Genomic DNA, 223,460 nt, shown 5'->3' on the forward strand with positions numbered 1-223,460 from the left:
TGGACAGCTTGGCGCCACGGGCCAGCGGCCCCTGGCTGGCGATCTGGCCCACGCGGCCGAAGCCGATGACCAGCACGTTGCCGCGCAGGTCCTGCGGCGCCTCCACGCCGTCCAGCGACACGGCCTCGGCGCCTGCCAGGCGCTTGTGCAGCACCACCACCAGCGGCGTGATGGCCATGGACAGCACGACGATGGCCGTCATGTTGGCATGCACCTCGGGGTCGAGCACGCCGAGCTTGAGCGCCTCGGCAAACAGCACGAAGGCGAACTCCCCGCCCTGGGCCATGAGGATGGCGCGGTCCAGCGCATCGGCATGGCTGCTGCGCGCCACGCGGGCCACGGCATAGATGCACAGCGCCTTGCCCAGCATCAGCGCCACCACGCCCATGCCCACGATGCGCCAGTTCAGCGCCACCACCTCCAGGTTCAGCGCCATGCCCACGCCCAGGAAGAACAGGCCCAGCAGCAAGCCGCGGAAGGGCTCCACATCGGCCTCCAGCTGGTGGCGGAACGAGGATTCGGACAGCAGCACGCCCGCCACGAAGGCGCCCATGGCCATGGACAGGCCGCCCATCTCCATCAGCAGGGCTGCACCCAGCACCACCAGCAGCGCGGCGGCCGTCATCACCTCGCGCGCCTTGGCCTTGGCCAGGATGCGGAACAGCGGGTTCAGCAGCCACAGGCCCGCGCCCACCAGCGCGCCCAGCGACAGCAGGGCCACGCCCGCGCGTTGCCACAGGGGCGAGGTGGCCACGGGCGCCGCATCGGCAGGCGCCAGAAACGCCACCACGGCCAGCAGCGGCACGATGAGCAGGTCCTCGAACAGCAGGATGGAGACGATGCGCTGGCCGCGCGGCGCCAGGATGTCGCCACGCTCGGCCAGCACCTGCATGACGATGGCCGTGGAGGTCAGCACGAAGCCCGTGCCGCTCACGAAGGCCACCTGCCACGGAAAGCCGAAGGCCATGCCCACGCCCGTGAGCAGCAGCGCGCACACCACCACCTGCAGGCTGCCCAGCCCGAAGATCTGGCCGCGCAGATCCCACAGGTGCGAAGGCTTCATCTCCAGCCCGATGACGAAGAGAAACATCACCACGCCCAGCTCGGCCACGTGCAGGATGGTCTGCGCGTCCGTCACCAGGCCCAGCCCGTAGGGGCCTATGGCCAGGCCGGCGGCCAGGTAGCCGAGCACGGCGCCCAGGCCCAGCCGCTTGAACAGCGGCACGGCCACCACGGCGGCCCCCAGCAGCGTGACGATTCCTACGAGCTGGCTTGCATTGCCTTCAGCTGCCATGTTGTGTTTCCTTTGTGTGAGCGTGCGTGCGGCAAGGCGGATTTCCATCCGCGAATTTGCGCGCAGGATAGCAAAGCCCGGTCCTGTGTAGAATCGCGCCCCCTCTGTGCCCCCCTCTGCGCTTACCTCACCGCCCAGCGCCATGCCCCAGATCCTCGTCCACGACCTCCGCAAGACCTACCGCATCCATGAACGCGACCCCGGCGTGATGGGCGCGCTGCGCGCGCTGGTGCGCCCGCGCCACCGCACGGTGCAGGCGCTGCAGGGTGTGTCGTTTGCGCTGGAGCGTGGCGAGCTGCTGGGCTTCATCGGCCCCAACGGCGCGGGCAAGTCCACCACCATCAAGATTCTGTCGGGCATCCTGCGGCCCGATGGCGGGCGCGTGGAGGTGGACGGGCGCGACCCTTTTGCCGACCGCCAGCGCCATGTGGGCCGCATCGGCGTGGTCTTCGGGCAGCGCTCGCAGCTGTGGTGGGACCTGCCCGTTGGCGATGGCTTCAACCTGCTGAGCGACCTGTACCGCGTCGATCCGCTGCGCTTTGCGCGCACCCGCGACGAGCTGGTGGCCATGCTGAACCTGGAGCGGCTGCTGGACCAGCCCGTGCGCCAGCTGTCCCTGGGCCAGCGCATGCGCGCCGAGATCGCCGCGGCCCTGCTGCACGAGCCCGAGATCCTGTTCCTGGACGAGCCCACCATCGGCCTGGACGCACCCTCCAAGCTGGCCGTGCGCGAGTTCGTGCTGCGCGCCAACCGCGAGCGCGGCACCACGGTGCTGCTGACCACGCATGACATGCACGACATCGAGGCGCTGGCGCGGCGCGTCATCGTCATCGGCCATGGCCGCGTGCTGGCCGACTGCGCGGTCGATGCGCTGCGCGCCCAGGTGGCGGCGGCGCAGCGCGATGGCACGGGCGATGGCGAAGGCGAGGGGCAGGACATGGCCATCGAGGCCGTGATCGCCCGCTTCTACGCCATGCATGGTGCCTCGGAGGTCTGAGCGCCATGGGACCGCGCCAACGCCTGCGACACCTGCTGCGCCCCTACAAGGCCGCCTTCGCCTCGCGCTTTCTGCTGATGCTGCAGTACCGCACGGCCGCCTACGCGGGCTTTGCCACGCAGTGCTGGTGGGGCGCCATCAAGACCATGGTGCTGGCGGCGTTCTATGGCAGCGCCTCGGCATCGGCCGGCGCGCCGATTTCGCTGGAGCACGCCATCACCTACACCTGGGTGGCGCAGGGCCTGTTCGCGCTGCTGCCCTGGAGCGGCGACCCCGACGTGGCGCTGGCCGTGCGCACGGGCGCCGTTGCCTATGACCGGCTGCGGCCCGTGGATGCCTATGCGCTGTGGTTCGTGCGCTCGGCTGGCTGGATCGCCGCGCGCGTGCTGCCGCGCGTGGCGCTGATGGTGGCGTTTGCAGGGCTGGCCCTGCCGCTGATGGGGCTGGGCGCCTGGGGCTGGCAGCCGCCGGCCGGCTGGGCCGCAGGCCTGGGCTTTGCCGCCTCCATGCTGCTGGCGCTGCTGCTGTCCACGGCACTGGTCATGCTGCTGAACGTTGCCGCTGCCGCCGCGCTCAATGAAAAAGGCATCAACACGCTGGCCGCGCCCGTGGTCATCGTGCTGTCGGGCAACCTGCTGCCGCTGGCGCTGATGCCCGACGCCTGGCAGACCGCGCTGCTGCTGCAGCCGCTGGCGGGCGTGATGGACATTCCTGCGCGCATCTATTTCGGCCAGATGGCCGGTGCGCAGATGCTGGCCTGCCTGGCGCTGCAAGCCCTGTGGATTGCCGTGATCGTGGCCCTGGGCCGCGTGGCCATGGCGCGCACCATGCGCGGCCTCGAAGTGCAGGGCGGGTGAGCGCCATGGCCAAGCAAAAAGGATCGCTGTCCATGTTCCTGCGCCTGGCGCTGGCCTCGCTGGGCGGGCAGGCGCGCTACCCGGCCTCGGCGCTGATGCTGACCCTGGGCCAGTTCCTGGTCACGGGCATCGAGGTCATCGCCGTCTGGGCGCTGTTCCACCGGTTTGGCGAGGTGCAGGGCTGGCGCATCGGCGAAGTGGCCGTGTTCTATGGCCTGGTGAACTGCATGTTCGCCCTGGCCGATGCGCTGGGCCGGGGCTTCGACGTGCTGGGCACGCAGTTCCTGCGCACCGGCGCCTTCGACCGACTGCTGCTGCGCCCGCGCCCCGTGTGGCTGCAGCTCATGGGCCATGACGTGCGCATCAGCCGCCTGGGCCGCCTGCTGCAGGGCCTGCTGGTGCTGGGCTTTGCCACGGCCCAGGGCGCCGTGGTGTGGACGCCCCAGGCCGTCGCCGTGGCGCTGTTCGCCGTGGCGGGCGGCGTGGCGCTGTTCCTGGGCATCCTGGTGCTGCAGGGGGCGCTCTCGTTCTGGACCGTGGAAAGCCTGGAAGCCGCCAATGTGCTGAGCTACGGCAGCGTCGAGGCCGCCCAGTACCCCCTGGCCCTGTACGCGCAGTGGTTCCGCCGCCTGCTGACCTTCGCCGTGCCGCTGGCCTGCGTGGCCTATTACCCGGCGCTGGCCGTGCTGGGCAAGCCCGACCCGCTGGGCGCGCCGGCCTGGCTGGGCTGGGTCTCGCCGCTGGCCGGCTTTGCCTTCCTCTGGCTGGCCTCGGGCGCCTGGCGCATGGGAGTGAGGCATTACGCGTCCACGGGCAGTTGAAGCCGCGGCAGGCGCCGGTGCACCACAGGCTCTAGAGCGTGTTATGCACTTTTAAGTACCCGCGTTGGTTCTGCGCGCTGGTGATCGCAAGGCGCAGTGCGCCGCCAAGGCTCATGCCTTGGCAAGCGCTGCAACGCCGCGAGCGCCTGCGCGCAGAGCCAACCCTTCGGGAAAGCCGGGAAAGGGGCCCGGCCCTTCGTTGCAGCCCGCTTGCGGTGTGGCAACCGCGGCGCGTGCTACGCCTCGTTCCGGGCCCCTTTCCCGGCTTTCGCGGGCACGTAAAAGTGCATAACACGCTCTAGACTGCGCGCTTGCCTTACTCCGGACACCAGACCATGACAGCAGATGAACGCTTCGCCCAGGCCGCCCTTGAGCTCGGCCACCGCTTCGATGGCGAGATCAAGATAGGCGGCAACTACAGCCCCGTTGTGCGCGACGGCCAGCAGCTGTTCGTCAGCGGGCAGATTCCCCGCGTGGGCGATGAAGTGCTCTACGTGGGGACGGTCGGCGCCGGGATCGACCTGGCATCGGCCAGAACGGCCGCCGCCATCTGCGCCATGCGCGCCCTGGCCTTCGTGCAGCGCGCGGCCGGCTCGCTCGATGCCGTGCGCGCCGTTGCACGCATCACCGTCTATGTGCGCTCGGCGCCCGATTTCACCCAGCAAAGCGAGGTGGCCGATGGTGCCTCCGACCTCATCGCCCGGGTGCTGGGCCCCGTGGGTGCCCACACGCGCACTTCGGTGGGCGTGCTGCAGCTGCCCAAGGGCGTGGCCGTGGAGCTGGACCTGATCGCCCGCGTGGACTGATCGCGCTACCCCTATCCCTATTCCTATCCCTGGCCCGCTGGCGTCTCGTTGCGCGCCTTCCAGGCCCGCAGCGCCTGGCGGTACTCGTCCATGGCCAGGTCATAGCTGTCGAAAATGCAGGGGTCGCAGCCATTGCCGCAGCAGGCGTCCAGGTCGGGCTGCTCGGGCGGTTGGGGCATGGGGTCGGCGGAGGCGGCGGGATCTGCGGAAACGGGAATCGGCGCGGTGGTCATGGGGGCGATTGTCTCGCGCCACGGGGCTTTCTGTAGAGCACCAAAAGCAAACCCGCGCTGCCGACATGCAGCAGCGCGGGTTGCTTGTTGACGCGTCTTACCGTCCGGTACGCTGCCTGCGCGCCATGCCCATGAAGCCGGCGGCTCCCGCCATCAGCGACAGCAGCAGCAGGCCCCAGCGGTCCAGCGTGGGGATGCTCTGCGCTCCTGCGGGGGCTCCAGGCAGGGCCAGGATGACGGGATCGACGAACTCGCCATTGACCGTCTTGTCGTCATCGCGCAGGCCGCCGTCCACGATGGTGTAGCTGACCTGGTTGCCACTGATGGTGGGCGTGAAGGGCTGCCACTTGGGCGTTGCGGTGGCGTCGTACTTCATCAGCTGCGCGTTGGCGGGCACGGGGGACGTGAAGGTGAGTGTCACGGTCAGCGTGCTGCTGGGCGCGCACTGCTTGGCCGTGAAGTCCACGGCGGCCTGCGGGTAGGTGAAGGCCGCCGGCAGCGGGCCCAGCGAGCCGGCCACGGCAGAAGGCGAGGTGAAGTTGGCCGCAGTCAGCGTGCAGGTGGGGCTGCTGTTGGCAATGCCCAGATCCACACCCGAGCCCGAGGCGCTTTGCCTGGCCTCGCGCGTCACCGTCACCACATAGGTTTTCTTGGTCGTGCCGTCCTGCGCCGTGACTTCGATGGACACGGTATTGCTGCCCACATTCAGCGCCACCGGGGTGGAGGCCGCTGCGCCGTTGACCAGGATCGTGGCGCCCGCATCGGCTGCGGTGGCCGTCACCGTGACAGTGCTGCTGGTGTTGGGCACGGTGGCCGTGTAGGCCAGGGTGCCTGCACCAAAGCCCGGTGCGAGCGTGCCGCTGCTCAGAGCCAGGGCGCTGAGGTCGGCGTTGGTGGAGTTCACCACCAGGGTGTAGCTGGTGCTGCCCGAGGTGAACGGAGCACCCGTGCCCGTGGAGGAGTCCGTGGCCGTGATGGTGAAGGTGAAGCTTCCCGCCGCGGTGGGCGTGCCGCTCAGAACACCGGTGCTGGCGTTGAACGTCATTCCGGTCGGCAGCGTGCCGCTGCTGGCGTAGGTGTAGGGCGCCGTGCCTCCGCTGGCAGTGAAGGTCTGCCCTGCATAGGCCGTGTTCAGCCTGGCAGCCGGCAGCGTGGAAGCTGCAGGCGTCAGCACCACCGTGGCTGCCGCCACGCTGCCACTGTAGGTGCGCTGGCCGCTGATGCTGCTGCTGTCGGTCGCCTGCACCGTGAAGCTGAAGGCCCCGGCCGCCGTGGGCGTGCCGCTGATCACCCCGGCGGGCGACAGCGACAGGCCTGTGGGCAGCGTGCTGCCGCCGGCCATTGCAAAGGTGTAGGGCGTTGCGCCGCCGCTGGCGGTCAGGGTCTCGCTGAACGAGACACCTACCTTGGGCGTGCCGGCCAGCGTCGCGGGCGTCACCGTGATGGCCACATAGGTGAACTGGCCTGCCGCGCCGGTGGCGCTGGTGCCGCCGGTCGTTGTGACGCGCACATCGACCGTGCCCGCCGATCCTGCTGGCGCGGTGGCCGTGATCTGCGTGGCGCTGTTGACCGTGAAGCCCGTGGCGGCCGTGCCGCCGAAGGTCACGGCCGTGGCGCCGGTGAAGTTCGTGCCGGTCAGGGTGACCGTGGTGCCACCAATCGAAGAACCGCTTGCGGGCGAGACGGAAGTCACCGTGGGCGCGGCCACGTAGGTGAACTGGTCGGCCGCACTGGTGGCGCTGGTGCCGCCCACTGTGGTGATGCGCACGTCTACCGTGCCCGTGCCGGCAGGCGCTGTGGCCGTGATCTGCGTGGCGCTGTTGATCGTGAAGCCCGTGGCGGCCGTGGCGCCGAAGGTCACGGCCGTGGCGCCGGACAGGTTGGTGCCGGTCAGGGTCACCGTGGTGCCGCCCGCTTGTGGGCCGCTGGTGGGCGAGATGGAGGTCACCGTGGGCGCAGGCACATAGGTGAACTGGTCGGCCGCGCTGGTGGCGCTGGTACCGCCCGCGGTGGTGATGCGCACATCTACCGTGCCCGTGCCGGCAGGCGCTGTGGCCGTGATCTGCGTGGCGCTGTTGACCGTGAAGCCCGTGGCGGCCGTGGCGCCGAAGGTCACGGCCGTGGCGCCGCCCAGGTTGGTGCCGGTCAGGGTCACCGTGGTGCCGCCTGCCTGCGGGCCGCTGGTGGGCGAGATGGACGTCACCGTGGGCATGGCCACGTAGGTGAACTGGTCTGCCGCGCCGGTGGCGCTGGTGCCGCCAGTCGTGGTGACGCGCACATCGACCGTGCCCGGCGACCCTGCAGGCGCGGTGGCCGTGATCTGCGTGGCGCTGTTGACCGTGAAGCCCGTGGCGGCCGTGCCGCCGAAGGTCACGGCCGTGGCGCCGGAGAGGTTGGTGCCGGTGATGACCACCGAGGTTCCTCCTGCGGCTGGCCCTGCCGTGGGCGAGACGGAAGTCACCGTGGGCGCGGCCACGTAGGTGAACTGGTCTGCCGCACTGGTGGCGCTGGTGCCGCCCACGGTGGTGATGCGCACGTCGATCGTGCCCGCTGCGTGGGCAGGCGCGGTGGCTGTGATCTGCGTGGCGCTGTTGACCGTGAAGCCTGTGGCGGCCGTGGCGCCGAAGGTCACGGCAGTGGTGCCGGAGAAGTTGGTGCCGGTGATGGTCACCGTGGTGCCCCCACTGGTCGGGCCGCTGGTGGGCGAGATGGAAGTCACCGTGGGTGCTGACACATAGGTGAACTGATCGGCTGCGCTGGTGGCGCTGGTGCCGCCCACCGTGGTCACCGTCACATCGACCGTGCCGGCGCTGCCCGCGGGCGCGGTGGCTGTGATCTGGGTGTTGCTGTTGATGGTGTAGGTGGCGGTCGTGGCGCCGAAGCGCACGGCGCCGGTGCCAGGTGCTGCGGCGAAGCCGGTACCGGTGATGGTCACCGTGGTGCCGCCGCCGGTGGGACCTGCCGTGGGCGAGATGGAGGTGACCGACGGTGCCGCCACATAGGTGAACTGGTCGGCGGCACTGGCGGGACTGGTGCCGACGGAGTTGCTGACGCGGATGTCCACCGTGCCCGTTCCGGGTGGCGCCGTGGCCGTGATGCTGGTGGCGCTGTTGACCGTGAAGCCGGTCGCTGCCGAGGCGCCGAAGTTCACGCCCGTGGTGCCGATGAAGTTCGTGCCCGTGATGGTGACCGCCGTGCCGCCCGCCTGAGGGCCTGCCGTGGGCGCGATGCTGGTGATCGTGGGCGTTGCCAGGTAGCTGAATTGATCGGCCCCGCTGATGGCGCTGGTGCCGCCCGTCGTTGTGACGCGCACATCGACCGTGCCTGTACCCGCAGGCGAGGTGGCGGTGATCTGGGTGGCGCTGTTGACGACATAGCTGGCGGTTGTCGCGCCGAATAGCACGGCGGTGGCGCCGGACAGGTTGGTGCCGGTGATGACCACGCTGGTGCCGCCAGCCTGCGGGCCAAAGTTGGGCGAGACGGATGCCACCGTGGGCGCGGGCAGATAGGTGAACTGATTGGCTGCGGCAGTGACGCTGGTGCCGCCTGCCGTCGTGACGGTCACGTTCACCGTGCCCGATCCTGCCGGTGCCGTGGCCGTGATCTGGGTGGCGCTGTCGACCGTGAAGCTGGTCGCCGGCGTGCCGCCGAAGCTCACGGCGGTCACGATGGGGCTGTCGATCACGTTGGTGAAGTTGGCTCCGATGATGGTGACCGGATATCCGCCAGCGGCCAGGCCGCTCGTGGGCGACAGCGCCGTCGCAGTGGGTGTGGCTGGGGGGAAGGGATCAACGGCCAGATCGTCGAAGGCGAAGTTGCCGCCTTCGCCAACCGTGGCGTCGTTGGATACCCGTACTTCGTCCACATCCGCCAGCGCGCTCAGATCGATAGGGATGAATTGCTGCGTCATGGGAAACGTCTTGGTGACGGTCACGCTGGCACCGGACACGGGGCTGCCGCCGCGATAGCCCGTGAGTGTGAACTGGGTCATGGAGCCGTAGGCATGGATGCGCACCCGTGCGAGGCTGAAGCGGTCCGTGCCATTGGCCGCCTTGATGATGGCGTTGCCGTCAAGGGTGGCGGAGGTGATGGCGTCGCCGGACGTGATGATTCCCGGGCTGCCCATCTGCAGGTCCGCTGCAGCGAAATAGGACCACTGGCCGGTGAAGCGAAGCCCGTTGTAGTCCGGGGCAACATCCGAGAAGGCGCCAGGCGTGGCGCTGCTCCCGAAGCCGATGATGCCCGGGTCCACTGCGGCATGGGCTGGAGCCGCCAGTGCCATCACCAACCCGATGAACCACGCAAACCACATGGACAGCATGCGTGAAGCGGACTTGGGCCTGGGGGTGTGGTTGGTGGGCATGGCGGGCAATGGCTGGAGGTGGAAGAACGTCAGGGCCTGACGGGGAATTCGCCGGACAGGCAGATGCAGAAATTCAGCGCCAGAACGGGTTGCATATTGCTGTGGGCCTGGTTGCCGCCGACGGGCAGCAGCGCTGTCGGCGCCATGGCCGAAGTGGCAGCTCCCGCTGCATAGGTGGGCCTGGCGCTGCCCCGGGGCGGTACGCCTTGCATGCCCTGCGCCAGCAAGTTGCCGCTGGGGGTGGCCGCCGTGGCGCCGGCGCCCTGGGCGCTGATGCCGTGGCTGTGCGCCGGTATCTGCGCAAGGGTCAGCGTTTCGGTGGCTGTGCCCATGGTTTCACCGATGTCGCGGAAGCTCAGTCCAGGTCCCGTGCCGGCGCCCATGGCGGCCTTGCCCTGCAGATTGGGCAGCATGAAATTGGTGGTTCCGTTACCGCCGAACCGGCTTCCGATGACCGCAAAAAGCGCTGCATTCTGCTGTACCTGTATGGTCTGGCCTGCGCAAAAGGCCCAGTTGACAGGAGCGAAGGAGAAGCCGAATGCGCGGACCTCGCCGTAGAAGGGATCTGCCATATGGATGTTTCCTTGGGGGGAGGCTTGTTCAGTTGCGGGGCGGGAAGATCCCGGAGCTGGCGATGCACCAGTTGATGACCAGCGAGGGCTGCATGTTCTGGTGAGGCTGGCTGCCGCCGCTGATGTCCACGGCGGTGGCAGCCATGAAGGAATTGGTGGGCGCGCCATAGGCAGACAGGCCATTGGCGGCCTCGGCCATCACATTGCCGCCGGGGACATTGGTGGTGGCCACCGCAGCGCTGGACAGCAGCTGGTGGGTGTGCTGGGGCATCTGGCTGGGGGTCAGCGTGACGTTTTCCGTACCGTCGATCAAGCCGAGCACAACGCCGCCGCCGTATCCAATGGGCGCGCGACCACGCAGATCGGGCAGGCCGAAGTTCGTCGAGCCATTGCCGCCGTATCGGTTGCCCAGCAGCGCAAACAAGGCCTGGTTCGTACTGATCGGCAGAATCGCTCCGTTGCACAGCAGCCAGCCCCTTGGGACCTGGCCAAAGGCGAATGCGCGGATCTCTCCGAGAAAGGGTTCCATGAAGTGCTCCTGTCCGTGCTATGTGAAGCTGGGGAAGATGCCCAAGAGGCAGATGATGTAGCTCAGCACCAGGCTGGGCATGACGTTGTTGTGCGGCTGCCCGCCGCCGACGATCTGCACCGAGCTGGGTCCCAGGGTGGCGGCAGTCGTGGCGGGTGAGGGGGCGTAGAGGTTGAACCCCGTGACGGCTGCCGGTACCTGCTGTTGCGGCTTGCTGGTGCTGGCGGCGCCGGCCGCCGAGAACGGGTGGGTGTGCCCGGGCAACTGGCTGATGTTCAGCGTTACGTCTTCCGCACCCATCTGCTGGCCCAGAAGGCGGTTGCTCCCGCCCGGCAACTGGCCTTGGCCAATAGGAAGTCGGCCCTGCAGGTTGGGCAGTGCGAAGTTGGTGACGCCATCGCCGCCATAGGTGGTACCCAGCAGCACGAAGAGTGCTTCGTTCTCGCTGATGGCAACCAGCCTGCCGTCGCACAATGCCCAGTTCTGGGGGGCAAAGTTGCCCGCAAAAAGACGGATTTCTCCAATATATGCCTCGCTCATGGCGTCTCCTCCTCTTTGATCGACGTGTTCATGCGTGTGATGAGTGCCTGGTAGCTGGTTTGCCCCGGCTCCGCATCCACGACGGGCCCCAGGAACAGAGCAAAGCGTCCCAGGCGTTCGTGGGAAAGCAGGTAGGTGTCGTGGGTCGGGCGGCCGATGTCAGGCCCCTTGAAGCGCAGCGAGCAGCGCGAGGCCAGCAATCCCTGCGTGACCGTGGCCTTTTCCAGGCGCAGCGCCACGGGCGCGGCACCGGGGAGCTGCAACGCGAAATCGGTGCCGACCAGGCCGGTGAAATCCTCAGGGCAGGGCATGCGCGCAGGCTGCGGCGCGCGGCGCATATACCAGTACACGCCGCGATCGGCCTCGGTGACAAAGCCCAGGCGCTGGTAGTGGCCGAGGATGGGGTTGTTCTTCTCCACATGCAGCCCCAGCGCAATGCCCAGGGCGTCCGATTCGTCGATCAGATCCTGCAGCAACTGCCGCCCCACGCCCTGGCGACGGTGCCTGGGAAGCAGGGCGATATCCACCACGCGGATTTCCTGCGGGCTGCGGTCCACATACAGCCGGCCCGCTATCTCGCCATCGCGCAGCACCAGATCGAAACTGGGGTTGGCGTAGGCCGTCGAATACTGGGTGTGCTGCGCCATGAACTGCTGGCGAATGAAAGCATTCCATTGCTCCTCGGGCCAGCCGAATTGTTCGCGCTCCTGCTCGCGTGTGGAGGCGAAGATGGCCAGGAGAGCGGCTTCGTCGCCGGAACCAATGGGTTGAAGCGCCAGCGCACCGCAGGATTCGGCGTGAGGGCTGCGGAGACTGGTATGGGCAGGCGCAGTGCTCATGAATGGAAATCGACTGGAAACGCAGGAGTTCCAGTCGGGAATAATTGAAAAGAGTTGTTAAATCATAGGCAGGTTTTGCAAAGGATTGTCAAATTTCTTTGAGAAAGGATTTTCAATATGCCAGAAAATTCACGCGCAAGATGAGTGTTCCCATAGGGAAGGATCTGAATCGATTGATATTTGAAATTGACAATGCCCTATCAATGCATTGATGTTGTTTATTGTTGATATTGATTGTTCATTCAAATACTACAGGATTGCCATTTTGAATATCCCTGAAATCAGTGATATTCAACTCAAACAGCGCGGCGCCGGGAAATCGATCACGCTGCGGATGATCTCGCGCATTTCCGTGATCAGCGGCCGGGCATCGTCGCGGCGCCATTGCACGGTGTAGGTCAGCGGGGCCAGCGCGCTGTGCTTTGCGGCCTCGGCGCTGCCGTCCAGCACGCGCAGGCGGCCGCGTTCCTGCAGGGCCAGTGCCCATTGCTCGGGCATGTAGGTGAAGCCCAGGCCGTCCACCACCATGCCCACCACGGCGCCCCAGCTGTTGCAGGAAAGGCGCCGCTCCACGGCCAGGCCGTGGCGGCCCAGCCAGTCGTCCAGCGTGCGCGTGGCGCCCGAGCCGGTGGGCAGGGCGATCAGCAGTTGCTCTCGCACCAGGCGCCGGGGCAGGCCGGTGCCGGCGCGGGCGATGAAGTCGTCGCTGGCGGCCCAGACGAAGCGCACCTGGGCGACCTGCTCGAAGGCCAGGCTGCTGCGCGAGGACGGCCCGGCAATGACCACGCAGTCCAGCTCGCCATCGACGATGCGCTGCTCCAGCACCTGGCCGATGTCGGTGTGGGGCTCCAGCTGCAGGTCGGGATGCAGCTCGGCCACCCGCTGCACCAGCCGGGGCAGCCAGGTCAGGCCGCTGAGTTCGCCAAAGCCGATGCGGCAGCGGCCCTGCAGGCCCACGCTGCGGCCCGCCGCCTCGCGCAGCTGGGCGGCGCCGTGCAGCAGCTCGCGGATGCGCGGCAGCAGCTGCTCGCCCTGGGGCGTGAGTTCGGCGGCGCGGCCGCTGCGGTCGAACAGCTGCACGCCCAGCGAGGCCTCCAGCTCCGCAATGCGCTTGGACAGCGATGAGACCGACAGGTGCACGCGGTCGGCCGCCACGCTGAAGTTCAGGCAGGTGGCGGCCCAGTAGAAGGCTTCGAGCTGTTTGAGGGTCATGGCGACATTCTTCCAAAATCGAAATATCGATTCCTATTTATTTCGCTTTTCTTTGCAGGTTGGCGCTTCTACATTGGCCGGCAATGCCTGCCAACACTGTCCCCTCCACCACCGCTCCTGCAGCTGCTGCACCAGCCCCTGCCCGGCCGCCGCGCCGCCTGCGCCAGGTGCTGTCGCTCGATGATTTCGAGCGGCTGGCGCGGCGGCACCTGCCGCGCCCCATCCATGCCTACATCAGCGGGGCGGTGGAGGACAACGCCTCGCTGGCGGACAACCGCCGCGCCTTTGCCGAGCTGGCCTTCGTGCCGCGCGCGCTGGTGGGCGTGGCACAGCGCGATCCCTCCTTCGAGCTGTTCGGGCGCCGCTACGGCGCGCCCTTCGGCGTGGCGCCCATGGGCATTGCCGCACTGTCGGCCTACCGGGGCGACCTGGTGCTGGCCCAGGCCGCACAGCAGGCGGGCGTGCCGGCCATCATGAGCGGCTCCTCGTTGATCCGGCTGGAGGAGGTGATGGCGGCCGCGCCCCACACCTGGTTCCAGGCCTACCTGCCGGGCGACCAGGGCCAGATCGATGCGCTGCTGGACCGCGTGGCCGCCGCCGGCGTGCAGACCCTGGTGATCACGGTGGACACGCCCGTGGCCGCCAACCGCGAGAACAATGTGCGCGCCGGTTTCTCCACGCCGCTGCGGCCCGGGCCGGGCCTGGCCTGGCAGGGCATCAGCCACCCGCGCTGGCTGTTCGGCAGCTTTCTCAAGACCCTGTGGCGCCACGGCATGCCGCATTTCGAGAACAACTATGCGCACCGGGGCGCGCCCATCCTGTCGGCCAGCGTGATGCGCGATTTCTCGGACCGTTCCCACCTGGCCTGGCCGCATTTGGCCGCCATCCGCCAGCGCTGGCAGGGGCAGCTCGTGGTCAAGGGCATTCTTTCGGCCGCAGACGCCGTGCTGGCGCGCGATCACGGCGCCGACGGCCTCATCGTCTCCAACCACGGCGGGCGCCAGCTCGACGGCGCCGTGGCACCGCTGCGCGTGCTGCCCGGCATCGTGCGCGCCGTGCCCGGCCTGCCGGTGATGCTGGACAGCGGCGTGCGCCGGGGCACCGACGTGCTCAAGGCCCTGGCCCTGGGCGCGCGCTGCGTGTTCGTGGGCCGGCCCTTCAACTACGCGGCCTCGGTGGCCGGGCCGGCGGGCGTGACCCACGCCATGGCCCTGCTGCGCGAGGAGGTGCTGCGCGACATGGCCATGCTGGGCGCCACGCGCCTGGACCAGGTCACGCCGGCCTGCGTGCGCCATGCGCAGGCCTGGGATGCGTTCTGAGCGGCAAGACAACGGTATCGACACAGACAACAGACACAGACACAGACGGAGACACAGCAGTGAGCAAGATTCCCGGATTCCATATCCACGCCCGGCCCGAGGCCGCCCTTGGCGATGCGCTGCTGCAGCGCTACCGCGGCTTTCCGGTCGCCAACGTCAGCGACGCCATGAGCCGCACCACGGGCACCTCGGCGCTGCTGCCCTTCCATCGCCGCCAGGGGCCGCTGGTGGGCCGTGCGCTGACCGTGCGCACGCGGCCCGGCGACAACCTGATGGTGCACCAGGCCATCGACATCTGCGGCCCCGGCGACGTGATCGTGGTGGACGCGGGCGGCGCCGGGCCCAACGCCATCATTGGCGAGATCATGCTGGCGCTGATGATGGCGCGCGGCGCGGCCGGCATCGTCATCGACGGGCTGATCCGCGACAGCGACACCATCGGCCAGCATGAGCTGCCCGTGTATGCGCGCGGCGTCTCGCACCGCGGCCCCTACAAGGACGGCCCCGGCGAGCTGCATGTGCCCGTCAGCATCGACGGCATGGTCGTCCACCCGGGCGACCTGGTGCTGGGCGATGGCGACGGCCTGCTGGCCGTGCCCGCCGCCGAGGCCGCCGCCATTGCCGACCGCGTGGAAGCCATACAGCGGGACGAGGCCGACGTGCTCGCCGCCATTGCCGCAGGCCGCGCCGACCGCTCCTGGGTGGCGCGCACGCTGGCCGCCAAGGGGGTGCTGTGATGGACCGCCGCGTTGTCCGCTTCGACTACTGGCTGGATGCGGCCTTTGACCGCATCGTCTCGGCCGCGCCTGGCGTGCAACTGGTCACCTGCCGGCGCGAGGGCGACGATGCCGCCGCCTGGCAGGCCCTGGCCGGCGCCCAGGTCTACCAGATCACGGCCGCCAAGGACGAGCTGCCGCGCCACTGGTTCGCCACGGCGGATCTGCTGGCACGCTGTCCCGATCTGCTGGCCGTGTCCTCCAGCGGCTCGGGCTGCGACACCATCGACATCGAGGCCTGCACGCGGGCCGGCGTGGCCGTGATGAACCAGTCGGGCGGCAATGCGGACTCGGTGGCCGAGATGGCCATCGGGCTGATGCTGTCCGTGCTGCGCCGCATCAACGAATCCGACCGCCTGCTGCGCGCCCCTGCCAGGGGCTTCAGCCGCGAGGACGTGATGGGCCACGAGCTGCGCGGCCGCACCCTGGGCCTGGTGGGCGTGGGCGAGGCCGGCAGCCGCGTCGCGGCCCTGGGCCGGGCCTTCGGCATGCAGGTGATCGGCTGCGACCCGGCCTACGACGCAGCCGGCCTGGCGGCACGCGGGGCCGAGGCCGTCGGCTTCGACGAACTGCTGCAGCGCGCGGACATCGTCTCCCTGCACTGCCCGCGCGATGCCTCCACGCTGGGGCTCATGGACGCCGCTGCCTTTGCGGCCATGCGGCCGGGCGCCATCTTCGTGAGCACGGCGCGCGGCGGTATCCATGACGAGGCCGCCCTGCACGCCGCCCTGGCTCGTGGCCACCTGGCCGGCGCGGGGCTGGATGTCTGGGACCAGGAGCCGCCGCCCGCCTCCCATCCGCTGCTGGGCCTGCCCCAGGTGGTGGCCACCTTCCACACCGCCGGTGTCACGCACGAGGCCCGGCGCAACAACGCCGAGCTGGCCGCCACCCAGATCGTGCAACTGCTGGCCAATGGCCAGCGGCCCGCGCGCCTGGTCAATCCCGAGGTCTGGCCGCATGCGCGCGAGCGCATCGCCAGGGCCTTGGACCCGTCCCGTTCCCTGTCCCGTTAGCCGCTTCCTTCACCATGACTAAAAAGCCTCTCAGACCACTGCAAGAGGCGACCCAGGAGACAAAGATGACACAGCAAGCAAGGCGCGCATTGTGCGCAGGCCTGGCCGCCGCCTGCATGGCGCTGCCGGCCCTGGCCCGGGCCCAGGCGCAGAGCGAGGCCCCCTATCCCTCGCGCAACATCGAGATGATCGTGGCCTACGGGCCCGGCGGCGGCACCGACCTGGTGGCGCGGCTGCTGGCCCGCCATCTGGAAAAGAAGCTGGGCGGCAGCGTGGTCGTGCTCAACCGCCCCGGCGCGGGCGGCGGCATCGGCTTTGGCGAACTGGCGCGCGCCAAGCCGGATGGCTACACCATCGGCTTCATCAACACGCCCAACGTGCTGACCATTCCCATCGAGCGCAAGAGCAGCTTCCACTGGAGCCAGTACGACCTGCTGGGCAACCTGGTGGACGACCCGGGCGGCTTTGCCATCCACAACAGCAATGCCATCACCACGCTGGCCGGCCTGGCCGCCTACGCCCGGGCCAACCCCGGCGCCGTGACCGTGGGCACCACGGGCACGGGCTCGGACGACCACCTGGCCATGCTGCTGTTCGCCAAGGCCACCGGCACGCAGCTCACCCATGTGCCCTACAAGGGCGCGGGCGAGGTGCGCGCCGCCGCCACGGGCCAGCAGATCACCATCGGCGCCATCAACGTGGGCGAGGTGCTGGCCTACCAGAAGGGCGGCACTCCCATCCGCCTGCTGGGCCAGATGTCGGCCGCGCGCAGCTCGCTGGCGCCGCAGGTGCCTACGTTCAAGGAGCAGGGCATCGATATCGAGCTGGCCTCCCTGCGCGGCCTGGCCGCGCCCAAGGGCTTGCCCGAAGGCGTGCGCAAAAAGCTGGTCGATGCCGTGGCCGCCATCGCGGCCGACCCGCAGTTCAGGCAGCAGGCCGAGGCCATGTACGCGCCGCTGCGCTATCTGGCGCCGCCCGCCTACGCGGCCGAGCTGGAGCGCACCGAGGCCGGCTTTCGCAAGCTCTGGACCGAGATGCCCTGGCAGGACGGAAAGCCCTGAAGGCCCTGGCCATGCAAACCTTTGAATGGACAAGGACGACTGCCATGACCCCTCTGTCGCGCCGCAGCCTGGCTGCGCTCACCCTGTGCACGCTGGCCCTGCCCGCGCTGGCGCAAGGCCCCATCACCCTCATCGTGGGCTGGCCTGCGGGCGGCCCCTCCGACAACGTGGCGCGGCTGGCGGCCACGCGCATGAGCGAGGCCCTGGGCCAGCCCATCACCATCGACAACCGGGCCGGCGCGGGCGGCAACCTGGGCAGCGACGCGGCGGCCCGCGCAAGGCCCGATGGCAACACCATCATGCTGGCCACCGTGGCCTCGCACGGCCTGAACTCCGCGCTCTATGCCAAGCTCAACCACGACCCGCTCAAGGACTTCGCGCCCATCGGCATGATCACCACCTCGCCCAGCGTGCTGCTGGTGCCCGTGGCCTCGCCGCTGCGCTCGGTCAACGATCTGCTGGAGGCGGCGCGCGCCAGGCCGGGCCAGCTCAACTACGGCTCGGGCGGCGTGGGCTCCAGCCAGCACCTGGCCGGCGCCAGCTTCAAGCAGCTCACGGGCGTGGATGTCACCCACATCCCCTACAAGGGCACGGCCCCGGCCATGACCGACCTGATGGCGGGCCGCGTGGACTTCGTGCTCACCACGGGCGCCATCCCCTTCATCCGCTCGGGCAAGCTGCGCGCCCTGGCCGTGGCCTCACGCCAGCGCCTGCCGGCCCTGCCCGATGTGCCCACGTTCGAGGAAGCAGGCGTCAAGGGCTTCTACACCGACTCCTGGTACGGGCTGGTTGCCCCGGCCGGCACGCCGCGTGCGGCGCTGGAGCGCCTGAACGGCGCACTGGCCACGGCGCTGCGCAATCCCGAGGTGCAAAATCAGTTCATCGAACAGGGCTCGCTGCCCGTCAAGCCCATGGGCGTGGACGCGTTCTGGCGCTTCGTGCGCGAGCAGATGCCCGTGGCGGCCGAGCAGGTGCGGGTGTCGGGGGCCAGAGCCGAGTGAGCGCAGCCGGGGGCGGGCGGCCACGCGGGATCGGCACGGGCGCCTGCACGGCCGCAATGCAGCCAGCGTGTCACTGGCAGGTCACTGGTAATTGAGCGTGAAGGTGGCCCGTCCGTTGGCCAGGCCTGTGGTGACGGAGGGCTGGGTCTGGACATAGCGCGCCGTCAATGGAATCACGTGGTTGCTGGTGTTTGGGGTGATGATGCCCGCCTGCCACTGGTTGGGATTGCCGAAGTTGGCGGAGTCCTCGCCGTAGCTGATGACCTTGTCGCTGCTGCGGATCTGGATGCCGATGCCGGCAGCCCCTCCGGTCACCGTCAGCACATCGGAGCGGTTGGCGGCATCGTTGGCATCCGTGAGCGTGACGAATGGGCGCAGGGTGGAATTGGCTTCGCCCCCGGTGCAGATCAGTTCCAGATCGAATGACTGGGGCGCGGAGGTAGCGCCTATCCCGTTGAACAGTGACCTGTTGATTCGCTGCAGGTTCACGGCGATGTTGCTCGTCTTCACCCGGCAACTGGCGCCTGTGCGCACCACGGTGCTGCCGGCCGCCATCACGGACCAGATATTGCAAAGGCTATTGCAGTCAAACCGGGCGGTTGCATAGCTGCTGACGCTGAAAGTGCCCGATTGAACGGCGCCTGTCTTGATGAGTTGCATCCATATGGTTTGCTCATGTACATCATCCTTTTGCCATCCCGTGGCTCCTGAATTGTTGGACGTAGTGGTGATGGACATGGTTTTGCCATTGGGGAAATTCCTGGCTTTCCATGTGGCACGCCAACGGATTCCTATTCCGCGCAAAGATGTGGAGTAGATATCGCCGTCCAGCGTAGTGGGGTTCATGATTTGGGGCCATATTTCTGAAGATGGCCCCGAAAGCACACTGTAGGAAATGGTGTCGAGAGTGGATTTGAACATGGGCGATTCCCATAGCACTGATCCATTCATGATATTTCCTGCGGGAACGTTGATGATTTCCGGTAATTGGACGATGGATACTGCCGGGGTAAACATGCCTCCATAAATGGAGCTTACAGAAAAGCAAAGCGTTGCCGGAATGAGAAAATATCTGATTTTTTTCATATGAATGAAACCGGAAACGATGCAGAAGAGTTTGATGGGCGTGCTCCAAAGTCTATTCCTATGATTTATGAAAATCCATAGGATCATTCTTATTTTGGCAATGCTTTTTCATGACTCCAATGCCGTGTTCCGCCCGCTGCCGTGGCGCGGCATGGCCACCGGGGCCGGCATGCGGCACACCTGGCGCAAGCGGCGCCAGCGACGTGGCGGCCGCCTGGGCACGGCCGCCTGGGCATGGCCGCCACGGGCGACGCCTTTGCAAGACGCCTGGGCTGAGCCCGTGGCTCAACCCCGCCTGCGCGCCGCCAGCCCCTGCACCACGGCCGCCAGCCGGTCGATTTCCTCGGTGGTGTTGTAGAAGGCCAGCGAGGGCCGCACCGTGGTCTCCACGCCGAAGCGCCGCAGGATGGGTTGCGCGCAGTGGTGGCCGGTGCGCACGGCGATGCCTTCGGCGTTGAGCGCCTCGCCCACCTCGGCCGTGGTCCAGCCCTTGAGCACGAAGGACAGCACGCTGGCCTTGTCGGCCGCCGTGCCGATCAGGCGCAGGCCGGGGATGGGCGCCAGCGCCTGCGTGCCGTACTGCAGCAGATCGTGCTCGTAGCGTGCGATGCGCTCCATGCCCAGGGCCTGCACGTAGTCGATGGCGGCGCCCAGGCCCACGGCGTCGGCAATGTTGCCTGTGCCCGCCTCGAAGGTGTTGGGCAGGGGCTGGTAGACGGTTTTCTCGAAGGTCACGTCGGCAATCATGTTGCCGCCGCCCTGCCAGGGCGGCATGTCCTCCAGCACCTCGCGCCGTCCCCAGACCACGCCGATGCCCGTGGGGCCGAAGACCTTGTGGCCCGAGAACACGAAGAAGTCCGCACCGATGGCCTGCACGTCCACGGCCATGTGCGAGACCGACTGCGCGCCATCGACCAGGGCCCTGGCGCCCGCCTGGTGGGCCAGCTCCACGATCTGCTGCACGGGCACGACCGTGCCCAGCGCGTTGGAGACCTGGGTGACGGAGACGATCTTGGTGCGCGGGTTCAGCAGCTTGCGGTATTCATCGATGAGCACCTGGCCCGAGTCGTCCACCGGGATCACGCGGATCTTCGCGCCCTTGGCGGCCGCCAGCTGCTGCCAGGGCACGATGTTGGCGTGGTGCTCCAGGTGGGAGACGATGATCTCGTCGCCCTCGCCCACATGCTGCCAGCCCCAGCTCTTGGCCACGAGGTTGATGGCCTCGGTGGTGCCGCGCACGAAGATGACCTCGTTCACGTCGGGCGCGTTGATGAAGCGGCGCACGCGCTCGCGCGCGCCCTCGTAGGCGTCGGTGGCGCGCGCGGCCAGTTCATGGGCCGCGCGGTGGATGTTGGAGTTCTCGTGCTCGTAGAAGTGGCGGATGCGCTCTATCACCGCGCGCGGCTTGTGCGTGGTGGCCGCGTTGTCCAGCCAGGCCAGGGGCCGGCCGTTGACGCGCTCGGACAGGATGGGAAAGTCCCGGCGCACGGCATGCACGTCGAAGGGCGCCTGCACGCCGGCCGCTCCATGCCTTGCCCCGTGCGAAGCCTGCTGGCGCTGCAGCGGATGGGCCGGCGTGGTGTAGCCGGCGGGCAGCACCACGGGATCGACAAAGTAAAAGCGCGGCTCGGCCGAAGGCACGGTGGACGCTATGCAGGGCCCTTCGGTGGGCACGCCGATGCGCGGCACGGCGGGTGCCGCAGGTGCAGCAGGTGGTGTGAACGGGAGCGCGGCCAGCGCATCCAGCGGATCGCCCTGGCGCTGGGGCACGCCCAGCACCTGCGATCCCAGGCGCGGCTCGTAGGCGGGCAGGGCGCTCACGACATGGTCGGGCACGCCGTTGCCGGCCTGGGCATGGGGCAGCAGCGCGGGCGCGCGGTGGGCCAGCGAGGCCAGCGGCGCGGGCGAGGCCGGCAGCAGGTTGCTGCCCGGCGCCTGGCCCTGCGGGATGGGCGTGCCCGGCACGCCGGGGCCCAGGCCTGCGGGGCTGGCCAGCGGCGAGCCGGGCGGCGCCACGTTCACGGGGGCCTGCACGCCAGCAGGCAGGCCGGGCAGGGCAGGAGCCGATCCCGGTGCGGCGGAGAACAGGGCGTTGGCCATGCGCGCCAGCGCCTCGGGGTCGAAGGGCGCCTGGGGCGCCACGGAGGTGATTGCAGACACGGTCAACGCCCGGCCTCTTTACTTGTAGGTGTCGGGATAGTCGTGGTACTTGCCGATCTCGACATCGTCGAGCACGGCCAGCGCGTCGGGCGTGAGCACGGCCAGCGAGCAGTACAGCGAGATCAGGTAGGACGCGATGGCATGGTTGTTGATGCCCATGAAGCGCACCGACAGGCCCGGGCTTTGCTCGCCCGGCAGGCCGGGCTGGTACAGGCCGACCACGCCCTGGCGCTTGTCGCCCACGCGCAGCAGCAGGATCTTGCTCTTGCCATCGGCCACGGGCACCTTGTCCGAGGGGATCAGCGGAATGCCGCGCCAGGTGATGAACTGCGAGCCGAACAGGCTGACCGTGGGCGGCGGCGTGCCGCGGCGCGTGGCCTCGCGGCCGAAGGCGGCAATGGCCAGCGGATGGGTCAGGAAGAAGGCGGGCTCCTTCCAGACCTTGGTCAGCAGCTCGTCCAGGTCGTCAGGCGTGGGCGCGCCGGTCAGCGGGAAGATGCGCTGCTCGTCCGTGACCTGGGCCAGCAGGCCGTAGTCGGGGTTGTTGATCAGCTCGCTTTCCTGGTTCTCCTTGATGGTCTCGATGGTCAGGCGCAGCTGTTCCTTGATCTGGTCATGCGGGCTGCTGTAGAGGTCGGAGATGCGCGTGTGCACATCCAGGATGGTGGAGACGGCGTTGAGGAAGTACTCGCGCGGCTGCTCCTCGTAGTCCACATAGGTGCGCGGCAGCTGGTTGTCTTCCTGCTTGGCCGTGCAGGTGACCTTGATGGCCTCCGGGTTCTTGACGCGGTTGAGGCGGTAGATGCCGGCCTCCACCGGCGACCATTGCAGCAGGTGCGTCAGCCAGCGCGGGCTGATGGTCGAAAGCTGGGGAACGGTTTTGGTTGCGTTGGCCAGTTGCCGCGCGGCGTTGTCGCCTAGCGCGGTCGTGCCGCCCACTGTTGCCGACATGTGCAGACTCCGTGATCAGTTCAGGAAAAAAGGAAGGGGAAGGAGGGAAACAGGGCCAGTGTCCCGGCCCGCGCACATGTCTTCAACATGCTATAGCCGCCAAGCGCAGGCCGCGCACCAGCTGGTCGTGGGCCACGGTCTCGCCGCGCATGACCAGGGCCGAGGGCTGCACGCCCAGCGAGACGGCCAGCTTCTCCACGGTCAGCAGCGAGGCGATGACGCGGCCGCGCTCTATCTCTCCCACGTAGGAGCGGTTCAGGTCCGAGTGCTCGGCCAGCCGCTCCTGCGACCAGCCATGCGCCTCGCGCGCCTGGCGCACGGCAATGCCGAAGCTGGTGACAAGACGGGTGCTCATAGGGCCACCTCCCGGGGCTGCTGCGCGTGCTCGCGCGCGTGGGCCTGGGTGACATGGGCGCCGGGCGGCACGTCCTCGGTCACCCAGACATTGCCGCCGATGACGGCGCCGCGCCCCAGCGTGACGCGGCCCAGGATGGTGGCGCCCGCGTAGATGACCACGTCGTCCTCCACCACCGGATGGCGCGCCAGGCCCTTGCGCAGGTGGCCGTGCTCATCGGTGGGAAAGCGCTTGGCGCCCAGGGTGACGGCCTGGTACAGCCGCACGCGCTCGCCGATCACGGCGGTCTCGCCGATCACCACGCCCGTGCCGTGGTCCATGAAAAAGCCCCGCCCGATCTTCGCGCCCGGGTGGATGTCGATGCCCGTCTGCGCATGCGACAGCTCGGCCACGATGCGCGCCAGCAGCGGCTGCTCCAGCAGGTACAGCTGGTGGGCCAGGCGGTGGTGGATCATGGCCAGCACGCCCGGATAGCACAGCAGCACCTCGTCCACGCTGCGCGCGGCGGGATCGCCCTGGAAGGCGGCCAGCACGTCGCTGTCGAGCAGGCGGCGGATCTGGGGCAGGGACTCGGCAAAGGCGCGTGCGATGTCCAGCGCCATGGCATCGGCGCCCGCTGCCGTGTGGGGCGCGGACAGCCGCAGCTCCAGCCGTATCTGGCCCAGCAGCGCATGCAGGGCCGAGTCCAGCTGGTGGGCCACGAAGATGTCCTCGCTTTCCTGGCGCAGGTCGTGCGGGCCCAGGCGCATGGGAAACAGGGCCGCCTTGAGCTGGTCGATGAGGGTGGAAAGCGCGTCGCGCGAGGGAAACTCGCGCGCCCCGGGCTCCTGGGTGCGGCCGTGGGCCTCGCGCCATTCGCGGCGCGCCGCATGCAGGTTCTGGGTGAGTCCGGCAATGTCGAAACTGGCCATCTGCGTGCTCCTTCAGTCTTGAATCCAGGGCAGGCCGTGGAAGCGCCAGCCGTCGTTTTTGCCGCGCTGCTGATGCGCGTCGATCTCGCCCTCGAAGCCTTCGAGCACGTTGAACACATGGGTGAATCCGGCCTGGGCGGCCGCCTGGGCCGCCAGCACCGAACGCTTGCCGCTGCGGCACAGCAGCAGGGCCACGGCCTCCTTGCCGCCGTGCGGGGCCAGGCGCGCTTCCAGCTCGCGGGCAAAGCGCGGGTTGCGCGTCAGCGCCGTGCCCGTGGCCCAGGGCACGTGCAGGGTGCCCTGCACCTGGCCGACGAACTTGCGTTCCTCGGCCGTGCGCACATCGACCAGCACGGCCTGGCCGGCCTGCACCAGCGCCCAGGCCACGGGCGGGCGCACGCCGCCTGCGTGGCCCAGCCCCTGTGCGCGGGCGTGTTCCTGCGCCTCTTCCAGAGCCTGGGGCAGGGCGGTTTCCAAAGTGAGGGCTGTCATGTCGTCGTCCTTGCGGAGAATTCGCGGGTTGGTGGCTATAGGCACCAATCTAAGAACTTCGCGGCAAGCCACCAACGAACAAGAGCGGCGTTTGATAGAAGCAAAACGTCTATGAAGGCGCCGCGTGGCGCCATGCCCGGTTCGGGCGATCAGGCCGTCAGCAGCCGCTGCAGCATCCACAGGTTCAGCGACACCACCAGGGCCGCGCAGCCCCACAGCACCGCCGACATCCTGGGGCCAAAGGCCAGCTCGCCCAGCGCCTTGCGCCGCGTGGTGAACAGCAGCAGCGGCACGATGGCAAACGGCAATTGCAGGCTCAGCACCACCTGGCTGAACACCAGCAGGGCGCTGGCGCCGGTGCTGCCGTACCAGGCGGTGGCCACCACGGCAGGCACGATGGCGATGCAGCGCGTCAGCAGGGCGCGCAGCGCGGGCGACAGGCGGATTTGCAAAAAGCCTTCCATCACGATCTGCCCGGCCAGCGTGCCCGTGACCGAAGAACTCAGCCCCGAGGCCAGCAGCGCCACGCCGAACACCGCGCTGGCGATGCCCACGCCCAGCAGCGGGGACAGCAGGTGGTAGGCGTCCGACAGCTCGGTCACCGGCGCCTGGCCGGGCCGGTTGAACGCGCCGGCCGCCACCACCAGGATGGCGGCGTTCACGAATAGCGCCAGCCCCAGCGCCACCGTGGAGTCCAGCGTGGCCAGGCGGATGGCCTGGCGCGTGCCCTGGGGCGTGGTGTCATGCCGGCGTGTCTGCACGATGGACGAATGCAGGTAGAGGTTGTGCGGCATCACCGTGGCCCCCACGATGCCCACGGCCAGGTACAGCATCTGCGGATTGGCCACGATCTCCATGCCCGGCAGCAGCCCGCGCAGCACGGCCGCCACGGGCGGCTGCAGCCACACCAGCTGGGCGGCAAAGCACAGGCCGATCACGGCCACCAGGGCGATCACCACCGACTCCAGGCAGCGAAAGCCCCGGCTTTGCAGCGCCAGGATCAGCATCACATCCACCACCGTGATGCACACCCCGGCCACCAGCGGCAGGCCGAACAGCAGGTTCAGGCCGATGGCCATGCCCAGCACCTCGGCCAGGTTGCAGGCCACGATGGCGATCTCGCAGAAGAACCACAGCACCAGGTTGATGCGCGGGGAAAACTGCGCGCGGCAGGCCTGGGCCAGGTCCCGCCCGCTGGCCAGGCCCAGGCGCACGGCCGCCGCCTGGAACAGCATGGCCATCAGGTTGGAGGCAAAGATCACCGCCAGCAGCGAGTAGCCGAACTGCGAGCCGCCCGCGATGGAAGTGGCCCAGTTGCCCGGGTCCATGTAGCCCACGGCCACCATGTAGCCGGGCCCGGCGAACGCCAGCACGCGGCGCGCGTTGTCCGAGCGGCTGGCGCCGCGCGGCACGGCAATGCTGCGATGCACCTGAGGCAGGCTGGGCGTGCCCGCGTGGCCGTTGTCCGGCTCGATGGCGCCGAAGCAGCCCTGTTCAGCCGCAAGCACGGTGTCGTTCATGGGGGCCTTTCCGCCGGCTGGGGCACGCGGTTGCAGGGGGGATGCCTATCGGGCGGTCGGCACCAGGCCGCTGGCGGGCGCAATGGCTGCGGCGGCGGGTGCGGCATCAGTGCCTGCGCCGCGCCACAGCGCCACGAGATCTCCGGTCACGATGACCGCGCCGGCCAGCACAATCAGGCTGCCCACGCAGCGGCGCGCCACGGTGGCAGGTTTCAGGCGCCGCGGCGTGCGGCCCGGAGTGTGAGCCGGAGTGCGGGGGGCGGATGAGGAAGGCAGAAGGGACATCATGGCAACTCCTTGGCAGGGGAACGCTTGTCTCGGGCCAGCCCCGGGGAAGCCCGCCTGCCCCGGCCGGTGCGGGGCAGGCGGGCGGTCCGCGTCAGGCGTAGGCGCTGCTCATCACCAGCGAGCCGTTCACGCCGGCAGGGAAGAACCCGCCCTTGGTCGCCGTGTCCTTGGTCAGGTACACGATGTTCAGCACGTCGCCCGGCGAGCGGCTGAAAGCGATGCCGTTGGAATCCAGCGGCACGATGTTGGACGTGGTGGCATCCCCCGTGATGCCCTGGTCCACGTCGGTGGAGCCGTCCAGGCTGTCGCGCGCATCCGAGATGGCGCCGGCCGCCGTGCGCAGCGCGGGCGTGGCCAGTCCCTTGGCGTACAGCACCGTGCGCACCAGACCTGCGTGGTAGGCCTCGGCGGCCAGGATGCCGGCGGCTGCCTCCAGATAGGTCTTGTTGGTGATCAGCGGCGATGCGCCCTTGTAGGCGGTGACGCCCACGTCCTCGAAGATGAAGGCCCCCAGCAGGAAGTTCTCGTCACTCGCATAGGGATCGAAGGCCGTGCCCGCGCCCACCAGCCCGGCCGCTCGCGCGGCCACCGAGAAGGCGCCGTTCGGGTCGGTGCCGCCGATGTCGATCTGCGGCTGCGCCACCGCGGCCGAGCCCAGCGCCGCGCGCAAAAAGGCCACGTGGGCGATCTCGTCCTGGGCGATCTCCTTGGCGTACTGCGCCACCACGGGGTCCTTGAAGGCCACGGCACGGCCGCCCGTGATGGCCCCCTGCGTGCCCACGCCCGACTGCAGGTTGGCGGGCAGGCCGGTGCCGAACACCGCGTAGTGATAGAACTGCGACTCCAGATACTCCAGGTTGAGGGCGAAGTTCAGGATCTCCGCATCCGTGGGCCCGTTGGCCTGCGCATTCGCATCGCCCCCGCCGCCGCCGCAGGCGGACAGGATCACCCCGCCCGCCATGCCCACGGCCACGCCGCTGGTCTTGCGGAAGAACTGGCGCCTGTCCTCCAGCTTCTTGGCACGTTTTTGCAAAACCCCGATCAACACTGATTCGTCGGACATGATGGTTCCTCTCGGTTCGCGGCAGGCGCGAACGGTCAACGTGAAGAATGCGCCTCCGGCCGAAAGCACACGGGTGTGGCGAAAGCGCGTTCCACTGAAGAGGTGGCCACCTGCTCCAGGGGAATGGGATGCGTCCCCGCTATCCGGCAGTACGCAGGCCGCGCAGGTCTGGATGTGCCGCAATTGAAAGCGCAGGTAACGGTTTGCGGATGCAGCCGTTTCTTTTTCTTTTTTGAATCCAGACCCCGCTGCGCTGCGTATCCAGATCAGCCGGAATCGTTCGGCTTGTCATCAACCCGCTAGGAGCATTCCATGGTCTCGATTCAAAACACCCGCAAGCTGGCCTCGTTCGGCCTGGCCATCGTGATGTCGGCTGCCTCCGTGGCCGCCATGGCCGATGTGATGGTGGGCGGCGCACCCATGCTGCCGTCCAAGGACATCATCGACAACGCCGTCAACTCCAAGGACCACACCACCCTGGTCGCAGCCGTCAAGGCGGCGGGCCTGGTCGATACGCTCAAGGGCCCGGGTCCGTTCACCGTGTTCGCGCCCACCAATGCCGCCTTCGAGGCCCTGCCCGCAGGCACGGTGGACACCCTGCTCAAGCCCGAGAACAAGGGCACGCTGACCACCGTGCTGACCTACCACGTGGTGGCCGGCAAGTGGGATGCGGCGGCGCTGTCCAAGATGATCAAGGACGGCAAGGGCATGGCCAGCATCAAGACCGTCAGCGGCGGCACGCTGGTGGCCAAGTCCAGCGGCTCCAAGATCATGCTGACCGATGAAAAGGGCGGCACGGCCACGGTGACCATCCCCGACGTCTACCAGTCCAACGGCGTGATCCACGTGATCGACAAGGTGCTGCTGCCCAAGTGAGCGGCACAGGCAGCGAGCGGGCCGGCCACTGACCGCCGTGGTCAGTGGCCGGAGCCTTGCGCCTTCGCCATGCGCCTTGCGGGCGCTCCGCCGGAGGGCGCGCCGCCAGAGGGCGCCCCGCCAGAGGGCGCGCCCCCATAGGTCGATCCCGCATAGATGGCCGCCAGCGTCAGCGCCATGCCGGCCAGCGCCATCGGCGTGGGCCGGGCGGTGAAGAACAGCACGTCGATGGCATAGGTGCCTATGGGTTCGGCCAGCAGGATGAGGCCGGCCAGCGAGGCCTTCACATGCGGCACGGCCGTGCTCACCATGAGCCAGGCCACGCCCTGCACCAGCAGGCCATACAGCAGCAGCGTGCCGAAATCGGCCGCACTGGCAATGGCCAGCGACTCGCCCTCCAGCCACGCGGCCGCCAGCAGGCAGGGCGCGGCGGCGGCACACAGCACGGCCATGTTGACGGCCGGATGCGTGGCGTGCGGCGGGGTCTGCCCCTTCTTGATGAAGACCACGCACAGCGCATAGGCCGCAGCCGATGCCAGGCCCAGGGCCACGCCCAGCCAGTGCTCGGACGCCGAATCCGGGCCTGAGGCCACGGGCAGGCCCGCACCCGACACCATGAGGATGCCGGTGGCCGCCAGCACCAGCGCCACGAAGTAGACGACCGTGATCCGCTCGCGGAACACCGCCCAGGCCAGCCCCGCCAGAAAGAACGACTGGCAGTTGGTCAGGATGGCGCCCAGGCCCGGCCCCACCATGCGTATGCTCTTGTGCCACCAGTACAGGTCCAGCGCCAGCGCGGCGCCGGCCAGGCAGGCGTACAGCAGGGCCTGGCGCGTCATGCGCCAGCGCAGGCCCCGCCACAGGGCAAAGCCGGCCAGCCCCAGGCCACCCAGCAGCATGCGGTAAAAGCCCATGGCGCTGGTGCCCATGCTGCTGAAAGCCACGGCCACGCCGGACAGGCTCAGGATCAGCCCGCCCACGGCCAGCAGCGCCAGGTAGCTTGTCTTTCCGTTCATGCGCCTGGCCCCGTCACGCTTGCCGGTCGGCGGCATCGCGCCGCCGGTATTCGAGCTGGCGCGCCGTCTCGGCCGCGATCTCCGCGCCCAGCAGGCGCTCCACCAGGTGCAGGGCCATGTCGATGCCCGCCGCAAACCCGCCCGAGGTGACGATGGCGCCCTCATCGATCCACAGCCTGTCGGCGCTCACGCGGGCAGCCGGCGCAATGGCGCGCAGGTCTTCCGTGTCCTCGAAGTGCGTGGTGGCCTCGCGCTGGTCCAGGAGCCCCGCCCGCCCCAGCAGGAAGGAGCCCACGCAGACGGAGCCCGTCACCTCGCTGCTGCCGGCCACCTGCCGCAGCCAGGCGGCGACCTCGGGTGCGGCCAGTTCGGCCTGCAGCGCGCCGCCGGCCACGATCACCAGGTCCAGCGGGGGATGGTCCTGCAGGCTGGCCTGCGCCTGTATGCCCACGCCTTCGCGCGTGCGCACGGCGGCGCCGCTGCGGCTGATCACCACGGGCTGAAACGGGGGCGAGGCCGCCAGCCCGCGCCGCACCGCCACGCGCGCGGCCACGTCGAACACCTGCAGCGGCCCTGCAAACTCCAGCAGCACCACGCCATCAAAGACGAAAAATCCAACGGTCCGGGTCTTCATCCACCACTCCTGTCTGTCGAGGAGTGGCAGCTTAGGCAGGCCGCAGCGCGCGGTCTTGGACGGAATTGATCAGGCCGGGCCGCTCAAGGCCGCTCAGGGCCGAATGGCCTGGCGGTACTGCGAAGGCGCCACGCCATGCGCGCGGCGGAACCAGTTGGAGAAATGGCTCTGGTCGTAGAAGCCCAGCGACAGTGCCACCTCGCTCAGCGCCAGCGTGCCGCGCAGCAGGCTGCGGGCGCTTTCGGCGCGGCGGGCCTGGTGGTAGGCATGGGGCGTGATGCCGTAGCGGCGGCTGAAGCTGCGGATGGCGTGCTCGGGACTGAGCCCGCAGACGGCGGCCAGCCGCGCGGCGCCCAGCTCCTGGTCCGCATGGGCGTCGATGAACTCGCGCAGCAGTGCCGCGCTGGCGCCATCGGGCGCATGCGGCCGGCCGGGGCTGTGCACCACGCGGCGCAGCAGCGCCAGCAGGGCCTCGTCGGCGGCCAGGCCGTCCTGCGGGCCTTGCAGCAACTGCCGGGCGCAGGCCCGGGTCTGCGGGTCGCGCAGGCTGACGGCGTCGAACCAGCCATCGCGCACGCCCAGCAGCGCGTGCATGCGGGCGGGCTCGACATGCAGCATGTCGTAGGTCCAGCCCTGCTCGCCGCCCGGGCGCCCGTCGTGGATCTCGCCGGCGTTGAACAGCGCGATATCGCCCCCCGTGAACTCGCGCTCGGCGCCCCGGCTCCAGCACAGCTCGCGCCCGCCGTGGATGACGGCAATGCCCATGGTGTCGTGGAAGTGGCGCGGATACCGGTGCTGAACGGCATGGCCGCTGAGGATTTCCACGCCGCCCAGCGCGCAGTGGCGGCGGTAGGTCAGGGCGCGTTGCGGGCGCTTGCCGGGTATGGGCGCGGCCATGGCCGGTCTCAATCCGCGCCGGGGGCCGCTGCCGGCGTCCTGGCCTGCGCGGCCAGCTTGGACAGCCGCCAGCGCGTCAGGTCGTCCGCGCCGGGGCCGGCCTCCACGCGCAGCTCGGAAAAGGGCACGCTCTGGCCCGATTCCTCCTCCACCAGCGCCAGCCGCAGGGGCGTGCCTGACTGCGCACGCACAAAGCGCATGGGCGGCTGGGCCTGCTGCTGCAGGCGCCACCGGTCGCCGACCTGGGCCAGCGCCTGGATCACCAGGGACAGGTCGCGGCCCTTGGGCGTGAGCAGGTACTCGTAGCGGTCCGGGCCGCTTTGGTAGAGGCGGCGCTCGACCAGGCCGGTCTGCTCCAGCTGGCGCAGGCGGTCGGTCAGCGTGGCATTGGTGATGTCCGTGGACTTTCTCAGGTCGTCATAGCGGCTCAGGCCCAGCATCAGGTCGCGCAGCACCAGCATGGCCCAGCGGTCGCCTACGGCCTCCAGCGCGGTGGCGATCGAGCAGGCCATGCCCTCGAAGCTCTTGGATCGCATGGGGTTTCCCTTGTGTGTTCGCGGTTGTCGCAGGCCTGGAGTGTCTCAGCAAAACGCAAGCCCGGCCCGCAAAGGTGGATTGCGTGCTTGTAACTCTAATGATTGGAGTTTATATTTGGAGCCACTATCAACCACGGCTTTTCAAGCAAGGACTTCCTTCATGAGCACGCATCAAGGCACCGCCATCGTCACTGGCGCCTCATCCGGCATTGGCGCCGTCTACGCAGACCGCCTGGCCGCCAGGGGCCATTCCCTGATCCTGGTGGCCCGCCGCGAGGACCGGCTGCAGGCGCTGGCGCAGCGCCTGCGCAGCGCGCATGGCCGCGAGGTCGAGGTGGTGGCCGCCGACCTGGCCGACGCCGCCGGCCTGCAGCGCGTGGCGGCGCTGCTGTCGGGCGAGCGTGACATCCGCATGCTGGTGAACTGCGCCGGCCTGGGCGCCCTGGGCCCGGCCGCCCAGGTGGATGCAGGCGAGGTCGATCGCATGGTCATGGTCAACATCCATGCGCTGACGCGGCTGTCGCTGGCGGCGGCGCGGCTGTTCGCCACGCGCGGCCGGGGCACGCTGATCAACATCGGCTCCATCCTGGCCGTGATGCCGGTGCCGGGCGCCTCCAGCTACGGCGCCTCCAAGGCCTATGTGCTGAACTTCACGCGCTCGCTGCAGGCCGAGCTCGCTTCCAGCGGCGTCATGGTGCAGGCGGTGATGCCCAGCCTTGTGCACTCCGAATTCTTCGGCGGCAAGCCCGCGCCGTTTCCCGAGCACCTGTTCATGTCGCCCGAGGCCTTGGTGGATACGGCCCTGGTCGCACTCGACCAGGGCGAGGCCATCTGCTTTCCCACGCTGGGCAGCACGACCGCCTGGCTGGACTTTGACCAATCGCGCGCCAATCTCGTCAAGGCGCTGACGCTCAGCGGCGTGCCGGCAGCGCGCTACCAGGGCGCGGATGCAGGCCAGCCCGCCTGACGGCCCGCCGCGTCGCCACCCCGGATTTCCCGAAACCTTTTCTTTTTTGCACCCGGAGAAAGCCATGCCCCTGTGGAAGATCTACCACCCCGAAAACGCCTTCAGCGATGAAGACAAACAGGCCATCGCCCAGCGCATCACGGCCGTCTACGGCGACCTGCCGCGCTTTTACGTGGGCGTGGTGTTCGAGGCCGTCGCGCGCACTTCGTTCTTCATCGGCGGCGAGCCTGCGGATGATTTCGTGCGCATCTCCGTGGACCACATCGCGCGGCAGATCCGCGACGAGGAGACCAAGACACGGTTCCTCGAAGGCGTGCGGCGGCAGCTGTCCCCCTTCATCGCCGACCGGGGCCTGCGCTGGGAGATGCATGTGGACGAGACGCCCTTCAGCCTGTGGAGCATCCAGGGCCTGCGCCCGCCCGTGCCGGGCACGCCCGAGGGGGAGAAATGGCGCCTGGACAATCGGCCCTCTCCCCTCTGAGGACCTGCCTGCATCTCAGCGCAGCGACAGCCCCGCCGACTGGATCGCCCGGGCGTAGCGCGGGCGCTCGCTTTGCAGGCTCTGGCCCAGGTCGGCCGGGGAGCCGCCCGCCACCTTGAAGCCCATGTGCTCCAGCTGGGCGCGCACATCGGGGGCCTGCAGCACGGTCTGCAGGTCGCGGTTGATCTTGGCGACGATGGGCGCGGGCGTGCCGGCTGGCGCGAAGTAGCCCTGCCAGCTTTCCACCGAGAAGCCGGGCACGCCGGCCTCGGCCATGGTGGGTACCTGGGGCAGGGCGTCGGAGCGGTAGGGCGTGGTCACGGCCAGGGCGCGCAGCTTGCCGGCGCGCACGTACTCGGTCACGGCGGCCAGCGTGATCAGCGTGGCGTCGGTATGGCCGCCCAGCACGTCCAGCGAGGCCGGGCCACCGCCCGGGTAGGGGATGTAGTTGACCTTGGCGCCCGTCTCCTGCGTGAGGATTTCATGCGCCACATGGGCAATGCCGCCATTGCCGGGCAGGCCCAGGCTGATGCTCTGCGGCTTGGCCTTGGCGCGCGCCAGGTAGTCGCCCAGCGTGTTCAGGCCCGTGCCGGGGTTGACCACCAGCACCTGCGGATTGACCACGGCTTTGATGATGGGCGTGAAGGCCTTTTGCGTGTCGTAGGGCAGCTGGGCGAACAGCAGGCCGTTGAGCGTGAGGCCCTCGCCCTGCTGCAGCAGGGTGTAGCCGTCGGGCGCGGCCTTGGCCACCTTGGCCGCACCGATGGTGCCGCTGGCCCCGGCCACGTTCTCCACCACCACCGACTGGCCCCACAGCGCGGCCAGCTTGTCGGCCAGCGTGCGCGTGAGCTTGTCGGCGCTGCCCCCGGGCGCCACGGGCACGATGATGCGCACCGGCTTGTTCGGAAAGCTGTCGGCCGAGGCCAGGGCCGCAGGCGCGTGCAGGGCCAGGGCGGAGAACAGGGGAAGCAGCAGTGCGCGCAGCGCAGACGGGGTGCGGATCATGGGAGTGCCGGAGTGCAGAGAGTCGATGCCCGCAGTCTGGGAGGCTCCTGGCGCGGCGTGAACTAAGCATTGCGGCTATGCATATGCGGCTGCCGCACAACGTACGTCACGCTTGCGCCACGCATGCGCGCGCAGTGCCCAAAGCTCATATCCATATCTGCAATGCGTCGTTGGCGCCGGGGCGGGAGAGGCCTAACTTCGTGTCCTCCCGCGAACGTCCTCCCAGGCACTCCCATGACACAGACCCATCTCTCCATCGACTTCAGCGGCAGCGACGTGGCCAGCCGCCGCGCAGCCGCCATCACCGGCTTCATCGCCACTGCCCGGCGCCTGCTCCCCGATCCCGAGCGGGCCACGCCCGAGCAACTGCAGGCCGTGGCCCGCGAGCTGGAGGCGCTGGGCCTGCAGCGCGAACTGTTCCCGCACGCGCACTTTCCTGTCTCGGCCAGCAACCCGGCCCAGGTCTACCGGCTGGGCGAAGACCTGGGCGGGCGCTATGCGCTGTACCTGTCCACCGGCCTGCCGGGCAAGTCCCAGCCGCCGCATGACCACACCACCTGGGCCATCATCGCGGGCGTCGAAGGCGTGGAGCGCAACGTATTCTTCACACGCGGCAAGACCGACGACCCGCTGCGCGACACCCTGGCGGTGGGCCGCAGCGTCGATGTGGGCAGCGGAACCTCGGTGGTGCTCACGCCCACCGACGTGCACACCATCGAGCTGATCGGCGAGGAACCCGGCCTGCACCTGCACTTCTACGGGCGCGGCCTGGAGCGCATGCCCGAGCGCGTGGTCTTCGAGAGCCTGGAAGGCGGCAGCTTCCGCACCTTCGGCCCGCCCAAGTCCATTCGCCATGCGCTGGTCACACCGGCCGCTCTTCGGCAGGCCCTGGCCGATGGCGAGGAAATCGCCGTGCTCGACGTGCGCGAGGCCGGTGTCTTCGCACACCGCCACATCCTGTTCGCGGCGCCGGCCCCGGCCTGGCGGCTGGAGCAGCTCATCGACCGCCTGGTGCCGCGCCGCGGCACGCGCATCGTGCTGGTGGATGGCGACGGCACGCTGGCCCATGAAGCCGCCGCCAAGCTCGTGCGCCTGGGCTGGCCCAACGTCTCCGTGCTGGAAGGCGGCACCGAAGGCTGGGCGGCCGAAGGGCTGGAAATCTTCAGCGGCACCAACGTGCCCAGCAAGGCCTTCGGCGAAGTCATCGAGCATGAAAAGCACACGCCCTGGATCACCTCGGACGAGCTGGGCGCGCGCGTGCAGCGCGGCGACAACATCGTCGTCGTCGACAGCCGCACGCCCGAGGAATTCGCGGCCTTCAGCCTGCCCTTTGCCCTGAGCGTGCCGGGGGCCGAACTGGTCTACCGCATCGGCGAAATCGCCCCGGACCCGCAAACCCTGGTCGTCGTCAACTGCGCGGGCCGCACGCGCTCCATCGTGGGCGCTCAGACCCTGATCGACGCCGGCATCCCCAACCAGGTCGTCTCGCTGCGCAACGGCACCATGGACTGGCTGCTCACCGGCCGCAGGCTGGCCCATGGCCGCCGCACCCCGCTGCCCGAGCCCGGCGCCGTCGCCCTGGCCACGGCACGCGAACGCGCAGCCAGCGTGGCACAGCGCGCAGGCGTGCAATCCATTGATGCGGCCGAACTGGCCCGCTTCGAGTCCGAAGCCACCGAACGCACGCTCTACCGCTTCGACGTGCGCACCCGCGAGGAATACCAGGCCGGCCACCTGCCTGGCTGGCGCTGGGCGCCGGGCGGCCAACTCGTGCAGGCCACCGACGAGTACGCGGCCACGCGCGGCGCACGCATCGTGCTGGCCGACTGGGACGGCGTGCGCGCCCTCACCACCGGCGCCTGGCTGGCCCAGCTGGGCTGGGAAGTCTTCACCTACGTTCCGCCCACGCTGGCCACCCTGGAGGTCGGCGCCGAACCCGTGCGCGTGCTCGCCTCCCACGCGCCTGCGCCCCAGCTGTCCGTGCAGCAGGCGCAGGAACTGCTGGGTGAAGGCCGGGCCATCGTCTTCGACGTGGACAGCCGGCCCGCCTTCGAGAAGCAGCACATCGCCGGTGCGCGCTTTGCCGTGCCTGATCGTCTGCCCTCCTTCGTGCAGGCCCTGCCGCCGGCCCAGGTCGTGGTGCTGACCTCGCCGGACGGCGTGCTGGCCCGTGGAGTGGCGGCCGAACTGGCGGCGCGCACGGGGCGCGATGTGCGCTCCGTGGTGGGCGGGACTTCCGCCTGGGCCGCTGCGGGGTTGCCATTGGGGCAAGGTGATGCTGATGTGCTGACGGGGGATGATGATCAGTGGTACAGCCCTTATGCGCATCGGGATCTGGGGTTGAGGGATGCGGGGTTTCGGGCTTATCTGGATTGGGAGTTGGGGTTGGTGGGGCAGTTGGAGCGGGATGGGTGGGCTTCTGGGATTCGGCTGCTGGCTGCTGTTTGAGTCTGGCTGCTGGTCTGCTTTTGGCCCCTGCCGGGTGGTTGTTTTTGGGGGCCGGGTTTCGGCCCGGCGGCCGACCTACTTTCTTATCGCGCGATAAGAAAGTAGGCAAAGAAGCGCGCCCCAAACTGCCCACGACCCTTCGCTTCGCTGCGGGCGACCTGCGTTGGGCGGGATGCGGGGTGTGCCGCAGAACTCGCTGCGCGCTGGCGCGCTTCGCTCAAACAACTGCGGCAAGTCAGATGACGAAGCAGCCCTGTCCTTCGGCAGGGCTGCCACCCCGCATCCCGCCCAACGCAGGCGTGGGCAGAAGGGGGGAGGCTGGGGGATAGCCAACAGCCAACAGCCAACAGCCGGCGCCATCACTGCGTTCGGCTTCAAACCAGGGGCCGAGCGAAGCGACGGCCCGAAAAAACTCCCCCGTATGTCAGCGCCTGCGGCGTGGTGGTTGCGGGGTTGCAGTCCTGCCGAAGGACAGGACTGCTTCGTCATCTGACTCGCTGCGGTTGTCTGAGCGGCGCGCGAAGCGCAAAGCGAGTTCCGCAGCGAACCCCGCAACCGCCACGACGCAGGTTGCCCGCAGCGAAGCGGAGGGTCGCGGACATTCGGGTCGCCTTTGCTTTGCCTACTTTCCTTTGGCGAAACAAAGGAAAGTAGGTCGGCCGCCGGGCCGAGACCCGGCCTCGAAAAGAAACCCCCCGGCAGGGCCAGAACCAGCAAACGCAGCAACACGCAGCAAACGCAGCAAACGCAGCAGCGCCCAAAAAATCTCAGGCAGCCAGCCTGAACCGCTCCACCACCCCCCCAAACCCCCTCTCCAAATCCGCAATCAGATCCAAAGGATCCTCCAGCCCCACATGCAGCCGCACCACAGGCGCAGTCCCCGTCCACACACTGTGCTCCCGCAACCGCTCAGGCTGCGCCACCAGCGCCAGGCTCTCATACCCGCCCCAGGAAGCCCCCTGCGCAAACTGCCGCAACGAGTCAACGAACACGGCGCCGGCACCGGCGTCCACCCCTTCGGCAAACGCGAATGACACCAGCCCGCTGGCCCCGCTGAAGTCCCGCTTCCACAGCGCATGGCCGGGATCGGAGGGCAGGGCCGGGTAGAAGACGCGGCCGACCTGGGGCTGCTGCTCCAGCCACTGGGCGATTTCGGTGGCGTGGCGCTGGTGCTGGGCCAGGCGCACGGGCAGGGTGCGCAGGCCGCGCAGTGCCAGGTAGGCGTCGTCGGCGCCTATGGTCAGGCCCAGGGCCTCGTAGGCGGTGGATATCTTCTTCGACAGCGCGGGGCCGTCGGTGATGACGATGCCCTGCATCACGTCGGAGTGGCCGGCGATGTACTTGGTCGCGGCCTGGATGGAGAGGTTGGCGCCGTGCTTCAGGGGCTGGTAGAACCAGCCACCGCTCCAGGTGTTGTCGGTGGCCACGGCAATGCCGTGCTGGCGCGCCACGGCGGCCAGGGCGGGCAGGTCCAGCACCTCGTAGAGCAGGGAGCTGGGCGATTCCAGGTAGACCAGGCGGGTGTTGGGGCGGATCTTGCCGGCCAGATCGTCGCGCGAGGGCGAGAAGTACTCCAGCGTGATGCCCAGGCGCTGCAGCAAGGTGGCGTCCACGCGGCGCACGGGGGAGTAGACGCTGTCGGCCACCAGGGCATGGTCGCCGGGCGAGAGCAGGGCGATGAGCACCAGGGTGATGGCGGACAGGCCCGAGGGCGTGAGAAAGGCGCGGTGCCCGCCCTCCAGCGCGACCACGGCGTCTTCCAGCGCGCGGTGCGTGTCCAGGCCGTGGCGGCCGTAGGAGGCCACGCGCTCGCCGGCCTCGCGGCGGTGGTGCAGGTCGGCGTAGGCGGCGCTGTCGGCAAAGCGCACGGTGCTGGTGCGCACCACGGGCACGTTGACGGGGCCGGAGCCGCCCTGCAGCGGCGGCGTGCCTGCGTGCAGCAAGCGGGTCGACGGGCCCAGGGGCCGTTGCTTGTCTTGGGGGATGCTCATGCCACGGCCTCGCTGGGACGGAAGTAGGCGGCGTTGTAGTTCTTGACTTCGCCGGTGTCGGGGTCGATGGCCACGCGGCCGCTCAGGGTTTCCAGCGGCTGGCCGTAGAGGTGGAAGTGCAGCGTGGGCTGCTCGCCCACGACGGCAATGCTGTGGATGTCATCGGGCAGGAAGGCGATGGAGGCGCCGGGCTGCACGGTGAATTCGCGCGCCAGGTGGATGCTGGCGCGTGCGGGGTTGCTGCGGTCGTCCGTGCGCTCGTAGAGGCGGTTGAGCTCCTGGCCTTCGACGGCAACGATCACGGCCCAGGTCGTGTGGTTGTGCGGCGCCGTGGTCTTGCCGGGGTTGATGGAGTTCAGGTACAGGGCCAGGCCCGCATCGCCATCGGCCGGGTTGAGGCGGTAGCGCGTGGAGGCGCCCACGCCTTCGGTCTGCGCGGGCGGGGGAAAGTCCGCGCGGCTGAACAAGGCCTTGTGCGCGGCCAGCTGCTCCAGGCGTGCGGTGATGGCCGACAGGGTGCTGCGGTCGGGCGCGCCGGCCTGCAGCAGCTGGCGCACGTCGACCAGGGCGGCGTCCACGGCCTGGCGGCGCCGGGTGGTGGCGTCTGTATGGGTGCCTGTATCTGCGCCTGTGCCGGCCGGGGTTTCAGTCGTTGTTTCTGCGGTCATGGGATGTGCTCCTGGAGGTGGGGGATCAAAGGGCAAAGCGCAGGCTGTTGAAGGGCAGCGGCGTTGTGGCCGGGGCGGCTGGCGCAGGCCTGGACCGTGCACCATCGCCCAGGGCGCGCTGCAGGAATTCGCGCGTGCGCTCGCTGCGCGGGCTGCCGAAGATCTGGGCGGCCGGGCCGTGCTCGACGATGCGGCCGGCCTCGGTGAAATAGACCTGGTCGCTGACCTCTTCGGCAAAGCGCATTTCGTGCGTGACCAGCACGCAGGTCATGCCGTCCCTGACCAGGTCGCGGATCACGGTCAGCACCTCGCCCACGGTCTCGGGGTCCAGGGCCGAGGTCACTTCGTCGAACAGGATCAGCTCGGGCCGCATGGCCAGGGCGCGCGCAATGGCCACGCGCTGCTGCTGGCCGCCGGACAGCTCGCCGGGGTAGGCGGATTCTTTGTGGTCCAGGCGCACCTTCTGCAGCAGGGCGCGGGCCTCGCGCTCGGCCGTGGCGCGGTCGCGGCCGACCACGCGCGTGGGGGCGATGACCAGGTTCTCCAGCACCGACAGATGGGGGAACAGGTTGTACTGCTGGAAGACGAAGCCCACGCGCTTGCGCAGGGCGATCAGCTCGGCCTCGGTGCGCAGCTGATCCACGCGCGTGCCCGCCACCGAGATGGCGCCGCGCTGGGGCCGCAGCAGGCCGGTGATGCAGCGCAGGATGGTGGACTTGCCCGAACCCGAGGGCCCGATGATGGTCACCGCTTCGCCGCGCCGCACCTGCACGTCGATGCCCTTGAGCACCTGGTTGTCGCCAAAGGACAGGTGCACATCCTGCAGGTGGACCAGGGCGGGCGCCGTGCCTGCGGGGGCATCGGCCGTGGCGAGTTGGGAGAGAAAGGAGTCAGTGGCGTTCATGGCGTCGCTCCAATGCCCGGGTTGCCCGGGCGATGGGATAGCAATAGGCAAAGAAAAGCGCGAGCAGCGTGAAATACACAAGGATGGTGAAGTCCGTGCGTGCCACGGTGTTGCTGGCGATCTGGGCGGTGTCCACCACGTCGTGCACGCCCACCAGCGAGGCCAGCGAGGTGCTCATGGTGATGCTGGCGTAGAGGTTCATCCACGGCGGCAGCATGCGGCGCACGCACTGCGGCAGCACGATGAGGCGGAAGATCTCGCTGCGGCGAAAGGCCAGCGACTGGGCCGCCTCCCACTGCGCGCTGGGAATGGACTGGATGGCGCCCCGGAAGATCTCGGCCACGTTGGCGCTGGTGGGCAGGGCCAGGCCCAGCACCACCTTGACCCAGTCGGGGAACGGAAAGGTCCAGCCCACCAGCTTCAGCTCGAACGGGAACACATAGGTGGTGAAGTAGATGAGCACCAGGATGGGCGCATTGCGAAACAGCTGCACATACCAGCGCACGCCCGTGCGCACGGCCGGCGTGGGCGACAGCGACAGGGCGCCCAGCACCAGGCCGGCCACGGTGCCGATGGCCACGGCCAGCACGCTGATCTCGATGTTGACCAGGAGGCCGCGCAGCAGCGCGGGCAGCCATTTCCACAGGTGCACGAAGGCGGGCGGGGCGCTGTCCGTGGCGGCCCAGCAGGCGCACAGGGCCAGCAGTGCGGCGCCTGCGATCAGCCAGGGGCTGCGCGCCGCGCGCAGCAGGGCGGCGGGCAGCGGGCGGGGCGCGGCGCCGGTGTTCAGGGTGGCTTCATTGGCCATAGCCGGGCATCCTCAGGTGTTGTTCCAGCCAGCGGCCCGCCAGGCTGACCAGCCAGGTCAGCAGGCCGAACCACAGCAGGATGAGCAGCAGCAGCTCCAGCACGTTGTCGCGCTGCGACCAGATCATGATGGACTCGTAGGTCACGTCGCCCACGGCGATGGCCGAGGCGACGGCCGTCATCTTCACCAGGTCCACCAGGTTGTTGGTCAGCGAGGGCAGGGCAAAGCGCACGGCCAGCGGCAGCTGCACGCGCACCAGCAGCTGGCGCTGCGAAAAGCCCAGCGAGCGCGCCGCCTCCAGCGTGGTGGCGGGTACGGCCTCGATGCCGGCGCGCAGCGCCTCGGCATGGAACACGCCCTTGTGCAGCGAGACCACGATCACCACCCAGACAAAAGGCGTGAGAGGGTTGTTGCCCGCGCCCCAGTCGCGCAGTTGCTGGGTGATCAGCATGTTGAGCACCAGGAAGGCGCAGTACAGCTGCACCAGCGTGGGCGTGTTGCGCGTGACCTCCACAAAGGCGCGCGCGGGCCGTGCCAGCCAGGCGCGGCCCGAGGTCAGGGCCGCCGCCAGCGCCACGCCGGCCGCCAGGCTGCCGGCAATGGTCAGCAGGGCCAGCTGCACGGTCACGAACATGCCGCGCACAAAGGCCTGGCGCTCGGCCACGTCCAGCACGAAGGCGTAGTTCAGGCCCAGGCCCTTGAGCGCTTGCACGCCCTGGGCAAGCAGGCTGTCGTTCATGGCACGGCCTCCAGGGCAGCCGGCTGTGCATGCGCTTGCGCTTGCGCAGCGGGGTCTTTCAGCGCGGCCACGGCGCGTGCGATGCGGGCCGTGGCCTCGACCAGCACCTCGTCGCTGGCGGCGGTGGAGATGCGGAAATACGGCGACAGGCCGTAGGCCCCGCCATCCACGGCAGCCACGCCTTCGGACTCCAGCAGCCATTCGGTCAGGTCAGTGTCGCTGGCGATGGGCTGGCCGTCCGGGCGCAGGTGGCCTATCAGCGCGCCGCAGTGCACAAAGGCAAAGAACGATCCGCCCGGCGGCAGCAGGGCCAGGCCCGGCACCTGGGCCAGCGCCTGGGTGACCCGTTGCGCGCGCCGCGCATAGGCGTTGCGGGCCTGCTGCACAAAGCTCTGGTCGGGCGACTGCAGCGCCGCCGTGGCTGCGGCCTGGGCCACGGAATTGGGGCCCGACGAGGCCTGCGACTGGATCACCACCATGGCCTGCACCAGCGCGGCCGGGCCTGCGCCCCAGCCGATGCGCCAGCCAGTCATCGCATAGGTCTTGGAGACGCCGTTGACCAGCAGCGTGCGCTCGCGCAGGTCGGGGGCCACGGCCAGCCAGTGCGCGGGGGCCTGGGGCGTGAACCAGATGTGCTCGTACAGCTCGTCCAGCAGCACCAGCACCTGCGGATGAAGGCGCAGCACCTGGGCCAGGGCGGCCAGTTCCTCGCGGCTGTAGACGGCGCCCGATGGGTTGCCCGGCGTGTTCAGCACCAGCCAGCGCGTGCGCGGCGTGATGGCGGCCTGCAGCGCGGCCGGCGTGAGCTTGAAGCCCTGCTCAATGCCGCAGTCCACGATGACCGGCGTGCCGTCGTTCACGCGCACGATGTCGGGAAACGAAGGCCAGTACGGCGCGGGCACGAGGACCTCGTCGCCCGCGTCCAGCGTGGCCGCCAGCGCGTTGTAGATCACCTGCTTGCCGCCGTTGCTGACGATGATCTGCCCGGCGTCGAAGTCCAGCCCGTTCTCGCGCCGGTACTTGGCGCTGATGGCCTGGCGCAGCGCGGCCGTGCCGGGCGTGGGCGTGTACTTGGTTTCGCCACGGGCCAGGGCCGCGATGGCGGCCTGCTTGATGGGCTCGGGCGTGTCGAAATCGGGCTCGCCCGTGGTCAGCGCAATGATGTCGCGGCCCTGGCGGGCCAGGGCCGTGGCCCGCGCGCTGGCCGCGGCATTGGGCGAGAGCCTGACGCGCTGCACGCGCTGCGAAAGGGGAAAGGGCGTGGTCATGGCGTGGGGCCTTCCTGGAATGCGGCGGCTGGCGTTGGAGAAACCTGCGGCAAGTCGTGCGGCAAATCGTCCGGCAGGGCTTGCAGCACCTTGCCGGGATTGAGCAGGCCCAGCGGGTCGAAGGCCTGCTTGAGACGCCGCATGAGCTGCAGCTCCACGGCGCTCTTGTAGCGGGGCAGCAGGTCGCGCTTGGTCTGGCCCACGCCGTGCTCGGCGCTGATGGAGCCGCCGTGGGCGTGCACGCTGTCGTGCACCACCTCGTGGATGGCGTCTTCCTGGGCAAACAGCTGCGCGGGCGTGCTGTCCGGCGCGTGCGACACGTTGTAGTGCAGGTTGCCGTCGCCCAGGTGCCCGAAGGCCACGGGCCGCACGGCGCCAAATCGCGCCTGCAGCAGCGCGGCCGTGGCCGCAAGAAATTCGGGGATGCGCGAGATGGGCACCGACACGTCGTGCTTGATGTTGCGGCCGTCGTGCCGCTGGGCCTCGCCCAGGGCCTGGTCGCGCAGCCGCCACAGGGCCTGGCTTTGCTGCAGGCTCTCGGCAATGGCGGCATCGGTGACCAGGCCGTCCTCGAAGGCCTGGCCCACCACGCACTCGAAGCGCTGGCGCGCATGGTCCTCGCCCTCGCTGTCGGACAGCTCGATCAGCGCAAACCAGGGCGCCTTGAGCGCCAGCGGTATCGGCTGCTCGGGCACATGGCGGGCTATCAGGCCCAGGGCCGTGTCCGACATCAGCTCGAACGCCGTCAGGCTGGCGCCGAAGCCTGCACGCGCCTGGCTGAGGAAGGCCACCGCATCGCGTATGCAGCCAAAGGCCAGCAGGGCCGTGTGCTGGGCGCGGGGCAGCGGATGCAGGCGCAGCGTGGCCGCCGTGATGATGCCCAGCGTGCCTTCGCTGCCCACGTACAGGTCGCGCAGCGCATAGCCGGTGTTGTCCTTGCGCAGCCCGCGCAGGCCGTCCCAGATGTCGCCCTCGGCCGTCACCACTTCCAGGCCCAGCACCAGCTCGCGCGCGTTGCCGTAGCGCAGCACCTGGGTGCCGCCCGCGTTGGTGGACAGGTTGCCGCCAATGGTGCAGCTGCCCTCGGAGCCCAGGCTGAGGGGAAACAGCCGGTCCGCATCGCGCGCAGCCTGCTGCACATGGGCCAGCACGGCGCCGGCTTCCACGGTCAGGGTGTCGTTGTCGGTGTCGATGGCGCGCACGCGGTTCAGGCGCGCCAGCGACAGCAGCACGGCGTGGCCCGAGGCGTCGGGCGTGGCGCCGCCCATCAGCCCGGTGTTGCCGCCCTGGGCCACGATGGGCGTGCGGTGGGCGCGGCACAGGCGCACCAGCTGCGCCACCTGGGCCGTGTCGGCGGGCCGTGCCACGGCCAGGGCCTGGCCCGTGAGGCGGCCATGCTGGTCGGTCAGGTAGCCGGCCGCATCGGCACCCGTGAGCACATGGGCATCGCCCAGGGCGTGGCGCAGCGCTGTGATGAGGTCGGCGGGGCCGGTGATGTGGCCGGTGGTGTTGGTGCTGGTGTGGGTGTGGGTGCTCATGCGGGCGCCTTCCTGAACTTGTCGTGCAGCTGGTGCAGCAGCGGCGTGGGCGTCATGCCGTTGCGCTGCTCCACCTCGATCAGCCAGCCCGTGCGGTGCCAGTCCTGCACGATGCGGTCGATGGCCGTCTGCGTGTCGGACTCGCCCTTGCGCAGCCAGATCACCGAGGGCGAGGGAATGATGTCCGCGGGCGAGACGATCTCGTAGTCCTTCCAGTCCGCATTGCTGGCCACGAGTTCGCGCAGCGTGGGGCTGACATGCACGGCGGCCGCGCAGTTGCCGCCCTTGAGGGCCAGCAGCGACTCGGGCTGGCCCCGGAAGGCCTTGATCTGGGCGCCGTATTGATCGGCCAGCGGCTTGGTGAAATTGCTGCCCTGCGACACGCACACGGGCTTGCCGCGCAGGTCGTCCCACTGGCGCACGCCGCTGCCCTTCTTGGCGATGGCGGCGCCGCCGACTTCCTCGAACGGTGTGGGCACGAAGGACAGGATCTCGCTGCGCTCCTGCGTCCACTGCATGTTGGCGATCAGGATGTCCACCTTGCCCTGCTGCAGGAACTGCACGCGGTTGGACGGCTGGACCTGCACGGTCTCCACCCCCACGCCCAGGCCCTTGGCCACGCCTTCGGACAGCTGCACGTTGTAGCCCACGTGCCTTTGCGTGACGGGGTCGATGGTGCCGAACGGCGGCCCCGAAAGCATCACCCCCACCACGATCTTGCCGCGCTGCTTGATGCGGTCCAGCGTGGCGTCGGCATGGGCTGCCAGGGCCGTGAGGGCGAGCAGGGCCGCCAGTGCGGTGCGAGTTGGCTTCATGGCTTGGCTCCCTTGGCGGCGGCCTGGGTTGCCTGCGCATCGGCCTGCGCTGCCGCATACACCGCGAAGTCGTAGGGCGCGCGGTCGAACTGGCCCTTCAGCGCGCGTTCGTGGCGCTCGGCGATCCAGGTGTCGGGCACGCCGCTGGCGCGGGCCACCTTGAGCAGAAAGCCCGTGCGGTGCCAGTCCTGGATGGCCTTGTCCACGAAGGCCTGGGTGTCGGCCTCGCCGCGGCGCGTCCACACCACGGTGGGCGAGGGAATCAACTGGTCCTGCGTGCCCAGCTCGAAGTCCTTCCACTCGGCCGCATTCGGGCCGGTGAGCTTTTCATAGAGCGCGGGCTGGATATGGACCGAAGCCGCGCAGGTGCCGCCCTTGAGCGCCAGCAGCGACTCGGGAATGCCGCGCAGGCCCTTGACCACGGCGCCATAGCTCTCGGCCAGGGGCTTGGCGAAGTTGCTGCCCTGCGACACGCAGGCCACCTTGCCGCGCAGGTCTTCCCAGCGCTTGATGCCGCTGGCCTTGGCCACCAGGGCGCCGCCGCCGATCAGGTCATAGGGCGTGGGCGCGAACGAGAGGATCTCGCTGCGCTCCTGCGTCCATTGGATGTTGGCGATCAACAGGTCCACCTTGCCGCTTTGCAGGAACTGCACGCGCGTGGAGGCCGTCACGGGAACCGTCTCCAGCGGCACGCCCAGGCGGCGCGCGATGTCGGCGGCCAGCTCGGTCTGGTAGCCGCCGGTCTTGCCGGTGGCGGGGTCCAGCACGCCGAACGGCGGGCTGGCGCCATCAATGCCCACGGACAGCTTGCCGCGTTGCTTGATCTTGTCCAGCGTGGCATCGGCGTGGGCGGCACCGGCGCCCAGCAGCAGGGCCAGGGCGGCGGCAAGGGGGGAAAGAAGGCGGGGCATGCGTGAATCCATCAGGGAACGGAAGGCCCGGCCCCGTCTTGCGGGGCCTGGGCCTGGGTGGTCGAAAAAAAGCAGGGTGGACCGCCGTGGCGGTCGGCGGTCAGCTGGCGGACTTGAACTTGGCCTGCAGCTCGGGCAGCAGCGGGTTGGCCGGCTCGATGCCCACGCGCTTTTCGGCGGCGATCAGCCAGCCCGTGCGGTGCCAGTCCTGCACCACCTTGTCCACTGCGGCGATGGTGTCGGCCTCGCCCTTGCGGGTCCAGACCACGGAAGGCGCGGGCAGCACCTCGCCGGCGATGGGGGCCGAGTACTGCGCCCATTCGGGGTTGCTGCGCAGCAGCGGGTAGATCAGCGTGCTGTCATGCACGGCGGCCACGCAGTTGCCGCCCTTGAGCGCCAGCAGCGAGTCCGACGAGCTCTTGTAGCCATGCACCTGGGCGCCGTACTCGCTGGCCAGCGGCTTGGCAAAGCTGCTGCCCTGGGACACGCACACGGGCTTGCCGCGCAGGTCTTCCCACCTGGCGATGCCGCTGCCCTTGCGCACGGCGGCAATGCCGCCCACGCGGTAGAAGGGCGTGGGCGCGTAGCCCAGGGTCTCGGCACGATCGGGGTTCAGCTCCATGGAGGCGATCAGCAGATCCACCTTGCCGGCCTGCAGAAACTGCACGCGCGTGGCGGTCTGCACCTGGACCAGCTCGGCCTCCACGCCCAGGCCCTTGGCCAGGGCGCGTGCCAGCTCGGGGTTCCAGCCCACCAACTGCTGGGTGGACGGGTCGATGGAGCCGAAGGGCCCGCCATTGACCAGCACGCCAATGGTGACCTTGCCGCGCTGCTTGATCTTGTCCAGCGTGGCATCGGCCCGGGCCTGGGTGCAGGCCAGGGCCAGCGCGGCGGCGATGAAGGTCAGGGATGCGGAAAGGGTGGCGCGGGACTGGCGGCGCAGGGTGGGGCTTGTGTGCATGGCGGGAGCGGGGCGGTCGGGACGAACGAAAGATGCGTACGCCCGCATCTTCTGGCCGCCCTTGACCCACGGCAACAAAGCTTTGGGAGCATGTTTATGCACTTTGCGTCGCTGCATCAGGGTGATCACCAGGGAAATGTGGGCCCGAGGCAGGGCGGGTCGATGGTGTAATCGCGACGGCCGGGGTGCTGCGCCCACCGGCACCTCCCAGCGAGCCCTCTTCCATGCACCAAGCCCTAGCGCCCCTACTCGCCCCTCTCGCCTGCGCCGCCCTGCTGTGCGCCAGCCCCGTGGCCTGGGCCGCCAATCCCACCAGCTCGGGCAATTGCGAGGAAAGCTCCACCAACATGTCCGAGGTGCGCGCCTGCCTGCACGAGCAGAACGTGGCCATGGTCAAGGCCGCCTACGCCTCGCTGTCGCTCAAGCTCAAGGCCCGCATGCCCCAGGCGTCGGAAGAGCTGGAAGTGGCGCAGAGGAACTGGGTGCAGTACGCACGCAGTGCCTGTGAGTTCCTCTCTGAATTCAATTCCGCCAGCTTTGCCAAGGACGATGCGCGCGCCAACTGCTGGAGCGACTTCGCCCGCGCCCGCACCAAGCAGCTCAAGTCCTGGGAAATGCAGCTGGACAAGAAGCCCTGAGGGCGGGGACGCTGCTCACTGGTAGTTCAGCGTGAAGGTGGCCCTGCCGTTGGCCTGCCCCGTCGTGACTGCCGCAGCGGTCTGCACGTATTTGGCAGTCAGCGGGATCTTGAACTGGGCAACGCCCTGGACGATGGTTCCCGCACTCCATTGGTTGGTGTTGCCAGGCACGTTGGAGTCCGGGCCGTATCCGAGAGCGGTGCCATCCTTCAGTATCTGTATGCCTATTCCCGTGGCAACCGGCTTGCCGTCTGGCGCGGTCTGGCTCAAGGTCAGGACGGTGCTCTGATTGCTGGTGTCATTGGCATCGGTGAGCGTGATGTGGGGACGCAGAACGCTTTCGGGCGCGCCGCCCTTGCATTCCAGCGTGATGTCGAAGTGCTGGGGGATGGAGGTGGACTGGAGGCCCGTGAAACGCAGGATGGGCACAGCGCCCATGGGTACGGAGATGGTCGAGGCGGCCACCGAGCAGGAGGGACCGACCACCACCCTGGTGCGGCCGGACAGGTTGACGTTTCCTGCGGTGCAGCTGGGGCACTGGAATCGCATCTCGACGTTCATCCCGGAGCCCGTTAGCGTGCCAGCGGAAACGTTGCCGGTTTTCACCAGCTCGATCCAGACATCCTGGGGATGTGAACTGACATTCCAGAAATAACCCAGTGCGCCCGAATTATTTTCTGATTCGGTGGTAATGGGCATGGTTCTGCCACTGGGAGCGTTGGGGCCTCGCCATGTGGCCCACCAGCGGATTCCAATGCCGGGAATATTGGTGCTGTAGACATTATTGTATCCGGGCGTCTTGGTCCCGGATTGAACATTGGCGGCTACAACGGCGTTGGCAACATCGTACTCGAATGCCGTGTTCAGCACTGCTCGAAGATTAAATACGGTTGCCGTAGACTTCCATAGCGTCGATCCGTTGGAGTAATTTCCGGGTACTGTTATTTCCTCGGGCAGTGAAATGCTGGAACTGGTGGGGGAGAATACGCCCCCGGCAAAGGCATTGGTGTTCATCGTTGCCGCTGAAAAGGCGATGAGAAATGGAAGGGCGATCAATGCAAGGCGGCGTACTTGCGAGAAAAATGAGGGAATGAAAGAAGAATGCATGATACTGATTCGCTCCATTGCTGAAGTATGATTCTCGAAAATATCACGCAATAGTTTTATTGAACTTTTGAGTGAATAATGAGGGGCTGGAAATGAAAGCATCGAATCATTCGATGGGTGGCCTGTTTAGTATTTCGCACTCTACGCCGAAGATATGAGGTGATGCAATCAGACTGCTCTGAAAATGGAGCGTGGCTCAGTCAAAAGCCGCCCATGCACGCCATTCGTAAAGAGCAAGGCCTGCGTGTCACGGAGCTCGGGTGCGTGGGAGGTCGTGCAGACAAGCCAGGTCCAGTCCGCTCGCGGACCCGGCGACTGCCTTGTCGTGAGCGCGCCAGGCGGCTCAGTTGCTGAGAGGAGCGGTCGGAGAAGCGTCCCTGGCACCTCTGGCGGCTTGCCAGAGCGCATCGGCCAGGGCTGTGATCTCAGGGGCCAGGTGCAGGCGTTCCAGCCAGCGGTCCGCAATGCCGCTGGCGCCGTGGAGGGCTCCGGCCAACTGGCCCGTGATGGCTGCCGTGGTGTCGGCGTCATCGCCCAGGTTGGCGGCCTGCAGTACCGCGCCTTCAAAGCTGTCATGCCTCGCAAAGCACCACAGGGCCGCCTCTAGGCTGTCCACCACGTAGCCGCTGCCGCGTATCTGTGCGGCCGGCTTGTCGCGATAGTCACCACGGGCAATCTCCCGCAGGCGCGGGCTGGCGCCGTCTTGCAGAACGCCGTCCAGGTCCAGAACCTGCGACCGGGGCAGTCCCTGCAGTGCCCGGCACAGCGCCACGGCAAACAGGCGGCAGGCCTGCAGGCATTCAGGTGCCGCGTGGGTGGTGCGTGAGCTGAGTTCAGCCATGCGCTGCACCAGGTCCTCGTCGGGGCCGAAGAACATGGGCACGGGCGCCAGCCGCATCAGGGAGCCGTTGCCGGCCTGGTCCGGGTCGGGCGACCCGGCCAGCGGATCGCCGGTGGCCAGGAAGCGCTGGATGGCCGCCCTGGTGGCCATGCCGATGTCAAAGCAGTTGCCGGTGGAACTCCAGTACCCCCATTCGTACCAGTTGGCATAGCGCGCCATCTGGTCCTGCGGGTCGCAGCCGCCGCGCTGGAGCAGGCTTTCGGCCAGGCACAGGGCCATGGAGGTGTCGTCGGTCCACTTGCCTGCGGGCAGCGAGAACGGGCCGCCGCCGACCATGTCGGTCAGCGGCGCAAAGCTGCCGCGCGGCTGGAATTCCAGCGTGGTCCCCACGGCGTCGCCACAGGCCAGGCCCAGCAGGGCGCCACGGTATCGGTCCAGCGTGTCCATGGCCATGTCTGTGCTCGCGCTCATGGTCGGTCAGGGAGCGGTGCTGCGCAGCCGCGCCCGCACCTGCATGAGGGCAAAGCCCAGCAGGTTCAGGCCCTGCCAGCGCGCGGGGTCGGTGGCGCGCACATCGTCGGCGGCCAGGCCAATGCCCCAGATGGCGTCCACGGGGCTGGCCTCCACCAGAACCCGGTCGCCCGTGTTCAGCAGATAGCTGGCCAGGGCGGGATTCTGGGAGAACTTGGCCTCGTTGGCGCGCACCACGATGCCCATGCGCGCGGCCACCCAGGCCGCTTCATCGAAGCCCTGGATGCCACGCCCCAGCTTCTTGGCCTCGCCCGGCGTGCGGCAGCGCACGATGGCCGCGTGCGCCGCCTCGTCGCCAAACAGCCGTGCCTTGCCCGCCATCATGAAATGCTCGGCCGTGGGGTATTGCTGGCCATCGACCTCGAAGCCCGCCTCGAACCACTGGCTCATGCAGGTCTTGCCGATGGAGCCATCGGCCGCTGGCTGGTGGCCCCAGAACGGCAGGAAGCGCGGGGTGAGGCCCTGGGCCATGGCGTTCTGGAGGTCTTGCAGGGAGGCGATGTGGTCTGTCGTAGTCATGGGCTGTCTCGTTGCCGTGTGTGCCGTTTCAGGAATGCGATGGAGCTTGCTGCAGCCACCACTGGCTGAAGGCCATCAGGTCTGCGTGCTGCGAGTGGGCGTGGACCAGGTCCGGCCCGGTGTTGGGCGTGCCGTTCGGGCCACGGCACACCAGGGCCGCGTGAATGCCCGGGCCAATGTCCCGGAGGTAGGGCAGATAGTCGTCCACGAAGGCGACCGGGCCGAGCCGCTGCAGGGCGTCTGCCTTGGGGCTGCGCAGGCCGGTGGTCCGGCCCGTGGCGATCACGCGGTCGATGGGAAAGCCGAGGTCGCGCAGGTTGCCCAGGCGGGCCTGCTCGAAGCGCGCCGCCAGGGCCGTCACGCAGACCAGTTCGTAGCCGGCGCCCTGCAGGTCGTGGCAGGCCTGCAAGGCATTGCCCAGCGCGGGAATGCTGCGCCAGAAGGCATCGTCCATGCAGGCCCTGAACTGTTGCAGGCGCTCGCCGTCCAGCGCCTGCACGACCCAGCGGTCCATGGCCCAGTAGGCATGGGGGTCGGCCTCGGCGGGGCGCTGGCCGAACGCGCGCTCCCAAGCACCGGCATAGGCGCGGTTGTAGTCCAGCAGCACGCCATCGGCGTCAAGGGCAATGATGGGTTTCATCGTGTTCCTCTTCGGCCAGCACGCGCAGGTAGTGCGGTGCCACGCTGTCCGTGAGCCAGACGCCGTTGTCCGAGCGGTAGAACAGGCAGGCATCGGCATGCATGCGCGCCGCATCGATCTCCAGCAGCACCAACCGGCCATAGCGCTGGCCCACGGAGCGGGCCGTTGCCAGGTTGTCGGTCAGGTGCACGTGGTGGCGGTTGCGCCGGTCCAGGCCGGTGCGCAGGATGGAGTCCAGAAAGCGCGTGGCCGTGCCATGGTAGAGGCGCTGCGGCGGCACGCTTGCCTGCAGGCCCAGGTCGATCTGCACGGAATGCCCCTGGCTGGCGCGGATGCGCAGGCCGTCGGCGCTGATGGCAAAGCGCTGCTTGGGGCAACTGCGCACCACCTCCATCAGCAGTGCGGGTGAGATGTTGCGGCCGGCCGCCTGGGCGCCGCGCAGCAATGCGTCTATGGAGACCCAGCCCTGGGCGTCGAGGGCGAGTCCGGCGCGGCCGGGGTTGTGGCGCAGGACCAGGCTCATGAATTTGCTGGTCGATGTCAGTGTGTTCTTGTTGTTCATACGGTCCATTTCCATGGATTTTCTTGTTGTGTTGATGATTGTCCGTGCTTCGGGCTTCACACCACCAGGCAGCCCTGCCGGTCCGACAGGCCGATGGTGGCCTGCATGCCCGCCGTGAACTGCAGGTAGTCGGCTTCCATGCCGTCCGAGAAGATGACGCCATGGTCGGGCATGCGCGAGCGCAGGGTCAGCGGCTGGCCGGCGGTGACCTGGCCGTAGACCAGTTCGGCCGTGGAGGAGCGGCTGGGAAAGGGCTCGCGCACGGCGAAGTCCAGGCGTGGCGCATCCCAGGCGAAGGGCTGGTAGTCGAAGTCGGTGGACGCGCCGCGCACGGCGCGGGCAATGCCCATCGATCCCGTGACGATGCTCTTGATCCAGGCCGACGAGCCCAGACCCGTGGCGACGATGAGGCCCGAGGACGACTGGGATTCGCGCCGCTCGCCCAGCGCGATGTCGTACAGGGCCGAGGTATGGCTGCGCGGGCCGATGAACAGGTCGTTGGCGGCGCGCAGCACCTGGCCGTCGCTCAGGCGCGCTTCGGCCAGGGTGACGGCGCGCGTGGGGCGGCGGTTGGCGGCCACGTCGCCCAGCAGGGCGGCCAGGTCGGCGGGGGCGAAGGGCAGCAGCAGGCCGTCCCAGCGCGCGGGCTCGGGGTTGACGCCGATGAGCGGCTGGCCGTCCAGGTATTTCATGGTGTTGGCCACCATGCCGTCCTGGCCCAGTGCCACCACGATGTCGTCGGCGCCGAAGACGAAGTTGGGCACCAGGGCGCGGTCAACGATCTGGTAGCGGCCGCGTGCCTCCAGCGCCTGCACCACGGCCTGCAGGGCGGCGGCGTAGGCGGCGCTTTCGCGCAGGTAGTCGCCGAAGTCGGCACCCAGGTGCTCGATGTAGAAGCGCGCCTGGGACAGCGTGTGGTACCTGGCCACCAGCTCATCGAGCCGCGTGCGCCGCACCACCAGCACGGTCTTGCGTTCATTGGCGTTCACGGCGGCTCCTTGCGGGTTCGGAATCGGCCACGGCGGCTGCATGGCCTGCACCGGCACCCATGAGCGACTGCAGCAGCTCGGGCGAGACGTTGAGCTGGCCGATGCGCTCGGCCTTCTCGGCAATGCCGCCAAAGGCCTGGGCGATGAGCTGGCCCGGCTGCATGCCCACGGCGGCCAGCGATTGCACGATGCGCGGGTCGGCCTTTTCCAGGGCCTGCATGACGGCGCCCACGCGGTAGGCCTCGGCCTCGGCCAGGGTGCGGCTGTTGGCGGCCTGGCCTTCGACGAAGTCGCGGCGGCTGGTCTCCAGCGCCACGTCGGCGGACATCTGTTCGGCGCGCAGCTCGTTTTCCTTGCGCATCTGGGCGGCCTTGGCTTCCAGCTGGGCCTCGCGGATCTGGCGCTTTTTCTTTTCCACCGCCACGTCGGTATCGAGCTCGTTCTGGCGGATGGCGCGCTCGTTTTCCACGGCAGCCATGCGGCGGGCATAGACGGCGTCGTCCGCAGCCTTGAGGTTGGACTCGCGCGCCTCCGCCTCCAGGGCGCGGGCGATGTCGGGCGTGGGTTTGACGGCCATGACCGAGACGCCCAGGATCTCCAGCCCCAGCGCCTCGATCTCGGGCTGGGCGGCCAGCTCCTGCTGGGCCGTGCGCGCAATGAGTGCCGAGGAGCGCAGCGCCTGCTTGAGGTCCAGCGCCTGCACGGCCTGCTGGATGATGACCTCGACCTGCATGGTCACGCGGTCGCCCAGGCGCTGCGGGTCTTCGGACAGGTATTTCTGGCCGTCGCGCGCCAGGGAGAAGTCCATCAGCATGGCGGTCTGGCGCGGTGTGCTGATGCGGTAGGTGACCTGGCCCTGCACGGTGACGCTCTGGAAGTCGGCCGTCACCAGCTCCAGCATGAAGTGGCAGTCCTGGCTGCCCACGGGCACCGCGACCAGGGTGGTGGTGGGCGCGTAGTAGAAGAAGGACTGGCCCGCACCCTCGCGCACCACCTTGCCGGCGCGGAACTGCATGAGGTGGACCGTGGGTTGGGACTTGATGAAACGGATGCCGAACATGGTGCTTCTCCTTTAAGTTGCTCTGTGCAACTTGTATGGGTTGCATAGTGCAACTTAAAATCCGGCACGTCAAGCACAATCCATCCCATGGCTGAAAAAAATTCCCCATCCCCGCAGGGCGCGCTGGACTTCCCGCGCCCGTTCACCACGGTGGACGTGGTCATCTTCACGGTGGTCGACGATGCCCTGCAGGTGCTGCTGGTGCAGCGCCCCGCGGCGGGCAGCGAGCCCTTCCCGGGGCTGTGGGCGCTGCCCGGCGGCTTTGTGGATGTGCGCCAGGACGCGGACCTGCTGGCCTGCGCGCGGCGCAAGCTGCTGGACAAGACGGGTGTGGACAGCCCCTACCTGGAGCAGCTGGGAAGCTGGGGCGGCGCGGCGCGCGACCCGCGTGGCTGGTCGGCCACGCATGTGTATTTCGCGCTGATCCCGGGGCACGACCTGATCCTGGCCAAGGGCGCGAATGCGGCCGATGTGTCGTGGTTTGCCGTCGATGAACTGCTGCGCGAGCCTGCGCTGGCCTTCGACCACGGCGAGATCCTGCGCGCAGCGGTGGAGCGGCTGCGGGGCAAGGTGGAATACACCTCGCTGCCGGCCTTTCTGCTGCCCGAGCCTTTCACGCTGCCGCAGCTGCAGCAGGCCTACGAAGTGGTGCTGGGCCGCCCCGTGGACAAGAGCGGTTTTCGCACGCGCATGATGGCGGCCGGCTTTCTGGTCGAGGCAGGCCAGGTGGAGGGCACGTCACGCCGCCCCGCCATGGGCTACCGCCTGGCCGACCGCAGCGCGCCCGTGGTGTTTCCGCGCACCTTCAGCCCGCGCGGGTGAGGGCGGCCTTCGATCAGGACCAGGATCAGGCGCCCAGCAGGCTGCAAAAGCGCTGCATGTCCACATTGCCGCCGCTGAGGATGATGCCCACACGCCGTCCGTGCAGCTCCTCGCCTTTCTGGCGCGCGGCGGCCAGGCCCAGGCAGCCGGTGGGCTCGACCACGAGCTTCATGCGTGTGGCCAGGAAGCCCATGGCGTCGACCAGCTCGGCATCGCTGGCGGTGAGGATGTCGGTCACGTCGCGCTGGATGATGGGGAAGGTGATGCCGCCCAGGTGCTGGGTCTGGGCGCCGTCGGCAATGGTCTTGGGCGTTTCGATGTGGACGATGCGGCCCGCGCGCAGCGACTGCTGGCCGTCGTTGCCGGCCTCGGGTTCCACGCCGTAGAGCGCGCAGTCGGGGCTGAGCGCGCGGGTGGACAGGGCGGTGCCCGACAGCAGGCCGCCGCCGCCCAGCGGCACGAAGAGGGCGTCCAGCGGGCCGGTTTCCTCGAACAGTTCCTTGGCGGCCGTGCCCTGGCCGGCCAGCACGTCGGCATGGTCGTAGGGCGGGATCAGGGTCAGGCCGTGGCGCTCGGCCAGGTCGCGGCCGATCTGCTCGCGGTCTTCGATATAGCGGTCGTAGACCACCACCTGGCCGCCATAGCCCTTGGTGGCCGCCACCTTGGCGGCGGGCGCGTCATGCGGCATGACGATGGTGGCGGGAATCTCCAGCAGCCGCGCTGCCAGTGCAATGGCCTGGGCGTGGTTGCCCGAGGAAAACGCCACCACGCCGGCCTTGCGCTGCGCCGGGCTGAAGCGCGACAGGGCGTTGAAGGCGCCGCGGAACTTGAAGGCGCCCATGCGCTGCAGGTTCTCGCACTTGAGAAAGACGCGGGCGCCCAGCGCCTCGTCCAGCGTGCGCGAGGTGAGCACGGGCGTGCGGTGGGCATGGCCCTGGATGCGTTGGGCCGCTGCGGCCACGTCGTCATAGGTGGGAAGGCTTGTCATCGGTACGGGAGAGAAGGGGTTGCAGACCGGCGGGGTGCCGGGAGCTATTTGGCGTAGCTGTAGACCGTGGCGCGCGACACGCCCAGGTGGGCGGCAATGGTCTCCATGGAGCGGCGCACATCGAGCAGGCCGGCGCCCTTGAGTTCGCGGACCAGGGCGCGGCGCTCCTCGGGCTTGAGGGCGCGCGGCGTGGTTGCCAGGCGGGCCGCGAACTGATCGATGCGGGCACGCACCGTGTCGGCGCCTGCGCCGGCGCCCGTGGGGTCCAGCATTTCGCGCGCGGGGGTGTCGCCGCTGACGGCGGCAAAGCGGTTGAGCATGCCCTGGAAGCCCTGGAACATCGTCAGGTCCACATTCATGCACAGGGCGGCGATGTAGCGGCCCTCGGAGTCGCGGATGCCGATGGACGTGCTCTTGGCCTGGCGGCCATCGGCGAACTGGTTGGGGTAGTTGGCGATGACCTGCTCGTAGCCGGGGTCGAGGATGCGGGCCAGGCCCAGCTCCGTCGCGCCCTGGCCCACTTCGCGGCCCGACAGGTTGTTGTGGATGGCCAGCACCGCATGGGACGGGTCGAGCAGGTCATGCACCACCACCTCGCAGAACGGGGCAAAGGTCTGGCCCAGGCCTTCTGCGATCTGGGCCAGCTGGTCCAGAAGCTGGCGCTGTTCAGGGGTTCGTTGGGTCATATTGGACATTTTGTTTTGAATTGGACAAAATGTCAAAATCCAGACGACTTCTCTGCGCTTTCCACCATGTTCGACACCCTTGTAGACCTGTTGCAATCCCAGGGCGCGCGTTTTCGCGTGCTGGAACATCCGGCCGAAGGCCGCTCTGACCTGGTCGCCGAAATCCGGGGCACCGCCCCCGGCCAAGGCGCCAAGGCCATGCTCTGCAAGAGCCGCGATGCGGCCGGTGCGGGCGATCCCCAGCTGTTCCTGGCCGTGCTGCCCGGCGACCGCAAGCTGGACTTCAAGCGCCTGGCCCAGGCCGTGGGCGTGCGCAAGGCCACGCTGGCCTCGCCCGAGGAGGCCCAGGCCGCCACGGGCTGCGTGATGGGATCGGTGCCGCCGTTCTCCTTCAACCCGCAGGTGCGCCTGGTGGTGGACCCGGCTCTGGTAGAGCGCTTTGGCGAGATCGCCTTCAACGCGGGCCGGCTGGACCGCTCCATCGTGCTGGACTCGGCCGACTATGTGCGCATTGCCCGGCCCGCGCTGCACAGCCTGAGCGGGGAGGGTGCCGATTGACCATGGATTGACCCTGGCGCGGGGCTGCGCCCACAATCGTCGGCAACGTCCACATCTCCTTGCCTGACCATGTCCACCCCTGCGAAGCAGCACCCTGACCGGCCCGATGCGGCCGGCTTTGTGCGTGCGGCGCTGGCTGCTGCCCTGGCCCAGGTGCAGTCGCATCTGGCGGTCTTGGAGGGCGGTGGCAGCGATGCCGAGACCATTCACCAGCTGCGCGTGGCCCTGCGGCGCCTGCGCACCGTGCTGCGCGAATGCGCGGGGCTGGCGCCCGGCATGCGCGCCGAATGGGATGACCCCCTGGCCCAGGCCTTTACGCAACTGGGCACGCTGCGCGATGCCGATACGCTGGCCGATGTGGTGCGCCCGCTGCTGCAGGCCGCCCATGCGCCCCTGTGCGACTGGCAGGCGCCGCAGGCCGTGCAGGCGGATGCAGCCGCTGCCGTGCGCGAGCCGCCGTTCCTGCAGGCGCTGGCCGAGATCCAGGCGCTGGCGCAGGCGCCGCAGGCAGAGCCATCGGCCCGTTTTGCCCACCTGTCCGCCACAGGCACGCGCAAGTACCTGGCACGGCGGCTGGCGCGCCTGCACCGCCAGGTGCTGCGCGACGGCCGGCACTTCGACCGCCTGCCGCTGGCGCAGCAGCACCGCGTGCGCAAGCGGCTCAAGCGCCTGCGCTACCTGGCGGACTTTGCGCGGGAATTCGCGCCCGGAATGTGGCCCGGCAAAAAGGGCCGGCGCTTTGCCGAGGCGCTGGTGCCCGCCCAGGACGCGCTGGGCCTGCACAACGACATGGCCGTGGCGGCCGAGCATTTCCATGCCGAGGCCGCGCGCGACCCGCGCGCCTGGTTCGCGGCCGGCTACCTGCAGGCCCGCCTGGCTACCAGCGCGCGCAGCAGCCGCCGCGCGCTGCGTGCGCTGGCCCGCGTGCCGGGCTTCTGGGCTGGGCGATAATCCGCCGCTGGCGCACCGCCGCAGCCCCTGGGCCGTGGCGGTGCGCTGTTGCTGAAGGTGCCCCATGCCGTTCACCGGCCAGGGGTTCAACGGGAAGCAGGTGCGCGATGCCATCGAGGTGGCCGCTCGCAATGCCTGCGCTGCCCCCGCAACGGTCAGCGGAATACAACTCCCCACGCTGGCGCGCCACCCACCGGTTGCGCGCCGCAAGCCACTGTGTCTGGACGGACATGGGAAGGCGGGGATGCCTGCTGCAGCGCGCCCACGATGCGCGCCGCAGCGTTCCGCAAGCCCGGATACCGGCCTTCTGCACTGCTTTCGGACGCCGCGGGAGTGCGCCTGTCCGGTCCGGCCCCAGCCTGCGCTGCCGTGGCCGGCTCCGGCGTGCGCGCCGTGCGGCGTGGTTCAGACGATAGGCCCCACGGGTGACTGGGGCAGTTGGATTCAACGCATGCGCTTCGCTTCTTTGGCCGCCGATTGTTCCGGCCCCTTTCCCCTTCTTCCCTTCCTGCGCCCGGCCACCGCTGCGGCCGTGCTGGCCTGCTGCGCCGCAGCGGCCGGCGCCGCACAGGAACCGACGGCCGGCAAAACCGGTGCATCCGCCGACGACGCGCTGGACGCCGTCTTCGTGACCGCCACCGCGCGGCCCGAGGCGCGCAGCCGCATCGCGGGCACCACGCAGACCATCGACCGCGAGGCCATAGAGCGCTCCAGCGCGCGCTCGGTCACCGACCTGCTGGCCGAGAACGCCGTGGGCTTTCTCAGCGAATGGACGGCGGCCCAGACCTCGATGAACCTGCGCGGCGCCTCCACCGACGGCCAGGGGCGCGACTTCCGCAGCCAGGTGCTGGTGCTGGTCAACGGCCGGCGCGCGGGCACGGCCAACCTGTCCAAGCTCAGCCCCTCGGATGTGGAGCGCATCGAGATCGTGCGCGGCCCGTCCTCGGTGATCTACGGCAGCCAGGCCATGGGCGGGGTGGTCAACATCATCATGAAGACGGGGGCGACGGCGCCCGGCACGCGCGCCCAGGTCCAGGCCGGTTCATGGGACCTGTGGCGCACCGATGCGCAGACGGCCGGCGCCAATGACCGCTTCGACTGGTACTTCGGCGTGAGCGCAGGCGGGCGCGGCGACTACGAGTCGGGCGATGGCGGCACGCGCATGGAGAACACGGGCTGGAAGCGGCGCGGCGCCAGCGGCGCCCTGGGCTGGCAGCTGCACGAGCTGCACCGCGTGGAGCTGCAACTGCGCACGGACGGCATCTACAACGCGGGCTTTCGCGGATCGGGCGCCAACATCTACAGCCGAGACAACCGCAGCAACCGCTCGCTGGACCTGACCTACGAAGGTGCACTGCCCGACCAGCGCCTGAGCTGGACGACCCACCTCTACAGCCTGGTCGATACCGACGAGTTCAACTGGGCATCGCCCGTGATCCGCTCGGGCAACAGCGCGGTGCCCGGCACGGCGCGCGACTACAACCACCGCCAGCTGGACGCCACGGGCCTGCGTTTTCAGCCGCGCCTGCGTGTCAGCCAGACCAATGACCTGCTGATGGGCTTTGACTGGGAGCGCAGCAAGCTGCGCTCCGACCGCCTGCGCGTGGCCATGCCGGGCGGCCCGGCGGGCCAGGTTGCGCCCTACGACAACAACCAGACCGAGCAGGTGCACGCGCTGTACTTCGAGGACGCGCAGACCCTGTTCGACGATCGCCTCACGCTGCGTGCCGGCCTGCGCAAGACCTGGGGCACGACGCGCTTCGACGATACGCCCAACCTGGCGCTGGCCCAGGCCAGCACGCGCGACTACGACAACCACACCTGGTCGGCCGGCGCCACCTGGAAGGCCACGGACCGGCTCACGCTGCGCGCTGCGGCCTCCACGGGGTTCCGCGCGCCCACGGCCACGGAGCTGGCTTCGGACTTCACGGCCGTCGGCGGTGGCCGCACCTTCGGCAATCCCAACCTCAAGCCCGAGACCAGCCGCCAGATCGAGGTCGGCGCCGCGCTGCAGCAGCCCGGCTGGCGCGTGGATGCGGCCCTGTTCCAGAACACCATCAGCGACCGCATCATCACCGTCTCGCGCGGGGCGACGACCAACACCTCGGACTACGCCAACAACGCGGCCGACATCGTGGCGCGCGGCCTGGAAATGCAGGCCGACATGGACCTGGCGCGGGCGCTGAACCTGACGGGCCACCAGCTCAAGGCCTGGGCTGGCGGCTACTACCACTTCAGCATGCGGGACAAGGGATCGCCAGCGTCGGCCAATACCGACAAGGTGCAGCGCATGTACCGCTACGAGGCCTCGGCCGGCGTGCGCTACGGGCGCGGCAGCGGGCGGCTGCAGGGCGACTGGAGCCTGCAGCTGTCCACGCTGCTGCGCGGTCCCATGTGGTACGACACGGAAGAGGCGCTGCTCATCCCGCAGGGCGAGCCCAGCAGCACCTTCATCCACCGCAAGGGCGCCTTCACCATCTGGAACCTGCGGGCCGACTACCGCGTGTCGCCGGGCGTCAAGCTGTTCGCAGCCGTCAACAACCTGTTCGACCTGAACCGCCATCCCATCTTCATCGCGCTGGACCGCGCGCCCTGCATCGCCAACCCGGCGTACCAGAACGGCGGCTGCGGAACGTCGATGGCGGGGCGCGAACTCATGGTCGGCCTCCAGGCGGAGTTTTGAGGACCACGGCATGAGGCAATCCAGCACCACGCGCCGCCAGTTGCTGCGCCAGGGCGCGGCAGCGGCCCTGGCCTGCGGCCTGCCCGCGGCATGGGCCGACACCGTCGCTGCAGGCGGGCCGGTGGTGCTGCAGGATGCGCTGGGCCGGCGCGTGGAGATTGCTGCGCCGCCGCAGCGCATCGTCTCCATCTTTGCCTCCAATACCGAGCTGGTGGCCGCGCTGGGCCTGCTGGACCGCGTGGTGGGCGTGGAGGATTTCACGCGCTTTCCACCGGGCGTGGAGCGCATTCCCAAGGTGGGCGGGCGGCTGGGGTTCTCGGTGGACGCCGTGGTGGCGCGCCAGCCGGACCTGGTCATCGTCACGCCCGCGCGCCAGGCGGCGCACCAACTGGTCGATCCCATGGAGCGCATCGGCGTGCCGGTGATGGTGCTGCTCAGCCGCTCGCTGGCCGAGGTGATGGACAACCTGCGCCTGGTGGCCCGCGCCACGGGCGTGCAGGCGCGCGGCCAGGCGCTGGCCCTGGCGCAGGAGGCGCGGCTGCTGCGCGTGGACCGGCTGGTGGCCGGCCAGCCCCGGCCGCGCGCGCTCATGGTCACGGGCCGGCTGGGCAACGGCATGCTGCTGGCGGCCCGGCCGGGCACCTATACCGGCGAGGCCATGGTGCGCGCGGGCGCTTCGTTCGCGCTGGACGGCCTGGGCACGGTGCCCCAGGTCTCGCCCGAGGCCGTGCTGGCCGCCGACCCCGACGTGCTGCTGTTCGCAGGCACGCAGGAGGCCATGCAGGACCTGATCGGCCAGCGCGGCTGGCGCGACCTGCGTGCCGTGCGCGGCGGCCGGGCCACCACGGTGGCGCGCGCCGAGTTCCTGATTCCCGGGCCGCGCACCTTCGGCGGCGTGGAAAAACTCTCGCGCTGGCTGCACCCTGCGGCCTGGGCCGGGGAGGCCGCATGAATTCCCTTTCACATCCACCTGCGTGGCGCCCCTGGGCCGGTGCGGTCCTGCTGCTGCTGGCCAGCTTGCTGATCGCCGCCTGCGCGGGCCACCAGTGGGCCAGCCCGGCCGACCTGCTGGCCGCGCTGGGCGGCGAAGACAGCCTGCGCAGCCGGCTGCTGCTGCAGTGGCGCGTGCCGCGCGTGCTGGCAGCCGCCCTGGTGGGCGCGCTGCTGGGCCTGTCGGGTGCCATCTTCCAGGGCGTGTTCCGCAATCCGCTGGCCGAGCCCTATCTGCTGGGCGCCTCGGGCGGCGCGGCGCTGGGGGCGACTGTCGCCTTGCTGGTTCCCATGCATCTATTGTTCGGCCTGCCCCAGGCATGGACGCTGCCCGTGCTGGCCTTTGCCGGCGCCTGGGGCTCGACCGTGCTGGTGCTGGCCGTCTCGCGCGTGGCCGGTGCCACCGATGCGGCCGGCATGCTGCTGGCCGGCGTGGCGCTGGCGGCCGTGCTGGGCGCGCTGCGCTCGTTCCTGATGCTGGCGCTGTCCGATGAGACGGTGAGCCTGCAGGTGGTGCTCAGCTGGGTGCTGGGCGGCATACAGACGCCGTCGTGGAGCGGGCTGGGCCTGCTGGCCGGTGCCTCCCTGGCCTGCCTGGCCGGGGCCATGGCGCTAGCGCGCGGGCTGGACCTGCTGGGCCTGGGTGCCGATGCGGCCCAGGGCTTCGGCCTGGACGTGGCGCGCTTCACGCCGCTGGCCGTGCTGGCCGGCTCGCTGGTGGTGGCCGTGGCCGTGGCCTATGGCGGGCTGGTGGCCTTCGTGGGGCTGGCTGCGCCGCACATCGCGCGCTGGATGGCGGGACCGCTGCACCGCGCGGCCCTGCCGGCGTCGGCGCTCACGGGCGCCATCATCGTCACGCTGGCCGATGCCATTGCGCGCAGCGTGCTGCCGCCGGCCGAGATTCCGCTGGGCCTGGTCACGGCCGTGGCCGGCGGGCCCTTCTTCATCGTGCTGCTGGCGCGCAGGCTGAGGTCCGCATGAACGGTGCCATCCCTTGCGCCCCACCGCGCCTGCAGGCCCGGTCCCTCACGCTGCGCCACCGTGGCCGCAGCGTGCTGGACGCCGTCTCGCTGCAGCTGCCCGCCTGCGGCGCCGTGGCCCTGGTGGGGCCCAATGGCGCGGGCAAGTCCAGCCTGCTGTCCCTGCTGGCGGGGCTGCAGGCGCCTGCATCCGGCAGCGTGCTGCTGGACGGGCAAGACATTGCAACCCTGCCCGTGGCCGAGCGCGCACGCCGCGTGGGCTACATGCCCCAGCGCTTTGCGCCGCACTGGGACCTGACGCTGGCCGAGCTCATGCACATGCGGCTGGCGGGCCGGGGTGATGTCGAGGCGGCCATTGCAGGCGCCGGGCTGCAGGATTTCGCGCGCAGGCGCTGGTCCACGCTGTCCGGCGGCGAGCAGGCGCGTGCCCTGCTGGCCACCGTGCTGGCCACCGACCCGCCCGTGCTGCTGGCCGACGAGCCCGGCGCCGCGCTGGACGTGCGCCACCGCCTGGCCCTGGTGCAGGCGCTGGCGCAGCGCGGGCGCGAGCGGCTGGTGCTGGTGGTCATGCATGACCTGGACCTGGCGCTGGCGCACTTCGGGCGCGTCATCGTGCTGGACCAGGGGCGCATTGCGCTCGATGGAGCCCCTGCCGAGCTGCTGCATGCGCCGGGGCTGGATGCCGTGTTCGGCGTGGATTTCGAGCGCATCGACGCACCTCCGCAAACCTTGCTGCGCGCGCGGCTGAAACAGGAGAACTGAACCCATGCGCATCGATCTGGCCGGCTGGACGCGCGACGCCACGCGCGGCGGGCACCGTGAATTCCTGGCGCTGTTCGAGCGCGCCGAGCGCCTGGGTTTCCAGGGCGTGTGGTTCAACGAATTCCGCGTGCCCGATACCGCCTGGCCCTATCCCTCGCCCCTGCTGCTGGCCGCCGCCGTGCTGGCGCGCACCGAGCGGCTGCGCGTGGGCACCTCGGTGCTGGTGCTGCCGCTGCACCATCCGCTGATGCTGGCCGAGGAGATTGCCCAGTTGGACCTGCAAAGCGCCGGCCGCATCGACGTGGGCGTTGGCCGGGGCACGGAACCGGCCGCGCTGCGCGCCCTGCAGATCGATGCGGACAGCACGCGCGAGCGCTTTGCGCAGTCCTGCCGCATCCTGGTGGAGGCGCTGTCCGGCAGGCCCATCGTAGCGGGGCAGGGGCCGTGGAGCTTCGAGGACCGGCCCGCCCTGCCTTCGACCGTGCAGCGTCCGCATCCTCCCTTGTATGTGGCCGGCTCCACGGCAGAGACCCTGGGCTTTGCCGTCGATCAGAATCTGCCCCTGCTGCTGAGCCTGGAGCCGCCCGAAGGCATGCAGCTGGAGCGCCTGGAGGCCGCTGCCCTGGAGCGCGGGCGCGATGCCGCCGCGCTGCGTGCGCGTTCATCGCTGGCGCGCTATGTCTGCATCGGTGCCGATGAGGCCGCCGTGCAGGCCCAGCTGGCCACGCTGTGGCCGCAGCTGTACCAGCGGCGCGTGTACTTTGCGGGCAAGCGCGGCGTGCCGGCCGACCAGGTGCTGCCCATCGATGTGCCGCGCGTGCTGGCCGAACAATTCATCCATGGCACGCCCGAGCAGTGCCATGCGCAGATCACCGCCTTGCGCGAGCGCACGGGCATTGGCCAGCTGCGCTGCGTCTTCAACGCCAACGGCCTGTGGAGCGATGCCCAGGCCCTCGCCGGCATGGAACTGTTTGCGCAGGAGGTTCTCCCTTCATTGCGCAGCGCCGTGCCTTTCGCCACCGTCTGACTTCCTCTTTTTTCTGGAGAACCTTCCATGCAAACCGCCAAGATTCCCGCCACCATCGTCACCGGCTTCCTGGGCAGCGGCAAGACCACGCTGCTGCGCCACATCCTGGACAACGCGGGCGGCCGGCGCATTGCCGTCATCGTCAACGAGTTCGGCGAGCTGGGCATCGACGGCGAGATCCTCAAGGGCTGCGGCATCGGCTGCGACGACGAGGGCAACGAGCGCGAAGGCGCGCTGTACGAGCTGGCCAACGGCTGCATGTGCTGCACGGTGCAGGAAGAGTTCTTCCCCGTGATGCGCGCGCTGGCCGAGCGCCGCGACCAGATCGACGCCGTGATCATCGAGACCTCGGGCCTGGCCCTGCCCAAGCCCCTGGTCCAGGCCTTCCAGTGGCCCGAGATCGCCAACGTGTTCACCGTGGACGCGGTGGTCACCGTGGTGGACACGCCAGCGGCCGCCAGCGGCCAGTTCGCCGCCAATCCCCAGGCCGTGGACGAGCTGCGCCGTGCCGACCCCAACCTGGACCACGAGTCGCCGCTGCACGAACTGTTCGAGGACCAGCTGGGCGCGGCCGACCTGGTGGTGCTCAACAAGACCGACCTGGCCGATGCCGAGGCCCTGGCCCGCGTGACCGCCCTGGTGCGCGAGGAGCTGCCGCCCGAGGTCAAGATCGTGCAATCGTCCCAGGGCCGCCTGCCGCTGGACGTGGTGCTGGGCCTGGCCAAGGCGGCCGAGACCACCATCGACCAGCGCGTGAGCCACCATGACCACGACGAGGACCATGACCACGACGACTTCGACTCCTACGTGATCGACCTGCCCGCCGTGGACCGCCACCGCCTGCTGGCCGCGCTGGAGACGCTGGTGGAGCAGCACAGCATCCTGCGCGTCAAGGGCTTTGCCGACATCCCGGGCAAGCCCATGCGCTGGCTGCTGCAGGGCGTGGGCCGCCGCTTCGACCACCATTTCGACCGCGCCTGGCGCGAGGGCGAGGCACGCGGCACGCGCCTGGTGTTCATCGGGCAAGACCTTGACGAAGCAGCGCTGCGCAAGGGCCTGGAGAATGTGGCCGCCTGACCTTCCGATTCCGTACTGAAACCTGTTCCATGCACCTGCTGTCCACGCGCCCCGGCGGCTTCGTCGAGGATGAGAGCATCGTCACCCGCCTCGACCAGACGCCGGCCGACATCGTCATCCTGAGCTCGGCCGACACCACGCTGGCCCTGCTGTCATCGGCCGTGGCCGCGCTGGCCGGGGCGTCGGCGGACTTCCCCTCGGTGCGGCTGGCCAATCTGCTGTACCTGCGCCAGCCGGCCTCGCTGGACCTGTATGTGGACGAGGTGCTGCGCCATGCGCGCGTGGTCATCGTGGACCACCTGGGCTCGGAGTCGGCCTGGCCCTACGGCATCGAGCAGATCGGCTCGCTGGCGCGCCGCAAGGGCCAGCGCCTGGCCATGTTCTCGGGTGACCTGCAGGAAGACCCGCACCTGCTGGCGCGCAGCACGCTGCCGGCCGCCGCCTGCCGCCAGCTGTGGCAATACCTGCGCTCGGGCGGCGCGGCCAATGCGCGCGAATTCCTCAAGGCCACCGTCTACCACGGGCTGGACCGGGGCGATGCGCCGCTGCCGCCGCGCACCCTGCCGCAGGCGGCTGTCCACGTTCCCCCGGCGCTGTTCGCTGCCAGGAGCCATGCCCAGGTCCAGGCCCCGGTCCATGCCCATGACGTGGCCGGCATCGACGACCTGCAGCGCGCCTGGACGCCGGGCGCGCCCACCGTGGCCCTGGTGTTCTACCGCTCCCACCTGCTGGCGGGCAATACGGCAGCCTTCGACGCCATGGCCCTGTCGCTGCAGCAGCGCGGCATGAACCCGCTGCCCGTGGCGCTGGACTCGCTCAAGGACCCGCTGTGCCTGGCCACGCTGCGCCAGCTCTGCGAAGACCATGCCGTGCAGCTGGTGCTCAACACCACGGCGTTCTCGGCGCTGGAATCGGGCACGGCCCTGGCCGGCGATGCGCCCGTGCTGCAGGTCATTGCCAGCGGCGGAAACCGCGAGGACTGGTGGGCCGACAGCCAGGGCCTGCGCCCGCGCGACATCGCCATGCAGGTGGTGCTGCCGGAGATGGATGGCCGCATCATCACGCGCGCCATCAGCTTCAAGGGCCTGTCCCACCGCTGCGCCTTCACCCAGGCCGACGTGGTGGCCTACCAGCCCGAGCCAGACCGCGTGGACTTCGTGGCCGACCTGGCCTGGCGCTGGTGCCGCCTGCGCAGCCTGCCCGCGCGCGACAAGCGCCTGGCCCTGGTGCTGGCCAACTATCCGGGCAGCGAAGGCCGCATCGGCAGCGGCGTGGGGCTGGATACGCCGGCCTCGGTGATCGCCATCCTTCAGCACCTGGCGGCCGAAGGCCATGAGTTGGGCGACCCCGCGCAGCTGCCCGCCGATGGCGAGGCGCTGATGCACACCCTGCAGCAGGGCATTGCCAACGACCCGGCCCAGTGGCCGCTGCGCCCGGCCTGGCAAAGCTATGCGCTGGACGAGTACCTGGCACGCCTGGCCGCGCTGCCGGACGGCATGGCCCACGCCATCACGGCGCGCTGGGGCGCGCCCGAGGCCGACCCGCTGCTGCGCCAGGGCCGATTCATGATCGCGGGCCTGCGCCTGGGCCATGTCTTTGTCGGCATACAGCCGGCGCGTGCATTGGTCGGTAAAGGCATGGGCGCGCAGGACTATGCGAGCTACCACGATGCCGAGCTGGTGCCGCCCCACAGCTACCTGGCCTTCTACTTCTGGCTGCGCGACCGCTTTGCCGTGGACGCCATGGTCCACGTGGGCAAGCATGGCAACCTCGAATGGCTGCCGGGCAAGAGCCTGGCGCTGTCGGGCGCGTGCTGGCCCGATGCCATCCTCGGCCCGCTGCCGCACCTGTACCCCTTCATCGTCAACGATCCCGGCGAAGGCGCCCAGGCCAAGCGCCGCAGCCAGGCCGTGATCATCGACCACCTGATGCCGCCGCTGACGCGCGCCGAAAACCACGGCCCGCTGCAGGACCTGGAGCGCCTGGTGGACGAGTACTACGATGCCCTGCTGGTCGATGCGCGGCGCGGCGCGCTGCTGCGCCGCCAGATCCTGGACATCGTGCGCCGCCAGCACCTGGACCAGGAGCTGGACCTGGCGCCCGGTGCCGCGCAGGACGACGATGCCGTGCTCGAACGCATAGACGCCTACCTGTGCGAGCTCAAGGAAACCCAGATCCGCGACGGCCTGCATGTCTTCGGCGCCTCGCCTCAAGGCCGCCAGCGCCGCGACACGCTGCTGGCGCTGGCGCGCTTCCCGTCGGACGAAGGCCAGGGCCTGATCCAGGCGCTGGCTGCCGACCTGCTGGACAGCCCCGGGTTCGACCCGCTGCGCATGGAGCCTGCACGCCCCTGGACCGGCGCGCGCCCCGCCGCACTGCAGGCCGTGAGCGACGAGCCCTGGCGCCATGAGGGCGACACCCGCGAGCGCCTGGAGCTGCTGGCGCAGCAGTTGCTGGAGGGCGAGACCGAAGCCCATGACTGGCCGCAGACCCAGGCCGCGCTGGAACAGGTGCACGCCGTGCTGGCGCCCGCGCTGGATGCCTGTGGCGGCGAGGAACTGCGCCAGCTGCTGCGCGGCCTGCAGGGCCGCTTCGTGCCGCCCGGTCCCAGCGGATCGCCCTCGCGCGGGCGGCCCGACGTGCTGCCCACGGGGCGCAATTTCTACACGCTGGACACGCGCGCCATTCCCACCCAGGCCGCCTGGGAGCTGGGCCAGCAGGCCACGCTCAGGCTGCTGGAGCGCTATCTGCAGGAGCATGGCGAGTACCCGCGCACCCTGGGCCTGTCGGTCTGGGGCACGGCCACCATGCGCACGGGCGGCGACGACATCGCCCAGGCCTTTGCGCTGATCGGCGTGCGACCCAAATGGGCTCCCGGCAGCCAGCGCGTGGTGGACTTCGAGGTGGTGCCGCGCGTGGGCATGGGCCGGCCGCGCGTGGATGTGACGCTGCGCATCTCGGGCTTCTTCCGCGATGCCTTCCCGGGCGCCGTGCAGATGTTCGACGCGGCCGTGCAGGCCGTGGCCGCGCTGGATGAGGACGCCGAGGACAACCCCATACGCGCGCGCATCCTGGCCGAGGCCGAGCAACTGCAGGCGCAGGGCATGGACGCCGTGCAGGCCCGCCTGCAGGCCGGCTGGCGCGTGTTCGGCGCGCCGCCCGGCCACTATGGATCGGGACTGGGCGGACTGTTCCAGAGCGGTGATTGGCAGGGCGATGCCGACCTGGCCCAGGCCTACCTGGGCTGGAGCCAGCACGCCTACGGCCAGGACGCCGAGGGCGTGCCCGCAGGCGATGCGCTGCGCCGCCGCCTGGGCGAGCTCGACGTGGTGGCCCACAACCAGGACAGCCGCGAGCACGACATCCTCGACTCGGGCGACTACTTCCAGTTCCAGGGCGGCATGGCCTCGGCCGTGCGCCACCTCTCGGGCCGCCAGCCCGCGCTCTACCACGGCGACCACGCCAACCCGGCCCAGCCGCGCGTGCGCTCGCTCAAGGAAGAGATTGCGCGCGTGGTGCGCTCGCGCGTCACCAATCCCAAGTGGATGGACGGCGCCAAGCGCCACGGCTACAAGGGCGCCTTCGAGATGGCGGCCACGGTGGACTATCTCTTCGGCTTCGATGCCACCACGCAGCAGGTGGGCGACCACCAGTACGCCCTGGTGGCCGACGCCTATGTGCTGGATGCGGCCACGCGCGACTTTCTCGTGCAGCACAATCCGCAGGCCCTGCGCGACATGCTGGAGCGCCTGCTCGAAGCCATGCAGCGCGGCCTGTGGGAGCAGCCCGGCGACTATCGCCAGCAGCTGGAAGACCTGCTGCTGGAACATGAAAACCATCTCGAAGGATTGCGCGGATGACCGCCTCCCCTGACCTGGGCAGCGGCGCCCAGCCCGCGCTGCCGCCGCTGTTTCCCTTTGCCGCCATCGCCGGCCAGCCCCTGCTGTGCCAGGCGCTGCTGCTGGCCGCCATCGACCCGCAACTGGGCGGCGTGCTGATCGAGGGGCCGCGCGGCACGGCCAAATCCACGGCCGCGCGTGCGCTGGCCGAGCTCATCGATGCCGCGCCCTTCGTCACGCTGCCGCTGGGCGCTTCGCTGGAGCATCTGGCCGGCTCGCTGGACCTGGGCCAGGCCATGGCCGGCCATGCGCTCAAATTCGCGCCCGGCCTGCTGGCGCGCGCCCATGGCGGCGTGCTCTATGTGGACGAGATCAACCTGCTGCCCGATGCCCTGGTCGATGTGCTGCTGGATGCCGCCGCCAGCGGCGTCAACGTGGTCGAGCGCGACGGCATCTCGCACCGCCACGCGGCGCGCTTCGTGCTGGTGGGCACCATGAACCCCGAGGAAGGCCAACTGCGCCCGCAGCTGCTGGACCGCCTGGGCCTGTGCGTGCGCCTGGCCAATGTGCAGGATGCGGCCCAGCGCCAGGCCATCGTGCGCGCGCGGCTGCTGTTCGATGCCGACCCGGCCGCCTTCCGCGCCCGCCATGCAGACGCCCAGGCCGCGCTGGCTGCCCAGCTGCGCACGGCACGCGAGCGCCTGCAGCCGGCCGGCGCGCTGCCCTGGTCCGACGCGGTGCTGCAGGCCGCCGGAGCGCTGTGCATTGCCGCCCAGGTGGACGGCCTGCGGGCCGACCTGGTGCTGCTGCGCGCCGCCCGCGCCTGGGCCGCCTGGCTGGGCGATGCCGAGGTCAGGCCCGACCATGTGCAGGCCGTGGCCGAGCTGGTGCTGGTGCACCGCCGCAAGCCGGGGGCGCCGCAGCCGCCGCAGCAGCAGCAGCCATCCCCACAGCAAGCGCCATCGAATCCGCCTTCGCAGTCGCCGGCACAAAGCCGGCCGCCTGCGGAATCCACGGCCAACGGCGCAGGCGACAGCCCGCCCTCCGAGGCCGACTGGGGCGCCATGCCGCCCGAGCCCGTGGGCCTGCTGCGTGTCGCCGTGCCCTCATTGCTGGCCCGCGAGGCCGCAAAGGCGGGAGCGCCCGCCACAAAAAAAGCCTGAGCCCCCGCGGCCCCGCGCCACAGGCAAGGGCTGCGGGGGCGGGCCAGCAGGCCTCCAGCCAGCCCCGGCTGGCTCAGTCGCAAGGCGGGCAGGCCACCGGCAGCTGGGACTGGCCGCGCACGCTGGCCGCGCGCGGCGCCCAGGCACTGGCGCCTGAACATCTGCAGCGCCGCCGCGAGCCGCCGCAGGCCACGCGGCTGCATTGCTTTGTGCTCGATTGCTCGGCTTCCATGGCCGCCAGCGGCGCACTGGCGCGGGCCAAGGGCGTGCTGCTGTCGCTGATGGAAGAGGCCTACCGTCGCCGCGAGCAGGTGGCGCTGATCTGCTTTGCGGGCACGCGCGTGGAATTGCGCCTGCCGCCGCGCAAGGCTGCGGCCTGGAATGACGACTGGATCGCTCCCATTGGCGGGGGCGGCGGCACGCCGCTGCAGGCGGCCGTGGAACAGGCGGGCCAGTTGCTGCAGCGCCATTGCGGCGCAGACGCCTCCTGCCAGGGCTGGCTGTGGCTGCTCACCGACGGCCGCACGCGCGAGCGGCCTGCGCGGCCTGCGGCGGCGCAGGAGGCGGGCATCGTGGACTTTGAATCAGGCCGCGTGCGCCTGGGCCGGGCCGCTGCGCTGGCTGCCGCCTGGGACGCACGCCATGTGCGGGCTGATGATTTCGCAGGCTGATCTGCGGCTCTGACGAGATCAGGCCGGCCAGCTCAGCTCGAACAGCGCGCCGCCGCGCTCGCCCGGCAGGCACTGCGCCCGCCCGCCATGGGCCTGGGCAATGGCCTGCACCACGGCCAGGCCCAGTCCGCTGCCGTTGCCTGCACCCACGCTGGCATTCCTTCGGCTGCGGGCGCCTTCACCGCGCTGGAAGGCGTCGAAGATGCGCGGCGCAAGGTCTGCCGCCACGCCGGGGCCGCTGTCTTCCACGCGCACGGTGCACAGGCCGTGGCGCACGCGCGCGGCCACCAGCAGCGGGCCCGGCTGCGCGTACTGCATGGCGTTTTCCAGCAGGGCCAGCAGGGCCTGGCGTATGCGCACGGGGTCGCAGACCACGGGCTGGTCATCGAGCTCCATCGCCAGCTGCAGGCCCGCCTGCTCCAGCGCCGGTCCCACGGCCAGGGCCACCGAGCGCACCTCGCCCGCCAGGCAGGTCTGGCGCAGCTGCAATTGCAGATGGCCGTTTTCCTGCAGGCCCAGCAGGCGCAGGTCGTCGATCAGGCGGGTCAGCCCCTCGACCTGGGTCATCAGGCTGGCCAGCATGTCCTTGCTGGGCAGGAAGACGCCGTCGGACAGTCCCTGCAGCCGCCCGCTGAGAATGGTCACGGGCGTGCGCAGCTCATGGGCGATGGCCGCGCTCCAGAAGGCGCGCTCCTGCGCCATGCCTTCCAGGCGCCGGGCCAGGCTGTTGAAGTCGTGCACCAGCTGCGCGGCCTCGTGCAGCGCGCTGTCGTCCGTGCTGGCGCGCGCCGAGAGGTCTCCCTCGGCCAGCTGGCGCAGGCTGATGGCCACCGAGTCCAGCGAGGGCAGGATGCGCCGCGACAGCCGCGTGGCCACGAAGATGGCGATCAGCATGGCCACCACCAGGGTCAGCAGCACCCAGGCCAGCTCCACGCTGGAGGGCATCCAGCCGTCGGAGACGCTGGCCGGGTGAAAGGTCAGCAGCAGCGCATAGAAGGCGTACGAGCCCAGCACGCACAGCACCACCACGGCCAGCGTGACGGCCGACATGGTCAGCACCACCTGCCGGCGCAGCCCGGCCGCTGCGCTCATGACGGCACTCCCCGGCCTGCGGCCTGTGCGGCGCTCATGGGTCCATCCCCAGCCGGTAGCCCACGCTGCGCACGCTGTCGGGCATGCCCTGCAGGCCCAGGCCTTCGAGTTTCTTGCGCAGCTTGCTGATGTGGCTGTCCACGGTGCGCTCCAGCGTGTGGCCTTCGGGCAGGCAGCTCAGCAGCAGCTCGGCGCGGCTGAACACGCGCCGGGGCGAACGCACCAGGCTGGCCAGCAGGTTGAATTCGGTCACGGTGAGTTCGGGCACATGCGTGGCGCCCTGCACCTGCACGCTGACCTCGCGGCTGTCCAGGTCCACGCGAAAGGGGCCGGCCTGCAGCAGCTTGGTATCGCGGAGACGGCCCTGCCCGCAGCGGCGCAGCACGGCCTGCACGCGCGCCACGACCTCGGCCGCGTTGAAGGGCTTGCCCACGTAGTCGTCCGCGCCAATGCGCAGGCCGATGAGCTTGTCCACGTCCTGGTTGAGGGCGGTGAGCATGATGACGGGCGTGTCGCCGCGCCGGCGGATTTCGGACAGCACCTGCCAGCCGTCGAGGCGTGGCATCTGCACGTCGAGAAGTACGAGATCGGGTTTCAAGTGGTGGTGCAGTTCAAGGGCCTGCTGGCCATCGGCGGCATGCACGGTGCGCAGGTCGCTGCGGGCCAGGTAGGCGCACAGGATGTCTGCGATCTCGGGCTCGTCCTCGGCGACGAGGATGAGCGATGTCGATGGCTGGAAAGGCAAGGGCTGGGCAATGATAGAAGCCATTTTGGGGTCGCGGCGGGGGCTGTGTTCATCTCCATCGTTCTTCCACATTTCCCGGGCCGAAATGCCATCGAAAGAACGCAAGCTGTTTCCCTGTGCCGCCGCAATTGGCCGGCATGCGAAACAAATCCCTGAATATGAAGTCACAGCGGCAATGCCGTATGAGCGGGTGGGAGAGCTGTTAGCTTTGCAGCGGCTCCATGGATGAATGGCCCTGGCGGCAACACGCCGCAGGCCGAAGCCGCACCGGCAGGAGTTTCCTCCATCCCCATGCCTCCTGGCAATCTGGATTTGCATCCGGATGGCCCCTCAGATGTGTCGGCGCCAGGCGCCGTATTTTTTCCGCAGCGCGCCCTGGCGTGCATTGAAAACCAGACCTCGCGTCCATGCCACAGTTCTTCATTCACCGGCCCGTCTTTGCCTGGGTCATCGCGTTGTTCATCGTGCTGCTGGGCGTGCTTGCCATTCCGCAATTGCCGATCTCGCGCTATCCCACGGTGGCGCCGCCCACGGTGAGCCTGTATGCCACCTACCCGGGCGCCACGCCCAAGACGCTCAATGACTCCGTGGTCTCTCTGATCGAGCGCGAGCTGTCCAGCGTCCGCCACCTGCTGTACTTCGAGTCCTCGGTGGACACCTCGGGCTCGGCCGAGATCAAGGCCACCTTCAAGCCCGGCACCAACCCCGAGCTGGCCCAGGTGGATGTGCAAAACCGCATCAAGGCCGTGGAGCCGCGCCTGCCGCAGGCCGTGCGCCAGAACGGCCTGCAGGTGGAGTCGGCCACGTCGAGCTTTCTGCTGCTGGTGGGCCTGATCTCGCCGGGCGGCGAGTTCGACGAGCTGGCACTCAATGACTACATGGCGCGCAATGTCGTCGAGGAGCTGCGGCGCATCGAGGGCGTGGGCCGCGTGCAGCTGTTCGGCACCGAGCGCGCCATGCGCGTCTGGGTCGATCCGGCCAAGCTGATCTCCTACGGGCTGTCCATGGGCGACCTCACCCAGGCCATCCAGCAGCAGAACATGCAGATCGCCCCGGGCCGCGTGGGCGATGCGCCCATCGCCCCGGGCCAGCGCGTGACCACGCCGCTCACCGTGCAGGGCCAGCTGACCTCGCCCGAGCAGTTCGCGGCCATCGTGCTGCGCGCCAATGCCGACGGCTCCCGCCTGGTGCTGGGCGACGTGGCGCGCGTGGAGCTGGGTGCGCAGTCCTATGCCTTCTCCAACCGCGAGGATGGCAAGCCCGCCACCAGCGCCGCCGTGCAGCTGTCGCCGGGCGCCAATGCCGTGCGCACGGCCGCCGCCGTGCAAAAGCGCATGGCCGAGCTGGCCTCCATCCTGCCGCGGGGCATGGAGCACACCATCTCGTTCAATACCGCGCCCTTCGTCAAGATCTCCATCGAGAAGGTGGTGCAGACCCTGGTCGAGGCCATGGTGCTGGTCTTCCTGGTGATGTACCTGTTCCTGCAGAACCTGCGCTACACGCTGATCCCGGCCATCGTGGCGCCCGTGGCGCTGTTGGGCACCTTCGCCGTGATGCTGGTGGCGGGCTTTTCCATCAACGTGCTGACCATGTTCGGCATGGTGCTGGCCATCGGCATCATCGTGGACGACGCCATCGTGGTGGTGGAGAACGTGGAGCGCCTCATGGCCGAGGAAGGCCTGTCCCCGCGCGATGCCACGCTCAAGGCCATGAAGGAGATCACGGGCGCCATCATCGGCATCACCCTGGTGCTGACGGCGGTGTTCATTCCCATGGCGTTCGCCAGCGGCTCGGTGGGCGTGATCTACCAGCAGTTCACGCTGTCCATGGCCGTGTCCATCCTGTTCTCGGCCTTCCTGGCCCTGAGCCTGACACCAGCGCTGTGCGCCACCTTGCTCAAGCCGGTGGCGGCAGGCCACCATGAGAAGAAGGGCTTCTTCGGCTGGTTCAACCGCGGCTTCGAGCGGCTGACGAACCGCTACGAGGCCCATGTCACGGGCCTGGTCCGGCGCACGGGCCGCATGATGCTGCTGTTCGCGGCCATCGTGGCCATCCTGGTGTTTGCGCTGCGCCAGCTGCCCTCGGCCTTTCTGCCCGAGGAGGACCAGGGCTACTTCATGGCGTCCATCCAGCTGCCGGCCGATGCCACGGCCGAGCGCACGCTGGACGTGGTCAAGCGCTATGAGGAGCATGTGGCGCAGCGCCCCGGCATCGCCTCCAGCATCTCGGTGCTGGGCTTCAGCTTCGCGGGCTCGGGCCCGAACGCGGCCATGGCCTTCACCACGCTCAAGGACTGGGACCAGCGCGACGGCGCCACGGCGGGCGAGGAAGTCTCGCTCGCGCAAAAGGCCATGGAACATGCGCCCGAGGGCGCCATCATGGTGCTGCAGCCCCCGGCCATCGACGAGCTGGGCACCTCCTCGGGCTTCACCATGTACCTGCAGGACCGCACGGGCCAGGGCCATGCCGCGCTCAAGTCGGCCACCGACCAGTTGCTGGCGCTGGCCGGCAGCAGCAGCGTGCTGGGCTCGGCCTACCAGGACAGCCTGCCTTCGGGCACCAGCGTGCGGCTGGAGATCGACCGCCAGAAGGCCCAGGCCCTGGGCGTGGGCTTTGCCGCCATCAGCGAGACGCTGTCCACGGCCATGGGCTCGCTGTACGTCAACGACTTCCCCAACGCCGGACGCATGCAGCAGGTCATCGTGCAGGCCGACGCGCCCGCGCGCATGCAGGTCGATGACGTGCTCCGGCTGAATGTGCGCAATGCCTCGGGCGGCATGGTGCCGCTGGCCGAGTTCGCCACGCCCGTGTGGTCGGAGACGCCGCTGCAGCTGGTGCGCTACCAGGGCTTCCTGGCGTCGCGCATCTCGGGCACGCCTGCGCCCGGCACGTCCAGCGGCGCGGCCATGGCCGAGATGGAGCGGCTGGTGGCCCAGCTGCCGCCCGGCTTTGCCGTGGCCTGGACCGGCCAGTCGCTGCAGGAGCGCCAGTCGGCTGCGCAGGCGCCGCTGCTCATGGCCCTGTCCATGCTGGTGGTCTTCCTGGTGCTGGCCGCGCTGTACGAGAGCTGGTCCATCCCGCTGTCGGTGATGCTGGTCGTGCCCCTGGGCCTGCTGGGCGCGGTGGCGGCCGTGCTGCTGCGCGGCATGCCCAACGATGTGTTCTTCAAGGTGGGGCTGATCACCATCATCGGCCTGTCGGCCAAGAACGCCATCCTGATCGTGGAATTCGCCAAGCAACTGCGCGAGGAAGGCCAGGACCTGCGCGAGGCCGCCATCAAGGCCGCGCGCCTGCGGCTGCGGCCCATCCTCATGACCTCGCTGGCCTTTGCGCTGGGCGTGGTGCCGCTGATGCTGGCATCGGGCGCCAGCGCCGAGACCCAGCACGCCATCGGCACGGGCGTGTTCGGCGGCATGGTCAGCGGCACGGTGCTGGCCGTGTTCTTCGTGCCCGTCTTCTTCGTCTTCGTCCTTGAATGGCAGCGGCGCATCGCCGGGCCGCGCGGCAGCGCGCGCCGGCCGCCGCCCGCTGCCGACCCCGGAACCTGAACCATGCCTCTCTGGATCGCGCTCAACGCCCTGTGCTTTCAGGGCCGCCCGCCGGCACAGTCTTCAAACCCTTGCGCGCCATCGGCGCCTGCAGCCCCTAAGCGGCAGGCCGGGCCCACCGGACCCGAGCCGCCGCGTGCAAACGCAGGTGCGCATGCCGGCCGCCGTGGCGCCGGTGGCGCCCCCTCCGGCACGGCCAGCACGTCCGTCCCATGATTTCTATAATGGCGGTTTCGTTCGCCATTGCAGGAGGTATTCGTCCCATGCGCCATTGATGCTGCCGCTGTCCCAGCGGCCCGCTTTTCCCGACCCTGCCCACCGCACGCGCAATGCATGCAAAGCGGCAAGGAACTGCGTTGGCATCCATGAACTGCGATATGACGAGTACCACGATCACGCTCGACGGCGTTTCCTGCGTGCTGCCCGATGGCAGCCCCCTTTTCTCCGATCTTTCCGAAACCCTCGACCACCGCCGCACCGGCCTGGTGGGACGCAACGGCGTGGGCAAGTCGCGGCTGGCGCGCATCCTGGCCGGGCTGGATGCGCCCTCGCAGGGCCGCTGCCTGCGCTCGGGGCAGGTGCTGTACCTGGCCCAGCGCACGGACTGGCATGACCAGCCTTCGGTGGCGGCGCTGGCCGGGCTGCAGCCTGCGCTGGAGGCGCTGGCGCGCATCGAGGCCGGCAGCTGCGATGCCCGGGACTTCGAGCGGCTGGCCGACCGCTGGGACCTGCGCCAGCGCCTGCAGGCCCAGCTGGAGCTGGCGGGCCTGGGCCATCTGCGTGCCGATACGCCGGGCCACGCCCTCAGCGGCGGCGAGGCCATGCGCGTGGCCCTGGCGGGCGCGCTGCTGTCGGGCGCCGACCATCTGGTGCTGGACGAGCCCAGCAACCACCTGGACCGCGAAAGCCGCCAGGCCCTGGCCGCGCAACTGCAGCGCTGGCCCGGTGGCCTGGTCGTGGTCAGCCATGACCGCAGTCTGCTGCAGGGCATGGAACGCATCGTGGAGCTGTCACCGCAGGGGCTTCGCAGCTACGGCGGCGGCTACGCCTTCTATGCCGAAGCCAAGGCGCGCGAGATGGCCTCGGCGGTGCAACTGCTGGAGCAGCGCAAGCTGGAGCGCCGCCGCGAAACGCAGCAGTTGCGCGAGCAGCAGGAGCGCCAGCAGCGCCGCGAGGCGCGCGGCCGCCGCCAGGGCCAGGAGGCCAACCAGGCGCGCATTCTGCTGGACCGGCAAAAGGAGCGCAGCGAGGCGTCGGCCGGCCGCCTGCGCCGCCAGCATGCAGACACGCGCGAGGCGCTGGACCAGCGCGTGCGCGAGGCGGCGCGCCAGATCGACCTGCAGGCCGGCATCCGCATGCAGGCGCCGCCACCGGCCGGTGCTCCCTGCGACGTGGTGGCGCTGCTGGACGATGTGCTGCTGCCGTTTTCGTTGTCCACGGGGCCGCGCCTGAACCTGTCTCTGTACGGCGGCCAGCGCCTGGCCGTGACCGGTCCCAACGGCTGCGGCAAGACGCGCCTGCTCGATGTGCTGTCGGGCCGCCTTGCGCCCCAGGCGGGCGAGGTGCGCCGCATGCAGGCCTGTGCCTACCTGGACCAGCGCCTGTCCCTGTTGCAGCCCGGGCGCACGGTGATGGAGCAGTTGCAGGACGCCTGCCCCGGCACCCCCGTGGATGTGCTGCGCACGCGCCTGGCCTGGCTCGGGCTGGCGGCCCGGCAGGTGGAGCAGCCTGCGGGCCGGCTCAGCGGCGGCGAGCAGCTCAAGGCCGCCCTGGCCTGCGCGCTGCATGCCGAGCCGCCCGCGCCCCTGCTCCTGCTGGACGAGCCCTGCAACCACCTGGACCTGCCTTCCCTGCAGGCGCTGGAGGCCATGCTGCGCGGCTACGCCGGCACGCTGGTCGTGGTCTCGCATGACGAGGATTTTCTGCAGGCCATCGGGCTGACCGACCGCCTGGTGTGGTCGCCGCAGGGCTGGCGAATGGAGTCCGCCTAGCTTTCCTGCGCTATCAGCGCCTGCAGCGCGCGCACATCGGTCACCAGCAGCGCCTGGCGCCCCTCCTTGCGCAGCAGGCCGCGCCGGGTGAGGGCGCCCAGCTCGCGCGTGACCTGCTCGCGGTTGGTGCTGATCTTGCTGGCCAGCACCGAGTGCGAAGGCACGGGGCTGATGAGGGCCGTGTGCTCGGGCGAGACGCCCGCCTCCCGCGCCAGGCGCAGCAGTTCCATGTGCAGGCGCGTGGGCACGCCCAGGGTGCTCAGTTCCATGACGCGGTCGGTCAGCCGGCGCACCAGGCCGGCCAGGCCTTCCATCATGCGCAGGGCAACGGCGGGCTCGCGCGCCAGCAGGGCCAGGAAGTCCTGGCGCGAGAGGCTGGCCAGCAACGAGGATTCCAGGGTGACCACATCGGTGGAGCGGGCCTGGCCGTCAATGGCCGCCAGGTCGCCGAAGTGCTCGCCGGGCCCGTAGTCGCGGAAGCTGACCTCGCGCCCGCCCGGCGAATAGGTGGTGATGCGCACGCGCCCGCTGACCAGGAAGAACACGTCGCTGCCCGTGGAGCAGCGGCTGAACACGGGCTGGCGGGCCTGCAGCGGGCGCCATTCGCAGTCGGCGGCGATGCGGTCCAGGCTGGCGCTGCCCAGGCCCTCGAACAGGGCGATGCCGCGCAGGGCGAAACTGGAGGGCTGGGTGGGGTGGGCCATGGAACCAATAGCGGGCGTAAGGTACAAAGATTCTGGATCGGCCAGGCCCGGCCTAAGTTCCTTCAAGCTGCCGTTCTTGCGGTCTTCTCCTGTCTTCTTCCGCCGTCGGGCGCATCATCGCTTTCCATGGCCCGTGTCCCTCATCCGGCTTTGCCGGCTCTGCCGTCCCTGCGCAGCCTCCACTGGTCCACCGGCCTGGTGCTGTGGACCTATGCGGCGCTGCACCTGTTCAATCACGCCCTGGGCCTGGTCTCGCTGGGCACGGCCGAGGCCGTGCGCGAGGGGGTCCACGGCGTGTGGCGATCCCTGCCCGGCAGCCTGCTGCTCTACGGCGCGCTGGCCGTGCACATGGGGCTGGCGCTGCAGGCGCTGGCGCGGCGGCGCAGCCTGCGCATGCCGGCGCTGGAGGCCGTGCGGCTGCTGCTGGGACTGGGCCTGCCGCTGCTGCTGGCCCTGCACGTGCCGGCCACGCGGCTGGCGCAGGAGGCCTGGGGCGTGGACCCCTCGTATGCGCGCATCGTGCGTTCTTCCTGGAATCCGTCCAGCATGGCCATCCAGCTGCTGCTGATGACGGCTGCCTGGACCCATGGCTGCATGGGCCTGCACATGGCCCTGCGTGCGCGCGGCTGGTGGCGGCGGTGGCAGCCGCTGCTGCTCACGGCCGCCGTGCTGCTGCCCGTGCTGGCGGCGCTGGGCATCGTCTCCATGGCGCGCGAGATCGCGGCGGCCGGCCTGCCAGCGCCGGCCGGCCCCTCGCCCGAGGCATCGCAGTGGCTGCGCGCGCTGACGACCGGGCTGCGCCAGGGCTGGCTGGCCTGCCTGGCCGCGCTGCTGGCCGGCCCGTGGCTGTGGCGACGCATGCGCCTGCGCGGCGCCCGCCAGGTGCTGCTGCACTATCCGGGCCGCACCGTGCAGGTGGCCCAGGGCATGAGCGTGCTCGAAGCCAGCCGTGAGCACGGCATTGCCCATTTGTCGCTGTGCGGCGGCAGGGCGCGCTGCTCCACCTGCCGGGTGCGCGTGTCCGGCCCGGCGGCCCACCTGCCCGCGCCGGGGCGGGACGAGCGCCTCACGCTGGAGCGCGTGGGCGCGCCGCAGGACGTGCGGCTGGCCTGCCAGCTGCGGCCCACGGGCGATGTGCAGGTGGCGCCGCTGTTCCGCTCGCCGGCAGCCGCCCAGGCCGGGCGGGGCGACGAGCAGCGCGAGGTCCGCGAAGTGCGCGCGGTGGCCATCCTTTTCGTGGACCTGCGCCGCTGGTCGGGCCTGGCCGAGCGGCAATGGCCCGTGGACCTGTCCTGGGTGCTGGACCAGTATTTCGAGCGCGTGGGCCAGGCTGTGCACGACAGCGGCGGCATGGCCAACCAGTTCATCGGCGACAGCGTGATGGCCATCTTCGGGCTGGATACCGACCTGGACACGGCCTGCCGCCAGGCCGTGCAGGCCAGCGCCCTCATCGACCGTCGCATGCAGGAATGGAGCCACACCTTCGAGGCGCAGTTCGGCCAGCCGGTGGATTTCGGCATGGGCCTGCATGCGGGGCGCGCCGCCGTGGGGCGCGTGGGCTTCGAGCACACCACCACCTTCACGGCAGTGGGCGAGGTGGTCAACACGGCCAGCCGCCTGCAGGAATACACCAAGAGCGCCCAGGCCCGGCTGGTGCTGTCGCTGGAGGTGGCGCGCCGCGCGGGCGTGGCCGATGGCCTGGGCGAAGTCCGGCAGGTGCAGGTGCGCGGGCGCTCCGAGCCCCTGCAGGCCCTGCATGTGGCGCGGCCCGGCCTGCAGTGGCCCTGAGCGTGGATGGTGGGCGTGGACGGTGAGCGCGGGAACCGGAGAGTTTGCGCAAAGCTGTGCGTTTAGGCACTGACGCGCAGGCGGGCGAAGACGAGACTGCAGCCATGCAGAACGCAATCACGCGCTGCAGGATTTGACAAAGGATTCGCCATGAAGCACGCAAAGACCCTCTTCGCCATCGTTTCCCTTTCCTCCGCCTTGTGGTCGGGCATGGCCTCGGCCGCACCGGCCAACACGGTATCTGCAGAAACCTGGTTCGGCGCCGAGCCCGTCGCCTCCGGCCCCGCGCTGTCGCGCGCCGAGGTTCAGGCCGACCTGGCCCTGTGGAACCGCGCCGGCCTCAACGTCTACCGCGAGTCCGACGTGAACCACTGGGATGCCGACTACCAGCAGCGCCTGGCCCAGTACCAGCGCATGCGCAGCGGCCCCGAGTACCTGGCCGAAGTGCAGCGCCTGGGCGGCTCGGTGAAGGCCGCCGAAGGCCAGGGTTCCGGCCGTGTCCCGGGCTGATGCGATGACGCGCGCCGCCACGCATCGCGCTGCCCACGCCGCAGCATCGCCCTGGGCCGACTTCGCACCGCTGCTGGCCCGGGTGCTGCTGAGCCTGCTGTTCATCTACAGCGGCATCGGCAAGCTGATGGGGCCGGAGGGCACCATGGCCTATATCGCCAAGGCGGGCCTGCCGCTGCCCATGCTGTCGTATGCCATGGCGCTGGTGGTGGAGCTGGGCGTGGCCACGGCCCTGCTGCTGGGCTGGCGCACCCGCGAGGCCGCGGCCGTGATGGCCGTGTTCAGCGTCATGTCGGCGCTGATGTTCCACAACCAGTTCGGCGACAAGGGCCAACTGGTGCAGTTCCTGAAGAACCTGGCGATCGCCGGCGGATTCGTGCAACTGATGCTGGCGCCCGTGGCGCGCTGGAGCCTGGACGCACGGCGTTGAATGCGAGCCAGTGTTGTGCACTGAACACTGCCAATGAAACCGGCGCTGCCCAAAGCCGGGGACACCGAGGTAGGGCCGCCCCGACCCGAGGGTGTCGTCCCCCTCCCTCGCGAAGCGAGTAGAGAGGGGGAAGCGGCGTCAGCCGCTCAGGGGGTGCCGCCTGTTTCACACCTTGATGCCCTTCTCGGCCAGGCGGCGGGCGTAGGCGGCCAGGATCAGCCGCTCCGAATGCACCAGGTAGTCATTGAGCGCGGCAGCGGCCTCGGCCGGCTTGCCGTCCTCGAACTGCTGCAGGATGCGCGCATTCATGTCCACATAGGGGGCATGCAGGAAGTGCGGGTCGCGCAGCAGGCCGAAGGCCAGCCGCAGCTCGGCCAGCAGGTGCTCGAACATGGTGTCCAGGCGCTCGCTGTCGGCCAGTTGCACCACGGCCTTGTGGAAACTCATGTTGGCCGTGCCCACGCCCGACCAGTCCTGGGCCTCGCGGTGGCGCTGTGCCGCCTCCACGGCTTCGCGCATCAGGCTGCGAGCCGGGTGCATGGGATAGGCCTGGGCCAGCGCCTGGCACTCCACCATGCGGCGCACGCGGTAGATGTCGATGATGGAGGCAATGCTGGGCGCCGCCACCGACACGCCCTTGTTGGGCTCGTGCACCAGCAGCCCCTCCTTGGTCAGCAGCCGGAAGGCCTCGCGCAGCGTGTTGCGCGAGATCTGCAGGCTTTCGCTGAGTGAGGCCTCCGACAGCTTTTGCCCGGGCTCCCAGGCACCATCGATGAGCTTGCTGCGCAGCTGCTCGGTCACGCGGTCGGTCAGGTTGAGGATATCGGTGCTGCGGGTCATGGTGATGGGGGATGCAAGGGTCGATGGGCAGTGTAGCCAGGGCCGGCACTCCTGCCGGCCTCGCGTGGTGCTCAGTTGTCGTGGTGCAGCCGCGTGAAGGCCTGCAGGGTGCTGTCCACGGCCTCGTCGTCAATGTGGCGGTGCGTGACCAGGCGCAGCAGGCCCGCGCTGCCCGTGCGCACCAGCACGCCGGCTTCGGCAAGGCGTGCCTCCCAAAGGCGCGCATCGGCCGCGCTGGTGCCTACGCGCACCTGCACGATGTTGGTCTGCGGCAGTTCGGCCGCGCACCATGCCGGGTGGATGGCGCGCAGGCCCTGGTGCAGGCGGCGGGCGCGTGCGTGGTCCTCGGCCAGGCGATCGACCATGTGCTCCAGCGCCACCAGGCCCGCCGCCGCGATCACGCCGGCCTGGCGCATGGTGCCGCCCAGCATGCGCCGTATGCCGCGCGCCCGCGTGATGAAGTCGGCCGGGCCCATGAGCACCGAGCCCACCGGAGCCGACAGGCCCTTGGACAGGCAGACGGTGACCGAGTCCGTGTGCGCGGCGATCTCGCGGCAGGACAGGCCCAGTGCCACGGCGGCATTGAACAGGCGAGCGCCATCGGTGTGCACGGGCACGCCATGGCGGGCGGCCAGGGCATGCAGGGCCGCCAGCGACTCGGGCGCCGCCACGCTGCCGCCCCGTGCGTTGTGGGTGTTCTCCACGGCCACGAGGGCGCTGGGGCAGCGCGCGGATGCCGAGGTGTCCAGCGCCGCCTCCAGCGCGGGCAGGGCGATCAGGCCGCCGTCGCCGGGCAGGCTGCGGTAGTGCATGCCGGTCAGGCCTGCGGCTGCGCGCTCGGCGTTCAGCAGATGGCTGCCGGCCTCGGCCAGCACCTCGCCGGGCATGCGGCCATGGGCGAGCACGGCCACGAGGTTGCCCATGGTGCCGCTGGCCACGAACAGGCCTGCGGCCTTGCCAAAGCGCTGGGCGGCCGTCTCTTCCAGCGCACGCACCGTCGGGTCGCCGTCCAGGCCGTCGTCGCCCAGCGGGGCGCAGGCCATGGCTTCGAGCATCTGCGGCGTGGGGCGCGTGACGGTGTCGCTGCGCAGGTCAACGGCGTCATGGTGATGGTGCAGGGAGGGCATTCAGTCCGCCTTGATGTTGCGTTCCTTGATGACGCGGCCCCAGCGTGCGGCGTCGGTCTCCATCTGGGCACCGAACTCCGCCGGAGTGCGGGGCGTCAGTTCCAGCCCCAGGGACTGCAGCTTGGCCTGGAGCGCGGGCGTGGCCATGGCGCGGGCCACGGCATCGTGCAGCGCGGTCTGTATGCCAGGAGGCAACCGGGCAGGCGCCAGCAGGCCGAACCAGTGCAGCACGGTGAGGCCGCGCACGCCGCTTTCGGCCATCGTGGGCACCTGGGGCAGGGCCGGCGAGCGCTGGGCACCGGTGGTGGCCAGGGCGCGCAGCGCGCCGCTTTTGATATGGGGGATCACGGTGGGGGCCGAGGAGAACATGCTCTCGGTATGGCCGGCCACCACGTCGGCGACGGCCTGGCCCGAGCCCTTGTAGGGAATGTGGGTGATGAACGTGTCCGTCTGCTGCTTGAACAGCTCGCCTGCCAGATGCGTGGCCGTGCCCGTGCCGCCCGAGGCGAAGTTGATCTGGCCGGGCCGTGCCCTGGCCATCGCGATGTATTCCTTCACGCTTTGCGCCTTGAGCTTGGGGTTGACGGCCAGCACCAGCGGCGAGGAGCCGATCAGGGCCACGGGCGTGAAGTCCTTGAGCGCGTCGTACGGTGTCTTGTAGAGACTGGGCGTGATGGTGTGCGGCATGTCGGCCAGGAGCAGCGTGTAGCCGTCGGGCGCGGCGCGTGCCACCAGCTCGGCGCCCAGCATGGCCGAGGCGCCGGGCTTGTTGTCCACGACCACGGGCTGGCCCAGTTCGCGCGACAGCTCCGTGCCCAGCGCGCGGGCGATGTTGTCCGAGCCGCCTCCGGCCGTGTAGGGCACGACGATGCGCACGGGCTGCGCAGGCCATTTCTGCGCCAGGGCAAGACCGGGCAGGGCAGCCGCTGCCAGGATGAGCAGGCGGCGCTGCAGGCCCCGGTGCGAAGCGGGATGTGCAGCAGGGTGCAAGGCAGCGTGCAAGGCGGGGTGCGGAAGTGGGTGACGTTCGGCAGGCATGGCGAAGGCTCCTTGGTGCAGCGACAGGAAGAAACGATGGGCCGATCCGCCAGCGGCCTGGCCCGCAAGCCACCCGCCTTCATCAACCGATGAAGCGCCCCGCATTGCCCAGCACGCCCAGGTCGATGAAGCTGGAGCCGACATGGGGCGTCTGGCCGCTGTAGTCGATGACGAAGCCGCCCATGTCCCAGTTGCGGATGCCGGCCAGCGCCGAGCGCAGCTTGGCCAGGCTGGGGTCGCGGCCTGCGCGTTCCAGGCCCTCGGCCAGCACGCGTGTGTTCACATAGGCTTCCAGCGTGCCCAGCGAGAACTCCTGCTGCCCGTGGGCGCGCATGGCGGCCTGGTAGTCGCGCACCACCTGCAGCTTGGCCTGGTGCGGCGCGGGAACGACCATGGTCAGGGCAATGCCCCGGGCGTCCTCGCCCAGCGGCTTGAGGCTGTCGTTGGGCAGGGTCACGCTCAGGCCGGTGAGCAGCACGCCGGGCGCGCTCTTGCGCAGGCCGCGCACCAGATCGACCGACACCGTGCCAGCCGTGGCCAGCAGCACGGCCGAGGGGTGGGCCGCGTCCACTTTGTTCAACACATCGGCCAGATTCTTGCCATCGGTGGCGATGGCCGCCTGCACGGCGGGGGCCATCTTCTCGGCCTCCAGGGCGCGCGTGGCGTCCTCCAGCATTTCGCGGCCGTAGGCGTTGTCCAGGTAGACGATGCCAATGCCCTTGAGCCCCATGCCCGCAAGGCGCTGGACCAGGCGGCGGACCTCGGTGGTGTAGCTGGCGCGCACATGGAAGACGTTGCGCGATCCCTTGCGCAGCGATGAGGCACCCGTGAAGGGCGCCACATAGGGAACGCCGGCTTCTTCGATCAGCGGGATGACGGCGGCGTTGTTGGGCGTGCCCACGCAGGACAGCAGGGCAAAGGCCGTGCCCTTGGAGAGCATCTGCCGCACGTTGTCGGCCGAGCGCTGGGGCACGTAGCCGTCGTCAACCATCTGCAGCTGCAGCGTGCGGCCCTGGATGCCGCCACGTGCGTTGATCTGCGCCATGGCCGCTTCCGTGCCCAGCTTGATGTCGGAGCCGAAACCGGCCAGCGGGCCGCTCATGGCGGCCGAGCAGCCGATGGTGATGGTCTTGGCGGACAGGCCCGCCTCATCGGCGAAGGCATTGCGCACGAAGGCCGGCGCCAGCGCGGGAACCGCTGCGATGGCTGCAGCACGGGGAAGCAGGGAAACAAGTTGACGGCGTTGCATGGATTCAGAGCTCGGACAAAAGGGATGGGAGCAGGAAGGTGCCATTCACGCCGACTGCCACGCGTGCGCCGCAGGCCGGGAGGGCGGCCCATTGTAGGAGGCGGCCTCGTCACAGGCGATACCGGGGCAGGGGCATTGTTGTGTTCATGCCTTCTATGGATGTTCAATATCCGATAGTTTTTGTCATTTGAAAACCCCGTGCATGCTCAATCCTTGGGCAACGATATGCGGGTTTGTACTATCAGCATGCGCTGATTGTCTTATTCACAATTCGTTTCTGTAAGACAAATTCTTTGTTTTGTTGAACAAAACCAGGTTGGCAGCGCACTCCACGCCACCGGGTTGGGCCTGCGGGGCGGCTTGACGGCCGCACCGCACCGCGGGGTGTGAAGGGGGAATCAACATGCTGACTGACGTCAATCTCTGGCCGCTTATCGGAGTGGCCATCATCGTTGCGGGCTTCGTGCTGCGCTTCAATCCCATGCTGGTCGTGATCGTCACGGCCATCGGCACGGCACTGGCGGCGGGCTTCCCCGTCGACAAGGTGCTGGCCACCATTGGCACGGGCTTCATCAAGACGCGCAACCTGCCGCTGATCATCCTGCTGCCGCTGGCCGTGATCGGCCTGCTGGAGCGCCATGGCCTGCGCCAGCACGCGCAGAACTGGATCAGCTCCATCAAGTCGGCCACCGCAGGCCGCCTGCTCATCGTCTACCTGGCCGCACGCCAGCTGACGGCCGCCGTGGGCCTGACCAGCCTGGGCGGGCATCCGCAGATGGTGCGCCCGCTGCTGGCGCCCATGGCCGAAGGTGCGACCCAGTCGCGCTTCGGCATCTTGCCCGCCAAGGTGCGCGACAAGCTGCGTGCCTACTCGGCCGCCACGGACAACGTGGGCCTGTTCTTCGGCGAGGACATCTTCGTGGCCTTCGGCGCCATCGTGCTGATGACCACCTTCCTGAAGGAAGCCGGCATCGAGGTCGAGCCCATCCACGTCGCGCTGTGGGGCATTCCCACGGCCATCTGCGCCTTCGTGATCCATGCCTGGCGCCTGCGCCGCCTGGACCGCATGCTGGAGCGCGAACTGGCCCAGTACAAGGCCGGTGTCGAAGCCGACGCAGCCAACGCCAACGCCACCCAAGCCAAGGGAGCCTGAAATGACGCTGACCATCCAACACCTGTACTACCTGGTCGGCTTCGTCCTGGCCGTCACGGCCGTGATGACGCTGCGCGATGCCAGCAACCCCAAGCGCTGGTCCAGCGGCCTGTTCTGGGCGCTGTATGCAGCCGTCTTCCTGGTGGGCAATGAACTGTCGCCCGTGATCGTGGGCGTGATCGCCGTGGCCATGGCCCTGATCGCCGGCTTCGGCGGCGTAGGCAGTGGCCGCCATGCGCCGCGCAGCGATGCCGAATACCTGGCCAGCGCCAAGCGCCTGGGCAACAAGCTGTTCGTGCCGGCCCTGGCGATCCCGCTGATCACCATGATCGGCACGCTCAGCGCCTCGCACCTGGTCTTCGGCGGCACGCCCCTGCTGGACCCCAAGGCCACCACGCTGGTGAGCCTGGGCGTGGGCTGCGTGCTGGCGCTGGGCCTGGCCTGCTGGCTGACCCGCGAGACGCCGGCCCAGGGCATGCGCGAATCGCGCCGCCTGACCGATGCGCTGGGCTGGGCCCTGGTCCTGCCCCAGATGCTGGGCATGCTGGGCCTGGTGTTCTCGGACGCCGGCGTGGGCAAGGCCGTGGCCTATGTGACCACCACCTATATCAACATGGACATCCGCTTCGTGGCCGTGGCCGTCTACGTGCTGGGCATGGCGCTGTTCACGGTGGTGATGGGCAATGGCTTCGCGGCCTTCCCGGTGATGACGGGCGGCGTGGGCGTGCCCATCCTGGTCGGCGTCTACCATGGCGACCCGGCCGTGATGGCGGCCATCGGCATGCTCTCGGGCTACTGCGGCACCCTGCTGACGCCCATGGCGGCCAACTTCAACCTGGTGCCCGCCGCGCTGCTGGAGATCGACAAGAATGCCGTGATCCGCGCCCAGGTGCCCACGGCCCTGGCCCTGCTGACCGCCAATGTCTTCCTGCTGTATTTCCTGATGTTCCGTTAAAGGACGGACTGTTGCCATGACCGATTCCACTTCCCCGCGCATCCTGGTGACCGGCTTCGAGCCGTTCGAGCAGGACCCTGTCAATCCCTCGTGGGAAGTGGCGCGTGCCCTGCATGGCGAGACCGTGGCCGGCGCCACCGTCCACGGCCTGCAGCTGCGCTGCGTGTTCGGCGAGTCGCTGCGCCAGCTGCAGGAGGCACTGGCGCAACTGCAGCCGGTACTGGTCATCAGCCTGGGCCTGGCCGGCGGCCGCAGCGAGTTCACGCCCGAGCGCGTGGCCATCAATATCGACGACGCCCGCATTCCCGACCATGCGGCGCGCCAGCCCGTGGACCAGGTAGTGATCCCGGGCGCGCCCGCCGCGTACTTTTCCACGCTGCCCATCAAGGCCGTGGTGCACAACCTGCGTGCGCGCGGCATTCCGTCTTCCGTGTCCAACACGGCGGGCACCTTTGTCTGCAACCACGTGTTTTTCGCGCTCATGCACTGGCTGGCCCAGGGCAAGGCGGCGCCGGGCGCGCGTGGCGGCTTCATCCACGTGCCGGCCCTGCCCGAGCAGGCAGCGCGCAAGCCGGGCATGCCCAGCATGTGCCTGGCCGACCAGGTGGCTGCCGTGCGCGAGACCATTCGCACGGCCCTGACCGTGACCCAGGATCTGAAGGAAAACGCCGGCCAGCTGCACTGAGAGCCTGTGCACCGAGTCCGGCGAGGAGAGAACGATGAAAATTGACCTGAACAGTGATCTTGGCGAGAGCCTGGGCGGATGGCGCATGGGCGACGACGCCGCCATGCTCGACATCGTCAGCAGCGCCAACGTGGCCTGCGGATTCCATGCCGGCGACCCGGCAGGCATCCTGGAGACGCTCAAGGCCGCCCGCGAGCGCGGCGCCATGGTGGGCGCCCATGTGTCCTATCCCGACCTCGTCGGCTTCGGCCGGCGCAACATGGATGTGGCCAGCGCCGACCTGGTGGCCGGCGTCATCTACCAGATCGGTGCGCTGCAGGGCCTGGCCCGCGTGGCCGGCACCGAGGTGCGCTACGTCAAGCCGCACGGCGCGCTCTACAACACCATCGCCCACGACAGGCGCCAGGCCGCGGACGTGATCACGGCCATGCGCGCCATCGACCCCAGCCTGGTGCTGGTGGCGCTGGCCGGCTCGCCCCTGATCGACTGGGCGCGCGATGCGGGCCTGACCGTGGTGGCCGAGGCCTTTGCCGACCGCGGCTACACGCCCGAGGGCACCCTGGTCTCGCGCCGCGATCCGGGCGCCGTGCTGCACGATGTGGACCAGATCGCCGCGCGCATGCTGTCCCTGGTGCGCGACGGCGTGGTCGAGGCCGTCGATGGCAGCCTGGTGCGCATTGCCGCCGACTCCATCTGCGTGCACGGCGACAGCCCCGGTGCCGTGGCCATTGCACGCCACCTGCGCGAACGTTTCGAGCAGGAGGGCGTGCGCATTTCCTCCTTCGTGGGCTGAGGGCACACCATGCGTTTTCTACCCGTCAACCGGCAGGCCCTGATGGTGGAGCTGGCCGATCTGGATGAAACCCTGGCCCTGCTGGGCTCGCTGCAGCGCGAGCCCATCGATGGCGTGCAGGAGCTGGTGCCGGCCGCGCGAACCGTGCTCGTGCAGTTCGCTCCCGCCAGGCTGGGCGTGGCCGAGCTGGTGCGCCGCATTGCCGCGCGCGACCTGGGCCAGCGTGCCGAGCGCAGCAATGTGCTGGTCGAGATTCCCGTGCACTACGACGGCGAGGACCTGGCCGACGTGGCGCAGCTGCTGGGCATCACGCCCGAGGAAGTCGTGCGCCGCCACACGGGCAGCGAGTACGCCGTGGCCTTCACGGGCTTCGCGCCCGGCTTTGCCTACCTCAGCGGGGGCGATCCGATCTTCAACGTGCCGCGCCGCACCACGCCGCGCACGCGCGTGCCGGCCGGCTCGGTGGCGCTGGGCGGCACGTTCAGCGCCGTCTATCCCCAGGCCAGCCCGGGCGGCTGGCAACTGATAGGCCGCACCTCGGCCCGCATGTGGGACCTGGCGCGCGAGCTGCCCGCGCTGCTGCAGCCCGGCTACCGCGTGCGCTTTGTCGATGCGGCCGGCATGGCCCAGGTGGATGAGGCGCCCGCGCCTGCCGTGGCGCAGGCCGCGCCGCATGAAGGCAACGCGCTGCGCGTCAAGGCCACGGGCCTGATGACGCTGTTCCAGGACCGGGGCCGCCTGGGCCAGGCCGGGCAGGGCGTCTCGGCCTCGGGCGCCATGGACCAGGCAGCCTTCAAGGCTGCCAACCGCCTGGTCGGCAATGCCAGCGACCTGGCCGTGCTGGAGACCGTGGGCGGTGGCCTGTCGCTGCAAAGCCAGGGCGAGACCGTGGTCGCCATCACGGGCGCCGATGCGCCCCTGACCGTGACCACGGGGTCCGGCCAGCGCTGGAGCGTGCCGCGCTACCAGGCCGTGGCCCTGGCCGATGGCGACCAGTTGACCGTGGGCCAGCCCGTGGCCGGCGCGCGCTGCTATGTGGCCGTGCGCGGCGGCTTTGCCGTCACGCCCGTGCTGGGCAGCGCCTGCACCGACACCCTGGCGAATGTCGGCCCTGCCGCCCTGGCCGTGGGCCAGGTCCTGCCCGTTCGGCCTGCGGACCGCAAGGCCGTGGCCGCACCCGAGCTGCCGCCCGAATCCCTGCCCACCACCGGGCAGGACGTGGTGCTGGACGTGGAGCTGGGCCCGCGCACCGACTGGTTCACGCCCGAGGCCGTGGCCCTGCTGGCCGCGCAGCGCTGGCAGGTCACGCCGCAGTCCAACCGCGTGGGCCTGCGCGTGGCGGGCGAGCAGCCCCTGGAGCGCGCCGTGGCCGGCGAGCTGCCCAGCGAAGGCACGCCGCTGGGCGCCATCCAGGTGCCCCCCAGCGGCCAGCCCGTGCTGTTCCTGGCCGACCATCCGCTGACGGGCGGCTATCCCGTCATCGGCTGCGTGGCGCCGCACCACCTCGATCTGGCCGGCCAGATTCCCGTGGGCGCCTGGATCCGCTTCAACCCCATCCGCGCCTTCGAGGAATACACCCCCGGCGCGCAAGGCTCCAAGAACTGAACGCGGGGGGCGCCCGGTGGCGCCTGCCCGCAACTGAAAGAAGCTGATCATGAAAAAAGTCCTGATTGCCAACCGTGGCGAGATTGCCGTCCGCATCGCCCGCGCCTGCGCCGACTACGGCGTGAAATCCGTGGCCGTCTACGCCGATGCCGACATCGACGCCCTGCACGTGCGCATGGCCGACGAGGCCTATGGCCTGGACGGCGAGCGCCCGGCCGACACCTACCTGAACATTGCCAAGCTCATCGCGATCGCGCACAAGAGCGGCGCCGACGCCGTGCACCCCGGCTACGGCTTCCTGTCCGAAAGCGAAGCCTTTGCGCGCGCCGTGCTGGATGCGGGCCTGCGCTGGATCGGCCCCACGCCCGAGACCATCGCCAAGCTGGGCGACAAGGTCGAGGCGCGCAAGATCGCCCTGCAGGTGGGCGCTCCCCTGGTGGCCGGCACGCCGGACCCCGTCAAGGATGCCGGCGAAGTGCTGGCCTTTGCCCAGCAGCACGGCCTGCCCATCATCATCAAGGCCGCCTTCGGCGGCGGCGGGCGCGGCATGAAGATCGCGTGGCGCATGGACGAGGTGGAGGAGCTCTTTCACTCGGCCGTGCGCGAGGCCGTCACCGCCTTCGGCCGCGGCGAATGCTTCGTCGAGCAATTCCTGGACCGCCCGCGCCATATCGAGGCCCAGGTGCTGGCCGACACCCATGGCAACGTGGTCGTGCTGGGCACGCGCGACTGCTCGCTGCAGCGGCGCAACCAGAAGCTGGTGGAAGAGGCCCCGGCGCCCTTCCTCAGCGACGAGCAGCGCGCCCGCATCCACAGCTCCGCACGCGACATCTGCGCGGCGGCCGGCTACGTCAGCGCGGGCACGGTGGAATTCCTGTTGAGCCAGACGGGCGCCATCTCCTTCCTCGAAGTCAACACGCGCCTGCAGGTCGAGCACCCCGTGACCGAGCAGACCACGGGCGTGGACCTGGTGATCGAGCAGTTGCGCGTGGCCGACGGCCTGCCCCTGTCCATCACCGAAACCCCGGCGCCGCTGGGCCACTCCATCGAATTTCGCATCAACGCCGAAGACGTGGGCCGGGGCTTCCTGCCCACGCCCGGCCCCGTGGTGCGGTTCGACCCGCCCTCGGGCCCCGGCGTGCGCCTGGACACGGGCGTGCAGACCGGCTCGGTCGTGCCCGGCAGCTTCGACTCGCTGATGGCCAAGCTCATCGTCAGCGGCGCCACGCGCGAACAGGCCCTGGCCCGAGCACGCCGCGCGCTGGCCGAGTTCCGCATCGAAGGCCTGTCCTCCGTCCTGCCCTTCCACCGCGCCGTCATCGGCCATGCCGACTTCGTGGGCAACGACGGCTTCAAGGTCCACACGCGCTGGATCGAATCGGACTTCGCCGAACCCCTGGCCGCCGCCGTGCGCGCCGAGCCGCTGCCCGACGCCAGCCTGGTGCGCTGCGCGGTCGAGATCGACGGGCGCCGGGTGTCGCTGGGCCTGCCTGCGGTGCTGCTGCAGGGGCTGGCATCTGCTGGCGGCGGTGTGGCTGCCGCGCCGGCTGCCGAATCTGCAGTTGACCCCGCTGCCGTCACCTCACCCATTGCAGGCAATCTGCATGCGTGGAAGGTGGCCGATGGCGACACCGTCCAGGAAGGCGATGTGATTGCCGTCATGGAGGCCATGAAAATGGAGATGCAGGTGACTGCGCATCGCAGTGGGGTGGTGGCTTTGGTGGCTGAGGCGGGGAAGGCGCAGGTGTTGGGGGCTGTGATTGCTCGGATTGGGTGATTTCTGGTTGATCTGTTTTTTGATTTTGTTGTGCCTCTGGCGGCAGGAGCCGGGTTTCGGCCCGGCGGCCGACCTACTTTCTTATCGCGCGATAAGAAAGTAGGCAAAGAAGCGCGCCCCGCACTGCCCACGACCCTTCGCTTCGCTGCGGGCGACCTGCGTTGGGCGGGATGCGGGGTGTGCCGCAGAACTCACTCCTTGCGCCTGCGGCGCAATCCGTTCAAACAACTGCGGCAAGCTAGACAACGAAGCAGCCCTGTCCTTCGGCAGGGCTGCCACCCCGCATCCCGCCCAACGCAGGCGTGGGCAGAAGGGGGGAGGCTGGGGAACAGCCAACAGCCAAAAATGCAAAACAGCCGACGCGCCATCGCTGCGCTCGGCTGTTTTTTTCAATGGGGCCGAGCGAAGCGAAGGCCCGCACCACCTCCCCGTATGTCAGCGCCTGCGGCGTGGTGGTTGCGGGGTTGCAGTCCTGCCGAAGGACAGGACTGCTTCGTGATCTGACTCGCTGCGGTTGTCTGAGCGGCGCGCGAAGCGCAAAGCGAGTTCCGCAGCGAACCCCGCAACCGCCACGACGCAGGTTGCCCCGCAGCGAAGCGAAGGGGTCGCGGACATCCGGGTCGCCTTTTCTTGGCCTACGTTCTTTTGGCGAAGCAAAAGAAGGTAGGTCGGCCGCCGGGCCGAGACCCGGCCTCGAAAAACAACCCCCCGGCAGGGTCTCAAAAAAGAGCGTGAACTAATCAGCGCCCACCCTGAAAACTACGCGTGCTGTACAGATCCATCGGCAGCCGCGACAGCAGCGGCAGACCAGACACCGCATCCACCGGCTGCCTCTCGATGTAGTTGAAGAACACATCGGAATCGAGCACGCCAATGTCCAGACGGCGCGCATCAGGCACGGCCGCCAGCGTCTTGTAGCCGTCGCCACCCGTGGCATTGAAGCTCAGCACGAACAGCTTGTACGTGCGCGCCGTATCCAGCGGCTTCCACGTCTTGCTCGCGTTGTCATACACCTCGATGCCCGATACGCGCTGGCCGGCCGCCGCTGCCGCATTCACGTCAAAGCGCAGGCCGCCCGTGTAGGGGTAGGGGCCGGTCGTGCCGCTGGGGCCATACACGGCCTGCAGGCCGTCTTCGAGCATGCCCTTGACTTCCGTGCCGGTGATGTCCAGGCGGAACAGCTTGTTGCCGAAGGGCAGGACCTGGATGACCTGGGCGGCCGTGGTCTGGCCCAGCAGCGGGATGCGCACGCCGCCGCCGCTTTGCAGGGTGATGTCGGCGCCGCCGTAGTGGCGGTTGGCTTCTTCCAGGTAGGCCTGGGCCACGAGCTGCTGGATGTCGCCGCCGCGCACGCTGACGCTGCCTTCGGCATTGCAGGCTGCGCTGGACTGGCTGTAGTTCATGGTGCCGACGCCGCCGGGCACGCGGCGCGAGCACAGTTCCTGGGGCACGGTGGCGACCTGCTTGAGGTTGAACTGGGCGACCTTGTCCTTGAACGGCTGCAGCGCGGCCGTGGCCTTGGCCGAGGGCGTGGTCACGCGCAGCACGCCGGTGGCGGCGGCGCTGGCCTTGAGAGCGGTCTTTTGCGCATCGGTGGCTGCCTTGCCGGCGATGGTGAAGCTGTCGCCGATCAGCACATGGGGCGTGCCCGTGCACTGGGTGACGCGGCCGTTGGCGTCGAACTGGACCTTGAGGTCGCCGACGACCTGGGCGTACTCCCAGGCCTGGACCACGCAGACGGGGCTGCCGTCCTTGTCGGCCAGGCGCGTGGGGTAGGCGCCGCCGGGCGTGCCCACGCCCGTGGTGTTGAGCACGTCGGGGCCGAGCAGGGTGTGCGAGTCGCCGCCCACGACCACGTCCACTCCGCTGAGCTTGGGCACGATCTGGCGGTCGTACTCATAGCCCACGTGGCTCATGACGATGATCTTGTTGATGCCCTTGGCGCGCAGCGCGTCGATTTCGCGCTGGGCCGCCGTGGCCTCGTCCTCGAAGGTGGTGTCGGCATCGGGGCTGGACGATGCCTTGGTCTTGCCCGCAATGGTCAGGCCGACGATGCCGATCTTCTGGCCGCCGCGCTCCACCACGGTGGAGGGGTTCACATAGCCGGGCGCCTTGGCCGCGTTCAGGGCCGAGTTGGCGCCAAAGCGCACGTTGGCGCTGAGCACGGGCGTCTTGCATGTGCCGGCGCGCAGGCGGTCCAGGAAGGACTTGAGGCCGCTGTCGCCCTTGTCGAACTCGTGGTTGCCCAGCGTGAAGGCGTCAAAGCAGACGGTGTTCATGAGGGCGGCATCGGCCTCGCCGTCGGCGCCTGCACGGTTGAAGTACAGCGTGCCGGTGAGCGCGTCGCCGGCGTGCAGCTTGAGCACGTTGGGCGACTGCGCGGCCAGCTCCTCGATGGCCTGGGTCACGCGCGCAAAGCCTGCGGCGTCCACGGCCACGGCTTCGGCCTTGCCCGTGCCGGCGTCCAGCTGCAGGGTCTTGCTCTTGGACTCCAGCGTGGAGTGGTGATCGTTGATGTGCAGAATGCGCAGCTCCAGCGGCTGGCCTGCGGGCGTGTCGTTGCCGGAGCCGCCGCAACCGGCGATCAGGGCGGAGGCAGCCAGGGCCACGGCCAGCGGGCGCAGGGCGGGGCGATGGGAGGTCAAGGACATGAACGGGTTCTCTCTGTATCGGTTTGTCACGGCCGCCGATGCTGGGCAAGGCTGATGACACGGCGATGAAATCGCCTTGCAGGGGGCTTGACCTTGACATGGTGGCAATCTCTAAAGTGCCTGCATGCGAGAACAAAGGAGTCAGGCAATGAATGCATCGACCAAGGCCGGCATGGCCATAGACCTGCCCGTTCAGGGCATGACCTGCGCCTCCTGCGTGGGGCGTGTGGAACGCGCGCTCAAGAAGCTGCCCGGCGTGCAGGAGGCCGTGGTCAACCTGGCCACCGAAAAGGCCAGCATCCGCTTCGAGGGCGCGGCCGATCTGCCCGCTGCCATTGCAGCCATCGAGAAGGCCGGCTACGAAGTGCCCCAGTCCAGCGTGGAACTGGAGGTGGAGGGCATGACCTGCGCCTCCTGCGTGGGCCGCGTGGAGCGGGCGCTGAAAAAGGTGGAGGGCGTGCAATCGGCCAGCGTGAACCTGGCCACCGAACGTGCAGTGGTGACGCTGGCTGGCAGTGCAGATGTGGCGGCCCTTGTGGCAGCTGTGCACAAGGCCGGGTACGAAGCGCGTCCGCTGGGCGCCAGCGCGAACCCGGCCAGTGAAGGCGGCGCAGCGCAGTCGCCGGCCGAAGACGGCACGGAGCAGCGCCAGGCGCGCGAGCGGGCCTCGCTCAAGCGCTCGCTGGTCGTGGCCACGGTGTTTGCTTTGCCGGTGTTCGTGCTGGAGATGGGCGGCCACATGGTGCCGGCCTTCCACCACTGGGTGGGGCAGGCCATCGGCACGCAGAACAGTTGGTATCTGCAGTGCCTGCTGTCGGCCATCGTGCTGTTCGGGCCGGGCCTGCGCTTCTTCCAGAAAGGCATTCCCGCGCTGCTGCGCGGCGCGCCCGACATGAATTCGCTGGTGGCCGTGGGCACCTCGGCGGCGTTCGCCTATTCGCTGGTGGCCACCTTCGTGCCGCAGTGGCTGCCGGCCGGCACGGTGAATGTGTATTACGAGGCGGCGGCCGTGATCGTGGCGCTGATTCTGCTTGGCCGCTTCATGGAGGCGCGCGCCAAGGGCAATACCTCGGAGGCCATCCGCCGCCTGGTGCGCCTGCAGGCCAAGACGGCGCGCGTGCGCAAGGACGGCGCCGTGCAGGAGGTGGACATTGCCGCCGTGCGTGCGGGCGACACCATCGAGGTGCGGCCCGGCGAGCGCATTCCCGTCGATGGCGAGGTCATCGAGGGCAGCAGCTTCGTCGATGAATCCATGATCAGCGGCGAGCCCGTGCCGGTCGAGAAAACCCCGGGTGCCGAACTGGTCGGCGGCACGGTGAACCAGAACGGCGCTCTGGCCTTTCGCGCCACCAAGGTGGGCGCGGACACGCTGCTGGCGCAGATCATCCGCATGGTCGAGCAGGCCCAGGGCTCCAAGCTGCCCATACAGGCGCTGGTGGACCAGGTCACCATGTGGTTCGTGCCGGCGGTGATGGCCGTGGCCCTGCTGACCTTCGGCGCCTGGCTGGCCTGGGGGCCGTCGCCCGCACTGAGCTTTGCACTGGTCAATGCCGTGGCCGTGCTCATCATCGCCTGCCCCTGCGCCATGGGCCTGGCCACGCCCACTTCCATCATGGTGGGCACGGGCCGGGCCGCGCAGATGGGCGTGCTGCTGCGCAAGGGCGAGGCCCTGCAGACCCTCAAGGACGCCCGCGTGGTGGCCGTGGACAAGACCGGCACGCTGACGCGAGGCCGCCCCGAGCTGACCGACCTGGTGCTGGCCCCGGGCTTCGAGGGCGAGCGCAGCCGCGTGCTGGCGCTGGTGGCGGCCGTGGAAGACCGCTCCGAGCACCCGATTGCGCGCGCCATCGTGGATGCTGCCAAGGCCGAGGATCTGCCGCTGGGTGCTGTTGAGCGCTTTGAATCGGTGACAGGCTTTGGTGTGCGCGCCCAGGTGGACGGCGTGCGCGTGGAGATCGGTGCCGACCGCTTCATGCGCGAATTGGGCCTGCAGGTGGACACGCTGGCAGACGAGGCCGCGCGCCTGGGCGACGAAGGCAAGACGCCGCTGTATGCCGCGGTGGACGGCCGTCTGGCCGCCATGATCGCCGTGGCCGATCCCATCAAGGACAGCACGCCGGCCGCCATTGCCGCGCTGCACGCCCTGGGCCTGAAGGTGGCCATGATCACCGGCGACAACCGCCGCACGGCCGAGGCCATTGCGCGGCAGCTGGGCATCGACGAGGTGGTGGCCGAGGTGCTGCCCGGCGGCAAGGTCGATGCCGTCAAGCGCCTGAAGGCCGAACACGGCACGCTGGCCTATGTGGGCGACGGCATCAACGACGCGCCGGCCCTGGCCGAGGCCGATGTGGGCCTGGCCATCGGCACGGGCACGGACATCGCCATCGAGGCGGCCGACGTGGTGCTGATGTCAGGCGACCTGGGCGGCGTACCCAATGCGATTGCGCTGTCCAAGGCCACCATGGCCAATATCCGGCAGAACCTGTTCTGGGCCTTTGCCTACAACGTGGCCCTGATCCCCGTGGCCGCTGGCCTGCTGTACCCCGTCAACGGCACGCTGCTGTCGCCCGTGTTCGCGGCCGGGGCCATGGCGCTGTCCAGCGTCTTCGTGCTCAGCAACGCGCTGCGCCTGCGGCGTTTCAGTCCGCCGCTGGCGGCGGGGCGTTGAACGACGAAGGCAGTCAGCCGGGCAGCTTGGGGACTTCGATGAAGTCGTCCAGGCTCAGGCCCTTTTCTTTCAGCAGGGCCTCGAGCACGGGCTGCAGGCGGCCCAGGCTTTGCTGCACGGTCTCGCGCACCGTGTCCACCACGACCTGGGTGCTGCGGTCGATCTCCACATTGAGCAGGTCGCCCACGCCCTTGGACTCGAACACGGTCATGCGGCGCGTCTCGGGGATCAGCCAGACCTCGAACCAGCCGGCCTGGCGGTCCACCTCGGACACCGTGAGGCTGGCGCCATTGATGGCGATGTAGCCCTTGGCGAACACGTAGTGGCGAAAGCCCTCGGGAATGCCGAAGCGGATGCGGTGGTTGGTGTCGCTGGAGGCCACTTCCAGCACGGGCGAGGTGAAGTCCACATGGCCCGACAGCGGATGGCCGCCGATCTCGGCGCCGTCCTTTGCCGCGCGTTCCACATTGACGCGCCCGCCCACGGCATAGCCGCCCAGCGTGGTGATGTTCAGGCTTTGCAGCATCACATCGAACGTGGCGCGCGTGGGCGAGAGGATCTCCGTCACCGTCAGGCACACGCCGTCGGTGGAGACGCTGGCGCCGATGGCCAGGTCCTGGCAGAAGCCTTCGGGAAAGTCGAGGGTGAAGGTGCGCAGGCCGTTCTGGTCGCGCAGCGCGGCAATGCTTGCCACGGCCTGGATGATGCCGGTGAACACGATGTGGGATTCCTTGGAGCCGCCCGGGCGGCGGCGAAGCGGGTATTTTGCATCGCGGCGCTGCGCTGCGGGGGCGCAGGCCGGCGTGTCCCTGCGGGCATCAGGCCGGTGCTGCGGCTTCCTCCCACCATCCGCTGAGCAGTGCCGGCGGGCGCTGCGCCGCATGCACCCAGGCACAGGACGGCCAGGCATCCTGCTGCACGTTCATGCCCGCATAGATGCCGTAGCCGGGGCCGGCCGCGATCTCGCCTTCGGCGTGCAGGGTCTCGCCCGCGCGGATGCTGCAGGCCGCACGGATGTCGCCCAGCGCGCGCATGCCCCAGTCCACCTCGATGTGGCTGCCGCCTTCCACGTCGGCGCCAGCGTACAGGCCGTGGCCCAGCTCGATCAGGCCGCTGGCGCGGATGCTGCCGCCCGCGCGCAGGCCCTTGCCGCAGCGGATGGCGCCCTGCACCTCGATGTCCTGGCCGGCCTGGGCGCCGCCGGCCAGGCGCAGGTCGGCGCCGCAGCGCAGCTCCCAGCCGGCGCGCACGTCCTCGGCGCGCAGTTCCTCGTGCACGTCCACGCTCCATGCGGCCTTGACCAGGCCGCCGGCCTGCAACGGGCCGCTGCAGAAGATGGCGCCGCCGCTGTGCAGGTCCTGGCCGGCCTCGATGCGGCCGGCGTGGATGCCGGCGCCGGCCTGCAGTGTGCGGCCCACGGCCAGCAGGCCGGGCACGCGCAGCTCGCCATGCACGACGACGCTGCCCGCGAACACCAGGGCATCGGCCTCCAGGTGATCGACCTCCAGCACGGCGTCGGTGGGGCCGAATTGGTTCATGAGCCAGCGCGCATCCTCGACGCGGCCATCGCCCACCAGGGCGTCGAGCACGCGCTGGTAGTCGTTGCCGTCATGGCGGTTGCGCACGAACCAGCGAAAGCCCGCCGCGCAGGGGCTTTTGGCACGCAGAAAGTTTTGGGAGAGTTCCATGTCCATCATCGGCTCCGGGGTCAAGGCGGCTGCGCCATGCGGCGGCGCGGCCGAAAAGGCGTGCAGGCCAGGGAGATGCGGGGCGTGGGCCGGCAGCTCCTGGCATGCGCTTCGCATGCGGGATTCGCTGCGGGGGCCGTGCGGGAAGCTGGGGGTGGACCTCAGGCTTTCCGCACGGCGGCGGAAAGCAGGGCCGTGAAGCCGCACAGGCTGATGAAGGCCGTGGGCACGCCGTGCACGCGCTGCGGCCGCTGCGCGCGCAAGGCGGTGCAGCGGGTCGGGGCGTGGCGGAAAAGGCGTGTATGGGCCATGGACAGGGGCAGGAGCAGCCGCGATTATGCCGCGAGGCCATTTGCGCACGGGGGCATGGGGCCGTGTACAGGACGGGGCTTCGTTGCTTTGGGTAACATCACGGACCCTGCGGGCGCCCGGTGGAGGACCATCGGCGCCCGGTTGCCCTGCTGCGCGGCGATCGGCCCGGCAGGGTCCTCTCGCCAAGAGAAGCCCATGAATTCCAAGACTCCCCCCTCGTTCCTGAGCCGCATCGCCATCGCGATCGGCAGTTTCTTCGCCATCCTCGGCAACGGTCCCCTGGCCGCCGACGTGTCCCGCCTGCGCGACGGCGAGCCGCTGGCCGCCGACGTGCCGCCGCCCGCACCCAAGGAGGTGCGCGTGGAGGTGCCCGTGGACCGGATCGTCGAGGTCCGTGTCGAGGTGCCGGTCGAGAAGATCGTCGAAAAGACCATCGTGGAGCCGGCCGCACCCGCTGGCACCGCCGCCCTGCAGTTGCTGGGCCTGCTGCAGCGCGAGGCGCGCTTCGTGGACTTCGTGCAGGAAGACGTGGCTGGCTACGCCGATGCCGAGATCGGCGCCGCAGCGCGCGTGGTGCACGAGGGCTGCCGCAAGGTGCTGCGCGAGCATTTCAGTATCGCCCCCGTGCGTGCGGAGGCCGAAGGCAGCCGCGTCACGCTGGCCGCAGGCTTTGACGCCGCCGCTGTGCGCCTGACGGGCAACGTGGTCGGCCAGGCACCCTTCACGGGCACGCTGGGCCACCGCGGCTGGCGCGTGGACGATGTCCGCCTGCCCCAGCTCACCGATCACAAGGCCGCCGCCATCGTGGCCCAGGCCGAGGTGGAGCTGTGAGCATGGACCAGTCCCGTCAATCCCACCAGGCGCGCTACAGCATCGGCATCGACCTGGGCACCACGCATTGCGCGCTCTCCTATGTGGACCGCCAGGCCAGCGATGGCGAGAAGGTGGAGCAGGGCGTGCTGGACATTCCCCAGCTCACCGGCCCCTCCAGCGTGGAGGCGCGCCCGCTGCTGCCGTCCTTCCTCTACCTGCCGCATGAAAGCGAGCTGACTGCGGCCGACATGGCCCTGCCCTGGGGCGCCAGCCAGGACTTCGTGGTGGGCGAGTTCGCGCGATCGCGCGGCGCGGCCACGCCGATCCGGCTGGTGTCCAGCGCCAAGAGCTGGCTGTGCCATCCGGGCGTGGACCGCCGCTCGCCCCTGCTGCCGGCCGATGCGCCCGAGGAGGTGCACCGCGTCTCGCCCCTGACCGCCTCCATCCGCTATCTGTCGCACCTGCGTTGGGCCTGGGAGCAGGCCCATCCCGAGGCGCCGTTCGACGCCCAGGACGTGACGGTGACCATTCCCGCCTCGTTCGACCCGGCCGCGCGCGAGCTGACGGCCGAGGCCTGCCGCGCCGCGGGCTTCCAGAAGCTCACGCTGCTGGAGGAACCCCAGGCTGCGCTGTACAGCTGGATCCAGGCCAGCGGCGGCCAGTGGCGCAAGCAGGTGCAAAGCGGCGAGATCATCCTCGTCGTGGACGTGGGCGGCGGCACCACCGACCTGTCGCTGATCGCCGTGCTGGAAAAGGACGGCGGCCTGGAGCTGCAGCGCGTGGCCGTGGGCGAGCACATCCTGCTGGGCGGCGACAACATGGACCTGGCCCTGGCCTACGGCGTGGCGCGCAAGCTGGCTCAGGAGGGCAAGCAGCTCGACGCCTGGCAGACCCGCGCCCTGGCCCATGGCTGCCGCCAGGCCAAGGAGCAGTTGCTGGCCGATGCCACGCTGCAGTCCGTGCCCGTGGTCGTGCCCAGCCGGGGCAGCAAGCTCATCGGCGGCAGCATCCGCACCGAGGTCACGCGTGGCGAGGTGCTGCAGATGCTGGTGGAAGGCTTCTTCCCGCGCGCCGCCGTCTCCGACAAGCCCCAGACCCGCGCGCGCGCCGCGCTGACCCAGCTGGGCCTGCCGTATGCGCAGGACGCGGCCGTCACGCGCCACCTGGCGGCCTTCCTCTCGCGCCAGGCCGGCGCCACCGAGCAGATCGAAGGCCTCAAGGGCACGCAGCCCGAGGGCGCGTCCTTCCTGCATCCCTCGGCCATCCTGTTCAATGGCGGCGTGCTCAAGGCGCCGCAGATCGAGCAGCGCATCCTGGAAGTCGTCAACGGCTGGCTGGCCGGCGAAGGTGCGCAACCCGCGCGCCTGCTGGACGGCGCCAACCTGGACCTGGCCGTGGCGCGCGGCGCTGCCTACTTCGGCCATGTGGCGGCTGCTGGCCGTGGCGTGCGCATCCGTGGCGGCACGGCGCAGAGCTATTACGTGGGCGTGGAAAGCAATATGCCCGCCATCCCCGGCATGGAGCCGCCCATCTCGGCCCTGTGCCTGGCGCCCTTCGGCATGGAAGAGGGCACCGAGGTGGCGCTGGACACCCAGGAATTCGGCCTGGTCGTGGGCGAGCCCGTGCGCTTGCGCTTTTTCGGCTCCTCCGTGCGCCGCGCCGACCAGGTCGGCACCGTGCTGGACTTCTGGGGTCCTGAGGAACTGGTCGAGCTGCAGGAAATCGAGGCCCACCTGCCCGCCGAAGGCCGTGCGCCCGGCGAGATCGTGCCCGTCACCCTGCATGCACGCGTGACCGACATCGGCACGCTGGAGCTCAACGCCGTGCCCGTGGGTGGCGAAGAACGCTGGAAGGTGGAGTTCGACGTGCGGGCCGATGTAGCGTAGCCCGCCCCGGCGGCAGGCCCGGTCCGGGCCGCGCACCGTGCCCTGTATGACTGCCGATATGCCTGATACTGCCGCCCCCTTCGCTCCCGACGCCGCCCACATCGTGGGCATCGACCTTGGCACCAGCCACACCGTGGTGGCGCATGTGCCCGTGGGCGGCACGGCGGCCGACATCGCCTTGCTGCCCGTGGCGCAGCGCGTCTCGGCCAGCGAGGTGGCGGCCCAGGTGCTGCTGCCCTCGGCGCGCTACCAGGCGGCGCCCGGCGAGCTGGGCGATGCCTGGCAGCAGCCCTGGGTGGCACTGGGCGCCGATGCGCAAGCGCCCGCCGTCAATGGCCGCTGGGCGCGTGACCTGGGCGCGGCCGTGCCTTCGCGCCTGGTGGCCAGCGCCAAAAGCTGGCTGTCGCATGCGGGCGTGGACCGCACGGCGGCCATCCTGCCCTGGGGCGCGCCCGAAGAGGTGGCCCGGCTGTCGCCGCTGCAGGCCTCGGCCAGCTACCTGGACCATGTCCGGCAGGCCTGGGACCGTACGCACCCCGGCGCGCCGCTGCGGGACCAGCTGGTTGTGCTGACCGTGCCGGCCTCATTCGACGAAGGCGCGCGCGCACTCACGCTGGAGGCCTCGCAGCTGGCCGGCCTGCCTGCGGTGCAATTGCTGGAGGAACCCAAGGCCGCCTTCCACGACTGGCTGGTGCTGCAGGGCAAGCATCTGGCGGCCGAGCTGGCGCACTGCCGCCTGGTGCTGGTGGTGGATGTGGGCGGCGGCACCACCGACCTGACCCTGATCCGCGTGCAGCCCGGTGAAGCTGGAGGCCTGCCCGTGCTGACACGTACGGCCGTGGGCGAGCACCTGATGCTGGGCGGCGACAACATGGACCTGGCGCTGGCCCATCGGCTGGAGCCGCAGTTCGCCCCGCCCGGCGAGCGCCTGCCCGCCGCACGCTTCGCCCAACTGGTGCAGCGCTGCCGCACGGCCAAGGAGCAGTTGCTGGCCGACGATGCGCCCGAGTCCGTGGCCGTGACCCTGCTGGGCAGCGGATCGAAGCTGCTGGCGCAGACGCGCACGGCCACGCTGCGCCGCGACGAAGTGCGCGAGGCCGTGGTCGAAGGCTTCATGCCGCTGGCCGGCCTGCAGGATCTGCCCACCCGGCGCCAGGGCGCTTTGCGCGGCCTGGGCCTGCCCTATCCTGCCGATGCGGCGATCACACGGCACCTGGCGCAGTTCCTCGCGCAGCACGCGGCTGGGGAGTTGCCCGATGCGGTCCTGCTCAATGGCGGCGTCTTCCACGCCCATGCGCTGGCCCAGCGGCTGGTGGCGCAACTGCAGGCCTGGCGCGGCCAGCCGCTGCGCCTGCTGCACAACCCGCATCCCGACTGGGCCGTGGCACGCGGCGCGGCGGCGCATGGCCTGGCCATGCATGTCCAGAGCCGTCCGTCTGAGGATCTGCCGGAATCGGCAGATGCCCGGACTGTGCCCGCCCCGGTACCGCGCATCGGCGGTGGCTCGCCGCGCAGCTACTGGCTGGTCCTGCCCGAGAAGGCGGGTGCCGCACCACAGGGCATCTGCCTGCTGCCGCGCGGCACGGAAGAGGGCGTGCGCATCGTGCTCTCCGGCCGGCGCTTTGCGCTGCGCCTGGGCCAGGCCGTGCGCTTTTCCCTGGTGGCCAACAGCCTGGCGGCGGCGCCTGCGCAGGCCGGCCGCATCGCGGCGCTCGACGGCGAGGGCTGGGTCGAGCTGCCCGCCCTGTCCACCGTGCTGCCTGCGCCCGAGGGCCGGGACAAGGCCCAGGTCGAGGTGCAACTGCAGGCCTGCATGACCGAGGTCGGCACGCTGGAGGTGCGTTGCGTGGCTGTCGACGATGTGCAGCGCCAGTGGCTGCTGCCGTTCAGCGTGCGTGGTGCGCTGGCCGCAGATGCGCAGGACACCGGCGATCGTTCTGCCCGGCAGGGCCGGCTGGCCGACGCCGTGGCCCTGATCGAGCGCATCTTCGGCAGCCAGGCCCAGGAGGTGACGGCCAAGGAGGTCCGCCAGCTGCGCCAGTCGCTGGAGCGACGGCTGGGCCCGCGCGAGGACTGGGATCTGCCGCTGCTGCGCGCACTGTTCGACGCCTTGCTGGCCCGCGCCAGGCGCCGCCGCCGCACGGCCGAGCACGAGCGCGTCTGGCTGAACCTGGCAGGCTGGTGCCTGCGCCCCGGCGTGGGCGCCGAGCTGGACGGCTGGCGCATGCAGCAGGTCTGGCAACTGCATTGCCAGGGCCTGGGCCATGGCGGCGAGGCGGCCAACCGCACCGAATGGTGGGTTTTCTGGCGCCGCGTGGCCGCGGGCCTGGATGAGGCCCGGCAGATGGAGCTGCTGGAAGAGGTTGCCGGCCACATGCAAAAGGCCGTGCAGCAATCCACGCAGCGCAGCCAGGGGAAATCCGCCCATGGCAGCTACGACGACATGCTGCGCCTGTTCGCCGCCATGGAAGCCGTGCCCTGGCAGTACCGCCAGGAAATGGGCCAGTGGATGCTGCAGCGGCTGAAACACCCCGGTGAATCCGTGCAGACCTGGTGGGCCATAGGCCGGCTGGCCGCGCGCATGCCGCTGGCCGCCAACGCCCACCGCGTGATGCCGCCCGAGGCTGCGCAGGAGTTCCTGGACGCCACCCTGGCCCAGGACTGGCGCCGCAATGAAACCGCCATGTTCGCTGCCGTGCAGATGGCCCGCATGACGGGCGACCGTGCGCTGGACCTGTCCGATGCCCAGCGCGCCCTGGTGCTGGAGCGGTTGCGCGGCGCCGGTGCACCGCAGCGCTGGATCGACCTGGTGGAACAGGTCCAGCAGATGGACGCCCAGGATGCGAAGCGCAGCTTTGGGGATAGCCTGCCGCCGGGGCTGGTGCTGGTGGGGTGACGGCTGTTGCTCCAAGAAGAAGGCCCCGCAGTGCGGGGCCTTCTTTTTTGGGAGGCACTGCAGCAAGTGCAGTGCGCTGTGCTTACTGCGAGTTCCAGACGTAGTAGGCGACACCTTCGTACTTGAAAACGGGATAGCTGGCGATCACGAAATCACGTTCGGCCGCGTTGACGGTGTAGAAATGCGCGCCTGTCTGCAGGTTGAAGAAGCGGAACATGGGCACGGTGCCATTGCCGGCAGCCGTCTGTGCGTACCAGGACGTGCCCTCGCTCTTGAAACTGGGGTAGGTTGCGAGCACGTAGTCACGTTCAGGCTGGCTGATGGTGAAGAAGTGTGCGCCGGAGGCCGTGTTGAAGAAACGAAATACCGGGTTCAGGCCCTGCTGCGGCTGGGTGGACGCATAGAAGGCCACGTTCTCGTACTGGAAGGCCGGGTAGGTTGCCACCACATAGTCGCGCTCGGAAGCGCTGGCCGTATAGAAGTGAGCGCCGGTCTGGCGGTTGAAGAAGCGGTAGATGGCCGTGCGGGCCTGTCCGGTGCCGGTGTCGACGCCGCCCGTTCCCGTGTCTGCAGCAAGCCACTTCTGCACATTGGGGAAGAGCAGATCAAAGCGCCCATAGATCGAGTTGCCGCCCGTGCGCGAGCAGGTCTGGTCGTCGCCGCCGTAGAGCGTGCCGACCAGCAGGCCATTCAGGAACAGGCCGGAACCGCTGCTGCCCGGCTGTGTCAGCCCCTGGTCCCAATTCACGCTGAGGTAGCCGCCATCGCGGTACCGGCAGGTCATGGTGGCATCGCTGGAGGGTTCGCAGGCCAAGGAGCGGTCATAGGTGCCGAAGCTGATCTTCTGCAGGTCGCCACGCGGGTGGTGTATGCCTACCACCTTGGCGCCACTGGTCAGGGCCTGGGTGGACCAGCCGGCAAAGACTGCGCCTGCAGGGGCGGCTTCGTTGAGCCGCAGCAAGCTGCCGTCATAGGTGGCTGTGGCGTACAGCAGGGTGGCGCCATTGCGCAGCGTGCGCGAGGCCGACGACAGCGTGCGGCTGCCGCACGAGGGCGTGCGATAGAACCACGAAGTCTCCAGCGTGGAGGCCACGGTCTGGGTGCTGATGCAATGGTTGGCCGTGATGAAGTAGGGCGTGCCGGAGCCTGCCTTGTCGTTGATCAGCGTGCCCGAGCACACATAGCCCTGGCCGTTCTGGACATAGAACATGCGCGCCACGGCGTTGCGCTGCGCGCTGTAGGCGTCATAGCATGTGGAGTCCAGGTGGCATGACAGGGACTCGTTGAGCTGGGCCGAGAACACGTTCTCGCCCTCCAGCGGCAGCGACAGGTTCTCGTACACGTGCATGACGCGCGGAATGGCCAGCCGCAGCGCATCGGCGGGGGTGCCGGGCGGCAGGTCGATCTCCAGGGTGACCTCGTCGCCGCCGCTGTCGGGCGTCCACCAGGTGCGGCCATCGGCGCTGGCATCGCCTGCATCCTTGTTGGCCTGCAGCAGTTGGAGCACGCGCTGGCCCGAAATTTCATAGGCGCCGGCGCGGTCGCCCTGGGCATAGATGCGCAGCAGGGCGCTGCCGGGCAACTGTTCGATTTCCACGCCCAGGCGAATGCCGTAGGCACCTTCGGAGCGCACGCTGACTGCGGCAATCAGCCCGCCGTCGGCCGAGGTCTGCCATTGCAGCTGCCCGCCCAGGGCCTGGGTGGTGGCGGTCTGGCTGCTGGGGCGCTGTGCGCCCACCTGCAGGGCGCCGCCCACAGCGGCCGAGGCGGCCCGCACATCCTTCCAGGTGCCCAGTTCCACGCGCAGCGGCGTGGGGGTGACGGCTGCGGGGGAAGACATGCTGCGTGAAGCCAGGAACTCCCGAGGCGTGTCCTGCGGCTGGACGCGCGAGTCCACGCTCATGCGAGGGATGAACTGAGGCACATCGGCGGCGCCCTCCTGCCCCCATGCCAGCCCCAGGCTGCCTGCCAGGGCGAGCGCCAGCGCGACGCTGCGCAAACCCCTGCGCGCAGTGGTGTCGAAAAGATCGGTCATGAGCTCCCTCTCAACGGATTGGTGGATATTGCGAAACCCGGGCATTTTAGGTGTTGTGTGCGTGACAGCCCGGTGACGGTACCGCCGTCCGGCGCTTCCTAGAATGGTCGCTGCGCTGCAGCGGCAGCCGGGTGCGGACACTGCGAGGACCGTGCCTGCCCCACACATCTGCCCCCTGTCATCTACCAAGGATCTGATCCAGCATGAGCCATTCCTACTCCGACACCCAACTCCTGATCGACGGCCAATGGCAGGACGCCGCCAGCGGCAGGAAGATTCCCGTGCGCAACCCGGCCAGCGGCGAAGTCATCGGCCATGTGGCCCATGCCGACGTGGCCGACCTGGACCGTGCGCTGGCCGCAGCGCAGCGCGGTTTCGAGGTCTGGCGCAATGTCTCCGCCCATGAGCGCGGCGCCGCCATGCGCCGTGCCGCCGCCCTGCTCAAGGAGCGCGCCGACGAGATCGCCGCGCTCCTGACGCAGGAGCAGGGCAAGCCCGTGGCCGAGGCCAAGGGCGAAATCCTGGCCGGCGTGGGCATCATCGAATGGTTTGCCGACGAGGCGCTGCGCGTGTACGGCCGCATCGTGCCCTCGCGCCGCCCCGAGGTGCAGCAGCTGGTGATCAAGGAGCCCGTGGGCCCCGTGGCTGCCTTCACGCCCTGGAACTTCCCCGTCAACCAGATCGTGCGCAAGATCGGCGCGGCGCTGGCCACGGGCTGCTCCTTCCTGTGCAAGGCGCCCGAGGAAACGCCGGCTGCGCCCGCCGCCCTGTTCAAGTGCTTTGTCGATGCCGGCGTGCCGGCCGGCGTGGTGGGCCTGGTGTTCGGTGATCCGGCCCAGATTTCCTCCTACCTGATTGCCCATCCCGTGATCCGCAAGGTCACGTTCACCGGCTCCACCGCAGTGGGCAAGCAGCTGGCGGCGCTGGCAGGCCAGCACATGAAGCGCTCGACCATGGAGCTGGGCGGCCACGCGCCGGTCATCGTGGCCGAGGATGCCGACGTGGCCCTGGCCGTGAAGGCCGCAGGCGCGTCCAAGTTCCGCAACGCGGGCCAGGTCTGCATCTCGCCCACGCGCTTTCTGGTGCACAACAGCGTGCGCGAGGAATTCACGCGCGCCATGGTCGCCCATGCCGAAGCCCTCAAGGTCGGCGATGGCCTGGTCCAGGGCACGCAGATGGGCCCGCTGGCCAATCCGCGCCGCGTCACGGCCTTGTCCCATCTGATTGAGGATGCGCAAAAGCAGGGCGCCAAGCTGCTCACGGGCGGTGCCTCGCTGGGCGGCGCGGGCAACTTCTTCGCTCCCACGGTGCTGGGCGACGTGCCGCTGAGCGCCGAGATCTTCAACCAGGAGCCCTTCGGCCCCGTGGCCGCGATCCGCGGCTTTGACGATCTGGGCGAGGCCATTGCCGAGGCCAACCGCCTGTCCTACGGCCTGGCGGCCTATGCGTTCACGCGCTCCATCAAGACGGCCCACCAGCTGGCCCAGCAGGTCGAGACCGGCATGCTGTGGATCAACCAGCCGGCCGTGGCTTCGGCCGAGATGCCGTTCGGCGGCGTCAAGGATTCGGGCTATGGCTCCGAGGGCGGCCCCGAGGCGCTGGAGGCCTACCTGGTCGCCAAGGCCGTGTCGATCGCGGCGGTGTAAGACAGGCATCTGCCCCATGGACAAGGCCGTCCCACTCGCGTGGGACGGCCTTTGTTTTCATGGGGCGGCAACGCCCGACGTGGCGACCCCTGGTATGCGGTAGACGACGAGCACGTACTTTGAAAGGCTCTGGCGCTCAACCTCCACGCCACCCAGCCCCTGGGCAATGCGCCGGCTGGCGGTATTGGGCTCGGCCACCGGATAGCGCAAGGACTGTGGCGCAAAGGTCGCTCGGGCCCATGCTGCCAGCGCGGCCACGGCTTCGCGGCCATAGCCCTGGCCATGCATGTCCTCGCGTATCCAGATGCCGAGCTCGGGCTCGGCGTCGCGCGCGCGGTGCAGGCCCAGCAGGCCGGTGAATCGGCCTGACGTGCGCTCGCGCAGCGTGAAGTTGAAGTCCGTGCCGGCTGCGATCTCCCGCAGCCATCCGCGCCAGACCGCCTCGAACTCGGCAGGAGTCGACGCCGGCTCGAAGGACAGGTAGCGCGTCAGCGTGGGCGTGATGCAGGCAAAGGCCTCATCGGCATCGGCGGCAGTGAAGGGGCGCAGCGCCAGGCGCTGTGAGGTGATGGTGGTTTCGCTCCACGACATGGATGCTTTCCTTGCAACAGGGGGACAGAGAGCGTGGGGCGCTGCCGGCCTGGGCTGGCCATTCTGGCATGGGTCCGTGCTTCAGCCGGCGTTGCGGAAGAAGGCTTCGTGCTGCGCGATCTCATGCGCGGCATGGCGCAACTGGCGGGCCTGGTCGGGATGGCGTTCGGCCACGCGCTGCGCCAGCGCGCGCAAAAGCGGCGGGCACTGGCCGGGCTCCTGCTGCAGCCGCTGCAGGCGCAGCAGCGCGGCGCGCACGGCGCGGGCGGTGCCGTCGCCCAGGGCCGCTTCCCCGGACAGCTGATGCAGCGCCTGGATGGCGCGGCCCACATGCAGGGCGGCCAGGCCGCACTCCGCTGCCTGCGCACCCAGCTGCCCTCCGGCCTGCTCCGACAGCCGCACCAGGCGCAGCAGCCGGTGGTACAGGCGGGCGCGCCAGATGCGGCCATCGCGCGCATGGCCGGGCGTGGCGGCCATGTCCTGCAGCTCGTGGACCATCATGGAGCGCAGGCTTTGCAGCCGGCCCTGCAGCGTGACCGGCAGGATGAAGCGGTAGGCCGCCCAGCCGGCCAGCGGCCCGGACACCACGGCCAGCCCCAGGGCCAGCGCATGGCCGAAGCTGGCCGTCTGCGGGTAGTGGGGCTGCAGCAGGAGCAGCAGCACCATGTTGCAGTCATAGCCCGAAAGCGCGGTGCGCTGGTGCGAGAACAGCAGTGCGCCCACGTAGACAAAGGGCAGCATCAGCCACACCAGGCCCGCCTGGCTGCCGGCGAACGGCCAGACCAGCCACTGGCAGGCCAGGGCCACCAGCACGCCCATGGCCTGGCCCAGGGTCACATGGCGCATGGTGGCCGACGGGTTCTCGAAGCCCGAGAACACGGTCAGCATGATGGACATGCCCAGCAGCATGTAGGCACCGCCGCTCCAGCCCGTCACCACCCACAGCAGGCCCACGATGGCGATGGCCGCGCTGGCACGCAGCATGGCGCGGCGCGCGCCCAGCCAGTCGCTGTGCAGCACCACGGGCCATTGGCGGGCGCGGTGGCCGGGCGGCAGGGCCACGTCATGGGTGGCGGCCAGGTGGGCCTGCAGCGCAAAGCCCATCGGGGCCAGCATGTCGGCTGCGCCGGGCCAGGCCGCGGCGGCCTCGCGTGCGCGCACCAGGGCCGCCGCAGCCTCGTGCAACTGCACGCGGGTCTCCAGCGCCACGGCGGCTTCGCGCAGCGCCTGCGCGGCAGCCAGGGCCTGCGCCTCGCCAAAGGCAGCGGGCGGCTCCTGCGATGGAGCATCGCGCAGCCACAGCAGGGCCGAGATCTGGGCATTCATGAGCCGGCGCAGCGCGTGCACGGCCTCGCGCGAGCGCTGCGAACCGGCGGCGTGCGGGTCCAGCCCCTCCTCGATCACCGCCATGGCCAGCAGGCGGGCAGCGATCTCCTGCGAGCCCAGGGACGCACGGCCGCGCGCCTGCAGGCTGTCGGCCAGATCACGCAGCAGTTGCGCGAACAGCTGGCGCACCTCGGCATTGCCGGGAATGCCACTGCCCTTGGGCGTGAACAGCCAGCCCACGAGCAGGGCTGCGAACACGCCGGTCAGCGCCGTGAACAGCCGGTCCCAGCCCAGGGCGAAGACCTGGTCGGGATGGGCGAAGTCCAGCAGCGCGACCATGGCCGCCGAATAGCCGGACAGCATGGTGCCGTAGGCCACGAAGCTGCGCTGCAGATTGCCCACGCCCGCGCACAGGCCCAGCCACACGGCCAGGCCCAGCACCAGCCACAGCAGGTTTCCCTGGGCCAGCAGCACCAGGCCCACGCCCACGGCCGTGCCGGCCACGGTGCCTGCGACCCGGAAAAAGCTTTTTTCGAGCAGTTGCCCGCGCAGCGGCTGGGATGCGGCCCAGGTGGCCATGGCAGCCCACTGCGGATGCTCCAACCCCAGCTGCCAGGCAGCCAGCAGCGCCAGGCAGGCGGCAAAGGCCGTGCGCAGATGCTGGCGCAGGCGCACCGGGTCGAAGCCCCAGCGGACCGATGCCTGCAGCAGGCGGCCATAGGCATCGTGGAGGGCGCTCATGGCGCGCCTTCCGTGCGCAGCGCGGCCATGCGCGCCTGGATCTTGGCCATGCCGGCCAGCATGGCCTCGACCTCGGCATTGTCCAGGTCCTGCAGCATGGCCAGCTCGGCCTGCAGCATGGTGGCGCGCACGCGGTCCACGGCGCCGTTGCCTTCATCGGTCAGGAAGATGCGCTTGCTGCGCCGGTCGCCGGGGTCGGCGCGGCGTTCCACCCAGCCGTGGCCTTCCAGAATGTCGAGCAGGCGCACCAGGCTGGAGCCGTCCAGTCCCACGCGCTCGGCCAGTTCCTTTTGCGTGACGCCGTCGCCCCAGGCGCGCAGGTGGATCAGCGGCGCCCAGGTGGCATCGGTCAGGCCGTCGGCCAGCAGTTGCTCCTCGACCTGGCGGCGCCACTGGCGTACCAGGGTGACCATGAGAAAGCCGAGGCGGGCGCGGGGAGGGGCAGAGGCAAAGGACATGCCTCGATTATCTTTGCAATGCAATTAATTTGCATTGCAAATTAATTGTGTCTGCATTCGATTTGAGGGTATTCCCTTGTTCAGGGGCGGGCAGTCCATGAAAAAGGCCCTGCAAGACGATGCTTTGCAGGGCCGGTCGATGGATGCGGACGGCTTCAGAGCAGGCCGGGCACCCAGCGGTTGAAGAGCAGGCCCGCCACCAGAAGCCATGCGAACAGCAAGGCGGCCAGCAGCAGGGGCTTCGTGCCTGCGGCACGCACGGCGCGGACATGGGTGGTCAGGCCCAGGGCTGCCATGGCCACGGCCAGCAGGGCGTTGTCCAGCTGCACGCCCACCTGCACCACGGCTGCAGGCAGCACGCCCAGGGAGTTCACGCCGGCCATGGCGACGAAGCCCAGCGCAAACCACGGAATGGTGATGCGGCGCGGCTGGCCGTCGCTCACCTGGCTGCTGCGGTTGCCGCGCGCCACGGCCATGGACAGCAGCAGCAGGAAGGGGGCCAGCATCATCACGCGCACCATCTTGGAGATCACGGCCACGTCGGCGGCTTCGGGGGCGATGGCTTCGCCGGCGGCCACGACCTGGGCCACCTCGTGCACGGTGGAGCCCACGTACAGGCCGTACTGCGCAGGCGACATGTCCAGCCAGCCGTGGGCGGCGTTCCAGTGGAACAGCGCGGGGTAGAGGAAGGTGCCCACGGTGCCGAAGACCACCACGGTGGCCACGGCCACGGCCACGTCTTCGGCGCGGCCCTTGATCACGGGTTCGGTGGCCAGCACGGCAGCGGCGCCGCAGATGGAGCTGCCCGCGCCGATCAGCACCGTGGTGCGCGCATCCAGCCCGAAGACGCGGCGGCCCAGCCATTGCGCCAGCAAGAAGGTGCTGCCCAGCACCAGGGCATCGACCACCACGCCGGCCATGCCCACATGGCCTATGTCCTGGAAGGTCAGTCGCAGGCCGTAGAGCACGATGCCCGCGCGCAGCAGGCGCTGCTTGGCCAGGCCCACGCCGGCATGGCAACTGGGCGCCAGGCGCGGATAGACGGTGTTGCCGATGACCAGGCCGATGCAGATGGCCAGCGTCAGTGCACTCAGGCCCGAGCCGGCCAGCAGGGGCTGGCGTGCGCCCCAGGTGGCGGCTGCGGCAATGGCGCCGGCCAGCAGCAGGCCGGGCGCAAGCTCGGTCAACTGACGCAGCCAGCCGGACGGATGGGAGGAGCGTGGGAGGGATGTGGTGTTCATGGTGCCTGCGCGCCGCGTCAGGAGCGCGGTGCATGGGAGGCACTTTAGATTTCTTGGCTATATTCGTATAACGAATAGTTTTTGTAGCACCAACCGGGGAAACAGGTTGATGGCTCGTTCAGACTGCACGCCATGCTGCACCTCACCCTGCGCCAACTTGAAATCTTCTGCGCCGTCGCCCAGGCGGGCTCCACCGTGGCCGCGGCCGACGCCGTGGCCCTGTCGCAGTCGGCCACCAGCGCCGCGCTGCAGCAGCTGGAGCAGGCCATGGGCGCCCAGCTGTTCGAGCGCGTGGGCCGGCGGCTGGCGCTCAACGACGCGGGCCGCGCCCTGCTGCCCGAGGCACTGGCGCTGCTGGAGCAGGCCAGGGGCATAGAGCAGGCGTTTTCGGTGCGGGCCGCCAGCCTGCCCGTGCGTCTGCGCGTGGCAGCCAGCACCACCATAGGCACCTATGCGCTGCCGGCTGTGCTCGCGCACCTGGCGCGCAGCCATCCTCACCTGAGCGTGGACCTGCAGATCGCCAACACGCGCGAGGTGGGCCAGGCCGTGGAATCGCTGGACGTGGACCTGGGCCTGATCGAGGGCACCAGCCACTGGCCCGGGCTGGAGGTCGAGCCCTGGATGCGCGACGAACTCGTCATCGTGGCTGCAGCACAGGACCCGCTGGTGCAGGCTGCGGGCCAGCGCCCGCTGGGCGTGGCCGCCTTGCGCGGTGCGCGCTGGCTGCTGCGCGAGCCGGGCTCGGGCACGCGCGAGATGGTGGAGCATGCCTTGCTGCCGCATCTGCACCAGCTGCCGGCCGCCGCCACGCTGGGCAGTTCGGAGGCGATTGCGCGCTGCGTGGCCCAGGGCCTGGGCGTCAGCTGCCTGTCGCGCGTGCTGGTGCAGGCCCTGGTCGCCTCGGGAGAGCTGGCCGTGCTGCCGACCACGCTGCCGCGCATGTGGCGGGATTTCTCGCTGGTGCAGCGGGCGGGCAAGCGCCGCTCGCCGGCGCTGGCGGCCTTTGTGCAGGCCTGCCGCCAACACGCCCAGGACTGAGGCGGGTTATTTGCCCAGCGGAATCGGCGTGCTGCGCGGCACGGGCACGGCGGTGACGCTGTTTTGCGGCGAGCCTTCGATCACGCGGTCCGAGTAGGTCATGTAGACCAGGGTGTTGCGCTGCGCATCGACCATGCGCACCACGCGCAGGCGCTTGAACAGCAGCGAGATGCGTTCGGTGAACACCTCGTCCTGCTGCTTGAGCGGGGCAGGGATCTGGATGGGGCCGGTCTGCACGCAGCTGATCGAGGCTTCGGCGCGGTCCTCGGCCAGGCCCAGGCCGCCCTTGATGCCGCCGGTCTTGGCGCGCGAGACGTAGCAGGTCACGCCCGCCACCTTGGGATCGTCATAGGCATCGACCACGATCTTGTGGTCCGGGCCTATGAATTTGAACACCGTATCCACCGCACCCACCTGCTCGGCGCGCGCACCGCAGGCGCCCAGCAGCAGCGTGGCCAGAGCGGCCGTGAGCAAGGCCCGGCCGTTCATGTCAGGCCTCACCCGCCACATGGCGGCGAAGATGCTCCAGGGCTTCCTCAACCTGGTCCACCAGCACCAGGCACAGGTCGCCGGGCGTCAGCCGCGCCAGCGCATGGTCGATGGCGTTGAACTCACCCTGGATCTGGGTCACGTAGTCGGTGCGCGGTGCGCCTTGCAGGCCTTGCTGCAGCAGGGCCAGGACTTCACCGTCGGCGCGGCCGCGCTGGCAGGCATCCTGGTAGAGGATGACGTCGTCGAAGGCCTTGCCCAGGATCTGGGTCTGCTCGGTGATGTCCTGGTCGCGGCGGTCGCCCGCGCCGCTGATCACCACGCTGCGGCGCTGGGCCGGCATGGCGTCCACGGCCTGCACCAGGGCGCGGATGGCGTCGGGGTTGTGGCCGTAGTCGGCGATCAGCGTGGCGCCACGGTAGTCCATGACGTTGAAGCGGCCCGGCGCGTTGTCGCTGTCGTTGACGAAGCCGGCCAGGCCGCGGCGGATGGTCTGCCAGGGCATGCCCACGCCCCAGGCGGCGGCGATGGAGGCCATGACGTTCTCCACCTGGAAGCTGATGGTGCCGTTGCGCGTGATGGGGATCTCGCGCAGCGCGATGGTCTCGCGCCACGAGCTTTCGGCCGCGACGATGCTGTCGCCGTCCACGTAGACCACGCGGTTGCCCTGGGCACGGTGCGTGGCCATCACGGGGTGGTGGCGGTCGGCCGCGAAATAGATGACCTTGCCCGGCGAGGTGGAGGCCATGGCGGCGACCAGCGGGTCGGCGGCGTTGAGCACGGCATAGCCGTCCGCGGCAACGTTCTGCACGATGACGCGCTTGAGCACGGCCACGTCTTCCACCGTGGTGATGTAGTTCAGGCCCAGGTGGTCGCCCGCGCCCACGTTGGTGACCACGGCCACCTGGCAGCGGTCGAAGCCCAGGCCTTCGCGCAGGATGCCGCCGCGTGCGCATTCGAGCACGGCCGCATCGGTCTCGGGGTGGGCCAGGGCGTTGCGCGCGCTGCGCGGGCCCGAGCAGTCGCCGCTGTCGATCTGGCGGCCGTTGACGTAGACGCCGTCCGTGTTCGTCATGGCCGTGCGCCAGCCATGCGAGGTGAACAGGTGGGCGATCAGGCGCGTGGTCGTGGTCTTGCCATTGGTGCCGGTGACGGCCACCAGCGGGATGCGGCCGTCCTGGCCCGGCGCGAACAGCTCATCGACCATGGGCACGCCCACGTTGCGGGGCTTGCCGAAGGACGGCGCCAGGTGCATGCGCAGGCCCGGTGCGGCGTTGACTTCGACGATGCCGCCGTTTTGCTCTTCCAGCGGGCGCAGCATGGTCTCGCAGACCACGTCCACGCCGCAGATGTGCAGGCCGATGGTCTGGGCGGCCTCCACGGCGCGCGCGGCGATGTCGGGGTGCACGTCGTCCGTCACATCGGTGGCGCTGCCGCCCGTGGACAGGTTGGCGTTGTTGCGCAGCACCACGCGCTGGCCCTGGGCCGGCACGGATTCGGGCGTGAGCCCTTCGGTGGCGATGCGCGCGATGGCGATGTCGTCCAGGCGGATCTTGGTCAGCGCCGTGCCGTGGCCCGAGCCGCGGCGCGGGTCCTGGTTGACGATGTCCACCAGCTCGCGGATGGTGTGCTGGCCGTCGCCCAGCACCTGGGGCGGCTCGCGGCGCGCAGCGGCCACCAGCTGGCCGCCGACCACCAGCAGGCGGAAGTCATGGCCGGGCAGGAAGCGCTCGACCATGATGTCGTCGCCGAATTCCGAGGCGGTGGCAAAGGCGGCCTTGAGCTGCTCGTGCGTGGTGATGTTGACCACCACGCCCTTGCCCTGGTTGCCGTCCTGGGGCTTGACCACCACGGGCAGGCCCACTTCCTGGGCCACGAGCCAGGCTTCTTCCACGTCCTTGACGGGGCGGCCCAGCGGCACGGGCACGCCGGCGGCGTGCAGCAGGCGCTTGGTCAGGTCCTTGTCCTGGGCGATGGACTCGGCCACGGCGCTGGTCTGGTCCAGCTCGGCGGCCTGGATGCGGCGCGCCTTGGAGCCCCAGCCCAGCTGTACCAGCGAGCCTGAGGTCAGGCGGCGGATGGGAATGCCACGCGCCACGGCCGCATCGACGATGGAGCCGGTGGAGGGGCCGATGCGCTCGTCCTCGTCGAGTTCGCGCAGCTGGGCGACCACCTTGTCGGCGTCGAAGGGCGTGTCGGCCAGGGCCGACTGCAGCAGCTCGCCGGCCTGTTCCATGGCCAGGCGGCCGACGGCCTCTTCGGTGTACTCCACCACCACCTGGTAGGTGCCGGTCTCCACGGTTTCATGCGTGCGGCTGAAGGTCACCGGGCAGCCGGCCTGGGCCTGCAGCGACAGGGCCGCGACTTCCAGCACCTGGGCCAGCGACAGGCGCTGGTCGGCGCCGTGCGGCTGCAGCGTGCCGATCTTGGGAAAGCGCGCGCGCAGCCGGTCCTCGAAGCCGGGCAGGGCCGAGTAGTCGCACTCGCCGGGCTCGCATTGCACGATGGCTTCGATGGCGGTGCTGCGGGTCCAGAGATTGGGGCCGCGCAGGGCTCGGATGCGGGTGATCTGCATAGTGTCTTCTTTCGGAGGGCAGGCCCGCGTCGCCGGGCCTGCCTGCATGTCATCGTGTGGTCGGGCTCAGGCGGCGGTGGCTGCGGCGGCCGGCGTGTAGTCGAAGGTCTTGATGCCGGCGACGATGAGGTCGGGGGCAATGTCCATGGACCACGCGGCGGCAATGGCGGCCAGCAGGGCCGGCGTGTCCGGGCGCAGGCCGCCGGGCAGGCTCAGTGCGTCCAGCGTGCCCAGCACGCGCTCGGCAGCGCCCGTGGCCAGGATCACCTGGCTGCCGCGCACGAAGACGGCGCGGCCTTCGCTCTCGGAACGGTGGGCCGCGACCACTGGACTGTCGGCCTGCATCGAATAGAACAGCACCTCGCCGTCGCACAGGCGGGCCAGGTCGGCCACCTGCTCGATGTCGGCATTGAGGACGCCCGCGCCTTCGTCCAGCACCACGTCGATCTGGGTGCGCATCACGCGCGTCATCTGCGACTGCTCGTGCACGTCATGGTCGGGCAACTGCTCGAAGCCGTCCATGTCGGTGACCACGCCGACCAGGCAGCGGTCGTAGGCCAGGCCTTCCTCCAGGATGGAGCGGGCCGTGGTCTGGATGACGGCGGCCTGGGCCAGGCGGTTGGTCAGCAAGCGGTGGGCACCGGCCCAGTTGGCGGTGTTGGTCTTCTGGGTCTGGCGGTTGGACAGGAACATGCCCTCGCTGCTGGCCACGCCCGTGAGCTTGCCCGACAGCTGCAGCAGCCAGCCCACCAGGCGGGCCGTGAAGCCGTTGTTGCGCGTGCCGGCAATGCCCACCAGGGGGATGCGGCCTGCGCCCGTGCCCTCTTCGGTGCGCGGGAACAGGTGGTCGGCGATGGCCATGCCCACGGGGCGCGGCGCGCCGCTGGTGGGCTTCAGGTGCATCAGCAGGCCGGGGCCGGCGTTGACTTCGAGGATGGCGCCGCCCTGCTCCTTCATGGGGCGCGAGACGTCCTGCAGGATCATGTCCATGCCCGCGATGTCCAGGCCCACGATCTTGGCGGCCAGCGTGGCCATGTAGGCCACTTCGGGGTGGACCTCATCCGTGCAGTCGATGGCCATGTTGCCGTTGCGCTGCAGCAGCACGCTGGTGCCCTGGGCGGGAATGGTGTCGGGCGTGACGTTCTGGCGCTTGAGCTCCAGCTTCACGGCCGGGGCTTCGAGGTTGATCCAGTCCAGCGGATATTCCTGCTCGGGGCCGCGGCGCGGGTCCTGGTTGACCACGGCGACCAGCTCGCGCAGCGTGGACTTGCCGTTGCCGGCCACGCTCACGGTCTCGCCACGGCAGGCCGCCACGACCTTGCCGCCCACCACCAGGATGCGGTGCTCGGTGCCGTCGATGAAGCGTTCGACGATCACGTCGGAGCCTTCGGGCTGGGCCAGCGCAAAGGCGGTCTTGATGTCGGCCTCGTCGCGCAGGTCCAGCGTCACGCCACGCGCGTGGTTGCCGTCCGAGGGCTTGACGGTGACGGGAAAGCCGATGTCCTGCGCCACTTCCCAGGCTTCTTCGGGGCTGTTGACGATCTGGCCTTCGGGCACGGGCACACCGCAGGCGGCCAGCAGGCGCTTGGTGAAGTCCTTGTCCTGGGCAATGCCTTCGGCAATGGCGCTGGTCTGGTCGCTCTCGGCGGTCCAGATGCGGCGCTGCGCGGCGCCATAGCCGAGCTGCACGAGGTTGCCGTCATTGAGGCGGATGTGGGGAATGCGGCGCTCGCCGGCGGCATCGACGATGCAGCCCGTGCTCGGGCCCAGGTAGCGGTCGTTGATCTCGGTCTTGATGGCCTTGACGGCGGCCTTCAGGTCGAAGGGCTCGTCGTTGATGGCGGCCATGATCAGCCGGTGGCCGTAGGCCAGGGCCGTGCGCGCCACGGTTTCCTCGGGGCAGCGGAAGACCATGCGGTAGATGCCGCGCTGGGAAATCTCGCGCGTCTGGCCGAACTCGGCCGGCATGCCCGCCAGGTTCAGCAGCTCGATGATGATGTGCTCCAGCACATGGCCGCACCAGGTGCCGCCTTCCAGGCGCTGGATGAAGCCGCCGCGCTCGCCCACGCCGCAGTGGTGCTCGATCAGGTCGGGCAGCCAGGCCGTCAGGCGCTCGTTGAAACCGTCAAGCTTGTTCGAGGGATAGTCCTCCAGCTCACCAAGATCCAGCCAGACCTCCAGCACGGGACGGTAGGTCCAGACGCTGGGTCCACGCAGGTAGGTGGTGCGCAAGAGTTGGATGTCTTTGAATTTCGCCATGTCGATCAACGGGTAAGCGTGAGCGACGACCCGGGTGCGGATCGCCGGAGAATGGGAGAGGATTGTGCGCTCAGAAAGCCCATGCGCAGTGCTGTCAGCCTAAACCAGGGTTGGCGCGTTGAGCAGGGTATGCCGTGCAAAGCGCGGGATATCCACCGGGGAGCTGCGGTTGCCCGCATGACACCAGGAGCCGCCAGGGGCGGGAAAAACAACTCAACATGCAAGAACACCATTCTGTGGACGTTTCGGCCTTCCTTGCCAGCCCCCGCGGGGCTGGGCTGCGAGCCAGGCTCGCTTCCAATGAAAACGTGCTGGCCCTCGTCCCGGTTGACCTGACCCTCGATATGCGCTTCGGCGAAGGCTGGGTTGTGCTGACCAACCAGCGGCTCCTCGCCTGTGATCCTGCAGACCAGCAGTGGAGTGAGTGGGTACTATCCATTGATCAGAATCTGCGCACGCTGGACCACGGCGGCGTGGGCAACCTCGAACTGCATGGCCCTGCTGCGCGGCTGGCGCTGTGGCGCTTCACGCTGCGCCACCAGGCGGCCGTGCTGCGCCTGCTGCAGCAGTTCGACCATGAGCGCGAGCGCCTGGCGCGCGGCGAGGACTTTGCCGAGCCCGAGGACGACGTGCCCCGCTGCCCGGCCTGCCAGGCCGAGCTGCCGCCCGAGGCCGACGAATGCCCGGCCTGCGCGCGCCAGCAGGGCCCGCAGACCTCCACCTGGGTGCTGCTGCGCCTGTGGCGCTTTGCCCATCCCTACCGGCACCAGCTGCTGCTGGGCTTTCTGCTGACGCTGGCCTCCACGGGCGCCACCCTGGTGGCGCCCTACCTGACGATTCCCATCGTGGACAAGATCCTGATCCCGTTCCAGAACGGGCAGCAGATCGACAGCAGCCTCGTGGTCTTCTACCTGAGCGGGCTGCTGGCGGCGGCGCTGGTGGCCTGGGGCCTGGGCTGGGCGCGCACCTTCGTGCTGGCCAAGGTCTCCGAGCGCATTGGCTCGGACTTGCGCACGACCACTTACAACCACCTGTTGACGCTGTCGCTGGACTACTACGGCAGCAAGCGCACGGGCGACCTGATGGCGCGCATCGGGGCGGAAACAGATCGCATCAATTTGTTTCTATCCTTGAACGCGCTGGATTTCGCCACCGACGTGCTGATGATCGTGATGACCTCGGTCATCCTGTTCTCCATCAATCCGTGGCTGGCCCTGGTCACCCTGGTGCCGCTGCCCTTCATCGCCTGGATGATCCACCTGGTACGCGACCGCCTGCGCACGGGCTTCGAGAAGATCGACCGCGTCTGGTCCGAAGTGACCAATGTGCTGGCCGACACCATCCCCGGCATCCGCGTGGTCAAGGCCTTCGCCCAGGAAAAGCGCGAGGCCGACCGCTTCGCCCAGGCCAATCTGGTCAACCTGCAGGCCAACGACAAGGTCAACAAGACCTGGTCGCTGTTCACGCCCACGGTGACGCTGCTGACCGAGATCGGCCTGCTGGTGGTCTGGGGCTTCGGCATCTGGCTGGTGGCGGGCGGCCAGATCACGGTCGGTATCCTGACGGCCTTCATCGCCTACATCGGCCGCTTCTACAGCCGCCTGGACTCGATGAGCCGCATCGTCTCGGTCACGCAGAAGGCGGCGGCCGGCGCCAAGCGCATCTTCGACATCCTCGACCACGTGAGCAACGTGCCCGACCCGGTCAACCCGGTCAAGCTGCCGCGCGTGCAGGGCGCCATCACGCTGGACAACCTGAGCTTCCGCTACGGCAGCCGCGCCGTGATCAAGAACCTCGATCTGCAGATTCGCCCGGGTGAAATGATCGGCCTGGTCGGCCACAGCGGCTCGGGCAAGAGCACCCTGGTCAACCTGATCAGCCGTTTCTATGACGTGAGCGAGGGCTCCATCCAGCTCGACGGCGTGGACATCCGCAGGCTCAAGGTCTCGGACTTCCGCAGCAACATCGGTCTGGTGCTGCAGGAGCCCTTCCTGTTCTTCGGCACCATTGCCGAGAACATCGCCTACGGCAAGCCCGATGCCACGCGCGAGGAAATCGTGGCGGCGGCCCGCGCTGCCCACGCCCATGAATTCATCCTGCGCCTGCCGCATGGCTACGACTCCCTGGTGGGCGAGCGCGGCCAGGGCCTGTCGGGCGGCGAGCGCCAGCGCATCTCCATTGCGCGCGCACTGCTGATCGACCCGCGCATCCTGATACTGGACGAGGCCACCTCGGCCGTGGACACCGAGACCGAGAAGGAAATCCAGAAGGCGCTGGACAACCTGGTGCAGGGCCGCACGACGATTGCCATTGCCCACCGCCTGTCCACACTGCGCAAGGCCGACCGCCTCGTGGTCATGGACCGGGGCGAGATCGTGGAAGTGGGTCCGCACGACGAGCTGATGGAAAAGCAGGGCGCCTACTGGCGCCTGTACCAGGCCCAGGCTCGGCGCGCCGAAGAGGATGCCCAGGCCGCAGGCCTGACCCTGGCCGCAACCACCATCGAGGAGTAAGCCATGTCCAACGCCCAACATTCCGCTGCCGGCGCCGATCTGAGCGGTGTGCGCATGGAGCGCAACGCCCATGGCCGCCTGGTGCTGATCCTGGCCGACGGCACGCGCCACGAATCCGTGGTGCCCGTGCGCGCCTTTCCCATTGCCGCGCCGCTGGAAGGCCTGTCCCTGGTCTCCGTCGATGGAAAGGAGGCGCTGTGGGTGGACCACATGGACCACCTGCCGGCGCAGGCCCGCACGCTGATCGAGGAAGACCTGGCCGTGCGCGAGTTCGTGCCCGTCATCCAGCGCATCCACAAGGTGTCCGGCTTTTCCACGCCCAGCACCTGGGACCTGGAGACCGACCGGGGCCCCGTGCAGCTCGTGCTCAAGGCCGAAGAGGACATCCGGCGCCTGTCGGGCCGCACGCACCTGATGATCACCAGCCAGGACGGCGTGCAGTTCAGCGTGCCCGACAGCACGGCGCTGGACCGCACCTCGCGCAAGCTGCTGGAGCGCTTCCTCTAGCGCCTGGTCGGGGTGAATAAGGGGTTTACCCTTGGTTTGAGGCAGGCCGAAGCGTCTTTCAAAAAAAGCGCTTCAGTTCTTTCAGCTTCTGTCGATGATGAGGCGACGGCGGGAAATTCCCGCCCACAGCACACATCCAGCAAGAGGGTCGAGCCATGCCAATTCCACCTGTTGACCGATCACCCATACCGTGGCGCCCGCAAAGCGCCGATCTGTACTCCACCGGTGCGTCGGGCGCGGTGCCCGTGCGTCCTGTGAACGCCACCAACGCCGTCGAATCCACGGACCGCATCGGCGAAGGCCGGGTGGTGCGCGATCCTGAAAAGCCGTCCGTGGTGGACCAGGAAAACCGCGACTGGACGCTGGCCGAGGAGATCAAGCAGAAGGAAGAGGTCGAGGAGCCGCCCAAGGAGCCGATCTCCAAGCAGCTCATCGAGTTCATCCAGTCCATGTGGCGTGCCAGCGCCATGGCGGTGGAGCAGGCCCAGGAGGTCAGCAAGGCCGACGATGTGGCCCGCAACAAGATGCAGGTGCGCGATGAGCCTTTGACCTATTCGGAACCCAAGGTCAAGCGTACCGGCGGTCTTTGAGTGTCAGGGGCGCGGCAAGAAGGTTCAGTCCTTTGAGCCTTCGCCTTCCTTCTTGTCCCTGGCAGCGGGTGCGGCTGCAGCATGCTCGGCTGCCGCACGCTCGGCGGCCTTTGCCTCTTCGGCCTGCGCCTTGGCCTTTGCCTTGTCGCGTTCGGCGCGGTACTTGACGGCAAAGGCCTGCACTTCCGCATAGGAGACGTAGCCGTCCTTGTCGGTGTCGGCCTCGTCGAAGGCCGCCGACAGGCGCGGAAACAGCGCCACTTCAGCACGGCTGAGCTTGCCGTCCTTGTTGAAGTCCAGCATCTTGAATTCGCGCTGGGCCTTGATCTCCCCCTTGGTCAGCGGCGCCGGGCTGGCCGTTGCCTGCTCGGTGGCTGCGTTTTCTGCCGCCTGCGCGCGCGCGGCGGGCAGCATGAAAGCGCTGGTCAGCAGCACGACGACGGCGGCCTGCAGCAGCGGTGGCCGGCGCAGCAGGGCAGAGCGGTTCATGAGGGGAAAATGCATGGGCTTTATTTGGGCACGGAACCGGCATTTGCAAGCACGGCTGGCCCGCCCTTTGCAATTGTTTACTTCGGCGGATCGGTGTCCGGATTGGAGATGCCGCTGCTCACATGGCCTGCCGGCACATGGCGCGCGGCCGAGTTGACGTGGCCGGTCTGGTCGTCGAAGAAGAAGTCCGGCTCGAACTCGCGCAGGAACGGGCCCTTTTCCAGGCCGCCGAGGAACATGGCCTCGTCCACCGCAATGCCCCATTCCAGCAGCGTGCGGATGGCACGCTCGTGCGCCGGTGCGCTGCGCGCCGTCACCAGGGCCGTGCGAATGCGCATGGTCTGGGACGAGTCCGCCTGCTGCTGCAGCCGGTGCAGCGCCACCAGCAGCGGCTTGAACGGCCCTTCCGCCAGCGGCGTGGCGGCATGGGAGACCTCGTGGCGCAGAAAGGCCGGCAGCCCGCCTTGCTGGTAGACGCGTTCGGCCTCGTCGGAGAACAGCACGGCATCGCCGTCGAAGGCAATGCGCACCTCCTGCGGGTAGCGGTCGCCTGCGGGCGTGGAATCGACCATCACGCGCGCGGCAGGAAAGCCGATGGACAGAGCCCTGCGCACATCGACTTCGTTGGCCGAGAGAAACAGGTGCGCGCCCAGCGGCCGCAGGTAGGAAAACGGATCGCGCCCGCGCGTGAACACGCCGCGCTCTATGTGCATGTCGGCCGCCTTGGCCGAGGCGAAGACCCGCATGCCGCTGGCCGGGTCGTTGCGCGACAGCATCATCACCTCCACGCGCTGCACCTCGGGCGTATTGAAGGCCAGCAGCTTGCGCACCAGCGGGAAGGCGATGCCCGGGCGTGCGGGCTGGTGCACCAGGTCCAGCTGGCGGCGCATGTAGGCCTGCTCGTCACCGGCGTCGAACAGCCGGTTCTCCTCCTCGAAGTCGAACAGCGCCCGCGAGGAGATGGCGACGACCAGCTTGTCTTGCAGGGTCACGGACATGGCTTGGCGCTTTTCGCTATTTGACGAACTGGTTGAGCTGGATGATGGGCATGAGCACGGCCAGCACGATCAGGGCCACGACCATGCCCATGGCCACGATCAGCAGCGGCTCCAGGATGGTGGCCAGGTGCATGGCGCGGCGCTGCACCTCGGTGGACAGCTGGTTGGCCGCGCGCTGCAGCATCACGGGCAGCTGGCCGGTCTGCTCGCCCAGGCGGGCAAACATGGAGATCAGGCCCGGGAAGCGCTTTTTCTGCGCCAGGGCCGAGGCCAGCGGCGCGCCCTCGCGCACCAGGGCCAGCGCGTCCATGGCATCGGCGCGCAGCGCGCGGTTGCCCAGCGTTTCGGCTGCGGCCTGCAAGGCCTTGAGAATGGGCACGCCTGCGCCCGCCAGCATGGCCAGCGTGCCGGCAAAGCGTGCCGCGTTGTAGTTGCGCGCCAGCCGGCCGATCAGCGGCAGGCGCAGCCACCAGGCGTCGAAGCGCTCGCGCAGCACGGGGTTCTTCATGGACAGCCGGAATCCCACGGCGCCCAGCACCAGGGCGACCAGCGCGGCCCAGCCATAGCTGCGCACGAAGTCGCTGAGCGCCAGCATGGCCACGGTGAGCCAGGGCAGGGCGCGCTTGGTGCCGGCGAACACGCTGGCCACCTGGGGCACCACGTAGCTGACCAGGAACAGCACGATGACAATGGCCACCAGGGTCACGATGGCCGGGTACAGGGCTGCGCCAATGAGCTTGGACTGCAGGGCCTGGCGCGATTCCAGGTCGTCGGCCAGCCGCTCCAGCACCGGGCCCAGGCTGCCGCTGGCCTCGCCGGCGCCGATCACGGCGCAGTAGATGTCGGAGAACTCGCGCGGGTGCTGGGCCAGGGCGCGGGCAAAGGTGGAGCCCGCGTTGACCTCGGCGCGCAGCGCGGCCACGAGGTGGTGCTGGCGCGGGTCGTCGGCTTCTTCGGACAGCGCGGCCAGTGCGCGCTCTATGGGCAGGCCTGATCCGACCAGCCCCGCCATCTGGCGCGTCCAAACGGTCAGCCCCGTGGAGCCAAGGACGGGGCGGGTCAGCCAGCGCGAGGCGCCGCCCTGCGGGCCGGACGCGGAACCCGAGGCCACGATCTCCACGGCCATGGGCACCAGGGCCTGGGCCCGCAGCTGGCTGCGCGCGGCACGCGCGTTGTCGGCTTCGATCGTGCCCTTGCGGGTCTGACCTTGTGCATCCAGGGCTTCGAAGGAAAAGGCAGGCATGCGCGGCGGGAGTCGGGAAGGGCTGGGGAAGGGATGGCGTTCAGGAAACGCCAGGCGGCGATCCAACCCCCGATGGTAGCCGCTGCCGGTGACGGCTGGATGGCGAGGCCGCCGCCGCGGTCGGCGGCAGCCCCTGCCTGGCCCCTATGCCGGCTGGGCCGCGAGGTCCGCTTCGTTGAGCTGGATGGAGCGCAGCGAGGCCGGGCGTTCCATCAGCGGCTGGCCGTAGTCGCTGAATTCGGGCAGCGCGGGCAGCAGCTTCATCATCGTGCCCCAGCGCAGGTAGCTGGCCATGAGCACGTCGGCCGCGGTGAACTGGTCGCCGCACAGGTAGCGCCTGCCGGCCACGGCCTGGCGCAGCGTCTGCACCACGTCGTCATAGCGGCCATAGCCGGCGGACATGGCCTGGTCGGCCGTCTGCTGCTCCAGGTGGCCCTGGCTCTTGGCAGTCATCAAGGCGTCGACGGGGCCGGCCAGGAAGAACATCCAGCGGTGGTAGACGCCGCGCAGCGGGCTGTCCACGGCCGGCGCGAGCCTTCGTTCGGGGAAGATGTCGGCCAGATAGGCAAGGATGGCGGCCTGTTCGGTGATCACGGTCTCGCCGTGCACCAGCGCGGGGACCTTGCCCATGGGATTGATGGCCAGGTAGTCGGCAGCCTTCATGGTGCTGCCGTATTCCAGCCGCACGGGCTCATAGCGGGCGCCGCATTCCTCCAGCATCCAGCGCGCGATGACGGCGCGCGAGCGGGGGTGGAAGTAAAAGCGCAGAGGCTTGATCGAGTCGTTCATGAAGGCTCCCAGTGGTTTGAATGCATGGCGAGAAGGCCATGGGAGCGACTGTAGGAGGCCATGCTGACAGTTTTTGTCAGCAGTGGTGTCAGCGGACCGTGTAGCCCAGTTGCCGCGACCAGCGTTCGATCAGGCCGCTGCGGTGGTCGGGATAGCGTTCCTGCAGATCGGTGACGGAGCGCACGCGGTCGGCGCGGAAATGGCGGAAGTCCTGGCGCAGTTCGCACCAGGCCGCAAGAATGCGCCGCTGATCGAAGAAAGCCATGGCAAAAGGCCAGATCTGGCGCTCGGTCGGCTGGCCCTTCTCATCCGTGTAGTGCAGCAGCACCCGGTGCTGGCGCCGTATCGCCAGGCGCAGCGCGGTCTGCCAGGGCTCGGTCACGGATTCGTGGCAGATGGGCGGCACCAGCAGGCCGCTGGTGTCCACCTCGATGCGCAGCTCCAGCGGCAGCGCGCTGCGTATGCGGTCCAGCGCGGCGGTGGCGGCCTGGGCGAGCTCGGGGTCGGCCTGGCGGCTGGCCCAGCGCGCGCCCAGCAGCAGGGCCTCCAGCTCATCGGGCGTGAACATCAGCGGCGGCAGCAGAAAGCCGGGCCGCATCTCATAGCCCACACCCGGGTCGCCCGCAATCGCTGCACCCTGCTCGCGCAGGGTGGCAATGTCGCGGTACAGGGTGCGCAGGCTCACGTCCAGCTGCCGGGCCAGCACCGGCCCGGCCTGGGGCAGGCGCGCGCGGCGCAGCAGGTCGATCAGCTGCAGCAGCCGGGCGGAGCGGCTCATGCCTTCAGCGGCCCATGACGCCGGCCGTGATCTCCAGCGAGCGCAGGCGCAGGTCGCGGTCATACACGTCGCTGACCAGGATCAGCTCGTCGGCCTCGGTGTCGGCCTGCAGCTTCTGCAGGCGCGTGCGCACCTTGTCCGGGCCGCCGATGGAGGCCACGGCCAGGAAGTCGCCGATGGCGCGGCGCTCCTGCTCGCCGAGCTGGGTCGCATAGTTCTCGATGGGGCGCGGCAGCAGTCCGCGCCGGCCCGTGATGATGCCCAGCACGCGCTGGTAGGTGCTGCTGGCCAGGTACTCGGCCTCGTCATCGGTGGGCGCGGCGATCACGGGGGCGCCGACGATCACGTAGGGCTTGGCCAGTTGGGCCGACGGCTTGAACAGGCTGCGGTACAGCTGCACGGCCTGGTAGAGCATGCGCGGCGCGAAGTGCGAGGCAAAGGCGTAGGGCAGGCCCAGGTGGGCGGCCAGCTGGGCCGAGAACAGGCTGGAGCCCAGCAGCCAGATCGGCACGTTGGTGCCCGCGCCGGGCGTGGCCACCAGCTTTTGCTCGGGCGTGGCCGGGCCCAGCAGGCGCTGCAGCTCCATCACGTCGCGCGGGAAATCCTCCTCGGTCTCGACGCGGTCGCGGCGCAGGGCGCGCATGGTGGCGCCATCGGTGCCTGGCGCACGGCCCAGGCCCAGGTCGATGCGGCCCGGGTACAGCTCGGCCAGCGTGCCGAAGGCTTCGGCGACCACCAGGGGGGCATGGTTGGGCAGCATGATGCCGCCCGAGCCCACGCGGATCTTCGAGGTGCCGCCTGCGATATGGCCGATCAGCACGGCCGTGGCCGAGCTGGCGATGCCGGGCATGTTGTGGTGCTCGGCCAGCCAGTAGCGCTCGAATCCCAGTTCCTCGGCCTTGCGGGCCGTGGCCAGCGCAATGTCCAGGGCCTCGGCGACGGTGCCGCCTTCGCGCACGGCCACGAGGTCGAGCATGGACAGACGGACTTCATTGAATGATGTCATGGCAGGTTCCAACTTCCAGTTCACGGTGGGTGGGGGCGGCGCGGGCCTTGCCGCGCCAGGGCATTCCTGGTGCGCGTTCGCGCACTCAGTTTCTTCTGGACATTTCCCGTGCGCAGGTGATGCCCAGCACCACGCACCAGACCAGGGGGAGGATGGCAGCCGCCAGATGGTTCTCGCCCTGCTGGATGGCCAGCCAGGACAGCGGCAGCGCCACCAGCGCCGACAGGCGGATGACGCGGCGCAGCTGGCTGGTGGACAGCCGGGACTTGAACCACCACAGGGCGATGTAGCTGATCAGGCTCAGCGTGGCGACCCACAGGAACAGGTCGCCGCCATAGGGAGCGCTCCAGGCGCGTAGGGATTCCAACATGCCGACCATTGTGGCAAACGGGGATGCCCCGTGCTGCGCAGGGTCGGGCGTGGCCGCCTGCGCCTAGTCGCGCGTGACGCGCAGCACTTCCTCGGGCGTGGTGATGCCCTCGCGCACCAGCCGCTCGCCGTCGTCGCGCATCAGGCGCATGCCCGAGGCCAGCGCGGTGTCGCGGATCTCGGCCTCGCTGGCCTGGCGGTGGATCTGCGCGCGGATGGTGTCGTCCACCACCAGCATCTCGAAGATGCCGGTGCGCCCTCGGTAGCCACTGGGCTCGGTGGTGTCGATCTTGCGCACCAGGCGCTGGGCCAGCACGCCCAGCAGGGAGGACGACAGCAGGAACGGCTCCACGCCCATGTCGATCAGGCGGGTGACGGCGCTGGATGCATCGTTGGTGTGCAGCGTGGCCAGCACCAGGTGGCCCGTCAGCGAGGCCTGGATGGCGATCTGCGCGGTCTCGAAGTCGCGGATTTCGCCGATCATGATCACGTCCGGGTCCTGGCGCAGGATGGCGCGCAGGGCCTTGGCGAAGGTCAGCTCGATCTTGGCGTTGACCTGGGTCTGCCCCACGCCGGCCAGCTCGTACTCGATGGGGTCTTCCACCGTCATGATGTTGCTGTGGCTGGCGTCCATGCGCGACAGCGCCGCGTACAGCGTGGTGGTCTTGCCCGAGCCCGTGGGGCCGGTGACCAGCACGATGCCGTGGGGCTGGGCCGTCATGTGGGTGAATCGCCTCAGCGTCTCGCCCTGCATGCCAACGGCCTCCAGACTGAGCTTGCTCTCGCTCTTGTCCAGCAGGCGCAGCACGGCGCGCTCGCCGTGGGCGCTGGGCAGGGTGGAGACGCGCACGTCGATGGCGCGCGTGCCCAGGCGCAGGCTGATGCGGCCGTCCTGGGGCAGCCGCTTTTCGGCGATGTCCAGGTCGGCCATGATCTTCAGGCGCGAGATCAGCGCCGCGTGCAGGGCCCGGTTGGGCTGCACGACCTCGCGCAGGTCGCCGTCCACGCGAAAGCGCACGCTGGAGTGGCGCTCATAGGGCTCGATGTGGATATCGCTGGCGCCGTCGCGCGCGGCCTGCGTGAGCAGGGCGTTGAGCATGCGGATGATGGGCGCGTCGTCCGCAGTCTCCAGCAAGTCCTCGACGGCGGGCAGCTCCTGCATCATGCGCGAGAGGTCGGCGTCGGACTCGACCTCGCTGACCACCAGGGCCGCGCTGGACTCGCCCTGCGAATAGGCGGCGCTGATGCGGTGCGCCAGCGTGCCCGCATCCAGCATCTGCCAGCGCTGCACCGCATGCTTGCGCTGGACTTCGGACAGGGCCTGCCAGTCGGGCGAGGGGCCGTGCCAGAGCAGGGGCTCGTGGCCGTCGTCCTCGATCAGCAGCTGGCTGGTGCGCGCAAACGAATAGGGCAGGGGATAGCGCATGGGGCCTTCCTGCCTCAGAGCGCGCCGGGGGCTGCCGGCACGGCGGGAGCGGCGGGCTGCGGCTGGGTGAAGTCGATCAGCTCGGGCTTTGCGCCCGGCACGTTGACGATGGCGGCCGGGTTGGTGAACGAGCCGGGGTCCGGCTGCGGCGTCAGCGTGGGCAGCACGGGCGCGGCATTGACCGAGCGCAGCAGGGCGCTGGGCTCGGGCTGCAGGCTCTGTTGCTGCGCGCGGATGGCTTCGTAGCGCTCGGAAGAGACCTGGTTGGTCGCAGTCGCATCGCGCATCACCACGGGGCGCAGGAAGACCATCAGGTTGGTCTTGTTGCGCTTGCGGTTGGTGTTGCGGAACAGGTTGCCGACCACGGGGATGTCGCCCAGCAGAGGCACCCGGTCCTCGGCCTGGGAGTAGTTGTCGTCGATCAGGCCGCCGAGCACGACGATGTTGCCGTCCTCGACCAGCACGTTGGACTCGATGGAGCGCTTGTTGGTGGTCAGGCCGTTGGTGTCCTTGCGCGTGGACTCGTCCACCGAGGAGACCTCCTGGAACACGGCCAGCTTCACCGTGCCGTTCTCGTTGATCTGCGGGCGCACGCGCAGCATCAGGCCCACGTCCTTGCGCTCCACAGTGGTGAACGGGTTGACCGTGCCGCCCGTGGAATTGCTGGCGTAGGAGCCCGTGACCATGGGCACGTTCTGGCCCACGATGATGCGCGCCTCCTCGTTGTCCAGCGTCATCAGGTTGGGCGTGGACAGGATGTTGGCGTCACCGCTGTTTTGCAGGAAGTTGGCCAGAAAGCCCAGAGTGTCCTTGCCGTTGACGCGCTGCGTGAAGCCGAGGTTGGTGCCCCTCAGGCTGGTCAGCGTGTCGCCCGTGATGGCACTGCCGTCGAGGCCTCCATCCTTGACCAGGCCGAGCAGGTTCAGGATGTTGGCGCCCGCCACATTGGAGTTCGTGCCCAGGGTGCCGATCACGCGGCCGTTGTTGCTGAGCATGGCCTGCCACTGGATGCCGAACTGGGCCAGCCGGTTGTCCTTGATTTCGACGATCAGGCTTTCGATCAGAACCTGGGCGCGGCGGCCGTCGAGCTTGTCGATCACGGCGCGCAGTTGGCGATAGACGGGCGGTGGGGCCGTGATGATCAGCGAGTTGGTGGACGGATCGGCCTGGATCATGCCGCCCGTGGACGGCTGCTGGGCCACGCCCAGCGCGCCGCCCCCGCCGCCGCTGCCCAGGCCCGAGGACGAGCCCATACCCATGGATGCCGTGCCGCTGGAGTCGCGCGAGACCACGGGCTGCGAGGTGGGAATGGAGGACATGCCGCCACCCTGCGGCGTGGTGCCGCCCGCACCGGGCTGGCCGCTGGCCGTGCCCGCAGCCGTGGCCTGGGCGCCTATGGCCGCGCGCAAGGTGGCGGCCAGCGCCACGGCGTCGGCGTTCTTCAGATAGACCACATGGATGTTGCCCTGGTCGCCGCCACCGTTCATGGCGGGCTGGTCCAGCCGCGCGATCAGCGAGCGCACCTGGGCCAGGCGTGCGGGGTTGGCCGCGCGCAGCACGATGGAGTTGCTGCGCGGCTCGGCCATCAGCGAGGTCTTGAAGGCGTTGTCGCTCTGGCCCGGAATATTGGCGCCGCCGGCGGTCACGGTGAGGCCGCCGGGGCTGGCCGTGCCGCCTTCGATCAGGCGCGAGACCAGGGCCACCATGTCGGTGGCCACGGCATGGCGCAGCGGGATGATTTCGACATCGGTGGCGTTGGACACATCCATGGTCGCCACGATGCGCGAGATGCGCTGCAGGTTGTCGGCGTAGTCGGTGATGACCAGCGAGTTGTTGCCCGGGTTGACGTTGATGGTGTTGTTGGGGCTGATCAGCGGGCGCAGCACGGGAACCAGGTTGGCCGCGTTCTCGTAGTTGAGCTTGAAGATCTGGGTGACGATCTGGCTGCCCGCGCTGCTGCGGCTCGCGCCCACGGCCACTTCGCTGGCCTGCAGTTTGGCGTCGGCTTCGGGGATGACCTTGTACAGGCCGGCCGATTCGACAATGGTGAAGCCCTGCAGGCGCAGCGCGGCCAGGAACTGCTGGTAGGCGGTGGCAGGCGGCACGGGCCTGTCGGTCAGCAGCGTGATCTGGCCCTTGACGCGGGGGTCGACCACCACGTTGCGGTTGGTGATGGCGCCGATGGCGCGCGAGACGGCCTCGATGTCGGCGCCTGAGAAATTCAGTGTCACAGGCTCGCCGGGGCGCAGGCTGGGCGTGGCGCCGGCCGGTGCGTTGGTCTGAGCCTGGGTCGTGCCAGCGGTGCAGGCCAGCATGGCGCTGACGGCCAGCGTGTGCAGGGTGTTGCGCCAGAACAGGGTCGTGTGCTGCTGAGTCATGGATCAACCAAAGGAAATGATGGACCGGGGCCCCTGGCGCCGTCCCAGAATGTTGAGCAGGTTGGACAGCGCGGTTTCGCGCTCCGGGCTGGCCGAGGCCTCGCCCTGGAAATGCAGCCGCTGGCCCACCCATTGGCCCTGGCCGCTCAGGCGCAGGTCGCCGGTCAGGGTACTGAGCTGCAGCTGCGGGCTGTCGCCCCCGAGGATGTCCAGCCGGTAGCTGCCCAGCGGGCGCAGCGGTGACAGGCGTGAGGATACGGCCAGCGCCTCCAGGCGCGTGCTGCCTTCGCTGCGCCAGCGGCCCGATTGCCACAGCAGCTGCAGTTGCAGGGCCTGCGTGGCCAGCCGCAGCTGGCCTTGCAGGTCCACCGTGTTCCAGGGCGTGCCCAGACCGGACAGCAGGGAGGCGGGCCAGCGCGTGTCGCTGTCATGCACCACGGCGCTCAGGCCCTGCCAGCGGGGCAGCAGGTCCAGCACCACGGGCGTGGGTGTGCAGCATTCGCTGCGCAGTTGTATGCGGGCGCCGTCCAGGCGGGGGCGCAGCGTCCATTCCAGCCGTGTGGGCAGGGCCGTGCGGTCGCGGCTGCCGGCGCCTCCGGTGAAGACCAGGGAGGCCGAGCCATTCCACAGCGTGCCGCGCGGCTGCTGCAGCAGCACCTGGCCCTGCGTGGCCGAATCCACGCCGCGCGCCAGCCAGGCGGCGGGCGCCCAGACGACGGTGGTGGCCACCAAGCCGCACAGGGCACCGGCCAGCGCCCAGCCGCGCGGTGCGCGCAGGGCCGGCTGGGTGCGGGGCTTGCGTTGCATGCTCAAGGCGCCCGCGACGGATCGACGGGCAGGTCCAGCACCAGGCTGCCATCCCAGCGCACGGCATCGGCAGCGCCTGCTGCGCCGGAGGCGGCGGCAGTGCTTGCAGAGGCACTGCGGGCCAGCTTCATCTCGGCCGGAACGGCATGGGTGTTGCTGCGGACCTGGGCCAGCCAGCGCGCCAGCGCGGCGGCGGGTGCGGCCTTGAGCGTGATCTGTGCGCGGTCGCCCATCCAGTTCAATTGGGCGGAGGCGCCCAGTTCGGCGGACAGCGAGCTTTGCAGCAGCGCCTTGGCATCGCCGACCACGGGGCGTGCGTTGCCGCGCAGCTGCTCGGCCTCGGCCTGCAGCAGCTGCATCTGGCGCAACTGGCGGTCGGCCTGGGCATGGCGTTCGGGCGCGGTGCGCAGGCTGTGCAGGGCGGGGGCCAGTGCCACCCACCACAGCAGGGCCAGTGCCACCACGCCACCGGCCAGCAGGGTCATGTTCTGTTCACGCGGCGCCAGGGCATTCCAGCGCGCGCGCAGGGGTGCCAGGCTTTGGCGGGATGCGCGCATGTTCATGGCCGGGCCTCCTGGGCAAGCAGCAGGTCGGCGCCGTCGCGCTGCAGTCGCAGGCCGCTGCCGGCCAGATGTTGTTGTGCCTGCTCCAGTGCCTCGGCCTCCAGGGAGACGCCCTTGAGGCGCAGCTGCCGGTCCTGGTAGTCCATGGCCTGGGGCAACTGTCCAGCGGGCAGGGCCCGGGATGCGGCGGCCAGCAGGGGCTCCAGGTCGCCCTGCGTCAGCGCGCCGGCGGTCTGGCGCAGTGTGGCGACTTCGCGCTGCATTTGAACGGGCGCGTCGACGATGACGGGCACGCGGGGAAAGCTGGTGGCCAGCGTGGAGCGCACCTGGACCTGCTTGGCCGCGATGGCGCGGTTCTCGGTCCAGGCCCAGGCATTGAGGCCCACTACCTGGGCCAGCAGGGCGAGCACGGCGCCCCAGCGCGCGGCCTTCCATTGCGGCGCGCGCAGAAAGCTTTGCCAGCCGTCGAGCATGCGCCGCCGTGTGCGGCTGCCGCCGCCCAGATCCAGGTCGAACTGGGCCAGATCCCAGCTTTGTGCGCGGGCCGCCAGGCCGCGCTGGGCGTCCGTCAGCAGGCTGACGGGGCGCTGCAGGGCCTCGGCGGCGCGGGCCAGCGCCGGGTCGGCCTGGATCGGGGTGTCGGGGGGCAGGGCCTGAAGCAGGGCTGCCAGCATGGCAGGGTCGGCACTGTCGGTGCGCAGCGGCAGGCAGGCCAGCGAGTCCATGCCCTGCGGGGCGGTGCTCAGCCCGGTGGCCAGCAGCCAGGCCGATTCGGGTGAGCCCACGGCCCAGAGCTGGGGCGTGGCCTGGGGCGGACATTCCGGCACGATGCGGCCCACGGGCCGCCCTGCGGATTCCAGGGCCTGAAGGTGGGCATGGAGCCAGGCCTTGTTGCAGGCGGCAACCCAGCAGGGCTCGCCTGCGCGTGCCTGCGGCTGCAGGGCCAGGTGCAATTGGGAGGGCTCGTCGAGCAGGCGCTCTTCCAGCAGCCCGTCGAGTACGGCGCGCAGGCGCACATGTCCGCGCCGGCTTCCCGTAGGCACGCCATGGGGGAGGCTGACCAGATGCCAGGACAAGGCCTGGTGCGGCACCACGGCAACCGTCTGGCCGGTGCGGCCAGGATCGGGCAGCAGGCCTGCGGCGGCGTGGCCATGCCGGTCGGCGCGCAAGCCGTCACTGCTGAGTGCGTAGGCGTATTCGCCAGCGGGGCCCGCAGGCAGATGAAGAATCAAGGTGCTCATGGGCGGAAGCGGGCATTGTAGGGGGCGAGTGTGACAGCCATCTGTCATGGAGCGGGAGCTTCGGGCAATCCCCAGTCCCCCCTCTCACGCCAGATGGTAGTGACTGTCATGTTGTTGCGACGCAACATGGAGCGTTCGCTGGCCACGATCTCGCCCAGGCGCATGCGGCCACGCGCCTCGAAGAAGCTGGTGGCCACCGACAGGTTCTGTCCTTCGAATTTCTGCGGCAGGCCCAGCGCGTTGGAGGCATCGGCCAGGCTGCGCAGCGGGCGCGATGCGCGCAACTGCACCAGCTGGCTGGCCTGGGACCAGGTCAGGTCCTCCACGCTGGCCCAGATGACTTCGGCGCTGGCGGTGTTGAGGTTGACGGGCGTGTTCTCGGGCAGCAGGGTGATGTAGGGCTCCAGGCGCGCGACGACCTCGGGCGGCAGGCCCAGCCAGCCGAACTGGCGCAGCGTGCGCGGCATCAGGAACTGCGCGCCCTCGCCAGGGGTGGCGGCTGCGCGCAGGGCCTGGACGATCTGCGTGGCATAGGCAGGGGGCAGGTTCAGGCGCTCCAGCAGGCGGGACAGCGGGCGCAGGGTTTCGGGCTTGTCGGGGGCGCTCAGCAGGTTGCGCAGGTTCAGGCGCGACTGCAGGTCGATGATCTGGCCCGAGAGAAAGGCGTCCTGCATGTCGGCCATGCCGTCATCGACCTGGCTGACGTTGTTCTGCGCCGCCAGAAAGGTGGACAGGCGCGCCTCCTGCAGCGGCACGGCCCAGGGTTCGGCCAGATGGTCCACCTGCAGGCTGGTGCGCGCATCCTCGGCCAGCACCACGCGCGACCAGTCCAGCGCACCCAGCAGGATCCAGGCGGCCTGCATGCGGTTGCGCTCGGCGGTCTCGACCTCCACGCTGCGCCACTGCTGCCACAGCGCGGTGGCGGCGAACGTGGCCACCAGGGTCACCGTGAGCATGGCGGCCAGCAGGGCCACGCCACGGTGGCGGCTGCGGCCGGGCAGGGGGCGGGGTGTGCGCATCATGATCGGCTGTTGGAGCGCAAGGGGTTGACCCAGTCCATGGTGACGCGGCCAGGAATGGCGCTGTCGGGCGGCAGGGTCAGTTCGACGCGGATGCCGTCGGGAATCGTGGGCAGCTGCGCGCTGCTGTTGGTGCCGCCGGACGGCGGGTTGACCGTGCCCGTGCCGTTGTCCGAGCCGCTGGACTGCGGATTGCTCCAGGCGTTGTCGCGGTAGTAGTACAGGCGCCATTGGTCCAGGGGCATCAGCACGGTTTCGCGCCGGCGCTGGTCGTCCGAGGGGTTGCGCCCCCATTGCGATCCCTGGTTCCAGGCATCGCGCCACTGTGCGCGCGTGCGCAGCGGCGGCGACTGCCAGCGCAGCCACTGGTCGCGCCCTGCCGTCTGGCGGCGCGCCCAGGCGACGACCACGGCGCCGTCGTCCACGGCGGCGCTGCTCTTGCGGGTCATGCGCAGCACCTGGCCGTCCCAGTCGATGACCTGCGTGTTTTCAAGCGGCATCAGCGCTTCGAGGTCGGCATTCCATTGGGCGATGACGGTCTGCAGCACCATCTGCTGCTCGTTGCGGGCGCGAATGGTCTCCTGCGAGCGCACCATGCTGTCCAGCCCGCGCCAGCTCACCAGGGCCAGAAGGGCCATGACGGCGATGGCCACCATCAGCTCCACCAGGGTGAAGCCGTGCGTGCGGGAGGGGTGGCGCAAGCGCATTCAGAAGCGTCCCACGATGGTGGATACGCGCAGCACGGGGTGCTCTGCCGTGACCACCAGGGCATCGACACGGCGGAAGCTGGGATTGGGCGTGGGCCGCACGCTGAGCCGGACCTGCAGCTGCCGGCCGCCCTGCTCGCAGGTCAGGCTGTTGTCGCCCACGGGCGGCATCTGGCGCGACAGGCGCATGCGCACCAGCTCGTTTTGCGCGCACAGCTGGGCCAGCAGCACCTCGGACTGGCGCTCGGCATTGAGTGTCAGGGCCGATGTGGCCTGCAGACCGGCCATGAGCGCAATGCCCACGATGCCCAGGGCCACCAGCACCTCGATCAGCGTGAAGCCGCGTGCCGGGCGCCTGGGGGCACCGTGCTTTCGGAGCAGTCCGTGGAGGGCTGTCATGGCAGGGACTGCACGGCAAAGGGGCGCAGTCCATCCGTGGTCACGCGCAGCGGCGGGCTGGTGGAGTCGCGCAGCGTCAGCGTGACGGACTGGGGTGGAATCAGCGGCTCGGGGCCCAGCACCAGCGGCGTGGCCGGCTGCGCCTGCACACCGGGCTGCAGCCACTGGGAAGGCAGTTGTGCGCTGGCCGGCAGTCCCTCGAAGCGAAAGCCCTGCGGCATGGGCCGCCAGCGCACGGGCACGCCGTTGGCACGGGCCTGGGCTCGGGCCGACTCCAGCAGCGCGGCCAGGCGTTCGGCCTCGCGCTCCAGCTGTGCCTGTCCGCTGTCGCGCAGCGACAGGCTCACGCCTGCGGCGGCAATCGCCATGATGCTGATGACGACCATCAGCTCCAGCAGGGTGAAGCCGCGCGAAGGGGTGGACAGGGAGGAGGGAGCGGTCTGGCGGGGCATGAGAGCAGGCAGGCCCGCCGGGAGTGCGGGCCTGTGGTGCGGTGCGGCGCGGCCCCTGCGGGCCGTCGCCCGGGCCATCGACTTATTGCCAGCTGCCGATGTCGGCATCCTTGCCCTCTCCGCCGGCCTGGCCGTCGGCGCCAAAGGACATGATGTCGATGGGGCCCTTGATGCCAGGATTCAGGTACTGGTAGGGGCGGCCCCAGGGATCGTTGGGCAGCTTTTCCAGGTAGGGCTTCCAGTTGTTGGGCAGCGGTCCGCTCGTGGGGCGGACGATCAGGGCCTGCAGGCCTTGCTCGGCCGTGGGGTAGCGCTGGTTGTCCAGGCGATAGAGCTTGAGCGCCTGGGAGATGTTGGTGATGTCGGTGCGTGCAGCCGTGACGCGGGCATCGTCGGCGCGGTCCAGCACATTGGGCACGATCAGGGCCGCCAGCACGCCGATGATGACCAGAACCACCATCAGCTCGATCAGCGTGAAGCCGCGCTGGACGGCAGTGCGCAGGGCAGGCAACGGACGGCGGGGAAGGCTGGTCATGGAACGGTGCAGCAAATTGGACATATCGCTCCATCATAATCGCGCGATGGTGACACTTTCATTGAACCGCGGCCAGGCCCGGACCTGGCATGTCAAGGCGGCCACATTCGTGCTCTGGCTGCTGGCTGCCGGCGTCGTGGCTTTCTGGGCCATGCGCCTGGGCAACGGCGGCGCGGGAGCGCCCGTGCCCCCCGCGCCCGCCGAGCCCTTGCAGGTCGATGCGCCCGCGCTGGCGCAGGCCCTGGGAGGCGTGGCGGCCGCGCAGGGCGCCGTCGTCCCCGCTGCAGCGCCTGTGGTCTCGCGCTATGCGCTGGTCGGTGTGCTGGCCGGGCGCGACAGCGGCGGCGGCGCGGCGGTCATCGCCGTGGGCAACCAGCCGGCCAAGCCCTTCCGCGTGGGGCGCGCTGTGGAAGACGGCGTGGTGCTGCAGTCGGTGTCGGGCCGCGAGGCGCGCCTGGGCCCCAGGGTCGATGGCCCGGCTTCCATCACGCTGCAGATTCCCCTGCCCGACAAGCGCTGATCCCGGTCAGCGCGGCAACGGCAGGTCCAGCGCCAGCCAGCCGCCAAAGTCAGGCGCGGGCAGCGTCCATTGGGCCGCCTGGGGCAGGGCGCTGCCTTCGCGCATCAGCCATTGCGCGCAGCGCGCCACACCGGCATGGGTGATCCAGACGGTATCGCGTGCGGCGCCATCGCCCACCGAACCCCTGCTCGCCTGCTGCAAGGCCTCATCCACCCTGCGCAGCATGGTCGCCAGGGACTCTCCCCGGCCCGGCGCGTGCCCGGCAAGGTCTGCCGCCCAGGCATCGATGGCGCTGCGGTCCAGCGCATCCCAGGGCTGGCCTTCCCACTCGCCGAAGTCCATCTCCAGCAGGCGGCTGTCCGCCGCCGATGCCAGGCCGGGCCGCAGTGCCTGCAGGGCCTGTGCCAATTGATGGCATCGGCGCAGTGGCGAATGCACCAGCAGGCAATCCGCAGGCAGGGCGAGGTGCAGGGCCTGCGCCGCATCGGCCGTGGCCTGGGTGTCGGCTTGCATGTCGAGTCGGCCATAGCAGATGCCGGGCGCCACCAGGGGGCGGGCATGGCGTACCAGCCAAAGGCGTGGCGCCGGGTTGGCGCAGACGGAGTTCATGGCACGCGCACCAGTACGGCGGCGGCTCCCAGCAGCATGGCCAGTTCACAGACCTGCTGGGCAGCGCCCAGGCAATCCCCCGTCATGCCGCCCAGCCGGCGGCGCAGCCAGCGCACCATGGCGGCCGTGGCCAGGGCGCCGGGCAGTACCAGGCCGATGACGAGCGGCAGGCCGCCCAGCCAGCCTGTCAGCGCCAGGGCGGGCAGGCACCAGAGGATTGCCGCGACCAGGCCTATGGCGCTCAGCGGCCTGCCAGCCGCATGCACGGCCTTGGAGTGGGCCGCCTGGCCCACATAGGGAAGGCATTGCATGAGGGCCAGCGGCGCCATGCGCGACAGCACATGGATGCTGCACAGCAGCAAGGCAGTCCATTGCACGCGGATGTCGACCAGCAGCGCGACCAGGGATAGCTTGGCCAGCAGCGCCATCACCAGGGCCATGGCGCCGTAGGCGCCCAGGCGCGAATCCTTCATGATTTCCAGCGCGCGCTCGGGCGGGACAAAGCCGCCCAGGCCGTCGGCCACATCGGCCAATCCGTCTTCGTGCAGTCCCCCGGTCAGCCACAGCGTGGCCACGGTGGAAAGAACGGCGGCAACCAGCGGCATCCAGGGGCTGGGCGCCAGCAGCCAGCCCGTTGCCGTCAGGCACGCTGCGCCCCATGCGCCCACCAGCCAGCCGACGCCGGGCAGATGGGCAACGCTGGCGTGCTGCAGCTGGGGGCTCCAGCCAGCCCAGGCGGCCAGCCGCCCCGTGACCGGGATGCGGCTGAAGAACTGGACGGCCAGGACAAAGTGGCGAAGCGGCTGCATGGGCGTGTCAGTGCCGGCCCGGCAGGTCCGTCACTTGAGGAAAAGCTGGTAGGCCGGGTTGGCGGTTTCCTCGACCCAGGGATAGCCAAGATTGCTCAGGAAGGCGTCGAATTTCTTGCCATCCTTGGCAGGCACCTGCATGCCGACCAGGATGCGGCCGTAGTCGGCGCCTTGGTTGCGGTAGTGGAACAGCGAGATGTTCCAGGTCGGCGCCATCAGGCTGAGGAACTTGAACAGTGCGCCGGGGCGCTCGGGGAAGACGAAGCGCAGCAGGCGCTCTTCCTGCGCCAGCGGCGAATGGCCGCCGACCATGTGGCGCAGATGCTCCTTGGCCATGTCGTCGAAGGTCAGGTCCAGCGCCTCGAAGCCCTGCTTCTCGAAGTTCCTGGCGATCTTCTCGGACTCGCCGCGTGCCGCCGTGGTCAGGCCCACGAAGACGTGGGCCTTGTTCTCGTGGCTGATGCGGTAGTTGAATTCGGTCACGTTGCGCGGGCCGCCGGGCAGCTTGCCCACCGCTTCGCAAAAGCGCTTGAAGCTGCCGCGCTCCTCGGGGATGGTCACGGCGAACAGAGCCTCGCGCTCCTCGCCCACCTCGGCCCGCTCGGCCACGAAGCGCAGCCGGTCGAAGTTCATGTTGGCGCCACACAGGATGGCGGCATAGGTCTCGCCCTTGGTCTTGTGCTTGGCAACGTACTGCTTGATGGCCGCCACGGCCAGGGCGCCGGACGGCTCGACGATGGAGCGCGTGTCCACGAAGATGTCCTTGATCGCGGCGCAGACGGCGTCGGTATCGACCACCACGTAGTCGTCCACCAGGCCCTGGGCGATGCGGAAGGTCTCCTCGCCCACCAGCTTGACGGCCGTGCCGTCGGCGAACAGGCCCACGTCGGCCAGCTCCACGCGGTGGCCGGCGCGCACGGACTGCAGCATGGCGTCCGAATCCTTGGTGTGCACGCCGATCACCTTCACGTCGGGGCGCACGGCCTTGATGTAGTTGGCCACGCCCGAGATCAGGCCGCCGCCGCCGATGGCGACAAAGACCGCGTCCAGGCGCGGGCTGCCCAGCTTTTGCAGCTGGCTCAGCATTTCCATGGCAATCGTGCCCTGGCCGGCGATCACGTAGGGGTCGTCGAAGGGGTGCACAAAGGTCAGGCCCTTTTCCTTTTGCAGCTTGACGGCGTGCTTGTAGGCGTCGGAATAGCTTTCACCGGCCAGTTCCACCTCGCCGCCCAATGCCTGCACCGCATCGATCTTGACCTGGGGCGTGGTGGTCGGCATCACGATCACGGCGCGGCAGCCGAGCTTGCGTGCGCCCAGGGCCACGCCTTGTGCATGGTTGCCGGCCGAGGCGCAGATCACGCCCTTTTCCAGCTGCTCGGCCGACAGGTGCGCCATCTTGTTATAGGCGCCGCGCAGTTTGAAGCTGAATACCGGCTGCTGGTCCTCGCGCTTGAGCAGCACCTTGTTGTGCAGGCGGCGGCTCAGCGCCTTGGCGGGCTCCAGGTCCGACTCCACGGCCACGTCATAGACGCGCGCGGTAAGGATCTTGGTCAGGTAGTCGGCAGGGGTCAGGGGGTGGTTCATCGTCGGCGAAAGGCTGGAGAGCAGCAGGCCGGGAGGCGGCCCGTCGGTGTCAGGCGGCCATCATAGGCGCTTGTGAATCATGCTGCAGTGCAGCGTCCTGCACAGGCCGGGAGCGACGAAACCAAAAAAAAGCCCCAGGCTGTAAAGCCGGGGGCTGAATCCACCAATAGAGGAGGTGGAGGAGACAACTGGTGCGATGCAGAGCGAAGTTGGTTCACAATCTGCAGTCCATCTGGAGGGGTGTCCGGGTTAACCCTTCAGATAACGCTTGGGTGCATTGTATGCACGGCAGGTGCTGCGTTGCAACAAAATCAGGGTTTTTGTGTAGTTGATGCAAAATAGCAACAGTTTTTTGAGGACGCAACAATGGAATGCACAGTGAGTTGGACAGGCGGCACGACCGGCATGCGCTCGGGCATGGGCTTCGTGGCGGAAACGGGCAGCGGCCACGTGGTCAATATGGATGGGGCGCCGGATGCGGCCAACCCCGCCAATGGAGGGCAGAACCAGGCACCCCGCCCCATGGAGATGCTGCTGGCCGGCGCCGGTGGCTGCACGGCATATGACGTGGTGCTGATCCTCAAGCGCGGCAGGCATGCCGTCAAAGGCTGCAGCGTCAAGCTCACCTCGGAGCGCGCCGATGCGGACCCCAAGGTGTTCACCAAGATCCACATGCAGTTCACCGTCAGCGGTACGGGTCTGCCCACAGGTGCTGTGGAACGTGCCATCGCCATGAGCCATGACAAATACTGCTCGGCCACCATCATGCTGGGCAAGACGGCCGAGATCACCACGGGATTCGACATCGTCGAGGCCTGATGCCGCCGGTGGCTGGGCTTGCGCCTCGGCGCCCCTCCTGAAATGAAGAAAGCGGGCAAGGCCCGCTTTTTTTGGATGGAATGCTGTTTCAGATGTTTCTGAAAGTTCAGATGCGGTGGGCAGTTGTCGTCATCACCTTGGCTGCCAGGCGCATCAGGGCGCGGGCGGGGGGCGGCAATTGCAGGGCGCCAGCTTCGCGCGCAGCGGCGGCATGGCGTTCCTCGTCATCCTTCATGCGGGCCACCACGGCCAGTGAGGCGCGGTCTTCCTCGGGCAACAGGCCCAGATGGCTTTCCAGATGGGCGGACACCTGCTCCTCCGTCTCAACCACAAACCCCAGGCTGGCCGCGTCGCTGATCTTGGCGGCCACCACACCGATGGCGAAGGCGCCGGCAAACCACAGCGGGTTCAGCAGGCTGGGCCGGTCGCCCAGGGCGTTGAGCCGGTCGCGGGTCCATGCCAGGTGGTCGGTCTCCTCGCGCGCTGCCTCCAGCAGGTGCTCGCGCAGCACCATGTCGCGCGTCACCATGGCCTGGGCGTTGTACAGCGCCTGGGCGCAGACCTCTCCGACGTGATTGACGCGCATCAAGGCGCCCGACAGCCGACGCTGTGCCTCGGTCAGCTCTCCCTCCGCGATGCCGGCGGCCGGGGAGCGTTCGGCGGCGGAAGGCTGTGCAAACAGGGTGCGAAGCGCCGCATCGGCGGCAGTCAGTATCTTGTCCATGGGCGGTCCCTAGAGCGGAAAATCTTGGCAAATTCAGGGTCTGAACGGTACACCAGGACGCCATGCCCTCTCTTTGTGCAAGCGCAACAAGGCCGGCGCGATGTTCGGGTTGGGCCTGATTGTGTTGGCTTGCAGGTTTGTTGCGGCAGTGCAACGAAAAACGGGGGGTAATGCCCGTTTGTGGGTGAATTTCTTTGCATGGGCAGCGGTGGTCTGGTGCAATAGGCCCTAACTTCCCCACCAGGAGGTTGGCGCGGGAAACCGGTGGAGCATCAGGCCAAGCCTCTCTTCCTCACGACCGGCGCCCTTCTAAACCTTGGAGTAACTCGTAATGAAAAAATCTCTGATTGCCCTGGCAGTGCTGGCTGCTTCCGGCGCCGCAATGGCTCAATCCTCCGTGACCCTGTTCGGTATCGTCGACACTGGCGTTGCCTACGTGAACAAGGACGCAGCTGGCGACAGCCGTTACGGCCTGGGCACCAGCGGCGCTTCCACGAGCCGTCTGGGCCTGCGCGGCACGGAAGACCTGGGTGGTGGTCTGAAGGCTGGCTTCTGGCTGGAAGGCGAAATCTTCGGTGACGATGGCAACGCCAGCGGCTTCAACTTCAAGCGTCGTTCGACCGTGAGCCTGTCGGGCAACTTCGGTGAAGTGCGCCTGGGCCGTGACCAAGTCCCGACCTTCCAAAAGCTGACCTCCTACGACCTGTTCAGCGCCACCGGTATCGGCCAATTCATGGGCTTCCGTAACTGGGCAGCTGGCCAAGGCGCCGACGACAACGGCATCCGCGCTAACAACCTGATCTCGTACTACACCCCCAACTTCGGCGGTTTCAACGCCGGCTTTGGCTACGCTTTCGACGAAAAGCAAACCATCGGTACTGCTGACAGCGTCGGCCGTTACATCGGCGGTTACGTTGCATACGACAACGGCCCCCTGAGCGCCAGCCTGGGCCTGGCCCAGCAAAAGACTGCCGTTGGCGGCCTGGCTACCGACCGTGACGAAATCACCCTGGGTGCTTCGTACAACTTCGGCGTTGCCAAGCTGAGCGGCCTGCTGCAACAGACCAAGTTCAAGCGTGACATCGGCGGCGACATCAAGACCAACTCCTACATGCTGGGCGCTTCGGCTCCCGTCGGCGGCGTGGGCGAAGTCAAGCTGCAATACGCTCTGTACGACCAAAAGGCCATCGACTCCAAGGCTCACCAGATCACTCTGGGCTACGTCCACAACCTGTCCAAGCGCACCGCTCTGTACGGCAACCTGGCATTCCTGAAGAACAAGGATCTGTCGACCCTGGGCCTGCAAGCCAAGGGCGTGTACGCTGGTGGCGTGCAAGCTGGCGAAAGCCAGACTGGCGTGCAAGTCGGCATTCGCCACGCTTTCTAATGAACGGCTGGCGTAAGCCAGTTGCCATTTGAAGCAAAAAAGAGCCAGTCTTCGGACTGGCTCTTTTGTTTTGTGCTAGGGAAAGACCTGTGTTGTGCTTGTGCCAACGGTGACGAGGCGGGAAAAGCGTTTCTAGAATGAAATTTCCACCAACCAATCGTTAACAAGAGAGAGACAACACAATGAATTCTTCATTCGTGAAAAAGAGCGTGGCACTGGCGGTGTTGGCAGCAACGGCACCCTTGGCAGCATTCGCCCAGCAAAGCAGCGTGCAGCTGTACGGCATCGTCGATGCCGGCGTGCGCCACACCACCAATGAAGGCCCGACCAAGAGCGGCAAGACCCAGATGATCGGCGGCGGCATGTCGCAAAGCCGCTGGGGCATCAACATCACCGAGGACCTGGGCGGCGGTCTGGCAGCCATTGCCAACCTGGAAGCCCGTTTCCTCACCGACACCGGCGAGCAGGCTGCAGCCAGCTACTTCCAGCAATCCTGGGTGGGCCTGCGCAGCAAGAGCTTTGGCCAGGTCACCCTGGGCCGCCAGTACAACATGCTGTTCGACCTGGTGACCTCCACCTACGCCTCCTTCCCGTACTCGCCGTACATGGAGGCCTACAAGCCTGAAATCGGCATGTCCATGGGCGCGCGCGCCAGCAACATGGTCAAGTACCTGGCCGAGTTCGGCCCCGTGCGCGGTGCCCTGCAGTATTCGTTCGACGAGAACAACACCTTCGACAAGGTCGGCACCGGCGTGGCCCCTGGTGGCGCCATCAAGACGGCCGGCGGCTATCTGCGTTATTCGCAAAGCGGCATCTCCGCAGGCGCCGGCTACCTTGGCACCACGCTGCCGGCCGGCACCAAGGTCGATGCCTATACCCTGGGCGGCTCGTACCGTGTGGGTCCCTGGTACGTCAACCTGGGCTACGGCCTGAACAAGCGCAAGGACGCGTTCCCGGCGGCAACCGCAGGCGGTGGATTCGACCAGGCCATCCTCAACTCCTTCTGGACAGGCTCGTCCAACGGCGGCTTCGTGGCCGGCGACGCCAACAAGCGCCAGATGTACAAGATGGGCTTCGGCTACCAGATCACGCCCCAGATCAATGTGGGCGCGCATTACTACCATGCCAAGCAGTCGGGCTCGGGCACGGGTAATTTCAATGGCAAGGCGGACTTCCTGGTGGCGGTGGTCGACTACGCCTTCTCCAAGCGTACCGATGCCTATGTGGCCCTGGACCACACCAAGACCAGCGGTGGCTCGGGCGTGATGCTGGACGCCAATGGCGCCACCAAGCGCACGGGCTTCACCGTCGGCCTGCGCCATCGCTTCTGAGCACGCGGCGTCTGCGCAACGAAAGGCCTCCTTCGGGAGGCCTTTTTGTTTCCTGTCGATGGGCTGACGGTGGGCGGGCGCGATTTCCTGCGTTAAGGTAATGCGCAGGCCAACGAAGCGAAAGAACCAAGGCTATGGAAGCCACTCGATACAAGGCAGGCGGTCGGGCCTTTGCCCAGATCGCCCAGTACCACCCGGAGCTGACGGCGCTGCGCCGCGAGCTGCATGCGCATCCGGAGCTGGGATTCGAGGAGCGCTTCACGGCGGCGCGCGTCAAGGAGGCCTTGCGCCAGTGCGGTGTGGACGAGATCCATGAGGGCCTGGGCACCACGGGCCTGGTGGCCGTGATCCGCGGGCAGGGCCACAGTTCGGGCGCCATGGTGGGCCTGCGTGCCGACATGGACGCACTGCCCATGGTTGAGCACAACGAATTTCCCTGGAAGTCCGGCAAGCAGGGGCTGATGCACGGCTGCGGGCATGACGGCCATACGACCATGCTGGTGGGCGCCGCCCGCTACCTGGCCGCGACGCGGCGCTTCGATGGCTCGGCCGTGCTGGTCTTTCAGCCCGCCGAGGAAGGGCGCGGCGGCGCGCGGGCCATGATTGCCGATGGCCTTTTCGACCGCTTTCCGATGCAGGCCGTGTACGCCATGCACAACTGGCCTGCCATGCGTGCGGGCACGGTCGGTATCAACATGGGCGCGATGATGGCGGCTGCCGACCGCATCACCATCGAGATCACGGGGCGCGGCGGCCATGGTGCGCATCCCTACCAGACGGTGGACGTGGTGCTGGCGGCTGCGCACATCACCACGGCGGTGCAGAGCATCGTCTCGCGCAATGTGCGCGCCATCGACAGTGCCGTCATCAGCCTGTGCGCCGTGCAGGCCGGGGACCTGGGTGCCTTCAGCGTGATGCCGGGCACGGCAACGCTGGTGGGAACCGTGCGGACCTTCGACCCCGCCGTGCAGGACCGTGTCGAGCAGCGCCTGCAGGAGTTGTGCAGCGCGGTGGCGCTGGGGCTGGGTGCCACGGCCAAGGTCAACTACGAGCGCATCTATCCCGCCACCATCAACTCCCCCACGGAAGCCGCCTTTGCTGCCGACGTGGCCCAGGCGTTGGTGGGGGTGGAGAACCTGGACCGGCAGCTGGAACCCAGCATGGGTGCCGAGGACTTTTCGTTCATGCTGCAGCACAAGCCCGGTGCCTACCTGCGCCTGGGGCAATCCACGGGCGCCCAGCCCGGGGTGCCGCTGCACAGCAGCCGGTATGACTTCAACGACGAAGTGCTGCCACTGGGCGCTGCCCTGCACGCCAGCCTGATCGAGCAGGCCATGCCGCTGCATTCGCAGGACGTATAGCGCAGACGGAGCGGGTCAACGGGCCTGGCTCTCGGGCGCAAGAAGGTGGGCCTGCACCGTTTTCAGAATCTCGTCGGACAAGGCTGGATTGGCTGCGACCGTGGCGCGTGCCAGGACCAGGGCGCCCACCATGCTGCTGAGCATGGCCATGGCCTGGGCGCGCTGTGTGGCATCGGGTGCCTGATCGTCGCCAAGTGTGCCTATCACGCGCGCAAATCTGCCGATGTTGCGTTCCACCCCTTCGGCGAACACCGCTGAAAGATCGACGCCTGCCCGGGCCACGTCCACGGCCAGTGCTGCGGCGGGGCAGCCCTCGCCGGGGCTGTCGCGGTGCTGCGGCGACAGATAGGACTGCACGCGCGCGGCAAGGCTGCCGGCCTGTTCACCCTGCAGGCCGTCCAGCGGCGCGATGGACCAGTCGAAGGCGCGTGCGCAGGCCTCGCGCACCAGCGCATCCTTGGATTCGAAGTGGCGATAGAGCCCGCCGTGCGTGAGCCCCGCGCCGCGCGTCACCTCGGCCACGCCGACGCCGTCCAGCCCGTGCTCGCGGTACAGCCGTGCGGCGGCTTCGAGGATGTCCTGCCGGTTCTGCGCGGCCTGGGCTTTCGTGACTTTCATGTGCGCTGTCCAATGATTGTGGTCGTTATCAAAACACGTTTATGATGACGGCCATCATCATAAATCAGCCCCTGCCATGGCCTGTGCGCCATGTTCTGCAGGGGCTGTGCACTCTACAGGGAAGAACCGATGAATGCCTGTTCACTTCTGCGCAGCCTGCTGCCTGGGCCCGCTCCGACCTCCGCACGGTGTGCCGGGAGCGGCTCATGAATACGGCCCATACGGCGCATACGTCCCAGACGTCACATACGGCGGCCCATCTGCCTCGCCGCGTGGTCATCACGGGCATGGGCATGGTCTCCCCGCTGGGGCGGGGCACTGAATTGGCCTGGCGCCGGCTGCTGTCCGGCGCATCGGGCCTGAGCCGGCTGCCCGAGGATCTGGCGCCCGATGTGCCGGGCCAGGTGGCAGGCCAGGTGCCCGACCTGGCCCGCGACCCGGAAGGCGGCTGGGACATCGATGCCGTGGTCTCGCCCAAGGACCAGCGCAAGATGGACCGCTTCATTCCGCTGGCGCTGGACGCTTCGGACCAGGCCCTGGCCCAGGCCGGCTGGCAGCCGGCCAGCGAGCAGGAACGCACGCGCACGGCCTGCATCATTGCCTCGGGCATCGGCGGCTTTGGCGCCATTGCCCAGGCCGTGCGCACCACGGACAGCCGGGGGGTGTCGCGCCTGTCGCCCTTCACTGTGCCGTCTTTCCTGGTGAATCTCGCGGCCGGCCATGTGTCGATACGCCATGGACTCAAGGGCCCGCTGGGTGCGCCGGTCACGGCCTGCGCGGCCAGCGTTCAGGCGGTGGGCGACGGCCTGCGCATGATCCGTTCGGGCGAGGCCGATGTGGCGCTGTGCGGCGGCGCCGAGGCTGCCATCGACCGCGTGAGCCTGGGTGCGTTCGCGGCGGCCAAGGCCCTTTCCACGGGATACAACGACCGCCCCGAAGAGGCCTCTCGCCCCTTCGACACAGGCCGCGACGGCTTTGTCATGGGCGAGGGCGCGGGCGCCCTGGTGCTGGAGGGGCTGGACCACGCCCTGGCGCGCGGCGCCGTGCCGCTGGCCGAAGTGGTGGGCTACGGCACCAGCGCTGATGCCTATCACATCACCTCGGGCCCGGAGGATGGCGACGGCGCGCGCCGCAGCATGGCGCAGGCGCTGGCCATGGCCGGGCTGTCGCCGGATCAGCTGCAGTACCTCAATGCCCACGCCACCTCCACGCCCGTGGGCGACCGGGGCGAGCTGGCGGCCATGCGCTCCCTGTTTGGCGAGGGCAGCGGCGTGGCGATCAGCTCCACCAAGTCGGCCACGGGCCATTTGCTGGGCGCGGCGGGCGCGGTGGCGGCCATCTTCACGGTGCTGGCGCTGCGCGACCAGATGGCGCCGGCCACGCGCAATCTCGTGGAGCCCGATCCCCTGGCCCAGGGGCTGGACCTGATCGCCGGCGCGGCAAGGCCCTGGGCCATGGAGCATGCCCTGGTCAACGGTTTCGGCTTTGGTGGCGTCAACGCCTCGCTGGTGCTCAGGCGCTGGCAGGGCTGAACGAGGCGGGCGGGCCTGGGGGCCGGTGCTACGTGTAGCGCTTGGCCCGCAGGTTGTTCTTCATCTGCTCCAGCGCAGGCTGCAGGGCCGGGCCGATGCGCAGCGCCACGCAGGTGGCCAGCACGTCGATGACCAGCAGGTGCAGCAGGCGTGACACCATGGGGCTGTAGCGGTCGTAGCCCTCGGGATGGTCGGCGGCCAGATGGATGTGGCAGGCCGAGGCCAGGGGCGAGCCACTGGCGGTGATGGCAATCGTGGTGGCGCCGTTCTTGCGCGCGATGTCGGCGGCGTCCATCAGGTCGCGCGTGCGGCCCGAGTTGGAAATGATCACTGCGCAGTCGCCGGGTCCCAGCAGGGTGGCGCTCATCACCTGCATGTGGCCGTCGCTGGTGGCCAGGCTGGTCACGCCCAGGCGAAAGAACTTGTGCTGCGCGTCCTGCGCCACGATGCCCGAGTTGCCTGCGCCGTAGAACTCGATGCGCCGCCCCGTCTGCCAGGTCGAGGCGATGGCCTGCGCCGCCTGCTCTATGGCCGTGGTGCTGGCGGCATTGCGGTATTGCAGGAAGGCGGCCACGGCGTTGTCCACCACCTTGACCATCACGTCGCTGGTCTTGTCGTCGGTGTCCACGCTGCGGTGGATGAAGGGCACGCCCTCGCTGACGCTGCCGGCCAGCTTGAGCTTGAAGTCGGCCAGGCCGTCGTAGCCCATGCTGCGGCAAAAGCGCACCACCGTCGGCTTGCTGACATGGGCACGCTCGGCCAGTTCGCGCACCGGCTGCCGTGCAAAGGCCCGTGGATCGGCCAGCACCAGGCGGGCCACGCGTTGTTCGGCGGGAGCAAGCGAGGGCAGCGAGGCGGTGATGCGGTCCAGCATTAGGCGGTGGGCGTTGTTCTGTGGGTAAAGGGAAGCGGTTGCCGCAAGGCAGGTCCAGCGCGCATTTTGCATGAGCGGCAGCCTTCGCTTACTTTCCTGACGCCGATGCAAACCATGCGCGCGCATACACTCGGAGGATTTGCCGGTACAACCGCACCGCCCTGGTGCGATGCCGCCCCTCGCCAGGCTCCCGCCCAAAGGATGTTCCATGAACCAGCTTGATGCGCTTCGACAGTACACGACCGTGGTGGCCGATACCGGCGACTTCCACCAACTGGCCCAGTTCCAGCCGCGGGATGCGACCACCAATCCCTCGCTCATCCTCAAGGCGGTGCAAAAGCCCGAGTACGCACCGCTGATGCGTGCCACCGTGGCCCAGTACAAGGGCCGCAGCCTCGACGAGGTCATGGACCGCATGCTGGTGCGCTTTGGCTGCGAGATCCTGAACACCATTCCGGGCCGTGTCTCCACTGAAGTCGATGCGCGCCTGTCCTTCAATACCTCGGCCACCGTGGCACGTGCCGAGCGCCTGATCGAGCTGTACCAGGCCGAAGGCGTGCACATCGACCGCGTGCTCATCAAGATCGCCTCCACCTGGGAAGGCATTGAGGCGGCGCGCCAGCTGGAGCTGCGCGGCATCCACACCAACCTCACGCTGCTGTTCTCGTTCTGCCAGGCCGTAGCCTGCGGCCAGGCCAAGGTGCAGCTGATCTCTCCCTTCGTGGGCCGCATCTACGACTGGTACAAGAAGCAGGCCGGCGCCCAGTGGGACGAGGCCGCCATGGCCGGCGCCAACGATCCCGGCGTGCGTTCCGTGCGCGCCATCTACGAGCACTACAAGCACTTCGGCATCGCCACCGAGGTCATGGGTGCGAGCTTTCGCAACACGGGCCAGATCGTGGCACTGGCCGGCTGTGACCTGTTGACCATTGCCCCCGAACTGCTGGCCCAGCTGGGCGCCAGCGATGCGCCCCTGTCGCGCGCCCTGGACCCCGAGGCGGCGCGGACCCTGGAGCTCGATCCCGTGCACTACGATGAGGCCGGGTTCCGCCTGGCCCTCAACGAGGACGCCATGGGCACCGAAAAGCTGGCCGAAGGCATCCGCGCCTTTGCTGCCGACACGCGCAAGCTCGAAGCATTGATGCAGCAGGCCGCAGACTGATTGGATGAAGACCTTGCCCGTTCTGTGCAATACCTTGCCGGCATGGCCGGCACTTGAAAGCCATTTCCACGAAGACATCCAGACCCTGGATCTGCGCCAGGCCTTTGCCGCGGACGCGGGCCGGCTGGACGCGCTGAGCCAGCAGGCGCCCCATGTCTTTGCCGACCTGTCCAAGAACCTCTGGACCGGGCGCACCGAAGAGCTGCTGCGCGAGCTGGCGCAGCAGGCCGGCGTGCTGGCCCAGCGCGACGCCATGCTGGCTGGCGAGCCCGTCAACTGCACCGAGGGCCGTGCCGTCATGCACTGGCTGCTGCGCATGCCGCGCGACGGCGGCCAGCTGCGCCACTGCGCCACCGTGCAACAGTGGCAGCCGGCCATGCACGAGGCGCTGGGCCAGGTGCACGAGACGCTGGACGCCATGCTGGCCCTGGCCGAGCAGGTGCGTGGCGACGAGGGCATCACCGACATCGTGAACATCGGCATCGGCGGCTCGCACCTGGGCCCCGAAGTGGTGGTCAATGCGCTGGAGGACTGGGTCGATGCGGGCAAGAATTTCCATTTCGTCTCCAACGTCGATGGCCATGAGCTCGGCCATGTGCTGCGCCGCGTGCGCCCCCACAGCACGCTGTTCCTGATCGCCTCCAAATCCTTCACCACGGCCGAGACCATGCTCAACGCGCACTCGGCGCGCCGGTGGTTCCTGGAGCAGGGCGGCAGCGAGGACCCGCAGGCCGCGTGCTCCATCGACCGGCACTTCGTGGCGCTCACCACCAATGTGCAGGCCGCAGCCGACTTCGGCATCCGCCGCACGCTGGGATTCTGGGACTGGGTGGGCGGTCGTTTTTCGCTGTGGTCGGCCATCGGCCTGCCCGTGGCCATCGCCATCGGAGCGGCGCAGTTCCGTGCGCTGCTGGGTGGCGCCCATGCCATGGATGCGCATTTCTTTTCCTCGGGCGTGGAGGGCAACCTGCCGCTGCGCCTGGGCCTGCTGGACGTCTGGTACCGCGATTTCTGCAGCTTCTCCAGCCGCTGCATTGCCCCCTACAGCCATGGCCTGCGGCGGCTGACCGCCTACCTGCAGCAGCTGGAGATGGAGAGCAACGGTAAGGGCGTGACGCGCGACGGGCAGACCCTGCCCGTGCGCACGGCACCCGTGATCTGGGGCGAGCCCGGCACCAATGGCCAGCATGCCTTCTTCCAGATGCTGCACCAGGGCCAGGACGTGATTCCCGTGGAGTTCATCGCGCTGCGCGACGGCGGCAAATACCTGGGCGCCCACCACCAGAGCCTGGTCGTCAACGCCATTGCCCAGGCCCAGGCCCTGATGGAGGGGCGCCACGGCGAAGGGGCAGAGCGCCATTGCGCGGGCAACCGGCCCAGCAGCTTCCTGCTGCTGCAGCAGCTCGATCCGGCATCGTTGGGCGCACTGATCGCGCTGTACGAGCACCGTGTCTTCTCGGCCGGTGCGGTGTGGGGCATCAACAGCTTTGACCAGTGGGGCGTGGAGCTGGGCAAGCACCTGGCGCGCCAGCTGCATGCACGCCAGGACAGTGGCGACTGGCAGGGCGTCGATGCCTCGACGCAGGGCCTCATGCACCGGCTTGCGGCAGGGTCGGCCGGCTGACCGGGCGCGGCGGGCCTGGGGCCACCGCGGCGCACCAGCAGGGTGCCGGGTCATGTGGGTGGAGCATGACCTTCTTCCATTTCATCGTTATGCACAGGCGCCTGATTGCTCGATAGTTGATGCAATCGCCTTGACGGCGGCCCTGCCTGGAGGCAGCCGGTGACGGCGGCACGGCAGGGTGGAGGCGCAGCGCGCCTTCGGACCTGCAACAACTATCCAAGGAGACCCTCGATGCGATTCGTACTGGCCCATGTGGCGATGGCATGTGTGGTGGCGGCAACTGGCGCTGCCCATGCACAGGAGGCGGCCGGCACGCTGGACAAGATCCAGAGCACAGGCAAGGTGGTGATGGGCGTGCGCGAAAGCTCGGCGCCCATGGCCTATGCCTTCGGGACCACGCAGAAGTACGTGGGCTACCACGTGGAGCTGTGCGAGAAGGTGCTGGCCCAGATCGTGCCCAAGGCCAAGATCGAGTACATGGCCCTGACCTCGCAGAACACCATGCCCCTGGTGCAGAACGGCACCGTGGACATCGGCTGCGGCCCGACCACGAACAACCTCGCTCGCCAAAAGCAGGTGGCCTTTGCCGTGACCACCTATGTGAGCCAGGTGCGCATGGCCGTGCGCGCCGACTCGGGCATCACCTCCTTCAAGCAGCTCGACGGCAAGCCCGTGGCGGCCTCGGCCGGCACGACCGCCGTGCAGCTGCTGCGCAAGTACGGGCGCGACAATGGCGTGAACCTGCCCACCTCGCTGGGCAAGGACCATTTCGAGAGCTTTCTGATGCTCGAATCGGGCCGTGCCGATGCCTTCGTGCTGGACGACAACCTGCTGGCCGGCGTCATCGCCAACTCCAAGAACCCTGCAGGCTTCAAGATCGTGGGCGAGGTGCTGGGCTCCGAGCCCATCGCCATCCTGTTCCGCCGCGATGACCCCGCCTTCAAGAAGGCCGTGGACGACGTGCTGGTGGGCATGATGGCCTCGGGCGAAGTGGCGAAGATCTACGACAAGTGGTTCGTGCAGCCCATTCCGCCCAAGAATGCCCCGCTGAACCTGCCCATGAGCGACCTGCTCAAGCAGCTGCTGCAAAAGCCCAACGACAAGCCGCTGGAATCCTACGCGCAGCAGTGATTGCGGGCTGAGTCCAGCTCCATCACCGCCCGCGCCAGCGCCTGGATGCCGGCATCGATCTGATCGATGGCAATGGAGGACAGGCGCAGCCGGAAAAAGGGGCAGGGCTGGCGCGGCGTCGCAAAGAACGCGCTGCCTGCCTCGATCAGCACGCCGTGGCGGCGCGCCACGGCGGCCAGCGCATCGGCATCCAGCCACGCCGGTGCCTGCACCCACAGCGATGCGCCGCCCTGGGGCTGGCGGAAGATGAAATCCGGCAGGTGCGCGCGCAGCGAGCGGTCCACCTGCGCCACGCGTTCCAGCATGGCCTGGTTCACGCGGCGCGCATGGGCCTCATGGTGGCCCAGCGACAGGAACAGCGCATAGGCGTGCTGCAGAAAGGCGCTGGGGTGGCGCACCATGGCATGGCGCAGCACGCGCAACTCGTCGATCAGCGCGCGCGGCGCAACGATGTAGCCCAGCCGCAGCGCGGGCGACAGGCTCTTGGACAGCGAACCCACATAGATCACGCGCCCGCCCTTGTCCAGGCTCTTGAGCGCGGGCATGGGCGTGCCCTGGTAGAGGTTCTCGGCCTCGTAGTCGTCCTCGATGATCACGAAATCGCCCTGCTCGGCGCGGCGCAGCAGCTGCTCGCGCCGCTGCAGGCTCAGCGTCACGGTGGTGGGACTCTGGTGCGAGGGCGTGACGAACAGATAGTCCAGCGGCGGCAGGCCATCGACCACCACGCCCTCCTCGTCCACGGCCACGGGCACCCAGTGGGGGCGGCGCAGCGAAAAGGTGTTGCGCGCATGCGGGTGGCCGGGCTCCTCGAAGCCCAGGCGCTGCGAGGGGGCCAGCAGTGCGTCGGCCAGCAGGTAGAAGGCCTGCTGCGCGCCCACGGTGACCAGGATCTCTTCCTTGAGCGCGAACACGCCGCGCCGGGGCAGCAGGCGCAGGCGGATCTGCTCGATCAGGTCGGGAACGTCGTCGGTCTCGAAGTCCGGCGTCCAGTGCGGCAGCTGGGCGCGCGCCAGGCTGCGCGTGCAGCATTCCCGAAAGCCTTCGGTGGGAAACAGCGCGGGATCGTGCATGCCGTAGACGAAGGGGTAGGGGTACTCGCGCCACTGCAGCGGCTTGGACAGCGTGTGCCTGTCCGTCAGCGAGCGCAGCACGCGTGCAGACCAGTCCGGTGCGGGCTCCCCGGGACTTGTCGCAGGCAGGGCCAGGGCGCCGTCCACACCAGCCAGGCGCGAATCCCGGGCCACGAATACGCCGCTGCGCGGGCGGGCTTCCAGAAAGCCTTCATCCACGAGCTGCTCATAGACCGTGGTCACGGTATTGCGCGACACCTCCAGCAGGCGCGACAGCTCGCGCGAGGGCGGCATGGCCGCGCCGGGCGGCAGGCGGCCTTCGAGGATGGGCTGGACCAGGGCCAGGCGCAGGCGGTCCTTCAGGGGAAGGCCGGGCTGCTCGGGCAGCGCGAACAGGCGGGCCCACTGGTGGCGTGGGTCTGTGGCGGAAGGGGTGCTCATGGCGCAACGGAGGCAATCGGGGGGGCGTTCTTGGCGCGGCCGGGCAGAGGGCGCGCGGTCGGCGCCATGTTGCGGTGCGGGTGCGGGCAAGTAAAGGTTTGGGCCGGCCGACGCGGGTAAACACCGGGCCTCTGGCTCCTACGTTTGGACGGCTGTGGCCCCCGCGGCCCGCGCCCTTGTTGCGTATTCTGGATTGAAGGCAGCGAGCCGCGCGGCCTGGCGATCCAACGAGGGAGACAGTCCATGCACACCATCACTTTCCGACGCCGCGCCCTGGCGGCCCTGGCCCTGGCCGGCGCGCTGGCGGGCCTGGCGGCCACGCCGCTGCAGGCCCAGGAGCCGCAGCGCGGCGGCACCCTGATCGTGGGCAGCACCCAGGTGCCACGGCACCTGAACGGTGCCGTGCAATCGGGCATTGCCACGGCCATGCCTTCCACCCAGCTGTTCGCCAGCCCGCTGCGCTTCGATGACCAGTGGAAGCCCCAGCCCTACCTGGCCGAATCCTGGAAGCTGGCCGAGGACGGCAAGTCGCTGACCCTGAACCTGCGCAGGAATGCCGTGTTCCACGACGGCAAGCCCATCACCTCGGCCGACGTGGCCTTCTCCATCATGGCCATCAAGGCCAACCACCCGTTCCAGACCATGCTGGGGCCCGTGGAGAAGGTGGACACGCCCGACCCTTACACGGCCATCATCCGCATGAACGCGCCGCATCCGGCCATCCTGCTGGCCATGAGCCCGGCGCTGGCGCCCATACTGCCCAAGCACATCTATGGCGATGGTGCCGATCTCAAGACCCATGCGCGCAACAGCGCCGACGTGGTGGGCTCGGGGCCGTTCAAGCTGACCGAGTTCCGCGCGGGCCAGCGCATCGTGATGGAGCGCTTCGACAAGTTCTTCCTGCCCGGCCGCCCCTACCTGGACAAGCTGGTCTTCAACATCGTGCCCGACTCCTCCAGCCTGCTGCTGAGCCTGGAGCGCGGCGACGTGCAGATGGTGCCCTACCTGCAGGCCTCCATCGACCTGAAGCGCCTGTCCACCAACCCCCAGATCACGTTGACCGGCAAGGGCTTCGAGGGCATAGGCTCGATCAACTGGCTGGCCATCAACACCGACAGGAAGCCGCTGGACGATGTGCGCGTGCGCAAGGCCATTGCGCATGCCATCGACAAGAACTTCATCACCAAGGCGCTGATGGGCGGCTTCGCCACCGTGGCCGACGGCCCCATCGTGGCGGCCAGCCCCTTTGCCTCGGCCGACCTGGTGCGCTATCCGCTGGACCTCAAGAAGTCGGCGGCCCTGCTGGACGAGGCCGGCCTCAAGCCCGCCTCCAACGGAGAGCGCTTCAAGATCACCATCGACTACCTGCCAGGCACGGACGAGCAGCAAAAGAACGTGGCCGAGTACGTGCGCGCCCAGCTCAAGAAGGTCGGCATCGCGGTCGAGGTGCGCGCCTCGGCCGACTTCCCGGCCTGGGCCCGGCGCCTGGCCACGCACGACTTCGACCTGTCCATGGACATCGTCTTCAACTGGGGCGACCCGGTCATCGGCGTGCACCGCAGCTACCTGTCCACCAACATCAAGCCCGTGGTCTGGACCAACACCCAGTCCTACCGCAATCCCAAGGTGGACGAGCTGCTGAACACGGCCAGCGGCACGCTGGACACGGCCGAGCGCAAGAAGCTCTATGCGGCCTTCCAGAAGACCGTGACCGACGAGCTGCCGGTGATCTTCATCAACAACTCGCCCTACCACACCGCCGCGCGCAAGAACGTGGGCAACCTGCCGACCACGGTCTGGGGGCCGGCCTCGCCCTATGACGAGATCTTTCTGAAGTAGTCGGGGAGTGCAGTCCATGGCTTTTCTTCGCACACTCCTCAAGCGGCTGCTGCAGGGCCTGGCGCTGGTGCTGGCCGTGGTGGTGCTGAACTTCATGCTGGTGCATGCGGCGCCCGGCGATCCCGTGGAGACCATTGCCGGCGCCAGCGGCGGCATGGAGCCCGAGCTCATGGCCGAGCTGCGCACACGCTACGGGCTGGACCGGCCGCTGCCCGTGCAGCTGGGCATCTACCTGGCGCGCGTGGCCAGCGGGGATCTGGGCTACTCCTACTTCTTCAACCTGCCGGTGGCGCAGATGATTGCCGAGCGCGTGCCCGCCACCTTGCTGCTGGTGCTAGCCGCCGTGCTCACTGCCTTCGTGGTGGGCACGCTGCTGGGCGTGCTGTCCTCGCGCCGGCCCAACGGCCTGCTGTCGCAGTGCATCACCGTGCTGTCCTTGGTGGGCTTTGCGGCGCCCGTGTTCTGGACCGGCATGCTGCTGGTGCTGGCCTTTGCCTCCTGGTGGCCCGTGCTGCCGGTGTCGGGCATGCGCTCGGCCGATGCCGCAGGCGGCGCAGGCCTTGCCGATCTGCTGGACGTGGCCCGGCACCTGGTGCTGCCTGCGCTGACACTGGCCCTGGTCTACCTGGCGCAGTACAGCCGGCTGTCGCGCTCGTCCATGCTGGACGTGCTGGGCGCCGACTACATCCGCACGGCGCGCGCCAAGGGCCTGGCCGAGCATGTGGTGCTCTACCGCCATGCGCTGCGCAACGCGCTGCTGCCCGTGGTGACCATGCTGGGCCTGCAGTTCGGCAACGTCATGGCTGGCGCCATCATCGTCGAGACGGTCTTCAACTGGCCGGGCCTGGGCCGGCTGGCCTTCGACTCGGTGCTGCGGCGCGACTACCCGACCATCCTGGGCGTGCTGCTGTTCTCCTCCATCGTCGTGGTCGTGATGAACCTCGTCACCGACCTGTGCTACCGGCTGATCGATCCCCGCATCAAGGCGGCCTGAGACCATGAATGCCATCACACCACCTTCCGTGTCCGTGCCGAGCGTCGCCGCGCCGCAGGCCGCAGCCCATGCCGAGCACCCGGCCCGTGAGGCGCTGCGCATGTTCCTGCGCAACCCCTCGGCCATTGCCGGCATGGCCATGCTGCTCATCGTGCTGCTGGTGGCCATCGCCGGCCCCTGGATCTGGCCTGCGGACCCGTTCGAGATCCGCACCATGCCGCTGAGCCCGCCGTTCAGCGAGGAGGCCTGGCTGGGCAGCGACCAGCTGGGGCGCGACGTGCTCACGGGCATCATCCACGGCGGCCGCGCCACGCTGCTGGTGGGCGCCTTCGCGGCTTTGCTGTCGGTGTGCATCGGCGTGACGCTGGGGGCGATGGCCGGCTACTACGGCGGCCGCGTCGATGCCCTGCTGATGCGCGTGACCGAGTTCTTCCAGGTGCTGCCTGCGCTCCTGTTCGCCATGGTGGTGGTCACGCTGTTCTCTCCCTCGCTGGTGACGGTCACGCTGGCCATCGGCAGCGTGAGCTGGCCGGCCACTGCGCGGTTGACGCGGGCCGAGTTCATGCGCATCCGCCAGCTTGAATTCGTGCGCGCGGAGAGCGCCATCGGCGCGCGCCACGGCCGCATCATCTGGAAGGTGATCCTGCCCAATGCGCTGCCGCCGCTGGTGGTGTCGGCCACGCTGGCCGTGGGCGCCGCCATTCTGTTCGAGGCCGGCCTGTCCTTCCTGGGCCTGGGGGACCCCAACCAGATGAGCTGGGGTCTGATGATCGGGTCGGCCCGCCAATACCTGCTGTCCTGCTGGTGGGCCGTGGCCTTTCCCGGTGCCGCCATCTTCGTCACCGTGCTGGCCGTCAGCCTGATCGGCGACGGCCTCAACGATGCACTCAACCCCAAGCTGAGGGAGCGCTGATGGACACCGACACCCCCCTGTTGCAAGTGAGCGGCCTGCGCGTGGCCTTCCAGGGCCGGCGCGGCCAGGCCACGGTGCTCAACGGCGTGGATTTCGATCTGCGCGCGGGCGAGACCCTGTGCGTGGTCGGCGAATCCGGCTGCGGCAAGAGCATGACGGCGCTGGCGCTGCTGCGCCTCATTCCCTCGCCTCCGGGCCGCATCACGGGCGGGCAGGTGCGCTTCCAGGGCGAGGACCTGGTGGCCGTCGGCGAGGCCCATATGCGCCAGGTGCGCGGCAACCGCATCTCCATGATCTTCCAGGAGCCGATGACCTCGCTGAACCCGGTGCTCACCGTGGGCGAGCAGATCGCCGAGCCGCTGCGCCTGCACGCTGGCCTGGACGCGGGCGCCGCGCGCCAACGCGCCGTGGAAATGCTCCGGCAGGTCGGCATCCCCGCGCCCGAGCGGCGCGTGCACGAGTACCCGCACCAGCTGTCGGGCGGCATGCGCCAGCGCGTGATGATTGCCATGGCCCTGGCCTGCCGGCCCGACATCCTGATCGCCGACGAGCCCACCACGGCGCTGGACGTGACCGTGCAGGCGCAGATCTTCGACCTGCTGCGCGAGCTGCAGCGCGACAAGGGCACGGCCATCGTGCTGATCACGCACGACATGGGGGCCGTGGCCGAGATGGCCGACCGCGTCATGGTCATGTATGCGGGCCGCGTGATCGAGCAGGGCCGCTGCGAACAGGTGCTGTCGGCGCCCGCCCATCCGTACACGCGCGGCCTGATCGCCTGCCTGCCCGAGCTGGGCAGCAGCCAGGCAGGCGGGCGCACCGAGCTGCCCGAGATCCCCGGCGTCGTGCCCTCGATCTGGGAGTTGGGCAGCGGCTGCGCCTTTCGTGCGCGCTGCCGCGAGGCCCAGCCGCGCTGCGCCAGCGAGGCGCCGCCGCTGACCGCGCTGGATGATCCATCCCACGGCGTGGCCTGCTGGCTGCACGCTCCCGCTTCCCGCATCCGCGCCCATACGGAGGCCCTGGCATGAACGCACGCATGGACGAGACCCTCTTGCAGGTGGACGATCTCCAGGTCCACTTTCCGCGCCCGGGCAAGGGCCTGTTCGGCAGGCCCGAGGTGGTCAAGGCCGTGGACGGCGTGTCCTTCAGCCTGCGGCGCGGCAGCACGCTGGCCGTGGTGGGCGAGTCGGGCTCGGGCAAGACGACCACGGCGCTGGCCGTGATGCGCCTGGCGCCCGTGACGGCGGGCCGCATGCAGCTGGGCGATACCGACCTGGGCGGCCTGTCGGGCGAGGCCCTGCGCCAGGCGAGGCGGCGCATGCAGATCGTGTTCCAGGACCCGTTTTCCTCGCTGAATCCGCGACAGCGCGCGGGCGATGCGGTGCGCGCTCCGCTGGACCTGATGGACGTGGGCACACCGGCCGAGCGCGAGGCGCGCGTGGCCGAGCTGTTCACCCAGGTCGGCCTGCGGCCCGAGCAGCGCCAGCTGTTCCCGCACCAGTTCTCGGGCGGCCAGCGCCAGCGCATCAACATCGCGCGCGCCCTGGCCACGCGGCCCGAACTCGTGGTCTGCGACGAACCCGTGTCGGCGCTGGACATCGCCATCCGCGCCCAGATCCTCAACCTGCTGGCGCGGCTGCAGCGCGAGCTGGGCCTGAGCTACCTGTTCATCTCGCACGACATGGCCGTGGTCGAGCACATCTGCGACGACATCGCCGTCATGTACCTGGGCCAGATCGTGGAGCGCGCACCGCGCCAAGCCTTCTTCGCGCGGCCGCTGCATCCCTACAGCGTGGCCCTGATGTCGGCCGTGCCCACGGTGCGCGGCGGGCGCGAGCGCGCGGCGCGGCGCATCCGGCTGGCCGGCGATCCGCCCAGTCCCATCGACCCGCCCGCGGGCTGCCGCTTCGCCGGGCGCTGCCCCGTGGCCGTGCCTGCGTGCTCGGCCGAGGCGCCACCGCTGCGCGAAGCCGCCCCCGGCCACTGGGTGCGCTGCATCCGCGTGGACCACATCGATGGCGTGCCGCGCGCGCCGCTGGCCCTGTGAACCCGGAGCACCCGCCACCATGAGCATCACTGTCTACGCCGCCCGCAAGATCATCACCATGAACCCCATGCAGCCCGAGGCCACGCACGTGGCCGTGCGCGACGGGCGCATCCTCGCGGTCGGGGACCTGGCGCGCTGCACGGCCTGGGGCGAGTGCCGCATCGATGAGCGCTTTGCCGACCAGGTGCTGCTGCCCGGGCTGGTGGAGGGCCACTGCCACCTCAAGGAAGGCAGCATGTGGGATTGGACATACACGGGCTGGTTCGACCGGCGCGACCCCGATGGAAAGACCTGGCCCGGCCTGCGCTCCATGGATGCCGTGGTGGACCGCCTGGCCGAGGTGGCGTCGCGCATGGATGCGCAGGGCCTGCCGCCCGGGCAGCCGCTGATCGCCTGGGGGTTCGATCCCATCTACTTTGGCGGCGAGCGCATGACGGTGGAGCACCTGGACCGCGCCGCCGCAGGCCGTCCCGTCGTCATCTCGCACGCCAACGGCCACCTGATGAACGTCAACAGCGCCATGCTGCGCCTGGCCGAGATCACGCGTGACAACGAGGTCGAGGGCGTGGTGCGCTTTGCACCCGGCCACTCCCTGGCCGGCGAGCCCACGGGCGAGCTGCAGGAGCCGGCCGCCATGTTCCTGGTGCTGCGCAAGATCGGCAACGCCGGGCTGCTGGCTCCCATGACCGAGGCCGGTGTGCGCTCCTTTGCGCGCCTGGCCTGCCGCCAGGGCGTGACCACGGCCACCGACCTGGTCAACAGGCTGGGTGAGCAGGACTGCCGCGTGCTGGAGGCCGCGCTGGCCGACGACCAGGTGCCCATCCGCATCCTGCCCGCCTTCCAGGCGTTTCACGGCACGCATGGCGCCGAGGCCGGTGCCGAGCATGTGCGCACGCTCATGGCGCGCAACACCGACCGCCTGCGCTACGGCCTGGTCAAGATGATGCTGGACGGCTCCATCCAGGGCTTTTCGGCGCGCCTGCGCTGGCCCGGTCACTACAACGGCGCGCCCAACGGCATCTGGGTCACCGCGCCCGCGCAGTACGAGGCCGATTTCGAGACCTACCACCGCGCGGGCCTGCTCATCCATACGCACACCAATGGCGACGAGGCCAGCGAAGCCGCCATCGACGCCATAGACCGCGTGCTGGCCCGCGCCCCCCGGCCCGATCACCGCCACACGCTGCAGCATGGCCAGATGATCGATGCGCCGCTTTTTCGCCGCATGGCGGCGCTGGGCCTGTGTGCCAACCTGTTCGCCAACCACCTCTGGTACTGGGGCGACCAGCACTACGAGATGACCATGGGGCCGGACCGGGCCATGCGGCTCGATGCCTGCGCCAGCGCGCTGGCCGCCGGCGTGCCGCTGGCCATCCATTCGGATGCGCCCGTCACGCCGCTGGGGCCGCTGTTCACCGCCTGGTGCGCGGTCCACCGGATCACGCCCAAGGGCCGCGTGCTGGGCGCGGCCGAGCGCCTGACCGTGGCCCAGGCCCTGCATGCCGTCACGCTGGGAGCGGCCTGGACGCTGAAGCTGGACCACGAGATCGGCAGCATCGAATGCGGCAAGCGCGCCGACTTCTGCGTGCTGGAGGACGATCCGCTGTCCCTGGACCCCATGGTGCTCAAGGACCTCAAGGTCTGGGGCACGGTGCTGTCGGGGCGTGTCTTCAAGGCGGCATGACATGGGGCAGCGGTTGCCGTTCACGGTCATCGGCGGCTTCCTGGGCGCCGGCAAGACCACGCTGCTCAACCACTGGCTGCGCCATGCGGATGGCCAGCGGCTGGCCGTGCTGGTCAACGACTTCGGTGCGCTCAACATCGATGCAGGCCTGATCAAGGAACACAGCGGCGACACCATCGCGCTGACCAATGGCTGCGTGTGCTGCCAGATCGGCGATGACCTCTCCATGGCCCTGATCGGCGTGCTGCAGCAGCGCGAGCGCTTCGACGCCGTGGTGGTTGAGGCCAGCGGCGTCTCCGACCCCTGGCGCATTGCCCAATTGGGCCTGGCCGATCCCGCATTGGCGCTGGACGGCGTCATCGTGGTCGTCGATGCCGCTGCCCTGCCCGGGCAGGCGGCCGATCCGCTGCTGGCCGACACGCTGCAGCGCCAGGTGGTCCGGGCCGATCTGGTCATCGTCAACAAGACCGATCTGGCCGATGCCCGGACCCTGGAGCGCGTGCACGGCTGGATAGCCAGCCACGCGCCAGCCGCGCAACGCTGCGATGTGCACGAAGCCCGGGTGCCCGTGGAGCTGCTCAGCGGCGCAGCCCTGCTGCGTGGCGTGCGGGAGGTTTCATGGGGTGCCAGCACTGCGCGCCCCATGCACGGCCGGCAGTTCGAGACCTGGTCCTGCCAGCCGCCCGGGATGCTGTCCGAGACGGCTCTGCAGGCGTGGCTGCAGGCCATGCCGGCTGGCGTGCTGCGGCTCAAGGGCGTGGTGCAGACCGGGGCGGGCCAGTGGAGCGAGCTTCAGTTTGCCGGGCGCAGCGGCCGGCTGCGTGCCGCATCAGCGCCCGCGCCCGCGCAGCAGCAGGTGCCCGCCATCGTGGCCATCGGCCTGGCCGGGCAGTTGCCGGTGGCCGCGCTGCAGGCGCTGGTGGCAGGCGCTGCGGGCGTCAGGGCTGCGGGCCGTCCCGCATGAAATCCTGGGCCGCCTGCTGAAGCCACTCGCGCAGGCTTTGCAGCGGCGGGTAGTTGCCGCGGCTCGTGGGCCAGGCCAGGTAGTAGCGCTCGGCGCTTTCCATCTCGGGCAGATGGGGCAGGGCACGCACCAGATCGCCCTGGGCCAGTTCCCGCTCGATCAGAAAGCGTGGCAGCAGGGCCACGCCCACGCCGGCGATGGCGGCCTGGGCGGCGGTGGCGAACTGGTCGAACAGCATGCCCTGGCCCTCGGCCATGGGCGCATGGTGCACGGACAGCCAGCGCTGCCAGGCATCGGGGCGCGATGCCAGGTGCAGCAGCGGCGCCTGCAGCAGGTCCTGGGGCTGGGCAAAGCCATGCTGGGCCAGCAGGGCGGGGCTGCAGGCAGGCACCACGGTCTCGCTCATCAGAAAGGCCAGCTCGGCGCCCGGCCAGTGCGGCAGGCCGAAATGGATGGCGGCGTCCACGGCTTCGAGCTGGAAGTCGAACTGGGACAGCCGCGTCGTCAGGTTGATGGTGATGCCCGGGTGGGCGCTGAAGAACTGCGGCAGGCGCGGCGCCAGCCAGCGCGTGCCGAAGGTGGGCAGGATGGCCAGGTTCAGGCTGCCGCCGCGCGGGTTGGCCCGAAAGCCCAGCGTGGCGGTGGAGATGCGCATCAGCGCGCCGCGTATCTCCTGGGCATAGGCCTGGCCGGCCGGACTGAGCCGCACGGTCTGGCGCTCGCGCACAAAGAGCTCCGCCTCCAGCCGCTCCTCCAGCGCGCGGATCTGGCGGCTGACGGCGCTTTGCGTCAGGTGCAGCTCGGCCGCAGCTGCCGTGAAGCTCTGGTGCCGTGCCGCCGCCTCGAAGGCGCACAGCAGGGACATGGGGGGCAGGAAACGGCGGGACAGCAGCATGGCAGAGGGCGGTGGGGCAATCGTGGGAGGGGCATTCTGTTTGGGAATGACCTATGGGCCTGATTATCGTTTGACCAGGCTCAAGGCGCAGACCTAGCATGCGTGCCAGGAATCCACCCCGCCGCAGGGCTGCCCTGTGGCTCCAACTTCAGTCCCCACGAGCACCATGTCCTCTACGCCTGCCCACACCTTCGTGCCCTCCGACGAGATCCGCGCACGGTTTTCCAGCGCCATGTCCGAGATGTACCGCGATGAAGTGCCCCAGTACGGCACGCTGATCGAACTCGTGGCCGACATCAACCAGCGCACGCTGCAGGCCGAGCCCGCGCTGCTGGCCCGGATGCAGCGCAGCGGCGAGCTGGCCCGCCTGGGCGTGGAGCGCCACGGCGCCATCCGCGTGGGCACGGCGGCCGAGCTGTCCATGCTGCGCCGCCTGTTCGCCATCATGGGCATGGAGCCCGTGGGCTACTACGACCTGTCGGTGGCCGGCGTGCCCGTGCACTCCACGGCCTTCCGTCCCGTCAGCGATGCCGCGCTGCTGGCCAATCCCTTCCGCGTCTTCACCTCGCTGCTGCGCCTGGACCTGATTGCCGACGAGGCGCTGCGGGCCCAGGCGGGCGCCATCCTGGCGCAACGCAGCATCTTCACCGAACGCGCGCTGGCGCTGATCGCCCAGGCCGAAGCCCATGGCGGCCTGGCCGACGCCGATGCCGACGCATTCGTGCGCGAGGCACTGGAGACCTTCCGCTGGCACAGCGAGTCCACCGTGGACGGCACCACCTACGATGCGCTGCACAAGGCCCACCGCCTGATCGCCGACGTGGTCTGCTTCAAGGGCCCGCACATCAACCACCTGACGCCGCGCACGCTGGACATCGATGCCGCCCAGGCCGCCATGCCCGAGCGCGGCATGGACGCCAAGGACGTGGTCGAAGGCCCGCCGCGCCGCGCCTGCCCCATCCTGCTGCGCCAGACCAGCTTCAAGGCGCTCAAGGAGACCGTGCGTTTTGCGGGCGATGCCACGGGCGCGGGCTCGCACACGGCGCGCTTCGGCGAGATCGAGCAGCGCGGCGTGGCGCTCACGCGCAAGGGCCGCGCGCTCTACGACCAGCTGCTGGCCCAGGTGCGCGACATGGGCAGCGCAGGCAGTGCCGCGCCCAACTACGGCAGCCGCCTGGCCCAGGTCTTCGAGGCTTTCCCCGACACCCATGAGCAGCTGCGCCGGCAAGACCTGGCCTTCTACCGCTTCACGCTGAGCGACGAGGGAGCCGCCCTGGCCGCAGGCGAGGCCGCAGCGGCCGCCGCCTCGGACCTGGACGCCCTGATCGCCCGCGGCCTGGCCCAGGCCGAGCCCATCGTCTACGAGGACTTCCTGCCCGTGAGCGCGGCCGGCATCTTCCAGTCCAACCTGGGCGGCGAAGAGCAAAAGCAGTACGCGGCCCATGCGGCCCAGCAGGCCTTCGAGGCCGACCTGGGTGCCCGCGTGCATGACGAGATCGCGCTGTACGAGCAGGCCCAGCAGCGCTCCATCGACCAGCTGCGCAGCGCGCTGCGCGGCCAGGCCACCAAGGTCGCTGCATAGGCGCCGACCCGGGCTGAGCCCGCCGCCGTTGATCCCCTTCCCCGGGGCGCATGCACAGGCGCCAGGCCTGCGCGTGCGCCCCTTTGTTTTTGCCATTTGCCGGAGGCCTTCATGAGCACCGCAGACCAGGGCGCGTCGTCGCCCACCGCCCATCTGTTCAACTCGCTGTTCGCACAGCCCGAAGGCTCGCCGATCCGCGAGCTGTTTCCCTACCTGAGCCGTCCCGGCATGCTCTCGCTGGCCGGAGGCTATCCATCGCCCAGCCTGTTCGATGCCGAAGGTTTGCAGCAGGCCGCCATGGCCGCGCTGCAGCAGGATGCCGCCACCAGCCTGCAGTACGGCGCCAGCGAGGGCCAGCTTGCGCTGCGCGAAGCCCTGGCCGCGCTGTGCGCCACGCGCGGCATTGCCTGCACGCCGGCCGACATGATCGTGACCACGGGCTCGCAGCAGGCCTTCGATCTGCTGGTCAAGGTGCTGGTCGAGCCCGGCGATCCGGTGCTGGTCGAGGTGCCCGCCTACCCGGCCACGCTGCAGACCCTGAAGCTGGCCCAGGCACAGGTCGTTGCCGTGCCCACGGACGAGCAGGGCCTGGACACCGAGGCCCTGGCCCGCCTGCTGGCGCAGTGGCCCCATGCGCGTGCCCCCAAGCTGCTCTATACCGTGCCCAACTTCTCCAACCCGGGCGGCACCCTGCTGCCCGCGGCGCGGCGCACGGCCCTGGTGGCGCTGGCACGCGAGCATGGCTTTGTCATCGTCGAGGACGACCCCTATGGCGAGCTGCGCTTTACCGGCCAGCGCGAACCGTCGATCTACGAAACGGGCCTGGCGCTGTGCGGCGCCCAGGCCAATCCCGTGGTCTACCTGTCCAGCCTGTCCAAGACCGTGGCGCCTGCGCTGCGCATCGGCTGGATGCTGGCCGACGCCCAATTGCTGCGCCGCTGCACCATCGCCAAGCAGACGGCCGATCTGTGCACCTCGCCACTGGCGCAGATGATCGCCGCGCACTATCTGCGCTCGGGCCGCTATGCGCCCCAGCTGGCCCAGGCCTGCGCCGAGTACGCGGCGCGCATGGATGCGCTGTGCTCCGGCATGCAGTCGGCGCTGGGCGATCAGATCCGCTTCGTGCGGCCTGCGGGCGGCATGTTCGTCTGGGCCCAGCTGCTGCCGCCGCAGCGGCTTGCGGGCGATTCCCAGGCCCTGGCCCGTGCGCTGTTCACGGCAGCGGTGGAGCAGGGCGTGCTCTATGTGCCGGGCAAGGCCTTCTTCCCGGCCGATGCGGCAGACAAGGCCGGCCTGTGCATGCGCCTGTCGTATGCGGCGCCCACCGTGCCCCAGATCACCGAGGCCGTGGCACGCCTGGGCCGGGCCTGGGGCCAGGCCGTGTCCTGAAAGACATCGGCAAAAGCGTTCATGCAATGACAAAGGCCGCCCGAGGGCGGCCTTTGTCTTGCTGGGCAAACCGGGTATGGCGCAAGGCCTGCCCGGTTGCGGCGGGCAATTACATGCCCATGCCGCCCATGCCACCCATGCCGCCCATGTCGGGCATGGCAGGGCCGCCTTCAGCCTTGGGAGACTCGGCGATCATGGCTTCGGTCGTCAGCAGCAGCGATGCCACGGAAGCGGCGTTCTGCAGGGCCGTACGCGTCACCTTGGTCGGGTCCAGGATACCCATTTCCAGCATGTCGCCGTAGGTGTCGTTGGCAGCGTTGAAGCCGTAGTTGCCCGAGCCGTTCAGCACGGCGTTGACCACCACCGAGGGCTCGCCACCGGCGTTGGCCACGATTTCGCGCAGGGGCGCTTCGATGGCCTTCATGATCAGCTTGATGCCGGCGTCTTGCTCGGCATCGCCGGTCTTCAGGTCGCCCACGGCTTGCTTGGCACGCAGCAGAGCCACGCCGCCGCCGGCCACGATGCCTTCTTCCACAGCAGCGCGGGTAGCGTGCAGGGCGTCTTCAACGCGGGCCTTCTTTTCCTTCATTTCGACTTCGGTGGCAGCGCCAACCTTGATCACGGCAACACCGCCAGCCAGCTTGGCCACGCGCTCTTGCAGCTTTTCGCGGTCGTAGTCGCTGGTGGCTTCTTCGATCTGGATGCGGATCTGCTTGACGCGGGCTTCGATTTCAGCAGCTTGGCCAGCACCGTCGATGATGGTGGTGTTTTCCTTGCCGATTTCGATGCGCACTGCCTGGCCCAGGTCTTCCAGGGTCACCTTGTCCAGCGCCAGGCCCACTTCTTCAGCGATGACCTTGCCGCCCGTCAGGATGGCGATGTCTTCCAGCATGGCCTTGCGGCGGTCGCCGAAGCCAGGAGCCTTGACAGCCACAACCTTCAGGATGCCGCGGATGGTGTTGACCACCAGCGTTGCCAGGGCTTCGCCTTCGACGTCTTCTGCAATGATCAGCAGGGGACGGCCGGCCTTTGCCACGGCTTCCAGCGTGGGCAGCAGGTCACGGATGTTGCTGATCTTCTTGTCGAACAGCAGCACGAAGGGGTTGTCCAGCAGGGCAACCTGCTTTTCAGGGTTGTTGATGAAGTAGGGCGACAGGTAGCCGCGGTCGAACTGCATGCCCTCGACGACGTCGAGTTCGTTGGCCAGCGACTTGCCTTCTTCAACGGTGATCACGCCTTCCTTGCCGACCTTGTCCATGGCTTCGGCAATGATGCTGCCCACGGATTCGTCGGAGTTGGCGGAGATCGAGCCGACCTGGGCGATTTCCTTGGAGGTGGTGGTGGCCTTGGATTGCTTCTTCAGCTCTTCCACCAGGGCGGCGACAGCCTTGTCGATGCCGCGCTTGAGGTCCATGGGGTTCAGGCCGGCGGCCACGTACTTGGTGCCTTCGCGGACGATGGCCTGTGCCAGCACGGTGGCGGTGGTCGTGCCGTCACCGGCGATGTCGTTGGTCTTGGAGGCCACTTCCTTCACGAGCTGGGCGCCCATGTTCTGCAGCTTGTCCTTGAGTTCGATTTCCTTGGCGACCGAGACACCGTCCTTGGTCACGGTGGGGGCGCCGAAGGAGCGCTCCAGCACCACGTTGCGGCCCTTGGGACCCAGGGTGACCTTGACCGCGTTGGCCAGGATGTTCACGCCTTCAACCATGCGGGCGCGTGCTTCGCCGCCGAAAACTACGTCTTTTGCTGCCATTTCAATTCTCCGGATTCAGTTGGAAAGTGCGGTTTCGAAGCGCGGATTACTTTTCGACGACTGCGAACAGGTCGTCTTCCTTCATCACCAGCAGTTCGTCGCCATGGACCTTGACGGTCTGGCCGCTGTACTTGCCGAACAGAACGCGGTCGCCGACCTTCACGTTCAGAGCGATCACTTCGCCCTTGTCGTTCTTCTTGCCGGGGCCCACTGCCAGCACTTCGCCCTGGTCAGGCTTCTCGGCGGCATTCTCGGGGATCACGATGCCCGAAGCCGTCTTGGTTTCGTTCTCGAGGCGCTTCACGATCACGCGATCGTGCAGGGGACGCAGGTTCATACCAACTCCTAAATCATCAACAAAGTTGAAACAAAGACTTGCCGGCCCGGCGGGCCGGCATTCGAAGCAATGTGGGACAGAGGACTGTTAGCACTCATACCCAACGAGTGCTAATAATAAGGCAATTCGGCCAGGATTCAAGGGGTAGGGTCGGATGTGCCGCAGTGTGTAACCACGCCTCACATGCTTTTGCGCCACGGATTTCCGGTGGGTGTTGGCTCGGCGCTCGGCCAGCACCATGGCAAGAAGTGGCATCTGCGGAGCCCGCGCCGATGGAGTTCCTGCGGCGCGCCGCTGGGGGCCGGAGTCCTGGTTGCAGGATGTCCAGGCGCTAGAATGGGAATGAATCTCATTCATCTATTCATGCGATCTGCGCACATGGCCAGGGCGCCCCTTCCCGTCGTTGTCCATCCGATGCGTGGGGCCCCCGGCGCCACGCATCGGTTGCCCATCTGCGCGTTGTGCCTCACCTCCAGACTTTCATCACTGACGAATGCAGTGCCCTTGCGGGTTCACGGTCGGCTGCTGCATTCCTCCCGGGCGCAAAGGCTAGGGGATGAAACGCAATCCGGTCTCCGCAGCGCGGGGTGAGCCGATACCTGGACGCCAGACTCCAGAGGCTCCCCTGGTTGCGCTCTATACGCGTTGGCGCACGCCTGTGATGCGCATGTTGCGCCGACACTTTCGAACCACTGCAGCGGTCGAGGACGCGGCGCAGGAAGTGTTCGCACGGGTGGCCGCCACGGGCAGGAATCTCGAGCCCGGGCAGGAGCAGCCCTATCTGCGGCAGACCGTGCGCAGCGTGGCGGCACGCGACTGGGAAAAGGGCCCGGAGGCGCACGGGCTCCAGAGTGTTCCGTATGACGACTGCCAGCAAGAGCTGCTTGCCATCTCTGCCGAGGGCTTCGGAGACACCGAGCGTCAAGCCGAGAGCCGCCAGCGGCTGACGCGGCTGCACGAGGCGATCCAGGAACTGCCGCCGCGGCAGCGCGAAGCCTTCATTCTTCAACGGATCGAGGGGCGCACCGTTGAGGAAACCGCCGATTGCATGGGGATCAGTACACGGATGGTGGTGAAGCACCTGGGCCGGGCCGTCGGCTATTGCGAGACGCGCATCCTGTTCGCAAGTGCCACTCAGATGAGGCGCCTGCAGGCCCTGCAGGGCACACTGGACGCCGAAGAAGACAACGACGACGAATGCGCCGCCCCACCGGCGCAGGGCAAAAGAGCATGAGCGCAGAGCCAGGCCATTCCCGGTTGCAGGACCTCCCGCCCGAGCAGGTGCTTGGGCTCAACCATCGCGCGGGCGAGTGGTATGTGCGTCGCCAGCAGCCCGGCTGGTCGGGCGCGGACGAGCGCGCTCTCGACGAGTGGCTGGCGCAGGACCCGGCCCATCGCGAGGCCATGGACGGTGTCGGCCGCGCCTGGCGTGAAGCGGAGCAGCTCAAGGCCATGTTCCCGGCCGTCTACGGGCGCAACCCGCCAGCGGCTGCCGCCCGCGAAGCGCCGCGCGCCCGCAGGCCGGCGCCGCAGCCACGCAGTGCTGCAGGGGCCACGGACCGGCCGCGCAGACCCGCCATGGCATCGGCCTTCGCCGCAGCACTGTTCGCCGTGGTCGCCGCCGGGTACGGCTGGCACCGCTGGGACAACACCGCCAGCTATGCGGTCGATATCGCCACCGCTCCCGGCGAACTTCGCCGCATCGACCTGCCCGATGGATCGCAGGTGGCGCTCAATGCCAACAGCCGCCTTCAGGTGCGCTACTACCCCCGCCGGCGCGAAATCGTACTCGACCAAGGCGAGGCCTTCTTCAAGGTCGCGGCGGATGCCGGCAAGCCCTTCACCGTGGACAGCAGCGGCAGCCAGGTGCGCGTCGTCGGCACCGCATTCAATGTGCGGGCAGCCCCGCCGGAATTCGTGGTGCAGGTGCAGGAAGGGCGCGTCGAGGTGCGCTCAAAGACCCATCCCGAAGCCCCCGTGCTCGCCATGGGCCCGGGTGCGGGTGTGGCCATCGATCCCGCCAGCGGGCGCCGCCGCAGCCTTTCAGTGGCAACGCAAGACGTTGCGCAATGGCGGACCGGGCAGATCTACTTCAAGCGCGCCACGCTTCGGCATGTGGCGGATGAACTGTCGCGCTACCTCGGCCAGCCGGTGGAGATAGAGAGCCCTGCGCTCCAGGCCGTGACTGTTTCGGGCCTGCTTGCGCTGGAGGAGCCGGAACGCTTTCTCCTGGCCCTGCCCAGCGTAGCCAGCGTGCGCGTGCAGCGGCGCGCCGAGGGTGGCTGGCTGATCGGTTCTCGTTGAGATACAAATTGTTTCATTCTGTCGGGTTCTCTGGTTTTGCCTTTTCCTGCTTCTTCATGGGTAGGGGCGAGGAATTTCTGCGCCCCGGGGCTGCCAGCCACGGAAATGAGCAATCACCGCTTTCTGATTGATTCCCAGCCAACGGCCGCAAGCAAGCGGCATCCCCGCGCAGTTGGCTGTCCTCTACGCCCCCGCCTGATCTGGCAAGCGGGCGTACCCGCCTTCCTGCCCTGGGCCTGCCGTCGTCGTACGCACAAGGAATCCAGGAGCTACAGGTCATGTACCAAGGTCAGTCGAGGGAACGTTTCGAGAACAACAATGGGAAGCTGGCCGCGCACCGTGCGCGGTCTGTCCGCACACAGGAGTGCGGCCCTGTGCTGCGGCCCAGCCTGGTGGCGGTGCTCGTGTCGGCAGCGGTAGCCGTGATGGCCGTCAGCCCCGGCGAGGCGCTGGCCCAGCCCGCCGCCGCCATGGAAACCCGCCAGCCCTTTCACATTGCGGCCCAGCCCCTGCTTGAAGCCCTCAAGGCATTTGGCCGCCAGACGCAAGCGCAGGTGCTCTTTGATGACGGGCTGGTCGAAGGACGCCAAGGCGCAGCAGTCAGCGGCAATCTCAGTGCACGCGAAGCCTTGGCAAGACTGCTGGCTGGAACGGGCTTGGCCGCCGTCAGCACGCAGCCCGGCACCTTCACCATCCAGACAGCAGCGGCTGCTGCTTCCAAGGTGACTTTGGCGGAAGTGACGGTGACGGCGCAAGCCGATGCCAATGGAGCGACCGAAGGCACCGGCTCCTACACTGCGGACCGGGTGCGCACTGCCACCAAACTGGACCTGTCCATCCGCGAGACGCCGCAATCGGTCAGCGTGGTGACGCAGCAGCAGATGCGCGATGCCAACATGCATTCGCTCGACGACGTGACGGATGCCCTTGTGGGTGTCACCTACAGCCAGCTGGGCACCGAGCGCTCGTACTTCTATTCCAGGGGCTTCCAGGTCACGGACCTGCAGATCGATGGCCTGTCCACCAGCATGGCCGAGAGCTTTTCGGCCGACGCCATGTCGCTCAACAACATGGCGATCTACGACCGGGTGGAGGTGGTGCGCGGCGCCAACGGCCTGCTCCAGGGCTCGGGCAACCCGTCGGCCGTCATCAACCTGGTGCGCAAGCGGCCGACGCGCGAGTTCCAGATGAGTGCCGAGGTCGGCGCCGGCTCCTGGGCGGACTACCGGGCGCAGTTCGACGTATCCGGCCCGCTCAATGCCCAAGGCACCGTGCGCGGCCGCGCCGTCCTGCTCAACAACCAGTCCAACAGCTTCAGGCAGGGCGCCGAGGCCGACAACCGGATGCTCTACGCCATCGTGGAGACCGACCTGGGCGCCGCCACGACGGCCAGCCTCGGCTTCAGCGCGCAGCGCGACAACCACCAGGGCTATGACTGGGGCGGCTTCAACACGCGGGAAGATGGCTCGTTCTACCCCCTGGACCGCTCGGCCTCGCAAGCAGGTCCCGACGCGCACCTGAACCGGGACAACTACACCGTCTTCGGCGACGTGAAGCACCGCCTGGGCAACGGCTGGAACCTGGCCGCCGCCTTCAACGCGGTGCGTTCCAAGGCCAGCTTCGTTGCCAATTACCCCGCACGGATCTCGGGCGGCAGCCATGCCCTGACCTGGGTGGACGCGGAGTACACCGACAAGCAGTTCGCCTTCGACCTGCATGCCACAGGCCCCTACACCCTGTTCGGCCGCCAGCATCAGCTCATGCTGGGCCTGAGCACCCGCAGGGACAACTTCGACTACGACATATACGCGCCCCGGGGCTCGCAGACGATAGACGTCACCGGCTTCGACTTCTCCTCGATCCGGGTGCCGGGCTTCAGCAGCACGCCCTCCGTCTATGCGCTGGAGCGCAACGAGAAGGGCGCTTCCATCGCCACCCGTCTGCGCGCCACAGAGGCGCTGAGCTTCATCGTCGGCAGCCGGTTGAGCTGGTCGGGCTATTCCTCCCGCAGCCCGTACACCACCGCCTCGTTCGACTCCGGCCGGCAGTTCATCCCGTATGCGGGCGTGGTCCATGACCTGAGCCCTGCGCATGCGCTCTACGCCAGCTACACCGACATCTATTCGATCCAGCAGTACTACAGCCCGAGCGGCCTGCTCGACCCGGTGAAGGGCAAGAACTACGAAGCCGGAGTGAAGAGCCAGTTCTTCGACGGCCGCCTGCAGACTGCGCTGGCGGTGTTCCAGACCGACCAGCTGAACCTGCCGGTGGCCCTGAGCATGGCCTCGACCTGCGGGCTCAGTGGCGGCGCCCGCTGCTACACAGAGGGCGCCAAGGTACGCAACCGTGGCATCGACCTGGAGGTCACGGGCTCGCCCGCACCAGGCTGGAACGTTGCCGCCGGCTTCACCTTCAGCGACCCGAAGTACGTGGCCGGCCCCAATGCGGGCAAGCACTACAACACCACCTTGCCGCGCAAGGTCTTCAAGCTGTCCACCGACTACCGCCTGCCCGGTGGACGGTGGCGTGTGGGCGGCAGCGTGCAGGCACAGAGCGCCATGTCGCACGACGGTGCCGGGTTTCGCATCCAGCAGGGCGGCTACACGCTGCTGAACCTGCATGCGGGTTACCAGTTCACCAGCCGCCTGCGGCTGCAGGTGAACGTTCGCAACGCACTGGACAAGCACTACTACCAGACCATCCCGACCAACAACAACTACGGTGGCGTCTTCGCCGGCACGCCGCGCAGCTTCGCGGTGACCCTGCGCTATGACTACTGACCGGCGGGACGGAAAGCACGACGACATGCGCCGTAACGCCACATCGAGTTGCGAGGCTGCCCGGTGATGCCGCCGCACTCCACGCAGCGCCGGTGGCGGCCCGGCGCGGGCAGGCTCGCCCTGGCGATCCTGATTCCGGCGGCCGCTGCCGCGGGTTGGCTCCTGCTGCGGCCGGATTCATCGCCGCGATGGCAGACGGCCACGGTCGGCCGCGGCGACATCGAATCGAGCGTCGCGGCCATCGGCACCTTGCAACCCGTGCGTTCGGTGGACGTGGGCGCCCAGGTATCAGGCCAGATCACCCATATCCACGTGCAGCCGGGCGATACGGTCCGCAAGGGCCAGTTGCTGGCCGAGATCGACGCCAGCGTGCTGGCGGCCACCGTGGAGGCCGGACAGGCCCGGATTGCCAGCCTGCGTGCCCAGCTGGACGATGCACAGGCCCAGGCGGAGCTGGCCGGCCAGCAGTACAGCCGCCAGCAGCAGATGGCGCGTGATGGAGCCACCCGGCTGGAGGACGTGCAGACGGCCGCCGCCATGCGGCGCTCGGCGCGGGCCAAGGTGGCGCAGTACGAGGCCACGATTCGCCAGACGGCGGCCAGTCTGCGCGCCGACGAGGCGCGGCTGGGCTACACGCGCATCTACGCACCCATTGAAGGCGTGGTGACAGGCATCGACGTCAAGGAAGGCCAGACGCTGAACGCCACCTACCAGACGCCCGCGGTGCTGCGCATTGCCGACCTCTCGCGGATGACGGTGTGGACTGAGGTGTCCGAGGCCGATATCCGCCATGTCAAGGTGGGCCAGGCTGCCTACTTCACCACGCTCGGAGGGGACAGGCGCCGATGGAGCGGCAAGGTGCGGCAGGTGCTGCCGGCCCCGCCCGTGCAATCCGGTGCCGGTGCCGCCGGTGGCAGCGGCGCTGCTGCGGCGCCCGCCATGAAGGCCGTGCAGTACACCGTGCTGTTCGACGTGGACAATCCCGACGGCGCCCTGATGCCGCAGATGACGGCCCAAGCTACCGTGGTGGCTGCGGCGGCCCAGGGGGTGCTTGTCGCTCCGCTGGCCGCCTTCAAGACCGCCAGCGACCTGCACACCGACAAGACGCACGAGGTCCGCCTGCTTGCCGAGCGGTCACCCGACCAGGTCGTGGAAGTCCGCCGTGTGCGTCTGGGCGTGAGGGACCGCCTTCAGGCGGAGGTGCTGGAGGGGCTGGCCGAAGGCGACCGGATCATCACCGGTGAGACGGCCCCGGCCGCAGGCCCCAGGAGATTGCGGTGGTGACCCCGCTGATCGAACTGCGGGGCATCCGCAAGCGCTATGGCGGCGCCACCACGGGGCGCCCCGTGGTGGAGGTGCTGCACGGCATCGACCTGGCCATCCATGCCGGGGAATTCGTCGCCATCGTCGGCCAGTCCGGCTCGGGCAAGTCCACGCTGATGAACCTGCTGGGCTGCCTGGACCGGCCGAGTCAAGGCACGTACCGCTTCAACGGCCGTGACGTGGCCGACCTGGTCGCCGACGAGCTGGCCTGGCTTAGACGCGAGGCCTTCGGCTTCGTGTTCCAGGGCTACCACCTGATCGCCACCGACTCCGCGCAGGAGAACGTGGAGATGCCGGCGATCTACGCCGGCAAGACCGGGGCCGAGCGCGCAGAACGTGCAGGCGTGCTGCTGGGACGCCTGGGGCTTGCCGGCAAGCTGCACCTGCGACCCAACCAGCTGTCCGGAGGACAGCAGCAGCGCGTCTCCATCGCCCGGGCGCTGATGAATGGCGGGCGCATCATCCTGGCCGACGAGCCCACGGGCGCGCTGGACAGCCAAAGCGGCGCCGAGGTCATGGCGCTGCTGCACGAGCTGGCGGATGCCGGCCACACCATCATCCTGATCACCCACGACCGCGAGGTGGCGGCACAGGCCCGGCGCGTCGTGGAGATCCGCGACGGGCGCATCGTCGGCGACGTCCGGGAGAGCCGCGCTGCGTCAGGCCAGGCCGCGTCAGGCCGAGCCGCGTCAGACCTCGCGCTCGCGGCCATCCCCGCGCCCGGCGGGGCACGGGCGCGGCTGGAGCCGGGCACGCCGCTGCTGCCGGACCTGCGCGAGGCGCTGCGATCGGCCTGGCGCTCCATGCGCATCCACCGCTCGCGCACCGCACTGACCTTGCTGGGCATCGTCATCGGCGTGGCCTCGGTCATCGTGATGCTGGCCGTGGGCATGGGAGCGCGCGAGGACGTGGTCGCGCGATTGGGCGCGATGGGCTCGACCGTCATGTACATCAACAACCGCCCGCCACCGCAGGGTGGTCCGCAGGGCGTGACGACCCTGGCCGACCTCGAAGAGATAAAGAAGCTGCCGGAAGTGGCGCACGCCATGCCCGTGGCGCGCGACCCGGCCATGCTGCGACATGGCAACTTGGCCTGGCAGGCGGACACCATCGCGGCCACCCATGCATGGCCGTCCATCCATCACTGGTCGGTGGCAGAAGGCCGGTTCTTTACCGAGGCGGAGGACGAACAGCTGGCGCCGGTGGTCGTGATCGGGCAGAAGGTGCGCGAGCGGTTCTTCGAAGATGAATCGCCGCTGGGCAGGCAACTTCTCATCGGCAATACGCCGTTCCAGGTGGTCGGCGTCATGGCGGCCAAGGGCGCTGGCGATGGCGGCAGTTCGCAAGACGACCTGGTGGTGGTGCCCTACCGCTCGGGCATCCTGCGCGTTTTTCCGAACGGTCGCAGCTTCGATCCGCACTACACGGTGGTCCAGGCGCGGGATTCGCCGAGCGTGCTGCCGGCGCAGGCGGCCATCGAGGCGTTGCTGCGCTTGCGCCACGGACGCGAGGATTTTTTCGTCGCCAACGCAGCCGCGCGTTTGCAGGCGCAGGCCCAGGCACAGGATTCGATGACGACGATGCTCAGCCTGATCGCCGCCGTGTCCCTGCTGGTGGGCGGCATCGGCGTGATGAACGTCATGCTCATGGCGGTGAAGGAGCGCACGCGCGAGATTGGCATCCGCATGGCCACCGGGGCGCGCCAAAGGGACATCCAGCGACAGTTCCTCACCGAGGCCGTGCTGGTGACCATGGTCGGCGCAACCGCCGGCGTCGTGGCGGGGGTGGCCATCGGGGCGGGTCTCATCGTCTGGGGCAGCGAACTGGTCTTCTCGGTGAGAGCCATGCTGCTGGCCTTCGGCTGTGCGGTGGCGACGGGCCTGGTGTTCGGCTTCATGCCGGCCCGGCAGGCGGCAAGACTCGATCCTGTCGTTGCGCTGGCAGGGGAGTAACGAGGCCCGGTGCGGAACTTGCGCAACGGATGCCTGAGCCTCCTCAAGACCCGGGGCGGCTCACAACCCCCGCTGCCGCTGCCTTGAAGTTGTCCATGACTTCATCGATCGGCTGACCCATCTGCGCATGGACGATGGCGCCGTCCGCCGCCAGGGTGAGCGCAGCGCCCACGGACACGGGATGGCCACCGAACAGGCGATCCAGCACGGACGACATTTCCTGCTTGTGCCGCCGGACCGTTGCCAGGATCTCAGGGTCGGACGAGCCCAGTTCGGCAGCGGCATTGAGAAAGGCGCAGCCCCGAAAGTCGGGCTGGCCGAACCAGCTCCTGAGGGTGGTTGCGAGGGCCTCCAACGCTGGCGAGCCCGCGTCAGTCGCGTGCGCCAGGCTGGCCTGGAACCAGGAAATCCACCGTTCATGGCGGTAGTCGAGGTACGCCCGGATCAGGTCGTCCTTGCTGGCGTACTGGCGGTAGAAGGTGACTTTGCTGACCGACGACCGCTCGATGATCCTGTCCACGCCCGTGGCCCGGATGCCCTCTGCGTAGAAGAGGCCGTGGGCGGCCACCAGGATGCGCTCGCGGGGGGGCAATGACTCGAAGGATGGCTCGGAAGTTTTCATGAAGACATTGTAGACAGATCGTTCCACCTCCGTTAGAGTGATGCATGTAGACAGATCGTTCTACATCTCTTCAAAAGGTCACATCATGGAAACTCGCCCACCCCTGCCCCCGTTCTCGCTCGCAAGCGCCGTCCAAAAGGTCCGTCTGGCCGAGGATGGATGGAACACACGCGATGCGGCCAAGGTTGCGATGGCCTATACCCTCGACACGAAATGGCGCAACCGGGCAGAGTTCGCCAACAGCCGCGCCGAGGCCCAGGCCCTTCTTGAGAGGAAGTGGAAGAAGGAGCTGGACTACCGGCTGATCAAGGAGCTTTGGCTGTACGGAGAAAACCGGATCGCAGTCCGCTACGCCTATGAGTGGCACGACGATGCCGGGAACTGGTTCCGGTCGTACGGCAACGAGAACTGGGAATTCGAGGCCGACGGTCTCATGCGCCGGCGCTTCGCATGCATCAACGACATGCCCATCCAGGAGTCGGAGCGCAAGTTCCACTGGCCGCTGGGCCGCCGCCCCGATGACCACCCCGGTCTGTCCGACCTGGGCCTGTAGGCAGCAAGGCCTCGGGCCACGCCCCAGGTGTCGAATCCCCGCGCTGATCCACGGCAAATGCGCCAGCAGCCCGGGCCGATTGGCCACAATGGGGCATCCCGTTCCAGGCTCAGGAGGCCATGCATGTCCGATATCCGCTGCGGCGATTCCACCCACCCACGCGCATCCCTGGGCCGCCGCTGCGCGCGTGCCGCCGCTCCCCTTCTGGCGGCGCTGCTGCTGTCGCCGCTGGCCCAGGCCGCGCTCAAGGTGGGCGACAGCGCGCCGCGCTTCACCACGCCGGCTGCGGTGGCGGGCAAGGCCTTCGATTTCGACATGGCCGCCACGCTCAAGAAGGGGCCGGTGGTGCTGTATTTCTTCCCCAAGGCCTTCACCCAGGGCTGCACCATGGAAGCCCACGCCTTTGCCGAGGCCACGCCGCGTTTTGCGGCCATGGGCGCCACGGTGGTGGGCATGTCGCATGACGACATCGATACGCTCAAGCGCTTTTCCACCGAGGCCTGCCGCGACCAGTTCGCCGTGGCATCGGACCCGCAGGCGCAGACCATCCGCGCCTACGACGCCTCGGCCGCCGCCGACCCCCAGCGCGCCGACCGAATTTCCTACGTGATCGGGCAGGACGGCAAGGTCCGCTTCGTGCACATGGGCTCGGACCCGGACGAGCATGTGCGCCAGACCGAGGCCGCGGTCAAGCGGCTGACCGGAAAGTAGCCCGCCGCGCGGCCCCTGTCAGGGGCCGTTGCCCTCGCTGGCCAGGATCTCGGCGTATTCCTCGTCCGTGAACAGCCTGGAACGTGTGTGGAAGGCCTTGCCCGTGCTGCCCTCCAGCGAGAAGGTGCCGCCCTGGCCCTCGATCACATCGAGGATGAGCTGGGTGTGCTTCCAGTATTCGTACTGCGACTTGCCGATGTAGAAGGGCGCGCCGCCCACCTGGCCCAGCAGCACGTCCTGGGCGCCTATCGTCAGCTCGCCGGGCAGGTAGCAGTTGGCGGCGCTGTTGTCGCAGCAGCCCCCGGACTGGTGGAAGAACACCGGCCCGTGCTGCGCCTGCAGGTCGGCGATCAGCGCCAGCGCGGCGTCGGTGGCAATCACTTTGTCAACCATGGGTTGGTCCTTTCCTGGGCGGCCGGCCGCGCTGTGCGCCGCCGGCCGCATTCACCTGGGAAGAACTTCAGAAGAAGCCCAGCTTGTTCTCGCTGTAGCTGACCAGCAGGTTCTTGGTCTGCTGGTAGTGGTCCAGCATCATCTTGTGGGTCTCGCGGCCGATGCCCGATTCCTTGTAGCCGCCGAAGGCCGCGTGCGCCGGGTAGGCGTGGTAGCAGTTGGTCCACACGCGCCCGGCCTTGATGGCGCGGCCCATGCGGTAGGCCACGTTGCCATTGCGGCTCCACACGCCCGCGCCCAGGCCGTAGAGCGTGTCGTTGGCAATGGCCAGGGCCTCGGCCTCGTCCTTGAAGGTGGTCACGGCCAGCACGGGGCCGAAGATTTCCTCCTGGAAGATGCGCATCTTGTTGTGGCCCTTGAACAGCGTGGGCTGCACGTAGTAGCCGCCTTCCAGGTCACCGCCCAGATGGGCCTGGCCGCCGCCGGCCAGCACCTCGGCGCCCTCTTGCTTGCCCAGGTCCAGGTACGACAGGATCTTGGTGAGCTGCTCCTTGGACGCCTGCGCGCCCATCATGCTGTCGGTGTCCAGCGGGTTGGCATGCCGGATGGCGGCCACGCGCTGGAGCACACGCTCCATGAAGCGGTCGTAGATGCTTTCGTGGATCAGCGCGCGGCTGGGGCAGGTGCAGACCTCGCCCTGGTTGAAGGCGAACAGCACCAGCCCTTCGACGGCCTTGTCGAGGAAGGCATCGTCCTTGTCCATCACGTCGGCGAAGAAGATGTTGGGCGACTTGCCGCCCAGCTCCAGCGTGGCCGGGATCAGGTTGTTGGCCGCGGCCTGGGCGATCACGCGGCCCGTGGAGGTGGAGCCCGTGAAGGCGATCTTGGCGATGCGCTTGCTGGTGGCCAGCGGCATGCCGGCCTCGCGGCCGAAGCCGTTGACGATGTTGAGCACGCCGGGCGGCAGCAGGTCGGCAATGAGCTCGGCCAGGATCAGGATGCTGATGGGCGTGGACTCGGCCGGCTTGAGCACCACGCAGTTGCCCGCACCCAGCGCGGGCGCCAGCTTCCAGGCCGCCATGAGGATGGGGAAGTTCCAGGGAATGATCTGGCCCACCACGCCCAGCGGCTCCTGGATGTGATAGGCCACCGTGGTCTCGTCGATATGGCTGAGCGCGCCTTCCTGGGCGCGCACGCAGCCCGCGAAATAGCGGAAATGGTCCACGGTCAGCGGGATGTCGGCATTCAGCGTCTCGCGGATGGCCTTGCCGTTGTCCACGGTCTCGGCATAGGCGAGCAGCTCCAGGTTGGCCTCGATGCGGTCGGCGATCTTCAGCAGGACGTTCGCACGCTCGGCCGCGCTGGTGCGGCCCCAGGCGTCGCTGGCGGCATGGGCGGCGTCCAGCGCCAGTTCGATGTCCTCGGCCGTGGAGCGCGCGGCGCGGGTGTAGACCTTGCCGCTGATGGGGGTGACCACGTCGAAGTACTGCTCCTTGACCGGAGGTACGAACCTGCCGCCGATGAAGTTGTCGTAGCGGGCCTTGTAGGCGATCTTGGCGCCAGCGGCGCCGGGTGCTGCGTAGACGGTCATGCTGCTTGTCTCCTGAGGATGCTTATGGGTCTGTTGTGATCGGGTGTGGATCGGCATATCCAGCCATGGCCGGACGGCAGACATGATTCAAAAGCCGTGCCAGCCTGCAGGCCGCAGGGCAGGTGCCCGCAAAGGCACGCGGGACGTGGCTGCTTCGGGTATTCCCGTGCGCGTTCGCCCTGTGCCGTGACGTTGCGCAACAGGACAACTGTCCAGAAATGGAACAGTCGGGCGCCTGGCCTGCCACTTGGCTTGCCCGGTGCCCGCCGGCCCCGCATACTGGTCTGCAACGCGGCGCAATGACGCCCGAGCAGGAGACAGCATGCAATCGAGAGCCTCCCTTGTGGCCTTGCGCCAGGCCCGTCACAGCCTGATGGAGTCAGGCCTGTGCCCCAGCGGCCTGGTGGACGAGCGCCTGGCGCGCTCGTGGCAGCGCTGCATCGAGCAGGGACTGCGTCCCACCGGGCGCCTGGGCGCCGCCGACAACCTGGAGCAGCACGCGCTGGGCGTGCTGCGCAGCCGCCACCATGCGCTGCTGGCGCATTCACGGCCCGTCATGGAATACCTGTCCGAGCAGGTGCGCGGCAGCCAGAGCGTGGTGGTGCTGGCCGGCCCCTGCGGCACCCTGGTGGATACCTGCGGCGACCCCTTCTTTCTGGGCAAGGCCGAGCGCGTGGCCCTGGCCAGCGGTGCGTCCTGGCATGAGGCGCAGCGCGGCACCAATGCCATCGGCACGGCACTGGCCGAGATGGACTCCATCGAAATCCAGGGCGGCGAGCATTTCCTGGAGCGCAACGGCTTTCTCACCTGCGCGGCCGCGCCCATCCTGTCGGGCACGGGCCAGCTGCTGGGCATCCTGGACATCTCCAGCGAACATGGCCGGGGCAGCCCGCACACGCTGGGCCTGGTCGGCACGGCGGCCCGCATGATCGAAAACCGCCTCATGGCCTGCGACGGCCAGCGCCACATCCGCCTGCACCTGCACGCGCGGCCCGAAGGCATTGGCACGGTGGCCGAAGGCATTGCGCTGATCTCCGCGGACGGATGGCTGGTGGGCGCCAACCGCGCCGCGCTGGCCCTGCTGCGCCTGTCGCGGGCGCAACTGGGCAGCGTGTCGCTGGAGCAGGTGCTGGACGCCGGGCTGGAGGAGCTGCTGTCACGCCAGCACCGCCAGCCCGATGCGGCCCAGCCGCTGCGGCGCCATGACGGCACGGCGCTGTTCGGCCAGCTGGTGCCGGACCGGCGCACGGTCCGGTCCTCGGTCGTGGAACGGGTTGCAGAACAACAGCAACAGCACCAGCAACAGGCGCCGCAGCAGCCGGCGCGCGATGCGCTGGCGCGGCTGGACACGGGCGATGCGCGCTGGCGTGCGGCGGCGGACAAGGCCCGGCGCGTGCTGGGCAAGCCGATTGCGCTGCTCATCCAGGGCGAGTCCGGCGTGGGCAAGGAATGGTTTGCGCGCGCGGCCCACGACAGCGGGCCGCGCCGCGACGGCCCCTTCGTGGCCATCAACTGCGCGGCCATGCCCGAGTCGCTGATCGAGGCCGAGCTGTTCGGCTACCGGCAGGGCGCCTTCACGGGCGGGCGGCGCGAAGGGCAGGCGGGCCTGCTGCGCCAGGCGCACGGCGGCACGCTGTTCCTGGACGAGATCGGCGACATGCCGCTGTCGCTGCAGACCCGGCTGCTGCGCGTGCTGCAGGAGCGGCAGGTGGTGCCGCTGGGCGGTGGCACGCCCGTTGCGGTCGATTTCGCGCTGGTCAGCGCCTCCAACCGCAGGCTGCGCGAGGATGCCGACCAGGGGCGTTTTCGTGCCGACCTGTACTACCGCATCAACGGCCTGGCCGTGGAGCTGCCTCCGCTGCGCGAGCGCGGCGACTTCGAGGCGCTGGCCGCGCGCATGCTGGCCGACATCGAGCCCGCGCGCCCGCTGCGCATGGCGCCGGCCCTGCTGGCGCAGCTGGCCGGCCATGGCTGGCCCGGCAATCTGCGCCAGTGCGCCAGCGTGCTGAGAACGGCCTGCGCCATGCTCGACCCCCATGAGGACTGCCTGCAATGGCAGCACCTGCCCGACGACTTCCAGGCCGAGCTGGTGCAGACCGCCCGCAGCGGCCCCCGGCTCGACGCTGCGCCGCAGAGCCTGGATGAACTCTCGCGCTCGGCCGTGCGGCAGGCGCTGGAGAACTGCCGGGGCAATGTCACCCAGGCCGCGCGCATGCTGGGCATCAGCCGCCAGACGCTATACCGCAAGCTGGCCCAGGACCGTGCGGCGGACGGCTTGCGGCTGCAGTGAGCCGCCTGCCGGTGCTCAGGCCTTGAAGGTGATCCAGGGCCTGAGCTTCACGGCGGCGTGGATCAGGCCGGCGGCCTCCTGCGACTCGATGACCGGGCCGATGGGCTTGTAGGCTTCGGGCGCCTCCTCGATGCGGCGCTCCTCGCGCAGCGTCACGCATTGCCAGCCCTGTTCGCCCGCACGGCCTGCATGTGCCTCGGGGCGCAGCGCGCGCACGGCCTGGCGGCGCATGCGCCGCCCCGCGCCATGGCTGCAGGACCAGAGCCAGTCGGCCGCGCCCAGGCCCGTGACCAGGTAGGAGGCATCGCCCATGGACCCCGGGATCAGCGCGAAGTCGCCCTCGTTGGCCGGCGTGGCGCCCTTGCGGTGGATGTTCATGCCGCCTTGCTGCAGGACCACGTTGTGCGGCACATCGACCACCAGGCGCGAATCCGCTGCGCCCACGATCTGCTCCAGGTCCTTGCGCACCAGCTCGGCCAGCACCACGCGGTTGGCCCAGGCATAGCGCGCCGCCACGCCCATGGCCTGCAGGTACTCGCCGGCCAGCGGACCCGACAGGCCGTACAGGCCGCTGGCCGGGTGCTTCACGCCTTGCGGCCACTCGGCCCGGGCGCGGTCCATCCAGGCCTGGCCCACGTAAAAGCCCAGGTCGCGCGAGCCGCTGTGGATCATCACCACCACGTCGCCCGCGCGCAGTCCGGCGCGGTAGGCCGCGTGGCGGTCCAGCACCTCGTCGACCACCTGCAGTTCCACGAAATGGTTGCCCGATCCCACCGTGCCCAGGCACGGGTCGCGGAACACGGCATGGCGCTCCTGCAGATAGGCATGGGGCGCGTGGCGGGCGCTGCCAGCGAAGCTGTCCAGGCCGATGCAGGCGGCCAGCTCGCGGTGCAGGCGGTCCCTGTCGACATGGCCCCACAGGCCCTGGCCGTTCAGCCGGTCCACAAAGGCGGCCGGCCCGTGGTCGAACAGCGCGCGGAAGGCGGCCGTGGTCACGGGCACGTCTCGCCCGCTGCCCAGCAGGCTGGCGGTCAGCAGTTCCACCAGCCGGCCCTTGTGCGGCGCCAGCTGGTCCAGCCGGGCGCCCGTGGTCAGCAGGCGCACGCTGCAGTTGATGTCCGTGCCGATGGCGGCCGGAATGACGAAGTCCGATGGCGTGGCCACCACGCTGCCCACGGGCGCCACCGTGCCCGGATGGAAGTCGGGCGTGGCGCAGGCGCGGCAGACGGCGCCGTGGCTGCCCTGGCCGTCATGCCGGCGCACGGCGGCAAAGGCCAGCAACTGGCGCACGGCCTTGTCCTCCAGGGGAAGGCTGTCGGGAAGAAGAATGTGGGCCTCGGCCTGGCCATCGCGCACGTGGTAGATGCCGTCGCGATAGTCGAGAGAGATGCCCGTGCGTGCAAAGGCACGCTGGAGTCGTTGAGGAGTGCTCATGGCTGCAGATCCGCGAGGCCTGGTTGGCGCTCGCCGCGTCCGGTGGGTGTACGGACGATGAAAGACACCCGGGCGGCAAAGGCCCGGAAAACGTCTTTCCTGCAGCAGCTCGTTCAAGAAAGAAGGGGCGCAGTATAGCGGGATCCGCGCTGGACGGCAGGCGCTACGCGTTGCGCCGCTCGTACTGGGCGATGGCGTTGAGCAGCAGGGGCGAGAACTTCTTCGCGTAGTCGGCGCCGCTCCACTGGCTTGACGATCCGCTCAGGTGCAGGGCGCCCAGCGGCACGCCGTCGGCATCGACCACGGCGGCGGCCAGCGCGACCTCGCCCATGATGAATTCATCGACCACCATGGCGTAGCCGCGCTCGCGCACCTTCTTCAGTTCCGCCTGGACGGCCTTGGCGGTGGTCAGCGTCCGGGGCGTGCTGGCCACCAGGCGGCCGGGGGCCAGCAACTGCTCGACCTGCGCCTCGTCCAGCCGGGCCATCACGGCGCGCCCACCCGCCGTGCATTGCAGGGGCACGCGCCGGCCCACGAGCGAGGCGTGGTAGTGCTCGGTGCTGGTCTGGTGGCGCAGTACGTGCACCAGCCAGTCGCCGTCGCGCAGCGACAGGCTGATCTTCTGCTCCGTGTCCTTGGACAGCTGCAGCAGCAGGGGGTTGAGCGCCTCGGCCAGCGCATGCGTGCGCAGGAAATGGAAGGTCAGGTCCAGCACGCCCGGGCCCAGCCGGTAGCGGCGGGTCTGGCTGTTTTGCTGCAGGTAGCCCTCGGCGCTGAGGGTGTAGGCGTAGCGCTGGGCGGCGCTCTTGTCCAGGCCGCTGCGCTCCATGATTTCCGTGAGGCTCAGGTCGCCCGCCGCGCCCTTGAAGCAGTCCAGCACGCGGAATGCCTTGCCCACGGAGCCCACATACAACGCGTTTTCGATCATCGTTTTACCTGATTGTGAATCTGAAGTATTAAATAACAATACCAAGTATTGAAAAATACGGAGGCAGCGGATGCCACAGCAAGCCATTGTCAGTGCGGACCGGGCGGTCGGCGCGTCGGAGTGGATCAAGGGCCAGCGGGAGAACATGCTTTCGCTGCTGGCGGACATCGTCAACATCGACTCGGGCAGTTTCGACAAGCCTGGCGTGGCGCGCGTGTTCCGGCGCCTGGAGGCCTTCTTCCTGGGCCAGGGGCTGCAGGTCAGCCCGCATTTCGTCGATGGCGTGGAGGCGGCGATCTCGGTCACCGTGAACGCGGGCAGCACCGTGGGCAGGCCCGTGCTGCTGATGGGGCACTGCGACACGGTCTTCCCTGAAGGCGAGGCCGCGCGCAGGCCGTTCCGCATCGAAGGCGGCAGGGCCTACGGCCCGGGCGTGGCCGACATGAAATCGGGCATCGTCATGAACGCCTTCCTGCTGGCTGCGCTGGCCCACAGCGCGGAGCCTGCGCCCGAGGTCACGGGCCTGTTCACCTGCGACGAGGAAATCGGCTCGCCCCTGAGCAAGTCCGTCATCGAGCCCTTTGCGCGCAAGGCGGGCTTTGTCTTCAATGCGGAGCCGGGCCGGCCTTCGGGCAACGTGGTCACGGGCCGCAAGGGCGGCGTGTTCTTCGGCGTGGAGATCGAGGGCAAGGCGGCGCACTCGGGCGCCAACTTCGCCGAGGGCGTCAGCGCCATCTCGGAGCTGGCGCACAAGGTGGTGGCGCTGGACGCCCTCACCGACCTGGACAAGGGCGTCACCGTCAACGTGGGCCTGGTGTCGGGCGGCCTGTCGGTGAACACGTCGGCGCCGTCGGCCAAGGCGGCCATCGACCTGCGCATCTTCGACCTGGACCAGCGCGAGTCCCTGGTGGGCCGCATACGCTGCATTTGCGACAAGTCCTTCATCCAGGGCACGCGCTCCACGCTGAACATCACCGGCGAGTTCCGCCCCTTCGTTCCCACGCCGCAGTCGCAGCAACTGTTCGAGCTGTACCAGGCCGAGCTGGGGGCGCTGGGCCACAAGGCCGAGGGCGAGTTCAGCGGCGGCTGCGCGGACTCGGGCGTGACCTCCAGCCTGGGCGCCATCACGCTGTGCGGCACCGGCCCCGTGGGCGGCAAGTTCCACACCACCGACGAGTACTGCGAGGTGGACACCATCGTCCCGCGCGGCCTGGCGGTGCTCCACACCATTGCGCGCCTGCCCCACGCCCGGTGGTAGGGCGCGCCTGATTCCCGCCTTCCCCCTCAAGCCACTGCCTGGTGCACTTTCATGAATCCACTTGCCTTGCCCACACGCCGCTCGCTCCTGAAAATCGCCGCCGGCCTGCCGCTGGCGCCCCTGCTGCTGCAGCCTGCCGCGGCCTCGGCGCCCGGCCCGGTCAGCCTGATGGTGCCCTACCCGGCAGGCGGGCCCAGCGACGTCAGCGCCCGCATCCTGAGCAAGCCCATAGGCGAGGGACTGGCGGCCAAGGTGATCGTGGAGAACCTGGGCGGCGCCACGGGGACGATTGCCGCATCCAAAGTGCTGGGCGCCAGGGCCGACGGCAGCATGTTCTTCCAGGGCACGCAGAACGAACTCATCCTGCCGCCGCTCACCAACAAGGCCGTGCGCTACCAGCCCGATGCGTTCGAGAACCTGCAGTACATCACCGTCACCCACCTGGTGCTGCTGGTGCGTTCTGGCCTGCCGGCCCGGAACATGGAAGAGTTCCTGGCGCTGGCGCGCTCGCGCAACGAAAGCAATTCGCTGACCTACGGCTCGGTGGGCGTGGGCTCGCTCTACCACCTGATCACCGAGTACATGGGCAAGGTGGTGAAGGTGCCGTTCACCCACGCGCCCTATGCGGGCACGGCGCCCGTGATCCAGGACCTGGCCGGCGGCCAGATCGACTTCAGCATCATGCCGTTCCAGGCGTCCATGCTGGAGATGATCCGCACCGGCCGCTTCCGGGCGCTGGCCGTGCTGTCGCGCAACCGGCCTGCCGTGCTGTCGGCCGTGCCCAGCATCACCGAAGTGCTGGCGCTGCGCGATTTCGAGTACGCCAGCCTGGCGGGCTACTTCGTCAAGCGCGGCACGCCGCAGGACGTCAAGCAGCGCCTGAACCAGGCCATCGGCCAGGCCCTGCTGGACCCGCAGGTCATCGCCAGGCTGGAGGCCGACGGCCGTGACGTCGCCAAGCCCATGGGCCTGGACGATGCGGCGGCCGCCTATGCGCGCGAGATCGCCAAGTACCGCGAGATGATCCGCGTCACGGGCTACGTGCAGGCGGATTGAGAACGAAAGCCGCAACCTACGCGAGTGCGCCCTCCAGCAGCTCGGCCATGCGCGGCAGGTCGGGCTCGGCGCTGGTCACCAGCAAGATGGCGCGCTCATAGGCGGCGCCCGCAATGGGCAGCATGCGGCAGTCGCCCATGAAGCGTTCCAGGCCCGTCCAGCGCGGCACCAGGCCCACGCCCATGCCGTCGGCGGCCAGCATGGCAATGGCCTCCAGCGCGTCCAGGTCGCACAGCACCGCAGGCTCCAGCCCCTGGTCGGCCAGCCAGTCGGCCGCATGGCGGCCACCCCAGGCATCGGGGTCGTAGCGTATGTAGGGCAGGCTGCGCAGCAGCGCGGCAGGCCGGCCGCGTGCCTGGGGCGGGGCCAGCAGCACCAGCGGCTCGCGGCGCAGCTGCACGCTGCGCAGCGCCTTGGGCAGTTCAAAAGGGGGCGCCACGATGACGGCGGCATCGAGCTCGCCGGACTGCAGCATCTGGAACAGCGCGCGCGAGGTGCCCGGCACGATGACGGGCCGGCACTGTGGCGCCGCCTGCGTGAGCTTGCGCAGCGCGGCCGGCAGCATGCCCGTGAGCGCGGTCGAGATGGCGCCGATGCGCAGCGTGCCGGCCAGCCCATCGGCGCTGGCATCGCTGCCCAGCAGCGCGGCCTCGCGCACCAGGCGCCGCGCGCGCGGCAGCAGGGCCAGGCAGGCCTGGGTGGGGCGGGCCGCATGGCCGCTGCGCGAAAGCAGGGCAAAGCCCAGTTCGCGCTCCAGCGCCTGCACGCGCTGGCCCACGGCGGCGGCGGTCAGGTGCTCGGCGCGCGCCGCATCGGCGATGGAGCCGCTGTCCACCACGGCGATCAGGCTCTTGAGATAGCGGGTCTCCAAAAGATTTCCTTGGGGATTGCAAAGAAATCAACGCTATCACTTTTGAAAAGCCTCTGCTAGGCTCGCGCCACCCACGGCAGGCCACGGCCTGCGAACCTGCCTGCACCACAAGCACAACCAAAGGATCAGCCATGCGCACCAGTTTCCACCTTGCCTACCATGTCCGCGATCTGGACGAAGCGCGCGCCTTCTACGGCACGCTGCTAGGCTGCCAGGAAGGCCGCAGCACCGAGACCTGGGTGGACTTCGACTTCTTCGGCCACCAGATCTCGCTGCACCTGGGTGAGCCCTTCCCGGTCACGAACACCGGCCGCGTGGGCGACCACATGGTGCCCATGCCCCACCTGGGCCTGGTGATGGCCATGGACGACTGGAAGGCCCTGGCCGCGCGGCTGTCGGGCGGCGTAGTGGATTTCGTGCTGCAGCCCGGCATCCGCTTCGAGGGCGAGCCCGGCGAGCAGGCCACCATGTTCTTCCGCGACCCCAGCGGCAATCCCATCGAGGTCAAGGGCTTCGCCGATCTGGACAAGGTCTTCGCCAAATGAGCGGTTCGCTGCCCCCGCTCCCCCCGCTTCCTTTCGTCTGCGCACCCGGCTACCCGGCAGCCCAGGCCTGGCTGCAGGCCCTGCAGGCCGCCCTGCCCGAGGAGCGCGTGGTGGCGCTCGATACGCTGGATGCGGATCAACGCGCGGCCTGCGAGGTCGCCATCGTCGCCAACCCCCAGCCTGCCGACCTGCGCACGCTGCCGCGCCTGCAATGGGTGCACAGCGTCTGGGCCGGCGTGGAGCGCCTGGTGGCCGACCTGGGCGATACCGACCTGCGCATCGTCCGCCTGGTGGACCCGCAACTGGCCGCCACCATGGCCGAGGCCGTGCTGGCCTGGACCCTGTACCTGCACCGCGACATGCCGCGCTATGCCCGGCAGCAGGCCGCACGCCAATGGCTGGCGCATGACGGCGTGCGCGCGCAGGACAGGACGGTATCGCTGCTGGGCCTGGGCGCACTGGGCAAGGCCGCCGCGCAGCGGCTGCTGTCGGCGGGCTTCCAGGTGCGCGGCTGGAGCCGCACGCCCAGGCACATGGAAAGCGTGCAATGCCATGCGGGTGATGCCGAGCTGCCCGCCATGCTGGCGCAGACCGACATCCTCGTATGCCTGCTGCCGCTCACGCCGCAGACGCGCGGCATCGTCGGCGCGCAGGCGCTGGCCGCGCTGCCCGCCCATGCCTCGCTGATCAACTTTGCGCGCGGCCCCATCGTGGACGATGCCGCGCTGCGCGCCGCCCTGGACAGCGGCCGCCTGGCCCATGCCGTGCTGGACGTGTTCGAGCAGGAGCCCCTGCCAGAAGCGTCCTGGCAGTGGGCGCACCCCGCCGTGACCGTGCTGCCCCACATCTCGGCACCCACGGACCGCGCGACGGCATCGGCCATCGTGGCGGGCAACATCCGGCGCTGGCGCGCCAGCGGCGAGCTGCCGCAGGCGGTGGACGCGGCACGGGGCTATTGAGGGCGGCTACGGTACGGCTATGGCACGGTCATGGACTGGCTTCTGAGCCAGTCCATGACGGCGCGCACATGGGGGCCCGGCTTCCGTTGCTCGCCCACGGCCAGATGGTAGGTATGGCCGGTGATCGAGGGGCCGAAGGGCTGCAGCAGGTGGCCGGCCGCAATGTCCTCGGCCACCAGGGCCAGGCTCACCAGGGCAATGCCATGACCGGCGATGGCCGCCTGGATGGCATGGCCCTCATCGGAAAAGCGCAGTTGCCCCGCCGGTGAATTCCAGGCCAGGCCTGCCTCGTCAAACCAGCGCTCCCAGGTGGGATTGCTGGCGTGCGCCGTCTTCCAGTCAAAGCGGATCAGCGGCAGGCGGGCCAGGTCGGCCGGACCCAGCACGCCCAGCCGGGGATTGGCCACGGGCGCAAAGCGGTCGCTGAACAGGGGCTCGGCCACCAGGCCCGGATAAGGGCCGCGCCCGTAGCGCACGGCGATATCGACGGCATGAGAGCGCAGGTCCACCACATCGTCCGAGGCCTGCAGTTGCAAGTCCACCTCGGGGTGCATCGCGCGGAAGCTGGCCATGCGCGGCACCAGCCATTTCACGGTGAACGCATTGGTGGCCGAGATGCTGACCTGGGCGCGCAGGCGCTTTTGCTGCAGGCGCTCCAGCGTGGCGGCAAAGGCGTCGAAACCATCGCGCAGCACCGGATAGAGCTGCGCGCCGGCCTCGGTCAGCACCACCTTGCGTACCTGGCGATCGAACAGCGCCAGGCCCAGCTGTTCCTCCAGCGCGCGGATCTGGTGGCTGATGGCCGTGGGTGTCACGGCCAGGTCGTCGGCGGCCTGCTTGAAGCTGCCCAGGCGTGCGGCGGCCTCGAAGGCGCGCAGTGCGGAAAGCGGCAGCTGGTTGCGTTGCATGAGGGCTGGAGGACGCAAGGGGCGGGTGAGGAATGGGGTGAGCAATGGGGTGAGGAAAACTCATCTTATGCCTGACAAATGAACCTTTGTCGCAATCATCCGGCTTCCCTATCGTTCACCCATGCCCCAAGCGCGATCCTGCCGGGGATGGATGAAGGAAATGAAACCATGCTGCACCGTGTCACCACGCAACCCGACCCCTACGAGCCGTTTTTGCTGTCGCAAGGCATTCGCTTTGGCGAGCTGCTGTTCATCTCCGGCCAGGCCGGCGCCGGAGACGATGGCCGCATCGTGCCGGGCGGCTTCCTGGACCAGGGCCGGCAGGCGTTTGCCAATCTGCACCGCGCGCTGGAGGCGGGCGGCTCCAGCCTGAAGGACGTGATCAAGGTCACCATCTTCGTCACCGACATGGGCCACTTCGACGAGGTGGTTGCCCTGCGCCGCGAGTTCTTCGGCGCCCCCTATCCGGCCGACACGATTGCACAGATCCAGGCGCTCTACGACCCGGCGGCCATGATCGAGATCGAAGCCATTGCAGCCGTGCGTGATGGCCAGGCCCGCTGACATGGTTGCGGCCGTTCTGTTCCGATGGTCTGGCCACGGCGTGCATGGCCGACGACTGGAGCCGATGGGGCCGATATCTGATCCCTTCAACCGCCGAGCAGTCCCGAGGTGCTCAGCGGCCCCGGCGACAGCTGCTGCCCCCAGGCCTGCGTCAATGCCTCGATGGCATCGCCCACCACGCGGCAGGCCTGGGTGAGCTTGCCGTGCCGGGGCAGGGCCAGCGTCACATGGCGCACCAGGCCGGGGTTGACCAGGCGGCTGGCCTGCAGCCGGCCCTGGCGCAGTTCGGCATCGATGGAGTACGGGCCGATCACCGAGTAGAGGCCGGGCGCGTGGGCCACGAGCTCCTTTTGCACGGTCAGCGAGTCGGCCTCGGCGGCCGCCGCGAGCCGAAAGCCGTGGCTGTGCGCGGCCTCATCGAGCGCGTCGCGCCAATGGCTGGGGCGGCGCGGCAGCACCAGTTGCAGGCCATCGAGCGCGGCGAACTCCGTGGTGGGCGCCAGGGTCAAGGGATCGCCAGGGCGCGACACCAGATAGCTGTGCGCGGTGCTCAGCAGCCGCTCGTCGCCGCCGGCCGGGCGCGCGAAGCGAAAGAGGATGGCCAGGTCCACGGCGCCGCTGTCCAGCAGCGCATCGAGCTCCGTGCCCTGGGCCTCGGTGATGTTCAGGCGTATGCCCGGGTGCTCGCGCTGCAGCCAGTCGAACACATGCGTCATCAGCGGGTGGGCGGCCGAGGGCACGATGCCCAGCCGCACCTCGCCCCATAGCTGGCCTGCGTCCGCACGCAGCGTTTCCTGCAATTGCTCGGTTTCCTGCAGCCAGCTGCGCAGCCGCAGCGCGGCCCGCGCGCCCAGCGGCGTCAGCGTGACGCCCCGGCCCGTGCGCCGCAGCAAGGGGCCGCCCAGCGACGCTTCGAATTCGCTGATCTGCCGGCTGATGTGCGACTGAACGGTGTGCCGCCGTGCCGCGACCTTGCTGATGCTGCCGGCTTCGGAGACCTCGAGGAAGAGCTTGACGCTGGGCAGGTGCATGGTGGTTACCCGGTTGAGGTATGCCTGATGAGGCAATTCTGAAAGCCTGAAATTCTATCTATTCAGATATCAACGGGATTTCTACAGTGCAGTCATGCCTTGCCAGCGGCCTTGCCTTGGCAGGTTTTCCAGACACCGAACCTAAGGAAAATCCGTTGAAACTCGCCAGCTTCATCCATGCCGGACAGCCCCGCTACGGGCAGGTTCTGGCCGAGCGCTTCCTGCTGCCGCCCGCCGAATTTCTCGCCCGCCATCCCGACCTGCTGTCCGTGCTGCGCGCACAGGCGCTGGGCGAGCTGGAGCAGGCCCTGCAGGCCGGCGCCGTGTCCGTCGATGCGGCGCAGACCCAGGCGCTGCCCGTCATCCCCAACCCCGGCAAGCTCATCTGCGTGGGCCTGAACTACAAGACCCATGTGGCCGAGACGCGGCGCGCCGACAGCGAGCACCCGTCGCTGTTCCTGCGCTTCAACGACAGCCTGGCCGCCGATGGCGACGAGCTGCTGCGCCCGGCCTTCTCGGAGCGTTTCGACTGGGAGGGCGAGCTGGCCTTCGTCATCGGCCGGGGCGGGCGCCACATTGCAAAGGAAGATGCCTTCGATCACATCGCCGGCTATGCCTGCTTCAACGATGTGAGCGTGCGCGACTGGCAGCGCCATACGCACCAGTTCACGCCCGGCAAGAACTTTCCCGGCACGGCGCCCTTCGGCCCCTGGCTGGTCACGCGCGACGAGGTGGCCGACGTGCGCAGCCTGGCGCTGCAGACGCGCCTGAACGGCGGCGTGGTGCAGCAGGCCAGCCTGGGCGACCTGATCTTCGACATCCCCACCATCGTGGCCTATGTGTCGCGCTTCACGCCGCTGTCGCCCGGCGATGTGATCGCCACGGGTACGCCGGGCGGCGTGGGCGACCGCCGCGAGCCGCCTCTGTACATGAAGCATGGCGATGTGGTCGAGGTCGAGATCACGGGCCTGGGCGTGCTGCGCAACCGCGTTGGCACTGATACCGCTGCCGTCTGACTCCGGAGAAATTCATGGATAACCAACAAGCGATTTCGCAGCGGCCCCGGCTGCGCATTGCCGTCGATATCGGCGGCACCTTCACCGACATGGCGGCGTTCGACGAGGCCAGCGGCCAGCTTCTGTTCGGCAAGGCCCTGTCCACGCATGGCGAGCTGGTCAACGGCATCCAGGCCACGATAGACAGCGCGGGCATCGACTGGCGCGACGGCCATCTGTTCCTGCACGGCTCCACCATTGCCATCAACACGCTGCTGGAGCGCAACGGCGCCCACACCGCGCTGCTGATCACCGAGGGCTTCCGCGACATCTACGAGATCGGCCGCGTGAACCGGCCCGATGCCTACAACCTGTTCTTCAACAAGCACCAGCCGCTGGTGCGGCGCTCGCTGCGCCATGAGGTGTCCGAGCGCCTGCGCGCCGACGGCAGCCTGCACAAGCCGCTGGACGAGGCGGCCGTGCGCGAGCTGGCCCGCGAGCTGGCAGGGCAGGGCGTGGAGGCCGTGGCCGTGCTGCTGCTGCACTCCTACCGCAATCCGGCGCACGAGCAGCGCGTCAAGCAGATCCTGCAGGAAGAGATGCCGGGCGCCTTTGTCTGCGCCTCGCACGAGCTGTCGCAGGAGTACCGCGAGTTCGAGCGCGTGTCCACCGCCGTGGCCAATGCCTATGTGGGGCCGCGCGTGTCGCAGTACCTGGGCCAGCTGGAGAACCACCTGGGCGGCAAGGGCTTCGAGGGCGACTTCTACATCGTGCAGTCCACGGGCGGATTGTTCCCGGTCGAGCATGCCAAGGTGGGCTGCGTGCGCATGCTCGAATCGGGGCCGGCGGCCGGCGTGATCGGCGCCCAGGCCATCTGTGCGCAATTGGGCATGGGCGATGCCATCGCCTTCGACATGGGCGGCACCACGGCCAAGGCCGGCGTGATCAGCGAAGGCCGGCCGCTGACCACGGGCTCGGCGCTGATCGGCGGCTACGAGCAGGCCCTGCCGATACAGATCCCGATGATGGACATCCACGAAGTGGGCACGGGCGGCGGCTCCATCGCCCGCGTGGAGACGGGCAACGCGCTGCGCGTGGGCCCGCAGAGCGCCGGCTCCATCCCCGGCCCCGTGGCCTATGGCCGTGGCGGGCTGGAGCCCACGGTGACCGACGCCAACCTGGTGCTGGGCCGGCTGGACGCGGAGCATTTCCTGGGCGGCGAGCTGCAGCTGGACATGGACGCCTGCCAGCGCCAGATGGCCGAGCGCGTGGCGACCCCGCTGGGCCTGGAGCCCACCGAGGCGGCCGACGGCATCCTGCGCATCGCCGTGACGCAGATGTCGCATGCCGTCAAGGCCGTGACCACCGAGCGCGGCCTGGATGCGGGCAGCTTCACCATGGTCGTCTACGGCGGCGCGGGGCCGCTGCACGCCTCGGCCATTGCGCGCGAGATCGGCATCCGCAAGGTGCTGATTCCCTATGCGCCCGGCTATTTCTCGGCCTACGGAATGCTGTTCTCCGACCTGCGCTACGACTATGTGCGCTCGGTGTTCCGCAAGCTGGGCGAGGTGTCCTTCGAGGAGATCGAGGCCGCCTACCAGAGCATGGAGGACGAGGGCCGCGCCGCGCTGGCGCAGTCCGGCATCGCGCCGGACGGCATCGTGATCGAGCGCGCCGCCGACATGCGCTACGTGGGCCAGGAGCATGCGGTGACCGTGGACCTGCCCATGGCCTTCTTCGAGGGCCGGGACCGCTCGGCCATCAAGCGCCAGTTCGACGAGCTGCACAAGGTGCGCTACGGCACCTCGGCCCCGCAGGAGCCGGCCGATCTCGTGAGCCTGCGCGTCACGGTGCTGGGCACGATGAAGAAACCGCCCAGGCACAGCGTGGAGCGCGGCAGTGCCGAGCCCAGCCGTGCCTCCGTGCGCACGGTCAAGCCCGTCTATTTCCGCTCCAGCGGCTGGGTGGACACGCCGGTGCATCTGCGCGAGCGCCTGCTGGCGGGCAACGAGATCGCGGGGCCCGCGCTGATCGAGGAACACGCATCCACCACCGTCGTGCAGCCCGGCGACCGGCTGCGCGTGGACGAACTGGGCAATCTGCAAATCGACATCGGGAGCGACCGCACATGAACCACCCCACTGACTCCAGGCCCGTCGATCCGGTCACGGTCGAGATCATCCGCAACGGCCTGTACGCCGTCACGGAGGAGATGAAGACCAACCTGACGCGCACGGCCTACAACCTCATCATCTACGAGGCGCTGGACTTCACGGTCGGCCTGTTCACGCGCGAGGGCGATACGGTGTCCATCGGCCTGGGCCTGCCCATGTTCATCCGCGGCATGTCGGAGACGGTCAAGGCCAAGATCCGCCACTTCGGCTACGAGAACATCCTGCCCGGCGACATCCTGGTCACCAACGATGCCTACACCACCGGCAGCCACCTGAACCACTTCACGTTCACCATGCCGGTGTTCCATGAGGGCCGGCTCGAAGGCTTCACCTGCTGCATGGCCCACTGGCTGGACGTGGGCGGCACGCTGGGCAACGTCACCACGGACATCTTCAGCGAGGGGATACAGATCCCCATCATGAAGTACCAGCGCCAGGGCGAGGTCAACCAGGACCTGATCGACATCATCGCGATGAACGTGCGCCTGGCCGAGCGGGCCCTGGGCGATCTGCGCGCGCAGATCACGGCCATCACCACGGGCGAGCGCCGCTATGTGGAACTGCTGCAGCGCTATGGCGTGGATGCGGTCAACGGCGCCATCGCGCAGATCATGGATTCCAGCGAGGCCGTGGCGCGCAAGAACACGCTGTCGATTCCCGATGGCGTGTACGAGGCCGAGTCCTTCATGGACGACGACGGGCTGGACATCGGCAAGCGCATTCCCATCCGCGTCAAGGTCACGGTGCAGGGCGACGAGATGACGGTGGACCTGTCGGATGTCTCCAAGCAGGTGCGCGGCTTCTACAACTCCGGCTTCACCACGGGCATCGCCTGCGCGCAGGTGGCCTACAAATGCCTCACCACGCCGACCGACTACCCGGTCAACGACGGGAGCTTCCGGCCGCTCAAGGTGATCATGCCCATGGGCACGGTGATCAGCGCCGAGAGGCCCTATCCCATGCGCGTGTGGATGACCTTCCCCATGACGGTGATCGACACCATCTTCAAGGCCCTGGCGCCGGCGATTCCCGACCGCTCCATCGCGGGCCACCACGCGGACCTGGTGTTTCCCAACATCCATGGCATCTCGCCCGAGGACGGGCGGCTGTTCATCGTCGGCATCGGCCCGCTGGGCGGCGGCTGGGGCGCCAAGAGCCGCGAGGACGGCGTGTCCGTCACCGTCTGCATCAATGACGGCGACACCCACAACAGCCCCACCGAGCAGCTCGAGGCCAAGTACCCGGTGCTGGTGGAGAAGTACGAGATCCGCCAGGACTCGGCCGGCGCGGGCCAGTACCGGGGCGGCCTGGGCGCGGAGATGGTGGTGCAGGCGCTGTCGCCCTTCACCGTCACCACGCGCATCGACCGCGTGCACTGCAAGCCCTGGGGCCTGGAGGGCGGCGGCGACGCCATGGGCAACGGCCTGGCCGTGCGCCACAAGGGCGAGTGGAAGACCGACCATGCCAACGCCAAGATCTTCAACGTGCGCCTGGAGCGCGGCGATGCCTACCGCATGCTGTCTGGCGGCGGCGGGGGCTTTGGCGACCCGCTGGCGCGCGAACTGGACAAGGTGGCCGAGGACGTGCGCGAGGGCTATGTGAGCGCCCAGGTGGCCCGCGAGGTCTACCGCGTGGCGCTGGATGGCCAGGGACAGGTGGATCACGAGGGCACGCAGGCGCTGCGCAGTGCGCCCAGAGTGCCCGGGGCATCCGGTGCAGCGGCTGCCGCCGTGGCCTGGGACGGGCAGTGAGCACGGCCATGGCGTCCGACCACGCCCTGCACGCCGGCCGGCTCTGGGACCTGTGGTGCGCCCTGGCGCTGCGCCATGTCGCCCTGGGCGGTGCCTGCGCCTGCGGGGCGGGCGGCATCAGCCTGCGGCTGGAGGACTTCGAGCTGGACATCGTGGACTACCTGCAGGACGGGGGCGAGCGCTGCGAGCAGCCCGAGGTGGCGGCCTGGTTCCGTGCCCGGCCCGCAGCCGGGCAGGGCGCGCAGCCGCTGCGCGGCCTGCTCGATGCGCTGGGCTCGGACGAGGTGCCGCAGGCCGTGGCGCAGTGGGCGCTGGCGCGGCTGGAGCGCACGCTGCGCTCGTTCGCCGAGGTGCATGGTGGGGTGGCGTCATGAGCGGGCATTTCTCCAGCCTGCTGGCCCTGCCCGAAGCGGCGGGCCAGCGCATTCCGGTCACCGTGCTCACGGGCTTTCTGGGCAGCGGCAAGACCGCGCTGCTCAACCGGCTGCTGGCGCTGCCGGACCTGCACGGGACGGCCGTCATCGTCAACGAGTTCGGTGCGGTCGGCATCGACCAGGACCTGACCAGCCTGGCCTGCGAGGACACGGTGCTGCTGGCCAATGGCTGCCTGTGCTGCAGCGTGCGCGGCGATCTGGTGGAGGCGCTGGAGCGCCTGGCCCTGCGCGAACAGGGCGCGCCGCGCCGCGTGCTGATCGAAACCAGCGGCCTCGCGGACCCGGGGCCGATACTGCGCTCCTTCCTGGGCGAGCCCGCCGTGCGGGCGCGCTATGCGCTGGCCGGCGTGGCCTGCACGGTCGATGCCGTGCTGGGCAGCGCCACGCTGGCAGGCTATCCCGAAGCCGTGCGGCAACTGGCTGTGGCTGACCTGGTGCTGCTGACCAAGACAGACTTGCTGGGCGGCGCACAGCCCGCTGCGCAACTGCTGGCCCAGGTGCAGGCCATCAACGGCGAGGCGCCGCAAGGCATGGACCCCGCCCACCATGTGGCGCTGCTGCAGCGGCTGATGTCGGAAGGCGCAACGGGGCAGGAGGACGCCGCTGCGGGCATGCTCCAGGCACCCGGCTACCGGGCCATGGCTCCGGTGACAGCTCCGGTGACTGCGCCGGCAGGAACGCACCGCGACGGCATCTCGTCCTTTGTGCTGCAGCGCGACGAGCCCCTGCCCGCGCAGGCGTTCGGCGAATGGATGGACTGGGTCACGGCCATGCGCGGCGATGACCTGCTGCGCGTCAAAGGCATCGTGCACCTGCAGGAGCACCCGGACCAGCCCCTGGTCATCCATGGCGTGCAGCACCTGTTCGCCCCGCCGCAGACGCTGCCCCGCTGGCCGGGTGCCGATCGGCGCACGCGCATCGTCTTCATCACGCGGGGGCTGGATGCCCAGGCCCTGGACGACACGCTGAGCGTGCTGGTGCGCAGGCACAGGCGGCGCGCGCCGATTCAGGACCCGGGCTGAGCCACGCAACGGCCGGCCCATTTTCAAAAGAAACAGGAGACAAAGCATGAAAACTCTGACACGGCTGAAGGGGCCGGTGCTGGGCGCCTTACTTGGTGCGCTGGCTGCCTTGCCCATCGCCAGCATGGCCTCGTCCACTGCGCCCGCCGCCTTTCCCGAGCCGGGCAAGATGGTCAAGGTCATCGTCCCGTTCGTGGCGGGCGGCGGCGTGGACAGCGCGGCGCGCCTGTTTGCCGAGCAGTTGCGCAAGCAGCTGGGCACGACGGTCATCGTCGAGAACCGCGTGGGCGGCAGCGGCGTGGTGGGCGGCCGCGCGGTGCTGGCGGCCGCACCGGATGGCTACACCCTGCTGTTCTCGGCCGCCACGCATGTGCTGGCCAAGCAGGTGCTGGCCCATCCGCCCTATGACCCGCAGACCGACTTTGTCCCCGTGGCGCGCGTGGGCGAGGCGCCGCTGATGCTGGTGATCTCGCCGCAGCTGCCCCACAGCAAGCTGGGCGAGGTGCTGGCCGCAGGCGCCAAGAGCACGTGGACGGCGGCCATTCCCGCCGTGGGCGCACCCAGCCACCTGGCCACGCTGCTGCTGGCCCAGCAGGGCCGCATGCGCCTCGAGTACGTGCCCTACAAGGGCACGCAACCCGCCCTGGTGGATGTGGGCGGCGGCCATGTGGACCTGCTGCTCGACTCCATGGTCTCCGTGCTGCCGCTGGCCAAGGCCGGCAAGGTGCGGCCGATTGCCATCACCTCCGGCAAGCGCAGCCCGCTGGCGCCCGAGGTGCCCACCATGCAGGAAAGCGGCCTGCCGCGGTTTGCCTACACCTCCTGGTACGGACTGTGGGCGCCCAAGGACACGCCTGCCGACCGGGTGCAGCGGCTGAACCAGGCCTCCAACGCGGCGGTGGCCGAGCTGGCCAGGTCCGGCGCCTTCGCGAGCCTGGGCATCGACACGGTTTCGGAGAGCACCGAGCAGTTCAAGCGCTTCATCGCCGCCGATGTGGCGCAGAGCGCTGCGCTGCTCAAGGGCGCGGGCTTCAAGCCCGAGTAGCCGGGCAGACACCGGCCCACGCCCGAAAAAAAAGAGCAAAGAGCAAAGCAAAAAATCACAAGGAGACAACATGCAGGTATTCATACGCCATGCCCTGGCCGCCTCGCTGGGGCTGGCCGCCGCGCATGCGGGCGCGCAGTCCTCGGTATCGATCTCGGGCACCGTCGATGTGAGCGTCAGGCAGGTGCGCAACCAGGGCCTGGGAACCGTCACCTCGCAGGCCAGCGGCGCCAACTCCACCAGCAAGCTGGTATTGCGGGGGCAGGAGGACCTGGGCGACGGCCTGAGCGCGGGCTTCTACCTGGACGGCAGCCTGCTGGCCGACACCGGCGCCATGGGCACCAGCGGCCCATTCTGGGACCGGCGCTCCACGGTCAGCCTGGCCTCGCGCCAATGGGGCGAGCTGCGGCTGGGGCGGGACTGGGTGCCCACGCACCTGGTGTGGAGCGGCTTCGATCCGTTTGCCACGCTGGGCATCGGCAGCGCCAATGGCTTTCGCTCGTTCACGGCTTCCCGCGCGCTGGGCCAGGCCTTCGGCACGGCGCCGGAGTCGCAGGCTGCCAATCCCACGCTGCGCGTGAGCAATGCGGTGGAGTATTTCCTGCCGGCCGGCCTGGGCGGGCTGCAAGGCGTGTCCGGCAGCCTGATCGCCACCTTGGGCGAGAAGGGCGCCACCGCGGCAGGCCAGACGCGCGGCAACGGCTTTCGGCTGGGCTGGGCGGGCGCGGGCTGGAACGTGGCGGGCGCGCAGTTCACCACGCGCAACACCCTGAGCGGCATCCATTTCAAGGACCAGAGCTACGGTGTCTCCTACGACTTCGGCTGGCTCAAGGCCAGCCTGGCCCAGCGCCGCTGGGTGCATGGCGTGGACCGCACGGTCAACACCCTGGTGGGCATGAGCGTTCCCGTGGGCAGCGGCGTGGTCAAGCTCAGCTACGTCAAGGCCGACCAGAAGGGCGCAACGGCGGCGCAAAGCGCCAGCGATGCCGACCTGTGGGCGCTGGGCTATGTGCACTCGCTGTCGCGGCGCACGGCGCTGTACGCGCATGCGGCCCGCATGTCCAACCGCAATGGGGCGGCCTTCGCCATTGCCGGAGGGGCGGCAGTCAGCGGCAATCCGGCCGCGGCCAATTACTTTGGCGGGCGCGCCTCCACGGCCTTCGAGCTGGGCATCCGGCACGACTTCTGACGGGCAGCATGGGCAGCCTGCGCGCTGGTTCGTGGTCATTGCTGCACCCCATGCAGCAGTGAACTGCACGCCGGCCTATTGCTGCCGTCAATCGCTTCTTCTACGCTGCACCCATTTCACGGAGCAGCGAGATGAATCCATTGATCAAGGTCCGCATGGACGCCGCAGGCACCCCCGACGCCATGCGCCTGGAGCCGGTCGAGGTGCAGGCGCCCGGCCCCGGCCAGGTCTGGCTGGAGCAGACGGCCATCGGCGTGAATCCGCTGGACGTGAGCCAGCGCAAGGGCGCGGTCGCCATCGCCTTTCCCTCGGGCCTGGGGCTGGAGGGCGCGGGCAGGGTGGCCGCCGTGGGCGAGGGCGTGACGAATGTGGCCGTGGGCGAGCGCGTGGGCTACGCCACGGGGCCGCTGGGCGCCTATGCCAGCGCCCGCCTGTATCCGGCCGAGCGCCTGGTGAAGCTGCCCGATGCGCTGCCTGACGACGCGGCGGCGGCCGTGCTGTTCAAGGGCATCACGGCGCAGTACCTGCTCAAGACCACCCATGCCGTGGGCCCCGGCAGCCGCATCGTGATCTATGGCGCCGCCGGTGCGCTGGGCCAGTTGATGTGCGCCTGGGCCAGGCACCTGGGCGCCCTGGTGATCGGCGTGGTGTCCAAGGCGGCCAGCGTGGAGCGCGCGCGGGCGGCCGGCTGCGACGAGGTCTTCGTGTTCGACGCGGCCACGCTGCCGGGCCAGGTGCTGCAGGCCACCGGGGGCCTGAAGGCCGACGTGGTCTACGACCCCATCGGCCGCACGACGCTGGGCGCCTCGCTGGACTGCCTGCGCCCGCGCGGCCTGCTGGTGTCCTTCGGCGCGACCTCCGGCCTGCCCGATCCCATCTCGGTGGCCACGCTCAATGCCAAGGGCTCGCTGTTCCTCACGCGCCCCTCGCTGGCCGCGCACACGGCCACGGCGGCCGAGTACCAGGAGCGCGCACGGGACGTGCTGGCCGCCGTGGCGGCCGGCATCATCGTGCCCGGCGTCTGGCGCCGGTATGCGCTGGCGGAGGTGGCGCAGGCGCATGGCGATCTGGAGCAGGGACGCTCCCAAGGTGCGATCATCCTGACCCCATGAACCTTCTGGACAGCCAGCACGCCGATGAACTGGCGGCCTTGGTGGCGCTGCATGAACAAGGCTCCTTCGCTGCGGCGGGGCGGGCCTTGCTGCGCCATCCGTCCGTGCTGTCCAAACGCCTGAACGCGCTGGAGACCCGGCTGGGCGTGCGGCTGGTGGAGCGCAGCACACGCCATCTGCACCTGACCGACGAGGGCCTGCGCCTGGTGGACAAGGTGCGCCAGGCGGCCGGCCTGATCGCCGATGCCCAGAAGGAGGCCGCCCAGGGCGCCTCGCAGGCGCGGGGCCGGCTGCGGTTGTCGCTGCCGGCCGCCATGGGGCGGCGCTGGCTCAGCCCGCTGCTGGCCGAGTTTGCGCTGGCGCATCCGCAGATCGTGCTGGAGGTGGAGTATGCGGACCGCTTCGTGGACATCGTGGGCGAGCGCTTCGACGCGGCGGTGCGCATAGGCCGGCTGGCGGACAGCCGTCTCGTGGCGCTGCGGCTGGGCGGGCACCAGCGCATCCTGGGCGCCGCTCCCGCCTATCTGCAGGCCCACGGCACGCCGGTGCACCCCGAGGACCTGGCGGCGCACCGCTGCCTGGGCTTCACGGGGCTGCAATCGTTTCCGCAATGGGAGCTGGTGCACGGTGGCGCATCGGGCGATGTGCCTCAGGGCCAGGCCCGGCACACCGTGCTGGTGCGCGGCCCCATGGTCAGCAATGACAGCGAGGCCCTGCTCACGGCCGCCGTCATGGGCGTGGGCATTCTGGCCGGCGGCGACTGGCTGATGAGCGAGTACATGGCCGCATGCCGGCTGGTGCGGGTGCTGCCGCAATGGCGCCTGGATGGCGCCTCGGGCATCTACTTCGTGCGGCCCTCGGCGGCGTTCAGCAGCGCGGCCATGGCGGCGCTGCGCGACTGCCTGGTGCGGTGGTTTGCCACGCGCAGCCCCTGGCGCACGGGGCATGACACACTGGCGCCGCCCCAACCCCTGCCGCCGCCCTTTTCCGCATCCGCTCCATGACCCAAAAAACCTCGCCGCCCGCCATGGCGGCCGCCTTGCTTCCCTGGCTGTTCGTGCTGCTGTGGAGCACGGGCTTCATCGGCGCCAAGTTCGGCCTGCCCTATGTGGAGCCGCTGACCTTTCTGACGCTGCGCTATGCCATCGTCCTGGTGCTGATGGCGGCGGTGGCCCTGGTGCTGCGCGCGCCCTGGCCGCGGTCGGCACGCCAGTGGCTGCACATTGGCGTGTCAGGGCTGTTCGTGCATGGCGTGTACCTGGCCGGGGTGTTCACGGCCATCGCCCACGGCCTGCCTTCGGGCGTGACGGCCCTGGTGGTGGGGCTGCAGCCGCTGATCACGGCCCTGGTGGCCGGCACCTTGCTGGGCGAGTCCGTGCGTCCCCGGCAGTGGGCCGGGCTGGCGCTGGGCTTCACGGGCGTGGCCCTGGTAGTGGCGGGCAAGATCGCCTCGGTGCCGGTCCATGCCCTGCTGGCCATGCTGGTGCCGGCCGTGGTGGCGCTGGCCGGCATCACGGCCGGCACGCTGTACCAGAAGCGGTTCTGCCCCTCGTTTGATCTGCGCACGGGCTCGGTCATCCAGTACCTGCCCTGCCTGGTGGCGACGGGGGCGCTGGCCCTGGCCACGGAAACCATGCAGGTGCGCTGGAGCGGCGAGTTCCTGTTCGCGCTGGGCTGGCTGGTGCTGGTGCTGTCCGTGGGCGCGGTCAGCCTGCTCAACCTGCTGATACGCCGCGGCGGCGCCGTGCACGTGGCCAGCCTGTTCTACCTGACGCCGCCGGCCACGGCCCTGATCGCCTGGGCCATGTTCGGCGAGACGCTGGGCGGCCTGGCGCTGGCGGGCATGGCCTTGACGGCAGCCGGCGTGTGGCTGGCGCGCCAGGGGCGCTAGCTTGCCCCGCAAGCCGCGGGCAGGGCATGCGCAAAGGCGGGATACTGCGGCACTGTCAGCCCACGAATACCGGATTTCCGCACCATGCCCATCAATGAACTGCGCGCCATCGCCACCTTTGCCAAGGCGGTCGAGCTGGGCAGCCTGCGCCAGGCGGCGCTGTCCCAGGGCGTGAGCCCCCAGGCCGCCAGCCAGGCGGTGGCCCATCTGGAGCAGCACCTGGGCGTGCGCCTGCTGCACCGGACCACGCGCAGCCTGGCCCTGACCGAGGAGGGCCAGCGTTTCCTGCAGGACACCCAGCCGGCGCTGGCCGCGCTGGACCGCGCACTGAACCTGGCACGCGACAGCCGCGAGGGCATTGCGGGGCCGTTGCGCATCGTGGGCCCCAAGTCCTGCTTTGCGCCCGTGCTGATGCCGCTGCTCGATGAGTTCTGCCGCCTGCACCCGGGCATCGTCCCCGATGTGCGGCTGGACGACGGCATAGGCAACTGGGTGCTGGACCGGGTCGATGCGGGGTTTCGCATCGGCGCCTCGCCCGATGAAAGCGTGATCGGGCGGCGGCTGTTTCCCGTGCAGCTCATCGTCTGCGCGGCGCCGCAGTACCTGCAGCGCCATGGCGTGCCCCGGTCGCTGGACGAGCTGGCCGCGCACCGCTGCAGCATGTTCCGCCATGCGGCCACGGACACGGTGATGCCCTGGTACCTGCCGGTCGATGGCGAGCTCACGCACCGCTACCTGCAGCCGGCCCTGTCCACCAACGATGCCGAGCTGGAGCTGCATGCCGTGCTGGCCGGCCAGGTGCTGGGCCAGCTGTCCAACATCTGCGCGGCCGCGCACATCCGCGCGGGGCGCCTGGTGCCCGTGCTGCTGGCGCATGTCAGCGAGCACATCGGCCTGCATGTCTACTACGGCAGCCGCGACGCGCTGCCCCGGCGCGTGCGTGCCTTCATCGACCTGGCCGTGCAGCGGCTGCAGGACTGCCCGGACTATCTGCTGACCATGGAAGAACTGGAAAGGGCGGCGGCCACACGTGCCGCCGCCCTTTCCGGGGGCTGACCGGGATCAGGTCCGGCCGTTCAGGCCAGATCGATCACGCCAGATCGATCACGCCAGGTCGAACGGCAGCTTGCGCACGGGCTTGCCCGTGAGCTGCGCCACGGCGTTGGCGAAGGCCGGGGCCAGCGGCGGCAGGCCGGGCTCGCCCATGCCCGTCGGCGGCTCGGCGCTGGGCACGACGTGGACGGCGATCTCGGGCATGTCGGTGATGCGCGGCACGGCGAAGTCGCCGAAGTTGCTCTGCTCCACCACACCGTCCTTGAGCGTGATCGCCGCGCCGGGCAGGCACATGGACAGGCCCATCAGCGCCGCGCCCTGCACCTGCGCCTCGATGGTGCGCGGGTTCACGGCCAGGTTGCAGTGCACGCCGGCCGTGGCCTTGTGCAGCACCGGGCGGCCGTCCTTGACCGAGGCCTCCACCACATAGGCCACCACCGTGTCGAAGGACTCGTGCACGGCCACGCCCCAGGCGCGGCCCGCGCGCAGCTGGCGCTTGCCGTAGCCGCTCTTGTCCACGGCCAGCTGCAGGGCCAGGCGATGGCGCGGGTGCTTGTCGCCGAACATCTGCATGCGGTAGGCCACGGGGTCCTGGCGGCTGCTGCGCGCGATCTCGTCGATCAGCGTTTCCATGACGAAGGCCGTGTGGGTCGATCCCACGCTGCGCCACCACAGCACGGGCACGTTGACCTTGGGGTGGTGCACGGTCAGGCGCATGGGCAGCGGATAGGGCTCGCGCATGCCCTCCACGGCCGTGGCGTCGATGCCGTTCTTGATCATGCCGCCCTCGAACATGGTGCCCGCCGTGATGGACTGGCCCACGATGGCGTGGTCCCAGGCCAGCACCTTGCCGCGTTCGTCGAAGCCGATCTTCGCGCGGTGCAGGTGCATGGGGCGGTAGTAGCCGCCCTTGATGTCGTCCTCGCGGCTCCAGACCATGCGCACGGGGGCGTTCAGGCCGGCGCGGCGCGCGGCCAGCGCCACCTGGCAGGCCTCGACCACATAGTCGCTGGTGCCCACGCCCCGGCGGCCAAAGCCGCCGCCGGCCATCTGCACGTGCACGCGCACCTGCTCGGGCTTGAGGCCCAGCACACGCGCGGCGGCCATGCCGTCCACGCCCGCGAACTGCGTGCCCAGGTAGAGGTCGGCTCCCGCCTCGCCGGTCTCGCCCATCTGCACCGTGCAGTTGAGCGGCTCCATGGGCGCATGGGCCAGGTAGGGGAAGCTGAACTCGGCCTCGATATGGCGCGGCGCCTTGTCCAGCGCCGAGATATCGGCGTCGAAGTGGCGCGCGCCGGGCTGCGCGGCCAGCTCGCGGTACTGGGCCAGCTGGCGTTCGCTGTCCACCTTCTCCACGGCGTCGGTGTTCCATTGCGCCTTCAGCGCCTCGCGGCCCTTGCGCGCTGGCCAGTAGCCGGTGGCGATCACGGCCACGCCTTCGCCGCCACCGTCCACGGGCACGCGCAGCACGGCCTTGACGCCGGGCACGGCACGCGCCGCAGCGTCGTCCAGCGAGGCCAGCTGTGCCTTGAACACGGGCGGATGTGCAATCACCGCCGTCAGCTGGCCCGGCAGGTGCATGTCGATGCCGAAGCTCTGCTGGCCGCTGCTCTTGGCCCGGGCGTCGATGCGGCCCGTGGGCTTGCCGATCAGCCGGAAGTCCTTGGGATTCTTCAGCACGACGGTGGCCGGCACGGGCTGGGCCATGGCGGCCTGGGCCAACTCGCCATACGACAGCTTCTTGCCGTTGGGGCCGAGCACGAAGCCCTCGCGCGTGCGCAGCGTGGCGGCGTCCACCTTCCACTGCGCGGCGGCGGCGGCCACCAGCATGGCGCGCGCACGGGCTCCCAGCTCGCGGTACTGGGTGTAGCTGTGCTTGAGGGCGGTGGAGCCGCCCGTCATCTGGATGCCGTAGCGCGGATCGGCATAGGCCGCATCGTTGCCGCCCAGGCGGGCGCGGACCTTGCTCCAGTCGGCGTCCAGCTCCTCGGCCAGCACCAGGGGCAGGGCGGTGTGCACGCCCTGGCCGAACTCCAGGCGGTTGATGGCCACGGTGACTTCGCCATTGGGCGAGATCTCCACGAAGGAGGCGGGCTGCTCGGTGGGCTTGAGGCCGGTGGCCTCGCCCTTGCCCGGCGCCTGCGCCATGGCGGGAAACACGCCCAGGGCCAGCGAACCGGCACCGGCGATCTTGAGGAAGCTGCGGCGGGGGATCTGTGCAAGGGTGGGCGCGTCGGCGATGGCAGCAGCGGCCTCGTCACGGTCCAGGATGTGCTGCAGGGCGCGCGGCAGTTCGGCGGGGTTGAAGGTGGTCAGCATGCGGCGTTCTCCGTTCAGCCTAGGGTGCGCGCGGCATCGGCCACGGCCGTGCGGATGCGTGCATAGGTTCCACAGCGGCAGATGTTGCCGGCCATGGCCGCGTCTATCTCCTCGCCGCTGGGCTTCTTGCCCTTGGGCAGCGACTTGAGGAAGGCCGTGGCGCTCATGATCTGCCCGCTCTGGCAGTAGCCGCACTGGGCCACGTCGTGGCGCACCCAGGCATCGCGCACGGCGGTGCCCACGCGGTCGGAGCCCGAGGTCATGGCCTCGATGGTGGTGATCTTCTGGCCCGCGGCCGCCGAGATCGGCGTCACGCAGGAACGTATGGCCTGGCCATTCATGTGCACCGTGCAGGCGCCGCACAGCGCCGCGCCGCAGCCGAACTTGGTGCCGGTCATCTCCAGCGTGTCGCGCAGGGCCCACAGAATGGGCGTCTCGGGGTCCAGGTCCATGGAAACGGTCTTGCCGTTGATGGTGAGATCGGTCATCGCAGTCTCTCCTTGTTGTGGGTCAGTCAGGCAGGGGTGGGGTCCCCGCAGTAGTGTCGTGCGCAGCGGCGGCCCATGGAAGCCGGGCGCCGTCGAGGCGCGAATATAGAAAGAGGCCTTGCTTGCAACTAGTCCTGATTTGATTGATGCATTGGCAAGTGCAAGTTGCGAATGGGGTGAAGCGGTTGAGTCTCTGGAGTGTTTGGTACTGACGATGTATATACTTTGTTGGTATCTTCACAGGAGTCAATCATGCCCAAGGAAGCCGTTTTCACCATGAAACTGGAAGCCGAGCTGCGCGAAGACTTCATGGCCGAAGCCGCAGGCGAGGACCGGCCCGCATCCCAGGTCATGCGGGAGTTGATGCGCGGCTACATTGAGCAGCGCCGCAAGGCGCGCGAATATGACGGTTATCTGCAGCGCAAGGTCGAGGCGGGACGCGCCTCCATGCGCGCTGGACTTGGCCGCTCGAATGAGGAAGTCGAGGCCGAGTTCGCTGCCCGGCGCCGTCAGGTTGCGGCAGACCGTGCGTGAAAGTCATCTGGACGCCGCAGGCGCAGCAGGATCGCGCCGATATCTGGGACTACATCGCAGCTGACAATCCTCGCGCAGCCTTGCGCATGGACCTGCTTTTCAGCGACGCAGCGGCCCGGTTGGCCGCGTATCCCAAGATGGGCAAGACGGGCAGGATTGCCGGCACGCGCGAGCTGATCCCCCATGAAAGCTATCGCCTTGTCTATGAGATAGATGGCACGACGGTCTGGGTGCTGGCCCTGGTGCACACCGCGCGGCAGTGGCCGCCGTTGGAGGATTGACGAGGCGGTGCAAGGTCTTGGCTGTTGAACGTATGATTTGAGAATAATTCTCATTCATAGATTTGCAACGTGTTCCAGTGGAATTCCAGATTCGACAACCAGCTGTGCCTGGCGGCCGGCTGCCGCATGACGCAGGAGCCTGTGGAGGTCCGCGCGCCGGTGTTCCAGGGCCTGCAGATCATCGTGGCCCTCAACAGCAAGGTGCAGGCCGGGGTCAACGGCCGTCTGATGGAGGTGTCCGATGCCGGGGTCTACCTGGTGCTGGCCACGGGCCTGCATGAGGGACTGGACCGCTATGAATCCCACAGCCTTCAGCGCTATGTGCGCATAGGCTTTGACGCCGAGGCGGCGGAGCGCCAGGGCTTCGGGCTCGATCTCATCGCGCGCAGCGGCCACCACTGCTTCAACGACAACGATCTGCTGGTATTGCGCCAGGGGCTGTCGGCCACGGCGCGTGCGCTGGCCACACAGATTCTGGTCTGCCCCTATCAGGGGCCCATGCGTGATCTGTTCCTCAATGCAAAGAGCCTGGAACTGTCGGCTGCCGTGCTCCAGCAGTGCCTGCCGGCGGCGGGCGCGCAGGGGGCTGTCGCCGAGCTGTCACGCGCCGATGTGGAGCGGCTTTGGCATGCGCGCGAGGTGGCCACGGCGCACGCTCGCAGTCCCCTGTCGCTGGCCGAGCTGGCGCGCGAGGCCGGCATCAACGAGCGCAAGCTCACGGCCGGCTTTCGCCAGCTGTTCGGCATGAGCGTGTTCGAGCACCTGCAGCAGCACAGGCTGGAGCAGGCCTACGGCCTGCTGACTTCGGGCGGCTGCTCGGTCACGCAGGTGGCGCTGGAGGTGGGCTACAGCATTGCGCATTTCTCGACGGCCTTTCGCAAGCGCTTCGGCATCGCGCCCAGCGAGTTGCTGCGCTGAGCCGTCTCCGGCTAGCGAAAGCCAAACTCCGGCCAGCGAAAGCGGCGAGCCTTCCTCTTGCCTACAGTCAAATGCAATTGATTTTCATTTGCTTCGAGAGGGTTGAATGTCGCTGCCAGATTCTGCGGACCGGGATGCCGGCCTGCCCCGTTTTTCCATCACATCGATCGCGCTGGCCGTCTGCGTCCTGGGCCAGTGCGCCCTGGCCCGGGCGGCCGAGGAAAGGCTGCCCGAGGTGCAGGTCACGGGCCAGGCGGTCAAGGACCGGCCCACCGAGCTGACGGGTGGCTACGCGGCCCCGGGCGTCTCGGTGGGAACCAAGCTGCCTGCCACGCTCAGGGAGACGCCGCATTCGGTCTCCGTCATCACGCGCCAGCAGATCGAGGACCAGAACCTGCACACGCTGGACGAGATCATGGCGCAGACCCCCGGCGTGACCGTGGACCTGTCGGGCACGGGCGTCATTCCGGCCTTCTATGCGCGCGGCTATCCCATCGAGTACTTCCAGTACGACGGCCTTCCCGTGCAGACAGGCGGCGCTTCCTGGAGCCAGCCTGACATGGTGATGTTCGACCATGTGGAGACGCTGCGCGGCGCTGCGGGCCTGTTCAATGGCGCGGGCCAGCCCGGCGGCGTGATCAATCTGGTGCGCAAGCGCCCCACGGGCGACCGGCGCTTCACGGGCTCGCTGGGCCTGGGCTCCTGGAATGCGGCCCGTGCCGAGATCGACTACAGCACCCCGCTGAACGCCGATGGGTCGGTGCGTGCCCGCCTGGCGGCCGCGCACGACCAGCGCGATTCCCATGTGCGCTATGCCAGCAGCCGGCGCGATTCGCTGTACGGCATCGTCGAGGCCGACCTGGGATCGGCCACCACCGTCTCCTTGGGCGCCGGCCACCAGACGCGCGACTGGGTGCCGCCCATGATGGGCGTGCCGCGCTACGCCGACGGCGGCGACCTGGGGCTGGCACGCAGCACTTTCCTGAGCACGCCCTGGACGCACTGGGACTTCGAGACCACCCAGGTCTTCGCCGACCTCAGCCATTCCATCAATGCCGACTGGCAGCTCAAGCTGGCGGCGGTCTCCGACCGCGAGTCCAGCGCGCTCAAGTACGCCTATGTCTCGGGCGCGGTGGACCGCGCCACGGGCCTGGGTCCCCGCCTGATGGGTGGTGCCAATGACTACGACAACGAACAACTGTCGCTGGACGCCATGCTCAGCGGGGCCTGGCAGGCCTGGGGCCGGCGCCACGAGGTGGTGCTGGGCGCCAACTGGTACGACCGCGACGCGCGCTCGCAAGGTGGCAGCCTCCCGGGCTTTGGCGGCATTCCCGTCAATGTGTTCGACTTCGACCCGGCCGCCTACGCCGATCCGGGCGCCGTGCAGTGGACATCGGACTCGCGATCGCGCACGCGCCAGTACGGCATCTATGGCGCCGCGCGGCTGAAGCTGGCCGATCCGCTGACCCTGCTGCTGGGCGGTCGCTGGAGCTGGTGGCGCACCGACTCCGTCAACCAGCGCACGGGCGCGCAGACGGCGGACTACCGGCAGGACGGCCGCTTCACGCCCTACGCGGGCCTGGTTTTCGATCTGGACTCCCGCTGGTCGCTCTACACCAGCTATGCCGACATCTTCCGCGTGCAGAGCAACTATCGGGGCGAGGATGGCGGCGGACTGCCGCCCGTGGTTGGCGCCAACTACGAGGCCGGCATCAAGGGCTCGCTCAACGATGGCCGGCTGCAGGTGGCGCTGGCGGCCTTCCGCATCGTGGAGAGCAACCGCGCCGTGGCCGTGTCGCCCGTCATCGTGGACAGCTGCTGCTACGCCGCGCAGGGCAAGGTGCAGAGCCAGGGCTTCGACGCCGAGCTGGCGGGACAGATCGCCCCGGGCTGGCAGGCCATGGCCGGCTACACCTACAACACCAGCGAATACAAGCGCGATCCCAGCTATCAGGGCCAGTCCTTCAGGACCTTCAGTCCCCGGCATCTGCTGCGGCTGTGGACCACATACCGGCTGCCGGGCGCGCTCAACGCCTGGGATGTGGGCGGCGGCATCAACGTCCAAAGCGGCACCTACAGCGAGGGCGGCAAGCCCCTTGTTCGAGCCACCCAGGGCGGCTACGCCACGGCCAGCCTGCGCGTGGGCTACCGCATCAGCCCGCAGTGGAGTGCGGCGCTGAACGTCAGCAATCTGTTCGACCGCAGCTACTACACGCGCCTGGGCAGCGGTGGATTCGGGCCGGCCAACTTCGGCAATGTCTATGGCGAGCCGCGCAATGTGCAGGTGAGCTTGCGCGGCCGGTTTTGACCCCCTGAGCCGCTTTGCGGCGTCCCCCTGAGGGGGACGGCAGCCTCGCTGCGGGGCGTTGCGGCCGGCTCAGGCCCTTGCTTGCTGTCCCAGGCTTTGGGGCGCGCCGGTTGCATTGGGTATGCCGGCAACGACTGAGAGAAGAAAACAGATGCAAATACAGACAGGAATGCGGCGCGGGTTGCGCGCTGCGGTGGCGGCGCTGACGCTTTGGAGTGGGCTGGCCCAGGCCTTGACCGTGACGGACATGGCGGGGCGCAGCGTGCAGGTGCCGGACCGCGTGCAGCGCGTGCTGTTGGGCGAGGGGCGCATGGTCTACACCATGGCCCTGCTGGAAGGCCGGCAGGCGGTGGAGCGCGTGGCGGGTTGGCAGGGGGATTTCCGTCTGCTCGATACCCAGGGCTATGCGGCTTTCTCCAAGGCCTTTCCTGCCATGGAGAAACTGCCGCTGGTCGGCGGTGCCACGCCCGAAAGTTTCAACGTGGAACAGGCCCTGGCCGTGCGTCCCGACGTGGCCTTCATGGCCGTCTCGGGCGGTCACGGGCCCGCGCCCGACAGCGAGGCCGTGCGCCAGCTGCAGGCGGCGGGCGTGCCCGTGGTCTTTGTGGATTTCAGCCAGCATCCGCTGACCCATACCGTGCCCAGCCTGCGCCTGATGGGCCAAGTGCTGGGCCGCCAGCAGCGCGCCGAGGACTTCATCGCTTTCTACGAGCAGCGCATCGAGCGCGTGCGCCAGCGTGTCGCGGCGGCGCGCAGGAAGGACGGATTCCAGCGGCCCGCCATCTTCATCGACATGCTGGCCGGTCTGCGCGACTGCTGCGGCTCGCCGGGCAAGGGCAATTTCGGGGAAATGGTGGAGCTGGCCGGTGGCGACAACATCGGCGCCGGCCGCATTCCCGGTCCCATCGGTACGCTGAACCTCGAATATGTGCTGTCGCGCGATCCTGCCGTCTATGTGGCCACGGGCGTCTTCGCCAGCGGCCAGGGCGGCGTGACGCTGGGCTACCAGGCCACGCCGGCCCAGGCGCAGGCCAGCCTGGCGACGGTGGCGCAGCGTGCCCAAACGCGCGAGCTGTCCGCCGTCCGAAAGGGGCGCGTGCACGGCCTGTGGCACATCTTCTACGACTCGCCCGAGCATGTGATTGCCGTCGAGGCGCTGGCCAAGTGGCTCCATCCCGAACTCTTTGCCGACATCGACCCGCTGCGCACGCGGCGTGAGTTGTACGAGCGCTTCATGCCGATTCCGATGACCGGCGTGCTGCTGACCGACCTGCCTTCCGGGGCCGGCCGATGAGCGCGGCCATGGAGGCCAGTGCCGTGGCGGCAGAGACGGGCGCTGCGGCGGCCGGTGCCGCGCAGCGCTACCGCCGCCGCCATGCCCGCCACGGGCTGGTGCTGGCGCTGCTGGCCCTGGCGCTGCTGGCCAGCCTGGCACTGGACGTGGCCACCGGCCCGTCGGGCATGGGGCTGGCACGGCTGTGGCAGGTGCTCGGCGATCCGGGCAGCGTGTCGCGCGTGGAGGCCGTCATCGTCTGGAACGTGCGCCTGCCCTATGCGCTGATGGCCGTGCTGGTGGGTGCGGCGCTGGCGCTGGCTGGCGCGGAGATGCAGACCGTGCTGGCCAATGCGCTGGCCAGCCCGTTCACGCTGGGCGTGTCGGCGGCCGCCGCCTTTGGCGCGGCCCTGGCCATCGTGCTGGGACTGGGCGTGCCGGGCGTGCCGGCGCAGTACGTGGTGTCTCTCAACGCCTTCCTCTTCGCGCTGCTGTCGGTGGGCCTGCTGTACGGGCTGGCCATGTGGCGCGGATTTGGCGTGCAAAGCCTGGTGCTGTTCGGCATCGCCCTGGTGTTCAGCTTCAACGCCCTGGTGGCACTGCTGCAGTTCGTGGCCGACCAGAACACCTTGCAGCAGCTGGTCTTCTGGACCCTGGGCAGCCTGGCACGCGCCTCCTGGGACCGGATTGCCGTCATGGCCGCCGTGTTGGCGCTGTGCCTGCCCTGGTCCTGGAGCCAGAGCTGGTCGCTGACCGCGCTCACGCTGGGCGAGGACCGCGCGTGCAGCCTGGGCGTGCCGGTCACGGCGCTGAGAGGCTGGGCGCTGCTGCGCATCAGCCTGCTGTCGGGCGTGGCCGTCTCCTTCGTGGGCACCATAGGATTCGTGGGGCTGATCGCACCGCACATCGCGCGCATGCTGGTGGGCGACGATCACCGCGTGCTGCTGCCGGCCTCGGCGCTGGCGGGGGCACTGATCCTGTCCATGGCCTCGGTGGCCAGCAAGACGCTGATCGAGGGCGTGCTGGTGCCCGTGGGCATCGTGACCTCGCTGGTGGGCATTCCCTTTTTCATGGCCATCGTTGCCCGCACGGGCCGGCAGGAGCGCTGAGCATGCCATTCCGCGACGCGCTGCATGTCAGCGATGTGCACATGGGCTATGGCGCAGCACCCGTGCTGCGCGGTGCCACTCTGGGGCCCTTGGCTGCGGGTTCGGTCAATGCGCTGGTGGGGCCCAATGGCGCAGGCAAATCCACGCTGCTGCGCGGCATTGCAGGCTTGCAGCGCATGCGCGGCGAGGTGCGCCTGGGCACGGTGCTGCTGTCTTCCCAGCCGCCGTTGCAGCGCGCGCGCCAGGTGGTCTATGTGCCCCAAAGCCTGCCCGAGCGCTCGCGACTGGCGGTGTTCGAGTCCGTGCTCAGCGCGGCCATGGCCGGCGAGCCCGCACAGGCGGCCCGTGGCTGGCCGTTGGCCGGCACGCATGAGGCCGAGACCGCCGTGGAGCAGGTGCTGCAGCGCCTGGAGCTGACGGCCCTGGCCGACCGGCCCCTGGCTGCGCTGTCGGGTGGCCAGCGCCAGATGGTGGGTCTGGCCCAGGCCCTGGTGCGCCGTCCGCGCCTGCTGCTGCTCGACGAGCCGACCAGCGCCCTGGACCTCTACCACCAGCACCGCGTGCTGGACGTGGTGACCGAGATCGCACACGAGCGGCAACTGGTGGTGCTGGCCGTGCTGCACGACATCAACCTGGCCATGGGCTGGGCAGACCGGATCATGGTGCTGGACCAGGGCCGCGTGGTGCGTGCCGGCAGCCCTGTCGAGGTGGTGGACAGCGCCCTGCTGCACGAGGTCTACCGCGTGCAGGCTGTCGTGGAAACGGTCAACGGCCGGCGTCTGGTCGCCGTGAGGCACGCGCTGGGCGGCCGTGGGCAGGAGCCGTCATGAGCACCTCGCTGGAACGTTGGATGGTGTCGCGCTCGCGCGCGCAGCTGGCGGCCACGGTGGCCTGCGGGCTGCTGGCCCAGGCCATGCTGGTGGTGCACGCGCTGTGCCTTGCTCGACTGCTGGCCCAGGCCATGGAGGGGGCGTCGCTGCATCCCTGGCTGGCGATCGGTCTGGCGGCCCTGGTGCTGCGCGGCGTTCTGGTGTGGCTGGAAGAGTGGTGGGCGCAGCAGGTGGGCATGCGCACGCGCGCCGTGCTGCGCGAACGCCTGCTGGCCCGGTTGATGCACCTGGGGCCGGCCTGGGCTGCGGCCCGCCCCACGGGCGAGCTGCAGGCCACGCTGGTTGCGGCTGTCGATGCCGTGCAGGTCCATGCCAGCCGCCATGTTCCCAGCCTGCTGGGAGCCGTGCTCGGCTGCGCGCTGGCGCTGGGCGCCCTGGCCTGGGTGGATGCAGGCTGCGCGCTGCTGCTGGCCGTGTTCGTGCTGGGCCAGCCGCTGCTGGACCGGCTGTGGCTGCGCCGGCACATGCCAGGGGCCAGCGGCGTCATGGCGGCCCTGGCTGCCTTTGGGGCGCAGCTGCTGGACAGCCTGCGCGGCATGGAGACGCTGTGGGCCTTTGGCGCCTCGGCGCGCTGGCGCATGCGTCTGGCCGAGCAGGCCGCCCGCCTGCGTGCCGAGTCCATGCACACGCTGCGCGCCACCTTGCTGCGCACCGGCCTGACGCGTTTCGTTGGCCTGGCCGGCATGGCCAGTGTCCTGGGGTGGGGCAGCTGGCAACTGGGCCAGGGCCGGCTGGATGCGGCATCGCTGCTGGCCGTGCTGCTGCTGTCGCGTGAGGCCTTCAGGCCGCTGGAGCGGCTGGAGAAAGCCTTTCATGCGGCCTGGGCCGCGCGCGACGGCCTGCATGCCATCGACGCGCTGCTGCATGCGCCGCTGCCCGTGCCTGAGCCGCAGCGGCCCGGACCTGCTCCTGCAGACGGCCGCATCTCGCTGAGCGGGGTGTGCTTTGCCCATGACCAGGGACAGGAACCGGGGCGGCCCGAGGTGCTGCACGGACTGGACCTGGATATCGCCGATGGTGAATGGGTGGCGCTGGTGGGGCCTTCGGGCGTCGGCAAGTCCACGCTGCTGTCGCTGCTGTGGCGCGCCGCCGATCCCCGGCGCGGCATGGTCTGCCTGGGCGGCCGGGACCTGCGGGAGCTGAGCCTGGCGCAGTTGCGCTCCAGGGTCGCCCTGGTCGCCCAGGACACGCTGCTGTTCAGCGGCAGCCTGGAGGACAACCTGCGCATGGCCAGCCCCCAGGCCTGCCTCCGCGACATCGAGGCTGTCCTGCGTGATGTGCAACTGGCCGATCTGGTGGACAGCCTGCCCCGAGGCCTGCAGACCGAGGTGGGCGAATTCGGTGCGCACCTGTCGGGCGGGCAGCGCCAGCGGCTGGCCCTGGCGCGTGCCTTGCTCAGGCGTGCGCCCGTGCTGCTGCTGGACGAGCCCACCTCCAGCGCAGATCCACGCACGGAGCAGGCCTTGCTGCAGGTGTTGCGGCCATTGCGGGGCCGCCGCACTCTTGTCATGGCCGCGCACCGCCTGGAGACGGCGCGCGAGGCGGACCGCATCGTGGTATTGGAAAACGGCCGGGTGGCCGAACAGGGCACGCACGATGATCTGCTGCGCCGCGGCGGCCGCTATGCACGGCTCTGGGCGGCGTCGCAGGCCAACAGGACGACGGAGGAGGCCGCATGATCCGCGATGAATCCCGCAGCTGGGCCGGCCTGCTGGCGCCGGTGGCGTCGCACAAGCGCCTGCTGGCAGCGGCGTTGCTGGCCGCCGCACTGGCGCAGGCTACCGTGGTCGGCGCCTGGGTGCTGGCTGCCTGGATTGCCGGACAGGCCGCCATGGGCGCGCCGTGGACTGCGCTGCAACCGGCACTGGGCGCATTGGCCTTGACGGCGCTGGTGGCCGCGCTCAGCCAATGGTGGCAGACCCATGCCTCCCATGCGCTGGCGTTTGCGTTGATAGAAACACTGCAGCTGGGCATCTACGACGGGCTGGAGCGGGGCGCAGGCAATGCGGCCGGCCCGCAGCGCAGCGGCGACATCGCCGCCACGGCCACGGCCGATGCCGAGCTGATGGAGCACTTCTACGCCCACATGCTGGGCGAGCTGTCCGGCGCCCTGTGCGTGCCGCTGGCCGCGCTGGGCCTGCTGGCCTGGCTGCATCCGCTGCTCGCCCTGGCCTGGCTGCCCTTTGTTGCCTTGCCGGTGCTGCTGTCCTGGTGGCTGGCCGGCAAGGCGCAGCGGCAGGCCAGGGCGCTGGCAGCGGCCCAGGGCGAACTCAATGCCGATGTGGTGGAAGGCCTGCGCGGGCTGCGTGAACTGGCGCTGCTGGAGGCCGGCCCGCGCTGGCTGGCACGCATGCGTGCCAAGGCCGCCGCTCTGTCCCCGCAGGTGCGCAGGCATGCGTCGCTTGCTGCGGGCCAATTGGCCACTGCGGACCCGTTGCCGGCCGTGTCGGCCCTGGCCATGGCTGCCGTGGCCGCCTGGCTGCTGGACCAGGGGCACATCGATGCCGCTTGGCTGCCGGCCGTGGTGGTACTGGCCGGCATGGCGCTGGCGCCGCTGGCCGAAGTGGCGCAGGCCGCGCGCAGGCTGGGCGATGTGAAGGCTGGTGCCGACCGCATCCTGCAACTGCTGCGCCAGCCCCGGCGCATTGCTAACAGCGGAACCCGTGAGGCGCCGGCCACGGCGTCGCTGGACTTCTGCGGTGTGCATTGGCAGCGTGGCGGCGTACCCGTGCTGCGCGGACTGGACCTGTCCCTGCGGCCTGGCGAAATGGTGGCCCTGGCCGGTGCTTCCGGCGCCGGCAAAAGCAGCTGCGTGCAGCTGTTGCAACGCCTGGGCGAGCCCGATGCCGGCAGCCTGCGCATGGGCGGCATGGACATCCGTGAATTGCCGCTGGCCGTGCTGCGGCAGCAACTTGCCGTGGTCCGCCAGGAAGTGCATTTGTTTGACATCTCCATCGCCGACAACATCCGCCTGGGCCGGCCTGACGCCAGCGATGACGAGGTACAGCAGGCCGCCATGCTGGCGCAGGCCCATGGCTTCATCAGCGGGCTGCCGCAAGGCCATGCCACGCGCTGTGGCGAACAAGGCATGCGCCTGTCGGGTGGCCAGCGCCAGCGCATCGCCCTGGCGCGCGCGCTGCTGACCGGTGCTCCCGTGCTGGTGCTGGACGAGGCTTCCTCCCATCTCGACAGCGAAAGCGAGCAAGCCCTGCTGCGTGCGCTGGACGCCTTGCGCGAGCACCGTACCGTGCTGCTCATCGCCCACCGGCCCGCCATGCTGGCCCGCGCCGACCGCGTAGTCCTGCTGGAGGGCGGCCGCATCGTGGAGCAGGGCACCCACCGGGAGCTGCTCGCGCTCCAGGGCGCCTATGCCAGCCTGATGGCGGCGGATGCCTGATCCCTCAGTGCACAAACCCACCCTTGATGAACCGCACGGGCTCTGCATCCATGCGAGCGATCAGGGCCCCGAGGCCGTCGGATGAGCCGTCGGGTGAGCCATCGGACGGGCCATCGGACGGGCCGGCGATTGCCGCAGCGGCCGTCGTCGCCTCGATCGCCGTCCTCGCGGGCGTGTCCGTGCGGCAGACCAGGTCGTCCTCCGACCAGCCCTGGGCGCCCGGACGCGATAGCGCGCGCAGCCAGCCGCTGCGGTCGCCCAGCCATTGCATGCCCTGCAGCTGCTCCGAGCCGCTGAGCAGGGCCATGGCCTGCCAGGCGCGCGGGTCGTTGACGGTGCAGTCCAGTGCGCTGGCGGTGCGGTTGCCGCCATCGGGCGACAGCTGCAGGCTGACCAGGCGCGGGTCTTCCTGCACCGGGCCGCTGCCTGCCACCACCCTCAGCCGCTGCTGGCGGCTTTGCCAGGTGCTCAGGCGGCGTGCGGGCTGGCCTGCGCACTGCACGGCCATGTCGGGAAGGCCCACGGGATAGGGCCAGTTGCCGGCGATCTGCAGCATCTGGCCTGCGGCGCGGGCCTTCATGAAGTCGATCAAGGCCCAGGCGTCGTCGCTGGACAGCCGGTCGGCATGGCCGTGTGCCCGTGCGCCGTCGCCAGACTCCACGGGGCGGCGGTCATGAAGAATGGCCCAGAGCAATTCCCCATCGGCGCGGCGCCACAGCAGCGGGCTGGTGAAGTTGGGGGGCCAGACCGGCTGGCTGGCGGCCAGCGGGCCATGGCCCCGGCCATCGGCACCGTGGCAGGCCGTGCAGTGCTGGGCATAGACCGCGCTGCCGCGCGCAATGCTCTCCACGCTGAAGCCCGTGGGCGAGGCATGGAAGCTGGTGGCATGCGCGGGCACCAGGATCAGGTCGGCACGCGGCCAGGGGGCCAGCAGCAGGGCGAGCGCGGCCAGCGCGGTCAGCACCAGGGCCGGCAGGCGGATGCGGCGCAGCACCAGGGCCAGCGCCAGGGCCAGCACCAGCAAAACGATGGCGGTGGCCACGGCCGCCAGCGACCACAGCAGGCTCCGGGCCTGGCCCAGGTCGATCAGCAGGTTTTCGCCGGACAGGCGCAGGGCCCACGGCCAGGCGGGCTGCCCATCCACCATGCCGGCCAGGCCCAGGCCGTGCAGCAGCTGCAGCAGGCCGACCTGGGCCTGCTGCATGGCGCCGATCAAGGGGTTGAGCCAGTCGGGGGAGTCGCTGCGTTGCATCGGATGCGGGCGCTACCAGGTCTGGTCCAGGCCCAGGTGGCGCAGGGCCTCGTGGCGCAGCTCGGACAGGCGGGCGTGGCCGCGCTGGCGCGGGTAGGGCAGGTCCACATCGATCTCGGCCACGATGCGGGCGGGCCGCTGGCTGAAGACCAGCACGCGGTGGGCCAGGAAGAGGGCCTCTTCCACATCGTGGGTGACCAGCAGCACGGAAAAGCCTGCGCGCTGCCAGATCTTGAGAATCTCGCTTTGCATGGCCAGCCGCGTCAGCGAGTCGAGCTTGCCCAGCGGCTCGTCCAGGATCAGCAGGCGCGGGTCGTTGACCAGGGCGCGCGCCAGGGCCGCGCGCTGGGCCATGCCGCCCGACAGCTGGTGGGGATGGCTGTCCGCAAACTCTTCCAGCCCGACAAGGCGCAGGGCCTCGTCAACGCGGTGGGCCTGGCTGTCCAGCAGGCCGCGTGCCTGCAGGCCCAGGGCCACGTTGCCGCGCACCGTGCGCCAGGGAAACAGCGTGGGGTCCTGGAAGACGACGATGCGCGAGGGATCGGGCTCGGTGATGGCCGTGCCGTCCTGCGCCACGGCGCCGGCCGTGGGCGCGTCCAGCCCGGCCACCAGGCGCAGCAGCGTGGACTTGCCGCAGCCGCTGGGACCCAGCAGGGCGACGAACTCGCCGGGCCGCACCTGCAGGCTGACCTCGTCGAGCACCTGCAGCGCGCCCTGCCCCTGGCCGAACCAGTGGCTGACGGCCTGCACATCGATGGCCGCGCCGGCTAGGGCCGCCCCGGCGATGGCGGGCGTGGCTGCGGCGTTGGCGGCGTGTTCTGCGGCAATCACCATTTGACGGTTCCCTTCTGCCACGACAACGTGCGGTCGCGCACGGTGAACAGCAGCGTGATCAGGCCCGAGCACAGCACGGCCATGACCAGCAGCGCCGTGTACATGTTGGCGTAGGCTGCCCAGCCCTGGGCCCATTGCAGATACCAGCCCAGGCCGGCCTTCACGCCCATCATCTCGGCCGTGATCAGCACCGAGAACGAGGCGCCCAGCCCCATGAACAGGCCCACGAAGACCTGGGGCAGGGCGGCCGGGATGGCCACGCGCAGCACCAGGAACCAGGGCGATGCGCCCAGCGTGCGCGCCACGTCGTAGTAGCTCTTGCTGACCGATGCCACGCCCGACCAGGTCAGCACGGCCACCGGAAAGA

197 protein-coding genes and 1 riboswitch (2 of these 198 running past the window's edge) are annotated in these 223,460 nt (G+C 69.2%); of the genes, 97 read left to right on the forward strand and 100 right to left on the reverse strand.

Annotated features, from left to right (window positions below):
- Positions 1-1,294 carry the 5' portion of a monovalent cation:proton antiporter-2 (CPA2) family protein gene (locus tag DELCS14_RS03970; protein ID WP_013800547.1) on the reverse strand. 491 nt of this gene lie to the left of the window's left edge, so the window shows 1,294 of its 1,785 coding nt (coding positions 1-1,294); it begins with the start codon at positions 1,292-1,294; its stop codon lies off the left edge, out of view.
- 142 nt (positions 1,295-1,436) lie between these two features.
- Between DELCS14_RS03970 and DELCS14_RS03975 the strand changes: the two genes are divergently transcribed.
- The 4 genes from DELCS14_RS03975 to DELCS14_RS03990 all read left to right on the forward strand — a co-directional run bounded on the left by DELCS14_RS03975 (position 1,437) and on the right by DELCS14_RS03990 (position 4,775).
- Complete coding sequence (locus DELCS14_RS03975; RefSeq protein ID WP_013800548.1) at positions 1,437-2,291, forward strand: ABC transporter ATP-binding protein; 855 nt, start codon at positions 1,437-1,439, stop codon at positions 2,289-2,291.
- A 5-nt stretch (positions 2,292-2,296) separates the two neighbouring features.
- Entirely contained in the window at positions 2,297-3,148 is an 852-nt protein-coding gene (locus DELCS14_RS03980; protein WP_013800549.1) for an ABC transporter permease, read from the forward strand.
- 5 nt (positions 3,149-3,153) lie between these two features.
- Positions 3,154-3,969 carry an ABC-2 family transporter protein gene (locus DELCS14_RS03985; RefSeq protein WP_043796569.1) on the forward strand — a complete coding sequence of 272 codons (816 nt, stop codon included), beginning with the start codon at positions 3,154-3,156 and terminating at the stop codon, positions 3,967-3,969.
- A 335-nt stretch (positions 3,970-4,304) separates the two neighbouring features.
- Positions 4,305-4,775, forward strand: a complete 471-nt coding sequence (locus DELCS14_RS03990; protein ID WP_013800551.1) for a RidA family protein — start codon at positions 4,305-4,307, stop codon at positions 4,773-4,775.
- A gap of 23 nt (positions 4,776-4,798) precedes the next feature.
- On the opposite strand, the gene DELCS14_RS03995 is transcribed toward DELCS14_RS03990, so the two are convergent.
- The 7 genes from DELCS14_RS03995 to DELCS14_RS04025 all read right to left on the reverse strand — a co-directional run bounded on the left by DELCS14_RS03995 (position 4,799) and on the right by DELCS14_RS04025 (position 13,063).
- A complete protein-coding gene (locus DELCS14_RS03995) occupies positions 4,799-5,008 on the reverse strand; it encodes an oxidoreductase-like domain-containing protein (RefSeq protein ID WP_013800552.1) in 210 nt (69 codons plus the stop codon).
- 97 nt (positions 5,009-5,105) lie between these two features.
- Positions 5,106-9,371 (reverse strand): IPTL-CTERM sorting domain-containing protein, encoded by a 4,266-nt coding sequence (locus DELCS14_RS04000; RefSeq protein WP_013800553.1) that lies wholly within the window; start codon positions 9,369-9,371, stop codon positions 5,106-5,108.
- 29 nt (positions 9,372-9,400) lie between these two features.
- Entirely contained in the window at positions 9,401-9,943 is a 543-nt protein-coding gene (locus DELCS14_RS04005; RefSeq protein WP_013800554.1) for a tail fiber protein, read from the reverse strand.
- Between the two features lie 28 nt (positions 9,944-9,971).
- Positions 9,972-10,472, reverse strand: a complete 501-nt coding sequence (locus DELCS14_RS04010) for a tail fiber protein (protein WP_013800555.1) — start codon at positions 10,470-10,472, stop codon at positions 9,972-9,974.
- 18 nt (positions 10,473-10,490) lie between these two features.
- Complete coding sequence (locus tag DELCS14_RS04015; RefSeq protein WP_013800556.1) at positions 10,491-11,012, reverse strand: tail fiber protein; 522 nt, start codon at positions 11,010-11,012, stop codon at positions 10,491-10,493.
- A complete protein-coding gene (locus DELCS14_RS04020) occupies positions 11,009-11,851 on the reverse strand; it encodes an N-acetyltransferase (protein WP_013800557.1) in 843 nt (280 codons plus the stop codon). Before DELCS14_RS04020 ends, DELCS14_RS04015 begins: the two co-directional genes overlap by 4 nt.
- A 291-nt stretch (positions 11,852-12,142) precedes the next feature.
- Positions 12,143-13,063 carry a LysR family transcriptional regulator gene (locus tag DELCS14_RS04025; protein ID WP_013800558.1) on the reverse strand — a complete coding sequence of 307 codons (921 nt, stop codon included), beginning with the start codon at positions 13,061-13,063 and terminating at the stop codon, positions 12,143-12,145.
- An 83-nt stretch (positions 13,064-13,146) separates the two neighbouring features.
- Here DELCS14_RS04025 and DELCS14_RS04030 point away from each other — a divergent pair, with 83 nt between their 5' ends.
- The 5 genes from DELCS14_RS04030 to DELCS14_RS04050 all read left to right on the forward strand — a co-directional run bounded on the left by DELCS14_RS04030 (position 13,147) and on the right by DELCS14_RS04050 (position 18,233).
- Positions 13,147-14,382, forward strand: coding sequence for an alpha-hydroxy acid oxidase (locus DELCS14_RS04030; RefSeq protein ID WP_013800559.1), 1,236 nt, complete (start codon positions 13,147-13,149; stop codon positions 14,380-14,382).
- Positions 14,383-14,441: 59 nt separating this feature from the next.
- Positions 14,442-15,119: an RraA family protein gene (locus DELCS14_RS04035; RefSeq protein ID WP_013800560.1), complete on the forward strand. Its 678-nt coding sequence runs from the start codon at positions 14,442-14,444 to the stop codon at positions 15,117-15,119.
- Entirely contained in the window at positions 15,119-16,171 is a 1,053-nt protein-coding gene (locus DELCS14_RS04040; protein ID WP_013800561.1) for a hydroxyacid dehydrogenase, read from the forward strand. The genes DELCS14_RS04035 and DELCS14_RS04040 overlap by 1 nt, the downstream gene beginning before the upstream one ends.
- A gap of 65 nt (positions 16,172-16,236) precedes the next feature.
- Positions 16,237-17,232 (forward strand): tripartite tricarboxylate transporter substrate binding protein, encoded by a 996-nt coding sequence (locus tag DELCS14_RS04045; RefSeq protein WP_013800562.1) that lies wholly within the window; start codon positions 16,237-16,239, stop codon positions 17,230-17,232.
- A 44-nt stretch (positions 17,233-17,276) separates the two neighbouring features.
- Entirely contained in the window at positions 17,277-18,233 is a 957-nt protein-coding gene (locus DELCS14_RS04050; protein WP_013800563.1) for a tripartite tricarboxylate transporter substrate binding protein, read from the forward strand.
- An 81-nt stretch (positions 18,234-18,314) separates the two neighbouring features.
- Here the strand turns inward: DELCS14_RS04050 and DELCS14_RS04055 are convergent, their stop codons facing one another.
- From DELCS14_RS04055 to DELCS14_RS04095, 9 genes are all read right to left on the reverse strand, one after another.
- Positions 18,315-19,319 (reverse strand): fimbrial protein, encoded by a 1,005-nt coding sequence (locus DELCS14_RS04055; protein ID WP_228676848.1) that lies wholly within the window; start codon positions 19,317-19,319, stop codon positions 18,315-18,317.
- Positions 19,320-19,604: 285 nt separating this feature from the next.
- On the reverse strand, positions 19,605-21,485 hold the full coding sequence (locus tag DELCS14_RS04060) for a family 2A encapsulin nanocompartment cargo protein cysteine desulfurase (RefSeq protein WP_013800565.1): 1,881 nt from the start codon (positions 21,483-21,485) through the stop codon (positions 19,605-19,607).
- 12 nt (positions 21,486-21,497) lie between these two features.
- Complete coding sequence (locus DELCS14_RS04065; RefSeq protein WP_013800566.1) at positions 21,498-22,430, reverse strand: family 2A encapsulin nanocompartment shell protein; 933 nt, start codon at positions 22,428-22,430, stop codon at positions 21,498-21,500.
- 82 nt (positions 22,431-22,512) lie between these two features.
- Positions 22,513-22,785 (reverse strand): helix-turn-helix transcriptional regulator, encoded by a 273-nt coding sequence (locus DELCS14_RS04070; RefSeq protein ID WP_012207587.1) that lies wholly within the window; start codon positions 22,783-22,785, stop codon positions 22,513-22,515.
- A complete protein-coding gene (gene epsC, locus DELCS14_RS04075) occupies positions 22,782-23,696 on the reverse strand; it encodes a serine O-acetyltransferase EpsC (protein ID WP_013800567.1) in 915 nt (304 codons plus the stop codon). The genes DELCS14_RS04070 and epsC overlap by 4 nt, the downstream gene beginning before the upstream one ends.
- Before the next feature lie 12 nt (positions 23,697-23,708).
- Entirely contained in the window at positions 23,709-24,188 is a 480-nt protein-coding gene (locus DELCS14_RS04080; RefSeq protein WP_013800568.1) for a rhodanese-like domain-containing protein, read from the reverse strand.
- A gap of 149 nt (positions 24,189-24,337) precedes the next feature.
- Positions 24,338-25,708 (reverse strand): Nramp family divalent metal transporter, encoded by a 1,371-nt coding sequence (locus DELCS14_RS04085; protein WP_013800569.1) that lies wholly within the window; start codon positions 25,706-25,708, stop codon positions 24,338-24,340.
- 45 nt (positions 25,709-25,753) lie between these two features.
- Entirely contained in the window at positions 25,754-25,996 is a 243-nt protein-coding gene (locus DELCS14_RS04090; protein ID WP_013800570.1) for a hypothetical protein, read from the reverse strand.
- A gap of 91 nt (positions 25,997-26,087) precedes the next feature.
- Positions 26,088-27,059, reverse strand: coding sequence for a ferritin-like domain-containing protein (locus DELCS14_RS04095; protein WP_012207582.1), 972 nt, complete (start codon positions 27,057-27,059; stop codon positions 26,088-26,090).
- A gap of 312 nt (positions 27,060-27,371) precedes the next feature.
- Here DELCS14_RS04095 and DELCS14_RS04100 point away from each other — a divergent pair, with 312 nt between their 5' ends.
- Positions 27,372-27,935 (forward strand): fasciclin domain-containing protein, encoded by a 564-nt coding sequence (locus DELCS14_RS04100; RefSeq protein WP_013800571.1) that lies wholly within the window; start codon positions 27,372-27,374, stop codon positions 27,933-27,935.
- Positions 27,936-27,976: 41 nt separating this feature from the next.
- Here the strand turns inward: DELCS14_RS04100 and DELCS14_RS04105 are convergent, their stop codons facing one another.
- From DELCS14_RS04105 to DELCS14_RS04120, 4 genes are all read right to left on the reverse strand, one after another.
- Positions 27,977-28,951, reverse strand: a complete 975-nt coding sequence (locus DELCS14_RS04105; protein ID WP_013800572.1) for a DMT family transporter — start codon at positions 28,949-28,951, stop codon at positions 27,977-27,979.
- A 13-nt stretch (positions 28,952-28,964) separates the two neighbouring features.
- Complete coding sequence (locus DELCS14_RS04110) at positions 28,965-29,585, reverse strand: AraC family transcriptional regulator (protein WP_013800573.1); 621 nt, start codon at positions 29,583-29,585, stop codon at positions 28,965-28,967.
- A gap of 93 nt (positions 29,586-29,678) precedes the next feature.
- Positions 29,679-30,482, reverse strand: coding sequence for an AraC family transcriptional regulator (locus tag DELCS14_RS04115; protein ID WP_013800574.1), 804 nt, complete (start codon positions 30,480-30,482; stop codon positions 29,679-29,681).
- An 8-nt stretch (positions 30,483-30,490) separates the two neighbouring features.
- The gene (locus DELCS14_RS04120) at positions 30,491-31,018 is read right to left on the reverse strand and encodes a helix-turn-helix domain-containing protein (RefSeq protein ID WP_012207577.1); all 528 of its coding nucleotides are present in this window, start codon (positions 31,016-31,018) and stop codon (positions 30,491-30,493) included.
- Between the two features lie 160 nt (positions 31,019-31,178).
- On the opposite strand from DELCS14_RS04120, the gene DELCS14_RS04125 reads away from it, so the two are divergent.
- Positions 31,179-31,985 (forward strand): SDR family NAD(P)-dependent oxidoreductase, encoded by an 807-nt coding sequence (locus DELCS14_RS04125; RefSeq protein WP_013800575.1) that lies wholly within the window; start codon positions 31,179-31,181, stop codon positions 31,983-31,985.
- 64 nt (positions 31,986-32,049) lie between these two features.
- Positions 32,050-32,466: a tautomerase family protein gene (locus tag DELCS14_RS04130; RefSeq protein ID WP_013800576.1), complete on the forward strand. Its 417-nt coding sequence runs from the start codon at positions 32,050-32,052 to the stop codon at positions 32,464-32,466.
- A 15-nt stretch (positions 32,467-32,481) separates the two neighbouring features.
- Here the strand turns inward: DELCS14_RS04130 and DELCS14_RS04135 are convergent, their stop codons facing one another.
- Positions 32,482-33,471: a tripartite tricarboxylate transporter substrate binding protein gene (locus DELCS14_RS04135; RefSeq protein ID WP_013800577.1), complete on the reverse strand. Its 990-nt coding sequence runs from the start codon at positions 33,469-33,471 to the stop codon at positions 32,482-32,484.
- Between the two features lie 234 nt (positions 33,472-33,705).
- Here DELCS14_RS04135 and DELCS14_RS04140 point away from each other — a divergent pair, with 234 nt between their 5' ends.
- A complete protein-coding gene (locus tag DELCS14_RS04140) occupies positions 33,706-35,919 on the forward strand; it encodes a rhodanese-like domain-containing protein (RefSeq protein ID WP_013800578.1) in 2,214 nt (737 codons plus the stop codon).
- A 767-nt stretch (positions 35,920-36,686) separates the two neighbouring features.
- Here DELCS14_RS04140 and metC read toward each other — a convergent pair.
- The 10 genes from metC to DELCS14_RS04190 all read right to left on the reverse strand — a co-directional run bounded on the left by metC (position 36,687) and on the right by DELCS14_RS04190 (position 46,522).
- Positions 36,687-37,910, reverse strand: a complete 1,224-nt coding sequence (gene metC, locus DELCS14_RS04145; RefSeq protein ID WP_013800579.1) for a cystathionine beta-lyase — start codon at positions 37,908-37,910, stop codon at positions 36,687-36,689.
- Positions 37,907-38,578: a cysteine dioxygenase family protein gene (locus DELCS14_RS04150; protein ID WP_013800580.1), complete on the reverse strand. Its 672-nt coding sequence runs from the start codon at positions 38,576-38,578 to the stop codon at positions 37,907-37,909. The genes metC and DELCS14_RS04150 overlap by 4 nt, the downstream gene beginning before the upstream one ends.
- Before the next feature lie 25 nt (positions 38,579-38,603).
- Positions 38,604-39,482, reverse strand: coding sequence for an amino acid ABC transporter ATP-binding protein (locus tag DELCS14_RS04155; protein WP_013800581.1), 879 nt, complete (start codon positions 39,480-39,482; stop codon positions 38,604-38,606).
- Positions 39,469-40,290 (reverse strand): amino acid ABC transporter permease, encoded by an 822-nt coding sequence (locus DELCS14_RS04160; protein WP_013800582.1) that lies wholly within the window; start codon positions 40,288-40,290, stop codon positions 39,469-39,471. Before DELCS14_RS04160 ends, DELCS14_RS04155 begins: the two co-directional genes overlap by 14 nt.
- Complete coding sequence (locus DELCS14_RS04165; RefSeq protein WP_013800583.1) at positions 40,280-41,029, reverse strand: amino acid ABC transporter permease; 750 nt, start codon at positions 41,027-41,029, stop codon at positions 40,280-40,282. The genes DELCS14_RS04160 and DELCS14_RS04165 overlap by 11 nt, the downstream gene beginning before the upstream one ends.
- Complete coding sequence (locus tag DELCS14_RS04170) at positions 41,026-42,297, reverse strand: aminotransferase class I/II-fold pyridoxal phosphate-dependent enzyme (RefSeq protein WP_013800584.1); 1,272 nt, start codon at positions 42,295-42,297, stop codon at positions 41,026-41,028. Before DELCS14_RS04170 ends, DELCS14_RS04165 begins: the two co-directional genes overlap by 4 nt.
- On the reverse strand, positions 42,294-43,835 hold the full coding sequence (locus DELCS14_RS04175) for an FAD-binding oxidoreductase (RefSeq protein WP_013800585.1): 1,542 nt from the start codon (positions 43,833-43,835) through the stop codon (positions 42,294-42,296). Before DELCS14_RS04175 ends, DELCS14_RS04170 begins: the two co-directional genes overlap by 4 nt.
- Positions 43,832-44,650: a transporter substrate-binding domain-containing protein gene (locus DELCS14_RS04180; RefSeq protein ID WP_013800586.1), complete on the reverse strand. Its 819-nt coding sequence runs from the start codon at positions 44,648-44,650 to the stop codon at positions 43,832-43,834. The genes DELCS14_RS04175 and DELCS14_RS04180 overlap by 4 nt, the downstream gene beginning before the upstream one ends.
- Entirely contained in the window at positions 44,647-45,561 is a 915-nt protein-coding gene (locus tag DELCS14_RS04185; protein ID WP_013800587.1) for a transporter substrate-binding domain-containing protein, read from the reverse strand. Before DELCS14_RS04185 ends, DELCS14_RS04180 begins: the two co-directional genes overlap by 4 nt.
- Before the next feature lie 100 nt (positions 45,562-45,661).
- Positions 45,662-46,522, reverse strand: a complete 861-nt coding sequence (locus DELCS14_RS04190; protein ID WP_013800588.1) for a transporter substrate-binding domain-containing protein — start codon at positions 46,520-46,522, stop codon at positions 45,662-45,664.
- 224 nt (positions 46,523-46,746) lie between these two features.
- On the opposite strand from DELCS14_RS04190, the gene DELCS14_RS04195 reads away from it, so the two are divergent.
- Complete coding sequence (locus DELCS14_RS04195; RefSeq protein WP_013800589.1) at positions 46,747-47,160, forward strand: lysozyme inhibitor LprI family protein; 414 nt, start codon at positions 46,747-46,749, stop codon at positions 47,158-47,160.
- 15 nt (positions 47,161-47,175) lie between these two features.
- On the opposite strand, the gene DELCS14_RS04200 is transcribed toward DELCS14_RS04195, so the two are convergent.
- The 7 genes from DELCS14_RS04200 to DELCS14_RS04230 form a co-directional block, all read right to left on the reverse strand.
- Positions 47,176-48,267 (reverse strand): fimbrial protein, encoded by a 1,092-nt coding sequence (locus DELCS14_RS04200; protein WP_228676849.1) that lies wholly within the window; start codon positions 48,265-48,267, stop codon positions 47,176-47,178.
- 343 nt (positions 48,268-48,610) lie between these two features.
- On the reverse strand, positions 48,611-49,579 hold the full coding sequence (locus tag DELCS14_RS04205) for an ADP-ribosylglycohydrolase family protein (protein ID WP_228676850.1): 969 nt from the start codon (positions 49,577-49,579) through the stop codon (positions 48,611-48,613).
- A gap of 6 nt (positions 49,580-49,585) precedes the next feature.
- Positions 49,586-50,158 carry an NADAR family protein gene (locus tag DELCS14_RS04210; protein WP_013800592.1) on the reverse strand — a complete coding sequence of 191 codons (573 nt, stop codon included), beginning with the start codon at positions 50,156-50,158 and terminating at the stop codon, positions 49,586-49,588.
- Between the two features lie 28 nt (positions 50,159-50,186).
- Positions 50,187-50,798: an HAD family hydrolase gene (locus tag DELCS14_RS04215; RefSeq protein WP_013800593.1), complete on the reverse strand. Its 612-nt coding sequence runs from the start codon at positions 50,796-50,798 to the stop codon at positions 50,187-50,189.
- Positions 50,776-51,360 carry an RNA 2'-phosphotransferase gene (locus DELCS14_RS04220; protein WP_013800594.1) on the reverse strand — a complete coding sequence of 195 codons (585 nt, stop codon included), beginning with the start codon at positions 51,358-51,360 and terminating at the stop codon, positions 50,776-50,778. The genes DELCS14_RS04215 and DELCS14_RS04220 overlap by 23 nt, the downstream gene beginning before the upstream one ends.
- A gap of 56 nt (positions 51,361-51,416) precedes the next feature.
- Positions 51,417-52,349 (reverse strand): sugar kinase, encoded by a 933-nt coding sequence (locus DELCS14_RS04225; protein WP_013800595.1) that lies wholly within the window; start codon positions 52,347-52,349, stop codon positions 51,417-51,419.
- Complete coding sequence (locus DELCS14_RS04230) at positions 52,336-53,409, reverse strand: SPFH domain-containing protein (protein ID WP_013800596.1); 1,074 nt, start codon at positions 53,407-53,409, stop codon at positions 52,336-52,338. The genes DELCS14_RS04225 and DELCS14_RS04230 overlap by 14 nt, the downstream gene beginning before the upstream one ends.
- An 87-nt stretch (positions 53,410-53,496) precedes the next feature.
- Here DELCS14_RS04230 and DELCS14_RS04235 point away from each other — a divergent pair, with 87 nt between their 5' ends.
- Complete coding sequence (locus DELCS14_RS04235) at positions 53,497-54,231, forward strand: NUDIX domain-containing protein (RefSeq protein WP_013800597.1); 735 nt, start codon at positions 53,497-53,499, stop codon at positions 54,229-54,231.
- A gap of 25 nt (positions 54,232-54,256) precedes the next feature.
- Here DELCS14_RS04235 and DELCS14_RS04240 read toward each other — a convergent pair whose 3' ends face one another.
- Together DELCS14_RS04240 and DELCS14_RS04245 are read right to left on the reverse strand one after the other, a co-directional pair.
- Positions 54,257-55,219, reverse strand: coding sequence for a threo-3-hydroxy-L-aspartate ammonia-lyase (locus DELCS14_RS04240; RefSeq protein ID WP_013800598.1), 963 nt, complete (start codon positions 55,217-55,219; stop codon positions 54,257-54,259).
- A gap of 44 nt (positions 55,220-55,263) precedes the next feature.
- Complete coding sequence (locus tag DELCS14_RS04245) at positions 55,264-55,905, reverse strand: helix-turn-helix transcriptional regulator (protein WP_013800599.1); 642 nt, start codon at positions 55,903-55,905, stop codon at positions 55,264-55,266.
- A 66-nt stretch (positions 55,906-55,971) separates the two neighbouring features.
- Here DELCS14_RS04245 and DELCS14_RS04250 point away from each other — a divergent pair, with 66 nt between their 5' ends.
- The 11 genes from DELCS14_RS04250 (at position 55,972) to DELCS14_RS04300 (ending at position 70,606) form a co-directional block, all read left to right on the forward strand.
- The gene (locus DELCS14_RS04250) at positions 55,972-56,463 is read left to right on the forward strand and encodes a YbaK/prolyl-tRNA synthetase associated domain-containing protein (protein ID WP_012207551.1); all 492 of its coding nucleotides are present in this window, start codon (positions 55,972-55,974) and stop codon (positions 56,461-56,463) included.
- A gap of 69 nt (positions 56,464-56,532) precedes the next feature.
- Positions 56,533-57,414, forward strand: coding sequence for a CHAD domain-containing protein (locus DELCS14_RS04255; protein WP_013800600.1), 882 nt, complete (start codon positions 56,533-56,535; stop codon positions 57,412-57,414).
- A gap of 38 nt (positions 57,415-57,452) precedes the next feature.
- Positions 57,453-57,737: riboswitch (cobalamin riboswitch) on the forward strand.
- A gap of 128 nt (positions 57,738-57,865) precedes the next feature.
- Positions 57,866-60,097 carry a TonB-dependent receptor gene (locus tag DELCS14_RS04260; protein ID WP_013800601.1) on the forward strand — a complete coding sequence of 744 codons (2,232 nt, stop codon included), beginning with the start codon at positions 57,866-57,868 and terminating at the stop codon, positions 60,095-60,097.
- A gap of 10 nt (positions 60,098-60,107) precedes the next feature.
- Positions 60,108-61,049, forward strand: a complete 942-nt coding sequence (locus tag DELCS14_RS04265; RefSeq protein WP_013800602.1) for an ABC transporter substrate-binding protein — start codon at positions 60,108-60,110, stop codon at positions 61,047-61,049.
- A complete protein-coding gene (locus tag DELCS14_RS04270; RefSeq protein ID WP_012207547.1) occupies positions 61,046-62,068 on the forward strand; it encodes an iron ABC transporter permease in 1,023 nt (340 codons plus the stop codon). Before DELCS14_RS04265 ends, DELCS14_RS04270 begins: the two co-directional genes overlap by 4 nt.
- Positions 62,065-62,829: an ABC transporter ATP-binding protein gene (locus tag DELCS14_RS04275; protein WP_013800603.1), complete on the forward strand. Its 765-nt coding sequence runs from the start codon at positions 62,065-62,067 to the stop codon at positions 62,827-62,829. Before DELCS14_RS04270 ends, DELCS14_RS04275 begins: the two co-directional genes overlap by 4 nt.
- 4 nt (positions 62,830-62,833) lie before the next feature.
- A complete protein-coding gene (locus tag DELCS14_RS04280; RefSeq protein WP_013800604.1) occupies positions 62,834-63,856 on the forward strand; it encodes an LLM class flavin-dependent oxidoreductase in 1,023 nt (340 codons plus the stop codon).
- Positions 63,857-63,883: 27 nt separating this feature from the next.
- Positions 63,884-64,933, forward strand: a complete 1,050-nt coding sequence (cobW, locus tag DELCS14_RS04285; protein WP_013800605.1) for a cobalamin biosynthesis protein CobW — start codon at positions 63,884-63,886, stop codon at positions 64,931-64,933.
- Positions 64,934-64,962: 29 nt separating this feature from the next.
- Positions 64,963-68,793 (forward strand): cobaltochelatase subunit CobN, encoded by a 3,831-nt coding sequence (cobN, locus tag DELCS14_RS04290; protein WP_013800606.1) that lies wholly within the window; start codon positions 64,963-64,965, stop codon positions 68,791-68,793.
- A complete protein-coding gene (locus DELCS14_RS04295; RefSeq protein WP_013800607.1) occupies positions 68,790-69,935 on the forward strand; it encodes an AAA family ATPase in 1,146 nt (381 codons plus the stop codon). The genes cobN and DELCS14_RS04295 overlap by 4 nt, the downstream gene beginning before the upstream one ends.
- Positions 69,936-70,144: 209 nt before the next feature.
- Positions 70,145-70,606, forward strand: a complete 462-nt coding sequence (locus DELCS14_RS04300; RefSeq protein WP_157158234.1) for a VWA domain-containing protein — start codon at positions 70,145-70,147, stop codon at positions 70,604-70,606.
- Between the two features lie 18 nt (positions 70,607-70,624).
- On the opposite strand, the gene DELCS14_RS04305 is transcribed toward DELCS14_RS04300, so the two are convergent.
- On the reverse strand, positions 70,625-71,698 hold the full coding sequence (locus DELCS14_RS04305) for an ATP-binding protein (RefSeq protein WP_013800609.1): 1,074 nt from the start codon (positions 71,696-71,698) through the stop codon (positions 70,625-70,627).
- 34 nt (positions 71,699-71,732) lie between these two features.
- Positions 71,733-72,467 carry a response regulator gene (locus DELCS14_RS04310; protein WP_016448779.1) on the reverse strand — a complete coding sequence of 245 codons (735 nt, stop codon included), beginning with the start codon at positions 72,465-72,467 and terminating at the stop codon, positions 71,733-71,735.
- 383 nt (positions 72,468-72,850) lie between these two features.
- Here DELCS14_RS04310 and DELCS14_RS04315 point away from each other — a divergent pair, with 383 nt between their 5' ends.
- Together DELCS14_RS04315 and DELCS14_RS04320 are read left to right on the forward strand one after the other, a co-directional pair.
- Positions 72,851-75,991: an efflux RND transporter permease subunit gene (locus DELCS14_RS04315; protein ID WP_013800611.1), complete on the forward strand. Its 3,141-nt coding sequence runs from the start codon at positions 72,851-72,853 to the stop codon at positions 75,989-75,991.
- 377 nt (positions 75,992-76,368) lie between these two features.
- Entirely contained in the window at positions 76,369-77,982 is a 1,614-nt protein-coding gene (locus DELCS14_RS04320) for an ABC-F family ATP-binding cassette domain-containing protein (protein ID WP_228676851.1), read from the forward strand.
- Here the strand turns inward: DELCS14_RS04320 and DELCS14_RS04325 are convergent.
- On the reverse strand, positions 77,979-78,686 hold the full coding sequence (locus DELCS14_RS04325) for a Crp/Fnr family transcriptional regulator (RefSeq protein ID WP_013800613.1): 708 nt from the start codon (positions 78,684-78,686) through the stop codon (positions 77,979-77,981). The two genes, DELCS14_RS04320 and DELCS14_RS04325, sit on opposite strands and share 4 nt — an antisense overlap.
- Before the next feature lie 126 nt (positions 78,687-78,812).
- Between DELCS14_RS04325 and DELCS14_RS04330 the strand changes: the two genes are divergently transcribed.
- From DELCS14_RS04330 to DELCS14_RS04340, 3 genes are all read left to right on the forward strand, one after another.
- Positions 78,813-80,474 carry an adenylate/guanylate cyclase domain-containing protein gene (locus tag DELCS14_RS04330; RefSeq protein WP_013800614.1) on the forward strand — a complete coding sequence of 554 codons (1,662 nt, stop codon included), beginning with the start codon at positions 78,813-78,815 and terminating at the stop codon, positions 80,472-80,474.
- A 150-nt stretch (positions 80,475-80,624) separates the two neighbouring features.
- Positions 80,625-80,984, forward strand: coding sequence for a DUF4148 domain-containing protein (locus DELCS14_RS04335; protein WP_013800615.1), 360 nt, complete (start codon positions 80,625-80,627; stop codon positions 80,982-80,984).
- Positions 80,971-81,414 (forward strand): DoxX family protein, encoded by a 444-nt coding sequence (locus DELCS14_RS04340; protein WP_227468487.1) that lies wholly within the window; start codon positions 80,971-80,973, stop codon positions 81,412-81,414. Before DELCS14_RS04335 ends, DELCS14_RS04340 begins: the two co-directional genes overlap by 14 nt.
- Positions 81,415-81,579: 165 nt before the next feature.
- On the opposite strand, the gene DELCS14_RS04345 is transcribed toward DELCS14_RS04340, so the two are convergent.
- The 4 genes from DELCS14_RS04345 to DELCS14_RS04360 all read right to left on the reverse strand — a co-directional run bounded on the left by DELCS14_RS04345 (position 81,580) and on the right by DELCS14_RS04360 (position 85,668).
- The gene (locus tag DELCS14_RS04345; RefSeq protein ID WP_012207532.1) at positions 81,580-82,254 is read right to left on the reverse strand and encodes a GntR family transcriptional regulator; all 675 of its coding nucleotides are present in this window, start codon (positions 82,252-82,254) and stop codon (positions 81,580-81,582) included.
- Between the two features lie 71 nt (positions 82,255-82,325).
- The gene (locus tag DELCS14_RS04350; RefSeq protein WP_013800617.1) at positions 82,326-83,381 is read right to left on the reverse strand and encodes a GntG family PLP-dependent aldolase; all 1,056 of its coding nucleotides are present in this window, start codon (positions 83,379-83,381) and stop codon (positions 82,326-82,328) included.
- Positions 83,382-84,419, reverse strand: coding sequence for a tripartite tricarboxylate transporter substrate binding protein (locus DELCS14_RS04355; protein ID WP_013800618.1), 1,038 nt, complete (start codon positions 84,417-84,419; stop codon positions 83,382-83,384).
- Positions 84,420-84,501: 82 nt separating this feature from the next.
- The gene (locus DELCS14_RS04360; RefSeq protein ID WP_013800619.1) at positions 84,502-85,668 is read right to left on the reverse strand and encodes an ABC transporter substrate-binding protein; all 1,167 of its coding nucleotides are present in this window, start codon (positions 85,666-85,668) and stop codon (positions 84,502-84,504) included.
- Between the two features lie 403 nt (positions 85,669-86,071).
- Between DELCS14_RS04360 and DELCS14_RS04365 the strand changes: the two genes are divergently transcribed.
- Genes DELCS14_RS04365 through DELCS14_RS04390 form a run of 6 tightly spaced genes read left to right on the forward strand, consistent with a single transcriptional unit; the run spans position 86,072 to position 92,636 of the window.
- Entirely contained in the window at positions 86,072-86,821 is a 750-nt protein-coding gene (locus DELCS14_RS04365) for a DUF969 domain-containing protein (protein ID WP_012207528.1), read from the forward strand.
- Position 86,822: 1 nt separating this feature from the next.
- On the forward strand, positions 86,823-87,776 hold the full coding sequence (locus DELCS14_RS04370) for a DUF979 domain-containing protein (RefSeq protein WP_012207527.1): 954 nt from the start codon (positions 86,823-86,825) through the stop codon (positions 87,774-87,776).
- A 16-nt stretch (positions 87,777-87,792) separates the two neighbouring features.
- On the forward strand, positions 87,793-88,461 hold the full coding sequence (pcp, locus tag DELCS14_RS04375; RefSeq protein ID WP_013800620.1) for a pyroglutamyl-peptidase I: 669 nt from the start codon (positions 87,793-87,795) through the stop codon (positions 88,459-88,461).
- A gap of 34 nt (positions 88,462-88,495) precedes the next feature.
- A complete protein-coding gene (locus tag DELCS14_RS04380) occupies positions 88,496-89,254 on the forward strand; it encodes a 5-oxoprolinase subunit PxpA (protein WP_013800621.1) in 759 nt (252 codons plus the stop codon).
- Between the two features lie 9 nt (positions 89,255-89,263).
- Positions 89,264-90,859 carry an urea amidolyase family protein gene (locus tag DELCS14_RS04385; RefSeq protein ID WP_013800622.1) on the forward strand — a complete coding sequence of 532 codons (1,596 nt, stop codon included), beginning with the start codon at positions 89,264-89,266 and terminating at the stop codon, positions 90,857-90,859.
- A gap of 49 nt (positions 90,860-90,908) precedes the next feature.
- Positions 90,909-92,636 (forward strand): biotin carboxylase N-terminal domain-containing protein, encoded by a 1,728-nt coding sequence (locus tag DELCS14_RS04390; protein WP_013800623.1) that lies wholly within the window; start codon positions 90,909-90,911, stop codon positions 92,634-92,636.
- A gap of 740 nt (positions 92,637-93,376) precedes the next feature.
- Here DELCS14_RS04390 and DELCS14_RS04395 read toward each other — a convergent pair.
- The gene (locus DELCS14_RS04395) at positions 93,377-95,287 is read right to left on the reverse strand and encodes a 5'-nucleotidase C-terminal domain-containing protein (protein WP_013800624.1); all 1,911 of its coding nucleotides are present in this window, start codon (positions 95,285-95,287) and stop codon (positions 93,377-93,379) included.
- 148 nt (positions 95,288-95,435) lie between these two features.
- On the opposite strand from DELCS14_RS04395, the gene DELCS14_RS04400 reads away from it, so the two are divergent.
- Positions 95,436-97,955: a heavy metal translocating P-type ATPase gene (locus DELCS14_RS04400; protein WP_013800625.1), complete on the forward strand. Its 2,520-nt coding sequence runs from the start codon at positions 95,436-95,438 to the stop codon at positions 97,953-97,955.
- Between the two features lie 13 nt (positions 97,956-97,968).
- Here DELCS14_RS04400 and DELCS14_RS04405 read toward each other — a convergent pair whose 3' ends face one another.
- The 3 genes from DELCS14_RS04405 to DELCS14_RS30955 form a co-directional block, all read right to left on the reverse strand.
- Entirely contained in the window at positions 97,969-98,673 is a 705-nt protein-coding gene (locus DELCS14_RS04405) for a riboflavin synthase (protein WP_013800626.1), read from the reverse strand.
- A gap of 100 nt (positions 98,674-98,773) precedes the next feature.
- Complete coding sequence (locus DELCS14_RS04410; RefSeq protein ID WP_013800627.1) at positions 98,774-99,649, reverse strand: hypothetical protein; 876 nt, start codon at positions 99,647-99,649, stop codon at positions 98,774-98,776.
- A gap of 155 nt (positions 99,650-99,804) precedes the next feature.
- A complete protein-coding gene (locus DELCS14_RS30955) occupies positions 99,805-99,954 on the reverse strand; it encodes a hypothetical protein (protein WP_013800628.1) in 150 nt (49 codons plus the stop codon).
- A 196-nt stretch (positions 99,955-100,150) separates the two neighbouring features.
- Between DELCS14_RS30955 and DELCS14_RS04415 the strand changes: the two genes are divergently transcribed.
- From DELCS14_RS04415 to DELCS14_RS04425, 3 genes are read left to right on the forward strand one after another with little or no spacing between them, the layout of a single operon-like run.
- Positions 100,151-100,786: a DUF2760 domain-containing protein gene (locus DELCS14_RS04415; protein WP_013800629.1), complete on the forward strand. Its 636-nt coding sequence runs from the start codon at positions 100,151-100,153 to the stop codon at positions 100,784-100,786.
- A 2-nt stretch (positions 100,787-100,788) separates the two neighbouring features.
- On the forward strand, positions 100,789-102,654 hold the full coding sequence (locus tag DELCS14_RS04420; RefSeq protein ID WP_013800630.1) for an Hsp70 family protein: 1,866 nt from the start codon (positions 100,789-100,791) through the stop codon (positions 102,652-102,654).
- Positions 102,655-102,712: 58 nt separating this feature from the next.
- Positions 102,713-105,550 (forward strand): Hsp70 family protein, encoded by a 2,838-nt coding sequence (locus DELCS14_RS04425; protein WP_013800631.1) that lies wholly within the window; start codon positions 102,713-102,715, stop codon positions 105,548-105,550.
- A gap of 82 nt (positions 105,551-105,632) precedes the next feature.
- On the opposite strand, the gene DELCS14_RS04430 is transcribed toward DELCS14_RS04425, so the two are convergent.
- Complete coding sequence (locus DELCS14_RS04430; protein ID WP_013800632.1) at positions 105,633-107,585, reverse strand: trypsin-like serine protease; 1,953 nt, start codon at positions 107,583-107,585, stop codon at positions 105,633-105,635.
- 203 nt (positions 107,586-107,788) lie between these two features.
- Here DELCS14_RS04430 and DELCS14_RS04435 point away from each other — a divergent pair, with 203 nt between their 5' ends.
- Entirely contained in the window at positions 107,789-109,231 is a 1,443-nt protein-coding gene (locus tag DELCS14_RS04435; protein ID WP_013800633.1) for an NAD-dependent succinate-semialdehyde dehydrogenase, read from the forward strand.
- A 57-nt stretch (positions 109,232-109,288) separates the two neighbouring features.
- Here the strand turns inward: DELCS14_RS04435 and DELCS14_RS04440 are convergent, their stop codons facing one another.
- From DELCS14_RS04440 to DELCS14_RS04455, 4 genes are all read right to left on the reverse strand, one after another.
- On the reverse strand, positions 109,289-109,822 hold the full coding sequence (locus DELCS14_RS04440) for a GNAT family N-acetyltransferase (protein WP_013800634.1): 534 nt from the start codon (positions 109,820-109,822) through the stop codon (positions 109,289-109,291).
- 81 nt (positions 109,823-109,903) lie between these two features.
- The gene (locus DELCS14_RS04445) at positions 109,904-111,889 is read right to left on the reverse strand and encodes an FUSC family protein (protein ID WP_013800635.1); all 1,986 of its coding nucleotides are present in this window, start codon (positions 111,887-111,889) and stop codon (positions 109,904-109,906) included.
- Positions 111,886-112,347, reverse strand: a complete 462-nt coding sequence (locus DELCS14_RS04450) for a MarR family transcriptional regulator (protein ID WP_013800636.1) — start codon at positions 112,345-112,347, stop codon at positions 111,886-111,888. Before DELCS14_RS04450 ends, DELCS14_RS04445 begins: the two co-directional genes overlap by 4 nt.
- 155 nt (positions 112,348-112,502) lie before the next feature.
- Entirely contained in the window at positions 112,503-113,588 is a 1,086-nt protein-coding gene (locus DELCS14_RS04455) for a YeiH family protein (RefSeq protein ID WP_013800637.1), read from the reverse strand.
- Between the two features lie 132 nt (positions 113,589-113,720).
- On the opposite strand from DELCS14_RS04455, the gene DELCS14_RS04460 reads away from it, so the two are divergent.
- Positions 113,721-114,626 (forward strand): LysR family transcriptional regulator, encoded by a 906-nt coding sequence (locus DELCS14_RS04460; RefSeq protein WP_013800638.1) that lies wholly within the window; start codon positions 113,721-113,723, stop codon positions 114,624-114,626.
- A gap of 6 nt (positions 114,627-114,632) precedes the next feature.
- Here the strand turns inward: DELCS14_RS04460 and DELCS14_RS04465 are convergent, their stop codons facing one another.
- The 3 genes from DELCS14_RS04465 to cphA (DELCS14_RS04475) form a co-directional block, all read right to left on the reverse strand.
- Positions 114,633-115,115 carry a CreA family protein gene (locus DELCS14_RS04465; RefSeq protein ID WP_013800639.1) on the reverse strand — a complete coding sequence of 161 codons (483 nt, stop codon included), beginning with the start codon at positions 115,113-115,115 and terminating at the stop codon, positions 114,633-114,635.
- Position 115,116: 1 nt separating this feature from the next.
- On the reverse strand, positions 115,117-117,690 hold the full coding sequence (cphA, locus tag DELCS14_RS04470; RefSeq protein WP_013800640.1) for a cyanophycin synthetase: 2,574 nt from the start codon (positions 117,688-117,690) through the stop codon (positions 115,117-115,119).
- Positions 117,691-117,756: 66 nt separating this feature from the next.
- On the reverse strand, positions 117,757-119,949 hold the full coding sequence (gene cphA, locus DELCS14_RS04475) for a cyanophycin synthetase (protein ID WP_013800641.1): 2,193 nt from the start codon (positions 119,947-119,949) through the stop codon (positions 117,757-117,759).
- A 218-nt stretch (positions 119,950-120,167) separates the two neighbouring features.
- Between cphA (DELCS14_RS04475) and DELCS14_RS04480 the strand changes: the two genes are divergently transcribed.
- The 3 genes from DELCS14_RS04480 (at position 120,168) to DELCS14_RS04490 (ending at position 123,559) form a co-directional block, all read left to right on the forward strand.
- Positions 120,168-122,462 carry an ABC transporter transmembrane domain-containing protein gene (locus DELCS14_RS04480; protein ID WP_013800642.1) on the forward strand — a complete coding sequence of 765 codons (2,295 nt, stop codon included), beginning with the start codon at positions 120,168-120,170 and terminating at the stop codon, positions 122,460-122,462.
- Positions 122,463-122,465: 3 nt separating this feature from the next.
- Positions 122,466-122,969, forward strand: coding sequence for a DUF1854 domain-containing protein (locus DELCS14_RS04485; RefSeq protein ID WP_013800643.1), 504 nt, complete (start codon positions 122,466-122,468; stop codon positions 122,967-122,969).
- A gap of 155 nt (positions 122,970-123,124) precedes the next feature.
- Positions 123,125-123,559 carry a hypothetical protein gene (locus tag DELCS14_RS04490; RefSeq protein ID WP_012207503.1) on the forward strand — a complete coding sequence of 145 codons (435 nt, stop codon included), beginning with the start codon at positions 123,125-123,127 and terminating at the stop codon, positions 123,557-123,559.
- Between the two features lie 24 nt (positions 123,560-123,583).
- On the opposite strand, the gene DELCS14_RS04495 is transcribed toward DELCS14_RS04490, so the two are convergent.
- The 17 genes from DELCS14_RS04495 to gspG form a co-directional block, all read right to left on the reverse strand.
- Positions 123,584-124,063, reverse strand: coding sequence for an EF-hand domain-containing protein (locus DELCS14_RS04495; protein WP_013800644.1), 480 nt, complete (start codon positions 124,061-124,063; stop codon positions 123,584-123,586).
- Positions 124,064-124,125: 62 nt separating this feature from the next.
- On the reverse strand, positions 124,126-125,046 hold the full coding sequence (locus DELCS14_RS04500) for a 5'-nucleotidase (protein ID WP_013800645.1): 921 nt from the start codon (positions 125,044-125,046) through the stop codon (positions 124,126-124,128).
- Positions 125,047-125,062: 16 nt separating this feature from the next.
- The gene (gene gspF / locus DELCS14_RS04505) at positions 125,063-126,289 is read right to left on the reverse strand and encodes a type II secretion system inner membrane protein GspF (protein WP_013800646.1); all 1,227 of its coding nucleotides are present in this window, start codon (positions 126,287-126,289) and stop codon (positions 125,063-125,065) included.
- Between the two features lie 144 nt (positions 126,290-126,433).
- Complete coding sequence (locus DELCS14_RS04510) at positions 126,434-127,078, reverse strand: glutathione S-transferase family protein (protein WP_013800647.1); 645 nt, start codon at positions 127,076-127,078, stop codon at positions 126,434-126,436.
- Positions 127,079-127,166: 88 nt separating this feature from the next.
- Positions 127,167-127,856, reverse strand: a complete 690-nt coding sequence (locus DELCS14_RS04515) for a YafY family protein (RefSeq protein WP_013800648.1) — start codon at positions 127,854-127,856, stop codon at positions 127,167-127,169.
- Between the two features lie 4 nt (positions 127,857-127,860).
- Positions 127,861-128,862, reverse strand: a complete 1,002-nt coding sequence (locus tag DELCS14_RS04520) for an LLM class flavin-dependent oxidoreductase (RefSeq protein ID WP_013800649.1) — start codon at positions 128,860-128,862, stop codon at positions 127,861-127,863.
- Positions 128,863-128,947: 85 nt separating this feature from the next.
- The gene (locus tag DELCS14_RS04525) at positions 128,948-129,232 is read right to left on the reverse strand and encodes a hypothetical protein (RefSeq protein WP_223275171.1); all 285 of its coding nucleotides are present in this window, start codon (positions 129,230-129,232) and stop codon (positions 128,948-128,950) included.
- Between the two features lie 63 nt (positions 129,233-129,295).
- Entirely contained in the window at positions 129,296-130,657 is a 1,362-nt protein-coding gene (locus tag DELCS14_RS04530; RefSeq protein ID WP_013800651.1) for an ATPase, T2SS/T4P/T4SS family, read from the reverse strand.
- A gap of 14 nt (positions 130,658-130,671) precedes the next feature.
- The gene (gene gspD / locus DELCS14_RS04535; RefSeq protein ID WP_013800652.1) at positions 130,672-133,035 is read right to left on the reverse strand and encodes a type II secretion system secretin GspD; all 2,364 of its coding nucleotides are present in this window, start codon (positions 133,033-133,035) and stop codon (positions 130,672-130,674) included.
- A 3-nt stretch (positions 133,036-133,038) separates the two neighbouring features.
- Positions 133,039-133,842, reverse strand: a complete 804-nt coding sequence (gene gspN / locus DELCS14_RS04540) for a type II secretion system protein N (protein ID WP_012207493.1) — start codon at positions 133,840-133,842, stop codon at positions 133,039-133,041.
- A gap of 2 nt (positions 133,843-133,844) precedes the next feature.
- Complete coding sequence (gene gspM, locus DELCS14_RS04545; protein WP_013800653.1) at positions 133,845-134,405, reverse strand: type II secretion system protein GspM; 561 nt, start codon at positions 134,403-134,405, stop codon at positions 133,845-133,847.
- A complete protein-coding gene (gene gspL / locus DELCS14_RS04550) occupies positions 134,402-135,646 on the reverse strand; it encodes a type II secretion system protein GspL (RefSeq protein ID WP_013800654.1) in 1,245 nt (414 codons plus the stop codon). Before gspL ends, gspM begins: the two co-directional genes overlap by 4 nt.
- Positions 135,647-135,690: 44 nt before the next feature.
- Entirely contained in the window at positions 135,691-136,668 is a 978-nt protein-coding gene (gene gspK / locus DELCS14_RS04555) for a type II secretion system minor pseudopilin GspK (RefSeq protein ID WP_013800655.1), read from the reverse strand.
- Positions 136,665-137,372, reverse strand: a complete 708-nt coding sequence (locus DELCS14_RS04560) for a prepilin-type N-terminal cleavage/methylation domain-containing protein (RefSeq protein WP_013800656.1) — start codon at positions 137,370-137,372, stop codon at positions 136,665-136,667. Before DELCS14_RS04560 ends, gspK begins: the two co-directional genes overlap by 4 nt.
- Positions 137,373-137,771: a type II secretion system minor pseudopilin GspI gene (gspI, locus tag DELCS14_RS04565; RefSeq protein ID WP_013800657.1), complete on the reverse strand. Its 399-nt coding sequence runs from the start codon at positions 137,769-137,771 to the stop codon at positions 137,373-137,375.
- Positions 137,768-138,223 (reverse strand): GspH/FimT family pseudopilin, encoded by a 456-nt coding sequence (locus DELCS14_RS29430; RefSeq protein WP_013800658.1) that lies wholly within the window; start codon positions 138,221-138,223, stop codon positions 137,768-137,770. Before DELCS14_RS29430 ends, gspI begins: the two co-directional genes overlap by 4 nt.
- Before the next feature lie 82 nt (positions 138,224-138,305).
- On the reverse strand, positions 138,306-138,758 hold the full coding sequence (gene gspG / locus DELCS14_RS04570; protein WP_170961998.1) for a type II secretion system major pseudopilin GspG: 453 nt from the start codon (positions 138,756-138,758) through the stop codon (positions 138,306-138,308).
- Positions 138,759-138,804: 46 nt separating this feature from the next.
- On the opposite strand from gspG, the gene DELCS14_RS04575 reads away from it, so the two are divergent.
- Positions 138,805-139,278 (forward strand): type II secretion system protein N, encoded by a 474-nt coding sequence (locus DELCS14_RS04575; RefSeq protein WP_013800659.1) that lies wholly within the window; start codon positions 138,805-138,807, stop codon positions 139,276-139,278.
- Between the two features lie 6 nt (positions 139,279-139,284).
- Here DELCS14_RS04575 and DELCS14_RS04580 read toward each other — a convergent pair whose 3' ends face one another.
- From DELCS14_RS04580 to ilvA, 3 genes are read right to left on the reverse strand one after another with little or no spacing between them, the layout of a single operon-like run.
- On the reverse strand, positions 139,285-139,887 hold the full coding sequence (locus DELCS14_RS04580; RefSeq protein ID WP_013800660.1) for a histidine phosphatase family protein: 603 nt from the start codon (positions 139,885-139,887) through the stop codon (positions 139,285-139,287).
- Positions 139,884-140,696: an adenosylcobinamide-GDP ribazoletransferase gene (locus tag DELCS14_RS04585; protein WP_013800661.1), complete on the reverse strand. Its 813-nt coding sequence runs from the start codon at positions 140,694-140,696 to the stop codon at positions 139,884-139,886. Before DELCS14_RS04585 ends, DELCS14_RS04580 begins: the two co-directional genes overlap by 4 nt.
- Positions 140,697-140,726: 30 nt before the next feature.
- Positions 140,727-142,280 (reverse strand): threonine ammonia-lyase, biosynthetic, encoded by a 1,554-nt coding sequence (ilvA, locus tag DELCS14_RS04590; RefSeq protein ID WP_013800662.1) that lies wholly within the window; start codon positions 142,278-142,280, stop codon positions 140,727-140,729.
- Positions 142,281-142,646: 366 nt separating this feature from the next.
- On the opposite strand from ilvA, the gene DELCS14_RS04595 reads away from it, so the two are divergent.
- Entirely contained in the window at positions 142,647-143,099 is a 453-nt protein-coding gene (locus DELCS14_RS04595; RefSeq protein ID WP_012207481.1) for an OsmC family protein, read from the forward strand.
- A 106-nt stretch (positions 143,100-143,205) separates the two neighbouring features.
- Here DELCS14_RS04595 and coq7 read toward each other — a convergent pair whose 3' ends face one another.
- Positions 143,206-143,823 (reverse strand): 2-polyprenyl-3-methyl-6-methoxy-1,4-benzoquinone monooxygenase, encoded by a 618-nt coding sequence (coq7, locus tag DELCS14_RS04600; RefSeq protein WP_012207480.1) that lies wholly within the window; start codon positions 143,821-143,823, stop codon positions 143,206-143,208.
- 331 nt (positions 143,824-144,154) lie between these two features.
- Here coq7 and DELCS14_RS04605 point away from each other — a divergent pair, with 331 nt between their 5' ends.
- The 3 genes from DELCS14_RS04605 (at position 144,155) to DELCS14_RS04615 (ending at position 147,902) form a co-directional block, all read left to right on the forward strand.
- A complete protein-coding gene (locus DELCS14_RS04605; RefSeq protein ID WP_013800663.1) occupies positions 144,155-145,210 on the forward strand; it encodes a porin in 1,056 nt (351 codons plus the stop codon).
- A gap of 182 nt (positions 145,211-145,392) precedes the next feature.
- Entirely contained in the window at positions 145,393-146,541 is a 1,149-nt protein-coding gene (locus DELCS14_RS04610; protein ID WP_013800664.1) for a porin, read from the forward strand.
- A gap of 134 nt (positions 146,542-146,675) precedes the next feature.
- On the forward strand, positions 146,676-147,902 hold the full coding sequence (locus tag DELCS14_RS04615) for a M20 aminoacylase family protein (RefSeq protein WP_013800665.1): 1,227 nt from the start codon (positions 146,676-146,678) through the stop codon (positions 147,900-147,902).
- A gap of 15 nt (positions 147,903-147,917) precedes the next feature.
- Here DELCS14_RS04615 and DELCS14_RS04620 read toward each other — a convergent pair whose 3' ends face one another.
- Entirely contained in the window at positions 147,918-148,520 is a 603-nt protein-coding gene (locus DELCS14_RS04620; protein ID WP_013800666.1) for a TetR/AcrR family transcriptional regulator, read from the reverse strand.
- A gap of 206 nt (positions 148,521-148,726) precedes the next feature.
- On the opposite strand from DELCS14_RS04620, the gene fabF reads away from it, so the two are divergent.
- Positions 148,727-150,052 (forward strand): beta-ketoacyl-ACP synthase II, encoded by a 1,326-nt coding sequence (gene fabF, locus DELCS14_RS04625; protein WP_013800667.1) that lies wholly within the window; start codon positions 148,727-148,729, stop codon positions 150,050-150,052.
- 28 nt (positions 150,053-150,080) lie between these two features.
- Here the strand turns inward: fabF and DELCS14_RS04630 are convergent, their stop codons facing one another.
- On the reverse strand, positions 150,081-150,926 hold the full coding sequence (locus DELCS14_RS04630) for an SIS domain-containing protein (RefSeq protein WP_016448717.1): 846 nt from the start codon (positions 150,924-150,926) through the stop codon (positions 150,081-150,083).
- 208 nt (positions 150,927-151,134) lie between these two features.
- On the opposite strand from DELCS14_RS04630, the gene tal reads away from it, so the two are divergent.
- The 3 genes from tal to DELCS14_RS04645 all read left to right on the forward strand — a co-directional run bounded on the left by tal (position 151,135) and on the right by DELCS14_RS04645 (position 154,843).
- Positions 151,135-152,088: a transaldolase gene (gene tal, locus DELCS14_RS04635; RefSeq protein ID WP_012207472.1), complete on the forward strand. Its 954-nt coding sequence runs from the start codon at positions 151,135-151,137 to the stop codon at positions 152,086-152,088.
- A 4-nt stretch (positions 152,089-152,092) separates the two neighbouring features.
- Positions 152,093-153,712: a glucose-6-phosphate isomerase gene (gene pgi / locus DELCS14_RS04640; protein ID WP_013800669.1), complete on the forward strand. Its 1,620-nt coding sequence runs from the start codon at positions 152,093-152,095 to the stop codon at positions 153,710-153,712.
- 231 nt (positions 153,713-153,943) lie between these two features.
- Complete coding sequence (locus tag DELCS14_RS04645; RefSeq protein ID WP_012207470.1) at positions 153,944-154,843, forward strand: transporter substrate-binding domain-containing protein; 900 nt, start codon at positions 153,944-153,946, stop codon at positions 154,841-154,843.
- Here DELCS14_RS04645 and DELCS14_RS04650 read toward each other — a convergent pair.
- The gene (locus DELCS14_RS04650) at positions 154,828-156,354 is read right to left on the reverse strand and encodes a PLP-dependent aminotransferase family protein (RefSeq protein ID WP_013800670.1); all 1,527 of its coding nucleotides are present in this window, start codon (positions 156,352-156,354) and stop codon (positions 154,828-154,830) included. The two genes, DELCS14_RS04645 and DELCS14_RS04650, sit on opposite strands and share 16 nt — an antisense overlap.
- 243 nt (positions 156,355-156,597) lie before the next feature.
- Here DELCS14_RS04650 and DELCS14_RS04655 point away from each other — a divergent pair, with 243 nt between their 5' ends.
- Genes DELCS14_RS04655 through DELCS14_RS04685 form a run of 7 tightly spaced genes read left to right on the forward strand, consistent with a single transcriptional unit; the run spans position 156,598 to position 164,795 of the window.
- Entirely contained in the window at positions 156,598-158,193 is a 1,596-nt protein-coding gene (locus DELCS14_RS04655) for an ABC transporter substrate-binding protein (protein ID WP_013800671.1), read from the forward strand.
- A gap of 16 nt (positions 158,194-158,209) precedes the next feature.
- A complete protein-coding gene (locus DELCS14_RS04660; protein ID WP_012207467.1) occupies positions 158,210-159,187 on the forward strand; it encodes an ABC transporter permease in 978 nt (325 codons plus the stop codon).
- Between the two features lie 4 nt (positions 159,188-159,191).
- Positions 159,192-160,100, forward strand: a complete 909-nt coding sequence (locus tag DELCS14_RS04665; protein ID WP_013800672.1) for an ABC transporter permease — start codon at positions 159,192-159,194, stop codon at positions 160,098-160,100.
- On the forward strand, positions 160,100-161,128 hold the full coding sequence (locus DELCS14_RS04670; protein ID WP_013800673.1) for an ABC transporter ATP-binding protein: 1,029 nt from the start codon (positions 160,100-160,102) through the stop codon (positions 161,126-161,128). The genes DELCS14_RS04665 and DELCS14_RS04670 overlap by 1 nt, the downstream gene beginning before the upstream one ends.
- Positions 161,125-162,147 carry an oligopeptide/dipeptide ABC transporter ATP-binding protein gene (locus DELCS14_RS04675; RefSeq protein WP_013800674.1) on the forward strand — a complete coding sequence of 341 codons (1,023 nt, stop codon included), beginning with the start codon at positions 161,125-161,127 and terminating at the stop codon, positions 162,145-162,147. The genes DELCS14_RS04670 and DELCS14_RS04675 overlap by 4 nt, the downstream gene beginning before the upstream one ends.
- A gap of 19 nt (positions 162,148-162,166) precedes the next feature.
- A complete protein-coding gene (locus DELCS14_RS04680) occupies positions 162,167-163,831 on the forward strand; it encodes an amidohydrolase (protein ID WP_013800675.1) in 1,665 nt (554 codons plus the stop codon).
- Between the two features lies 1 nt (position 163,832).
- A complete protein-coding gene (locus DELCS14_RS04685) occupies positions 163,833-164,795 on the forward strand; it encodes a CobW family GTP-binding protein (protein ID WP_013800676.1) in 963 nt (320 codons plus the stop codon).
- On the opposite strand, the gene DELCS14_RS04690 is transcribed toward DELCS14_RS04685, so the two are convergent.
- Entirely contained in the window at positions 164,770-165,690 is a 921-nt protein-coding gene (locus tag DELCS14_RS04690; RefSeq protein ID WP_012207461.1) for a LysR family transcriptional regulator, read from the reverse strand. The two genes, DELCS14_RS04685 and DELCS14_RS04690, sit on opposite strands and share 26 nt — an antisense overlap.
- Before the next feature lie 166 nt (positions 165,691-165,856).
- On the opposite strand from DELCS14_RS04690, the gene DELCS14_RS04695 reads away from it, so the two are divergent.
- Together DELCS14_RS04695 and DELCS14_RS04700 are read left to right on the forward strand one after the other, a co-directional pair.
- Positions 165,857-167,272 (forward strand): VOC family protein, encoded by a 1,416-nt coding sequence (locus DELCS14_RS04695; RefSeq protein ID WP_013800677.1) that lies wholly within the window; start codon positions 165,857-165,859, stop codon positions 167,270-167,272.
- Between the two features lie 111 nt (positions 167,273-167,383).
- Entirely contained in the window at positions 167,384-168,661 is a 1,278-nt protein-coding gene (locus DELCS14_RS04700; RefSeq protein ID WP_013800678.1) for a PLP-dependent aminotransferase family protein, read from the forward strand.
- A gap of 109 nt (positions 168,662-168,770) precedes the next feature.
- Here DELCS14_RS04700 and groL read toward each other — a convergent pair whose 3' ends face one another.
- Both groL and DELCS14_RS04710 read right to left on the reverse strand, forming a co-directional pair.
- Entirely contained in the window at positions 168,771-170,414 is a 1,644-nt protein-coding gene (gene groL / locus DELCS14_RS04705) for a chaperonin GroEL (protein ID WP_013800679.1), read from the reverse strand.
- Between the two features lie 46 nt (positions 170,415-170,460).
- Positions 170,461-170,751, reverse strand: coding sequence for a co-chaperone GroES (locus DELCS14_RS04710; RefSeq protein WP_012207457.1), 291 nt, complete (start codon positions 170,749-170,751; stop codon positions 170,461-170,463).
- 556 nt (positions 170,752-171,307) lie between these two features.
- On the opposite strand from DELCS14_RS04710, the gene DELCS14_RS04715 reads away from it, so the two are divergent.
- The 5 genes from DELCS14_RS04715 (at position 171,308) to DELCS14_RS04735 (ending at position 179,110) form a co-directional block, all read left to right on the forward strand.
- The gene (locus DELCS14_RS04715; protein ID WP_071956818.1) at positions 171,308-171,985 is read left to right on the forward strand and encodes a sigma-70 family RNA polymerase sigma factor; all 678 of its coding nucleotides are present in this window, start codon (positions 171,308-171,310) and stop codon (positions 171,983-171,985) included.
- Positions 171,982-173,055: a FecR domain-containing protein gene (locus DELCS14_RS04720; RefSeq protein ID WP_013800681.1), complete on the forward strand. Its 1,074-nt coding sequence runs from the start codon at positions 171,982-171,984 to the stop codon at positions 173,053-173,055. Before DELCS14_RS04715 ends, DELCS14_RS04720 begins: the two co-directional genes overlap by 4 nt.
- Positions 173,056-173,429: 374 nt before the next feature.
- On the forward strand, positions 173,430-175,835 hold the full coding sequence (locus DELCS14_RS04725; RefSeq protein ID WP_216595208.1) for a TonB-dependent siderophore receptor: 2,406 nt from the start codon (positions 173,430-173,432) through the stop codon (positions 175,833-175,835).
- 66 nt (positions 175,836-175,901) lie between these two features.
- The gene (locus tag DELCS14_RS04730; protein WP_013800683.1) at positions 175,902-177,119 is read left to right on the forward strand and encodes an efflux RND transporter periplasmic adaptor subunit; all 1,218 of its coding nucleotides are present in this window, start codon (positions 175,902-175,904) and stop codon (positions 177,117-177,119) included.
- Positions 177,116-179,110 carry an ABC transporter permease gene (locus DELCS14_RS04735; RefSeq protein WP_013800684.1) on the forward strand — a complete coding sequence of 665 codons (1,995 nt, stop codon included), beginning with the start codon at positions 177,116-177,118 and terminating at the stop codon, positions 179,108-179,110. Before DELCS14_RS04730 ends, DELCS14_RS04735 begins: the two co-directional genes overlap by 4 nt.
- Before the next feature lie 43 nt (positions 179,111-179,153).
- Here the strand turns inward: DELCS14_RS04735 and DELCS14_RS04740 are convergent, their stop codons facing one another.
- Entirely contained in the window at positions 179,154-179,732 is a 579-nt protein-coding gene (locus tag DELCS14_RS04740; protein WP_013800685.1) for a TetR/AcrR family transcriptional regulator, read from the reverse strand.
- Between the two features lie 85 nt (positions 179,733-179,817).
- Here DELCS14_RS04740 and DELCS14_RS04745 point away from each other — a divergent pair, with 85 nt between their 5' ends.
- On the forward strand, positions 179,818-180,285 hold the full coding sequence (locus DELCS14_RS04745) for a nuclear transport factor 2 family protein (protein ID WP_013800686.1): 468 nt from the start codon (positions 179,818-179,820) through the stop codon (positions 180,283-180,285).
- 123 nt (positions 180,286-180,408) lie between these two features.
- Positions 180,409-180,996: a peroxiredoxin gene (locus DELCS14_RS04750; RefSeq protein WP_013800687.1), complete on the forward strand. Its 588-nt coding sequence runs from the start codon at positions 180,409-180,411 to the stop codon at positions 180,994-180,996.
- Positions 180,997-181,014: 18 nt separating this feature from the next.
- On the opposite strand, the gene DELCS14_RS04755 is transcribed toward DELCS14_RS04750, so the two are convergent.
- Both DELCS14_RS04755 and DELCS14_RS04760 read right to left on the reverse strand, forming a co-directional pair.
- Positions 181,015-181,389 carry a DUF779 domain-containing protein gene (locus tag DELCS14_RS04755; protein WP_012207448.1) on the reverse strand — a complete coding sequence of 125 codons (375 nt, stop codon included), beginning with the start codon at positions 181,387-181,389 and terminating at the stop codon, positions 181,015-181,017.
- Positions 181,390-181,456: 67 nt separating this feature from the next.
- Positions 181,457-182,980, reverse strand: a complete 1,524-nt coding sequence (locus DELCS14_RS04760) for an aldehyde dehydrogenase family protein (protein ID WP_012207447.1) — start codon at positions 182,978-182,980, stop codon at positions 181,457-181,459.
- Positions 182,981-183,302: 322 nt separating this feature from the next.
- Here DELCS14_RS04760 and DELCS14_RS04765 point away from each other — a divergent pair, with 322 nt between their 5' ends.
- Positions 183,303-185,270, forward strand: a complete 1,968-nt coding sequence (locus DELCS14_RS04765) for a sigma-54-dependent Fis family transcriptional regulator (RefSeq protein WP_013800688.1) — start codon at positions 183,303-183,305, stop codon at positions 185,268-185,270.
- A 15-nt stretch (positions 185,271-185,285) separates the two neighbouring features.
- On the opposite strand, the gene DELCS14_RS04770 is transcribed toward DELCS14_RS04765, so the two are convergent.
- Together DELCS14_RS04770 and DELCS14_RS04775 are read right to left on the reverse strand one after the other, a co-directional pair.
- A complete protein-coding gene (locus tag DELCS14_RS04770) occupies positions 185,286-186,704 on the reverse strand; it encodes an RtcB family protein (protein ID WP_013800689.1) in 1,419 nt (472 codons plus the stop codon).
- A gap of 163 nt (positions 186,705-186,867) precedes the next feature.
- On the reverse strand, positions 186,868-187,632 hold the full coding sequence (locus tag DELCS14_RS04775) for an IclR family transcriptional regulator (protein ID WP_013800690.1): 765 nt from the start codon (positions 187,630-187,632) through the stop codon (positions 186,868-186,870).
- A 70-nt stretch (positions 187,633-187,702) separates the two neighbouring features.
- Here DELCS14_RS04775 and DELCS14_RS04780 point away from each other — a divergent pair, with 70 nt between their 5' ends.
- Complete coding sequence (locus DELCS14_RS04780) at positions 187,703-188,890, forward strand: M20 family metallopeptidase (protein WP_013800691.1); 1,188 nt, start codon at positions 187,703-187,705, stop codon at positions 188,888-188,890.
- Between the two features lie 51 nt (positions 188,891-188,941).
- On the forward strand, positions 188,942-189,946 hold the full coding sequence (locus DELCS14_RS04785) for a tripartite tricarboxylate transporter substrate binding protein (protein ID WP_013800692.1): 1,005 nt from the start codon (positions 188,942-188,944) through the stop codon (positions 189,944-189,946).
- 16 nt (positions 189,947-189,962) lie between these two features.
- Here DELCS14_RS04785 and DELCS14_RS04790 read toward each other — a convergent pair whose 3' ends face one another.
- Entirely contained in the window at positions 189,963-190,817 is an 855-nt protein-coding gene (locus DELCS14_RS04790) for a LysR substrate-binding domain-containing protein (protein WP_013800693.1), read from the reverse strand.
- Between the two features lie 131 nt (positions 190,818-190,948).
- Here DELCS14_RS04790 and DELCS14_RS04795 point away from each other — a divergent pair, with 131 nt between their 5' ends.
- Together DELCS14_RS04795 and DELCS14_RS04800 are read left to right on the forward strand one after the other, a co-directional pair.
- Entirely contained in the window at positions 190,949-191,362 is a 414-nt protein-coding gene (locus tag DELCS14_RS04795; protein WP_012207434.1) for a VOC family protein, read from the forward strand.
- A complete protein-coding gene (locus DELCS14_RS04800; protein ID WP_013800694.1) occupies positions 191,359-192,321 on the forward strand; it encodes a glyoxylate/hydroxypyruvate reductase A in 963 nt (320 codons plus the stop codon). The genes DELCS14_RS04795 and DELCS14_RS04800 overlap by 4 nt, the downstream gene beginning before the upstream one ends.
- A gap of 17 nt (positions 192,322-192,338) precedes the next feature.
- Here the strand turns inward: DELCS14_RS04800 and DELCS14_RS04805 are convergent, their stop codons facing one another.
- Positions 192,339-193,229: a LysR substrate-binding domain-containing protein gene (locus tag DELCS14_RS04805; RefSeq protein ID WP_013800695.1), complete on the reverse strand. Its 891-nt coding sequence runs from the start codon at positions 193,227-193,229 to the stop codon at positions 192,339-192,341.
- Between the two features lie 168 nt (positions 193,230-193,397).
- Here DELCS14_RS04805 and DELCS14_RS04810 point away from each other — a divergent pair, with 168 nt between their 5' ends.
- Positions 193,398-193,793: a RidA family protein gene (locus DELCS14_RS04810; RefSeq protein WP_013800696.1), complete on the forward strand. Its 396-nt coding sequence runs from the start codon at positions 193,398-193,400 to the stop codon at positions 193,791-193,793.
- Between the two features lie 86 nt (positions 193,794-193,879).
- On the opposite strand, the gene DELCS14_RS04815 is transcribed toward DELCS14_RS04810, so the two are convergent.
- The gene (locus DELCS14_RS04815; RefSeq protein ID WP_013800697.1) at positions 193,880-194,824 is read right to left on the reverse strand and encodes a LysR family transcriptional regulator; all 945 of its coding nucleotides are present in this window, start codon (positions 194,822-194,824) and stop codon (positions 193,880-193,882) included.
- 155 nt (positions 194,825-194,979) lie between these two features.
- Here DELCS14_RS04815 and DELCS14_RS04820 point away from each other — a divergent pair, with 155 nt between their 5' ends.
- The 11 genes from DELCS14_RS04820 (at position 194,980) to DELCS14_RS04870 (ending at position 207,493) form a co-directional block, all read left to right on the forward strand.
- Positions 194,980-195,840 (forward strand): fumarylacetoacetate hydrolase family protein, encoded by an 861-nt coding sequence (locus DELCS14_RS04820; RefSeq protein ID WP_013800698.1) that lies wholly within the window; start codon positions 194,980-194,982, stop codon positions 195,838-195,840.
- A gap of 14 nt (positions 195,841-195,854) precedes the next feature.
- Positions 195,855-197,951 carry a hydantoinase/oxoprolinase family protein gene (locus tag DELCS14_RS04825; RefSeq protein ID WP_013800699.1) on the forward strand — a complete coding sequence of 699 codons (2,097 nt, stop codon included), beginning with the start codon at positions 195,855-195,857 and terminating at the stop codon, positions 197,949-197,951.
- The gene (locus DELCS14_RS04830; protein ID WP_012207429.1) at positions 197,948-199,744 is read left to right on the forward strand and encodes a hydantoinase B/oxoprolinase family protein; all 1,797 of its coding nucleotides are present in this window, start codon (positions 197,948-197,950) and stop codon (positions 199,742-199,744) included. The genes DELCS14_RS04825 and DELCS14_RS04830 overlap by 4 nt, the downstream gene beginning before the upstream one ends.
- An 8-nt stretch (positions 199,745-199,752) precedes the next feature.
- Positions 199,753-200,118, forward strand: a complete 366-nt coding sequence (locus DELCS14_RS04835) for a hypothetical protein (protein ID WP_013800700.1) — start codon at positions 199,753-199,755, stop codon at positions 200,116-200,118.
- Entirely contained in the window at positions 200,115-201,200 is a 1,086-nt protein-coding gene (locus tag DELCS14_RS04840) for a GTP-binding protein (protein ID WP_013800701.1), read from the forward strand. Before DELCS14_RS04835 ends, DELCS14_RS04840 begins: the two co-directional genes overlap by 4 nt.
- Before the next feature lie 46 nt (positions 201,201-201,246).
- A complete protein-coding gene (locus DELCS14_RS04845) occupies positions 201,247-202,245 on the forward strand; it encodes a tripartite tricarboxylate transporter substrate binding protein (RefSeq protein ID WP_013800702.1) in 999 nt (332 codons plus the stop codon).
- A gap of 70 nt (positions 202,246-202,315) precedes the next feature.
- Positions 202,316-203,434 (forward strand): porin, encoded by a 1,119-nt coding sequence (locus tag DELCS14_RS04850; RefSeq protein ID WP_013800703.1) that lies wholly within the window; start codon positions 202,316-202,318, stop codon positions 203,432-203,434.
- Between the two features lie 131 nt (positions 203,435-203,565).
- Complete coding sequence (locus DELCS14_RS04855; RefSeq protein WP_013800704.1) at positions 203,566-204,546, forward strand: quinone oxidoreductase; 981 nt, start codon at positions 203,566-203,568, stop codon at positions 204,544-204,546.
- Positions 204,543-205,550, forward strand: coding sequence for a LysR family transcriptional regulator (locus DELCS14_RS04860; RefSeq protein ID WP_013800705.1), 1,008 nt, complete (start codon positions 204,543-204,545; stop codon positions 205,548-205,550). Before DELCS14_RS04855 ends, DELCS14_RS04860 begins: the two co-directional genes overlap by 4 nt.
- The gene (locus DELCS14_RS04865) at positions 205,547-206,437 is read left to right on the forward strand and encodes a DMT family transporter (RefSeq protein ID WP_012207422.1); all 891 of its coding nucleotides are present in this window, start codon (positions 205,547-205,549) and stop codon (positions 206,435-206,437) included. Before DELCS14_RS04860 ends, DELCS14_RS04865 begins: the two co-directional genes overlap by 4 nt.
- A gap of 84 nt (positions 206,438-206,521) precedes the next feature.
- Positions 206,522-207,493, forward strand: a complete 972-nt coding sequence (locus tag DELCS14_RS04870; protein ID WP_013800706.1) for a LysR family transcriptional regulator — start codon at positions 206,522-206,524, stop codon at positions 207,491-207,493.
- A 48-nt stretch (positions 207,494-207,541) separates the two neighbouring features.
- On the opposite strand, the gene DELCS14_RS04875 is transcribed toward DELCS14_RS04870, so the two are convergent.
- On the reverse strand, positions 207,542-209,809 hold the full coding sequence (locus DELCS14_RS04875) for a xanthine dehydrogenase family protein molybdopterin-binding subunit (RefSeq protein ID WP_013800707.1): 2,268 nt from the start codon (positions 209,807-209,809) through the stop codon (positions 207,542-207,544).
- Positions 209,810-209,823: 14 nt separating this feature from the next.
- On the reverse strand, positions 209,824-210,297 hold the full coding sequence (locus DELCS14_RS04880; protein ID WP_012207419.1) for a (2Fe-2S)-binding protein: 474 nt from the start codon (positions 210,295-210,297) through the stop codon (positions 209,824-209,826).
- A 252-nt stretch (positions 210,298-210,549) separates the two neighbouring features.
- Here DELCS14_RS04880 and DELCS14_RS04885 point away from each other — a divergent pair, with 252 nt between their 5' ends.
- The 9 genes from DELCS14_RS04885 to DELCS14_RS04925 all read left to right on the forward strand — a co-directional run bounded on the left by DELCS14_RS04885 (position 210,550) and on the right by DELCS14_RS04925 (position 221,007).
- Positions 210,550-210,831, forward strand: coding sequence for a hypothetical protein (locus DELCS14_RS04885; protein ID WP_013800708.1), 282 nt, complete (start codon positions 210,550-210,552; stop codon positions 210,829-210,831).
- Entirely contained in the window at positions 210,828-211,112 is a 285-nt protein-coding gene (locus DELCS14_RS04890; protein WP_013800709.1) for a type II toxin-antitoxin system mRNA interferase toxin, RelE/StbE family, read from the forward strand. Before DELCS14_RS04885 ends, DELCS14_RS04890 begins: the two co-directional genes overlap by 4 nt.
- A gap of 69 nt (positions 211,113-211,181) precedes the next feature.
- Positions 211,182-212,030, forward strand: a complete 849-nt coding sequence (locus tag DELCS14_RS29435) for an AraC family transcriptional regulator (protein ID WP_013800710.1) — start codon at positions 211,182-211,184, stop codon at positions 212,028-212,030.
- Positions 212,031-212,136: 106 nt separating this feature from the next.
- Entirely contained in the window at positions 212,137-214,338 is a 2,202-nt protein-coding gene (locus DELCS14_RS04900; protein ID WP_013800711.1) for a TonB-dependent siderophore receptor, read from the forward strand.
- Between the two features lie 151 nt (positions 214,339-214,489).
- Positions 214,490-215,632, forward strand: a complete 1,143-nt coding sequence (locus DELCS14_RS04905) for an ABC transporter substrate-binding protein (RefSeq protein ID WP_013800712.1) — start codon at positions 214,490-214,492, stop codon at positions 215,630-215,632.
- Between the two features lie 8 nt (positions 215,633-215,640).
- On the forward strand, positions 215,641-216,720 hold the full coding sequence (locus tag DELCS14_RS04910) for an iron ABC transporter permease (RefSeq protein ID WP_216595209.1): 1,080 nt from the start codon (positions 215,641-215,643) through the stop codon (positions 216,718-216,720).
- Between the two features lie 2 nt (positions 216,721-216,722).
- Complete coding sequence (locus DELCS14_RS04915) at positions 216,723-217,550, forward strand: ABC transporter ATP-binding protein (protein WP_013800714.1); 828 nt, start codon at positions 216,723-216,725, stop codon at positions 217,548-217,550.
- Positions 217,547-219,289 (forward strand): ABC transporter ATP-binding protein, encoded by a 1,743-nt coding sequence (locus DELCS14_RS04920; protein WP_013800715.1) that lies wholly within the window; start codon positions 217,547-217,549, stop codon positions 219,287-219,289. The genes DELCS14_RS04915 and DELCS14_RS04920 overlap by 4 nt, the downstream gene beginning before the upstream one ends.
- Positions 219,286-221,007 (forward strand): ABC transporter ATP-binding protein, encoded by a 1,722-nt coding sequence (locus tag DELCS14_RS04925; protein WP_013800716.1) that lies wholly within the window; start codon positions 219,286-219,288, stop codon positions 221,005-221,007. The genes DELCS14_RS04920 and DELCS14_RS04925 overlap by 4 nt, the downstream gene beginning before the upstream one ends.
- Positions 221,008-221,011: 4 nt before the next feature.
- Here the strand turns inward: DELCS14_RS04925 and DELCS14_RS04930 are convergent, their stop codons facing one another.
- The 3 genes in view from DELCS14_RS04930 to DELCS14_RS04940 are tightly spaced (at most 12 nt apart) and all read right to left on the reverse strand, a layout consistent with a single transcriptional unit that may run on beyond the window.
- Entirely contained in the window at positions 221,012-222,259 is a 1,248-nt protein-coding gene (locus DELCS14_RS04930) for a cytochrome c (RefSeq protein WP_013800717.1), read from the reverse strand.
- Positions 222,260-222,271: 12 nt separating this feature from the next.
- Entirely contained in the window at positions 222,272-223,093 is an 822-nt protein-coding gene (locus tag DELCS14_RS04935; RefSeq protein ID WP_013800718.1) for an ABC transporter ATP-binding protein, read from the reverse strand.
- A protein-coding gene (locus tag DELCS14_RS04940; RefSeq protein ID WP_013800719.1) for an ABC transporter permease subunit crosses the window boundary here: on the reverse strand, positions 223,087-223,460 show its 3' portion. It continues 682 nt past the right edge of the window; 374 of the gene's 1,056 nt are visible here — the last part of the coding sequence; its start codon lies off the right edge, out of view; it ends in the stop codon at positions 223,087-223,089. Before DELCS14_RS04940 ends, DELCS14_RS04935 begins: the two co-directional genes overlap by 7 nt.

It is taken from the genome of Delftia sp. Cs1-4 (genome assembly GCF_000214395.1).
Classification (GTDB): Bacteria; Pseudomonadota; Gammaproteobacteria; order Burkholderiales; family Burkholderiaceae_C; genus Comamonas; species Comamonas acidovorans.

Bases quoted from the DNA above. Each gene is read 5' to 3' on its own strand.
- DELCS14_RS03975 (WP_013800548.1), top strand. From the start codon at position 1,437: ATGCCCCAGATCCTCGTCCACGACCTCCGCAAGACCTACCGCATCCAT.
- DELCS14_RS03980 (WP_013800549.1), top strand. From the start codon at position 2,297: ATGGGACCGCGCCAACGCCTGCGACACCTGCTGCGCCCCTACAAGGCC.
- DELCS14_RS03985 (WP_043796569.1), top strand. From the start codon at position 3,154: ATGGCCAAGCAAAAAGGATCGCTGTCCATGTTCCTGCGCCTGGCGCTG.
- DELCS14_RS03990 (WP_013800551.1), top strand. From the start codon at position 4,305: ATGACAGCAGATGAACGCTTCGCCCAGGCCGCCCTTGAGCTCGGCCAC.
- DELCS14_RS03995 (WP_013800552.1), bottom strand. From the start codon at position 5,008: ATGACCACCGCGCCGATTCCCGTTTCCGCAGATCCCGCCGCCTCCGCC.
- DELCS14_RS04000 (WP_013800553.1), bottom strand. From the start codon at position 9,371: ATGCCCACCAACCACACCCCCAGGCCCAAGTCCGCTTCACGCATGCTG.
- DELCS14_RS04005 (WP_013800554.1), bottom strand. From the start codon at position 9,943: ATGGCAGATCCCTTCTACGGCGAGGTCCGCGCATTCGGCTTCTCCTTC.
- DELCS14_RS04010 (WP_013800555.1), bottom strand. From the start codon at position 10,472: ATGGAACCCTTTCTCGGAGAGATCCGCGCATTCGCCTTTGGCCAGGTC.
- DELCS14_RS04015 (WP_013800556.1), bottom strand. From the start codon at position 11,012: ATGAGCGAGGCATATATTGGAGAAATCCGTCTTTTTGCGGGCAACTTT.
- DELCS14_RS04020 (WP_013800557.1), bottom strand. From the start codon at position 11,851: ATGAGCACTGCGCCTGCCCATACCAGTCTCCGCAGCCCTCACGCCGAA.
- DELCS14_RS04025 (WP_013800558.1), bottom strand. From the start codon at position 13,063: ATGACCCTCAAACAGCTCGAAGCCTTCTACTGGGCCGCCACCTGCCTG.
- DELCS14_RS04030 (WP_013800559.1), top strand. From the start codon at position 13,147: ATGCCTGCCAACACTGTCCCCTCCACCACCGCTCCTGCAGCTGCTGCA.
- DELCS14_RS04040 (WP_013800561.1), top strand. From the start codon at position 15,119: ATGGACCGCCGCGTTGTCCGCTTCGACTACTGGCTGGATGCGGCCTTT.
- DELCS14_RS04045 (WP_013800562.1), top strand. From the start codon at position 16,237: ATGACACAGCAAGCAAGGCGCGCATTGTGCGCAGGCCTGGCCGCCGCC.
- DELCS14_RS04050 (WP_013800563.1), top strand. From the start codon at position 17,277: ATGACCCCTCTGTCGCGCCGCAGCCTGGCTGCGCTCACCCTGTGCACG.
- DELCS14_RS04055 (WP_228676848.1), bottom strand. From the start codon at position 19,319: ATGAAAAAAATCAGATATTTTCTCATTCCGGCAACGCTTTGCTTTTCT.
- DELCS14_RS04065 (WP_013800566.1), bottom strand. From the start codon at position 22,430: ATGTCGGCAACAGTGGGCGGCACGACCGCGCTAGGCGACAACGCCGCG.
- DELCS14_RS04070 (WP_012207587.1), bottom strand. From the start codon at position 22,785: ATGAGCACCCGTCTTGTCACCAGCTTCGGCATTGCCGTGCGCCAGGCG.
- epsC (WP_013800567.1), bottom strand. From the start codon at position 23,696: ATGGCCAGTTTCGACATTGCCGGACTCACCCAGAACCTGCATGCGGCG.
- DELCS14_RS04080 (WP_013800568.1), bottom strand. From the start codon at position 24,188: ATGACAGCCCTCACTTTGGAAACCGCCCTGCCCCAGGCTCTGGAAGAG.
- DELCS14_RS04085 (WP_013800569.1), bottom strand. From the start codon at position 25,708: ATGAACGACACCGTGCTTGCGGCTGAACAGGGCTGCTTCGGCGCCATC.
- DELCS14_RS04090 (WP_013800570.1), bottom strand. From the start codon at position 25,996: ATGATGTCCCTTCTGCCTTCCTCATCCGCCCCCCGCACTCCGGCTCAC.
- DELCS14_RS04095 (WP_012207582.1), bottom strand. From the start codon at position 27,059: ATGTCCGACGAATCAGTGTTGATCGGGGTTTTGCAAAAACGTGCCAAG.
- DELCS14_RS04100 (WP_013800571.1), top strand. From the start codon at position 27,372: ATGGTCTCGATTCAAAACACCCGCAAGCTGGCCTCGTTCGGCCTGGCC.
- DELCS14_RS04105 (WP_013800572.1), bottom strand. From the start codon at position 28,951: ATGAACGGAAAGACAAGCTACCTGGCGCTGCTGGCCGTGGGCGGGCTG.
- DELCS14_RS04110 (WP_013800573.1), bottom strand. From the start codon at position 29,585: ATGAAGACCCGGACCGTTGGATTTTTCGTCTTTGATGGCGTGGTGCTG.
- DELCS14_RS04115 (WP_013800574.1), bottom strand. From the start codon at position 30,482: ATGGCCGCGCCCATACCCGGCAAGCGCCCGCAACGCGCCCTGACCTAC.
- DELCS14_RS04120 (WP_012207577.1), bottom strand. From the start codon at position 31,018: ATGCGATCCAAGAGCTTCGAGGGCATGGCCTGCTCGATCGCCACCGCG.
- DELCS14_RS04125 (WP_013800575.1), top strand. From the start codon at position 31,179: ATGAGCACGCATCAAGGCACCGCCATCGTCACTGGCGCCTCATCCGGC.
- DELCS14_RS04130 (WP_013800576.1), top strand. From the start codon at position 32,050: ATGCCCCTGTGGAAGATCTACCACCCCGAAAACGCCTTCAGCGATGAA.
- DELCS14_RS04135 (WP_013800577.1), bottom strand. From the start codon at position 33,471: ATGATCCGCACCCCGTCTGCGCTGCGCGCACTGCTGCTTCCCCTGTTC.
- DELCS14_RS04140 (WP_013800578.1), top strand. From the start codon at position 33,706: ATGACACAGACCCATCTCTCCATCGACTTCAGCGGCAGCGACGTGGCC.
- metC (WP_013800579.1), bottom strand. From the start codon at position 37,910: ATGAGCATCCCCCAAGACAAGCAACGGCCCCTGGGCCCGTCGACCCGC.
- DELCS14_RS04150 (WP_013800580.1), bottom strand. From the start codon at position 38,578: ATGACCGCAGAAACAACGACTGAAACCCCGGCCGGCACAGGCGCAGAT.
- DELCS14_RS04155 (WP_013800581.1), bottom strand. From the start codon at position 39,482: ATGAACGCCACTGACTCCTTTCTCTCCCAACTCGCCACGGCCGATGCC.
- DELCS14_RS04160 (WP_013800582.1), bottom strand. From the start codon at position 40,290: ATGGCCAATGAAGCCACCCTGAACACCGGCGCCGCGCCCCGCCCGCTG.
- DELCS14_RS04165 (WP_013800583.1), bottom strand. From the start codon at position 41,029: ATGAACGACAGCCTGCTTGCCCAGGGCGTGCAAGCGCTCAAGGGCCTG.
- DELCS14_RS04170 (WP_013800584.1), bottom strand. From the start codon at position 42,297: ATGACCACGCCCTTTCCCCTTTCGCAGCGCGTGCAGCGCGTCAGGCTC.
- DELCS14_RS04175 (WP_013800585.1), bottom strand. From the start codon at position 43,835: ATGAGCACCCACACCCACACCAGCACCAACACCACCGGCCACATCACC.
- DELCS14_RS04180 (WP_013800586.1), bottom strand. From the start codon at position 44,650: ATGAAGCCAACTCGCACCGCACTGGCGGCCCTGCTCGCCCTCACGGCC.
- DELCS14_RS04185 (WP_013800587.1), bottom strand. From the start codon at position 45,561: ATGCCCCGCCTTCTTTCCCCCCTTGCCGCCGCCCTGGCCCTGCTGCTG.
- DELCS14_RS04190 (WP_013800588.1), bottom strand. From the start codon at position 46,522: ATGCACACAAGCCCCACCCTGCGCCGCCAGTCCCGCGCCACCCTTTCC.
- DELCS14_RS04195 (WP_013800589.1), top strand. From the start codon at position 46,747: ATGCACCAAGCCCTAGCGCCCCTACTCGCCCCTCTCGCCTGCGCCGCC.
- DELCS14_RS04200 (WP_228676849.1), bottom strand. From the start codon at position 48,267: ATGCATTCTTCTTTCATTCCCTCATTTTTCTCGCAAGTACGCCGCCTT.
- DELCS14_RS04205 (WP_228676850.1), bottom strand. From the start codon at position 49,579: ATGAGCGCGAGCACAGACATGGCCATGGACACGCTGGACCGATACCGT.
- DELCS14_RS04210 (WP_013800592.1), bottom strand. From the start codon at position 50,158: ATGACTACGACAGACCACATCGCCTCCCTGCAAGACCTCCAGAACGCC.
- DELCS14_RS04215 (WP_013800593.1), bottom strand. From the start codon at position 50,798: ATGAAACCCATCATTGCCCTTGACGCCGATGGCGTGCTGCTGGACTAC.
- DELCS14_RS04220 (WP_013800594.1), bottom strand. From the start codon at position 51,360: ATGAACAACAAGAACACACTGACATCGACCAGCAAATTCATGAGCCTG.
- DELCS14_RS04230 (WP_013800596.1), bottom strand. From the start codon at position 53,409: ATGTTCGGCATCCGTTTCATCAAGTCCCAACCCACGGTCCACCTCATG.
- DELCS14_RS04235 (WP_013800597.1), top strand. From the start codon at position 53,497: ATGGCTGAAAAAAATTCCCCATCCCCGCAGGGCGCGCTGGACTTCCCG.
- DELCS14_RS04240 (WP_013800598.1), bottom strand. From the start codon at position 55,219: ATGACAAGCCTTCCCACCTATGACGACGTGGCCGCAGCGGCCCAACGC.
- DELCS14_RS04245 (WP_013800599.1), bottom strand. From the start codon at position 55,905: ATGACCCAACGAACCCCTGAACAGCGCCAGCTTCTGGACCAGCTGGCC.
- DELCS14_RS04250 (WP_012207551.1), top strand. From the start codon at position 55,972: ATGTTCGACACCCTTGTAGACCTGTTGCAATCCCAGGGCGCGCGTTTT.
- DELCS14_RS04255 (WP_013800600.1), top strand. From the start codon at position 56,533: ATGTCCACCCCTGCGAAGCAGCACCCTGACCGGCCCGATGCGGCCGGC.
- DELCS14_RS04260 (WP_013800601.1), top strand. From the start codon at position 57,866: ATGCGCTTCGCTTCTTTGGCCGCCGATTGTTCCGGCCCCTTTCCCCTT.
- DELCS14_RS04265 (WP_013800602.1), top strand. From the start codon at position 60,108: ATGAGGCAATCCAGCACCACGCGCCGCCAGTTGCTGCGCCAGGGCGCG.
- DELCS14_RS04270 (WP_012207547.1), top strand. From the start codon at position 61,046: ATGAATTCCCTTTCACATCCACCTGCGTGGCGCCCCTGGGCCGGTGCG.
- DELCS14_RS04275 (WP_013800603.1), top strand. From the start codon at position 62,065: ATGAACGGTGCCATCCCTTGCGCCCCACCGCGCCTGCAGGCCCGGTCC.
- DELCS14_RS04280 (WP_013800604.1), top strand. From the start codon at position 62,834: ATGCGCATCGATCTGGCCGGCTGGACGCGCGACGCCACGCGCGGCGGG.
- cobW (WP_013800605.1), top strand. From the start codon at position 63,884: ATGCAAACCGCCAAGATTCCCGCCACCATCGTCACCGGCTTCCTGGGC.
- cobN (WP_013800606.1), top strand. From the start codon at position 64,963: ATGCACCTGCTGTCCACGCGCCCCGGCGGCTTCGTCGAGGATGAGAGC.
- DELCS14_RS04295 (WP_013800607.1), top strand. From the start codon at position 68,790: ATGACCGCCTCCCCTGACCTGGGCAGCGGCGCCCAGCCCGCGCTGCCG.
- DELCS14_RS04305 (WP_013800609.1), bottom strand. From the start codon at position 71,698: ATGAGCGCAGCGGCCGGGCTGCGCCGGCAGGTGGTGCTGACCATGTCG.
- DELCS14_RS04310 (WP_016448779.1), bottom strand. From the start codon at position 72,467: ATGGCTTCTATCATTGCCCAGCCCTTGCCTTTCCAGCCATCGACATCG.
- DELCS14_RS04315 (WP_013800611.1), top strand. From the start codon at position 72,851: ATGCCACAGTTCTTCATTCACCGGCCCGTCTTTGCCTGGGTCATCGCG.
- DELCS14_RS04320 (WP_228676851.1), top strand. From the start codon at position 76,369: ATGACGAGTACCACGATCACGCTCGACGGCGTTTCCTGCGTGCTGCCC.
- DELCS14_RS04325 (WP_013800613.1), bottom strand. From the start codon at position 78,686: ATGGCCCACCCCACCCAGCCCTCCAGTTTCGCCCTGCGCGGCATCGCC.
- DELCS14_RS04330 (WP_013800614.1), top strand. From the start codon at position 78,813: ATGGCCCGTGTCCCTCATCCGGCTTTGCCGGCTCTGCCGTCCCTGCGC.
- DELCS14_RS04335 (WP_013800615.1), top strand. From the start codon at position 80,625: ATGAAGCACGCAAAGACCCTCTTCGCCATCGTTTCCCTTTCCTCCGCC.
- DELCS14_RS04345 (WP_012207532.1), bottom strand. From the start codon at position 82,254: ATGACCCGCAGCACCGATATCCTCAACCTGACCGACCGCGTGACCGAG.
- DELCS14_RS04350 (WP_013800617.1), bottom strand. From the start codon at position 83,381: ATGCCCTCCCTGCACCATCACCATGACGCCGTTGACCTGCGCAGCGAC.
- DELCS14_RS04355 (WP_013800618.1), bottom strand. From the start codon at position 84,419: ATGCCTGCCGAACGTCACCCACTTCCGCACCCCGCCTTGCACGCTGCC.
- DELCS14_RS04360 (WP_013800619.1), bottom strand. From the start codon at position 85,668: ATGCAACGCCGTCAACTTGTTTCCCTGCTTCCCCGTGCTGCAGCCATC.
- DELCS14_RS04365 (WP_012207528.1), top strand. From the start codon at position 86,072: ATGCTGACTGACGTCAATCTCTGGCCGCTTATCGGAGTGGCCATCATC.
- DELCS14_RS04370 (WP_012207527.1), top strand. From the start codon at position 86,823: ATGACGCTGACCATCCAACACCTGTACTACCTGGTCGGCTTCGTCCTG.
- pcp (WP_013800620.1), top strand. From the start codon at position 87,793: ATGACCGATTCCACTTCCCCGCGCATCCTGGTGACCGGCTTCGAGCCG.
- DELCS14_RS04380 (WP_013800621.1), top strand. From the start codon at position 88,496: ATGAAAATTGACCTGAACAGTGATCTTGGCGAGAGCCTGGGCGGATGG.
- DELCS14_RS04385 (WP_013800622.1), top strand. From the start codon at position 89,264: ATGCGTTTTCTACCCGTCAACCGGCAGGCCCTGATGGTGGAGCTGGCC.
- DELCS14_RS04390 (WP_013800623.1), top strand. From the start codon at position 90,909: ATGAAAAAAGTCCTGATTGCCAACCGTGGCGAGATTGCCGTCCGCATC.
- DELCS14_RS04395 (WP_013800624.1), bottom strand. From the start codon at position 95,287: ATGTCCTTGACCTCCCATCGCCCCGCCCTGCGCCCGCTGGCCGTGGCC.
- DELCS14_RS04400 (WP_013800625.1), top strand. From the start codon at position 95,436: ATGAATGCATCGACCAAGGCCGGCATGGCCATAGACCTGCCCGTTCAG.
- DELCS14_RS04410 (WP_013800627.1), bottom strand. From the start codon at position 99,649: ATGGACATGGAACTCTCCCAAAACTTTCTGCGTGCCAAAAGCCCCTGC.
- DELCS14_RS30955 (WP_013800628.1), bottom strand. From the start codon at position 99,954: ATGGCCCATACACGCCTTTTCCGCCACGCCCCGACCCGCTGCACCGCC.
- DELCS14_RS04415 (WP_013800629.1), top strand. From the start codon at position 100,151: ATGAATTCCAAGACTCCCCCCTCGTTCCTGAGCCGCATCGCCATCGCG.
- DELCS14_RS04420 (WP_013800630.1), top strand. From the start codon at position 100,789: ATGGACCAGTCCCGTCAATCCCACCAGGCGCGCTACAGCATCGGCATC.
- DELCS14_RS04425 (WP_013800631.1), top strand. From the start codon at position 102,713: ATGCCTGATACTGCCGCCCCCTTCGCTCCCGACGCCGCCCACATCGTG.
- DELCS14_RS04430 (WP_013800632.1), bottom strand. From the start codon at position 107,585: ATGACCGATCTTTTCGACACCACTGCGCGCAGGGGTTTGCGCAGCGTC.
- DELCS14_RS04435 (WP_013800633.1), top strand. From the start codon at position 107,789: ATGAGCCATTCCTACTCCGACACCCAACTCCTGATCGACGGCCAATGG.
- DELCS14_RS04440 (WP_013800634.1), bottom strand. From the start codon at position 109,822: ATGTCGTGGAGCGAAACCACCATCACCTCACAGCGCCTGGCGCTGCGC.
- DELCS14_RS04445 (WP_013800635.1), bottom strand. From the start codon at position 111,889: ATGAGCGCCCTCCACGATGCCTATGGCCGCCTGCTGCAGGCATCGGTC.
- DELCS14_RS04450 (WP_013800636.1), bottom strand. From the start codon at position 112,347: ATGTCCTTTGCCTCTGCCCCTCCCCGCGCCCGCCTCGGCTTTCTCATG.
- DELCS14_RS04455 (WP_013800637.1), bottom strand. From the start codon at position 113,588: ATGAACACCACATCCCTCCCACGCTCCTCCCATCCGTCCGGCTGGCTG.
- DELCS14_RS04460 (WP_013800638.1), top strand. From the start codon at position 113,721: ATGCTGCACCTCACCCTGCGCCAACTTGAAATCTTCTGCGCCGTCGCC.
- DELCS14_RS04465 (WP_013800639.1), bottom strand. From the start codon at position 115,115: ATGAACGGCCGGGCCTTGCTCACGGCCGCTCTGGCCACGCTGCTGCTG.
- cphA (WP_013800640.1), bottom strand. From the start codon at position 117,690: ATGCAGATCACCCGCATCCGAGCCCTGCGCGGCCCCAATCTCTGGACC.
- cphA (WP_013800641.1), bottom strand. From the start codon at position 119,949: ATGGCGAAATTCAAAGACATCCAACTCTTGCGCACCACCTACCTGCGT.
- DELCS14_RS04480 (WP_013800642.1), top strand. From the start codon at position 120,168: ATGCAAGAACACCATTCTGTGGACGTTTCGGCCTTCCTTGCCAGCCCC.
- DELCS14_RS04485 (WP_013800643.1), top strand. From the start codon at position 122,466: ATGTCCAACGCCCAACATTCCGCTGCCGGCGCCGATCTGAGCGGTGTG.
- DELCS14_RS04490 (WP_012207503.1), top strand. From the start codon at position 123,125: ATGCCAATTCCACCTGTTGACCGATCACCCATACCGTGGCGCCCGCAA.
- DELCS14_RS04495 (WP_013800644.1), bottom strand. From the start codon at position 124,063: ATGCATTTTCCCCTCATGAACCGCTCTGCCCTGCTGCGCCGGCCACCG.
- DELCS14_RS04500 (WP_013800645.1), bottom strand. From the start codon at position 125,046: ATGTCCGTGACCCTGCAAGACAAGCTGGTCGTCGCCATCTCCTCGCGG.
- gspF (WP_013800646.1), bottom strand. From the start codon at position 126,289: ATGCCTGCCTTTTCCTTCGAAGCCCTGGATGCACAAGGTCAGACCCGC.
- DELCS14_RS04510 (WP_013800647.1), bottom strand. From the start codon at position 127,078: ATGAACGACTCGATCAAGCCTCTGCGCTTTTACTTCCACCCCCGCTCG.
- DELCS14_RS04515 (WP_013800648.1), bottom strand. From the start codon at position 127,856: ATGAGCCGCTCCGCCCGGCTGCTGCAGCTGATCGACCTGCTGCGCCGC.
- DELCS14_RS04520 (WP_013800649.1), bottom strand. From the start codon at position 128,862: ATGACATCATTCAATGAAGTCCGTCTGTCCATGCTCGACCTCGTGGCC.
- DELCS14_RS04525 (WP_223275171.1), bottom strand. From the start codon at position 129,232: ATGTTGGAATCCCTACGCGCCTGGAGCGCTCCCTATGGCGGCGACCTG.
- DELCS14_RS04530 (WP_013800651.1), bottom strand. From the start codon at position 130,657: ATGCGCTATCCCCTGCCCTATTCGTTTGCGCGCACCAGCCAGCTGCTG.
- gspD (WP_013800652.1), bottom strand. From the start codon at position 133,035: ATGACTCAGCAGCACACGACCCTGTTCTGGCGCAACACCCTGCACACG.
- gspN (WP_012207493.1), bottom strand. From the start codon at position 133,842: ATGCAACGCAAGCCCCGCACCCAGCCGGCCCTGCGCGCACCGCGCGGC.
- gspM (WP_013800653.1), bottom strand. From the start codon at position 134,405: ATGAACATGCGCGCATCCCGCCAAAGCCTGGCACCCCTGCGCGCGCGC.
- gspL (WP_013800654.1), bottom strand. From the start codon at position 135,646: ATGAGCACCTTGATTCTTCATCTGCCTGCGGGCCCCGCTGGCGAATAC.
- gspK (WP_013800655.1), bottom strand. From the start codon at position 136,668: ATGATGCGCACACCCCGCCCCCTGCCCGGCCGCAGCCGCCACCGTGGC.
- DELCS14_RS04560 (WP_013800656.1), bottom strand. From the start codon at position 137,372: ATGCGCTTGCGCCACCCCTCCCGCACGCACGGCTTCACCCTGGTGGAG.
- gspI (WP_013800657.1), bottom strand. From the start codon at position 137,771: ATGACAGCCCTCCACGGACTGCTCCGAAAGCACGGTGCCCCCAGGCGC.
- DELCS14_RS29430 (WP_013800658.1), bottom strand. From the start codon at position 138,223: ATGCCCCGCCAGACCGCTCCCTCCTCCCTGTCCACCCCTTCGCGCGGC.
- gspG (WP_170961998.1), bottom strand. From the start codon at position 138,758: ATGACCAGCCTTCCCCGCCGTCCGTTGCCTGCCCTGCGCACTGCCGTC.
- DELCS14_RS04575 (WP_013800659.1), top strand. From the start codon at position 138,805: ATGGTGACACTTTCATTGAACCGCGGCCAGGCCCGGACCTGGCATGTC.
- DELCS14_RS04580 (WP_013800660.1), bottom strand. From the start codon at position 139,887: ATGAACTCCGTCTGCGCCAACCCGGCGCCACGCCTTTGGCTGGTACGC.
- DELCS14_RS04585 (WP_013800661.1), bottom strand. From the start codon at position 140,696: ATGCAGCCGCTTCGCCACTTTGTCCTGGCCGTCCAGTTCTTCAGCCGC.
- ilvA (WP_013800662.1), bottom strand. From the start codon at position 142,280: ATGAACCACCCCCTGACCCCTGCCGACTACCTGACCAAGATCCTTACC.
- DELCS14_RS04595 (WP_012207481.1), top strand. From the start codon at position 142,647: ATGGAATGCACAGTGAGTTGGACAGGCGGCACGACCGGCATGCGCTCG.
- coq7 (WP_012207480.1), bottom strand. From the start codon at position 143,823: ATGGACAAGATACTGACTGCCGCCGATGCGGCGCTTCGCACCCTGTTT.
- DELCS14_RS04605 (WP_013800663.1), top strand. From the start codon at position 144,155: ATGAAAAAATCTCTGATTGCCCTGGCAGTGCTGGCTGCTTCCGGCGCC.
- DELCS14_RS04610 (WP_013800664.1), top strand. From the start codon at position 145,393: ATGAATTCTTCATTCGTGAAAAAGAGCGTGGCACTGGCGGTGTTGGCA.
- DELCS14_RS04615 (WP_013800665.1), top strand. From the start codon at position 146,676: ATGGAAGCCACTCGATACAAGGCAGGCGGTCGGGCCTTTGCCCAGATC.
- DELCS14_RS04620 (WP_013800666.1), bottom strand. From the start codon at position 148,520: ATGAAAGTCACGAAAGCCCAGGCCGCGCAGAACCGGCAGGACATCCTC.
- fabF (WP_013800667.1), top strand. From the start codon at position 148,727: ATGAATACGGCCCATACGGCGCATACGTCCCAGACGTCACATACGGCG.
- DELCS14_RS04630 (WP_016448717.1), bottom strand. From the start codon at position 150,926: ATGCTGGACCGCATCACCGCCTCGCTGCCCTCGCTTGCTCCCGCCGAA.
- tal (WP_012207472.1), top strand. From the start codon at position 151,135: ATGAACCAGCTTGATGCGCTTCGACAGTACACGACCGTGGTGGCCGAT.
- pgi (WP_013800669.1), top strand. From the start codon at position 152,093: ATGAAGACCTTGCCCGTTCTGTGCAATACCTTGCCGGCATGGCCGGCA.
- DELCS14_RS04645 (WP_012207470.1), top strand. From the start codon at position 153,944: ATGCGATTCGTACTGGCCCATGTGGCGATGGCATGTGTGGTGGCGGCA.
- DELCS14_RS04650 (WP_013800670.1), bottom strand. From the start codon at position 156,354: ATGAGCACCCCTTCCGCCACAGACCCACGCCACCAGTGGGCCCGCCTG.
- DELCS14_RS04655 (WP_013800671.1), top strand. From the start codon at position 156,598: ATGCACACCATCACTTTCCGACGCCGCGCCCTGGCGGCCCTGGCCCTG.
- DELCS14_RS04660 (WP_012207467.1), top strand. From the start codon at position 158,210: ATGGCTTTTCTTCGCACACTCCTCAAGCGGCTGCTGCAGGGCCTGGCG.
- DELCS14_RS04665 (WP_013800672.1), top strand. From the start codon at position 159,192: ATGAATGCCATCACACCACCTTCCGTGTCCGTGCCGAGCGTCGCCGCG.
- DELCS14_RS04670 (WP_013800673.1), top strand. From the start codon at position 160,100: ATGGACACCGACACCCCCCTGTTGCAAGTGAGCGGCCTGCGCGTGGCC.
- DELCS14_RS04675 (WP_013800674.1), top strand. From the start codon at position 161,125: ATGAACGCACGCATGGACGAGACCCTCTTGCAGGTGGACGATCTCCAG.
- DELCS14_RS04680 (WP_013800675.1), top strand. From the start codon at position 162,167: ATGAGCATCACTGTCTACGCCGCCCGCAAGATCATCACCATGAACCCC.
- DELCS14_RS04685 (WP_013800676.1), top strand. From the start codon at position 163,833: ATGGGGCAGCGGTTGCCGTTCACGGTCATCGGCGGCTTCCTGGGCGCC.
- DELCS14_RS04690 (WP_012207461.1), bottom strand. From the start codon at position 165,690: ATGCTGCTGTCCCGCCGTTTCCTGCCCCCCATGTCCCTGCTGTGCGCC.
- DELCS14_RS04695 (WP_013800677.1), top strand. From the start codon at position 165,857: ATGTCCTCTACGCCTGCCCACACCTTCGTGCCCTCCGACGAGATCCGC.
- DELCS14_RS04700 (WP_013800678.1), top strand. From the start codon at position 167,384: ATGAGCACCGCAGACCAGGGCGCGTCGTCGCCCACCGCCCATCTGTTC.
- groL (WP_013800679.1), bottom strand. From the start codon at position 170,414: ATGGCAGCAAAAGACGTAGTTTTCGGCGGCGAAGCACGCGCCCGCATG.
- DELCS14_RS04710 (WP_012207457.1), bottom strand. From the start codon at position 170,751: ATGAACCTGCGTCCCCTGCACGATCGCGTGATCGTGAAGCGCCTCGAG.
- DELCS14_RS04715 (WP_071956818.1), top strand. From the start codon at position 171,308: ATGAAACGCAATCCGGTCTCCGCAGCGCGGGGTGAGCCGATACCTGGA.
- DELCS14_RS04720 (WP_013800681.1), top strand. From the start codon at position 171,982: ATGAGCGCAGAGCCAGGCCATTCCCGGTTGCAGGACCTCCCGCCCGAG.
- DELCS14_RS04730 (WP_013800683.1), top strand. From the start codon at position 175,902: ATGCCGCCGCACTCCACGCAGCGCCGGTGGCGGCCCGGCGCGGGCAGG.
- DELCS14_RS04740 (WP_013800685.1), bottom strand. From the start codon at position 179,732: ATGAAAACTTCCGAGCCATCCTTCGAGTCATTGCCCCCCCGCGAGCGC.
- DELCS14_RS04745 (WP_013800686.1), top strand. From the start codon at position 179,818: ATGGAAACTCGCCCACCCCTGCCCCCGTTCTCGCTCGCAAGCGCCGTC.
- DELCS14_RS04750 (WP_013800687.1), top strand. From the start codon at position 180,409: ATGTCCGATATCCGCTGCGGCGATTCCACCCACCCACGCGCATCCCTG.
- DELCS14_RS04755 (WP_012207448.1), bottom strand. From the start codon at position 181,389: ATGGTTGACAAAGTGATTGCCACCGACGCCGCGCTGGCGCTGATCGCC.
- DELCS14_RS04760 (WP_012207447.1), bottom strand. From the start codon at position 182,980: ATGACCGTCTACGCAGCACCCGGCGCCGCTGGCGCCAAGATCGCCTAC.
- DELCS14_RS04765 (WP_013800688.1), top strand. From the start codon at position 183,303: ATGCAATCGAGAGCCTCCCTTGTGGCCTTGCGCCAGGCCCGTCACAGC.
- DELCS14_RS04770 (WP_013800689.1), bottom strand. From the start codon at position 186,704: ATGAGCACTCCTCAACGACTCCAGCGTGCCTTTGCACGCACGGGCATC.
- DELCS14_RS04775 (WP_013800690.1), bottom strand. From the start codon at position 187,632: ATGATCGAAAACGCGTTGTATGTGGGCTCCGTGGGCAAGGCATTCCGC.
- DELCS14_RS04780 (WP_013800691.1), top strand. From the start codon at position 187,703: ATGCCACAGCAAGCCATTGTCAGTGCGGACCGGGCGGTCGGCGCGTCG.
- DELCS14_RS04785 (WP_013800692.1), top strand. From the start codon at position 188,942: ATGAATCCACTTGCCTTGCCCACACGCCGCTCGCTCCTGAAAATCGCC.
- DELCS14_RS04795 (WP_012207434.1), top strand. From the start codon at position 190,949: ATGCGCACCAGTTTCCACCTTGCCTACCATGTCCGCGATCTGGACGAA.
- DELCS14_RS04800 (WP_013800694.1), top strand. From the start codon at position 191,359: ATGAGCGGTTCGCTGCCCCCGCTCCCCCCGCTTCCTTTCGTCTGCGCA.
- DELCS14_RS04805 (WP_013800695.1), bottom strand. From the start codon at position 193,229: ATGCAACGCAACCAGCTGCCGCTTTCCGCACTGCGCGCCTTCGAGGCC.
- DELCS14_RS04810 (WP_013800696.1), top strand. From the start codon at position 193,398: ATGCTGCACCGTGTCACCACGCAACCCGACCCCTACGAGCCGTTTTTG.
- DELCS14_RS04815 (WP_013800697.1), bottom strand. From the start codon at position 194,824: ATGCACCTGCCCAGCGTCAAGCTCTTCCTCGAGGTCTCCGAAGCCGGC.
- DELCS14_RS04825 (WP_013800699.1), top strand. From the start codon at position 195,855: ATGGATAACCAACAAGCGATTTCGCAGCGGCCCCGGCTGCGCATTGCC.
- DELCS14_RS04830 (WP_012207429.1), top strand. From the start codon at position 197,948: ATGAACCACCCCACTGACTCCAGGCCCGTCGATCCGGTCACGGTCGAG.
- DELCS14_RS04835 (WP_013800700.1), top strand. From the start codon at position 199,753: ATGGCGTCCGACCACGCCCTGCACGCCGGCCGGCTCTGGGACCTGTGG.
- DELCS14_RS04840 (WP_013800701.1), top strand. From the start codon at position 200,115: ATGAGCGGGCATTTCTCCAGCCTGCTGGCCCTGCCCGAAGCGGCGGGC.
- DELCS14_RS04845 (WP_013800702.1), top strand. From the start codon at position 201,247: ATGAAAACTCTGACACGGCTGAAGGGGCCGGTGCTGGGCGCCTTACTT.
- DELCS14_RS04850 (WP_013800703.1), top strand. From the start codon at position 202,316: ATGCAGGTATTCATACGCCATGCCCTGGCCGCCTCGCTGGGGCTGGCC.
- DELCS14_RS04855 (WP_013800704.1), top strand. From the start codon at position 203,566: ATGAATCCATTGATCAAGGTCCGCATGGACGCCGCAGGCACCCCCGAC.
- DELCS14_RS04860 (WP_013800705.1), top strand. From the start codon at position 204,543: ATGAACCTTCTGGACAGCCAGCACGCCGATGAACTGGCGGCCTTGGTG.
- DELCS14_RS04865 (WP_012207422.1), top strand. From the start codon at position 205,547: ATGACCCAAAAAACCTCGCCGCCCGCCATGGCGGCCGCCTTGCTTCCC.
- DELCS14_RS04870 (WP_013800706.1), top strand. From the start codon at position 206,522: ATGCCCATCAATGAACTGCGCGCCATCGCCACCTTTGCCAAGGCGGTC.
- DELCS14_RS04875 (WP_013800707.1), bottom strand. From the start codon at position 209,809: ATGCTGACCACCTTCAACCCCGCCGAACTGCCGCGCGCCCTGCAGCAC.
- DELCS14_RS04880 (WP_012207419.1), bottom strand. From the start codon at position 210,297: ATGACCGATCTCACCATCAACGGCAAGACCGTTTCCATGGACCTGGAC.
- DELCS14_RS04885 (WP_013800708.1), top strand. From the start codon at position 210,550: ATGCCCAAGGAAGCCGTTTTCACCATGAAACTGGAAGCCGAGCTGCGC.
- DELCS14_RS04900 (WP_013800711.1), top strand. From the start codon at position 212,137: ATGTCGCTGCCAGATTCTGCGGACCGGGATGCCGGCCTGCCCCGTTTT.
- DELCS14_RS04905 (WP_013800712.1), top strand. From the start codon at position 214,490: ATGCAAATACAGACAGGAATGCGGCGCGGGTTGCGCGCTGCGGTGGCG.
- DELCS14_RS04910 (WP_216595209.1), top strand. From the start codon at position 215,641: ATGGAGGCCAGTGCCGTGGCGGCAGAGACGGGCGCTGCGGCGGCCGGT.
- DELCS14_RS04915 (WP_013800714.1), top strand. From the start codon at position 216,723: ATGCCATTCCGCGACGCGCTGCATGTCAGCGATGTGCACATGGGCTAT.
- DELCS14_RS04920 (WP_013800715.1), top strand. From the start codon at position 217,547: ATGAGCACCTCGCTGGAACGTTGGATGGTGTCGCGCTCGCGCGCGCAG.
- DELCS14_RS04925 (WP_013800716.1), top strand. From the start codon at position 219,286: ATGATCCGCGATGAATCCCGCAGCTGGGCCGGCCTGCTGGCGCCGGTG.
- DELCS14_RS04930 (WP_013800717.1), bottom strand. From the start codon at position 222,259: ATGCAACGCAGCGACTCCCCCGACTGGCTCAACCCCTTGATCGGCGCC.
- DELCS14_RS04935 (WP_013800718.1), bottom strand. From the start codon at position 223,093: ATGGTGATTGCCGCAGAACACGCCGCCAACGCCGCAGCCACGCCCGCC.